The sequence below is a fragment of the Streptomonospora arabica genome, from assembly GCF_039531585.1.
In the GTDB taxonomy this organism is placed as follows: Bacteria; Actinomycetota; Actinomycetes; order Streptosporangiales; family Streptosporangiaceae; genus Streptomonospora; species Streptomonospora halophila.
Window position 1 is genome coordinate 457,397 of sequence record NZ_BAAAQI010000001.1, and the last position, 227,485, is coordinate 684,881.

188 protein-coding genes, 2 tRNA genes and 1 pseudogene (1 of these 191 only partly in view) are annotated in these 227,485 nt (G+C 73.3%); 86 read left to right on the forward strand and 105 right to left on the reverse strand.

Annotated features, from left to right (window positions below; translation table 11 throughout):
* Together ABD284_RS01980 and ABD284_RS01985 are read right to left on the reverse strand one after the other, a co-directional pair.
* Positions 1-87, reverse strand: the 5' portion of a protein-coding gene (locus tag ABD284_RS01980) for a hypothetical protein (protein WP_344140309.1). Its footprint begins 396 nt before the window's first position; the window shows 87 of its 483 coding nt (coding positions 1-87); its start codon is at positions 85-87; its stop codon lies off the left edge, out of view.
* A 452-nt stretch (positions 88-539) separates the two neighbouring features.
* Positions 540-1,727: an oxygenase MpaB family protein gene (locus ABD284_RS01985; protein ID WP_344140311.1), complete on the reverse strand. Its 1,188-nt coding sequence runs from the start codon at positions 1,725-1,727 to the stop codon at positions 540-542.
* A 309-nt stretch (positions 1,728-2,036) separates the two neighbouring features.
* Here ABD284_RS01985 and gndA point away from each other — a divergent pair, with 309 nt between their 5' ends.
* The gene (gene gndA, locus ABD284_RS01990; RefSeq protein ID WP_344140313.1) at positions 2,037-3,479 is read left to right on the forward strand and encodes an NADP-dependent phosphogluconate dehydrogenase; all 1,443 of its coding nucleotides are present in this window, start codon (positions 2,037-2,039) and stop codon (positions 3,477-3,479) included.
* A gap of 73 nt (positions 3,480-3,552) precedes the next feature.
* Here gndA and ABD284_RS01995 read toward each other — a convergent pair whose 3' ends face one another.
* Positions 3,553-4,371: an ABC transporter permease gene (locus ABD284_RS01995; protein WP_344140315.1), complete on the reverse strand. Its 819-nt coding sequence runs from the start codon at positions 4,369-4,371 to the stop codon at positions 3,553-3,555.
* Positions 4,368-5,345, reverse strand: coding sequence for an ABC transporter ATP-binding protein (locus ABD284_RS02000; RefSeq protein ID WP_344140317.1), 978 nt, complete (start codon positions 5,343-5,345; stop codon positions 4,368-4,370). Before ABD284_RS02000 ends, ABD284_RS01995 begins: the two co-directional genes overlap by 4 nt.
* A gap of 303 nt (positions 5,346-5,648) precedes the next feature.
* On the opposite strand from ABD284_RS02000, the gene ABD284_RS02005 reads away from it, so the two are divergent.
* The gene (locus ABD284_RS02005) at positions 5,649-5,828 is read left to right on the forward strand and encodes a hypothetical protein (RefSeq protein ID WP_344140319.1); all 180 of its coding nucleotides are present in this window, start codon (positions 5,649-5,651) and stop codon (positions 5,826-5,828) included.
* An 888-nt stretch (positions 5,829-6,716) separates the two neighbouring features.
* Here ABD284_RS02005 and ABD284_RS02010 read toward each other — a convergent pair.
* Positions 6,717-7,571: an SAM-dependent methyltransferase gene (locus ABD284_RS02010; protein WP_344140321.1), complete on the reverse strand. Its 855-nt coding sequence runs from the start codon at positions 7,569-7,571 to the stop codon at positions 6,717-6,719.
* Positions 7,572-7,866: 295 nt separating this feature from the next.
* The gene (locus ABD284_RS02015) at positions 7,867-8,598 is read right to left on the reverse strand and encodes a sugar isomerase domain-containing protein (RefSeq protein ID WP_344140323.1); all 732 of its coding nucleotides are present in this window, start codon (positions 8,596-8,598) and stop codon (positions 7,867-7,869) included.
* A 490-nt stretch (positions 8,599-9,088) separates the two neighbouring features.
* On the opposite strand from ABD284_RS02015, the gene ABD284_RS02020 reads away from it, so the two are divergent.
* Positions 9,089-10,009 carry a sigma-70 family RNA polymerase sigma factor gene (locus ABD284_RS02020; RefSeq protein WP_344140325.1) on the forward strand — a complete coding sequence of 307 codons (921 nt, stop codon included), beginning with the start codon at positions 9,089-9,091 and terminating at the stop codon, positions 10,007-10,009.
* Positions 10,010-10,253: 244 nt separating this feature from the next.
* Complete coding sequence (locus ABD284_RS02025) at positions 10,254-10,712, forward strand: carboxymuconolactone decarboxylase family protein (protein WP_344140327.1); 459 nt, start codon at positions 10,254-10,256, stop codon at positions 10,710-10,712.
* 329 nt (positions 10,713-11,041) lie between these two features.
* Here the strand turns inward: ABD284_RS02025 and ABD284_RS02030 are convergent, their stop codons facing one another.
* Positions 11,042-11,395: a protein-tyrosine phosphatase family protein gene (locus tag ABD284_RS02030; RefSeq protein ID WP_344140329.1), complete on the reverse strand. Its 354-nt coding sequence runs from the start codon at positions 11,393-11,395 to the stop codon at positions 11,042-11,044.
* A 568-nt stretch (positions 11,396-11,963) separates the two neighbouring features.
* Here ABD284_RS02030 and ABD284_RS02035 point away from each other — a divergent pair.
* Both ABD284_RS02035 and ABD284_RS02040 read left to right on the forward strand, forming a co-directional pair.
* Complete coding sequence (locus ABD284_RS02035; RefSeq protein ID WP_344140331.1) at positions 11,964-12,635, forward strand: class I SAM-dependent methyltransferase; 672 nt, start codon at positions 11,964-11,966, stop codon at positions 12,633-12,635.
* A 1,599-nt stretch (positions 12,636-14,234) separates the two neighbouring features.
* Positions 14,235-15,548: a hypothetical protein gene (locus ABD284_RS02040; RefSeq protein WP_344140333.1), complete on the forward strand. Its 1,314-nt coding sequence runs from the start codon at positions 14,235-14,237 to the stop codon at positions 15,546-15,548.
* Between the two features lie 236 nt (positions 15,549-15,784).
* On the opposite strand, the gene ABD284_RS02045 is transcribed toward ABD284_RS02040, so the two are convergent.
* The 3 genes from ABD284_RS02045 to ABD284_RS02055 all read right to left on the reverse strand — a co-directional run bounded on the left by ABD284_RS02045 (position 15,785) and on the right by ABD284_RS02055 (position 17,557).
* Positions 15,785-16,264 (reverse strand): SRPBCC family protein, encoded by a 480-nt coding sequence (locus ABD284_RS02045; RefSeq protein WP_344140335.1) that lies wholly within the window; start codon positions 16,262-16,264, stop codon positions 15,785-15,787.
* 105 nt (positions 16,265-16,369) lie between these two features.
* The gene (locus tag ABD284_RS02050) at positions 16,370-16,699 is read right to left on the reverse strand and encodes an ArsR/SmtB family transcription factor (RefSeq protein WP_344140337.1); all 330 of its coding nucleotides are present in this window, start codon (positions 16,697-16,699) and stop codon (positions 16,370-16,372) included.
* 207 nt (positions 16,700-16,906) lie between these two features.
* The gene (locus ABD284_RS02055) at positions 16,907-17,557 is read right to left on the reverse strand and encodes a TetR/AcrR family transcriptional regulator (protein ID WP_344140339.1); all 651 of its coding nucleotides are present in this window, start codon (positions 17,555-17,557) and stop codon (positions 16,907-16,909) included.
* 93 nt (positions 17,558-17,650) lie between these two features.
* Here ABD284_RS02055 and ABD284_RS02060 point away from each other — a divergent pair, with 93 nt between their 5' ends.
* Positions 17,651-18,763 (forward strand): epoxide hydrolase family protein, encoded by a 1,113-nt coding sequence (locus ABD284_RS02060; RefSeq protein WP_344140341.1) that lies wholly within the window; start codon positions 17,651-17,653, stop codon positions 18,761-18,763.
* Between the two features lie 164 nt (positions 18,764-18,927).
* Here ABD284_RS02060 and ABD284_RS02065 read toward each other — a convergent pair whose 3' ends face one another.
* Positions 18,928-20,217: a multidrug effflux MFS transporter gene (locus ABD284_RS02065; RefSeq protein ID WP_344140343.1), complete on the reverse strand. Its 1,290-nt coding sequence runs from the start codon at positions 20,215-20,217 to the stop codon at positions 18,928-18,930.
* 368 nt (positions 20,218-20,585) lie between these two features.
* Here ABD284_RS02065 and ABD284_RS02070 point away from each other — a divergent pair, with 368 nt between their 5' ends.
* The 3 genes from ABD284_RS02070 to ABD284_RS02080 all read left to right on the forward strand — a co-directional run bounded on the left by ABD284_RS02070 (position 20,586) and on the right by ABD284_RS02080 (position 22,448).
* Entirely contained in the window at positions 20,586-20,795 is a 210-nt protein-coding gene (locus tag ABD284_RS02070; RefSeq protein ID WP_344140345.1) for a DUF2795 domain-containing protein, read from the forward strand.
* A 121-nt stretch (positions 20,796-20,916) separates the two neighbouring features.
* Entirely contained in the window at positions 20,917-21,768 is an 852-nt protein-coding gene (locus tag ABD284_RS02075; protein ID WP_344140347.1) for an SDR family oxidoreductase, read from the forward strand.
* Positions 21,769-21,881: 113 nt separating this feature from the next.
* Positions 21,882-22,448, forward strand: coding sequence for a hemerythrin domain-containing protein (locus tag ABD284_RS02080; RefSeq protein WP_344140349.1), 567 nt, complete (start codon positions 21,882-21,884; stop codon positions 22,446-22,448).
* 77 nt (positions 22,449-22,525) lie between these two features.
* On the opposite strand, the gene ABD284_RS02085 is transcribed toward ABD284_RS02080, so the two are convergent.
* The 3 genes from ABD284_RS02085 to ABD284_RS02095 form a co-directional block, all read right to left on the reverse strand.
* On the reverse strand, positions 22,526-23,572 hold the full coding sequence (locus tag ABD284_RS02085; RefSeq protein ID WP_344140351.1) for an SDR family NAD(P)-dependent oxidoreductase: 1,047 nt from the start codon (positions 23,570-23,572) through the stop codon (positions 22,526-22,528).
* Positions 23,573-23,665: 93 nt separating this feature from the next.
* Positions 23,666-24,868 (reverse strand): zinc-dependent alcohol dehydrogenase, encoded by a 1,203-nt coding sequence (locus ABD284_RS02090; protein ID WP_344140353.1) that lies wholly within the window; start codon positions 24,866-24,868, stop codon positions 23,666-23,668.
* 161 nt (positions 24,869-25,029) lie between these two features.
* On the reverse strand, positions 25,030-25,623 hold the full coding sequence (locus tag ABD284_RS02095; RefSeq protein ID WP_344140355.1) for a TIGR03086 family metal-binding protein: 594 nt from the start codon (positions 25,621-25,623) through the stop codon (positions 25,030-25,032).
* Positions 25,624-25,948: 325 nt separating this feature from the next.
* Here ABD284_RS02095 and ABD284_RS02100 point away from each other — a divergent pair, with 325 nt between their 5' ends.
* The 4 genes from ABD284_RS02100 (at position 25,949) to ABD284_RS02115 (ending at position 30,645) form a co-directional block, all read left to right on the forward strand.
* Positions 25,949-26,932 (forward strand): LLM class flavin-dependent oxidoreductase, encoded by a 984-nt coding sequence (locus ABD284_RS02100; RefSeq protein WP_344140357.1) that lies wholly within the window; start codon positions 25,949-25,951, stop codon positions 26,930-26,932.
* Between the two features lie 142 nt (positions 26,933-27,074).
* Complete coding sequence (locus ABD284_RS02105) at positions 27,075-27,371, forward strand: Rdx family protein (protein WP_344140359.1); 297 nt, start codon at positions 27,075-27,077, stop codon at positions 27,369-27,371.
* A 239-nt stretch (positions 27,372-27,610) separates the two neighbouring features.
* Positions 27,611-27,934 carry a hypothetical protein gene (locus ABD284_RS02110; RefSeq protein ID WP_344140361.1) on the forward strand — a complete coding sequence of 108 codons (324 nt, stop codon included), beginning with the start codon at positions 27,611-27,613 and terminating at the stop codon, positions 27,932-27,934.
* 137 nt (positions 27,935-28,071) lie between these two features.
* Positions 28,072-30,645, forward strand: a complete 2,574-nt coding sequence (locus ABD284_RS02115) for a penicillin acylase family protein (RefSeq protein ID WP_344140363.1) — start codon at positions 28,072-28,074, stop codon at positions 30,643-30,645.
* 58 nt (positions 30,646-30,703) lie between these two features.
* On the opposite strand, the gene ABD284_RS02120 is transcribed toward ABD284_RS02115, so the two are convergent.
* The 4 genes from ABD284_RS02120 to ABD284_RS02135 all read right to left on the reverse strand — a co-directional run bounded on the left by ABD284_RS02120 (position 30,704) and on the right by ABD284_RS02135 (position 35,054).
* The gene (locus tag ABD284_RS02120; protein ID WP_344140365.1) at positions 30,704-31,402 is read right to left on the reverse strand and encodes an RDD family protein; all 699 of its coding nucleotides are present in this window, start codon (positions 31,400-31,402) and stop codon (positions 30,704-30,706) included.
* 248 nt (positions 31,403-31,650) lie between these two features.
* The gene (locus ABD284_RS02125) at positions 31,651-31,761 is read right to left on the reverse strand and encodes a methionine/alanine import family NSS transporter small subunit (RefSeq protein WP_311544520.1); all 111 of its coding nucleotides are present in this window, start codon (positions 31,759-31,761) and stop codon (positions 31,651-31,653) included.
* The gene (locus tag ABD284_RS02130) at positions 31,761-33,308 is read right to left on the reverse strand and encodes a sodium-dependent transporter (protein ID WP_344140369.1); all 1,548 of its coding nucleotides are present in this window, start codon (positions 33,306-33,308) and stop codon (positions 31,761-31,763) included. Before ABD284_RS02130 ends, ABD284_RS02125 begins: the two co-directional genes overlap by 1 nt.
* Positions 33,309-33,707: 399 nt before the next feature.
* Positions 33,708-35,054 (reverse strand): pectate lyase family protein, encoded by a 1,347-nt coding sequence (locus ABD284_RS02135; RefSeq protein ID WP_344140371.1) that lies wholly within the window; start codon positions 35,052-35,054, stop codon positions 33,708-33,710.
* Positions 35,055-36,000: 946 nt separating this feature from the next.
* On the opposite strand from ABD284_RS02135, the gene idi reads away from it, so the two are divergent.
* Both idi and ABD284_RS02145 read left to right on the forward strand, forming a co-directional pair.
* Entirely contained in the window at positions 36,001-36,642 is a 642-nt protein-coding gene (gene idi / locus ABD284_RS02140; RefSeq protein ID WP_344140373.1) for an isopentenyl-diphosphate Delta-isomerase, read from the forward strand.
* 56 nt (positions 36,643-36,698) lie between these two features.
* Positions 36,699-39,530: a tetratricopeptide repeat protein gene (locus ABD284_RS02145; RefSeq protein WP_344140375.1), complete on the forward strand. Its 2,832-nt coding sequence runs from the start codon at positions 36,699-36,701 to the stop codon at positions 39,528-39,530.
* A 189-nt stretch (positions 39,531-39,719) separates the two neighbouring features.
* Here ABD284_RS02145 and ABD284_RS02150 read toward each other — a convergent pair whose 3' ends face one another.
* Complete coding sequence (locus ABD284_RS02150; protein WP_344140377.1) at positions 39,720-40,133, reverse strand: VOC family protein; 414 nt, start codon at positions 40,131-40,133, stop codon at positions 39,720-39,722.
* 208 nt (positions 40,134-40,341) lie between these two features.
* Positions 40,342-40,415, reverse strand: a tRNA-Ile gene (locus ABD284_RS02155).
* A gap of 332 nt (positions 40,416-40,747) precedes the next feature.
* Here ABD284_RS02155 and ABD284_RS02160 point away from each other — a divergent pair.
* The 3 genes from ABD284_RS02160 to ABD284_RS02170 all read left to right on the forward strand — a co-directional run bounded on the left by ABD284_RS02160 (position 40,748) and on the right by ABD284_RS02170 (position 45,479).
* Entirely contained in the window at positions 40,748-41,737 is a 990-nt protein-coding gene (locus tag ABD284_RS02160; protein WP_344140379.1) for a malate dehydrogenase, read from the forward strand.
* Between the two features lie 110 nt (positions 41,738-41,847).
* Positions 41,848-42,819 (forward strand): acetylxylan esterase, encoded by a 972-nt coding sequence (locus ABD284_RS02165; protein ID WP_344140381.1) that lies wholly within the window; start codon positions 41,848-41,850, stop codon positions 42,817-42,819.
* Between the two features lie 146 nt (positions 42,820-42,965).
* The gene (locus ABD284_RS02170) at positions 42,966-45,479 is read left to right on the forward strand and encodes a DEAD/DEAH box helicase (protein WP_344140383.1); all 2,514 of its coding nucleotides are present in this window, start codon (positions 42,966-42,968) and stop codon (positions 45,477-45,479) included.
* 54 nt (positions 45,480-45,533) lie between these two features.
* Here ABD284_RS02170 and ABD284_RS02175 read toward each other — a convergent pair whose 3' ends face one another.
* The 8 genes from ABD284_RS02175 to ABD284_RS02210 form a co-directional block, all read right to left on the reverse strand.
* Positions 45,534-46,037 (reverse strand): cytidine/deoxycytidylate deaminase family protein, encoded by a 504-nt coding sequence (locus tag ABD284_RS02175; protein ID WP_344140385.1) that lies wholly within the window; start codon positions 46,035-46,037, stop codon positions 45,534-45,536.
* Positions 46,034-46,726 (reverse strand): RibD family protein, encoded by a 693-nt coding sequence (locus ABD284_RS02180; RefSeq protein WP_344140386.1) that lies wholly within the window; start codon positions 46,724-46,726, stop codon positions 46,034-46,036. The genes ABD284_RS02175 and ABD284_RS02180 overlap by 4 nt, the downstream gene beginning before the upstream one ends.
* A gap of 368 nt (positions 46,727-47,094) precedes the next feature.
* Complete coding sequence (locus tag ABD284_RS02185; protein ID WP_344140388.1) at positions 47,095-48,552, reverse strand: aldehyde dehydrogenase family protein; 1,458 nt, start codon at positions 48,550-48,552, stop codon at positions 47,095-47,097.
* A gap of 161 nt (positions 48,553-48,713) precedes the next feature.
* The gene (locus tag ABD284_RS02190; protein WP_344140763.1) at positions 48,714-49,514 is read right to left on the reverse strand and encodes an ABC transporter ATP-binding protein; all 801 of its coding nucleotides are present in this window, start codon (positions 49,512-49,514) and stop codon (positions 48,714-48,716) included.
* Between the two features lie 67 nt (positions 49,515-49,581).
* On the reverse strand, positions 49,582-50,343 hold the full coding sequence (locus ABD284_RS02195; RefSeq protein ID WP_344140764.1) for an ABC transporter permease: 762 nt from the start codon (positions 50,341-50,343) through the stop codon (positions 49,582-49,584).
* Positions 50,344-50,393: 50 nt separating this feature from the next.
* On the reverse strand, positions 50,394-51,242 hold the full coding sequence (locus tag ABD284_RS02200) for an ABC transporter permease (RefSeq protein WP_344140390.1): 849 nt from the start codon (positions 51,240-51,242) through the stop codon (positions 50,394-50,396).
* Positions 51,239-52,234 (reverse strand): ABC transporter substrate-binding protein, encoded by a 996-nt coding sequence (locus tag ABD284_RS02205; RefSeq protein WP_344140392.1) that lies wholly within the window; start codon positions 52,232-52,234, stop codon positions 51,239-51,241. Before ABD284_RS02205 ends, ABD284_RS02200 begins: the two co-directional genes overlap by 4 nt.
* A 40-nt stretch (positions 52,235-52,274) precedes the next feature.
* Entirely contained in the window at positions 52,275-53,405 is a 1,131-nt protein-coding gene (locus tag ABD284_RS02210; protein ID WP_344140394.1) for a 5-methyltetrahydropteroyltriglutamate--homocysteine S-methyltransferase, read from the reverse strand.
* Positions 53,406-53,858: 453 nt separating this feature from the next.
* Here ABD284_RS02210 and ABD284_RS02215 point away from each other — a divergent pair, with 453 nt between their 5' ends.
* The 15 genes from ABD284_RS02215 (at position 53,859) to ABD284_RS02285 (ending at position 68,194) form a co-directional block, all read left to right on the forward strand.
* The gene (locus tag ABD284_RS02215; RefSeq protein WP_344140396.1) at positions 53,859-54,674 is read left to right on the forward strand and encodes an IclR family transcriptional regulator domain-containing protein; all 816 of its coding nucleotides are present in this window, start codon (positions 53,859-53,861) and stop codon (positions 54,672-54,674) included.
* A 369-nt stretch (positions 54,675-55,043) separates the two neighbouring features.
* Positions 55,044-55,868 carry a CoA transferase subunit A gene (locus tag ABD284_RS02220; RefSeq protein WP_344140398.1) on the forward strand — a complete coding sequence of 275 codons (825 nt, stop codon included), beginning with the start codon at positions 55,044-55,046 and terminating at the stop codon, positions 55,866-55,868.
* Between the two features lies 1 nt (position 55,869).
* Positions 55,870-56,628, forward strand: a complete 759-nt coding sequence (locus ABD284_RS02225; RefSeq protein ID WP_344140400.1) for a CoA-transferase subunit beta — start codon at positions 55,870-55,872, stop codon at positions 56,626-56,628.
* A 142-nt stretch (positions 56,629-56,770) separates the two neighbouring features.
* A complete protein-coding gene (locus ABD284_RS02230) occupies positions 56,771-57,946 on the forward strand; it encodes a thiolase family protein (protein WP_344140402.1) in 1,176 nt (391 codons plus the stop codon).
* A 71-nt stretch (positions 57,947-58,017) separates the two neighbouring features.
* Positions 58,018-58,758 carry a protocatechuate 3,4-dioxygenase subunit beta gene (gene pcaH, locus ABD284_RS02235; protein ID WP_344140404.1) on the forward strand — a complete coding sequence of 247 codons (741 nt, stop codon included), beginning with the start codon at positions 58,018-58,020 and terminating at the stop codon, positions 58,756-58,758.
* The gene (gene pcaG / locus ABD284_RS02240; protein ID WP_344140406.1) at positions 58,758-59,324 is read left to right on the forward strand and encodes a protocatechuate 3,4-dioxygenase subunit alpha; all 567 of its coding nucleotides are present in this window, start codon (positions 58,758-58,760) and stop codon (positions 59,322-59,324) included. The genes pcaH and pcaG overlap by 1 nt, the downstream gene beginning before the upstream one ends.
* Positions 59,325-59,429: 105 nt before the next feature.
* Positions 59,430-60,809, forward strand: coding sequence for a 3-carboxy-cis,cis-muconate cycloisomerase (gene pcaB, locus ABD284_RS02245; protein ID WP_344140408.1), 1,380 nt, complete (start codon positions 59,430-59,432; stop codon positions 60,807-60,809).
* A complete protein-coding gene (pcaD, locus tag ABD284_RS02250) occupies positions 60,806-61,627 on the forward strand; it encodes a 3-oxoadipate enol-lactonase (protein WP_344140409.1) in 822 nt (273 codons plus the stop codon). Before pcaB ends, pcaD begins: the two co-directional genes overlap by 4 nt.
* Positions 61,624-62,019 carry a 4-carboxymuconolactone decarboxylase gene (pcaC, locus tag ABD284_RS02255; RefSeq protein ID WP_344140411.1) on the forward strand — a complete coding sequence of 132 codons (396 nt, stop codon included), beginning with the start codon at positions 61,624-61,626 and terminating at the stop codon, positions 62,017-62,019. Before pcaD ends, pcaC begins: the two co-directional genes overlap by 4 nt.
* Positions 62,020-62,293: 274 nt before the next feature.
* Entirely contained in the window at positions 62,294-63,472 is a 1,179-nt protein-coding gene (locus tag ABD284_RS02260; protein WP_344140413.1) for a 4-hydroxybenzoate 3-monooxygenase, read from the forward strand.
* A gap of 298 nt (positions 63,473-63,770) precedes the next feature.
* Positions 63,771-64,643, forward strand: coding sequence for a TetR/AcrR family transcriptional regulator (locus ABD284_RS02265; RefSeq protein WP_344140766.1), 873 nt, complete (start codon positions 63,771-63,773; stop codon positions 64,641-64,643).
* Positions 64,640-65,539, forward strand: a complete 900-nt coding sequence (locus tag ABD284_RS02270; RefSeq protein WP_344140416.1) for a beta-keto acid cleavage family enzyme — start codon at positions 64,640-64,642, stop codon at positions 65,537-65,539. The genes ABD284_RS02265 and ABD284_RS02270 overlap by 4 nt, the downstream gene beginning before the upstream one ends.
* A gap of 150 nt (positions 65,540-65,689) precedes the next feature.
* Positions 65,690-66,646 (forward strand): 3-hydroxyacyl-CoA dehydrogenase NAD-binding domain-containing protein, encoded by a 957-nt coding sequence (locus tag ABD284_RS02275; protein ID WP_344140767.1) that lies wholly within the window; start codon positions 65,690-65,692, stop codon positions 66,644-66,646.
* Between the two features lie 19 nt (positions 66,647-66,665).
* Positions 66,666-67,139: a thioesterase family protein gene (locus tag ABD284_RS02280; RefSeq protein ID WP_344140418.1), complete on the forward strand. Its 474-nt coding sequence runs from the start codon at positions 66,666-66,668 to the stop codon at positions 67,137-67,139.
* Positions 67,140-67,309: 170 nt separating this feature from the next.
* Positions 67,310-68,194, forward strand: coding sequence for an SAM-dependent methyltransferase (locus ABD284_RS02285; RefSeq protein ID WP_344140420.1), 885 nt, complete (start codon positions 67,310-67,312; stop codon positions 68,192-68,194).
* A 440-nt stretch (positions 68,195-68,634) separates the two neighbouring features.
* Here ABD284_RS02285 and ABD284_RS02290 read toward each other — a convergent pair whose 3' ends face one another.
* The 4 genes from ABD284_RS02290 to ABD284_RS02305 all read right to left on the reverse strand — a co-directional run bounded on the left by ABD284_RS02290 (position 68,635) and on the right by ABD284_RS02305 (position 71,530).
* The gene (locus tag ABD284_RS02290) at positions 68,635-69,117 is read right to left on the reverse strand and encodes an NUDIX hydrolase (protein ID WP_344140422.1); all 483 of its coding nucleotides are present in this window, start codon (positions 69,115-69,117) and stop codon (positions 68,635-68,637) included.
* A 143-nt stretch (positions 69,118-69,260) separates the two neighbouring features.
* Positions 69,261-69,797 (reverse strand): PIN domain-containing protein, encoded by a 537-nt coding sequence (locus tag ABD284_RS02295; protein ID WP_344140425.1) that lies wholly within the window; start codon positions 69,795-69,797, stop codon positions 69,261-69,263.
* Positions 69,794-70,903, reverse strand: coding sequence for a helix-turn-helix domain-containing protein (locus ABD284_RS02300; protein ID WP_344140427.1), 1,110 nt, complete (start codon positions 70,901-70,903; stop codon positions 69,794-69,796). The genes ABD284_RS02295 and ABD284_RS02300 overlap by 4 nt, the downstream gene beginning before the upstream one ends.
* 551 nt (positions 70,904-71,454) lie before the next feature.
* A tRNA-Asn gene (locus ABD284_RS02305) sits at positions 71,455-71,530 on the reverse strand.
* 148 nt (positions 71,531-71,678) lie between these two features.
* On the opposite strand from ABD284_RS02305, the gene ABD284_RS02310 reads away from it, so the two are divergent.
* Complete coding sequence (locus ABD284_RS02310; protein WP_344140429.1) at positions 71,679-72,011, forward strand: hypothetical protein; 333 nt, start codon at positions 71,679-71,681, stop codon at positions 72,009-72,011.
* Positions 72,012-72,016: 5 nt separating this feature from the next.
* A complete protein-coding gene (locus ABD284_RS02315; protein WP_344140431.1) occupies positions 72,017-72,517 on the forward strand; it encodes a hypothetical protein in 501 nt (166 codons plus the stop codon).
* A 105-nt stretch (positions 72,518-72,622) separates the two neighbouring features.
* Here ABD284_RS02315 and ABD284_RS02320 read toward each other — a convergent pair whose 3' ends face one another.
* Entirely contained in the window at positions 72,623-75,652 is a 3,030-nt protein-coding gene (locus ABD284_RS02320; RefSeq protein WP_344140433.1) for an FAD-binding and (Fe-S)-binding domain-containing protein, read from the reverse strand.
* 95 nt (positions 75,653-75,747) lie between these two features.
* On the opposite strand from ABD284_RS02320, the gene ABD284_RS02325 reads away from it, so the two are divergent.
* Positions 75,748-76,257 carry a pyridoxamine 5'-phosphate oxidase family protein gene (locus ABD284_RS02325; RefSeq protein ID WP_344140435.1) on the forward strand — a complete coding sequence of 170 codons (510 nt, stop codon included), beginning with the start codon at positions 75,748-75,750 and terminating at the stop codon, positions 76,255-76,257.
* A gap of 319 nt (positions 76,258-76,576) precedes the next feature.
* Here ABD284_RS02325 and ABD284_RS02330 read toward each other — a convergent pair whose 3' ends face one another.
* The 19 genes from ABD284_RS02330 to ppdK all read right to left on the reverse strand — a co-directional run bounded on the left by ABD284_RS02330 (position 76,577) and on the right by ppdK (position 102,559).
* Positions 76,577-76,747: a hypothetical protein gene (locus ABD284_RS02330; protein WP_344140437.1), complete on the reverse strand. Its 171-nt coding sequence runs from the start codon at positions 76,745-76,747 to the stop codon at positions 76,577-76,579.
* A gap of 135 nt (positions 76,748-76,882) precedes the next feature.
* Positions 76,883-78,256: a glycoside hydrolase family 18 protein gene (locus ABD284_RS02335; RefSeq protein ID WP_344140439.1), complete on the reverse strand. Its 1,374-nt coding sequence runs from the start codon at positions 78,254-78,256 to the stop codon at positions 76,883-76,885.
* A 79-nt stretch (positions 78,257-78,335) separates the two neighbouring features.
* Positions 78,336-79,463: an RNA polymerase sigma factor RpoD gene (rpoD, locus tag ABD284_RS02340; RefSeq protein ID WP_344140441.1), complete on the reverse strand. Its 1,128-nt coding sequence runs from the start codon at positions 79,461-79,463 to the stop codon at positions 78,336-78,338.
* An 86-nt stretch (positions 79,464-79,549) separates the two neighbouring features.
* Positions 79,550-81,439 carry a DNA primase gene (gene dnaG / locus ABD284_RS02345; RefSeq protein ID WP_344140443.1) on the reverse strand — a complete coding sequence of 630 codons (1,890 nt, stop codon included), beginning with the start codon at positions 81,437-81,439 and terminating at the stop codon, positions 79,550-79,552.
* A gap of 112 nt (positions 81,440-81,551) precedes the next feature.
* Complete coding sequence (mmsB, locus tag ABD284_RS02350; RefSeq protein WP_344140445.1) at positions 81,552-82,862, reverse strand: multiple monosaccharide ABC transporter permease; 1,311 nt, start codon at positions 82,860-82,862, stop codon at positions 81,552-81,554.
* 6 nt (positions 82,863-82,868) lie between these two features.
* Positions 82,869-84,398: a multiple monosaccharide ABC transporter ATP-binding protein gene (gene mmsA / locus ABD284_RS02355; protein ID WP_344140446.1), complete on the reverse strand. Its 1,530-nt coding sequence runs from the start codon at positions 84,396-84,398 to the stop codon at positions 82,869-82,871.
* Positions 84,399-84,411: 13 nt separating this feature from the next.
* Positions 84,412-85,506 carry a multiple monosaccharide ABC transporter substrate-binding protein gene (chvE, locus tag ABD284_RS02360; RefSeq protein ID WP_344140448.1) on the reverse strand — a complete coding sequence of 365 codons (1,095 nt, stop codon included), beginning with the start codon at positions 85,504-85,506 and terminating at the stop codon, positions 84,412-84,414.
* Positions 85,507-85,553: 47 nt separating this feature from the next.
* Positions 85,554-87,068, reverse strand: coding sequence for an arabinosylfuranosidase ArfA (gene arfA, locus ABD284_RS02365; protein ID WP_344140450.1), 1,515 nt, complete (start codon positions 87,066-87,068; stop codon positions 85,554-85,556).
* Positions 87,069-87,245: 177 nt separating this feature from the next.
* A complete protein-coding gene (locus ABD284_RS02370) occupies positions 87,246-88,142 on the reverse strand; it encodes a carbohydrate ABC transporter permease (protein ID WP_344140452.1) in 897 nt (298 codons plus the stop codon).
* Positions 88,139-89,098, reverse strand: coding sequence for a carbohydrate ABC transporter permease (locus tag ABD284_RS02375; RefSeq protein WP_344140455.1), 960 nt, complete (start codon positions 89,096-89,098; stop codon positions 88,139-88,141). Before ABD284_RS02375 ends, ABD284_RS02370 begins: the two co-directional genes overlap by 4 nt.
* 40 nt (positions 89,099-89,138) lie before the next feature.
* Positions 89,139-90,455 carry an ABC transporter substrate-binding protein gene (locus ABD284_RS02380; RefSeq protein ID WP_344140457.1) on the reverse strand — a complete coding sequence of 439 codons (1,317 nt, stop codon included), beginning with the start codon at positions 90,453-90,455 and terminating at the stop codon, positions 89,139-89,141.
* Positions 90,456-90,738: 283 nt separating this feature from the next.
* On the reverse strand, positions 90,739-92,100 hold the full coding sequence (locus ABD284_RS02385; RefSeq protein WP_344140768.1) for an L-arabinose isomerase family protein: 1,362 nt from the start codon (positions 92,098-92,100) through the stop codon (positions 90,739-90,741).
* A 35-nt stretch (positions 92,101-92,135) separates the two neighbouring features.
* A complete protein-coding gene (locus ABD284_RS02390) occupies positions 92,136-92,840 on the reverse strand; it encodes an L-ribulose-5-phosphate 4-epimerase (protein WP_344140459.1) in 705 nt (234 codons plus the stop codon).
* 15 nt (positions 92,841-92,855) lie between these two features.
* A complete protein-coding gene (gene araB, locus ABD284_RS02395; protein WP_344140461.1) occupies positions 92,856-94,535 on the reverse strand; it encodes a ribulokinase in 1,680 nt (559 codons plus the stop codon).
* A gap of 26 nt (positions 94,536-94,561) precedes the next feature.
* A complete protein-coding gene (locus ABD284_RS02400) occupies positions 94,562-95,590 on the reverse strand; it encodes a LacI family DNA-binding transcriptional regulator (protein ID WP_344140463.1) in 1,029 nt (342 codons plus the stop codon).
* A 291-nt stretch (positions 95,591-95,881) separates the two neighbouring features.
* Positions 95,882-96,718, reverse strand: coding sequence for a putative protein N(5)-glutamine methyltransferase (locus ABD284_RS02405; RefSeq protein WP_344140465.1), 837 nt, complete (start codon positions 96,716-96,718; stop codon positions 95,882-95,884).
* A 646-nt stretch (positions 96,719-97,364) separates the two neighbouring features.
* Positions 97,365-98,669: a deoxyguanosinetriphosphate triphosphohydrolase gene (locus ABD284_RS02410; RefSeq protein ID WP_344140467.1), complete on the reverse strand. Its 1,305-nt coding sequence runs from the start codon at positions 98,667-98,669 to the stop codon at positions 97,365-97,367.
* A gap of 110 nt (positions 98,670-98,779) precedes the next feature.
* Positions 98,780-99,727, reverse strand: a complete 948-nt coding sequence (locus ABD284_RS02415; protein WP_344140469.1) for a YdcF family protein — start codon at positions 99,725-99,727, stop codon at positions 98,780-98,782.
* Positions 99,728-99,880: 153 nt separating this feature from the next.
* Positions 99,881-102,559 carry a pyruvate, phosphate dikinase gene (gene ppdK / locus ABD284_RS02420; RefSeq protein ID WP_344140471.1) on the reverse strand — a complete coding sequence of 893 codons (2,679 nt, stop codon included), beginning with the start codon at positions 102,557-102,559 and terminating at the stop codon, positions 99,881-99,883.
* A 369-nt stretch (positions 102,560-102,928) separates the two neighbouring features.
* Here ppdK and ABD284_RS02425 point away from each other — a divergent pair, with 369 nt between their 5' ends.
* Both ABD284_RS02425 and trhA read left to right on the forward strand, forming a co-directional pair.
* Complete coding sequence (locus ABD284_RS02425) at positions 102,929-104,290, forward strand: DUF2252 domain-containing protein (RefSeq protein WP_344140473.1); 1,362 nt, start codon at positions 102,929-102,931, stop codon at positions 104,288-104,290.
* A 240-nt stretch (positions 104,291-104,530) separates the two neighbouring features.
* Complete coding sequence (gene trhA, locus ABD284_RS02430; RefSeq protein WP_386699205.1) at positions 104,531-105,241, forward strand: PAQR family membrane homeostasis protein TrhA; 711 nt, start codon at positions 104,531-104,533, stop codon at positions 105,239-105,241.
* 314 nt (positions 105,242-105,555) lie between these two features.
* Here the strand turns inward: trhA and ABD284_RS02435 are convergent, their stop codons facing one another.
* From ABD284_RS02435 to ABD284_RS02445, 3 genes are all read right to left on the reverse strand, one after another.
* Complete coding sequence (locus ABD284_RS02435; protein ID WP_344140475.1) at positions 105,556-106,947, reverse strand: glycine--tRNA ligase; 1,392 nt, start codon at positions 106,945-106,947, stop codon at positions 105,556-105,558.
* Positions 106,948-107,145: 198 nt separating this feature from the next.
* Positions 107,146-107,478 (reverse strand): antibiotic biosynthesis monooxygenase family protein, encoded by a 333-nt coding sequence (locus ABD284_RS02440; protein WP_344140477.1) that lies wholly within the window; start codon positions 107,476-107,478, stop codon positions 107,146-107,148.
* A 69-nt stretch (positions 107,479-107,547) separates the two neighbouring features.
* Entirely contained in the window at positions 107,548-111,258 is a 3,711-nt protein-coding gene (locus tag ABD284_RS02445) for a CDP-glycerol glycerophosphotransferase family protein (protein ID WP_344140479.1), read from the reverse strand.
* A 603-nt stretch (positions 111,259-111,861) separates the two neighbouring features.
* On the opposite strand from ABD284_RS02445, the gene ABD284_RS02450 reads away from it, so the two are divergent.
* From ABD284_RS02450 to ABD284_RS02465, 4 genes are all read left to right on the forward strand, one after another.
* A complete protein-coding gene (locus tag ABD284_RS02450) occupies positions 111,862-112,260 on the forward strand; it encodes a DUF6703 family protein (RefSeq protein WP_386699208.1) in 399 nt (132 codons plus the stop codon).
* A gap of 112 nt (positions 112,261-112,372) precedes the next feature.
* The gene (locus ABD284_RS02455) at positions 112,373-113,206 is read left to right on the forward strand and encodes a metal ABC transporter ATP-binding protein (protein ID WP_344140481.1); all 834 of its coding nucleotides are present in this window, start codon (positions 112,373-112,375) and stop codon (positions 113,204-113,206) included.
* Positions 113,199-114,098: a metal ABC transporter permease gene (locus ABD284_RS02460; RefSeq protein ID WP_344140483.1), complete on the forward strand. Its 900-nt coding sequence runs from the start codon at positions 113,199-113,201 to the stop codon at positions 114,096-114,098. Before ABD284_RS02455 ends, ABD284_RS02460 begins: the two co-directional genes overlap by 8 nt.
* Positions 114,095-114,475, forward strand: a complete 381-nt coding sequence (locus ABD284_RS02465) for a Fur family transcriptional regulator (RefSeq protein ID WP_344140485.1) — start codon at positions 114,095-114,097, stop codon at positions 114,473-114,475. The genes ABD284_RS02460 and ABD284_RS02465 overlap by 4 nt, the downstream gene beginning before the upstream one ends.
* 64 nt (positions 114,476-114,539) lie before the next feature.
* On the opposite strand, the gene ABD284_RS02470 is transcribed toward ABD284_RS02465, so the two are convergent.
* The 4 genes from ABD284_RS02470 to recO all read right to left on the reverse strand — a co-directional run bounded on the left by ABD284_RS02470 (position 114,540) and on the right by recO (position 117,902).
* Positions 114,540-115,355: an SGNH/GDSL hydrolase family protein gene (locus ABD284_RS02470; protein WP_344140487.1), complete on the reverse strand. Its 816-nt coding sequence runs from the start codon at positions 115,353-115,355 to the stop codon at positions 114,540-114,542.
* A gap of 107 nt (positions 115,356-115,462) precedes the next feature.
* Positions 115,463-116,320 (reverse strand): SGNH/GDSL hydrolase family protein, encoded by an 858-nt coding sequence (locus ABD284_RS02475; protein WP_344140489.1) that lies wholly within the window; start codon positions 116,318-116,320, stop codon positions 115,463-115,465.
* Positions 116,317-117,174, reverse strand: coding sequence for an isoprenyl transferase (locus ABD284_RS02480; protein ID WP_344140491.1), 858 nt, complete (start codon positions 117,172-117,174; stop codon positions 116,317-116,319). The genes ABD284_RS02475 and ABD284_RS02480 overlap by 4 nt, the downstream gene beginning before the upstream one ends.
* Positions 117,171-117,902: a DNA repair protein RecO gene (gene recO, locus ABD284_RS02485; protein ID WP_344140493.1), complete on the reverse strand. Its 732-nt coding sequence runs from the start codon at positions 117,900-117,902 to the stop codon at positions 117,171-117,173. The genes ABD284_RS02480 and recO overlap by 4 nt, the downstream gene beginning before the upstream one ends.
* A 370-nt stretch (positions 117,903-118,272) precedes the next feature.
* Between recO and ABD284_RS02490 the strand changes: the two genes are divergently transcribed.
* Positions 118,273-119,073: a CAP domain-containing protein gene (locus ABD284_RS02490; protein ID WP_344140495.1), complete on the forward strand. Its 801-nt coding sequence runs from the start codon at positions 118,273-118,275 to the stop codon at positions 119,071-119,073.
* A gap of 81 nt (positions 119,074-119,154) precedes the next feature.
* Here ABD284_RS02490 and leuA read toward each other — a convergent pair whose 3' ends face one another.
* The 5 genes from leuA to ABD284_RS02515 all read right to left on the reverse strand — a co-directional run bounded on the left by leuA (position 119,155) and on the right by ABD284_RS02515 (position 126,169).
* Positions 119,155-120,876, reverse strand: coding sequence for a 2-isopropylmalate synthase (gene leuA / locus ABD284_RS02495; protein ID WP_344140497.1), 1,722 nt, complete (start codon positions 120,874-120,876; stop codon positions 119,155-119,157).
* 413 nt (positions 120,877-121,289) lie between these two features.
* Positions 121,290-122,429 (reverse strand): allantoicase, encoded by a 1,140-nt coding sequence (alc, locus tag ABD284_RS02500; RefSeq protein WP_344140499.1) that lies wholly within the window; start codon positions 122,427-122,429, stop codon positions 121,290-121,292.
* A gap of 65 nt (positions 122,430-122,494) precedes the next feature.
* Entirely contained in the window at positions 122,495-124,216 is a 1,722-nt protein-coding gene (gene gcl / locus ABD284_RS02505) for a glyoxylate carboligase (RefSeq protein ID WP_344140501.1), read from the reverse strand.
* 133 nt (positions 124,217-124,349) lie between these two features.
* Positions 124,350-125,237: a 2-hydroxy-3-oxopropionate reductase gene (locus ABD284_RS02510; RefSeq protein ID WP_344140503.1), complete on the reverse strand. Its 888-nt coding sequence runs from the start codon at positions 125,235-125,237 to the stop codon at positions 124,350-124,352.
* Positions 125,238-125,368: 131 nt separating this feature from the next.
* Complete coding sequence (locus ABD284_RS02515) at positions 125,369-126,169, reverse strand: hydroxypyruvate isomerase family protein (protein ID WP_344140505.1); 801 nt, start codon at positions 126,167-126,169, stop codon at positions 125,369-125,371.
* Between the two features lie 465 nt (positions 126,170-126,634).
* Between ABD284_RS02515 and uraD the strand changes: the two genes are divergently transcribed.
* The 3 genes from uraD to pucL all read left to right on the forward strand — a co-directional run bounded on the left by uraD (position 126,635) and on the right by pucL (position 128,855).
* Positions 126,635-127,168: a 2-oxo-4-hydroxy-4-carboxy-5-ureidoimidazoline decarboxylase gene (gene uraD / locus ABD284_RS02520; RefSeq protein WP_344140507.1), complete on the forward strand. Its 534-nt coding sequence runs from the start codon at positions 126,635-126,637 to the stop codon at positions 127,166-127,168.
* Complete coding sequence (uraH, locus tag ABD284_RS02525) at positions 127,165-127,527, forward strand: hydroxyisourate hydrolase (RefSeq protein ID WP_344140509.1); 363 nt, start codon at positions 127,165-127,167, stop codon at positions 127,525-127,527. Before uraD ends, uraH begins: the two co-directional genes overlap by 4 nt.
* Positions 127,528-127,934: 407 nt before the next feature.
* Positions 127,935-128,855: a factor-independent urate hydroxylase gene (gene pucL / locus ABD284_RS02530; RefSeq protein ID WP_344140511.1), complete on the forward strand. Its 921-nt coding sequence runs from the start codon at positions 127,935-127,937 to the stop codon at positions 128,853-128,855.
* Positions 128,856-128,887: 32 nt separating this feature from the next.
* On the opposite strand, the gene allB is transcribed toward pucL, so the two are convergent.
* Together allB and ABD284_RS02540 are read right to left on the reverse strand one after the other, a co-directional pair.
* On the reverse strand, positions 128,888-130,312 hold the full coding sequence (allB, locus tag ABD284_RS02535) for an allantoinase AllB (protein ID WP_344140513.1): 1,425 nt from the start codon (positions 130,310-130,312) through the stop codon (positions 128,888-128,890).
* A 55-nt stretch (positions 130,313-130,367) separates the two neighbouring features.
* Positions 130,368-131,606: a DUF6986 family protein gene (locus ABD284_RS02540; protein ID WP_344140771.1), complete on the reverse strand. Its 1,239-nt coding sequence runs from the start codon at positions 131,604-131,606 to the stop codon at positions 130,368-130,370.
* 367 nt (positions 131,607-131,973) lie between these two features.
* On the opposite strand from ABD284_RS02540, the gene ABD284_RS02545 reads away from it, so the two are divergent.
* Positions 131,974-132,708: an IclR family transcriptional regulator gene (locus ABD284_RS02545; protein WP_386699325.1), complete on the forward strand. Its 735-nt coding sequence runs from the start codon at positions 131,974-131,976 to the stop codon at positions 132,706-132,708.
* A 178-nt stretch (positions 132,709-132,886) separates the two neighbouring features.
* Here ABD284_RS02545 and era read toward each other — a convergent pair whose 3' ends face one another.
* The 6 genes from era to ABD284_RS02575 form a co-directional block, all read right to left on the reverse strand.
* Positions 132,887-133,855 carry a GTPase Era gene (era, locus tag ABD284_RS02550; RefSeq protein ID WP_344140518.1) on the reverse strand — a complete coding sequence of 323 codons (969 nt, stop codon included), beginning with the start codon at positions 133,853-133,855 and terminating at the stop codon, positions 132,887-132,889.
* 63 nt (positions 133,856-133,918) lie between these two features.
* Entirely contained in the window at positions 133,919-134,272 is a 354-nt protein-coding gene (locus tag ABD284_RS02555; RefSeq protein WP_344140520.1) for a cytidine deaminase, read from the reverse strand.
* Between the two features lie 121 nt (positions 134,273-134,393).
* Positions 134,394-135,782, reverse strand: coding sequence for a hemolysin family protein (locus ABD284_RS02560; protein WP_344140522.1), 1,389 nt, complete (start codon positions 135,780-135,782; stop codon positions 134,394-134,396).
* Positions 135,779-136,276 (reverse strand): rRNA maturation RNase YbeY, encoded by a 498-nt coding sequence (ybeY, locus tag ABD284_RS02565; protein ID WP_344140524.1) that lies wholly within the window; start codon positions 136,274-136,276, stop codon positions 135,779-135,781. The genes ABD284_RS02560 and ybeY overlap by 4 nt, the downstream gene beginning before the upstream one ends.
* 97 nt (positions 136,277-136,373) lie before the next feature.
* Positions 136,374-137,423 (reverse strand): PhoH family protein, encoded by a 1,050-nt coding sequence (locus tag ABD284_RS02570; protein ID WP_344140526.1) that lies wholly within the window; start codon positions 137,421-137,423, stop codon positions 136,374-136,376.
* A 175-nt stretch (positions 137,424-137,598) separates the two neighbouring features.
* Positions 137,599-137,955, reverse strand: a complete 357-nt coding sequence (locus tag ABD284_RS02575) for a histidine triad nucleotide-binding protein (protein WP_344140528.1) — start codon at positions 137,953-137,955, stop codon at positions 137,599-137,601.
* Positions 137,956-138,545: 590 nt separating this feature from the next.
* On the opposite strand from ABD284_RS02575, the gene ABD284_RS02580 reads away from it, so the two are divergent.
* Positions 138,546-139,076 carry a SigE family RNA polymerase sigma factor gene (locus tag ABD284_RS02580; RefSeq protein WP_344140772.1) on the forward strand — a complete coding sequence of 177 codons (531 nt, stop codon included), beginning with the start codon at positions 138,546-138,548 and terminating at the stop codon, positions 139,074-139,076.
* Complete coding sequence (locus ABD284_RS02585) at positions 139,073-139,813, forward strand: hypothetical protein (RefSeq protein ID WP_344140530.1); 741 nt, start codon at positions 139,073-139,075, stop codon at positions 139,811-139,813. Before ABD284_RS02580 ends, ABD284_RS02585 begins: the two co-directional genes overlap by 4 nt.
* A 203-nt stretch (positions 139,814-140,016) precedes the next feature.
* Here the strand turns inward: ABD284_RS02585 and ABD284_RS02590 are convergent, their stop codons facing one another.
* The 3 genes from ABD284_RS02590 to hrcA all read right to left on the reverse strand — a co-directional run bounded on the left by ABD284_RS02590 (position 140,017) and on the right by hrcA (position 143,113).
* Positions 140,017-140,802 (reverse strand): 16S rRNA (uracil(1498)-N(3))-methyltransferase, encoded by a 786-nt coding sequence (locus ABD284_RS02590; protein WP_344140532.1) that lies wholly within the window; start codon positions 140,800-140,802, stop codon positions 140,017-140,019.
* Positions 140,803-140,947: 145 nt separating this feature from the next.
* The gene (gene dnaJ / locus ABD284_RS02595; protein WP_344140534.1) at positions 140,948-142,099 is read right to left on the reverse strand and encodes a molecular chaperone DnaJ; all 1,152 of its coding nucleotides are present in this window, start codon (positions 142,097-142,099) and stop codon (positions 140,948-140,950) included.
* Entirely contained in the window at positions 142,100-143,113 is a 1,014-nt protein-coding gene (gene hrcA / locus ABD284_RS02600; protein WP_344140536.1) for a heat-inducible transcriptional repressor HrcA, read from the reverse strand.
* A 165-nt stretch (positions 143,114-143,278) separates the two neighbouring features.
* Between hrcA and ABD284_RS02605 the strand changes: the two genes are divergently transcribed.
* The 3 genes from ABD284_RS02605 (at position 143,279) to ABD284_RS02615 (ending at position 146,126) form a co-directional block, all read left to right on the forward strand.
* Positions 143,279-144,127: a DUF3097 domain-containing protein gene (locus tag ABD284_RS02605; RefSeq protein WP_344140538.1), complete on the forward strand. Its 849-nt coding sequence runs from the start codon at positions 143,279-143,281 to the stop codon at positions 144,125-144,127.
* Positions 144,128-144,227: 100 nt separating this feature from the next.
* Positions 144,228-145,298, forward strand: a complete 1,071-nt coding sequence (locus tag ABD284_RS02610; protein ID WP_344140540.1) for a DUF4870 domain-containing protein — start codon at positions 144,228-144,230, stop codon at positions 145,296-145,298.
* A 219-nt stretch (positions 145,299-145,517) separates the two neighbouring features.
* Entirely contained in the window at positions 145,518-146,126 is a 609-nt protein-coding gene (locus tag ABD284_RS02615) for a DUF4870 domain-containing protein (RefSeq protein WP_344140542.1), read from the forward strand.
* Positions 146,127-146,186: 60 nt separating this feature from the next.
* Here the strand turns inward: ABD284_RS02615 and hemW are convergent, their stop codons facing one another.
* From hemW to ABD284_RS02630, 3 genes are all read right to left on the reverse strand, one after another.
* Positions 146,187-147,419 (reverse strand): radical SAM family heme chaperone HemW, encoded by a 1,233-nt coding sequence (gene hemW, locus ABD284_RS02620; protein ID WP_344140544.1) that lies wholly within the window; start codon positions 147,417-147,419, stop codon positions 146,187-146,189.
* A 61-nt stretch (positions 147,420-147,480) separates the two neighbouring features.
* Complete coding sequence (locus ABD284_RS02625) at positions 147,481-148,125, reverse strand: MOSC domain-containing protein (RefSeq protein WP_344140546.1); 645 nt, start codon at positions 148,123-148,125, stop codon at positions 147,481-147,483.
* Positions 148,126-148,192: 67 nt separating this feature from the next.
* On the reverse strand, positions 148,193-149,233 hold the full coding sequence (locus ABD284_RS02630) for a LacI family DNA-binding transcriptional regulator (protein WP_344140548.1): 1,041 nt from the start codon (positions 149,231-149,233) through the stop codon (positions 148,193-148,195).
* Between the two features lie 104 nt (positions 149,234-149,337).
* Here ABD284_RS02630 and ABD284_RS02635 point away from each other — a divergent pair, with 104 nt between their 5' ends.
* From ABD284_RS02635 to ABD284_RS02650, 4 genes are all read left to right on the forward strand, one after another.
* Positions 149,338-150,990, forward strand: coding sequence for a glycoside hydrolase family 13 protein (locus ABD284_RS02635; protein ID WP_344140549.1), 1,653 nt, complete (start codon positions 149,338-149,340; stop codon positions 150,988-150,990).
* A gap of 253 nt (positions 150,991-151,243) precedes the next feature.
* On the forward strand, positions 151,244-152,476 hold the full coding sequence (locus tag ABD284_RS02640; RefSeq protein ID WP_344140551.1) for a sugar ABC transporter substrate-binding protein: 1,233 nt from the start codon (positions 151,244-151,246) through the stop codon (positions 152,474-152,476).
* Between the two features lie 2 nt (positions 152,477-152,478).
* Positions 152,479-154,098: an ABC transporter permease subunit gene (locus ABD284_RS02645; RefSeq protein ID WP_344140553.1), complete on the forward strand. Its 1,620-nt coding sequence runs from the start codon at positions 152,479-152,481 to the stop codon at positions 154,096-154,098.
* Positions 154,098-155,003, forward strand: a complete 906-nt coding sequence (locus tag ABD284_RS02650; protein WP_344140556.1) for a sugar ABC transporter permease — start codon at positions 154,098-154,100, stop codon at positions 155,001-155,003. The genes ABD284_RS02645 and ABD284_RS02650 overlap by 1 nt, the downstream gene beginning before the upstream one ends.
* 144 nt (positions 155,004-155,147) lie before the next feature.
* On the opposite strand, the gene lepA is transcribed toward ABD284_RS02650, so the two are convergent.
* Positions 155,148-156,989: a translation elongation factor 4 gene (lepA, locus tag ABD284_RS02655; RefSeq protein WP_344140558.1), complete on the reverse strand. Its 1,842-nt coding sequence runs from the start codon at positions 156,987-156,989 to the stop codon at positions 155,148-155,150.
* Positions 156,990-157,172: 183 nt separating this feature from the next.
* On the opposite strand from lepA, the gene ABD284_RS02660 reads away from it, so the two are divergent.
* From ABD284_RS02660 to ABD284_RS02695, 8 genes are all read left to right on the forward strand, one after another.
* Entirely contained in the window at positions 157,173-158,192 is a 1,020-nt protein-coding gene (locus ABD284_RS02660) for a glycoside hydrolase family 18 protein (protein ID WP_344140560.1), read from the forward strand.
* Positions 158,193-158,426: 234 nt separating this feature from the next.
* The gene (gene rpsT, locus ABD284_RS02665) at positions 158,427-158,699 is read left to right on the forward strand and encodes a 30S ribosomal protein S20 (RefSeq protein WP_344140562.1); all 273 of its coding nucleotides are present in this window, start codon (positions 158,427-158,429) and stop codon (positions 158,697-158,699) included.
* A gap of 194 nt (positions 158,700-158,893) precedes the next feature.
* Positions 158,894-159,913, forward strand: a complete 1,020-nt coding sequence (locus tag ABD284_RS02670; RefSeq protein WP_344140564.1) for a phosphotransferase — start codon at positions 158,894-158,896, stop codon at positions 159,911-159,913.
* Positions 159,914-161,082: 1,169 nt separating this feature from the next.
* The gene (locus ABD284_RS02675) at positions 161,083-162,528 is read left to right on the forward strand and encodes a ComEA family DNA-binding protein (RefSeq protein ID WP_344140565.1); all 1,446 of its coding nucleotides are present in this window, start codon (positions 161,083-161,085) and stop codon (positions 162,526-162,528) included.
* A 142-nt stretch (positions 162,529-162,670) separates the two neighbouring features.
* Positions 162,671-165,424, forward strand: coding sequence for a ComEC/Rec2 family competence protein (locus ABD284_RS02680; protein WP_344140567.1), 2,754 nt, complete (start codon positions 162,671-162,673; stop codon positions 165,422-165,424).
* 34 nt (positions 165,425-165,458) lie between these two features.
* Positions 165,459-166,385: an LLM class flavin-dependent oxidoreductase gene (locus ABD284_RS02685; protein ID WP_344140569.1), complete on the forward strand. Its 927-nt coding sequence runs from the start codon at positions 165,459-165,461 to the stop codon at positions 166,383-166,385.
* A gap of 31 nt (positions 166,386-166,416) precedes the next feature.
* The gene (gene holA, locus ABD284_RS02690) at positions 166,417-167,385 is read left to right on the forward strand and encodes a DNA polymerase III subunit delta (RefSeq protein WP_344140571.1); all 969 of its coding nucleotides are present in this window, start codon (positions 166,417-166,419) and stop codon (positions 167,383-167,385) included.
* A 56-nt stretch (positions 167,386-167,441) separates the two neighbouring features.
* Positions 167,442-168,251, forward strand: coding sequence for a GNAT family N-acetyltransferase (locus ABD284_RS02695; RefSeq protein WP_344140573.1), 810 nt, complete (start codon positions 167,442-167,444; stop codon positions 168,249-168,251).
* Positions 168,252-168,511: 260 nt separating this feature from the next.
* Here the strand turns inward: ABD284_RS02695 and hutI are convergent, their stop codons facing one another.
* A complete protein-coding gene (gene hutI / locus ABD284_RS02700) occupies positions 168,512-169,720 on the reverse strand; it encodes an imidazolonepropionase (RefSeq protein ID WP_344140575.1) in 1,209 nt (402 codons plus the stop codon).
* A 296-nt stretch (positions 169,721-170,016) separates the two neighbouring features.
* The gene (gene hflX, locus ABD284_RS02705; RefSeq protein WP_344140577.1) at positions 170,017-171,507 is read right to left on the reverse strand and encodes a GTPase HflX; all 1,491 of its coding nucleotides are present in this window, start codon (positions 171,505-171,507) and stop codon (positions 170,017-170,019) included.
* A 494-nt stretch (positions 171,508-172,001) separates the two neighbouring features.
* Between hflX and aceB the strand changes: the two genes are divergently transcribed.
* The 5 genes from aceB to ABD284_RS02730 all read left to right on the forward strand — a co-directional run bounded on the left by aceB (position 172,002) and on the right by ABD284_RS02730 (position 178,494).
* Entirely contained in the window at positions 172,002-173,606 is a 1,605-nt protein-coding gene (gene aceB / locus ABD284_RS02710) for a malate synthase A (RefSeq protein WP_344140580.1), read from the forward strand.
* A 145-nt stretch (positions 173,607-173,751) separates the two neighbouring features.
* Entirely contained in the window at positions 173,752-175,215 is a 1,464-nt protein-coding gene (locus tag ABD284_RS02715) for an FAD-linked oxidase C-terminal domain-containing protein (RefSeq protein ID WP_344140582.1), read from the forward strand.
* 58 nt (positions 175,216-175,273) lie between these two features.
* Positions 175,274-176,524 (forward strand): FAD-binding oxidoreductase, encoded by a 1,251-nt coding sequence (locus ABD284_RS02720; protein WP_344140584.1) that lies wholly within the window; start codon positions 175,274-175,276, stop codon positions 176,522-176,524.
* Positions 176,525-176,596: 72 nt separating this feature from the next.
* Entirely contained in the window at positions 176,597-177,925 is a 1,329-nt protein-coding gene (locus tag ABD284_RS02725) for a (Fe-S)-binding protein (RefSeq protein WP_344140586.1), read from the forward strand.
* A gap of 278 nt (positions 177,926-178,203) precedes the next feature.
* Complete coding sequence (locus ABD284_RS02730; protein WP_344140588.1) at positions 178,204-178,494, forward strand: hypothetical protein; 291 nt, start codon at positions 178,204-178,206, stop codon at positions 178,492-178,494.
* Positions 178,495-178,573: 79 nt separating this feature from the next.
* Here the strand turns inward: ABD284_RS02730 and dapF are convergent, their stop codons facing one another.
* On the reverse strand, positions 178,574-179,398 hold the full coding sequence (gene dapF, locus ABD284_RS02735; protein ID WP_344140591.1) for a diaminopimelate epimerase: 825 nt from the start codon (positions 179,396-179,398) through the stop codon (positions 178,574-178,576).
* Between the two features lie 246 nt (positions 179,399-179,644).
* On the opposite strand from dapF, the gene miaA reads away from it, so the two are divergent.
* Both miaA and ABD284_RS02745 read left to right on the forward strand, forming a co-directional pair.
* Positions 179,645-180,550, forward strand: coding sequence for a tRNA (adenosine(37)-N6)-dimethylallyltransferase MiaA (miaA, locus tag ABD284_RS02740; protein ID WP_344140774.1), 906 nt, complete (start codon positions 179,645-179,647; stop codon positions 180,548-180,550).
* Positions 180,551-180,613: 63 nt separating this feature from the next.
* Entirely contained in the window at positions 180,614-181,372 is a 759-nt protein-coding gene (locus tag ABD284_RS02745) for a VOC family protein (RefSeq protein WP_344140593.1), read from the forward strand.
* A 31-nt stretch (positions 181,373-181,403) separates the two neighbouring features.
* Here the strand turns inward: ABD284_RS02745 and ABD284_RS02750 are convergent, their stop codons facing one another.
* Positions 181,404-182,084, reverse strand: coding sequence for a class III extradiol ring-cleavage dioxygenase family protein (locus ABD284_RS02750; protein WP_344140595.1), 681 nt, complete (start codon positions 182,082-182,084; stop codon positions 181,404-181,406).
* A 172-nt stretch (positions 182,085-182,256) separates the two neighbouring features.
* Here ABD284_RS02750 and ABD284_RS02755 point away from each other — a divergent pair, with 172 nt between their 5' ends.
* Both ABD284_RS02755 and ABD284_RS02760 read left to right on the forward strand, forming a co-directional pair.
* The gene (locus ABD284_RS02755) at positions 182,257-183,009 is read left to right on the forward strand and encodes a TetR/AcrR family transcriptional regulator (RefSeq protein ID WP_344140597.1); all 753 of its coding nucleotides are present in this window, start codon (positions 182,257-182,259) and stop codon (positions 183,007-183,009) included.
* A 21-nt stretch (positions 183,010-183,030) separates the two neighbouring features.
* A complete protein-coding gene (locus ABD284_RS02760) occupies positions 183,031-184,314 on the forward strand; it encodes a cytochrome P450 family protein (RefSeq protein WP_344140599.1) in 1,284 nt (427 codons plus the stop codon).
* A gap of 55 nt (positions 184,315-184,369) precedes the next feature.
* Here the strand turns inward: ABD284_RS02760 and miaB are convergent, their stop codons facing one another.
* The 5 genes from miaB to ABD284_RS02785 all read right to left on the reverse strand — a co-directional run bounded on the left by miaB (position 184,370) and on the right by ABD284_RS02785 (position 190,394).
* Positions 184,370-185,836 (reverse strand): tRNA (N6-isopentenyl adenosine(37)-C2)-methylthiotransferase MiaB, encoded by a 1,467-nt coding sequence (gene miaB, locus ABD284_RS02765; RefSeq protein WP_344140775.1) that lies wholly within the window; start codon positions 185,834-185,836, stop codon positions 184,370-184,372.
* Between the two features lie 164 nt (positions 185,837-186,000).
* Positions 186,001-186,402 carry a hypothetical protein gene (locus tag ABD284_RS02770; protein ID WP_344140601.1) on the reverse strand — a complete coding sequence of 134 codons (402 nt, stop codon included), beginning with the start codon at positions 186,400-186,402 and terminating at the stop codon, positions 186,001-186,003.
* Positions 186,403-186,476: 74 nt separating this feature from the next.
* Positions 186,477-188,759, reverse strand: a complete 2,283-nt coding sequence (locus ABD284_RS02775) for a TRAP transporter permease (RefSeq protein WP_344140603.1) — start codon at positions 188,757-188,759, stop codon at positions 186,477-186,479.
* 71 nt (positions 188,760-188,830) lie between these two features.
* The gene (locus tag ABD284_RS02780) at positions 188,831-189,445 is read right to left on the reverse strand and encodes a DUF1850 domain-containing protein (RefSeq protein WP_344140605.1); all 615 of its coding nucleotides are present in this window, start codon (positions 189,443-189,445) and stop codon (positions 188,831-188,833) included.
* Positions 189,405-190,394: a TAXI family TRAP transporter solute-binding subunit gene (locus tag ABD284_RS02785; RefSeq protein WP_344140607.1), complete on the reverse strand. Its 990-nt coding sequence runs from the start codon at positions 190,392-190,394 to the stop codon at positions 189,405-189,407. The genes ABD284_RS02780 and ABD284_RS02785 overlap by 41 nt, the downstream gene beginning before the upstream one ends.
* Positions 190,395-190,711: 317 nt before the next feature.
* On the opposite strand from ABD284_RS02785, the gene ABD284_RS02790 reads away from it, so the two are divergent.
* Positions 190,712-192,877, forward strand: coding sequence for a S9 family peptidase (locus ABD284_RS02790; protein ID WP_344140610.1), 2,166 nt, complete (start codon positions 190,712-190,714; stop codon positions 192,875-192,877).
* A 692-nt stretch (positions 192,878-193,569) separates the two neighbouring features.
* Positions 193,570-194,091 carry a GNAT family N-acetyltransferase gene (locus ABD284_RS02795; RefSeq protein WP_344140612.1) on the forward strand — a complete coding sequence of 174 codons (522 nt, stop codon included), beginning with the start codon at positions 193,570-193,572 and terminating at the stop codon, positions 194,089-194,091.
* Between the two features lie 346 nt (positions 194,092-194,437).
* On the opposite strand, the gene ABD284_RS02800 is transcribed toward ABD284_RS02795, so the two are convergent.
* The 4 genes and pseudogenes from ABD284_RS02800 to ABD284_RS02820 all read right to left on the reverse strand — a co-directional run bounded on the left by ABD284_RS02800 (position 194,438) and on the right by ABD284_RS02820 (position 197,893).
* A complete protein-coding gene (locus ABD284_RS02800; protein ID WP_344140614.1) occupies positions 194,438-195,037 on the reverse strand; it encodes a regulatory protein RecX in 600 nt (199 codons plus the stop codon).
* Entirely contained in the window at positions 195,030-195,731 is a 702-nt protein-coding gene (locus tag ABD284_RS02805; protein ID WP_344140776.1) for a hypothetical protein, read from the reverse strand. Before ABD284_RS02805 ends, ABD284_RS02800 begins: the two co-directional genes overlap by 8 nt.
* A 132-nt stretch (positions 195,732-195,863) precedes the next feature.
* Positions 195,864-197,339, reverse strand: a pseudogene (gene recA / locus ABD284_RS02815) (recombinase RecA); the annotation flags it as partial.
* 359 nt (positions 197,340-197,698) lie between these two features.
* Positions 197,699-197,893 carry a DUF3046 domain-containing protein gene (locus ABD284_RS02820; protein WP_344140616.1) on the reverse strand — a complete coding sequence of 65 codons (195 nt, stop codon included), beginning with the start codon at positions 197,891-197,893 and terminating at the stop codon, positions 197,699-197,701.
* Positions 197,894-198,005: 112 nt separating this feature from the next.
* Here ABD284_RS02820 and ABD284_RS02825 point away from each other — a divergent pair, with 112 nt between their 5' ends.
* Positions 198,006-202,793: an ATP-dependent helicase gene (locus tag ABD284_RS02825; protein ID WP_344140618.1), complete on the forward strand. Its 4,788-nt coding sequence runs from the start codon at positions 198,006-198,008 to the stop codon at positions 202,791-202,793.
* Positions 202,794-202,832: 39 nt separating this feature from the next.
* On the opposite strand, the gene ABD284_RS02830 is transcribed toward ABD284_RS02825, so the two are convergent.
* Both ABD284_RS02830 and ABD284_RS02835 read right to left on the reverse strand, forming a co-directional pair.
* Positions 202,833-203,192, reverse strand: coding sequence for a hypothetical protein (locus ABD284_RS02830; protein ID WP_344140620.1), 360 nt, complete (start codon positions 203,190-203,192; stop codon positions 202,833-202,835).
* A gap of 130 nt (positions 203,193-203,322) precedes the next feature.
* On the reverse strand, positions 203,323-204,537 hold the full coding sequence (locus tag ABD284_RS02835; protein ID WP_344140622.1) for an ROK family transcriptional regulator: 1,215 nt from the start codon (positions 204,535-204,537) through the stop codon (positions 203,323-203,325).
* 267 nt (positions 204,538-204,804) lie between these two features.
* Between ABD284_RS02835 and ABD284_RS02840 the strand changes: the two genes are divergently transcribed.
* The 5 genes from ABD284_RS02840 (at position 204,805) to ABD284_RS02860 (ending at position 210,286) form a co-directional block, all read left to right on the forward strand.
* Complete coding sequence (locus tag ABD284_RS02840) at positions 204,805-206,091, forward strand: extracellular solute-binding protein (RefSeq protein ID WP_344140624.1); 1,287 nt, start codon at positions 204,805-204,807, stop codon at positions 206,089-206,091.
* Between the two features lie 83 nt (positions 206,092-206,174).
* A complete protein-coding gene (locus tag ABD284_RS02845; protein ID WP_344140626.1) occupies positions 206,175-207,173 on the forward strand; it encodes a carbohydrate ABC transporter permease in 999 nt (332 codons plus the stop codon).
* A complete protein-coding gene (locus tag ABD284_RS02850) occupies positions 207,170-208,096 on the forward strand; it encodes a carbohydrate ABC transporter permease (protein WP_344140628.1) in 927 nt (308 codons plus the stop codon). The genes ABD284_RS02845 and ABD284_RS02850 overlap by 4 nt, the downstream gene beginning before the upstream one ends.
* A gap of 121 nt (positions 208,097-208,217) precedes the next feature.
* Positions 208,218-209,669, forward strand: coding sequence for a glycoside hydrolase family 3 protein (locus ABD284_RS02855; protein WP_344140630.1), 1,452 nt, complete (start codon positions 208,218-208,220; stop codon positions 209,667-209,669).
* A gap of 164 nt (positions 209,670-209,833) precedes the next feature.
* On the forward strand, positions 209,834-210,286 hold the full coding sequence (locus ABD284_RS02860; protein ID WP_155998719.1) for an RrF2 family transcriptional regulator: 453 nt from the start codon (positions 209,834-209,836) through the stop codon (positions 210,284-210,286).
* A gap of 74 nt (positions 210,287-210,360) precedes the next feature.
* Here the strand turns inward: ABD284_RS02860 and ABD284_RS02865 are convergent, their stop codons facing one another.
* The 9 genes from ABD284_RS02865 to dapA form a co-directional block, all read right to left on the reverse strand.
* Entirely contained in the window at positions 210,361-210,828 is a 468-nt protein-coding gene (locus tag ABD284_RS02865; protein WP_344140633.1) for a Dps family protein, read from the reverse strand.
* A gap of 187 nt (positions 210,829-211,015) precedes the next feature.
* Positions 211,016-211,375: a helix-turn-helix domain-containing protein gene (locus ABD284_RS02870; protein ID WP_344140635.1), complete on the reverse strand. Its 360-nt coding sequence runs from the start codon at positions 211,373-211,375 to the stop codon at positions 211,016-211,018.
* A 158-nt stretch (positions 211,376-211,533) separates the two neighbouring features.
* Positions 211,534-212,058 carry a CinA family protein gene (locus ABD284_RS02875; protein ID WP_344140637.1) on the reverse strand — a complete coding sequence of 175 codons (525 nt, stop codon included), beginning with the start codon at positions 212,056-212,058 and terminating at the stop codon, positions 211,534-211,536.
* Complete coding sequence (gene pgsA / locus ABD284_RS02880) at positions 212,055-212,639, reverse strand: CDP-diacylglycerol--glycerol-3-phosphate 3-phosphatidyltransferase (RefSeq protein ID WP_344140639.1); 585 nt, start codon at positions 212,637-212,639, stop codon at positions 212,055-212,057. The genes ABD284_RS02875 and pgsA overlap by 4 nt, the downstream gene beginning before the upstream one ends.
* Positions 212,636-214,087 (reverse strand): 30S ribosomal protein S12 methylthiotransferase RimO, encoded by a 1,452-nt coding sequence (gene rimO, locus ABD284_RS02885; protein WP_344140641.1) that lies wholly within the window; start codon positions 214,085-214,087, stop codon positions 212,636-212,638. Before rimO ends, pgsA begins: the two co-directional genes overlap by 4 nt.
* A gap of 363 nt (positions 214,088-214,450) precedes the next feature.
* Entirely contained in the window at positions 214,451-215,821 is a 1,371-nt protein-coding gene (locus tag ABD284_RS02890; RefSeq protein ID WP_344140643.1) for a helix-turn-helix domain-containing protein, read from the reverse strand.
* A 228-nt stretch (positions 215,822-216,049) separates the two neighbouring features.
* A complete protein-coding gene (locus ABD284_RS02895; protein ID WP_344140646.1) occupies positions 216,050-218,596 on the reverse strand; it encodes a DNA translocase FtsK in 2,547 nt (848 codons plus the stop codon).
* 114 nt (positions 218,597-218,710) lie between these two features.
* A complete protein-coding gene (locus ABD284_RS02900) occupies positions 218,711-220,396 on the reverse strand; it encodes a ribonuclease J (protein WP_344140648.1) in 1,686 nt (561 codons plus the stop codon).
* Positions 220,393-221,370: a 4-hydroxy-tetrahydrodipicolinate synthase gene (gene dapA / locus ABD284_RS02905; protein WP_344140650.1), complete on the reverse strand. Its 978-nt coding sequence runs from the start codon at positions 221,368-221,370 to the stop codon at positions 220,393-220,395. The genes ABD284_RS02900 and dapA overlap by 4 nt, the downstream gene beginning before the upstream one ends.
* 465 nt (positions 221,371-221,835) lie before the next feature.
* Between dapA and ABD284_RS02910 the strand changes: the two genes are divergently transcribed.
* Positions 221,836-223,269, forward strand: coding sequence for a short-chain fatty acid transporter (locus ABD284_RS02910; protein ID WP_344140653.1), 1,434 nt, complete (start codon positions 221,836-221,838; stop codon positions 223,267-223,269).
* Between the two features lie 64 nt (positions 223,270-223,333).
* Here the strand turns inward: ABD284_RS02910 and ABD284_RS02915 are convergent, their stop codons facing one another.
* A complete protein-coding gene (locus ABD284_RS02915; protein WP_344140656.1) occupies positions 223,334-223,720 on the reverse strand; it encodes a phage holin family protein in 387 nt (128 codons plus the stop codon).
* 210 nt (positions 223,721-223,930) lie between these two features.
* Between ABD284_RS02915 and ABD284_RS02920 the strand changes: the two genes are divergently transcribed.
* From ABD284_RS02920 to ABD284_RS02930, 3 genes are all read left to right on the forward strand, one after another.
* Positions 223,931-224,473 carry a GNAT family N-acetyltransferase gene (locus ABD284_RS02920; RefSeq protein ID WP_344140777.1) on the forward strand — a complete coding sequence of 181 codons (543 nt, stop codon included), beginning with the start codon at positions 223,931-223,933 and terminating at the stop codon, positions 224,471-224,473.
* 120 nt (positions 224,474-224,593) lie between these two features.
* A complete protein-coding gene (locus ABD284_RS02925; protein ID WP_344140658.1) occupies positions 224,594-225,475 on the forward strand; it encodes a 1,4-dihydroxy-2-naphthoate polyprenyltransferase in 882 nt (293 codons plus the stop codon).
* A 413-nt stretch (positions 225,476-225,888) separates the two neighbouring features.
* The gene (locus ABD284_RS02930) at positions 225,889-226,641 is read left to right on the forward strand and encodes an MIP/aquaporin family protein (RefSeq protein ID WP_344140660.1); all 753 of its coding nucleotides are present in this window, start codon (positions 225,889-225,891) and stop codon (positions 226,639-226,641) included.
* 42 nt (positions 226,642-226,683) lie between these two features.
* On the opposite strand, the gene dapB is transcribed toward ABD284_RS02930, so the two are convergent.
* On the reverse strand, positions 226,684-227,427 hold the full coding sequence (gene dapB, locus ABD284_RS02935) for a 4-hydroxy-tetrahydrodipicolinate reductase (RefSeq protein WP_386699232.1): 744 nt from the start codon (positions 227,425-227,427) through the stop codon (positions 226,684-226,686).
* Positions 227,428-227,485: the final 58 nt, after the last annotated feature.

The window sequence follows — 227,485 nt, forward strand, 5'->3', positions numbered from 1 at the left end:
GCGGTTGCGGCTGAGCTCGGACTCCACCGACTCCCGGCGCCGCCGCACGTCCGCCAGTGCGGCGCGCGCCTCGTGCTCGCTGTCCATCCCGCTCCCTCTCGCATCGCCGAACCGTTCCACTTTCCACAATAGAAAGCGGACCCGCTTTCCGTCAAGGAAACCGGCTGGGCGGGCCTGGGACGCGCCGGGAGGCGGGTGGCGCCGGCGGGACTCGGCGACGAGGCGGCGGGGCCGATCACGGGCCGCCGCACGGGGGCGGCGTCCGGGGGCGGCGTCCGCCCGGCGGTCCGGGCCGGCGGGCGAGCGGGAGGCGCCCTCAGCGGGCGGCGGTTCGGCGGCCGGCGGATGCGGGACGCGCGCCCGGGGCGGCGTGGGAACGCCGCCGGACGGGAAGGGCGCGCCGCCGGATGGACGGAATCCGGCGGCGCGCCCGCGCCCTGCCCGCTACGCCCGGAACGGCAGGACGGCCCTGCTGCGCAACGCTAGAGGACCGCGCCGATCGGCGTCGCCGGGCTGGCCGGAGGCGGCCAGCCGAGCGTTCAGGCCTGCCCGGCCTCCCCGGCCGTCTCGTCGCGGTACTCGGCGCCCGGCAGGTACGCGAACTCGCCGCGGCGGTACTCGATGTGCTCGGCCAGCGCCTGACGCCACGACTCGCCGTTGGCCCGCTCCCAGCGGCGGACCCGGGTGTTGGCCATCGCCAGCAGCGGGACGTAGGGGGTCGCGTCCTCGGCGCCGAGCCCCAGCGCGTCGGCGAGCTCGTCGCCCTGGATCAGCCGGGTCAGCGCGTCCAGCAGCCGCCTGACGGCGCCGCCCTGCAGCGGCAGCACCGAACCCAGGGGGCCCGTGGCCAGCGCGTCCAGCAGGGCGTGCACGAGCGCGCCCGCGGTCTCGTCCGGACGGCCGTTGGCCGTTTCGAGCAGCCCGAGCACCCGCTCGGCCGATGCGTGGTCGACCACGTCGGCGCAGAAGCGCGGGTCCACGCCCAGCAGCGCCCCGAGGTGGCGCCAGTAGCGGTAGAGGTCGCGCTCCTCGTCCCCGGTCAGCACGATGCCGACCTTCTCCAGCGCGCGGAAGGGCACGACGGTGAAGTCCAGCCAGGTGCGCGCGGCGTCGGCCTGGTTGATGGGCACACCCCACCGCCGGGCGTCCCACCCGCGCCGCTGCGCTGCCGCGCGGACACGGGCGTGCAGGAGGCGGACCTGGACCGTGTCGACGTAGCCGGGCGCACCGCGCAGCAGGCCGCCGGGCAGGATCGCGTTGGTGCGCCACAGCCCCGTCTCGCCGAGCCGCCGCCCGGCGGACTCGGTGAGCTTGCCGGTCCCGATGAGGACCCGGGCGATCGCCGGTGCGCTGTAGGTGTGCACCAGCGACCCCAGGGCGAGCGCGATCCGGCTCCAGAACGGGTCGATGGCGATGCTGGCGACGTCGCCCCGCTCCAGCAGTTGCCGGTCCGCCCCGGCGACCGCCTCCTCCGACTCCCGCAGCAGCTCCGCGATCCCGTCGGGGGCCTCCGGCAGCGACGCGAGACCGTCGCGCAGGCCCGCGGCGAAGGTGCGGCGGGCCGCGGCGCCGCCGGCGGACAGTTCGGCGAAGGCGGCGTCGGCGACCGGGTCGCCGGTGCGCAGGCTCTCGGCGAGGAGCGCGACCCGGGACTCGCCGTGCTCCCGGGCCGCCTGTTCGGGCTCGCGCAGGCGCATCGGGGCGGCGGGGACTGATCGGTCGGACATCCGGACCTCTCTGCAGGGTGCTGCCGTGCGCGGGGCACAGCGGCGCGGGTCGTCGCCGCACGGCGGCAAGCCGCGCACGCGCGGCGCGCGTGCGGCGCCGCGCGGGCACCCTACACACCGCCGCGGCCGCCCACCGCCCGGGTCCCTCGCGCTCGGCCCCTCGCGCCCGCGCACGTGTCGCCCGCCACAGCGCGACACCGCCCGCGCATCGCGCGTCCGCGCGCGGGCAGCGCCTAATGTGCAGGCGCAGACAGCGCACAGAACGGCCTCCGGGCTCGGGGGACCGCACACGTCCAGCAGGGGGCAGCAATGGACACACCGGCCGACATCGGCGTCACCGGCCTGGCCGTGATGGGCCGCAACCTCGCGCGCAACCTCGCCCGCAGCGGGTACTCGGTCGCGGTGCACAACCGCACACCCGCCAGGACCCGCGCTCTCGTGGAGGAGTTCGGCGGCGAGGGCGCCTTCCGGCCCGCCGAGTCGGCGAAGGACTTCGTCGCCTCGCTGAAGCGGCCCCGGAGGCTGATCACCATGGTCAAGGCGGGCGAGGCGACCGACGCCGTCATCGCCGAGTTCGCCCCGCTGCTCGACGAGGGCGACGTCATCGTCGACGGCGGCAACGCCCACTTCGCCGACACCCGCCGCCGCGAGCGCGCGCTGCGCGAGCGAGGCATCCACTTCGTGGGCGCCGGGATCTCCGGCGGCGAGGAGGGCGCGCTGCACGGACCCAGCATCATGCCCGGCGGCTCCGCCGAGGCCTACGACTCGCTGGGCCCGATGCTGGAGACCATCGCCGCCAAGGCGGCCGACGGCTCGCCCTGCACGACCCACGTCGGCACCGACGGCGCCGGACACTTCGTCAAGATGGTGCACAACGGCATCGAGTACGCCGACATGCAGCTCATCGGCGAGGCCTACCACCTGCTGCGCGACGTCGCCGGCTACAGCCCCGGGCAGATCGCCGAGGTGTTTCGGACCTGGAACGGCGGGCGGCTGGACTCCTACCTGATGGAGGTCTCGGCCGAGGTGCTGGCCCACACCGACGCCGAGACCGGCGCGCCGTTCGTCGACGTGGTCGCCGACCGCGCCGAGCAGAAGGGCACCGGGCGCTGGACCGTGCAGACCGCGCTTGAGCTGGGTGTGCCGGTTTCGGGCATCGCCGAGGCCGTGTTCGCGCGCTCCCTCTCCGGCCACACGAGCCTGCGCGCGGCGGGCGCCGGCCTGCCCGGCCCCCGCGCCGAGGCCATGGACACCGACGCCGCCGGCAGATTCGCCGACCAGGTCGAGCAGGCGCTCTACGCGTCGAAGCTGGTCTCCTACGCCCAGGGCTGGCACATGCTGCGCGCGGGCGCCGAGGAGTACGGCTGGGACCTCGACCTGGGCGCGATCGCGGCGATCTGGCGCGGCGGGTGCATCATCCGGGCGGCGTTCCTGGACCGCATCCGCTCGGCCTACGCCGCCGCCCCCGGTCTGGAGACGCTGCTGGCCGACGCCGACTTCGCGGCGGAGATCGGCCGCGCCCAGGGCGACTGGCGGGCCGTCGCGGCCACGGCACTGCGCCACGGCGTCCCGGCGCCCGGGTTCTCCGCGGCGCTGGCGTACTACGACGGGCTGCGCGCGGACCGGCTGCCGGCCGCCCTCACCCAGGCCCAGCGCGACTTCTTCGGAGCGCACACCTACCGCCGCGTGGACCGCGACGGCGTCTTCCACACGCTCTGGGGCGGCGACCGCACCCAGGAGCGCGCCGACTGAGCGCCCGCGAGCGCTCCGGGGCCGGGTCGCGTCCCGGCCCCGGGCTGCCGGCCCGCCGCGTGCGGGCCGCGGGTCAGACGCCGCGCCGCATGGCGCGCGTCCCCAGGGCCAGTCCCGCGGCCGCCACGGCGGCGGCCGCCAGGGCTCCGTGCAGTACCACCGCCTCGGCGAACCGCCCGGCGAACAGCGCTCTCTCGGCGTCGGCGATGTAGGCGACGGGGTTGACGGCGGCGGCCGCCCGCAGCCAGGCCGGCCCGGAGTCGAGCGGCAGCAGCACGCCCGATAGCAGGAGCAGCGGGAACAGCAGCATCTGGGTGACGCCGTAGAACAGCTCGCCGTTGGGCTGGGAGGCCAGCGCCAGCGTGAACGACAGCGCGCCCAGCCCCACGCCGAACACGGTCAGCAGCGCGAGCCCCGCCAGCACGCCCAGCGGGTGCAGCTCGAACCCCAGCGGCAGCGCGAGCGCGACGATCAGCACCGCCTGCACGGCCAGCACCACCGACTCCTTCAGGGTCCGCCCGATCAGCATGGCGGTGCGGTTCAGCGGGCTGACCAGCATCCGCTCCAGCGAGCCGCCGAGCAGCTCCACCAGCAGCGTGTAGCCGGCCATCATCGGCCCGAACAGGCACAGCAGCACCAGTACGCCGGGCACGAACCACTGCCATGGCGGCTGCCCGCCGGCGAAACCGCCCGAGCCGCCCAGCAGCGGGCCGAACAGGAACAGGAACAGCAGCGGCTGGACCATGGTGAAGGCCAGGCCGACCGGTTCCCGCACGGTCGGGCCGGCCTCGCGCAGGAGCACCGTCCAGGTGTCGTGCAGAAAGGAGCCGCCCCGGTGCGGCCGGGGCTCCGCGGAGCCGGTGGTGGGCGAGTAGCTCGCGGGTGCGTTCATGCGGCGGCCTCCTCCGCTCGCTCGGACTCCTCCAGGCTGCGGCCGGTCAGGGCGAGGAAGACGTCGTCGAGGGTGGGCCGCGCGGTCTCCGCGGCGGCGGCCGTGACGCCGGCGCCTTCCAGGACGCGCAGGAGCGCGGGCAGCGCCGCGTCGGCGCGCGGCACCCGCACCTCGACGCGTCCGCCGTTCCCCGTCGCGACCTGTCCGGGCCCGAACATGCGCGCCGCCGTGTCGGCGACCGCCGCGAGGTCGACCGCGTCGGCGGGTTCGACGGAGACGAGGTCGCCGGCGAAGTCGCGCTTGAGCCGGTCGGCGGTGCCGTCGGCGATGACGCGTCCGCCGTCGATGACGACCACGCGTTCGGCCATCGTGTCGGCCTCCTCCAGATAGTGGGTGGTCAGGAACAGGGTCGTGCCGTAGTGCTCGCGCAGCCGCAGGATGTACTCCCACACGCTCGCGCGGCTGTGCGGGTCGAGCCCCGTGGTGGGCTCGTCGAGGAACAGCAGCGGCGGGCGGTGCACCAGCCCCAGCGCGATGTCGAGGCGGCGCCGCTGGCCGCCCGACAGCGTCGAGGGCGTGCGGCGGGCCATCGGGACCAGGTCGAGCGTCTCCAGCACCTCGTCGGCGCGCCGGCGGGCCTGCGCGCGGCTCATTCCGTAGCAGCGGCCCTGGTTGACGAGCTCGTCGCGCACCCGGAAGTTCTCGCCCGCACCGCTGCGCTGGCCGACATAGCCGATCCGGGCGCGCACACCCGCGGGATCGGCCGCGATGTCGCACCCGGCCACCGTGGCGGTCCCGGAGGTGGGCGGCAGCAGTGTGGTGAGCATGCGCAGGCAGGTCGACTTCCCCGCCCCGTTGGGACCGAGGAACGCGACGAGCTGCCCCGGTTCGACGTCGATGTCCAGGCCGCGCACCGCCTCGACCCGCTCTCGTTTGACCTTGAAGCTCCGGGTCAGCCCCCGGGCACGGATCATCTCGCCCCTCCATGGATTCTCGTCCCGGAAATTCCGGGCACAACTGGGACACCCCCTGGTGGGGGCGGCCGAGGAACGAATCGATTCTGGATCCGCGGGTTCTTGGAAAGCAAATGCGAACACCACGTTCACGTTTTTCTGACCTGCGAAAACGCCGCCCCGAATCCGGCCGCCGAGCGCCGCCCGGGCGCCTTTTTCCACCCCCCTGCCTGGAGGTTCGGCCGCGATCGAATTCGCGCGTGAATTCACGGCCCCGCCGGACCGTTCCCCTGCCGCCCCGCGCGCGGCGTCGGCACGCCGGCGGTGCGCGACCCGCAGCACCCGGACCGGCTCGACGCGTCCGCCTATACGGGCGAAGGGCTCGGCGAGCCGGCGCCCGTCCGGGTGAGCGCGGCGGAGGGTGAGCAAGCGCAGGCGTTCACGCTCGGCGAGGCTCCCGCGCTGGAGGGCGTGCAGGACCTGATGGCCATCGCGCTGGAGTAGACCGGATTCCCGGCGAGCGCGTCGAGCGCGACGCGCCTCCGGGGACGCCGTTCGCGTCGGCGTCACCGTCGCCTCGCCCCGCGCTTGGCGAGGCGGAGTTCGACGCCCACGGCCGCCTGATCGAGGCGGTGCGGCTGTGAGGCAGGCGCGACGAGGGCCGACCGCGCCGCGGGGCGGTCGCCCCGCCACAGCACCGTGGTGGCGGCCGTGGTCGGGTTGCGGCCACGGCGCAGGTGCACAGGAGACCCGGTAGCGTCGCCCCGAGCCGGTGGTGGTCGTGGACGCGACCGCCTCCGGGCGGGGCACCGGGACCGAGGACCGCGGGCTCGACCGTCCGCCGTCCTCGCCGCCTCGTCGCGACCGCCACCGGCGGGTACCCGAACCGATGGGCTCGGGCTCGGCCATCCGCCGCCCTCGCTGCCCCGTCGGATGCGCGACCCACCGGGTACCCGAACCGACGACCGCAGGCCCGCCCACCCGCCGCCCTCGCCGCCCCGTCGGGTGCGTAACCGGCGGGCGCCCGAACCGATGGGCTCGGGCTCGACCGTCGCCTCCGGGCGGGGCCCCGTTTACACCGTCACGCTGTGCTGCGTCGGGGAGCACGGCGGGCGCGCGGAGATCGGCCCACTGCTTCCGGTCCCGGCCATGGCACCGCTCAACGCCGCCGTGCTCGCCGCCGGAGTCGGCCGGGTCCACGCCGCCTTCGCCCCGGCCCGGCGGCGCAACCGCCGCGCGCGGGCCGCGTCCGCGCGTGGAGGTGACGGCGAGGACAGCGGGCGGGGGACGTGCGGCGACGGCGGACCGGGTGCGGACGCGAGCGGCGGCGCACGCGCGCGGCTCAGAGGCAGCTCGGTCGCCGGCGACCGAGCGCCCGGTTGGCGGCGCGGCTCAGGGCTTGCGGCCGACGGCGCAGAAGGCGTCGACCTCGGGCGGCGCCCCGCCGTCGGCCGTGGGCGCGGGCCGCCAGCGCGAGGTGGACACGACGCCGGGCTCCAGGATCTCCAGTTCCGTGAAGAAGCGGCGGATCTGCTCGGGACTGCGCAGCGTGATGCCCGGCGTAGCGCTCTCGTTCCACCGGCGAACCGCCTCCTCGGAGACCTCGCCGTGCACGACGCTGGTGTCGTGGGCGAGGACGAGGTAACTCCCGGAGGGCAGCGCCTCCACCAGGCGGCCGACGATCTCGTACGGGTGCTGGTCGTCGGGGATGTGCTCGACGACGCCGAGCATGGTCAGCGCGACCGGCCGACTCAGGTCCAGCGTCCTGGACGCGGCCTTCAGCACGGCGGCCGGCTCGCGCAGGTCGGCGTGGACGTAGTCGGTGGCGCCCTCGCGGGTGCCCGCGAGCAGCGCGCGGGCGTGCGCGTGGATCAGCGGGTCGTTGTCGACGTAGACGATGCGCGACTCGGGCGCGGCCGCCTGGGCCACCTCGTGGGTGTTGTCCGCGGTGGGCAGACCGCTGCCGACGTCGAGGCACTGGCGGATACCGGCCTCGGCGACCAGGTGGGTGACGGCGCGGCCGAGGAAGTCGCGGTCGGCGCGGGCGAGCTCGACGACGGTGGGCAGGAACTCGCGGATGCGGTCGCCGAGCTCGCGGTCGGCGGCGAAGTTGTCCTCGCCGCCGAGCCAGTAGTTCCACACGCGGCCGGTGTGCGGGACCGTGGTGTCGACGTCGGGTATCTGGGCGGCGCCGGTCGCCGGGACTTCCGCGGACCGGTCGGAGGTGTCGTCGCCTGGACGGTTCATCGCATGACCCCTGGGAGGTGGAGGGCTGCACGTGCGCCGGCGGTGCGCGGACCTAAGCGGACCTAAGGGGAGCACCGCCGCAGTGTCCCTTTCTAGCAGCAAGCGGCGGCGCCGGGCGGTGGCCCGGTGACCCCCCGCGCACGGCGCCCGCCGCGTCCGGCCCGAGGAGGGACCGGACGGGGCGCAGCGGGCACCTACGGGGGGTTCCCGGTGCGGGTACGCCGGGCTGCCGCGGCGCGGCACTTCAGGGGGGAAGGAGGCAGGGGCGCCGCGGCTCCGCAGCGCGCAGCCCCGCTCACCCCAGCTCGGGCACGCGGGACTGATACCGCTCCAGCAGGCCGGCGTTGGCCTCGTCGCCGCCGGGCATGTTGGAGGAGCGCCACAGCGGCAGGCGGATCCCGGCCGCGGCGGCACGGGAGTGCAGCTCGGCGAGCAGCAGGTTCCACAGGAAGGCGTTGGCCAGGCTGGACACGGCGCCGGTCTCGGGACTTGCGGGCGGGTAGGAGACGTCGCCGGGGAGCACGCAGGTGTCGAGCACGTGGTCGGCCTCCTCGCTGAGGGTGCTGCCGGCGCGCGGGGGCGCCGCGGCGTTGCACTCCCGCGAGGTGACGGCGACGACGGGGATTCTGCGGTCGGCGGCCTCGCGCGCCAACTCCACCGGATAGAAGTTGACGCCCGAGGTGGAGAACACGAACAGCACGTCGCCCGCCTCCGGCTTGGCGCGGGCCAGCACCTCGGCGGCCAGTCCCCGCTTGCGCTCGGCCGCAGTGCTGGAGGACGCACCGTTGACCGGCAGCAGCTCCGGCGCGTGCAGCGGTTTCACTGTGGCGAGCCCTCCAGCGCGGTAGAAGGCCTCGGTGACGGCGTTGAAGGAGTGGCCCGCACCCGCGGCGAGGACGACCCCGCCGCCCTCGACCACCCGCTCCATCAGCACGTCGGCGACCTCGGCCAGCGCCGCGGCGTTGCGCTCCTGGACGAGCGCGAGCCGATCGCGCATCAGCGCCCCGAAGTCCGCTTCCTGGGTCATGGATTCCTTTCGGCGTGATTGTGGTGGCGTGCCCACTGCGAGCAGCGGGCGGCCGGCCCGGCCGCTCCCGTCGGCCCGGACACGGACGGTCCTTCCGGGCCTCCGGCGCGGGGGCCCTGTGAGCCGCCTCCCGGTACGGTCCGGTCTATACCAGATACCAGATTCTCCCCTCGATGCCGGCCGCGTCAACGCGCCCCCGCCCTCGCGCCGCCGCCGGCACCGCGCCGGGAAGGGTGCAGTGGCGGGAGGGGAAGGCCGGGGCGGGCGGAAGGCGGGCTGGAAGCGGGCTGGAGCCGGGGCGGCGTCGGAGTGGCGGCGCCGCGGGATCCGGAACCCGGGAGGGGCGGAACCCGGGAGGGGCGGCGACGATCGTTCACCGGGACCGAGGAACCTGGAGCTGAGCAGCCGGTCGTCCGAAAGAATCGGTCTCGGAGCCCAGGAGGGGAGCAGGCCGATGTCACACGGGAGCCCCCCGTTTCGTCCTCATGGCGTGGACAGCGAAACGAACATCGCCGCCGACTACGCGGCCGAGTACCGTGCCCTGCGCCCGCGTCTGCTGTCGGTCGCCTACTCGCTGTTGGGCAGTGTCGAGGAAGCAGAGGACTCGGTGCAGGAGGCCTGGCTGCGGCTGGACCGCGCCCAGCGCGACCCGGAGCAGGAGGAGATCCGCGACGTCGCCGCCTGGCTGGTGACGGCCGTCTCCCGGCTCGCTCTGGACACGCTGCGCTCGGCGCGCCGCCGCAGGGAGGAGTACGTCGGCGAGTGGCTGCCCGAGCCGCTGGTCCAGCACGGCGACCCGGCCGACCGGGTCACCCTGGACGAGTCGATGAGCATGGCGATGCTGGTCGTGCTGGAGTCCCTCTCCCCCGCTGAGCGCACGGCCTTCGTGCTGCACGACGTGTTCGGCCTGTCCTTCGCCGAGGTGGGGAAGGTGGTGGGGCGCACGCCGGCGGCCTGCCGCCAACTCGCCGCACGCGCCCGCAAGCACGTCACCGAGCGGGCGCCGCGCTTCGACGTCGACGCCGACGAGCATCGCAGGATCGTCGACGCGTTCCGGGCGGCGGTGCGCGGCGGCGACCTGGACGGCCTGGTCGCGGTGCTGGATCCCGACGTCGTCATGCGCTCCGACGGAGGCGGTGTGGTGCGCAGCGCGCTCCGCCCGATCGTGGGAGCGCACAAGGTGGCGCGCTTCATGCTGGGCATCCGGAGCCGCTACGGCGCGGCGCTGGAACTGCGCCCGGCCACGGTCAACGGGCGCCCGGGGCTGGTCGGCGAGATGGAGGGGCAGACCGACAGCGTCATCGCGTTCGCGGTGTCCGGCGGCCGGATTGTCGAGATCGCCGGCGTACGGAACCCGGAGAAGCTGAAATGGGCCGGTGGGACCGCCGGTGACCGCCACGGCGACGGCTGAGCCGGACCGGCGGCCGATCGCGCGGTCCACGAGTCCGAGACCGCATCCGGATGTGGGTTCGGGGCCGGAGCCGGAACCGGGTCGGGGCCGGGGTCCGGATCCGATCCGGGGCCGCCGGTACCGGACACCGGCGCCCGAGTGGCCGGAGAGCCGGAGAGCCGGAGGGGCGGAACGTCGCAGGGTCGAGGGGCCGCAGGGTCGGAGAAGCAGTGATGCAGAAACGCAGAGAAAGAGAGGAGATTCGATGACCGAACGCGTGAACGTCTTCGAGCAGGCGCCGACCGCCTACGAGGCGATGGCGGGGTTGGAGCGGTTCCTTGCGCAGAGCCCGCTGCCGACGGCCACCCTGAACCTGGTCAAGCTGCGCGCGAGCCAGATCAACGGCTGCGCCTTCTGCGTCGACCTGCACAGCAAGCACGCCCAGAAGGCCGGCGAGAGCGACGAGCGTCTTTTCGCGGTGGCGGCCTGGCGCGAGTCGCCGCTGTTCACCGAGGCCGAGCGCGCTGCACTCGCCGTGAGCGAGGAGGCCACCCGCCTGGCCGACCGGCCCGAACCGGTGCCCGACCCCGTGTGGAATGAGGCGGCCCGCCACTACGACGAGCCGACACTCGCGTCCCTGGTCGTGGCGATCGCGACCATCAACGCCTGGAATCGGATCGCGGTCACCACCCGCATGGTGCCGGGCTCCCACACTCCCTCCTGATGCCGGTCGCGGCGGGTCGGCAGATGAACGGGTCTGCGGGGTGGTGGGCGCTCTCAGAGCCTGTGGGTTCTACGGTTGATCACACAGTGCGTTCGGTTGGTCGGTTGCTCCAGCGGGAGCTCGGACCGGCCGACCGTGTGACCGTCAGCCGCACCATCGCGATCGCGCTAATGGTCTGTCGGCCGGGTCGCGCTCCGTAGTCGCGGGCCACCCCGGCGGGTCGACCTCCGCGCTCGGCGGCGACGCGCCGACCGTTCCGGGGGTCGACATTTGCTGGTGCACACGGGCCCTTACCACTGAACGCGCGCACCGGCACATGCAACAGTCCCTCAACTGAACGCCGCGACGTAGGCGCGCTGCCAGGGAGTCTCCACGGCGCGAGGCGCGTAGTGCTCGCGGACGTAGGCGACGGCGTCGCGCGGCGGCACTCCGTCCAGCACGGCGAGGCAGGCCAAGGCGGTACCGGTGCGCCCGCGGCCGCCGCGGCAGGCGACCTCGACGCGCTGGGCGGAGGCGCGCGACCAGGCGTCGCACAAGGCCTCACGGGCGGCGGCGCGGTCGGCGGGCAGCCACATGTCCGGCCAACGGAGCCACACGGACTCCCAGGTCACCGACCCGGTCGGGGTGGACCGCAGGTAGATGCCGAAGTCCGGTTCAGGGCCCGCGGGGAGGGGGCGGCGCATCGCCCGGCCGCGGACGGTCTTTCCCGACGGCATGCGGAGCAGGCCCGGCGTCGCGGGCGGCCACGGAGCCTGCGCGGAGTCGACGGCGTCCTCCCAGCGGTGCGGATGGGCGGTGGGGATGGGCGGGCGATGCGGACGGGCGGGCGATGCGGACAGGCGGCGCGGACAGGCGGCGCGGATCGCGGGCACTGTCCTGCTCGGCCTGCTCGCCCGGCTCAGTCCGCTCGGCCGGCCGACGGTTCGCCAGACTAGCCGGGCAGGGCGCTCCGTGTCGGTCCCCGGCGGGCGTGGGAGGGCGTGGGAGGGCGTGTCCCATTCCGGTCATGACCCGCCTGCCGCGCCCCGGCGCCCGACCGGAACGCGGGACAATCCGCCCCCGCGTACGCCCAGGCCGGGTCCGGGCGTAGCGGCCGCGGACCGCGCCGGGGGCTCCTGCGGCGGCCGGCGGAGCCTGGCAGCCGACGACGCGCGGAACCGGTCGGCTCGTCATTGCGTTGCCCCAGCAAGAGGGGTACACCGGTGCCACCACTGGCGGCCTCCGCCATCCTGCGACGGAACGGAATCGGCCATGTCCCGACCCAACTCCGGGAACTCCCGGCGACCCGACGATCCGGACGCCGTGCTGGACGCGATGCGCACCCACTGGAACGGCCAGGCTCCCACCTATGACCGGGGGATGGACCGCATCGAGCGGATGATGGTCGGCGACGGCCGTTCGTGGGTGTGTCGGCAGGCCCGCGGACGGACCCTGGAGGTGGCCGTCGGCACCGGGCGCAACCTGGGGCTCTACGCCGAGGACGTCGAGCTGACCGGTATCGACCTCAGTCCGCGGATGCTCGACATCGCCCGGCGGCGCGCGCAGGGCATGGAGAACGTTGCCGCGCTGCGTGAGGCCGACGCCGAGCACCTTCCGTTTCCCGACGCCCACTTCGACTCCGTGGTGGCCACGCTCTCGCTGTGCTCGGTCCCCGACGTCGGCGCGTCCGTCGCCGAGATGCGCCGGGTCCTGCGTCCGGGCGGGCGCCTGCTGCTGCTCGACCACGTGCGCCCGACGTTCCCCCCGCTGCGCTGGTTCCTCCGAGCCGTCGAGTGGGTCACCGCCCGCACCCAGCCCGGCAGCGGCGAGCGCTTCATGCGCCGCCCGATCGTCCAGGTACGCGAGCACGGGTTCATCGTGGAGTCCGCCGAGCGCTCCAAAGGCGGCTTCATCGAACGGCTGAGCGCGCGCAAACCGACATGACCGCTCCGGGCCGTCCCCGCCCGAGCCGCTGGCACCGGATAGCGGGGAGAACGGGATAGCGGGAGCGGGACAGAGGTGGAAGGCGGCCCCGCGGAAAAAGCGCAGCGGATGGCCGGGCCCGCGCCAATCGGTTCGCATGCCCGCCGGTCGCGCACCCGACGAGGCAGCGAAGGCAGCGAGTGGCTGAGCCCGCAATCATCGGTCCCCGTACCCGCCGGTCGAGCCCGCGACGTCTGCAGCGATAACAGCGGCGGGCCCGGCCCGCGCCCGTCGGTAAGGGTGCTCGCCGGTGGCGCGTCCGACGGGGGCAGCGAAGGCAGTGAGTGGTCGGGCCTGCGATCACCGCTCCCCGTGCCCGCCGGTCGGGCATGCGGCGAGGCAGCAAGAGCGGTGGGTGGTTGATCCTGCGCCCATCAGTAGGGGTGCTCGCCGGTCGGGCAAGCGACGGGGCAGCGAAGGCGGCGGATGGTCAGGCCTGCGCCCACCGGTTCGGGTGCCCGCCGGTCGTGCACCCCGACGAGGCAGCAAGGACGGTGGGTGGTTCGGGGGCGGGGAATGCAGGGGGTGCGAAGCGGGGGCAGGACGTACCGCCATTGGGATCGGATATTTCGGGCATACCGACGCGCCGTTCACTCCTGGGCGGACACGAGACCGGCGCGATCCGCAGGACGGCATGACCGCACCGATGCACTTCCACTATGCGAAAACATTCAGGGCGAATCGTCAGGTTTGTCGGAATCAGATGCCCTGGGTCGGCCCCGCGCGGCGACGAGACCGCGCAAACCGGCGCCCCGAGGCCACTGAGGGGTGCATCCGGCGGGTCTCGTCGCCCCGCGGTCCGGTGCGAAGGAGCTTCCCTGGGGTGCAATTCGGACACAGAGGCAGAAATCACCCCACTGGAGAGGGCGTGCGGGAGCCTGAGGGACTGCTGTGAGGCGGAAGGCTGGTTCGTCGCCACTCGTGGGGATCATGGGCCTCGAATGCCCCCCACCGCGCGCCCGGTCGGCAGCGGACGGCAGCCTCACGCCGGATGCCACCGCCACGACGGGCGAGCAACCGGCGATCATCCGACCCGATGTTCGCCGGCCCGGCCGTCCGCTGCCCTTGCTGCCGACGTCAGGCGCGCAACCGGCGAGCACCCAAACCGGTAATCGCGGGCCCGACCCACCACCGCCCTTGCTGCCCCCGTCGCACGCGCAACCCACCACAACCCCAACCGGTGAACGCGGGCCCGACCCACCACCGCCCTCGCCGCCCCCGTCGCACGCGCAACCCACCACAACCCCAACCGGTGAACGCGGGCCCGACCCACCACCGCCCTCGCCGCCCCCGTCGCACGCGCAACCGGCCATCACCCCCACCGATGAACGCGGGCGCCGTCCTTCACCACCCTTCGGGTCGGTGACTGCTGCGACGTCGCGGGACGTCGCCGTAGGCTCGACCTCCGGCGGGCATGAGCGAGAATCGTCCGGGCGAGATCGGTCTCGGCGGGCTCGGCGAAAGGTCTCCGGCGCGGGTCTTCGCGGGCGTACCGCCCGGACGGGGACGCACACTACGGACACGCATCACGCATCACGCAACGGGGAACGGGGAAACGAGGTGGACGTGGTCGCGCAGGCGCCCGGTGTGTTCTTCCGGGAGTGGCTCCGGCGCGGGGCAGGCGAGCGGCGCGACATCGGTCGGGCGGCCGACCTGCTGGCCGTCCTGGACCTTCCCGCACCGGACACGCCGGTGCTGGCCGTGGTGGGTTCCAAGGGCAAGGGGACCTGCGCCACCTACGCCTCGGCGACGCTGGCTGCCTCCGGCGCCCGCGTCGTGACGGTCACCAGCCCGGGCGTCCGCGGACCGCGCGACCGCATCAGGCTCAGCGGGAACGCGATCGGCGCCTCCGACCTCGCCCGGCTCGCCGACCAGCTGGACGAGGCCGTGCGTCATCTTCCGCCGCCGCGGTCGGGCTACCTCTCCCCCAGCGGGCTGTTCCTGGCGGCGGGTGCCCTCTACGCCCGCGATCAGGGCGCCGACCTGCTGGTGCTGGAAGCCGGCATGGGCGGCCGCGGCGACGAGGTGAGCCTGTTCGACCCCGCGGCGGTCGCGCTGACCACCGTCTTCGGCGAGCACCTGGGCGTGCTGGGAGACACCGTCGGCCAGATCGCCGAGGAGAAGGCCGGAGCAGCCGGCCCCGGCACGCGCGCGTCCGTGCACGGGCCGCTGGAGGCCGGGGTCGAGGCCGCGGCCCACGCGGCGCTCGCCGCGCGCACCGGGGGCGGAGTGCGCCCCGAGCGCCTGGAACCGGGCGAGGCGGGCGCTCCCGATTCGCTGCTGCCCGAGGGCCTGGGCCGCTCGGCGGCCGAATTGGGGTATGCGTCCGCCCGGAGGCTGCTCGCCGTCCTCGGACGGGCCCAGCCCGAGCCCGAGCGCCTTCGCCGGGTGCTGGCGAGCGTCCGCCTGCCCGGCCGGCTCTCCCACCACGTCCTCGACCGGCCCGCGGACCGGAGCGTCGCCCCCGGCCCCCATCCTTCCCCCGGCCCCCACCACTCCGCCGGCACCGGCCCCACCGAACTGATCGTCGACTCCGCCATCGAGCGTGCAGGCGTGGCGGCCGCGCTGGAGCACGCGCGGCGGCGTTGGGGAGGCCCCGACCACGTGCTGGTGTGCCTGCCCGACCACAAGGACGTATCCGGCGCGGTCGACGCGCTCGCCGGCGAGCGCGTCACGGCGGCCGAGCTGCCCGACGCCCACCTGACGTTCTCGGCCGAGCTTCCCGCCGACTGGGTGCGCGTGCGCGCGGAGGAGGTCACGCCGGACCTGCTGACGCATCTGGGCCGGCGCGTCCTGGTGCTGGGCACCGTGTACTTCACCGGCCGGGTGCTCGAAGCGATCGGCGCCGACACCGACTCGCTGTTCACTCCCTGATGCCATCACCGGCCCGCTGACCCCCGCCCTGTGACCCCCGCCCTGTGACCCCCTCTGACCCCCTCCCCTGATCCCGGGCCCCGTCACCGAAGACCGCACCCGGCCGCCTCATCCCGGCGTCCGAGTCCGATCCCAGCCCCCGATCCCAGCCCCACCCCGCCCCTGAGAGTCCGCGCACGCGAGCGCCCTCCGGCCGCCGCGCAAGGCGGTTCACCGGAGGGCGCGGGCGCCCGGGCTCAGGAGGACTCGACCAGTTCGGCGAGCTTCTCCAGCCCCGCGCGGGCGCCGTGCTCCATGCCCGAGGCGATCATGCCGTCGCGGTCCTCGATCGACTGGTAGATCGAGAGCTCCGTGTACTTGGTCCTGCCGTCCTCCAGCTCCTCCAGGTCCGTGCACTCCAGCGCCACGTGGCCCGGCATGCCCTCGAACTCGAAGGTGTGCACGAGCCGCTCGGGCGCCAGGACCTCGTGGAAGACCCCCCTGAACGCGTACTCGGTGCCCGTCTCGTCGCGGCTGATGTTGCGGTAGGTGCCGCCGCGGCGGGCCTCGAACTCGGAGATCTCCAGTTCGCCGGGCCCGCCGGCGCCCCACCACTGGGCGACCAGCCTGGGGTCGGTCAGCGCCGCGAAGACCTTCTCGCGCGGCGCGTCGAAGACCCGCGTGATGACGATGTCCTGCCGCCCCGGCTCGACGATGATCTCGGTGGTGTCAGTCATGGTCCTGCTCCCTCTCCGTGTTCTCGGCGCTTCCTGCGCCGGTCCCGCCGCCGCCGGCGCGGCGGCTCCGCCCGGCTCGGCTCCGTGCCGTTCGCCTGCTGTCCGTCATCCGTCCCCTTCGCCCGTGAGCCCTCGTATGGCCAGATCGAGGCGGTCCATACGGTCGCGCTGGATCTCGCGGTAGCGGTCGATCCAGCCCGACGCGGCCTCCAGCGGCGCCCGCTCCAACCGGCAGGGCCGCCATTGCGCGTCGCGCCCGCGGGAGATCAGCCCCGCTCGGACCTTCAGGTGCTTGGAAATCGCCTGCATGCTGATGTCGAACGGTGCGGCGAGCTCGTTGACCGTGGCCTCTCCCCGCGCCAGCCGGGCGAGGACGGCCCGGCGGGTCGGATCGGCCAATGCCGCGAACGTCGCGCTCAGCTCGTCATCGGCCATCGTATTCAACCTCATCGTTTATCAACTTGCAGGTTGAGTATCCAGCGCAGCGAGTCCGGTGTCAATCCCCTCGCCCCCCGACCCCGCGGCCGGCCGACTCCTCGACCGGCCGAGCGCAACGCTTCCCACGGCGCCCGCACGCACCGGGGCGCGGCCGTACTCCGGTGTACGGCCGCGCCCCGGTGTCGTTCGCGCGGCTATCGGCCCTCAGCGCCGCCAGCGCCAGCCCAGCTCCTCCTCGCTCGCGGGCGGGCCGGGCAGCCCGGTGTCGCGCGCCGCTCCGGCCGCGGTGTCCAGTCCGGCGAGCTGCAGCGCCAGGTAGCGCCTACGCAACCGGCGGGTCCGTTCAGGATCGGGGAACCGCAGGGCCGCGCACCCTTCCAGCACGAGCACGATGTCGGCCGGGGTGAAGTCGGAGCGCAGGCGCCCCGACGCGTGGCCGCGCCGTGTCAGGCGCTCGGCCAGCTCGCTGGAGCGCGCGGCGTCGGCGCCCATCTCGGCCGTGGGCTCGAAGGACCCGGCAAGGTGCACGGTCAGGGAGTGCACGTCCGCGTCGACGATCCTGGCCAGGAACGAAGTGAAGGCCTGCCAGTCGTCGTCTTCGGCCAGAGCCTGCTCGGCCTCGGCGATGTAGCGGCGCAGACCGTCGTGGCAGACCTGGCGCAGCAGGTCCTCCTTGCCCCCGTAGCGGCGGTAGAGGGCGCTTATCCCCACTCCCGCCCGCGAGGCGACCGCGGAGACGGGGGCTTTGGGATCGTCCAGGAACACGGCGCGGGCGGCGTCGACGATCGCGGAGTCGTTGCGCGCGGCCTGCGCACGGCGTCCGGAGAAGTCGGCGGCCTCGGTCGGATTCGGCATGCCCTCATCCTAACACTGGAACGGATCATTCCGTTCTGCTACAGTCGAACCAACAGCGGAACAGAGTATTCCGCTCTGGCAGAAGGAGTCGCCATGTCCGCCGACAGCATCCGCCCTTACCGCGTCGAGATTCCCCAGACCGCCCTGGACGACCTCGGCGACCGGCTGCGCCGCGCGCACTGGCCCGAGGAGGTCCCCGGCTCCGGCGCAGCCTACGGCGTGCCCCGCGACCGCGTCCGCGAGCTGGCCGCCTACTGGCTGGAGAGGTTCGACTGGCGCGCCCTGGAGCGGCGGCTGAACTCCTACCCGCAGTCCACGACCGAGATCGACGGCCAGAACATCCACTTCCTGCACGTCCGCTCGCCCCGCGCCGACGCGCTCCCGCTGATCCTCACCCACGGCTGGCCCGGATCGGTGCTGGAGTACCTCGACATCATCCCGCTGCTGACCGACCCCGACTCCGCGGACACGCCGGCCTTCCACCTGGTGATCCCGTCGCTGCCGGGATTCGGCTTCTCCGGGCCCACGCGCGAGGCGGGCTGGGGCACCCGCCGCACCGCGCGGGCGTGGGCCGAGCTGATGGAGCGGCTGGGCTACTCGGCCTACGGCGCCGTGGGCAACGACGGCGGCTCGATGATCTCGCCCGAGGTCGGCCGCATCGCACCGGAGCGAGTGGCGGGCGTGCACGTCACCCAGCTCTTCTCCTTCCCCACAGGGGACCCCGCGGAGATGGCGGACCTGAGCGGGCAGGACCAGGCGGCGCTGGCGCACCTCCAGTGGTTCTACGAGAACAAGTTCTCGTTCAACTCCCTGCACAGCCAGCAGCCGCAGACGCTCGCCTACGCGCTCGCGGACTCGCCGCTGGGGCTGCTCGCCTGGCAGGCGCAGCTCTTCGACGAGACGGTGGACGCCGAGTTCGTGATCGCCAACGTGGCCCTGTACTGGCTGACCGGGACCTCGGGATCGTCGATCCGGTTCTACTACGAGGACGCCCACGACGACGCCCGGCCCGAGGGTCCCACGACCGCACCCACGGCGCTGGCCATGTTCGAGGGGGACTTCGTCTCCATCCGCCGGTTCGCCGAGCGCGACCACGCCGGGATCGTCCGGTGGAACTCCTACGGCGCCGGCGGGCACTACGCCGCGCACCAGGCGACCGGGGTGCTCGCCGGCGACATCCGGGAGTTCTTCGCCGAACTCGGCTGAGGCGCCGCGGCCGCCGTTCCGCTCACAGCAGAGCGGGCGGGCGGAGGCGCCCCTCGGCGCCTCCGCCCGCCCGCGGTTGCGGTACGGGCCCCCGTCGTCCGCACCGGCCGTACGGGTCCGCGGCCCGGCCGCGGACCGCCGCCTGCGGCGGTTTGAACCGCGGCTCAGGAGCCCGCGACGGCAGCGGCGCTCCGCACCCGGCGCCCGCTGAGCAGCGAGACCGTCAACAGCGCCAGGGCGACGAGGGCGCCGCCGGTCATGGTCGTGGCCATGGCCGGCCCGTCGTTGCCCAGCACGCCGACGAGCGGGGCGATGAGCGCGCCCAGGCCGAACTGGCCCGCGCCCAGCAGCGCCGCGGCCGTGCCCGCGGCCTCGCCGTGCCGCGAGAGCGCCAGCGCCGGAGCGTTGGGCATCACGAAGCCGACCGCGCCGAGCATGCACCACAGCGGGATCATCAGGCCGACGATCCCGCCGGCGCCCGTAAAGGCGACGGTCATCAGCACCGCGCCGAACACCACGGCGGCGACCAGCGCGTAGAGCACGATCCGCTCGGCGCTGAGGCGGTTGAGCACCACCACGTTGAGCTGGGAGGCGCCGATGACGGCGATCGCGCCGGCGCCGAAGACGAACCCGAACTGCTGCTGGTCGAGACCGTACTGCTCCTGCAGCACGAACGACGCGCCCGAGACGTAGGAGAACAGGGCCGACATGGCCAGCGAGGCCACCAGCACCAGGACCACGAAGTCCCGGTCGGTCAGCAGCGACCTGTAGGTGCGCAGGACGGGCAGCACCTCGCCGGCGATCCGGCGCTCGGGGGGCAGCGTCTCGCGCAGCGCCAGCACGGCCACCGCCAGCAGCACCACGCCGAGGACGGCCAGGGCGCCGAACACCCACCGCCAGGACCCGGCGACCAGGACGGTGCTGCCCAGGGTCGGCGCGAGGACGGGCGCCGCGCCCATGACCAGCATCAGCCGCGACAGGGTCGTGGCGGCGGCGCGGCCGCTGAAGAGGTCGCGGACCACGGCCAGGGCCACGACCATCGTCGCGGCCGCGCCCACGCCCTGCACGACGCGCAGCACGCCCAGCACGGCGATGTTGGGCGCCACCAGGCACAGCAGCGAGGCGCAGATGTGCAGGACGGTTCCCGAGATCAGGGGGATTCTCCGGCCCACCGAGTCCGCGAGCGGGCCGATGAGCAGTTGTCCCAGACCCAGGCCCAGGAGGGTGCCGGTGAGGGTGAGCTGCACCGCGGAGGACGGTGCTTGGAGATCCCGGCCGATCTCCGGCAGAGCGGGCAGGTACATGTCGATCGTGAGGGGGGCGAGCGCGACGAGCGCGCCCAGGACGAGGATCAGCCGAAGGCGCTGCAGGCCAGTCGGTTCCGCCGGCGCCGCGGTCGGCGCCTGGGCTGAACCGTCGTCCGTGTGAGCTGAGTGGGTGCTGGATACCGCCACTGTCTCGTTCCGGCCTTCCCGTAGGTCGAGCAACGTGGGACGTCACCGTCCGCGGTCGCGTGCCGCCCGGAGCGCGAGGGTCATGCGAACCAGCGGAGCCTGTGACCGGTTCGGTCTTGCGGTGAATGCCTGAGCTTCAGCACTTCGGACCCGCGAACTGTTCCCGGCTCATCGGCGATCGCGGTGTGACCCCGGCAACAGCGGTGCGCGGTGACCGGGCCGACGCGCGCCGTTCACCCCCGGGCCCCGTGCCGGCCGCAGCGCCGGCACGGGGCCTCCTCCGAGCCGAACCGCCGGGCATGGGCTCGCCGACCGGGGGTAGGCGCGTCCCTATCCGCATGCACAGAGGTTCGGCGAAGGAGGCCGCAATGGCAGAGCCGACGTTCATCGAGGTCCAGAAGGCCCTGTCCGGGGCCGACTACCCGTCCACGCGCGACGGCCTGGTGGAGCACGCCAAGGCCCACGACGCCGACGAAGGGGTCATCGACGCGCTGAAGCGGCTGCCGCGCCAGCGGTACGGCGGCCCCAACGAGGTCAGCCGCGACATCGCCGACGTGACCGGGGAGTCGTCGGAGTGACGGCCCGCCGCGGGCGCCGCCGGCCCGGTCTCCGGGCGGGCGGTCCCGCGTACGCGACCTCCCGCGCGGCGGCCGAGCGGCCGCGCGGGGTGCAGCCGACAGCACCAGCAGGGAGCCGACCATGAGCCAGCAGCCGCCCGCACAGCAGCAGTCCCATCCGGGAGCGACGGAGCCGATGCAGCCCCGGCCGCGCGACGAGATGGCCGACTACACCGGCCGTGATCTACTCGCCGACAAGAAAGCCCTGGTCAGCGGGGGCGACTCGGGGATCGGCCGGGCCGTGTGCGCCGCCTTCGCCAAGGAGGGCGCCGACGTGGCGATCGGCTATCTCAGCGAGGACGACGACGCCGAGCACACCGCCGGCCTGGTCGGGCGCGCGGGCCGCGAGAGCCTGCTGATCCGCGGCGACGTGGCCGACGAGGGGCACTGCACCGACATGGTCGAGCGCACGGTGGCGGAGTTCGGCCGCATCGACGTGCTGGTGGCCCACGCCGCCACGCAGGAGCCGGTGTCCGACTTCGCCGAGCTCACCACCGAGCAGCTGCGCCGCACCTTCGAGGTGAACGTCTTCGGCGTGTTCTGGACGCTGCGCGCCGCGGCGCCGTATCTCGCGCCGGACGCCTCGATCGTGATCACCGGATCCGTCAACGGGCTGCGCGGCAACAAGACGCTCATCGACTACGCCACCAGCAAGGCCGCCGTGCACAACCTCACCTACTCGCTGGCCCAGCACTACATGGACGAGGGCATCCGGGTGAACTGCGTCGCCCCCGGGCCGGTGTGGACGCCGCTGATCCCCTCGACGCTGGGCGAGGAGAAGGTCGAGGGCTTCGGCGGGCAGGCGCCCATCGGCCGCGCCGCCGACCCCGACGAGATCGCGCCCTCCTATGTCTTCTTCGCCAGCAACCGGCTGTCGTCCTACTACACCGGTGAGGTGCTGGCGCCGACCGGGGGCGAGATCCAGGCGGGCTGAGCCGGCGGGGCCGAGGGCCCGGACGGCCGGATGTGACGGCGATTCGACCGCGGGAATGGGGGCAGTCGGCCCCTGACCGCGCACGTGAACCGCGATCCGACAAGGGAGCCGGAATGGCAGAGACCAGGCACACCACCGACCTCATCGAGGTCATCGTCGCCGACCACCGCGCCGTCGAGGGCGTGTTCAGCCAGCTGGAGCAGGGCGCGGGAGACCCTGCCAAGCGCAAGGGCATGGTCGAGCACGTGATCACCGAGCTTGTGCGCCACTCGGTGGCCGAGGAGCAGTACATGTACCCGGCGGCGCGCAAGGCGCTGCCCGACGGCGACGAGATCGCTGACCACGAGATCGGGGAGCACGCCGAGGCGGAGCGGGTGATGAGCGAGCTGTCCGGGCTGGAGCCCGTCGACCCGCGGTTCGAGGAGCTGCTGAGCACGCTCATGTCCGACATCCGGCACCACGTCCAGGACGAGGAGAACGACCTGCTCCCGCGGCTGCGCGAGGCGTGCGGCCAACAGGAGCTGGCCGAGCTGGGCAGCAAGGTCCTGCAGGCCAAGGAGTGGGCGCCCACCCGTCCGCACCCCAACGCTCCCGACACCCCGCCGGCCAACCGCATCCTCGACCCCGGCGCCGGTCTGGTGGACCGCATGCGCGACGCGGTCTCCGGAGGCGGGCGCTGACCCGCCCGAGCGGAGCGCCGCCCCGGCCCCGACCGGGGCGGCGGTGATCTTGCGGACGCGGGCCGCGGAGCCCTTCCTCAGCCCTCGCGTCCGCGGGGGCCGCCCGCGCCCCCTGCGCCGCCGCGCTGCGCGGGGACCTGGTTGAAGCGCCGGGCCGCCCTGTCGTTGAGGCGCGTCAGCGCCCGCAGGAACACCCCGGTCTGCCGGCGGGCCTGCGCGCCGGTGCGCACGGCGGGCGATTGCCCGTGCGGCAGCAGCCGGGCCGTGGTCCGCAGGGCCGCCTGCACGAGCCCGGGGCTGATGCCGTCCGCGATCAGCGCGGCTCGGGCCGCCGGGGTCAGGACCAGGTGCCGGCGTCCCCGCAGCGCGGCCGCGACGATGGCGCGCGCCGCCCGCTCGGCGTCCATGGACAGCACCGGCATACCCGCCGCTGCGGCGAACCAGGTGTACTCCGCACGCGGCGAGCCGGTGACCTCGATGCCGAGGTGGGACCCGGTGCGCATCAGCCCGGGGACCACGGTGGTGAAGCGGACGCCGCTGCCGGCCGTCTCGGCGTCCAGGCCGCGTGAGAGCGCGACCTGGGCGAACTTGGCGCAGGAGTAGGGCAGCAGGTGCGGCACGCTGATCCTGCCGCCGATCGAGGTGATGGTGACGACGCGGCCGCGGCGCTCGCGCAGCCCCGGCAGCAGCGCGCGGGTGAGCCGGAACGGCCCCCAGAACATGGTGTCCAGCGCCTGGGCGACATCGTCCTCCGACATGGCGGCGGCCGGTCCCACGCGGATGACCCCGGCGTTGTTGACGAGGACGTCGACCCCGCCGTACTCGTCGCGGATCCGCGCCGCCAGGGCGGTCACCTCAGCGTCCCGGGCGAGGTCGCAGACCAGGCCGCGGGCGTCGACGCCCTCGCCGCGCAGGTCGGCCACTGCCGCGTCGAGGGCGTCGGCGCCGCGCGCCGCGACCAGGACGCGGCAGCCGCGCCGCCCCAGCTCCCGGGCGATGAGCAGCCCGAGGCCGCGTGAGCCGCCGGTGACCAGCGCCGTGCACCCGGCGATGTCGGCCTCGCCGCGCCTCCGGCACAGGGCGGCGAGACCCGCCGCCCCCGCGGCGGCCGCGGTGCCCGCCACCGCAGCTCGGCCCGCGAACGCGGCCGTGCTCCCGCCGCGGCCCCGGTCCCCGTTTCCTCGTCCGCCGACCCGCATCGCCGCCCCCTCCTGTGGTCAGGCCGCTCGCGCCCCGGGGCGCAGCACCATCTTGATCGCGCCGTCGCGCTTGTGCTGGAACTTCTCGTAGGCCTCGGGCGCCTGGTCCAGCGGCACGACGTGCGTGGTGAGGTCGTCCACGCCCAGCGGGTCGGAGTCGGCGTCGGTGAGCAGCGGCAGGATGTCGTCGGTCCACCGGCGCACGTGGGCCTGGCCCATCCGGATCTGCACGCCCTTGTCGAACAGGTCCAGCATCGGCAGGGGGTCGGCCTGGCCGCCGTAGACACCGCTGATGGAGACCGTGCCGCAGCGCCGGACCAGGTCGAAGGACAGGTGCAGGGCAGCCATCCGGTCCACCCCGGCCCTCGCGACCAGCTTCTCGGCCACGCCGTCGGGCAGCAGCGAGGCCATGGTCTGGGCGGCCTTGCCCAGCGGGGCGCCGTGCGCCTCCATGCCCACCGCGTCGATCACCGAGTCGGGGCCGCGGCCCTCGGTGCGGTCGCGCACGAGGGCGGCCGGGTCGTCCTCCGCGCCGGTGTCGACGGCGGCGACGCCGTGCCGCTCGGCCATCGCCAGCCGCTCCGGGACCGAGTCCAGCCCGAAGACCCGGCCGGCGCCCTGGTGGCGGGCGATGCGCGCGGCCATCTGGCCGATGGGGCCCAGCCCCACGACCGCGACCGAGCCGCCGGGCGGGACGTCGGCGAAGGCCACCGCCTGCCAGGCGGTGGGCAGCACGTCCGACAGGAACAGGAAACGCTCGTCGGGCGGCCCCTCGGGCACGCGGATCGGGCCGAACTGCGCCTGGGGTACGCGCAGGTACTCGGCCTGGCCGCCGGGCACGTGACCGTAGAGCTTGGTGTAGCCGAACAGTGCGGCGCCCTTGCCGTACTCGCGGACCTGGGTGGTCTCGCACTGGGCGTAGCAGCCGCGCTCGCACATGTGGCAGCTCCCGCAGGAGATGTTGAAGGGCATGACCACGCGGTCGCCCGGCCGCAGCCGGCCGGCCTCGGAGCCGACCTCGCGGACGACGCCCATCGCCTCGTGGCCGAGGATGTCGCCGGCCTCCATGAACATGCCCAACGGCGAGTACAGGTGGAGGTCCGAGCCGCAGATCGCGGTGGAGGTCACCTCGACCACCGCGTCGGTGGGCCGCTCGATCCCCGGGTCGGGCACCTCCCGCACCTGCACGTCCTCGGTGCCCTGCCATGTCACCGCTCGCATCGGCCCCCCTCGGGTCCGGGTGTCGCCGTCCTCTTCCTGCAGAGTCCACTGGCCGGGGGCGGGCGGCTGAAACGCGGGCGCGGGCAGGCGCATCCGCGGGCCTGCGGAGCGGAGGCCGCCGCGGGTGGTCGGGACGCCGCGGGCGGGGCCGCGGGCCCGCCTCAGGGCGGCGGCGGGGTCCAGTCGGGGTGGCGGCCGCTGAGGCCCAGCACGCGGTCGAGCAGCGGCGCCTCCTCGGGCACCGGCACGACGGGGCCGAACAGGCCTTCCCGCGCGTTGGGGTCGTCGGCGGGGACCTCGGAGACGAAGGCGTAACCGATCTCAACGCTGGCCGGGTCGCCGATGTAGGCCTGGCCGGTCGCCCGGGCGAGGTCCCAGCCGTGCAACAGCAGCTCGTTGAGTACGACCGTGCCCGCTGCCTCGCCGCTCAGCTCGACGCCGCCGACGGCGGTCGCGCCCTGCCAGGCCGCCGGGTCGCGCCAGGCGGCCACGAGGGCGTCCAGGCGCCGGTCCAGCTCGTCGCGCCAGGCGTCGGGGAGGTTGGCGGCGGAGGGTTCCGGCGGGGTCTCGGCGGTGGTGGAGGTCTTGTCCGCGGCGCGGCGGAAGGCCTCGCAGAGCGAGATGACGTGGTCGAGCAGGGCGCCGACCGGCATCCGCTCGCAGGGCGTCGGCGCGTCCAGCTCGTGGTCGCGTACCCCCTGGGCCGCCTCCCTCATCCGGTTCGCCACGGGTTCCAGGTCGGGAACGGTGCTCATCGCCTCTCCCTCGCGGCGCTCGGACGCCGCCGTCGTCTCTCGCCGGTCTCGCCGACCGCTTCCGGTGCCGCGCCGCATGCTCCCGCCCGCCCCTCGGGGCGCGGGCGGCCGCGCGGCGCGGCACCACGCATGCTAGGCGCCTCCCCCGACACCGCACCGCCCCGACACCCGGCCGCGGCCCGCGGTCTGCGGTCTGCGGTCTGCGGCTCGGACGGAACAAACCGGTCGCCCGGCGCCGTTAGCCGGAGGGCAAGCGAGGCGGGAGGCCGCCTCCGCCCGGCGCCCGCCGCCGGGCACCCGCAGCCGCGACGAAAGGCCGACACCCGTGTCCGTCCCGATCTCCCTGCTCGACCTGGCGCACATCACCGAGGGCATGACCGCCCGCGACAGCCTGGACGCCAGCCTGGATTTGGCCAGGAAAGCCGACGAGCTGGGATACCGGCGGATCTGGTACGCCGAGCACCACAACATGGCCACCATCGCCTCCTCGGCCACCAGCGTGCTCATCGCGCACGTCGCCGCGCACACCGAGCGCATCCGGCTGGGCGCGGGCGGCGTCATGCTGCCCAACCACGCGCCGCTGACGATCGCCGAGCAGTTCGGCACGCTGGCCACGCTGCACCCGGACCGCATCGACCTGGGACTGGGCCGCGCACCCGGCAGCGACCAGAACACCATGCGCGCGCTGCGCCGCGACCCCTCCTCGGCCGACACCTTCCCCCAGGACGTGCTGGAGCTGCAGGGCTACCTGGTCGGCCGGTCGCGCATCCCCGGTGTGGACGCCGTTCCCGGCAAGGGCACCGACGTGCCGCTGTACATCCTGGGCTCCTCGCTGTTCGGCGCCAAGCTCGCCGCGACGCTGGGGCTGCCCTACTCGTTCGCCTCGCACTTCGCCCCCGCAGCGCTGGAGGAGGCCGTCGCGGCCTACCGGCGCGAGTTCACCCCGTCCGAGCGCCACAGCGAGCCCTACGTCATCGCCGGGGTCAACGTGGCCGCCGCCGACACCTCCGAGCGGGCCGCCGAGGAGTCCCGGCTGGCCAAGCGCCGCATGGCCCAGCAGCTGCTCGCCCGCGGGCGCACCATCACGCCCGAGGAGGCCGACGCCGCACTGGACTCCCCCGCCGGGCGCCAGGTACTGCAGATGGCCCGGTACTCGGCCGTGGGCGACCCCGGCGAGGTCAAGGACTACCTGGAGTGGTTCGCCGGCCACGCCGACGCCGACGAGCTGATCGTCGCGCCGCAGGCGGGCACCGTCGAGGGGCGGCTGCGGGCCCTGGAGCTCGTCGCCGAGGCGATGCAGCTGTCCTGACCTCCGCCGCGCGGCGTGCGCGGGCAACGGGTCCGCCCGGCCTGCGGGTATGCGGGCGTCCGCGAGCGGGCGCAGCGCTCCGCAGACGGCAGCCGACGGGGCCGCCGCGCGCGCCCGCGCACGGGTTGGCACCATGGGCGCCATGACGACGAAGACGCCCCGCCTGGAGATCGAGTACTGCACACAGTGCCGCTGGCTGCTGCGCGGCGCGTGGACGGCCCAGGAGCTGCTGACCACCTTCCAGGACGAGCTGGGCGAGGTCGCGCTCGTCCCGGGCACGGGCGGGGTCTTCGAGATCCGGCTCGACGGCGAGACCCTGTACTCCCGCGCGCAGAGCAAGGGCTTCCCCGAGCTCGCCGCCCTCAAGCGGCTGGTGCGCGACCGGATCGCGCCGCACCGCAGCCTCGGCCACTCCGAGAAGCGCGCCGAAGGCGGCTGACGGGCGCGGCGGGCCGGGCGGCGCGCCGCCCGATCCGCCCCCGCGCGGCGCGCACGCCGCCGCCGCGGCGCGGTCCGGCGTGCCCCGAATCTCCCAGTGTGTTTGAATCGCGGCAGCGCACGTCCGACTCCGACTCCGAGACCGGCTCCCTACCCCTGAATCGCCTCGACCCCGAGTCCTGGCGCGGTCCCGCGGCCGGGCCGCGCCCGAGGAGGAAACGGCCCGATCCTAGGGGCACCATGATCCGAAACACGGCCCGGCGGCTCTTCGCGGCGGTGATACTGCTCTGCCTCGCCTGGGTCCTGGGAGCGACCGCGCTCGGCGCGGGAGGCCTGCTGAGCTACTTCACCCTGGAGCTGCTGCCGCTGGGGTGCACGCGGGCCTTCGCCAGCTATCCGCCGGAGTACGACTGCGGCGACGCGGGCTTCGTCGGCGTGTTCGCGGCCTGGGCTCTGGTGGCCTCGTGGCTGACCGTCTCCGTCTGCTGCCTCGGTGCCTGGCGGGTGGCCACCCGGGGCGCCCGCGCGCACCGCCCGCGCGACGAGTCCGACGCGGAGGACTGAACCGCCGGGCCGCGAACGGGACCCGGCCCCGACCGCGGACCCGCGGCGCGGGCGGTGCGCGCGGGCGGCTCCGCGGCGCGCCGCTTTCCCGGCACCCGGGGCCCCGAGCGCGGTGCGCGCGGGTCTAGAGTCGGCCCATGGCGGGATCCAGAACACGTTTCAGGCGGTGGTCGCTGATCGTGCTCTCGGCTGCGGCGTGCCTGGCCCTCGCCGCCGCGGGCACCGGATTCTGGTCGGTGCAGCGCGCCTTCCCCGACGTCGAGGGCGCCGTCGACCTGCCCGCGCTGGAGGGCACGGCCACCGTCCACCGCGACGCCTACGGCATCCCCCAGATCTACGCCGACACCTCCGAGGACCTGTTCCGCGCCCAGGGGTTCGTCGACGCCCAGGACCGCTTCTGGCAGATGCACTTCAACCGGTTGACCACCGCCGGGCGGCTGTCCGAGGTCTTCGGCGCGGAGCAGGTCGAGACCGACGCCTACCTGCGCACCATGGGCTGGCGCCGCGTCGCCGCGCAGGAGTACGCGCTGCTGCGGCCCGAGACGCGCGCGTACCTCGACGCCTACGCAGAAGGCGTCAACGCCTACCTGGACCGGCGCGAGGGCGGCGAGCGCGGCCTGGAGTTCACCGCGCTGAAGGCGCTGAACCCCGACCACGAGGTGGCGGAGTGGACGGCCGTGGACAGCCTGGCCTGGCTCAAGGCCATGGCCTGGGACCTGCGCGGCAACATGCAGCACGAGACCGAGCGCGCCGCGCTGCTGGCCTCCGGCATCGGCCGCGACCGCATCGAGGAGCTGTACCCCCCCTACCCCGAGCAGGAGCACCGGCCGATCGTCGAGGGAGGCGTCAGCGGCGGCGCCTTCCACGCCGACCGGGACGCGGGCGCCGCGGACGGCGACGCGGCCCCGCCGCCGCGGCGGGCCGCCGGGGTGCTGGCCGATGTCGGCGCCGGCCTGGAGGCGCTCCCGCCGATGCTGGGCCCCGAGTCGCCGGGGCTGGGCTCCAACTCCTGGGTGGTCTCGGGCGAGTACACCGCATCGGGCCGACCGCTGCTGGCCAACGACCCCCATCTGGGCGCGCAGATGCCGTCGGTGTGGCACCAGACCGGGCTGCACTGCACCGAGGTCACCGAGCAGTGCCCCTTCGACGTCACCGGGTTCGGCTTCGCCGGCCTGCCGGGCGTCGTCATCGGGCACAACGCCGACATCGCCTGGGGGTTCACCAACCTCGGCCCCGACGTGGCCGACCTGTACCTGGAGCGGATCGAGGGCCAAGCGGCCGTCGTCGACGGCGAGCGCGAACCGCTCACCACCCGCGAGGAGACGGTGAAGGTGGCCGGCGGCGAGGACGTGACATTCACCGTGCGCTCCACGCGCCACGGACCGCTGCTGTCCGACGCCGAGGCGGCCGCAAACCTGCGCGGGATCGGCGCCAGTCCGCCCGTGGACTCGGGCGGCGATTCCGCCCGGAAGGCCGCCGAGGCGCCCGGGGACGGCTACGGTGTCGCGCTCAGCTGGACCGCCCTGGAGCCCGGCACCACCGCCGACTCGATCTTCCTGCTGAACGCCGCCGACGACTTCGCGTCGTTCCGCGAGGCCGCCCGCTCCTTCGAGGTGCCGGCGCAGAACCTCGTCTACGCCGATACCGACGGCGACATCGGCTACCAGGCGCCCGGCAGCATCCCCGTGCGCGGCAAAGGGGACGGCCGCTGGCCCGCGCCGGGCTGGGACTCCGACTACGACTGGCGGGGCTTCATCGACTTCGACGAACTGCCGGTGGTGCGCAACCCGGACCGGGGCTACATCGTTACAGCCAACCAGGCCGCGGCGGGGTCCGGATACGAGCACATGCTCACCGGCGACTGGGCCTACGGCTACCGTTCGCAGCGGATCGACACCCTGCTGGCCGAGGCCACGCGCAAGGGCGGCCTGACCACAGCCGACATGGCCGCGATCCAGATGGACAACGAGAACAGCGGCGCCCGCGCCGTCGTGCCGCACCTGCTGCGGGTCGGCGCCGAGGGCGCCGCCGCCCGCGGGCAGGACCTGCTCGCCGACTGGGACTTCCAGCAGGACGCCGACTCCCCGGCCGCCGCCTTCTACAACGCCGCCTACAGCCACCTGCTGGATCTGACCTTCGACGAGCTCGGCCGCGACCACGCCCTCGACGTCGGATCGCGCTCCTGGCTGGTCGTGGACCGCCTGCTGGAGGAGCCGGGCTCGCCCTGGTGGAAGGGCGGGGAGGCCGAGGGGCGAGACGCCGTGCTCAGCGAGGCCCTGCGGCGCGCCGCCGGCGAGCTGACCCGGCGCCTGGGCGACGACCCGGCCGAGTGGCGCTGGGGCGAGCTGCACACGCTGACGGCGACCCACCCCTCACTGGGGTCGTCGGGGATCGCCCCGCTGGAGTGGGCGTTCAACGGCACACCGGTGGAGGCCTCCGGAGGCGACAGCACCGTCAACGCGACCGGCTGGGAGCACACGGAGGGCTATGCGGTGACGACCGTGCCCTCGATGCGCATGACCGTCGACATGGCCGACCTGGACGCCGCACGCTGGGTCGACCTGACCGGCGCATCCGGCCACGCCTTCCACGCCCACCACGAGGACCAGACCGCGCTGTGGGCCCGCGGCGAGACCGTCCCCATGCCCTTCACTCGCGACGCGGTCCGGGAGCGGTCGGAGAACGTCCTCACCCTGCGGCCGGCCGGATGACCCGGCGGGCCTCCGCTGCGGAGGCGGCGGCGCCGCGTCCGCGAGCCGCCGCTCGGGCTCAGTACCAGCCGCCGGTGCCCGGCGGAGCGGGCATGGCGCCCGGGTGGGGCCGGGCCGCCTGCGGGTGGACGGGGTAGGGCCCGGCGCCCTCGCCGCGCACGCGGATGACACGGGTGCCGACGGCCTTGTCGTGCACGGCCTGCCGGTAGGGCTCGTCCCACAGCGGCCACAGCAGGTCCAGCAGGGTGCCGACGCAGGTGACCGACGCCAGGGCCACGGCGACCAGCTGCCGGCCCGCCGACAGGCCCAGGGAGGGCGGCTGCCCGGTCTTCATCAGGATCACCTTGACGCCGGCCGCGCGCTTGCCCAGCGTCCGTCCGCTGCGGGCGTGCGGGATCCAGGTGTAGCAGAAGGAGGCGAACGCGGCGAGGGGGAGCATCACCAGCATGGTGACGATCATCGCCGCCTCCCCGGAACCGCCGCTGTCAGGGTCGAACAGCCACAGGCCCAGGCCCATGGCGCCGTAGAACAGGACGAGGAAGATGACCGAGGCGATGAAGCCGTCGATGAGGTAGGCGACGGCGCGGGCCGGCCAGCTCGCCGGCGGCGGGTGGACGGGGGCGGCGGGCCCGTGGCTGTAGGGGGCGGAGGCCGCATACGGGCCGGGCGGCGGAGGCGGCGGAGGCGCGGCCCCCGGGTAGTGCCCGGAGGGCCCGTACCCGGGCGGGTACGGCGGGGGGCCGTAGGGGTCGCTCATGGGGCGGTTCCTCGTCGGAGCTGGCGCGGCGGGCTCGGGCGTGCGGGTGGACCGGGCCCCGGCGGCCGCGGCACACGCGGGCAGTGCGGGGGCGGCGGCGTGCGACCCGGCACCCGGATTCTTCCACACGCCCGGCCGCCCCGCCTCTGCCCGATGCGGCCGGAAACGGGCCGGCCGCCCCGGCGCCGGTCGGGCGTCGGGGCGGCCGTCGGCAGCGCGGCGGTCCGCGAGCGCGGTACCGCGGTTCGTCAGTCCTCCGCCTCCTCGGGGTGCCGGCGCAGGTGCAGGACCGCGGCCGCCAGGCCGCCCCACACGATCACCGCGGAGACGATCAGCATCACGATGGCTCCGGTGGACATCACTGCCCCTTTCCGCTCTGGTCGGCAGCCGCGACGGTGGCGTTGGTGTCGTCCTCGTCGCCCGCGCGGCGCTTCCACGGGATGAGCGAGATCAGCACGGCGAGCACGACGACGCCGACGGCCACGCCCCAGCCGGCGGAGTTGAGGAACCAGCTCGGGTAGTCACCGTAGTTCGCCGCGAGCTCCGCGGAGATGCTGTCGTACATCATGAAGCCGAGCACGACCGGTGTGACCACGCCCAGCGTGAGCGCCCACCATACGCGCATCGGCACGGAGGAGACCGCCTCGGTGTGCCGGCGCAGCATCGGCAGGCGCCACAGCGCCCAGCCGACCACCACGACGACGACCAGGGCCGCCAGCGCGATGCCGTACTGGTTGATGAAGTGGTCGGTCACGTCCAGCAGGTAGAGCCCCTGGTCGGTCGGGAAGACCGCGACGGACACGGCGGCGGTGAAGCCGCCGACGACCAGCACCGCGGGGACCCGGCGCATGCCGGTGCGGTCGCGGACGGAGGAGATGACCACCTCGACGATGCTCACGAGCGAGGTCAGGCCGGCGACCATCAGCGAGACGAAGAACAGCACGCCGAACAGTGCGGGCGCGACGGGGATGTTGTTGATGATCTGCGGGAAGGCGACGAAGGCCAGGCCCAGGCCGTCGGTGGCGACCTCGCTGACCGGCACGTTGGCCGCGCTGGCCATGAAGCCGAGCGTGGCGAAGACGCCGATGCCCGCGAGCAGCTCGAAGGAGCTGTTGGCGAAGCCCGCGACCAGCGCCGATCCGGCGAGGTCGGACTTGCGCCGCAGGTAGGAGGCATAGGTGATCATGATGCCGAAGCCCACCGACAGCGAGAAGAAGATCTGCCCGTAGGCGGCCACCCACACGCTGCCGTCGGTGATCGCCGACCAGTCGGGGGCGAAGAACGCGTTCAGGCCGACCTCGGCGCCGTCGAGGAACAGCGCCTGGACGACCAGGATGAGGAACAGCACCGCCAGCAGCGGGATGAAAATGCGGTTGGCCCACTCGATGCCGCGCCGCACACCCAGCGCGAGCACCACCAGCACCACGAGCCAGATGGCGACCAGCGGGATGAGGACGCCGAGGTTGTAGGAGCCGAGGGGGCCGGGCGCCTCGGCCACGTGCAGGAAGTTCCCGTACAGGAACGCCTCGGGGTCCTCGCCCCAGGACTGGGTGAGCGAGAATCCGGCGTAGCGCACGGCCCAGGCGACGATGACGGCGTAGTACACCGAGATCACGAAGCAGATGCCGACCTGCCACCAGCCGAGCGGCTGGGCGAAGCGGTTGAGTCGGCGGTAGGCCGCGGGCGGGGAGGCGCGGAACCGGTGGCCGATGGCGTACTCGAGGATCAGCAGGGGGATACCCGCGGTCAGCAGCGCGACGAGATACGGGATCAGGAACGCGCCGCCGCCGTTGTCATAGGCGACATAGGGGAAGCGCCAGATGTTTCCCAGGCCGACGGCCGAACCGATCGCCGCGAGCAGGAACCCGGTCCGGGTCCCCCACTGCTCGCGGTTCTGTTGTGACATCGCTAGTGCCTACCTTTCTGGCCGGGTCTCGACAGGCCGCCCACGCGGCCGCGGTCTCTTATGGAGGAGGCGGGCATGGCCGGCGCTGCGCCACCCTATAGCTCGATCCGCCCACCAGCTTGAACCGGCCGTCCCCGCCCGCCGCGGATCTGGGTCTCCGGGCGTGTCACCCGGGCGCCCGCAGGGGTGGAGGGAGCGGCGCGCGGCGGATCGAAAGCGGCTGGTCGCGTGGAGGCCGGCCGCGCGTCGGGCCGAAGACGACTACCCGCGACCGCCGCGTGCAACCGCGGCGTGCAACCGCGAAGCGCGGGCGCGCGAAAAGCGGGGGCCCGCCGCGCGGCGGGCCCCCGCAGTGAGGGGCTCCGGTCCCCGGGGGACGGACCGGAGCCCGGTCGGGTATCAGATGTTGCCGGGCCCGGCGCCGTCGGTGACGATCGCGGGCACATCCTGGGCCGGGTCGGGTGTGTAGGAGTAGGGCACCCCGGCCACGCTGCCGGCGGTCTCGGGCGCGCCCGAGTTCTCGAAGGCGTTGCCCACCGCTTCGAGGCGGCCCGCGGCGGAGTCGGCGTAGCCCACGTGGGTGGGGTGCTCGACGTTCTCGAAGTAGTTGTTCTCGACCAGGACGCCGGCGCCCATGGTCGAGGCCACGCCGTACTCGGCGTTGTCGCGGTAGTAGTTGTTGTAGACGTGCACGGTCTCGCCGAAGCGCACCCGCGGGTGGCGGCTGCCGGAGCCGTCGAAGAAGTTGTGGTGGTAGGTCACCCGCAGGTGGCCGCGGTCGGCGGTGTGGTCGTCGGAGTGGCCCAGCAGCATCGACTTGGCATGGTCGAAGACGTGGTTCCAGGAGACGGTGACGAAGTCGGACTCGCGCTTGATGTCGACGGCGCCGTCGTCGCCGCGGGTGAAGCTGTTGTGGTCGATCCAGACGTTGGTGGAGCCGTCCTGGACGTTGATGGCGTCGTCGTCCCAGTCGGCGAAGGCGATGTTTCGGATGATGACGTTGTGGGCCTCGTCGACGTCGATGCCGCCGCCGGTGATGCGGGCGCCCTCGGCGCCGATGACGCTCTTGTCGGAGGTGACGTCGTTCATGCCCGACAGGGCGATGCTGCCGTGGACCTCTATGACGGCGGGGCCCGGGGCGGTCATGGCGTCGGTGAGCTCTTGGGCGGTGTCCACGGCCACGGTCGCGCCGCCCGCGCCGCCGGTGGTGCCGCCGTTCTCACCGGCCCACCCCGCGGGAGAGCCCGAGGGCTGCGGATCGCCGCCGCCTCCGCCGTCGTCGCCGTCGTCTCCGGATCCGTCGTCGCCGCCGGCGCTGCCGTCGCAGACCGTGCCGTTGAGCGTGAACCCGCCCGGCGCACCGTTCTGGCCGGAGTGGGTGGCCTGGAAGCCGAACGACGCGGTTCCGCCGGTGGACATCGCGGCGTTGTAGGCGACGCTTTCCGCGGTGACGGCGGAGCCGGACTGGTCGATCTCGGCGTTCCACGCCCCGGTGACCTCCTGGCCGTCGGGGAACTCCCATTCCAGGGTCCAGCCGTCGAGGGCGTCGCCGAGATTGGTGATCTCCACGCTCGCGGTGAAACCGCTGTTCCATTCGTTGACCGTGTAGTCGACTTCGCAGCCCGCGGCCGCTGCGGCCGGTGCGGCTGCGCTCAGCACGGCCGAGCCCAGCGCCAGAGCGCAGCTCGCGGCCAATCCGCGGGAGAACCGCCGCGGGTCTCTTCTGCTGTTGGGGGAATACGGCATTGCGGGAATACCTCCTCGCTTGACCGCCGCCGCGATGGCGGGCCTCCTCGTCGGCACGCCGGGGGGAATCGCGGCGGGGGACCACCGGCCGCGGACACACGGAATTCCACGGCCGGCGAGACCGCGGTGAATGCGGAAGGGCGCCGATCCCGGAGCATCGGAAGCACCGCGAAACGAACTCCCTTTCCACCACGCGGTTCGGGGAAAACACCGGAAAGCGCTTTCCTTATGCGCAGAATGTTACGCATCACGACCCGCGGTTGTCAATCAGGCGGACCGCGTTCGATGAAATTCGACGGCTGCGAGTAAGGCACCGCCTTTCTGACCTGCGCGCACGGAATCCGATCTTGAAAGGACCGGCGGTCCCGCAGACGGGGCGCACGGGGCGCTGGGAGCGGCGGTCCGACCGCGCACGCTCGGCGGCCGCCGGGAGTCGCGATCCGCTTCGGGCGGCAGCGCCGACAGCAGCGCCGCTCACTCCCATGAGGGCGCGCTCGCCGGGGCGGCGCACCGCAGCGGTGCGCCGCAGCCGGGCGACCGGGCGGCGCCGGCCCCCGCCCCCCGCCGCCGGCCCGCTCGGTCCGGGGCGTCGAACGGCGGCCGCGGCCGAAGCGGCGCGCGGCACCGCCCTCCGCCGCGTCCTGCGCAATTCGGAGTGCTTTCGCGGATCCGGAATCGGCGCACACTCCCGCACACCTATTGCGGGGATTCGGCGGGGATCGTCGTCCGCAGCCCCGGCCGGACGGCGACGGCCCGGCGCGCCCCCGATCCTCTCGGCCCCCCGACGCCGATCGCCCGGGTCGCACCCGCGTCCCCACCGCGTTCGCGGGCAGCGCACCGCGAATATTTCCGGAATCCTGACTTATCGCAATTCACCTAATTGTTGTTTCCCCCACGCGTCTCTAGTACGTTTCCCGCGGACGATCTTCGAGGAAACGGGGGGCGCGTGCCGGAGAAAACGGACGCGACGGGTTCAGCGGAAAGCCCCGGCACTGCGGCGGAGGAGCGCGTCGTGCTGCTGGACGGCGGCCACCGCCCCGTCGGCACCGCCGACAAGCGCCTGGTGCACGGCCCGCGGACGCCGCTGCATCTCGCGTTCTCCTGCTACGTCTTCGATCCCGGCGGGCGGCTGCTGGTGACGCGGCGCGCGCTGGACAAGACCGCCTGGCCCGGCGTATGGACCAATTCCTTCTGCGGGCACCCCGGCCCCGGCGAGCCCATGGAGGCGGCGCTGCACCGGCGCGCCCGCGAGGAGCTGGGGATCTCCCTCGAAGGAGTCGCCGTGCTGCTGCCCGAGTTCGCCTATCGGGCGGCCGACGCCTCCGGGATCGTGGAGAACGAGTTCTGCCCCGTCTACCGAGCCGCCACGCGGGACACCCCGCGCGCCCCGAGCCCGCCGAGGTGGCCGAATGGGAGTGGGTCGAGTGGGCCGACTTCGCGACGGTGGCCCGGCGCGCCCCCTGGGCCGTCAGCCCGTGGGCGGCCCGCCAGGTCCCCCTCATCGCCGACCGACCACAGCAGACCTGACCGCCTCCCGGTCGGCCGCGTCCAAGTTCAACCCGGATCGCCGAATACGGGGGGCGGATAGCCGTATTCCGTGCCAGAATCCGAGACAGACGATCCCGGGCCGGCTTCGGAGCAGTGGTGACCACTTCCCTTCGGGACATCCTCCGCAAACGACGCAGCGCGGCGTTCTTCGGCCGGGAGAACCACCGCGACGACTACCGCGCGAATCTCGCCCTCCCCCCGAATGACGAGGCGAGGAGGTTCGTCTACAACATCCACGGCAACGCGGGCGTCGGCAAGACACTGCTGCTCCGCGAGTTCCAGCAGCTTGCCGTCGATGCGGAGTTCCTGACCGCGCGCGTCGACGACGAACACGCGGACGGCCCGCTCGACATGCTGAACTCCGTCGCGGAGCAGATGAAGAGCCAGGGTCTGCGCCTGGAGGGCTACACGAAGCAGTACACCGCCTACCTCAAGACCCGCCATGAGCTGCTGTCCAGCCCGGACGTCCCGGACAACATCGCCAGTATGCTCACGTACGGTCTCACCCGTGTCGGCTTTCTCGGAATGTCCGTGCTGACGGGGGTCGACGTAGCGGGGCACGTGCACCCGGACGGCGCCGCGAACGCGATCGACGAGGGCCGGGTCTGGCTGATGAGCAAGATCAAGGAGCCCCAGAACCTGCGGCTGACACTCGACCCGATTGGCGAGCTGACAGCCCTCTTCCTGCGCGAGCTGGCCAAGTCCGCCGGTTCCCGACGGCTCGCGTTCTTCTTCGACTCCTTCGAGAACGCGGCCCCCACTTCTCAGGAGTGGCTGCTCGCTCTGGTCGAGGGCGAGAAGCACGGCTCCCTTCCCGATGACGTCGTGATCACGATCGCCGGCCAGCACAAGCCGGACCCCAACGCCTGGTCGCTGCTGCGCCCCTTCACCGTCGACGTCGAGCTGCACCCCTTCACCCGCGAGGAGACCTCCCGGCTGCTGGCGCGCCACGGTGTCACCGATCCGCAGACGATCGAGCCCGTCTGGGAGCTGACCGGCGGGCTCCCGGTCCTGGTCGATACGCTCGCGCAGGCTGCGGCCGGCGACCCGGACTCGATAAGGGATCCGAGCGGCGGCGCAGTGGACCGGTTCCTCAAAGGGATCGACGACGCCGAGCGGCGGCGGATCGCCCGCCTGTGCGCACTCCCCCAGTACCTGAACCAGGACGTCCTCGCGCTCTTCGTCGGCGAGGAGGAGCCCGAGCGGGCCGCGGAACTCTACGGGTGGCTGCGCTCGCTGCGCTTCGTCGTCGACGAGGGCGGCCGCTGCCACTACCACCAGGTGGTGCGCTCGCTGATGGTGCGTCTGCAGCGCAACAGCTCGCCGGCCGAGTTCGAGCGCCATCACCGGACGCTCACCGCCTACTACGAGCGCGTGGGCGAGCCCGGTCCGCCGCTCCAGCAGATCTACCACCGCCTCTGCGCCGATCCGGAGACCGCTCTCGCGGACGCCCTGAGTGGAGCGGTGGACGCCTGCGCCGACGGCGTGCCAGGGGCGCGGCGCTGGACGAGGGCGTTGGAGCAGGCCGCTCAAGACAGCGGAGCGACCGAGACGGCCCGATGGGCGCACCTGCTCGGCTCGGCCCTCAGCGGGGCGGAGCCCGAGGCGGCCTTCCTCTCCCATTTGATCGACAAGGCGGACCTGCCCGAGCCGACCTTGCACAAGGCCCTGCGCGAGCGTTGGCGCCTGCGCCACGACGCCGGCAGGGACGCCGAAGCCTTCGAGGACATCGAGCGCGCCATCCGGCTGCGCCCCGACGATGCCGCCTCCTACATCCAACGGGGCCGGACCCACCGGGAGCTCCGGCGCCTCGACGCCGCGATCGCCGACTTCGACCGGGCCTGCGAACTCGACTCGACGATCCCCGCACCCCTCGTCCAACGCGCGCTGACCTTTGAGGGACGCGGCGACCACGACGCGGCGCTCGCCGATTTCACGCGGGCGTTCGCCCTGCGCCCACAAGACGGCCATCTGCTAGCCCACCGAGCCGTACTGCACCGAGCACAGGGCCGCCATGCCGAGTCGCTGGCCGACTTCGATCGGGCGCTACGGCTCACGCCGGACGACGCATGGACACTATCCCAGCGAGGGTCCACCCGTTGGAGACTGGATCAGTTCGAAGCGGCGCTCGCCGACCTCGACCGAGCCGTCGAACTGGAGCCGACGAGTGGCCGCTTCCTGGACCGGGCGGTCCTGAGACAGGACATCGGCGATCTGGAGGGGGCACTGGCCGACTGCGACCGGGCGCTCGAGGCCGATCCGGAGTACACCCATGTCCTCGCCCACAGAGGCGACGTGCACCGCCTCCGAGGAGATCTCGAAACCGCTCTCCGAGACCTGGACCGGGCCATCGCGGCGAAGCCCGACGAGTTCTGGGCGATCGGCCGACGCCTCAAAGTTCGCCTTCTGCTAGAGGACTACGGGGGCGCGCTGGCGGACTTCCGGGCCGCACCGGACTCGGTTCCAGCCGAGCTGGCAGGGATGCTGCTGTTGATCGCGGACGAGGCCATGGAGGCCTTCCTCTACCTCGCGGAGAAGGCCGGCCGCTCCCCCGACGGACCGGAGGCGCATCCTTGGCTGCTTTTCCTGACGGGTCTCGCGGCGCACCGCGCCGGCGAGGGTCCCCGTGCGGAGGAGTACCTGCGCCGAGGGATCGTTGAAGGCGAACGGCTGCGCGAACTGGAGCCGCGCGAGGAGGCACACACGTTCAATCCGGCGATGTGCCACCTCGTGCTCGGTGAGACCGACCGGGCGGTCGCCATGGTCCGCGGCATGCTGGCCGATTCGCCATCTCCGGCGCGGATCACGGAAGGATTGTCCAGTCTCCGCCTGCTGCGCCCGCTGGTCGAGGAGAGTGCCTGCGACGTCGTCATCGACCTACTCGCGGAGCACGCCGAGCCGTCCGACGGCGCTCCGGGCTACCGTTGAAGAGGAGAGAGTGCCACAGGTACTGCCCAAGAAGGCAGCAAGCCGCAGGAATCGTCGCCACCACTCGGACAAGAGATGCGGACGAGGCGGCGCGAGAATCGAAGCCGCAGGGATTTCCCACCCCAGTACTCATTGTCGCGGCTTCGTGCTCGGCGGGGGTGAGCCGCTCCACCCCTCACTGTTCGGGGGTCAAACGGCAGGTCGGGTGTTCTGCTCGACCAGTTCGGCGTCGGATCGCAACACGCAGAACTCGTTGCCCTCCGGGTCGGCGAGCACGACCCAACCGCTGCCGGGCCCATGGATTCCGCGGTGGTCGGCCACCCGCGCCGCCCCTCTCCCGAGCAGGCGGTCCACCTCCTCGTCCCGGGTTCCCGTGCGCGGACGCAGGTCGAAGTGCAGCCGGTTCTTCGCGGGCTTCTCCTCGGACACCTCGATGAACAACACCCGGTGGGCGGACTCGGGGTCGATGATCATGCACTCCGGGTGCCCCGGCTCGTTCGGGTCGCCGGGGAGGTCCGTGTAGCCGAGAACGGGCTTCCACCATTCGGCGAGATCGTAGGCGTTCCGGCAGTCGACGCTGGTGTGGGAGATGTAGGAGGTCACGCCTGCGCAGTGTAGCGGGGCCGGTCATACTCGTGAGGTCCGCAGAACGGCCGGTTCGGGGGCTTCCGAGAGGCAGCCGGCTTCACCCGGTATTCGCCCCGGCCCGCCGGGCGAAGCCGCTCCGCGCCGCGACCGATCGGACGCGTGGCGCTGCGCCGCTGGCCTGCTTCGCGCAGGTCAGCGGCGCTTTTTGCATGTCCGGGAAGGGTAGGGCGGGCGGGGCTCGAACCCGCGACCCAAGGATTATGAGTCCTCTGCTCTGACCAGCTGAGCTACCGCCCCGCCACGGGGCGGGAGTGAGTCCCGCCGATGGCTGCCCGGCCGGGGTGCTCGGTCGGGAACGCCGTTATCTTAACAGCACCCCGCTCCTCCCATTCTGCCGGAAAGCCGCAGGGGAGGCCGAGGTTGCGCGGCCGCGCTGCCCCCTCCCGCCGATCGGTCCGCACACGCAGGTGGGGCGGGGCGCGGCCGCCGCCGTCGGCACGGCTAGGGTGGGGTGCCGCGGCGCCGTTCGGCAGCGCCGGCGGGGCACCGTGTGCGGAGGCGGACGCCGGGGGCCGCAGGGCCGCGGAGAGCATCGCCGGTCGCACAACCGTCATCAGGAGAAGAAGGTCATGGCCCAAGTACCTGTCAACGTCACCGTCACCGGGGCAGCCGGGCAGATCGGCTACGCGCTGCTGTTCCGCATCGCCTCGGGTCAGCTTCTGGGCCCCGACACGCCCGTCAAGCTCCGTCTGCTGGAGATCCCCCCGGCGGTCAAGGCCGCCGAGGGCACCGCGATGGAGCTGGACGACTGCGCGTTCCCGCTGCTGAAGGGCATCGACATCTTCGACGACGCGCGCCCGGCGTTCGAGGGCGCCAACGTCGGCCTGCTGGTGGGCGCGCGCCCGCGCACCAAGGGCATGGAGCGCGGCGACCTCCTTGAGGCCAACGGCGGCATCTTCAAGCCGCAGGGCGAGGCGATCAACGCCGGCGCCGCCGACGACGTGCGGGTGCTGGTCGTGGGCAACCCCGCCAACACCAACGCGCTGATCGCCCAGGCGCATGCGCCCGACGTCCCGCCCGAGCGGTTCAACGCCATGATGCGGCTGGACCACAACCGCGCGCTGAGCCAGCTCGCCAAGAGGCTCGGCGTGTCCGTCACCGACATCAAGAAGCTGGCGGTGTGGGGCAACCACTCCGCGACGCAGTACCCCGACATCACCCACGCCGAGGTGTCCGGCGCCGGCGCCGCTGCGCAGGTCGGCGACGAGGCGTGGGTGCGCGACGAGTTCATCCCGACCGTGGCCAAGCGCGGCGCGGCCATCATCGAGGCGCGCGGCGCCTCCTCCGCCGCCTCGGCCGCCAACGCCGCCATCGACCACGTCCACGACTGGGTGCGCGGCACCCCCGAGGGCGACTGGACCTCCGCGGCCTTCCCCTCGGACGGCTCCTACGGCGTCCCCGAGGGCCTCATCTCCTCCTTCCCCGCCGTCTCGCGCGGCGGCCGCTGGGAGATCGTGCAGGACCTGGACATCGACGCGTTCTCGCGCGAGCGCATCGACGCCTCCGTCCAGGAGCTCACCGAGGAGCGCGACACCGTCCGCAAGCTCGGCCTGATCTAGACCGGAGCCTCCGGCTCGGCGCACACGCGCGGCCGGGGTGCGGACCCGCCGGGCCCGCATCCCGGCCCCTGCACGCCGTGCGCCCGGGGACGGTTGCCTACGATGCCGGTATGCCGCGAACCGACCTCCCGCTCGCAGAGCTCCCCGGCTACCGCGCCGCCTCCACCGCCCCCGCCGACTTCGACGACTTCTGGGCCCAGACGCTCGGCGAGGCCGCCCGCCGCGAGGCCCCCGTGTCGGCCGCCGTTCATCGCACCCCCCTGACCACACTGGACGTCTTCGACGTCGGCTTCCCGGGCTTCGGAGGGCACACGGTCAAGGCCTGGCTGACGCTGCCGCGCGCCCGCAGCGGGCGGCTGCCCTGCGTGGTCCGGTTCCCCGGCTACGGCAACGGCCGCGCCAACCCGCTCAGCGCCCTGGAGTACGCCTCCTGCGGCTACGCCCACCTGGTGATGGACGTGCGCGGCCAGGGCACCACCGACCGCGGCACCGGGGACACCCCCGACCCCGAGGACTCGCCGCACCCGCACCGGCCGGGGTTCATGACCAAGGGCGTGCTGGACCCGCACCGCTACTACTACCGCCGGGTCATCACCGACGCCGTCCGCGCGGTCGCCGCCGCCCGCTCCTTCGAAAGCGTCGACCCCGACCGCGTGGCCGTGGTGGGCGCGAGCCAGGGCGGCGGGCTGGCGGTCGCGGCGGGCGCGCTGGCTCCCGGCGTGGCGGCCGTCGTCGCCGACGTGCCGTTCCTGTCGCACTTCCGCCGCGCCGCCGAGATCGCCTCGCAGGGGCCCTACCTGGAGATCGCGGAGTACTGCCGCTCCTACCGGGACAGCGCCGAACGCGTGTTCTCGACGCTGGCCTACGCCGACGCGCTCAACTTCGCCTCCCGCGCCACCGCGCCCGCGCGGTTCAGCGCGGCGGGCATGGACGCGGTGACCCCGCCCTCCACCTGCTACGCCGTCTACAACGCCTACGCCGGGCCCAAGCGGATGCGGCTGTGGGAGTTCAACGGGCACGAGGGCGGCGACGCGTTCGCCACCGAGGAGAACCTGGCGTTCCTGGCCGAGCACCTGGGCTGAGCACCCTCCCGCGCACGCGCGGATCCGCGCACCCGCGGGCCTGCGCCCCGGGGCCCGCCGCGCGGGTACGCGCGGCGGGCGGCCCGGCGGGCCCCTGCACGGGGCCTGTGGACGAGTGGCCCGGGCGGTCACCCGGAGCAGGCAGTATGGAATGCGTGAGTCTCATCGATCAGCTTCCCGCCCGCCCCGAACCCGATTCCCTCTTCGAAGCGTTCGCGTCGTGGGCCGGTGATCGCGGGCTCACCCTCTACCCGCACCAGGAGGAAGCCCTCATCGAGGTGGTGTCGGGCTCCAACGTCGTCCTGAGCACCCCCACCGGCTCCGGCAAGAGCCTGGTCGCCGCCGGCGCGCTGTTCGCCGCCCTCGGGCGCGACGAGTGCGCGTTCTACACCGCGCCCATCAAGGCGCTGGTGTCGGAGAAGTTCTTCGAGCTGTGCGCCGTCTTCGGCACCGACAACGTCGGGATGATGACCGGCGACGCCAGCGTCAACGCCGACGCCCCGATCGTGTGCTGCACGGCCGAGGTCCTGGCCCAGATCGCGCTGCGCGACGGCGCCGGGGCCGACATCGGCACCGTGGTCATGGACGAGTTCCACTTCTACGGCGAGCCCGACCGCGGGTGGGCCTGGCAGGTGCCGCTGCTGGAGCTGCCGCAGGTGCAGTTCCTGCTGATGTCGGCCACCCTGGGCGACGTCAGCCGCTTCGAGGACGACCTCACCCGCCGCACCGGCCGCACGACCTCCGTGGTCAGCTCCGCCGAGCGGCCGGTCCCGCTGTACTACTCCTACCGCACCACGCCGCTGCACGAGACGCTTGAGGAGCTGCTGGAGACCCGCGAGGCCCCGGTCTACATCGTGCACTTCACGCAGGCGCAGGCGGTCGAACGCGCCCAGTCGCTGACCAGCATCAACATGTGCTCCCGGGCCGAGAAGGACGCCATCGCCGCCGAGATCGGCAGGTTCCGCTTCACGACCAGGTTCGGGCGCAACCTCTCCCGCTACGTGCGGCACGGCATCGGCGTGCACCACGCCGGAATGCTGCCCAAGTACCGGCGCCTGGTCGAGCGCCTCGCGCAGGCGGGTCTACTGAAGGTCATCTGCGGCACCGACACGCTGGGCGTGGGGGTCAACGTACCCATCCGCACCGTGCTGTTCACCGCGCTGAGCAAGTACGACGGCTCCCGTGTGCGGCGGCTGAGCGCCCGCGAGTTCCACCAGATCGCCGGGCGCGCCGGGCGCGCGGGCTACGACACCGTGGGCAACGTGGTCCTGCAGGCGCCTGAGCACGTCATCGAGAACGAGAAGGCGCTGGCCAAGGTCGGCGACGACCCCAAGAAGCGGCGCAAGGTGGTGCGCAAGAAGGCGCCCGACGGCTTCGTCGGCTGGGACCAGAACACCTTCGAGAAGCTCATCGCGGCCGAGCCCGAGCCGCTGAAGTCGCGGTTCCGGGTCAGCAACGCCATGCTGCTCAGCGTCATCGCCCGCCCCGGCGACTGCTTCGCGGGCATGCGCCACCTGCTCACCGACAACCACGAGGACCGCCCCACGCAGCGCCGGCACATCAGCGAGGCGGTGGCCATCTACCGCTCGCTGATCGACGGCGGGATCGTGGAGCGCCTGGAGGAACCGGACGGGACCGGCCGCGTCGCCCGGCTGACCGTCGACCTCCAGCCCGACTTCGCGCTGAACCAGCCGCTGTCCACCTTCGCGCTGGCGGCGCTGGAGCTGCTCGACCCCGCGGCGCCCACCTACCCGCTGGACGTGCTGACCGTCGTCGAGTCCACCCTCGACGACCCCCGCCAGATCCTCGGCGCCCAGCTGAACAAGGCCCGCGGCGAGGCCGTGGCGCAGATGAAGGCCGACGGCGTCGAGTACGAGGAGCGCATGGAGCGGCTGGAGGAGATCGAGTACCCCCAGCCGCTGGAGGAGCTGCTCGACCACGCCTACGAGGTCTACCGGCGCGGCCACCCGTGGGTGGGCGACCACCCGCTGCGGCCCAAGTCCGTCGCCCGCGACCTCTACGAGCGGGCGATGACCTTCACCGAGTACGTGGGCTACTACGAGCTCGCGCGTTCGGAGGGCCTGGTGCTGCGCTACCTGGCCAGCGCCTACAAGGCCCTGAGCCAGACCGTTCCCGAGGACGCCAAGACCGAGGAGCTGCGCGACCTGATCGAGTGGCTGGGCGAGCTCGTCCGCCAGGTCGACTCCAGTCTCCTCGACGAGTGGGAGCAGCTGACCAACCCCGCCGAGGACGACGCAGCCGAGGAGGCCGCCGAGGAGCGCGTCAAGCCGGTCACCGCGAACCCGCGGGCGTTCAAAGTGCTGGTGCGCAACGCGATGTTCCGCCGCGTGGAGCTGGCGGCGCTGGGCCGCTACGCCGAGCTGGGCCGGCTCGACGGCGAGGACGGCTGGGACGCCGAGGCGTGGGAGTCGGCGATGGAGGACTACTTCGACGAGCACGACGAGCTGGGCATCGGCCCCGACGCGCGCGGGCCCGCCATGCTGCTCATCGAGGAGCGGGACGGCATGTGGCAGGTCCGCCAGATCTTCGACGACCCCAGCCGCGACCGCGACTGGGGCATCAGCGCCGAGGTCGATCTCACCGCCTCCGACGAGGTCGGCCACGCCGTGGTCCGCGTCACCGGCGTCAACCGCTACTAGCTCCGCTCTCGGCACCCGGGCCGGGCCCGCCTCCCCGGCGGCCCGTTGCGGGCCTCAGCCCAGCAGGTGGGCGTTGACCTCGCGGGCCTCCCGGGCCAGCGCCGCATCCTCGACGACCGTGCGGCCGGCGCCGCGCAGCCGCTCCACGCCCTCGGCGTGGGCGAAAAGCGCCGGCTCGCGCCAGGCGATCACCACGCGCGGAATCGGCGTGGCGAGGATCAGGTCGGTGCAGGGGCTGGGGCGCGACGTGCGCTCCGTGCAGGGCTCCAGCGAGCTGTAGAGGGTCGCCGAGACCAGCCGCGGGTCGTCGGCGTCCACCGCGCGCAGCGCGGCCTCCTCGGCGTGCTCGTGCGGGTCGTCGCGGCGGGAGTAGCCCTCGGCGATGACACCGCCCCAGGCGTCGACGACCACGGCGCCGACGGAGTAAGCGGTCTCGGAGGGCGGGCACCGGCGCGACAGGGCGATCGCGCTGCGCAGCCAGTGGCGGTCGGCCTCGCCGGGTTCGGGGCCGGTGCCGGGCCGCAGGCCGCAGGCGCGGGGCGAGGCGGGCGGCTTCATCGTCGGGACTCCGTGGTCTGGGGCAGGTAGCGCAGGATCGCCATGTCGCCGAGGGCGCGCGCCTCGGCGAGGCGCATGGGGTGGTCCGGGCCGTCGGCGAACGCGCCCGGTCCCACGAAGCGCGGCGCGTCGGCGTCGCCCACGAGGAAGGGCGCCACGGCGACCCGCAGCTCGTCGGCGAGGCCTTCGGTCAAGAAGCGGGTGTGCACGCCGGTACCGCCCTCGACGAGCAGCCGCTCGACGCCGCGCGCGGCGAGGTCGGCGAGGACCGCGCCGAGGCCGCGGCCGGCCTCGACGATTTCGGCGCCGCCGCCCGCCTCGGCGAAGCGGCGCACCGCGTCGCGGTGGGCGGCCGAGCCGACGTAGACCAGCGTGGCGGCGTCGCCGGTGGTGAACACGCATGCAGCGGGGTCGACGCCGCCGCGCTCGCTGAGCACGACCTTGACCGGGTCGGCGGCGCGCCCCTGGGCGAGGCGCCGCGACCGCCGCTCCGGGGAGCGCACGAGAAGGCGGGGGTCGTCGCTGCGGACGGTGCCCGCGCCGACGAGGATGGCGTCGCAGCCCGCCCGCAGCTCGTCGACCTCGTCGAAGTCCTCGGGCGAGGACAGCCGCAGCCGCTCGGGGCCGGAGTCGTCGATCCGGCCGTCCAGCGACACCGCGCAGCTGAGCAGCGTGTAGGGGCGGGGCATGCCGCCAGCCTAGCGCCCCGCCCCGTCCCACCCGCCATCCGGACTCCGCCACCACCTGCGACGACGCAACCGGTCACGTAGATCACACCATCTCGCTCCCGCACCCCCGCCACGCGCACTCGGGAACTCCCCCGGCGAGCAGGGCGAACCCGCCCTTCCGCAGGTGTGCCGCCGCGCGTGGGTGCGCCGTGGCTGGGAGGTCGCGGCGGCGGTGTCGGGGCATTCCGAGTGTGGAGCAAGGCGGCCTTGCGGTCGCCGGCCGGTTGTTGCATTCGTGCAGGCGGACGCGAGCGGGGCCCGCCCGGTGCTGCTGGCCGTCGACCGGAACGGTCGCCGACGGCGTCCGGGCGGCCCCCGCCGGGCGCGTCCTAGAACGGGTAGCGCTGGATCTCGCTTTGCATGGTGACCCACTGGGTCTCGGTGAAGGCCTCCAGGTTGGCGCGGGTGCCGCCGAAGCGGGCGCCGGTGCCCGAGGCGCGGACGCCGCCGAAGGGCGCCACCGCCTCGTCGTCGACCGTCTGGTCGTTGATGTGCACGATGCCGGTCGGGATGCGGTCGGCCAGTTCCATGCCGCGCATGGGGTTGCCGGTGAGGATGCCCAGCGACAGGCCGTAGTCGCTGGCGGCGGCGATCTCGGCGGCCTCGTCCAGCGTGGAGAACCGGATGACCGGCGCCACCGGGCCGAAGACCTCCTCGTGGAAGGCCGGGGTGTCGCGGGTGACCCCCTCCAGCACCGTGGGCCGGTAGAACTGGGCGTCGTAGGTGCCGCCGGCGCGGACCCGGGCGCCGGCTTCCACGCTGCGGGTGACCAGGTCGTGCACGCGGTCGCGCTGGCCCACGTCGATGATCGGGCCCAGCGCGGTGCCCTCCTGCTCGGGGTCGCCCACGGTCAGCGCGTCGGCCTTGGCCGCGAGCTTCTCCACGTAGGCGTCGGCCAGCGACTCGTGCACAAGGTGGCGCCCGGTCGTCATGCAGATCTGGCCCTGGTGCAGGAAGGAGCCCCAGGCGCCGACCGACGCGGCGCGGTCGACGTCGGCGTCGTCCAGCACGACCAGCGGCGAGTTGCCGCCCAGCTCCAGGTGTGCGCGCTTGAGGTGGCGGCCGGCCGCCTCGCCGACCTTGCGCCCGGCCGCGGTGGAGCCGGTGAAGGAGATGACGGCGATGTTGGAGTCGGCCACCAGCTGCGCGCCGGCCTCGGCTCCGCCGGGCAGCATCTGCAGCACGCCGTCGGGCAGGCCGGCCTCGCGGAACACCTCCGCGATCACGGCGCCGCCCGAGACCGCGGTGCGGGGATCGGGCTTGAGCACGACGGCGTTGCCCAGGGCCAGCGCCGGCGCGACGGAGCGCATGCCCAGGATCAGCGGGAAGTTGAACGGGGCGATGACGCCGACGACTCCCACCGGCACCCGCCGGGCCAGGCTCAGCCGCGGCTGGGCGCTGCGCAGCACCTCTCCGGTGGGCTGGGAGGCCAGGGCGGCGGACTCGTAGGCCTCGGTGACCGCCAGGTGGACCTCGAAGCCCGCCTTCCCGGTCGCCGAACCGGCCTCTCGCCGCAGCCAGGAGGCGATCTCGTCGGCCTCCTCCTCGAACTTGGCGGCGGCCCGCCGCAGTACGGCGGCCCGCTCCTCGAACGAGGCCGCGGCCCAGTCCTTCTGGGCGGCGGCGGCGCGCTCGGCCGCCTCGGCCACGTCGGCGGCTCCGGCCGACCCGATCCGGCCCAGCTCGGTTCCGGTGGTGGGCGAGGTGACCGGGGCGTCGCCCTGAGCGGGCTGCCAGGACCCGGTGAAGACGTTGCCGCGCCATTCGCGGTCGTTGAGCAGTGTCATGGTTGGCTCCTTGCGCGTCGAACGGATGAGGGGCCGGGCGGCGCCGGCGGCGGTCCGCCGTCGCCGTCCGCAGGGTCCGGCGGCGGGCGGCGCCTCCGCCGCCCGCCGGGTTCGTGAACAGCCGCCCGGCCCGCCGGTGCTCGGCGCCGTGCCCGCGGCGGCTACTCCTTGCCCGCCTCCTGCGGCTGCGCTGCGCCGGGCTGGGAGGCGTTGCGGATCTCGGCGTAGATGCGCGTGCGCAGCTCGGCGAAGCGGTGCTCGCCGCGGGTGTTGATCTGGTCGCGCTCGTCGGCCAGGTCGATGGACACGTCGTCCTGGATGACCGTCGGCGAGGACGACATCACCAGGACGCGCTGGCCCAGGTAGACCGCCTCGTCGATGTCGTGGGTGACGAACAGGACCGTCATCGAGAACCGCTTCCACAGTGTGCGGATGAGGTCCTCCAGGTCGGCCCGGGTCTGGGCGTCCACTGCGGCGAAGGGCTCGTCCATCAGCAGCACGCGCGGCTCGTAGGCGATCGCGCGGGCGATGGCGACGCGCTGCTGCATGCCGCCGGAGAGCTGCCAGGGGTAGGCGTCGGCCGACTTGAGCAGGCCCACGGCGTCCAGCGCCTCGTCGCTCAGCTCGCGGCGGCGCTTGGCGGGCAGCCGCTTCTCCTTGAGCGGCAGCTCCACGTTCTGGCGCACCCGCAGCCAGGGGAACAGGCTGCGGCCGTACTCCTGGAAGACCACCGCCATGTCCGGCGGAGGCCCGGTGACCGACGTGCCGGCCAGCACGACGCTGCCGCTGGTGGGGCGCATCAGTCCGGCGATGCACTTGAGCAGCGTCGTCTTGCCGCAGCCGGACGGTCCGACCAGGCAGGCCAGCTCCCCGTCGCCGAGGTGGAAGGTCAGGTCGCGAAGCGCCTCGACCTCGCCGTGCTGACCCGGGTAGATCTTCTGCAGTCCGGTGACATCGAGCATGTGGGCCTTCTTATGCGCAGCGGCGGTCTGTTCCGCCGGTGCGGTCGATGTGGTCGCCATGGTTCGCTCACTCCCCGCGCGCCGCGGCGCGCGTTCCGTTGTACCAGCTCAGCACCTTGCGCTCGACGAGGCCGAAGACCACGGAGAGCAGGAACCCCAAAAGCCCGAGCAGCAGGATGCCGCTCCACATCTCGGGGATGGCGAAGGTGCGCTGGAACTGGATGATGGTGTAGCCCAGCCCGCTGCTGCTCGCGAACATCTCGCTGATGACCATCAGGATGATCGCGATCGACAGGCCCTGGCGCATGCCCGCCATGATCTGCGGACTGGCCGAGCGCAGCACCAGCGTGGTCAGCCAGCGCCGGCCCCGGATCCCGTAGCAGCGGCAGGTGTCGACCAGCACCGGGTCCACGGCCCGTACGCCCTCGATGGTGTTGAGCAGGATCGGCCAGATGCAGCCGGAGACGATCACCAGGAGCTTCATCGTGGTGCTGACGCCGACGAACAGCATCAGCAACGGGACCAGCACCGGCGGGGGGATGGCGCGGAAGAACTCCAGGACGGGTTCGAGCAGGGCGCGGATGCGCGCGGACAGCCCGAGCACCACACCCAGGCCGACGCCCAGGACGACGGCCAGGGCGAAGCCGCCGAAGAGCCGCCCGACGCTGGGCAGCACGTCTTCGAGCAGCCGCTCGGTCCCCCAGACCTCGACGAACGTGGCGGCGATCTCCCCGGGTGTGGGCAGGTAGTACACGCCCGAGACCAGGCTGGCGACCCACCACGCGCCGATGAGCACCGCCGGCAGCAGCAGGATGTGCAGGGCGCGCATCGCAGCGCGGCCGGCGCCTCCGGCGGTGCGTGCGGTCGTTGTCGCGGCGCTCACGCGATCTCCTCTCCGCGGACCGAGGTGTGCCAGCGCAGCGCACGCCGCTCCAGTGCGCGCACGCCGACGTTGACGGCGACGCCGAGGGCGCCGGTGGCGATGATGAGCGCGTAGACCAGCGCGGTGGCGTCGCTGTTCTTGGCGACGGAGATCTGCTGGCCCAGGCCGGGCGTGCCGATGATCAGCTGTCCGGTGATGGTCAGGATCAGCGCGACGGCCGCTCCCAGCCGCAGTCCCGTCAGCATGTAGGGAAGCGCCGAGGGCCAGGCGACGTAGCGCAGCCGCGCCATGCGCCCCAGTCCGTAGGAGCGGGCGGTCTGCTCGGCGACGGGGTCGATGTCGGCGACGCCGTACAGCACCTGGATGTAGATCTGCCAGAACGCGGCGTAGACCACCAGCAGCAGGGTGGAGGCCATGTCGGTGCCGTAGAGCAGGATGGCCAGCGGGATGAGCGCGACGGAGGGGATGGGCCGCAGGAACTCCACCGTCGAGGAGGTGAAGGCCCTCAGCACCGGGACCGAGCCGACGACGAACCCGAGCACGACGGCCGCGGCGAAGGCCATGCCCAGGCCGATCGCCCACGTCATGACGGTGTCGCCCACCGCGGTCCAGAACTCGGGCAGCGCCAGCCGCTCGCCGAGCGTGGCGAGCACCTCCGAGGCCGGCGGAAGGTAGCGGGCGGGGACGACCCCCAGACGCGGCACCGCTTCCCAGACCAGCAGGAAGCCGACCACTCCGACGGTCCCCAGCAGCGCGCGGTTGGGCGGGCGCCGCGCGGCACGGGGGCGTCCCCCCGCCCCGGAGGGACGGGCGGGGGGACGCGCGGTGGTGGTATCAGCCGTCATTGGAACAGCTTGTCCATGTCGGGCTGCTTCTCGATGACGCCGTCGTGCATCATCAGGTCGGCGATCGACTGCGCGGGCTTCTTGTAGCCGTCGGTGGGCCAGCGCGGCAGGCGGATCTTCTCGATGGTGGCGGAGTCCATCTCGGTGTACTCGCCGAGGATGCGGCGCACCTCGTCGGGGTTCTCCTCGGCGTAGGTGAGGGACTCGTTGACGGCGGCGGTGAAGTTGTCCACCAGCTCCGGGTCCTGGTTGACGATCTGCTCGGTGGTGAAGTAGTAGGCCACCGAGAGGTTGGGGTCGGCGTCGACGAAGTTCGAGGCGACCTCGGTCGCGCCGTTGTTCAGCGAGGCGGTCAGGAACGGCTCGACGACCCAGGCGGCGTCGACGTCGCCCCGCTCCAGCGCGGCGGGCATCTCCGGGAAGGGCAGCTCGACGAACTCGACGGTGTCGGAGTCGCCGCCGGCCTTGCGGATGGAGTTGCGGACGGTGGTGTCGCCGATGTTCTCCAGGTTGTTCACGGCGATCGTCTTGTCTTCGAGGCCCTTGGCGTCGGAGATGTCACTGCCCTCGGGCACCACGACGCCGCCGAAGTCGGCGCCCTGCTCGCCGGTGCTCGTCACGCCGTTGGCGACGATCGTCAGCGGCAGGTCGTTGCTGCGTCCGACGATGATCGAGGTGATGTTGCCGAAGGCGAAGTCGAACTCGCCGGAGACGACGCTGGGCACAGCCTGGGCACCGCCGGTGGTGTTCTGGATCTCCATGTCGATGCCGTGCTTCTCGAAGATGCCCTGGTCCAGGCCGAGGTGCAGGGGCGCGACGTCGACGATGGGGATCGCTCCGACCTTGATCTTCTGGGGGCCGCCGCTGTCGCCGCCGCCGCCGTCCTGGCCACCGCCGCAGGCTGTACTCGCGAGCAGCGTGACCGCGGCGGCGGCCGCGGGGAGGATCATCCGGCGCATGTTGGGTCTCCTGGTGGGTGATTTGTCGGGCACGCGCCGCTCATCGGGCGCGGGTGGGGTACTCCCGGGTGGGTCATCCCCAGACTTCGGCGGCGGTCTCGACGATCAGCCGCAGCTTCGCGACCTGCTCGTCGTAGGTGAGGTCGTTGCCTTCGAAGGTGCTGGAGAATCCGCACTGCGGTGCGAGGCAGAGCTGCTCGAGCGGGATGTAGCGGCTCGCCTCTTCAATGCGGCGTTTGAGGTCGTCCTTGCTCTCCAGGGCACCGCGCTTGGTGGTGACCAGTCCGAGGACCACGTACTTGCCCTCGGGGACGAAGCGCAAGGGTTCGAACCCGCCGGAGCGGGCGTCGTCGAACTCCAGGAAGAAGCCGTCGACGCCGAGCGAGCCGAACAGCTCCTCGGCGACGAAATCGTAGCCGCCTTCGGCCACCCACGAGGAGCGGAAGTTGCCCCGGCACATGTGGGTGGTGACGCGCATGCCCTCGGGACGGCCGGCGAGGGCGGCGTTGATCTGGGAGATGTAGCGGCGGTGGATGCTGTCGCCGTTGTCGCCGCGCTCGTCGATCATGGTGCGCTGGCGCGGGTCGTTGAGGTAGGCGAGGCTGGTGTCGTCGAGCTGGAGGTAGGTGCAGCCCAGCTCGCCCATCCGGCGGAGCTGCTCGGCGTAGGCGGCCGACAGGTCGTGCCAGAACTCCTCGGCGTCGGGGTAGACGGCGGGGTCGATGGAGGCCTGCCCGCCGCGGTAGTGGACCATGCTCGGCGAGGGGATGGTCAGCTTGGGCGTGCCGGTGGAGACCGTGTCGCGCAGGAAGGCGAAGTCGTCGGCGAAGATCGTGTGCTCCAGCCCGATCTTGCCGCTCACCTGCAGGGCGGCGGGGGTGAACTCGATGTCGCCCTGCTCGTTGTGGAAGGTGACCTGCATGTCGCCCGCGGCCTTGGTGATGCCGCCGAGCTGGTAGATGAAGTCCATGTGCCAGGAGGCGCGGCGGAACTCGCCGTCGGTGGCCGTGGAGAGGCCGACCTCCTCCTGCATGCGCACGACGTCGCGGACGGCGTCGTCCTCGATGCGGCGCAGTTCGTCGGCGCTCAGTGCGCCCTCGGCGTGGCGGGCGCGGGCGTCGAGCAGGTGCCGCGGACGCAGCAGACTGCCGACGTGGTCGGCTCGGAAGGGCGGTCGTTCTAGGCGGCTGGAAGATGGGGTCATGGTCTCGCCGGTCTCCCTTCGGTCGTGCGTGCGAACCGGCGCGGAGAGAGTCTCCTGCGCTCGGCGCCGGGGCCCACTCGCCTGCCGACCGCTGCGCTGTGCCCGGGTCGGGCTCCGCGGCGGGCGGGCCGCTGCGCGGCGATGCGCCGACGCGCGACGAAGGCCCCGATCGCCCGCCGCTGCGGGCGAACAACTGCGATCGAGTGCCTGTGCACCGTATCGCATCCGCCAGCACCTGTACGAGATACGAACACGCGTTCTTCGAGCGAACATAAGTGACGGTGATCACCCACGTCAACCCCCATATTCCGGATACCAGAACCGGCCGTGTGCGTCGCCACCTGGGGACTCTCTTGTGCGGTATGAGAACATCCCCCTAGGCGCAGAAACGCGGGGCGGCGCAGCGCGCACTCCGCGTTCGCCGCGCGCCCCCGCAGACCGAAGGGAAAAGACATGAGCACGGACCTCACCGAGCCCGGCGCCCAGCCCAAAGGCGAGCACTACGTGCAGTCGCTGGAGCGCGGTCTGGCCGTGATACGCGCGTTCACCGCACAGACCCCCACGATGACACTCAGCGAGGTGGCGCGAGGGACCGGGCTGACCCGCGCGGCGGCCCGGCGCTTCCTGCTCACGCTGACCGACATGGGCTACGTGCGCACCGACGGCCGGCTGTTCTCGCTGACACCGCGGGTGCTGGAGCTCGGCTACGCCTACCTCTCCTCCGCGGGGCTGCCCGAGGTCGTCCAACCGCACCTGGAGCGCCTGGCCGCCGAGCTGCACGAGTCCTCGTCGGTCTCGGTGCTCGACGGCGGCGACGTCGTCTACGTCGCCCGGGTGTCGACCTCGCGCATCATGAACGTGGCGATCAACGTCGGCACCCGGTTCCCCGCCTACGCCACCTCGATGGGGCGCGTGCTGCTCGCGGGCCGCCCGGCGGAGGAGCTGGACGACTACCTGGACAACACCGAGCCGGCGCGGCTGACCGCCTACACGGTGACCACGGCGGGCCGGCTGCGCGCGGAGATCGAGCGGGTGCGCAACCAGGGCTGGGCGCTGGTCGACCAGGAACTGGAGGAGGGGCTGCGCTCGGTGGCGGCCCCCGTCCGCGACCGCGACGGCCGCGTGGTGGCCGCGGTCAACGTCTCCGCCCACGCCAGCCGCTCCTCGGTGGAGGACATCCGCCGCGACCTGCTGCCGCCCCTGCTCGCCGCCGCCGCGCGCATCGAGGCCGACCTGGAGATCTCCCAGCGGGCCTCGGGCCACCTCTAGCCGACCCGCCTTCCGCCGCCGCACCCCCGCGCTCGGCCAAGCCGCTCCGCCCTGCCGGCGCGCCGCCCCGGCGACGTCCGGCGCACCCGGCACACGGCACCCGCCCGCCGGAGTGCCGCGAAGGCGCCGCCCACCGCGCCCCGACATCCCGTCATCCGACCCCTGCCTCCCTCACCCCACCACCCCTCCGCCGCGGCGGACGCCTGCTCCGCGCGCCGCCCGGCCCCGCGCCGCAGCCCACTCCCGTTCGCCGCAGCTCCCGGCGCCGCGCGCCGCCCGTTAACCCGCTCTTGACCCGTGGGATGACCGTCGGCAATGATGTGCGTATAAAGAACACACATTCGGCATACGAACAGATTTGGACCACATATGATCGTGCCGCTGGACGAGGCTGTGCGCGAACTCGTCGGCGACGGGGACACGGTCGCGCTGGAGGGTTTCACCCACCTGATCCCGGTGGCCGCGGGCCACGAGATCATCCGGCAGGGCCGGCGTGACCTGACCTTGGTCCGGATGACCCCCGACATCGTCTACGACCAGATGATCGGCGCCGGCTGCGCCGCCAAGCTGGTCTTCTCCTGGGGCGGCAACCCGGGCGTCGGCTCCCTCCACCGGTTCCGCGACGCCATCCAGTACGGCTGGCCCCGCCCCCTGGAGATCGAGGAGCACAGCCACGCCGGCATGGCCAACCGCTACGTGGCCGGCGCCTCGGGCCTGCCCTTCGCGGTGCTGCGCGGCTACGCCGGCACCGACCTGGTCGGCCGGACCGACACCATCAGGACGGTCGAGTGCCCCTTCACCGGCGAGCGGCTCGCCGCCGTCCCCGCCCTCAACCCCGACGTCGCGATCGTGCACGCCCAGCGCGCCGACCGCGCGGGCAACGTGCAGCTGTGGGGCATCACCGGCATCCAGAAGGAGGCGGTGCTCGCCGCCGAGCGCTCGCTGGCCACCGTCGAGGAGGTCGTCGACGAGCTCGAACCGGTCCCCGGCCAGGTGATCCTGCCCTCGCGCGTGGTCACCGCCGTCTCGGAGGCGCCCGGCGGCTCGCGGCCCTCCTACGCCCACGGCTACTACGCCCGGGACAACGGCGCCTACCAGGACTGGGACGCCGTCGGCCGCGACAGGCAGACGTTCCTCCAGTGGCTGGAGGACGAGATGGGCGCCTCGGCCCCGCTGCCCGGAAAGGCAGGATGAGATGACCACAGCGACGGGCTACACCTCCGACGAGATGATGACGGTGGCGGCCGCGCACGCGCTGACCTCCGAGATGGCCTGCTTCGTCGGCATCGGCCTGCCCAGCACCGCGGCGAATTTGGCCTGCCGCACGCACGCGCCGGGGCTGTGGATGATCTACGAGTCCGGCACACTGGGCACGCGCCCCGACACGCTGCCGCTGTCCATCGGCGACGGCGTGCTCGCCGAGAGCGCCGACACCGTGGTCTCGGTCCCCGAGGTGTTCAACTACTGGCTGCAGCCCGGCCGGATCGACGTCGGGTTCCTCGGCGCGGCCCAGATCGACCGCTACGCCAACATCAACACCACCGTCATCGGCGACTACGCCGACCCCAAGGTCCGCCTGCCGGGCGCCGGCGGCGCACCGGAGATCGCGGCCTCCTGCCGCGAGGTCGTGGTGATCGCCCGCCAGAGCACCCGCGCCTTCGTCGACCGGGTGGACTTCGTGACCTCGGTCGGCCACGGCCGCGGCCCCGGCGACCGCGACAGCCTGGGGCTGACCGGCGCTGGCCCCACCCGCGTCATCACCGATCTCGGCGTGCTCAAGCCCGACCCCGCCACCCGCGAGCTGACCCTCGTCCAGCTGCACGCCGGCGTCACCGTCGACGAGGTCCGCGCCGCCACCGGCTGGGAGCTGGCCGTCTCGCCGGACCTGGCCGCCACGCCCGAGCCCACGGCCGAGGAGCTGTCGGTGCTGCGGTCGCTGACCGCGCGCGGGTAGACCGGAAACGAGGGGGGCGGCGCCCCGAGAGGCGGACGGGGGCTGATAGTCAATGACCCGTCGGCAAAGGCGGCCACCGACCGCGCCGGCCGGCTTTGCCTCCGCGCGGCGGCGCTCCCCGCAAGCACAGGAAAGGCCCGCAATGACCGACGTATTCGTCCTGGACGCGGTGCGCACCCCCTTCGGCAGGCACGGGGGCGCCCTCGCCGGGGTGCGCCCCGACGACCTCGCCGCCCACGCCGTGCGCGGCCTCGTCGAGCGCTCGCCCGGGCTCGACCCCGCCGGCATCGACGACATCTACTTCGGCGACGCCAACGGCGCCGGCGAGGACAACCGCGACGTCGCCCGCATGGCGGCGCTGCTGGCCGGGCTGCCCACCTCCGTGCCCGGCGCCACCCTGAACCGGCTGTGCGGGTCCGGCCTGGAGGCCGTGATCGCCGCGAACCGGGCGGTGGCGGTGGGTGACGCGTCGCTGGTGCTGGCCGGCGGCGTGGAGTCGATGAGCCGCGCCCCCTGGGTGCTGCCCAAGCCCGCCAAGGGCTTTCCCGCCGGCCACGAGACGCTGCACTCCACCACGCTGGGCTGGCGCATGGTCAACCCGGCGATGCCGCAGGAGTGGACGGTCTCGCTGGGCGAGTGCACCGAGCAGATCGCCGAGCTGTACGGCATCGAGCGCTCCGAGCAGGACGCGTTCGCCCTGCGGAGCCACACCAACGCCGCCCGCGCCTGGGAGAAGGGCGTCTTCGACGCCGAGATCGTGCCGGTGCCCGGCGTGGAGCAGGCGCGCGACGAGAGCATCCGCGAAACCTCGCTGGAGAAACTCGCGGGCCTCAAGCCGGCGTTCCGCGCCGACGGCACCGTCACCGCCGGAAACTCCTCGCCGCTCAACGACGGCGCGGCCGCGCTGCTGATCGGCGACGAGGCGGCGGCCTCGGCCACCGGCGCCACTCCCCTGGCCCGCATCGTCAGCCGCGGCGTCGCCGCCGTCGAGCCGCACCGCTTCGGCGTCGGCCCCGTCGAGGCCGCCGAGACGGCGCTGTCCCGCGCCGGCATCGGCTGGGACGACCTCTGCGCGGTCGAGCTCAACGAGGCCTTCGCTGCGCAGTCGCTGGCCTGCCTGCGGCTGTGGCCCGGCCTGGACCCGGAGATCGTCAACCCCAACGGCGGCGCCATCGCCATCGGCCACCCCCTCGGCGCATCGGGTGCGCGGATCCTGGGCTCGCTCGCCCACGAGCTGCACCGCCGCGGCGGCGGCTGGGGGCTCGCCGCGATCTGCATCGGCGTGGGCCAAGGCCTCGCCGTGGTGCTGCACGCCTGATGACGCGCAGCGGGGCCCGCAGCGGGCCCGCCCCCACACCAGTTCCCTCTGAGGGAGGAGGCACAGGAGCCATGAGCACCGACCCGGGCGCCGGCGCGGTCCCGCCGGCGGGGTACCTGCGCGATCACGAGGTGCACCCGCCGCTGGACTATCCCGGATACCGCAGCACCGCGCTGCGCCACCCCAAGCGGCGGCTGCACCTTCTCCCGCACCTGCTAACCGAGGTCACCGGTCCGCTGCTGGGCGAGGACCGCATCGGCGAGACCGACAACGACCTCACCCGCCAGCACGCCGAGGAGCCGCAGGGCCAGCGCATCATCGTGCACGGCCGGGTCCGCGACGGCGACGGGCGGCCCGTGCCCCACACGCTGATCGAGATCTGGCAGGCCAACGCCGGCGGGCGCTACCGCCACACCGGCGACAACTGGCCCTGCCCCCTGGACCCCAACTTCACCGGCGTGGGGCGCACCCTCACCGACGCACAGGGCCGCTACCGCTTCGTCACCATCCAGCCCGGCGCCTACCCCTGGAAGAACCACGACAACGCCTGGCGGCCGGCCCACATCCACTTCTCCCTGTTCGGGCGCGCCTTCACCCAGCGCCTGGTCACGCAGATGTACTTCCCGGGGGACCCGCTGTTCTTCCAGGACCCGATGTGGAACTCCATCCCGGACGAGAAGGCCCGGGAGCGCCTCGTGGCGCGGTTCGACTACGCCAACACCGCGCCGGAGTGGGCGCTGGCCTACGAGTGGGACATCGTGCTGCGCGGGCGCGAGTCCACCGTCTTCGAGTCGGAAGTGGACGACGACTGATGAGCACTGCGCACGGGACGACTCCGTCCCAGACCGTCGGCCCCTACCTGCACATCGGACTGCCCTGGCCGGACGGCCCCTTCGCCCTCGCCGAAGGCGCCGAAGGCGGCGTCTGGATCCGCGGCACCCTCTACGACGGTGCGGGCGCGCCCGTGCCCGACGGCCTGATCGAGACCTGGCAGGCCGACCCCGACGGACGGTTCGACCACCCCGACGACCCGCGCGGCGCCCAGGCGTGGCCGGACTTCCGCGGGTTCGCCCGCAGCGAGACCGACCCCGAGGGCCGGTTCCGGATCCACACCCTCAAGCCCGGCCCGGTACCGGGCGCGGACGGCGGCGTGCAGGCGCCGCACATCGACGTCTCGGTTTTCGCGCGCGGGATGCTCAACCGCACCGTCACCCGCATCTACTTCCCCGAGGAGGCCGCGGCCAACGCCGCCGACCCCGTGCTGTCGACGCTGTCGGAGGCCGAGCGCGCCACGATCGTCGCCCGACCCGCCGAGGACGGCTACCGCTTCGACATCCGCCTGCAGGGAGACGATGAGACGGTCTTCTTCGACATCTGACCGGCGGTGGTGGCGGATGCGGGGCGAGCAGGCAGGCGGACACGCGCGCCGCGCCGCCCGCGGAGGGGTACGGGCGGCGCGGCGGCGGGAAGAAGGGAAGGACCCGTGAGCGAGGACGACGGAGCGGTCGGCGGCCTCTACGGCGGAATCTTCGGCCGCGGCGGCATCGGCGCCGAGACCGGCGACGGGGCGTGGCTGCGTGCGCTGCTGGACGCCGAGGCGGCGCTGGCCCGCGCCCACGCCCGGGTGGGTCTCGTGCCCTCCGACCACGCGGCGGCGATCACCGCCGCCTGCGTCCCGGAGAACTTCGACGCCCACGCGCTGGGCGCGGCCGCGGCCGGCTCGGGCAACCCGGTGGTGCCGCTGGTGGCCGAGCTGACCCGGCAGGTGGGCGGGGACGCCGCCCACCGCATCCACTACGGGGCCACCAGCCAGGACATCATGGACACCGCGGCGATGCTCGTCAGCCGGCGGGCGGGCGCGGTCATCGCCGGGCACGCCGGCTCGGCGGCCGATCGGCTGGCCGCACTGGCCGACGAGCACCGCGAGACGGTGATGGCCGGGCGCACCCTGCTCCAGCAGGCGCTGCCCACCACCTTCGGTCTGGTGGCGGCGGGCTGGCTGGCGGGGCTTGAGGACTCCGCCCGGCACCTGGCCGGCGTGCTGGAGCGGCGGGCCGCCGCCCAGCTGGGCGGTGCGGCCGGCACGCTGGCCTCCCTCGGCGCCCAAGGCCCGGCGGTCGTCGCGGCCTTCGCCGACGAGGTGGGGCTGGCCGAGCCGGACCTGCCCTGGCACACCGAGCGCGGCCGCGTGGCCGACGTCGCGGCCGCCCTGGGCCGGGTGTGCGGCGCCGCGGGCAAGGCGGCCGGCGACGTCGTGCTGCTGGCCCAGACCGAGGTCGGCGAGGTCGAGGAGGTCGCCGGCGCGGGCGTGGGCGGGTCGTCGACGCTGCCGCACAAGCGCAACCCGATCGCCGCCGTCTCGGCCGCCGCCTGCGCCGAGCAGGCGCCCGGCCTGGTCTCGACGCTGTTCGCCGCCCAGGTGCAGCAGCACCAGCGGGCGGCCGGGCCCTGGCACGCCGAGTGGCCGGCGCTGTCGCGGCTGCTGGAGGCGACGGGGTCGGCCGCCGCCTGGCTGGACACCTCGCTGGAGCGGCTCGCGGTGCGGCCCGAGGCCATGCGGGCCAACCTGGCCGCCACCGGCGGCTTCCCCATGGCCGAGCGTGTCACCACCGATCTTGCCCCCGAGCTGGGCCGGGCGCAGGCGCACGAGAAGGTGCGCGAGGCCTGTGCGGAGGCGGCGCGGAGCGGCCGGGACCTCGCGGAGGTGCTCGCCGCCCACCTGGACGGCCTCCGCGACCGCGGTCAGGTCGACGCGCTGCTCGACCCGGCCGGCTACCTGGGGTCGGCGCCCGCGATGGTCGAACAGGCGCTGGCCGCCCACCGCGCCGCAGCCACCGAGTCCAACGGAGGGAGGACGGATTGAGCGTCGAGGTGCACCATGCCGTCCAGGGGCCGCCCGATGCGCCCCTGCTCGTCCTGTCGGGGTCGCTGGGCAGCACCCGGGAGATGTGGCGGCCCCAGGTCGAGGCGCTGGCCGGCCGCTTCCGCGTCGTCGCCTACGACACCCGCGGGCACGGCCGCTCTCCGGCGCCCCCCGGCCCCTACAGCCTGGCCGACCTGGGGGGCGACGTGCTGCGGCTCCTCGACCGCCTCGGTGCCGAGCGCGCCCACTTCGCCGGACTGTCGCTGGGCGGGATGACCGGGATGTGGCTGGCCGCGCACGCGCCCGAGCGCGTCGACCGGCTGGCGCTGCTGTGCACCTCCGCGGAGCTGGAGCGCGAGGGATGGCGTCAGCGCGCGGCCACGGTGCGCGACCGCGGCGTCGGAGCGGTCGCCGACGGCGTCGTGCAGCGGTGGTTCACGCCCGGCTACGCCGCCGGGCGTCCCCGGCTCGTCGAGCGGATGCGCGCCATGGTGGCCGGCACCTCCGACGAGGGCTACGCCGGCTGCTGCACCGCCATCGAGCGCATGGACCTGCCGCCCGTGCTGCCGCGCATCGCCGCACCGACCCTGGTCGTCGCCGGATCCGAGGACCCCGCCACCCCGCCCGACCACGCCGGGCGGATCGCCGCGGCCGTGCCGGACGCGCGCCTGCACGTGCTCGACGGCGGTGCGCACCTGGCCAGCTGGGAGTGCGCCGAGGAGGTCGACGCCCTGCTGCTCGACCACTTCGGCGCCGCCGGGCCCGAGGGCGGCGGACCCGGCGACGGACCGCGAACCGCAACGGAGAACAGCACATGAGTACCGACGAGACCCGCCGCGCCGCCGGGATGGGGGTGCGCCGCGAGGTGCTGGGCGACGCCCACGTCGACCGCGCCGAAGCCGCCAAGACGGGGTTCACCGAGCCGTTCCAGGACCTCATCACCCGCTACGCGTGGGGCGAGATCTGGACCCGCGAGGGCCTGGACCGCCGCACGCGCAGCTGCATGGTGCTCACGGCCCTGACCGCCAAGGGCCACTGGGACGAGCTGGGCATGCACGTGCGCGCCGCCGTACGCAACGGGCTCGACCGCGACGAGATCGCCGAGGTGTTCCTGCAGGCCGCGATCTACTGCGGCGTCCCAGCGGCCAACAAGGCCTTCGGCATCGCCCAGCGCGTGCTGGACGAGCTCGGGGAACAGAACGGGAACTAGGGATGGGACCCGCCCGCCGTCCCCGTCCCGCCGCCGGCACACCCCGCCTTCGGCCGCGGCCCGCCGCTGCTGCCGCACCGGATTCGGCGGGCGCCTTTGCGCTCGGCCGTGAACAACGCCCCACCCGCTTTCTCCTGTCTCCCGTCTCCTGTTCTCCTGCTTCTCCTGTTCTCCTGCTTCTCCTGCTTCTCCTGCTTCTCTTAGAAGGGAGGAAAGCGGCGCGACGGCCCGGTCCCCGCACGACCGGACCCTCCGGCGCGCCGCGGACCCGATCATGCGCACCACAGTCGCCATCATCGGAGCAGGCCCCGCCGGCCTGTTCCTGTCACACCTGCTGCACCTGCACGGCGTCGACTCGGTCGTGCTGGAGCGCCGCGACCGCGACTACTGCGAGCGGCGCCAGCGCGCGGGTGTCGTCGAGCACGGCGTGGCCGAGGCGCTGCGCGAGTCGGGGCTGGGCCGGCGGATGGACCGCGAGGGGTTCCGCCACGATGGCATCGAGCTGCGGTTCGACGGGCGCGGCCACCGCATCGACTTCCCCGACCTGACCGGCCGCCACGTGATGATCTGGGCCCAGACCGAGATCGTCAAGGACCTGATCGCCCGGCGCCTGGCCGACGGCGGGCAGATCCTCTTCGAGGCCGAGGCGACGGCGGTCGAGGGCGTCGAGTCCGAGCGGCCGCGCGTCCGCTTCGCCTCTCCCGAGGGGGACGAGGACGTGCTGGAGTGCGACTACGTGGTGGCCTGCGACGGCTTCCACGGGATCGGGCGCACCAGCCTGCCCGAGGAGGTCGTCAGCACCTACGACAAGGTCTACCCCTTCGCCTGGCTGGGCATCCTCGCCGACGTGCCGCCCTCCTGCGACGAGCTGATCTACGCCCGCCACGAGCGCGGGTTCGCGCTGCACAGCATGCGCTCGGAGACGGTCAGCCGGCTCTACCTGCAGGTGCCCGCCGAGACCGACACCGCGGCGTGGTCCGACGACCGCATCTGGTCGGAGCTGGCCGCGCGCTTCGAGCTCGCCGACGGCGCCTGGAAGCTGGGCACCGGCCCGATCACCGACAAGAGCATCACGCCGATGCGCAGCTTCGTCACGGAGCCGATGCGCCACGGGCGGCTGTTCCTGGCCGGGGACGCCGCGCACATCGTGCCGCCCACCGGCGCCAAGGGGCTGAACCTGGCGATGCGCGACGTGATGCTGCTGGCCGAGGGCCTGCGCCGCCGATACGCCGAGGGGGACACCGCCGGACTGGACGCCTACTCCGACACCGCGCTGCGGCGGGTGTGGCGCGCCGAGCACTTCTCGTACTGGATGACGTCGCTGATGCACACCGACCCGGCGGCGACGCCGTTCGACAACCGGATGCAGCGGTCCTACCTGGAGCACATCGCGGCGTGCCGCCCGGCCGCCGCGCAGCTGGCCGAGAACTACACCGGCCTGCCCGAGGTCTGACCGCCGCGCAGGCGCGCGCAGCACCCGCGCGGCAGCGGCGGCGCGGCGCGGGCGCCGGGGCGCGCGGAGGCGCCGACCGCCCGCCCCGGGGCGGCAAGCGGGATGCGCCGGGCTGAGCCGCGACTCGTCCGCGGGCCGCGCAGACCGCGGCGGTTCGGCCGCATCAACTGAATATTGAGTCAGCCAAGATCGCACTTTCCCACGTCCACCGGGGTCCGGCGTTGCGATTATCGCGAGCGCCCTGGTAACGTCGCCGACCGTGAGCGACTCGATCGACGTCGGCGGCGGGCCGGACCCGATGGCGGGCCTGCGCCAGCGGGTCCGCGAGCTCGTCCTGCTCTCAGGGCGGTCCCAGCGCGAATTCGCCGAAACCATGGGGCTGGAGCCCTCCAAGCTCTCCAAGTCGCTCAAGGGCATCCGGCGCTTCTCCGCCGAAGAGCTCATCCGCATCGCCGACACCGCCGACGTCACGGTGAACTGGCTGCTCAACGGCCGCGACGACGCGGCCACCGTCGTGGCCATCCCCCCGGGCCAGCAGTCCCCCGGCCCGGACGGGGCCGCCGTGCCCGCGCCGCGGTCGGGATCGGGCGACCGGCGGCGCCAGATCATCGAGGCCGCCTGGCAGCTCATCGCCGCCAACGGCTACCACTCCGTGCGCACCGCCGACATCGCACGCGCCTGCGGCACCTCCAGCGCCACCATCCACTACCACTTCCCCACCCTGCGCGACCTGCTGGACGAGGCGCTGCGCACCTCGGCCAAGCAGGCGTTCGACCGGCAGGTGGCGGTGCTGCACAGCATCCCCGACGCACGCGAGCGCCTCGACCGGCTCATCGAGCTGCAGCTGCCCAACCCCGGCCACCTCACGCTGGAGTGGTCGATCTGGATGCAGGTGTGGACCGAGTCCACGCTCCACCCCCATCTGCGCGAACTGCACGCCGGCTACTACCAGCGCTGGCACGACACCATCGCCCAGACCCTGCGCGACGGCGTCGCCCAAGGCGTCTTCCGCCACGTCGACACCGAGGCGACGACCACGCACCTCACCGCGCTCATCGACGGCCTGGCCATCCAGGTCCTCACCCGGCGCCCGGGGCGGACCGTGCAGCGCATGCGCGAGACCCTGCGCGAGTTCGTCGCGACCCGCATCGAAGGAGTCACGAACCAGTGAACGAGACCATGAACACCGACGTCATCCTCACCGCGGCGCTGACCGGCGCCGGCGACACGGTCGGCAAGAGCGAGCACGTGCCGGTGACCCCCGCCCAGATCGCCGAGTCGGCGGTCGCGGCCGCCGAGGCCGGCGCGAGCGCGGTGCACATCCACGTGCGCGACCCCGAGACCGGCGCGCCCTCCCGCGACAACGCGCTCTACCGCGAGGTCGTCGAGCGCATCAGGGAGACCGGCACCGACATCGTCGTCAACCTGACGGCGGGCATGGGCGGCGACCTGGTCATCGGCCAGGACGACCCGCTGGACGCCGCCGAAGGCACCGACCTGGTCAACGGCCTGGACCGGCTGCCCCACGTCGAGGAGCTGCTGCCCGACATCTGCACGCTCGACTGCGGCAGCGTCAACTTCGGCGACGGCAGCCTGGTCTACGTCTCCACGCCCGACATGCTCCGCGCCGGCGCCAAGCGCATCCAGGAGCTGGGCGTGCGCCCCGAGCTGGAGATCTTCGACACCGGCCAGCTGTGGTTCGCCAAGCGGATGCACGCCGAAGGGCTGATCGACGACCCGGCGATGTTCCAGCTCTGCACGGGCATCCCCTACGGCGCGCCCGCCGACCCGGGTGTGCTGCAGTCCATGGTCAACCTGCTGCCCGAGGGATCGCAGTGGGCCAGCTTCGCGATCGGGCGGATGCAGATGCCCTGGGTCGCGCAGTCGATCCTGCTGGGCGGGCACGCGCGCGTCGGCCTGGAGGACAACCTCTACCTCAGCCGGGGCGTGAAGGCGACCAACGCCCAACTGGTGGAGAAGGCCGCCGGGATCATCGAGTCGCTCGGCGCGCGCGTGTGCACGCCCGACGAGGCCCGCACCAAGCTCAAGCTGCGCAGCGCCCGCTAACGCCTCCCTATCCCCCGCCACGCCTCCCCCGCCGCACCCGTTCACCGCTGACGACGAAGGGCTTTCGTGCTCCCCGACAACACCGAGTACACCGAGAACACCCTCCAACACGACCCGCAGCGCCCCGGGGCCGCGGCCGACCCCGAAGCCGTGCGCACCGTGGCGTGCGTGGGTGCCGGCGTCATCGGCGGCGGCTGGGTCGCGCACTTCCTGGCGCGCGGCTACCGTGTCGTGGCCTGGGACCCGGCCGAGGACGCCGAGGAGCGCCTGCGCGGGCTGGTCGACGCCGCGTGGCCCGCGCTGACCGGGCTGGGCCTGGCCGAGGGCGCCTCCCCCGACCGGCTCAGCGTCGTCGCCACGCTGGCCGAGGCGGTCGCCGGCGCCGACTTCGTGCAGGAGAGCGCGCCCGAGCGGCTGGAGGTGAAGATCGGGCTGCTGGCCGAGATCGACGCGGCCGCGCCGGAGCACGTCGTCGTGGCCTCCTCGACCTCCGGTTACTCGATGACCGAGATGCAGGTCAAGGCCGCCCGCCCGGAGCGGCTGGTGGTGGGCCACCCGTTCAACCCGCCCTACCTGGTGCCGCTGGTGGAGGTCGTGGGCGGCGAGGCCACGGCACCCTGGGCGGTGGAGTGGGCCGCGGAGTTCTACCGCGCGGCGGGCAAGTCGGTGATCACCATGGACCGGGAGCTGCCCGGGTTCATCGGCAACCGCATCCAGGAGGCGGCCTGGCGCGAGGCGCTGCACATGGTCGACAACGGCGAGGCCACCGCCGAGCAGATCGACCTCGCGATGACCGCCGGACCCGGCTTGCGGTGGGCGTTCTTCGGGCCGTGCCTGACCTTCCACATGGCCGGCGGCGAAGGCGGGATGGCGCACATGCTCGACCATTTCGGACCGTCGCTCAAGGCACCGTGGACGCGTCTGGAATCCCCCGAACTGACCGCCGAACTGCGGGACGCGATGGTGCGCGAGACCGACGAGGTCGTCTCCGGGCGCTCGACCGCCGACCTCATCGCCCAGCGCGACCGCAGGCTGATCGCCGTCATGCGCGCGCTGGCCGAGGTCGACGCCGAGGAGGAGCGCGAAGCGGCGGAGGCCGGCCGATGACGGCGGCGGAGGCCGGCCGATGACGGCGGCGGCGCCGACGGCGCCCGACGGCGGCGGGTACGCGGCCGTGCTGCGGCAGCGGGTGGCGCCGGAGTGGATCGACTACAACGGGCACCTCAGCGAGGCCTACTATGTGCTGATCTTCGGGTTCGCCACCGACGGCCTGATGGAGCGCGTCGGCCTGGGGCCCGACTACCGGCGCGAGACCGGGCGGTCGCTGTACACGGTCGAGGCCCACGTCCGCTACCTGCGCGAGGTCGGCGAGGGGAGCGAGGTCGAGGTCCGCACCCGCGTGGTCGCGGTCGGCGCGAAGAAGGTCCGGCTGTGCCACGAGATGTGGCTGGACGGCGGGCTCCGCGCCACCGAGGAGCTGATGGCGCTGCACGTCGACCAGCAGACGCAGTCGACGGTGCCCTTCCCCGAAGCCGTGGCCGAGCGGCTGGCGGCGGCGGTGGGCGAGGCGCCCGACTACGCGGGCCGCGCGATCGGCTGACATCCGGGGGCGGCGGGGGCGCCGGGGACGGGTGCGGGCGCGGAGGCGAACGACGCAAGGGCAATTCGGTCCGATTACCTCACCGAATGCGGTGACGTGGTGACCGGCGCCACTTCGACGGAATAGACTCCGAGAACCATCGGCCGACTTCCCCCCTGAAGAGGATGGCGATGCCCCGTTTCGAGTCCCCGGAGTTCATGAAGCGCGCCGGCGATGCTTACAACCCGATCGCCCCCGACATCAAGACCGAGAAGGCGAGTATCGCCCGGGTCTATTCGTATTATCTGGGCGGAAAAGACCACTTCGAAGCCGACCGGGAGATGGCCAACTACGCGGAATCGGTCGTCCCCGGCGTCACCGACCTCGCTCTGGGCAACCGGGCGTTCGTCCAGCGGGCCACCCGCTACCTCGCCTCCGAGCGGGGGGTGGGCCAGTTCCTGGACATCGGCTCCGGTCTGCCCACCGACGGCAACGTGCACGAGATCGCCCACGAGTCCATGCCCGAAGCGCACGTGGTCTACGTCGACAACGACCCGATCGTGCTGGCGCACGCCCGGGCGCTGCTCGCCGACAACCACACCACCCTGGTCATCCGCAAGGACCTGACCCGGCCCGAGGAGGTCCTGGCCGAGGCGGAGCGCACCGGGCTGATCGACCTCAGCCGCCCCCTCGCGCTGATGCTCGGCGGCATCCTGCACCACCTCGGCGACGAGCAGGACCCCGACGGCATCGCCCGGCAGCTGCGCGACGCGCTGGCACCGGGCAGCTGCCTGGTGATCAGCCACTTCTGCGAGCCCGACCCCGCACAGCTCCCCGAGGACTCCGAGCGGGCCCGGCGCCTGCAGGCCGCCTTCCTGGAGCGGCTGAAGACCGGCATGTGGCGCAGCCCCGAGCAGATCCGCTCGTACTTCGGCGACTGGCGCCTGGTCGAGCCCGGCCTCGTCACGCTGAACCGGTGGCGCCCGCTCCCCCCGGACGCCAAGTCCATCGGCACCTACACCATGCCGCCCCGCAACGAGAACCTCATCGTCGGCGGTATCGCCGTCAAGCCCTGACTCCGCCCCGCAGCGCGGCCCCGCCGGCGTCCCGGGGCCCCGGCACCCTGCCGACGGGACCCGGCGCCGGAGCCGGACGCGCCCCTGTCCTGGCTGTCCGCCCGGGGGTGCCGTCCCGTGCCCGGTGCCCGGTGCTCGATGCCCGGCCGCGCCGGAACCGCGGCGCGCGCGGGGAAGTCGGCGCGCGCACGCTTCGGCGCCCAACCACCCGTCGCGACCGACGCCGCGGCTCCACGAAGGCAGCAAGCGCAGCCGCCGCTTCCCCGACTCGCCGCCGCAGCTCCGCACCGCCGACACCGCGCATACCGGCACGCACAGCCACCGGCCGCCCATCCACGCCAGGACGGCCCGGCTATCACCGACGCCGCGGCCCCGCGGGGACAGCAGGAACAGCCGCCATCTCCCGGTTCACGGACGCGGCGTCCCAGGCACCCGCGCCTTTACGCGTCGGCCCGCGAGGCGCCGCCGACCGCCGCCTCCAGCAGGTCCAGGAACCGCACCTGCCCTTTGACCAGCTTGGTCCGCGCCTCCTCCAGCCCGAACCACGTGGCGCGGTCGATCTCGGGAAACTCCGCCGTCCGCCCGGAACGCGGCGGCCACTCCATCTCGAAGGTGTTCCCCTCGATCCGGGTGGCGTCGAAGTCGCCTTCGAGCGCGAAGCAGCTGACGGTCTTGCCGCCGGACTGGCGCACCTCGCCCAGCACGAACGGCTCGCCCGCCGGCGCGGGCCGCCCCAGCTCCTCGGCGAACTCCCGCAGCGCCGCCGCCAGCGGCTCCTCCTCAGCTGTGTACTCCCCCTTGGGCACCGACCAGGCGTGCTCGTCCTTCTTCGCCCAGAAGGGCCCGCCCATATGCCCGAGCAGGACTTCGACCGCCCCGTCACCGCGCCGATACAGCAGCAACCCGGCACTCGTTCTCGCCATACCCCTCCTCTCCCCTTCCTCTCCCCTCGGCCGAACCACGTCCACACCCCCATGAGGCACCGACTCGCGGTAGCGTCAGGCCGATCCCCGGACCGGCATTCCGGCACAACCCCGCCAGCTACCTCAGCGCCCGGTCCGGCGCCCTAGTCGATCAGCTTCTCGTCCCTCGCCCACGGCTCGAACCCGCCGCGAGGAAACGGAAGCCGCATCCCCGTCTCACGGAGCGCGTCGAGGAGCACGGAGGCGTTGGCGACCGTGCAGTCACCGCGTCGGCACGCGTCGGCGACCAGACCGGCCGTCCCCCGCACGGCCAATCCGTGGCTCTCGGCGACTCTCCGGGCGTAGCGGTCGTCCATGACGAGTGTGCCGCCGTGGCACTCGGCGTAGGCGCACAGTGTGGTCTCGCCGATGTTGTGGTCGTCGGACAGGCCCATGCGCCTTCCCCACCGGCTGAAGGCGGCGAGCATCGGCAGCGTGTCGCAGTCGACGACCGACATCCACCCGGCCGCGCGCACGGCTGCGGCCGCCGCGGCGTCGTTGCGGGCCACCTCCTCGACGACCGCGCGCGTTGTCACCGAGACGGATCCGCGGACCAGGTTTCCCAGGACGTCGAGCCGGTCCGCCTTGGCGGAGTGGAGCAATGGGGAGGCGTCGAAGAGCAGGGGGTCGGACGAGGTCAATCTGCGGCTTCCTCGGTGAGGTCCTCGGTGGTGACCTGACCGCGCATCATCTCGACGGCCCGCGCGGGCGTGATCGCCGCCGCACGCAAGGCCGCGACCACCGCCGAGGCGTAGCGCGGCGGGACGCGGACCGAGGCCAGATCCGGCTGCGGCTTCCACCCCAGGGCGTCTCTGAACTCAACGTCGGTCGGTGTACACGCCCGCAGCCTGCGCGCCTCGTCCCAGCCCACACCGCCGGTGCGCCTGAGCTGCGTGACCGCCAACGTCCACGAGACCCGGTAGGTGGCCGAAACCCGGACGAGCGCCTCGCGACGCGCCTCCTCGTCCGCCTCCTCGCCCACCGGGCTCACACAGCCACCGGGGAGCAGGAACTCGGCGGCGAACGCCTCGACGGCTCTCTCCCGCTCCTCGCGGGAGGCGTGCACGCCCAGGTCACTGGAGAACTCGTCGCCGAGCACCATGTGGCCCAGCTCGTGGGCTCCGGTGCTCCGGCGGCGCCCCGGCGCCTGGTCGCCGCTTACCACGGCCGCCGCGATCTCGCCGTCGACGAGAGACGCGCCCTCGGTGCGGAGGGGCACCACCGCCACGAACTGCCCGGCCCGCTCGCACACGTCCGCGACCGAGTCGACAGGCCCCTCTCCGAGCCCCAGCTCGCCACGCAGCCACCCCGCGGCGCGCCGCGCTCCGTCGACGTCGGTCACCCGCTGCCGGCAGCGCAGCAGCCGCGGGACGCGCAGAAAACCGTCGTCGACCAACTGCCGCACATCACGCAGCCACTCCGACAGCACGGCTTCGGCCCGGTGCGCCTCCCGGGCGGCGTCGCTGTCTCCCGAGCTGGCGGCCTCGGCTAGCGCGGAGCGGCGCGAGACGACCTCGGGAGCGGGGTCGAGGAAGGAGGACAGGGGCCAGTGAAGCGCACGCGCGATCCGCGTGAGCTCGACAGCGTCGACCCGCCGGTCCCCCTTCTCCAGCTTGGAGACCATGCTCCGCTCAAGGCCGATCGCGTCGGCGAGCGCCTGCTGCGACAGCCCGGCCGCCGCCCGCCCCACCCGCACGCGCTCACCGATCAGCGCCCAGCTCAGCTCCTCCTGCATATGTGCGATCATCGCACAACCGGAAGGCGTTGTTAACGGCATCAGCAGGACCACCACCGCGCAGGCCACCGCCCAAGCCCCCCTGGTCGCACGCCGTCCTCAATGCCCACCTGCGAAGACAGTGCCGCCGCACGCAGATCCCCGAGGGTGCCGCCGTCGGACTCGGCCGTGACGAGGGCCGTGGGTGCCCCCTGGATCGCCCGACCTGCCCGCCGTTGTGGATCTACTCAACGGCATCGGTAACCTGCCGCTGCCGGAAGTAGCGGCGGATTGGGGGAAACGCGCTGGGATCGCTTCATCGCCGAGGAGTCCGGAGCGGACCTCCTACGCGGTGACACGCTCCTGGTCACCGACCTCAATCCGAACGAATCCGTTCCTGCAAGCCCTCGCACAGAGCGCGCGCACGAGGGGCGAGGCCGGTGCGGGAGCGGCTCACGCCGCACCAAGCCCGCAGAACGCCAACAGGCCCCTCTCCCAGACGGGAAAGGGGCCTGTGTGGACTGATGCCGTGGACGTGCTACCAGGGGTTAACCGTTTGGGAACGGGTTCTAGTAGTGCGTCTCTGGCTCCCGCGACTGGACTCGAACCAGTAACCTGCCGGTTAACAGCCGGCTGCTCTGCCGATTGAGCTACGCGGGATCGGACCCTGACGCCTGCTGGCAGGGCGTTCCCCGCCGCGGCGACACGACTAGACTAGCGCATACGCAGGTGTGCTCGTGACAGGTTTTCCGGGCGCAAGGGGGTAGCGTCAGGGGGCAGGGCGGCACCGTCGACGGAAGAGGGACCTATGCGCTACCGGATCACGTTCGCTGCCGGACTCGCTGTTGGCTACGTGCTGGGGGCCAAGGCGGGCAAGACACGCTACGAGCAGATCGTCCGCGCGGCCCGGAGGGTTGCCGAGAGCCCGGCCGTGCAGGAGACCGCCGGGGTCGTCGGCGCTCAGGTCAGCGGGGCGGGCAAGGCCGTGTACGGCAAGGTGGCCGAGCGCATGCCCGTCTCCTCGCTCAAGGACTTCCTGGCCCGGCCCACCGACGAGGAGGCCGCGGAGCTGAGCGGCACCGGCCCGGACGGCGCTGTGCGGGGCAGCGGGCTGAACGGCTCCGACTCCGGCCGCCGCTGATCCCCGTGCGCCTGACGCGACGCCGCGCGCTGCCCGAGGACCTGCGCTCCCGGGTGTCCCTCCGGCGCGGCGAACGCGTCCTCGCGCTGACCGGCGGGGGCGAGCGCGCGCTGGTGGCCACCGACCGGGCGCTGCACCTGCCCGACGGCCGCGCCGTGCCCTGGGAGCACATCGACCGCGCCCGCTGGTCGGAGGAGGGCTTCACCTTCACCGAAGAGGGATACGGCCGCCGGGTCTACGGCGTGGAGGAGCCGGGGCGGCTGGCCGAGGTCGTCTACGAGCGGGTGACGGCCACGATCGTCGTCTCCCGGCGCTTCTCGCTGGAAGGCCGCGAGGGGGAGGAGGACGGCGGCGCGGGCTTCCGGCTCGTGGCGCGGCGCCCGCCCGGCGGGGCGGACATCACCTGGCAGGTGCACGTCGACGAGGGCGTCGACCCGAAGGACCCCGGGGTCGCCGCCCGGGCCTCCGCCGCGCTCGCCTCCCTGCGCGAGCAGATGGGGGTGTAAGCCCACCCCGGCCACCCCCAACGCCGAGGCCGCGCCGCCGAGACCGGGCCCCTACCCGGCCCCACCACGCCGCGGCCGCCGACCACCCCACGCCCCCGCGCTCGCCTACCGCTCCCGGTCCGGCTCCTTTCGCTCGGCCTCCTTGCGGGCCAGGCCGTCGGCCAGGACCTCCGCCAGATGGCGGGCCGGGCGGCCGGCCTCCTGGTCGATCTGGGTGCGGCAGCTGAAGCCGTCCGCCAGCACCAGCGTCTCCGGGTCGGCCTCGCGCACCGCCGGCAGCAGCACCCGCTCCCCCACGGCCTTGGACACCTCGTAGTGCCCGTCCTCGAAGCCGAAGTTGCCGGCCAGGCCGCAGCACCCCGACTCCAGCACGTCGCCGTCGATCCCGGCGCGCTCCATCAGCTTGCGGTCGGCGTCGAAGCCGATGACCGCGTGCTGGTGGCAGTGCACCTGGCTGATCGCGCGGGCCTCGACGCGCGGCGGCTCCCAGTCCGGGGCGTAGGCGGCGAGGAACTCCGAGAGCGTGTACACCGACGCGGCGACCCGCTCGCTGGCCGGCCCCGGCAGCAGCTCCTGCAGGTCCGAACGCAGCGCCGCCGTGCAGCTGGGCTCCAGCCCGACGACCGGCAATCCCGCCTCCACGTGCGGGGCGAGGGCGCGCAGCGCGCGGCGCATCACCTGCCGGGCGACGCCGAGCTGGCCGGTGGAGACCCAGGTCAGGCCGCAGCACACCTGTCCTTCCGGCAGCACCACGCGGAACCCGGCGTCCTCCAGCACCCGCACCGCCGCGGCGGGCACCTGCGGGGTCAGGTAGTTGCCGAAGGTGTCGGGCCACAGCACCACCGTGCCGCGCTCCGGGCGGGCCGGCGCTGCGCCGCCCTCCCCTGTGCGCGGCGCGGCCCCGCCGCGCCGGCCCAGCACGCCGCCGAGCAGCCCTCCGCCGCGCCGCGGCTCGCCTCCCGCGCCCGCCGCGCGCCGCGCGCGGCGGCGGAACCACCGGGTGAAGGTCGTACGCGCGAACTCGGGGATGCTGCGCTGCGGCGCGATGCCGCCGATCCGCTTCAGCGCCTCGCTGAGCACGCGCGCACCGCCCGCCCGGTTGACCTCCGCCGGGGCCACCGCCGCCAGGCGCGCCCACACCGGCAGCCATCCCATCGAGTAGTGCGAGGCCGGCCGCACGCGCCCCCGGTAGTGGTGGTGCAGGAACTCGGCCTTGTAGGCGGCCATGTCCACGTTCACCGGGCAGTCGCTGCGGCAGCCCTTGCACGACAGGCACAGGTCCAGGCTGTCGCGCACCTCCTCCGAGGCCCAGCCGTCAGTGATCACCTCGCCGTTGACCATCTCGAACAGCGCCCGGGCGCGCCCGCGCGTGGAGTCCTTCTCGTTGCGGGTGACCATGTAGCTGGGGCACATCACGCCCGGCCCCTCGTGGCGCCGGCACTTGCCCACGCCCACGCAGCGGCGCATGGCGCGCGCGAAGTCGCCCTGGTCCTCGGGGTAGTCGAGCACGGTCAGCGGGCCGCTGGTCACGGCGGCCTGGCGCAGGTCGGCGTCCATCGGCAGCGGGTCGACGATGATGCCCGGGTTCATCCGGTTGCGCGGGTCCCACAGCGACTTGAACTCGCTGAACGCGCGCACGACCCGGTCGCCGTACATCCGCGGCAGCAGCTCGGAGCGGGCCTGGCCGTCGCCGTGCTCGCCGGAGACCGAGCCGCCGTGCTCGGCGACGAGATCGGCGGCGTCCTCCATGAACGAGCGGAACTTCCCGCGCCCCTGCGCGTCGCCCAGCCCGAAGTCCACGCGCACGTGCAGGCATCCCTCGCCGAAGTGGCCGTAGACCACGCCCCGGTAGCCGTAGTCGTCCATCAGCCGGTCGTAGGAGCGCAGGTAGGAGCCCAGGCGCTCGGGCGGGACGGCGGCGTCCTCCCAGCCGGGCCAGGCCTCGGTGCCGTCGGGCGCGCGGGTCGCCAGGCCGGAGCCTTCCTCGCGGATGCGCCACAGCGCCCGCGCGTGCGCGGGGTCGACCACCACCGCCGAGTCCAGCGGCCGCGCGGCGCCCGACAGCGAGCGCAGCATCGCCTTGCCGCGCTCCTCCGCCTCGGCGCGGTCTGCGCCGCCGACCTCGACCATCAGCCAGGCCGCGCCGGAGGGCAGCTCGGTGCGCCCGCGGCCCGGTTGCCGTACACGCGAGACCAGCTGCTCGTTGAGCCCTTCGACGGTGAGCGGGCCGTGCTGGAGCAGCTCGGGGACCGCGTCCGCGGCCGCCGGGGCGTCCTGGTAGCCCAGCACGACCAGGATGCGCGACGGCGGCGACTCCACCAGCCGCACCGTCGCGCCGAGCACCGTCACACAGCTGCCCTCGGTGCCGACGAGCGAGCGGGCGATGTGGCCGCCGTTCTCCGGCAGCAGCCGGTCCAGCGAGTATCCCGACACCCGCCGCGACAGCTGGGGCATGCCGGTGCGCAGGTCGCCCATGTAGGTGTTGACGAGGTCGCGCAGCGCGGCGTAGATCCGGCCCTCGCGGGCGGGCAGCGCGGCCAGCCGGTCGAGCTCGTCGCGGCCGGTCGCCCCGACGGTCATCCGTGTGCCGTCGTGCAGCAGCACGTCCAGCGACTCGACGTTGTCGGCCGTGGTCCCCCAGGCGACCGAGTGGGAGCCGCAGGAGTTGTTGCCGATCATCCCGCCCATGGTGCACCTGCTGTGGGTGGAGGGGTCGGGGCCGAATGTGAGCCCGTGCGGCGCCGCGGCGGCGCGCAGGTCGTCGAGGACGACGCCGGGCTGGACGCGGGCGGTGCGGCGGCCCGGGTCGACCTCCTCGATCGCCGTGAGGTGGCGGGAGGTGTCGATCACCAGGCCCTCGCCGATGGAGTTGCCGGCGATGCTGGTCCCCCCGCCGCGCGGGGTCAGCGGCACCCCGTAGGCGTCGCACGCGGCTACGGCGGCGACGACGTCGTCGACCGTGCGCGGCACCACCACGCCGAGGGGCACGTGGCGGTAGTTGGAGGCGTCCTGGGTGTAGAGCGCCCTGGCTTGGGAGTCGAACGCGACGGTCCCGGAGACGTCGCGGCGCAGTGCGCGGCCGAAGCCTTCGAGATCGATGTCGGGCAGGGCGGTCGGGGAGGTCGTGTCGGGCATGATCCCAGCGTGGCGCGGGTCGCGTGGTGAGACAACCGGGACGCGGCGGCGATTCCTGACGGTAGGTGGCGGCTTTCGGGGAGAAGCTGGCCCGTATGGACGAGATCCCGACGCGGACTCCCTCCGCCGCCCCCACCGCAGAGCCCGTCTCCTGGACGGAGTTCTCCGCCGCCGAACCCGCCTTCGCGGCCGAGGTGCGCTCGGTGTTCGCCGCCGCCGAGCACCACGTGCTGGCGACGCTGCGCGCGGACGGATCACCCCGCGTGAGCGGTACCGAGGTGAACCTGGGCGGGGCGGAACTGCTGCTGGGCTCGATGCCCGGCGCCCGCAAGGCGCGGGATTTGCAGCGCGACGGCCGCCTGGCGCTGCACGCCGCACCCGGGCCGATGGACACCGGCGACGCCAAGATCGCCGGCGCCGCGGTGGAGGTGACGGACCCGGAGGAGGCGCGCGCCCTGTTCGCCGACCCCGGCGCCGACCCGGGTGAGTCCCACCTGTTCCGCTTCCTCATCGGCGAGGTCGTGCTGACCTCGGTCACGGGGGGCAGGCTGCGCATCCGCCACTGGCGCCCGGGACGCGGCCTCGCCGACGACTACCGCGACTGAGGGCCCGGCGGCTCCCGGTCCGGCGCACCCGGCCGAGCCCGGCGGACCGCGGCACCGCAGAGCCCGGCCGGGCACGGGTCCCCGGACGTGTTGGAGTGGTCCGTCGGAAGCGGGCGGCACACTCGGGTGCGCCCCGCGCCCGAGGCGCGAAGCGCCGTCCTTCCGGCGCGGGCCCTGCGGCAGGGACCGGCCGTGCCGCTCTCGCAGGGCCGGGGAAGGAGCCGGGGCGGGTCCCCCGCCGACCGGCGAGAACGCAGCGGGCGTGGTGCCGGGGCGCCGGGCCCCGGCAGCGCCCGGCGCGGGTGCCGGCCGATGCCGCCTACAGCAGCCGGGCCAACCGGGCGCTGCTGCGTCGGCGGGGGATCAGGGCCACCATCGCCGAGCCGGGCGACCAGGCCGCCCACCGCAGGGCGCGGGGATCGGCGGGCGGCAGGCCCCCGGCCTTCGACCGCGAGGGGGTGCGGGTGCGCGTGCCGCCCCGCAGCGCCACGCGGTGGAGTGCGCGACCAACGGGCTCAAGCAGCATCAGGGCCGTGCCACGCGCTACGACAAGCTTCGCGTTCGCTACGCGGCCACGGTCCAGATCGCGATCATCAACGACTGGCTCTGACTTCCAAGACAGGCCCTAGCGGCGCGTGTCCGGGCCGCCGCCCGGGTCGAGGCTTGTGTCCATGGCGCGCACGAGCTCGCCTTCGGGGTCCATGTCCAGGTTCCACAGCATGAGCCCGCCGAGGCCGCGCTCGCGGACGTAGGCGCCCTTGGCGGCCACGGTCGCGGGTGTGTCGTAGGACCACCACTCGCCGCCGTCGACCAGCCAGTACGCGGCGTTGACCGGGTCGAGGAAGCGCCGCCCGTCGCGCCGCTGCAGCTCGGCGTAGGAGGCGGCGTCCTCGCCGTACTCGCCCGACGCCGGAGCCTCGGCGGTCTCGCCGCGGCCGAACGAGGGGCTTCGGGGCACGCCCCGCCAGCCGCGGCCGAAGCCGGGGAAGCCCACCACGAGCTTCTCGGCGGGCAGGCCGTGGCCCAGATAGCCCTGGACGGCGCTGTGCACGCTCTCCGCGGGCGCGGCGGCCTCGCCCGCGTAAAGCTGGGCGTGGTGCCCGGTCACGTCGCTCCAGGGCCCGGTGAGGTCGTAGCCCTGCACCGTGGCGAGGTCCAGCGGTTCGAAGGCCTCGGCCTCGTAGCCCGCCTCCATCCGCCCGGTGTCGCCGGGCAGGGAGGCCGACAGCGTGTACTCCCGGCCGGTCTCGCGCTCCAGGGCGTCGAGCTGGCGCCGGAACTCGCGCACGAGCAGGGTGAAGTTCCGCCGGTCCTCGGGGTGCTCGACGTTGTCGGCGTGGCCGTCGCCGCCGGGCCACTCCCAGTCCAGGTCGACACCGTCGAAGACGCCGGCCGCCGCGCCCCGGCCGCCCTGCGGCTCGCCGTCGCGCACCGGCAGGTCGCCGCGCAGCCACAGGTCCAGGCAGGAGGAGACGAACTCCTCGCGCGAGCGCTCGGTGCGCGCCGCCGTGGAGAAGTGGGTGGAGGTGTTCCAGCCGCCCAGCGAGATGCTGGCGCCGAGGTCCGGGTGCTGCTCGCGCAGCTTGCGCAGCTGGTTGAGGCCGCCGGCGAGCGGCTGCCCGTAGGAGTCGGCGCGGCCGTCGACGCTGCCGGCGGCGTCGTAGCGCCGCTGGTACAGCTCCCAGGCCGCGTCGTCGGGGATGTGGCAGCGGCCTTGCGCGTCGATCTCGCCGAAGGCCCACATCAGCCGGGTGAGCCGGGCCGCCGCGCCGCTATCGGCGACGTCGGCGATGCTGTAGCCGCGGGCGGCGGTGTTCCAGTCGGCGAAATAGGCGATGCGGTGCACGGTGCTCGGTCCGCTCCTGAGGGCGTCGACGGCGGCCAGGGCGCCCGCTGCGAGCACGGCGGTCAGCGCCGCGGCCCCCGCACCCAGCAGCAGCCGGCCGGTACGGGTGTGCGGCGCGCGCGACCGCCGCCTCTGCGCACTCGCCGGGTCCATCACACCCGCCAACGTAGCGCCGCGAGCGGGCGGCGCGCCGGGCCGGATCCGGCCGCCGCCGGGAAACCCGGCCCGGCGCTCAGGACTCCAGGAAGTCGCGCAGCGTCTTGGCCAGGGACGGATGGCGCAGCTTGGCCAGGGTCTTGGCCTCGATCTGGCGGATGCGCTCGCGGGTGACCCCGAACTCCTGGCCGACCTCCTCCAGCGTGTGCTGGTGTCCGTCGCGCAGGCCGAAGCGCAGCTGGATGATGCGCTGCTCGCGGTCGCTGAGGCCGCCGAGCAGCGCCACCAGCTGGTCCTGCAGCATGGTGAACGCGGCGGCGTCGGCGGGCACGACGGCGTCGGTGTCCTCGATGAAGTCGCCGAAGTCGGAGTCCTCCTCGCCGATGGGGGCCTGCAGCGACACGGGCTCCTGGGCGATGCGCTGGATCTCCTGGACCCGGTCGTCGCCGAACCCGAGCTCGCGCGAGATCTCGGCGGGGGTGGGTTCGCGGCCCAGCTCCTGGTGCAGTTGGCGCTGCACCCGCAGGAGCCGGTTGATGGTCTCGACCATGTGCACCGGGATGCGGATGGTGCGCGCCTGGTCGGCGATGGCCCGGGTGATGGCCTGCCGGATCCACCAGGTGGCATAGGTCGAGAACTTGAAGCCTTTGGTGTAGTCGAACTTCTCGACCGCGCGGATCAGCCCGAGGTTGCCCTCCTGCACCAGGTCAAGCAGCAGCAGGCCGCGGCCCAGGTAGCGCTTGGCGATGGAGACCACCAGGCGCAGGTTGGCCTCGATGAGCCGCGCCTTGGCGCGCTCGCCTTCGTCGACGATGAGTTCGAGGTCCAGCGCCTCGTCGGGCGCCGTGCGGGGTCCGGGCCGGCGCAGCTTCTCGGCGGCGAAGAGGCCGGCTTCGATGGATTTCGCGAGGTCTACTTCTTCTTCTGCCGTGAGCAGCGGAACGCGCCCGATCTCACGCAGGTAGATGCGCACGAGGTCGCCGGCTGGTGCTCTGCGCCCGAGGTCGGAGGCCGGGGCGGGGTCGTCCTCAGCGGCGGGGTCGACGACGTCGACGCCCTGCTGGGCGAGACCGCGCACCACCTGGTCCAGCGACTCGGGAGGGGCGTCGAGGCGGTCGAGGACGGCGGCGACGTCGGCCACGGTCACCGACTCCCCGGAGCCCGCGCCCGCGACCAGTTGCGCCACCTGGGTGATCGGTGGCATTTCGCCGGGGAGCACCGTTAGAGCCACCCTTACAGTGTGCCCGACCGGGGCGCGCAATAGTGAGGACTATTTTTGTCACCTGCGTGCTACGTGGCACCTGCCGACCGCTCGCGCATCAGGCGCCGCTCCTGCTCAACGGACATCAGCTCGGTGAATACCCGCTGGTACTCCTCGGCCTGAGCGGAGGGGTCCAGCCGCCCCAGGCGCGACTTCAGGTTTGCCACTCGGCGATTGATGGAATGAATCTTGATTGTGCCCAGAATTTCCTGGGCGTAATGCTCGTCGAGTTCTCCGTAGACCTCCATCGGCTCGACCGCCAGCCGGGTGACGAACGCCCGCTGCGCTTCGTCGGAGGCCGCGTCGCACAGCCCGGCCGCCCACTGCTGGGCCTCGCCCGCCGCGGCCACCCCGCCGCGGGCGCTGATCAGCTCGTAGACGGCGCGGTGCTGGGGGACACTGAACGACTCGGCGCCCAGCTCGTCGAACTCGGCGGCCAGCGCCGGGTACTGCACGGCGATCTTCAGCGCCTGGCGCTCGCGCTGCAGCGAGGGGTCGCGCAGGTCGTAGGGTGCGGACTCGGCGGCGCCCGGCGGCGCCTGGGGCGCGGGCCGCCGCGCCGACCCGCCGCCCGGGCGGCCGCGGCGCGCCGCCACGTGCTGGTCCACCCGCCGCTGTACGAACGACTCGTCCATGATGCCCAGCCAGTGGTCCAGGTTGACGCCGTAGAGCTTGCGCACGCCCTCGTGGCGGATGCTGGCCACGATCTCGGCGGCGGCGTCGAGGCCGGCCATGCGCCCTTCGGCGGTGTCGAGGTCGTACTGCTCGATGACCGTGCGGATCATGAACTCGTACAGCGGCTTGCGGTCGGCGACGAGGTCGCGCACCGCGGCGTCGCCCTGGCGCTGGCGCAGGTCGCAGGGGTCGAGGCCGTCGGGCTGGACGGCCACGAAGGTCTCGGAGGCGAACCCGTGCTCCTCGGCGAAGGCGCGCACCGCCGCCTTGCGGCCGGCGGCGTCGCCGTCGAAGGTGAACACGACCTCGCCGCCCTGGTTGGAGCGGCCCAGCAGCATGCGGCGCAGCACCTTGAGGTGGTCCTCGCCGAAGGAGGTGCCGCAGGTGGCCACGGCGGTGGTGACCCCGGCCAGATGGCAGGCCATGACGTCGGTGTAGCCCTCGACGATGACGGCCTTGCGATCGCGCGAGATCTCGCGCTTGGCGAGGTCGAGGCCGTAGAGCAGGTGGCCCTTCTTGAAGATCGGGGTCTCGGGGGTGTTGAGGTACTTGGGGCCGTCGTCGCCGGGGTCGAGCTTGCGGGCGCCGAAGCCCACGATCTCGCCGGCGACCTCGCGGACCGGCCACACCAGCCGGTTGCGGAACTTGTCGTAGGCGCCGCGGCGGCCCTGCCCGGCCAGCCCCGCGGTGATGATCTCCTGGTCGGTGAAGCCCTGGTCGCGCAGGTGCGTGGTGAGCGACTCCCAGCCGCCGGGGGCGTAGCCCACACCGAAGTACTCGGCGTCGGCCCGGCCGAACCCGCGCTCGCTGAGGAAGCGGCGGCCCTCCTGGGCGGCGGGGGCGAGCAGCTGGTCGGCGTAGAAGCGCTGGGCCTCGCGGTGGGCCTCGATGAGCCGCTGGCGCTGGCCCTGGTCGTTGCTGCGGGAGGTGTATCCGCCCTGCTCGTAGCGGAGCCGGATGCCGCTCTGCTGGGCCAGCGACTCCACTGCCTCGACGAAGCTGAGGCTCTCGATCTGCTGGATGAAGCGGATGACGTCGCCGCCCTCGCCGCAGCCGAAGCAGTAGTAGAGACCGCGCGCGGGGGTGACGTTGAACGACGGCGACTTCTCGTCGTGGAAGGGGCACAGGCCCTTCAGCGAGCCGCCGCCCGCGTTGCGCAACTGCAGGTACTCCCCCACCACGTCGGCGATGGGCGTGCGCTCGCGCACGAGTGCGACGTCTTCGTCTCTGATCCTGCCGGCCACGGTCCCCAGCGTAGTTCGTGGCACCGACGCCTCCGACCCCGGATGCCGGGCTGTGGACGAGCCGCGGGGGCCGGGGCGCGCGGCACGGCGATCCGCGCCGCGCGCCCGCGGGTCACCGCGGCGGTGCCGGAGCCGTCGCCTCGGCTGAGCCCTCCTGCTGCTTCCGGGCAGCGGAGTCCTCGGCCTGTTCGGGTGGCAGCGGCCCCGATCCCGAGCCCTTCTTGCCGGCGGTGCCGCCGGCGCGCCCGTAACCGACGCGCTGCTTGTTGTAGATGTCGAAGGCCACGGCGGCGAGCAGCACCAGGCCCTTGATGGCCTGCTGCCAGTCCACGCCCAGCCCGATGATGGACATGCCGTTGTTCATCACGCCCATGACCAGCGCACCGACCACGGCGCCGATCACGGTGCCCACACCGCCGGAGGCCGAGGCCCCGCCGATGAACGCGGCCGCGATCGCGTCCAGCTCGAACATCTCGCCCGCGCCGGGGGTGGCGGCGTTGAGCCGCGCGGTGAAGACCAGGCCCGCCAGCGCCGAGAGCACGCCCATGTTGACGAACACCCAGAAGGTGGTGCGCTTGGTCTTGACGCCGGAGAGGCGGGCGGCCTTCTCACTGCCGCCCACGGCGTAGATGCGCCGGCCGGCGGTGGTCGACTTCATCAGGAAGGAGTAGCCCACGATGAGGACGAGCAGCAGCAGGCCCACGATCGGAATCCCGTTGTAGTCGGCCAGGGCGTAGGAGAACAGCATCACCACGAGCACGGTCGCCGCCGCCTTGGCGGTGGTCAGCGCCGCCGAGGGGGCGGGCAGGCCGTACTCCAGGTTGCGTGCGCGCACGCGCCACTGGATCCAGACGAGGGCGACCGAGCCGACGGCGCCCAGCGCGAGCGTCAGCAGGTGCGGCCCCTCGGTGAACCCGGGGATGAACCCGCTGGCCCACATGCGCACCGACTGCGGCAGCGGGCCGATCGAGCGCCCGCCCAGCACGATCAGGGTGGCGCCGCGGAAGATGAGCATCCCGGCGAGGGTGACGATGAACGCCGGGATGCGCACGTAGGCGATCCAGAAGCCCTGCCAGGCGCCGATCAGGCCGCCCGTGGCCAGCGCGAGCGGCACGACGACCAGCGGCGGCAGCCCCCAGCTGGTCATGAGCACGGTCGAGACCGCGCCGGTGAACGCCACCACCGAACCCACCGACAGGTCGATGTGGCCGGTGATGATGACCAGCATCATCCCCACGGCCAGGATCAGCACGTAGGAGTTCTGCATGATCACGTTGGTGATGTTCAGCGGCCGCAGGAGCAGGCCGCCGGTGAGGATCTGGAACAGCAGGACGATGACCGCCAGCGCGATCACCATGCCGTACTGCCGCGCGTTGTTGCGCACCAGGTCGCGCAGTGTGCGCAGGAGTGGTGTTGGTTGCATGGCCAGTCACGCCTTCGTCGTGGTCATCAGCTTCATCAGGGTCTCCTGGTCGGCCTTCTCGCGCGGCACCTCCCCGGTGATCCGCCCCTCGCACATCGCGTAGACGCGGTCGCACATGCCCAGCAGCTCGGGCAGCTCCGAGGAGATGAGCAGCACGCACGCGCCCTGGGCGGCCAGGCGCTGCACGATCACGTAGATCTCGTACTTGGCGCCGACGTCGATGCCGCGGGTGGGCTCGTCCAGGATCAGCAGGTCGGGCTCGGCGAACATCCACTTGCCCAGCACGACCTTCTGCTGGTTGCCGCCGCTGAGGTCGCCGGTGGTCTGGAAGACGCCGTTGCTCTTGACCCGCATGCCGGTTCGCATCTCCTCGGCCGCGACGGCTTCGCGGGCGGGGTCGATCACCGTGCGCCGGCTGACGCGGTGCAGCCCGGCCAGGGTCAGGTTGCGCCGGATGTCGTCGTCCAGGATCAGCCCGAGCTCCTTGCGGTCCTCGGGCACGTAGGCGATCCCCGCGGCGATGGCGTCGCCGACGTCGCGCAGGTGCACGGGCCTGCCGTCCTTGTGGACGGTGCCCTCCACGTAGCGCCCGTAGGACCGCCCGAACACGCTCATCGCCAGCTCGGTGCGGCCGGCGCCCATCAGCCCGGCCAGGCCCACGATCTCGCCGCGCCGGATGTCCAGCCCTGCGCCGTCGACCACCCGCCTGCCCATCTGGGTGGGGTGGTCGACGGTCCAGTCGCGCACCTCGAAGCGCACCTCGCCGATGTCGGCGGTGCGTTCGGGGTAGCGCTCGTCCAGGTCCCGGCCGACCATCCCGCGGATGATCCGGTCCTCGTCCACGCTTCCCGAGGAGGTCGAGAGCGTCTCGATCGCCTTCCCGTCGCGCAGCACGGTCACCGAGTCGGCGACCCGGGTGACCTCGCCGAGCTTGTGGGAGATGAGGATCGAGGTGATCCCCTGCTCCTTGAGCTCCAGCAGGAGCCTGAGCAGGTTGTCGCTCTCGGCCTCGTTCAGCGCCGAGGTCGGCTCGTCCAGGATGAGCAGCCGCACCCGCTTGGACAGCGCCTTGGCGATCTCGACGAGCTGCTGGCGGCCCACGCTCAGCGCCGAGACCGGCGCCGTGGGGTCCTCGTCCAGGCCCACGCGCCGCAGCACATCGCGCGCCATCGAGGCCGTGCGGCCCCAGTCGATGAAACCGGGGCCGCGCGTGCGCTCGTTGCCGAGGTAGATGTTCTCGGCCACCGACAGCTGCGGGACCAGCGCCAACTCCTGGTGGATGATGGCGATCCCGGCCTTCTCGCTGTCGCTGATGCCGTTGAACGAGCACTCCTGGCCGTCCAGCAGGATCTCGCCGGAGTAGTCGCCGTGCGGGTAGACGCCGCTGAGCACCTTCATCAGGGTCGACTTGCCGGCGCCGTTCTCGCCCATCAGGGCGTGGATCTCGCCTTCCTCAACCGCCAGCTCGACGTTGTCCAGCGCGACGACACCGGGGAACTCCTTGGTGATGCCGCGCATCCGCAGCAGGATGCTCATTTCGGGCACCGCCTCACGAGAGCTCCGACTTTTCGTAGTAGCCGCTGTCGATGAGGGCCTCCTCGTAGTTGTCCTCGTCGACCGAGACGGGCTCCAGCAGGTGGGCGGGCACGACCTTCTTGCCGTTGTCGTAGCTCTCGGTGTCGTTGACCTCGGGCTTCTCGCCCTTGAGGACCGCGTCGGTCATGTTGACGGCCACCTCGGCGAGCTTGCGGGTGTCCTTGAAGACGGTCTGGGTCTGCTCGCCGGCGATGATCGACTTGACCGAGGCCAGCTCGGCGTCCTGGCCGGTGATCACCGGCAGGGGCCGGTCCTCGCTGCCGTAGCCCACGGCCTTCAGCGAGGAGATGACGCCGATGCTGATGCCGTCGTAGGGCGAGAGGACCGCGTCGAGCTGCTCCTTGGAGTAGTGCGAGCTGAGCAGGTTGTCCATGCGCGACTGGGCCTTGGCCCCGCTCCAGCGCATGGTGGCGATCTGGTCCATCTCGGTCTGGCCGCTGCGGACCTCCAGCTTCCCCTCGTCGATGTAGGGCTGGAGCACCGACATGGCGCCGTCGTAGAAGAAGTAGGCGTTGTTGTCGTCGGGCGAACCGCCGAACAGCTCGATGTTGAAGGGGCCCTTCTCGTTCTTCAGGTCGAGGGACTCCTCGATGTAGGAGGCCTGCAGCACACCCACCTGGAAGTTGTCGAAGGTCGCGTAGTAGTCGACGTGCTCGCTGCCGTTGATCAGGCGGTCGTAGGCGATGACCGGGATGTCGTTGTCGGCGGCCATCTGCAGCACGTCGGTGAGCGCCTCACCGTCGATGGCGGCGATGACCAGGGCGTCCACGCCGCGGGTGATCATGTTCTCGATCTGGGCGACCTGGTCCTCGACCACGTCCTCGGCGTACTGCAGGTCGGTGCCGTAGCCGGCTTCCTCGAACAGCCGGACCATGTTCTTGCCGTCGGCGACCCAGCGGTCGGACGACTTGGTCGGCATCGCGATCCCGACGGTGCCGTTCTCTCCTGACTGCTGGGCGGCGTCTCCGACGCCGCCGCAGGCGGTCAGCACAAGCGCCATGACCGCGGCCAGGGCCGCGGACAGGATGGCGGAGGGGGTCCGCTTCATCGTGTGCTCCTCATGATGGGGTGTGGCGGGTTTGGTGCGGGCGGTGCTCAGGCGCGCGGGAGGGCGAGCTTGAGGACCGTCCACGAGACCGGCGGAAGGACGACGCCAAGGCGGCCGTCCTCCAGTCGGACGTCTTTGTTCTCGCGCGGCACGACGCGGTCGGGCCGCTCGCGGGTGTTGGCCGCGTAGACGTCGTCGTCGTGCAGCGTCCGGCACGAGGCGATGCGGTCGGCCTCCAGGCCCCGCAGGTCCACGTCGACGGAGACGTGCTCGTCCGTGGCGCGGTTGACCAGGAAGACGGCGGCCTCGCCGTTGTCGGGGTCGTGGGTGGCGACCGCGTCGACGAGCGGGACCTCGCCGTAGCGGGCGGTCTCGCGCACCGGGCTCTGCGGCTCCACCCGGAGCACGGTGCCCGCCGCGTTGGCGGCGGTCAGCGCGAAGGGGTGGAACGTGGTCTGGCGCCAGGCGGGCCCGCCGGGCTCGGTCATGATCGGCGCGATGACGTTGACGAGCTGGGCGAGGCTCGCCGCGGTGACGCGGTCGCTGTGGCGCAGCAGCGAGATGAGCAGGCTGCCGAAGACCACGGCGTCGGCGAGGTGGTAGCGGTCCTCGATGACGCGGGGGGCCACCGGCCACTCCGTGCCCGGGTCCTTGGCGTGGTGGTGGCTCTGGTACCACACGTTCCACTCGTCGAAGGAGAGCTGGATCCGCTTCTTGGCGCCCAGCTTGGCCCGCACGGCGTCGGCGGTGGCGACCACGGACTCGATGAAGTGGTCCATGTCGGTGCTGGAGGCCAGGAAGCTCGCCAGGTCGCCGTCGTGCTCCTCGTAGTAGGCGTGCAGCGAGATGTAGTCGACGTAGTCGTAGGCCTGCTCCAGCACCTCGGCCTCCCAGGCCCCGAAGGTGGGCATGGTCGACCCTGAGGAGCCGCAGGCCACCAGCTCCAGGTCGGGGTCGCTCATCCGCATGGCGCGGGCGACCTCCGCCGCCAGCCGGCCGTACTCGTGGGCGGTCTTGTGGCCGATCTGCCAGGGGCCGTCCATCTCGTTGCCCAGGCACCACATGCGGATGCCGTGCGGCTGGGGGCTGCCGTTGGCGGCGCGCCGGTCCGACAGCGCGGTACCGCCGGGGTGGTTGGCGTACTCCAGCAGGTCGACGGCCTCCTGCAGGCCGCGGGTGCCCAGGTTGACGGCCATCATCGGCTCGATGCCCAGCCGGCGGGTCCAGGCCGCGAACTCGTCCAGGCCGAACTGGTTGGTCTCGGTGGAGTGCCAGGCCAGCTCGCGCCGCACCGGCCGCTGATCCTTGGGGCCGACGCCGTCCTCCCAGCGGTAGCCCGAGACGAAGTTGCCGCCGGGGTAGCGCACGGTGGTGACGCCCAGCTCGCGGACGAGCTCGGCCACGTCGGCGCGGAAGCCGTCGGCGTCGGCGGAGGGGTGGTCGGGCTCATAGATCCCGGTGTAGACGCAGCGGCCCATGTGCTCGACGAACGAGCCGAAGGTGCGGCGGTGCACGGGCGCGACGCGGAAGGCGGGGTCGATGGTCATCGACGCGTGCAGCATTGGCGGTTCTCCCCCTGGGTCCGGGTTGCTGTGTCGGTTGCGGTTCGCGGGCGGCGGTTCGGGGCTTTCGGGTCCCCCCGTTGCGGGGCCGGCGGGCGCCGGTCCCGCAACGGGGCGGAAAGGGGCGTCAGGGCGCGGGCCGGGTCCGGGCGCCGGGGCTCCGGCGCACCCTGCCGGTCACTTCAGCCCCGCATCGGTGACGCCGCGCACGACCTGGCGCTGGAAGAGCATGAAGACGACGATCAGCGGGAGGGCGCCCAGGACCGAGGCGGCCATCTGCTGGGCGTAGAGGATCCCGTAGGCGCTCTGGACGGTGCCCAGGCCGACCGGCACGGTCATCAGCGCCGGGTCGGTGGTCGCCACGAAGGGCCACAGGAAGTTGTTCCAGGCCTGCACGAAGGTGAAGATCCCCACGGCGGCGAGGATGGGCACAGACATGGGCAGCACCACGTTCCACAGCACCCGCAGGTGCCCGGCGCCGTCGATCCTCGCGGCCTCCTCGTAGTCGCGCGGGATCGCGTCGAAGAACCGCTTGAGGATGAAGATCATGACCGGGGCGACGACCTGGGGCAGCGCGACGCCCCAGTAGGTGTCGACCAGGCCGAGGAAGGTCATCTCGTCGAACAGCGGGACGATCAGCGCCTGCGGCGGAACCAGGATGCCGGCGATGAACAGCGCGAACAGCCACGTGCGGCCGGGAAAGTCGGTCTTGGAGAAGGCGTAGGCGGCCATCACGCAGGTGACCAGGGTCAGAGCGGTGACCAGGACGGAGACGATCACGCTGTTCATCAGCCACCGCATTAGCTCGCCCTGCGCGATGACCGTGCGGTAAGCCTCGAAGGTGGGCTCCAGCGGCAGCCAGCGCACCGGCACGGCCGTGGTTTCCGGCTCGGGCTTGAGGGAGGTCAGCACCGCCCAGACCAGTGGCATGAGCCAGACCACGGCGAGGAACAGCGCCAGCACGGCGATCGCGGTGCCGCCGGGGGTGACCTTGAAGCGGCGGCGGGGCTGCGGCGAGGCGGGGCCGGCGGGGGTGCCGGGCCGCTCGGCGGCGGTGAGGGTCGCGGTGGTCATGCCGCGTCCTCCTTCCGGGAGAACAGGCGGAGCTGCAGGACGGAGACGAGGATGATCACGGCGAAGAACAGGTACGAGATCGCCGAGGCGTAGCCGATGCGCAGCCCGGTGAACCCGGTCTCGAAGACGTAGCCGATGATGGGCCGAGCCGCGTAGTTGGGCCCGCCCGACCCGTTGGTCATCAGGTAGGCCTGGTCGAACAGCTTCAGCGAGGCGACCATCTGCAGCAGCACGATCAGCGCGGTGGTGCGGCGCAGCAGGGGCAGGGTGATGGAGGTGAACCGCCGCCAGGCGCCGGCGCCGTCGAGGGCGGCGGCCTCGTAGACGTAGCGGGGAATGCCCTGCAGTGCCGCCAGGTAGAGCAGGTAGTTGAACCCGACGGTCCACCACACGGTCGTGGCGGCGATGGCGAGCAGCACGGTGTTCTCGTCGGTGAGCCAGGAGACCCCGGGGATCGCCACCGTTTCCAGCAGGCCGTTGATCATGCCGAAGCCGGGCTGGTACATCCACTCCCAGATCAGCGTCACCACGGCCACGGGCATCAGGAACGGCGCGAAGTAGGAGAACCGCAGGAACCAGCCGATGCGGGCGGTGGCGCGGTGGGTGAGCAGCGCCATCGCCAGCGCGATCGCCACCAGCGGCGGCGTGGTGAACACGGTGAACAGCAGCGTCACCCACAGCGACTGCCAAACCGCGGGATCACCGAACATCTCGATCCAGTTGGCCAACCCGACGAAGGAGGAGTCCTCCTTGGCGAGGCTGCGGTCGGTGAAGCTGGCCCACAGTCCGGCGATCAACGGCCAGACCAGGAAGGCGGCGAACAGGACGGTGAAGGGCAGGACGAACCAGATCCCGGCCGCGGACCGCCGTGCGGTTCCGCGTGCGGGAGGGGGCGATGAGGACCGGGGCGCCGGTGCGACGGCCGGCGTCTCCGCGGTGCTGGCGTGCTGTGTCATTTCACGCTCCGACGAACGGGAGATGGGGGGTGGACACGGCTTACACGGGAGAAGGTGTGTCGATGAGGTCCTGGGCTGTGCGTTTGAAGCGGTCGAGAGCGGCCTCGGGTGTCACCGCGCCGGTGTGCACGCCGGTGAAGATCGCGCCGGCGTCCGCTTGCAACTGGGCCGCCGATCCGCTGAACCACGCCTGCGGGTCGAACTGCACGTCCTCGGCGGCGTGCCGGTAGTCCGACTGCGGCTGCAGGTCGGCGTACTCCTGGCTTTCGGTGGTCGGCATGTAGGCGGGGATGTGACCGCCGCCGGCCCAGGTGATGCTGTGCTTGAGCATCCAGGCCGCGTACTCCACCGCGGCGGCGACGGCGTCGTCGTCGGGTTCGCGGCGCACGGGCAGGACGAAGCAGTGGGAATCGCCCTGCCCCAGTTCCTCGCCGTAGACGCCGGGGAAGGGGCGCATGCCGAAGTCCATCCCGGCGTCCTTGAGTGTGGGCAGCTCCCAGTTGCCGGAGAGCATGAGTCCGGCGATCCCGTTCTGAAAGTTGGCGGGGGTGGCCGCCCCGTCGGACGCCTTGGGCGCCAGGCCCTCCTCAGAGAGGCGGCGCAGGAAGTCAAGGGCACGCAGCGCCTTGTCGTCGTCGATGCCCAACTCGCCGTCCAAGGTCATCTCCCCGCCGAGCTGGCGGTAAAGCGACCAGAACGGGCGCCATGCGTGCGTCGTGTCCGTCACGACGCCGTACTGGCCGGTGACCTCCTTGACGGCGGCGCACACGTCGAAGAAGTGGTTCTCGTCGCGGATCTCGACGAGCTGACCGTCGGAGTCCAGGACGCCCGCCTGTTCGCAGACGGGCCGGTTGTAGTAGGTCACGACCAGGTGGGTGTCCAGAGGAACGGCGTATAGTTCGCCGTCGATCGTGCACTTGTCCCAGATGTTGGGGAAGACGGTGTCGCGGGTGATGCCGTGCTCGGCGAGCAGGTCCGTGGGCACCGGGGAGATGAGGGTGCCGACCCCCAGGCCTCGCAGGCGGGAGACGTGCAGGGTGGCGATGTCGAAGGCGCGCCCGCCGGCGGCGCCCATCGCGAACTTGGTGTAGTAGGGATTGCCCCACTGGAACGTGGAGGGCTGGAAGTCGATCCCGGGGTGCGCCTTGCGGTAGGCCGCGTGCATCTCGACCATGCGGGCGCCGTCGCCGCCGGTGAACAGGTTCCACTGGCGCAGCGGCTGCCTGCCGCTCAGTACCGTGTCGGCCGGGCCGCATCCGGCCAGGGCCGTTCCGGCCGCGGCCAGACCGCCCGCCAGGAACACCCGCCGTCCCAGGGCGGGGGCCGACCGGGGGCCGGTGGTGTCTCGTCTGCGCATGGCGACTCCTCTGCTCTCGCTGCGCTGGTGCGGCCGCCCCCCGAAAGGCCGCTGGATGCGGGGCGCCGGCGGCGCCCCCGTGGACCGGCCGGAGGCGAATGGGGCGCCTCGGCCGGTCTTCGCGCGAAGGTCCGCGCGCTGGGTGCGGGTGCTGTGTGCGTGTGCCGTGGGTGTCGGGTGGTGTACGTGCTGTCGGCGGATGCGGGTGCAGGTGCCGCCCCACCGGCGGTCGCCCGGCGGGGCCGGAGGCGGCCGCAGGGGACGGGTCTGCGGCCGCATCCGCTTATGAGACCTGGACGAACTCGATGCCGGCCAGGTCGCAGAACACCTTCCAGTCGTCGGCGGTGCGTCCCAGGTTCATGACCATGTGGTGGGTGCCTCCGGCGCGCAGCCAGCCGTCCATGCAGCCGCGCACGCCCGAGGAGGGGCGGAACTGGCCGTAGGGCATCTCCAGCGCCGGGAGCACCTGGGAGTCCAGGACCTCGCCCTCGGCGACCACCAGCCGGAAGCGCTCGCCGCCGAGCGCCACCAGGGAGGCGAGGGTGGCGGGGCCGGGTTGGATGCGGAAGAGCAGGGTGGGCGGGTCGTCCAGCCCGCCGATGCCCAGCGGGCGCTTGATGAGCCGCACCGGCTCGTCGTCGCGGGCGACCTTCCAGTTCCCCTCGCCCATGTGGCTCATCAGGATGGAGTCGGAGGGGAAGTCCATCGCGTACATCTCGGTGAAGTGGCCGTCGCCGGCGAGCTGGTGGCCGGCGTAGACGATGGACGCCGCCAGCGCGTCGCCCTCGCCGGCGAAACCGTATCCGCCGGCCATGAGGCTGGACGCCGATGCCATGGGCAGCCGGGCGAACCTGCCGTCCTCGCCGATGGCGTCGAAGTGCGTGGAGTAGGCGCCGCACCCGTGCTCGACGAGCAGCCGCTCGATGCCCAGCTGCATGCGGGCATGGTCCTCGCGCTCCTCCTTGGACAGCCGCTCGTCGACGGCGAAGCGCTCGTCCTCCTCGGCCATCAGCGCGTCGACGGCCGACGAGGGCAGCCCGGCCATGGTGCGGTGCAGCGCACCGGGAGCGATGACCTCGATCTCGGGGCCGAGCTTGCGCATCCAGGCGGTCTCGTCGACACGGGCGTCGCCCATGCCGTTCATGGCGTAGCCGAAGACGCCCACCTTGAGCCGCTTCCAGGCGGTGACCGCGCGGGCGGCGCGCGCCCAGCGGCCCACGCGCTCGCGGAACGCGTCGCTGGGCCACTCCTCGGTGATGACGTCGAAGGCCCGGCCGGCCCGCACCATGGCGTTGGCGGTGTCCTGTGCGCCGTGGATGCCCTGGTTGTAGGTCATGTCGGCCATGTCCCACTCCGGCGTGACCACCGGGTCGGGCTGGATGTTGGCCAGGCACAGCGGCACCCGGGCCTCGCTCAGCACGCGCGTCACACGCAGGGAGGGGCCGTAGGTGAGCATGACGACCAGCACGCCGTCGAGGTCGTCGTTCTCGAAGGCCCGCATCTCCCGCTCGGCGTCGGCGCGCCCGCGCACGGGGGCGGAGACGACGCAGTCGGCGATGTCGGCGAGGCTGTCGGCGATCCGCCGCGCGTAGCCGGCCTGCCGGTCGGTGATACCCGGGATCATGTCGTCGTAGAGGGGCTGCATGATGCCGAGGATCCCGATGGTGGGAAGGCGCTCGCTCACGTGTCCGAACCTTCTCTCTGGCCGTAGACGTTCTGATAGCGGTCGTAGAGGGCGTCGATGTGCTCCTGCGGCAGCCGCTCGACCGGGCCGTGCTCGCGGGCCAGGTGCACGGTGCGGGCGACGTCCTCGCACATCACGGCGGCCTTGACGGCGGCCTTGGCGTCCTTGCCGACGGTGAAGACACCGTGCTTGGCCATCAGCACGGCGGGCGAGCGGTGGCCGTCGAGGGTGGCCACGATGCCGCGGCCGATGTCGTCGCCGCCGATCAGGGCGAACGGGCCGACCGGGATGTCGTCGCCGAACTCGTCGGCCATGGCCGTGATGGCGCACGGGATGGGTTCGCTGCGCGCGGCCCAGGCCGTGGCGTAGGTGCTGTGCGTGTGCACCACCGCGTTGACCTCGGGCATGTGCCGGTAGACGTAGGCGTGGGCGTCGGTGTCGCTGGAGGGGGCGTGCCGGCCGTCGAGCCGCTCGCCCCGCAGGTCGCAGACGACCATCGAGTCGGGCGTCAGGTCTTCGTAGGTGACGCCGCTGGGCTTGATGACGACGAGGTCGGTTCCGGGCACGCGCTCGGAGATGTTGCCGCTGGTCCAGGTGACGAGGTTCCAGCGGGTCAGCTCGGCGTGCAGCGCGCACACCCGGGCGCGCGCGGCCTCCAGCGCTTCGGCGGAGTGCGCGGACAGGTCGGACAGTGCTGTCATGGCGTCCTTCACGGGTCAGTCGGCCAAGCTCTCGTTGCGGATGGTGCGCAGCGTGTGCAGTGCGTCGCTGCCGCCGCGGCCGAAGTGGTCGTGCAGTTCGGTGTAGACGGCGTAGAGCCGGTCGTAGGCCGCGGCGCGGTCGGGGTCGGGCAGGACGGCGTTGCGGGCGGCGCCGCCCATGGCCGCCGACGCGGTGCGGATGTCGGGGTAAGCGCCGGCCGCCACCGCCGCGTGGATCGCCGAGCCGAGAGCGGGCCCCTGATCGGAGTCGGCGACGGCCAGGGGGCGGTTGAGCACGTCGGCGTAGATCTGCAGGACGAAGGCGTTGCGCTTGAGGCCGCCGGCGACCGTGAACTCCTCGACGGGCACCCCCGAGCCCGCGAAGGCGTCGAGGATGGTGCGGGTGCCGAAGGCGGTCGACTCCACCAGCGCCCGGTAGACCTCCTCGGGCCGGGTGGCCAGGGTGAGTCCGCAGAGGATGCCGGAGAGGTCGTGGTCGACGAGGACGGAGCGGTTGCCGCTGTGCCAGTCCAGGGCCACGAGGCCGTGGGCGCCGACGGGCTGGTCGGCCGCCTTGCGCGAGAGCAGGTCGTGGACGGAGATCCCCAGCTCGTCGGCCTCGCGGCGGTACTCGGCGGGCGCGTAGCCCTCGGCGAACCAGGCGAAGATGTCGCCGACGCCGCTCTGGCCGGCCTCGTAGCCCCAGTACCCGGGCGCGATGCCGTCCTTCACCGCGCCGCACATGCCCGGCACCTCGGCGAAGGAGGCGCCGTTCATCACGTGGCAGGTGCTGGTGCCCATGACCGCGAGCATCCGGCCCGGCTCGACGGTCTGCGCGGCGGCGGCGGTGACGTGGGCGTCGACGTTGCCCACCGAGACTGCGATCCCCTCGGGCAGGCCGGTGAGCGCCGCGGCGGCGGCGGACAGGCCGCCCGCCCGGTCGCCGAGCTGCATGAGCGGGTGGGCGAGCTTCTCCTCGGCGAAGCCGGCGAATCCGGGGTGGAGCGCGGCCAGGAAGTCGCGGTCGGGCCAGGCGCCGTCCTGGTGGATGCCCTTGTACCCGGCGGTGCAGACGTTGCGGGTCTCAGAGCCGCACAGCACCCACACGATCCAGTCGGCGGCCTCGATCCAGCGCTCGGTGCGCCGGTAGACCTCGGGGTCCTCGCGCAGCACTTGCAGGCCCTTGGCGAACTGCCACTCCGAGCTGATCTTGCCGCCGTAGCGCGACAACCAGGGCTCGCCGCGCTCCTCGGCCAGGCCGTTGATGTCGTCGGCCTCGCGCTGGGCGGCGTGGTGCTTCCAGAGCTTGGGGTAGGCGTGCGGCCGGTCGGCGAACTCCGGCAGCTCGCACAGCGGGGTTCCGTCGGCCGTGGTGGGAAGCACCGTGCATGCGGTGAAGTCGGTGCCGATGCCGACGACGCGCTCGGCGGGCACGCCCGCCGCCGCGAGCGCCTTGGGCACCGTGTGGCGCAGGACCGCGCGGTAGTCCGCGGGGACCTGCAGAGCGGTGTCGGGGGCGAGCGGGGTGTCGGATCCGGGCAGGGTCTGCGAGACGACGCCGTGCTCGAACTCGTGGACGGCGCCGGCGAGTTCGGCGCCGTCGGCGACGCTGACGACGACCGCGCGCCCCGAAAGGGTTCCGAAGTCGACGCCGATCACGACATCGCCGTTGTGAGCGCTAACATTCCCGTTCACTGGGTTCCTCCAAGGTGCGCGGCCGGCTACGCGGGGGCGGGTGCGGTACTGACGCGGGTGACCAGGCGTGCCGGCACCACGCTGCGCGCCGGGGTCATCGGAACGGTGTCGGTGGGGTCCTCCAGCAGGTCGATCAGCAGCCCTATGCCCCGGCGGCCCACTTCGCTGAAGTCCTGGGCCACCGTAGTCAGCGGCGGGGTGAAGAACTCGGACTCGGGGATGTCGTCGAAGCCGATGACACTGACGTCGTCGGGGACGCGCACGCCGGCCTCGCCCAGCGCACGCAGGGCACCCAGCGCCATCTGGTCGTTGGCCACGAAGAGGGCGGTGGCCTCACGCTCCTCGGCGAGCTGCGCGCCGATGCGGTAGCCGGAGCGGGGCCGCCAGTCGCCGTGCAGCGGATCGGGGACCGGCGCACCGGCCTCCTCCAGCGCACGGCGCCAGCCGGCGATCCGGCCCTCGGCCTCCAGCCAGTCGCCGGGTCCGGCGATGTGGTGGACGGTGCGGTGGCCGAGGTCGAGCAGATGGCGCGTCGCCAGGTAGCCGCCTCCGACCTGGTCGACGCAGACCACGGGCAGGTCCGGCGCCTCGCCGCCCTCGACCGCGACCACCGGGCGCTCGGCGGGCTGGTCCGCCAGGCCCTCGACGACCGCGCGCTTGGGCGCGATCACGATGTAGCCCTCGACCGACTGCTGGGCGAGGTAGTCCATGGCCTCGCTCACCGCCTCGCGGGTGACGGTCTGCAGGGTGACCACGCTGAGGAAGTAGCCGTCGGCGCGCGCGGCGTGCTCGATCCCGGAGAGCGTCTGCGCGGGCCCGTAGTGGGTGGTGTCGAAGGCGACGACGCCGATCACGCCGGTGCGGCGGGTGACGAGTGCACGCGCGGAGGAGTTGCGCCGGTATCCCAGCTCCTCGATCGCCGACTGCACCCGTGCCTGGGTCTCGGCGCGGACGTTGGGGTGGCCGTTGAGCACGCGCGAGACGGTCTGATGGGACACGCCGGCCAGCCGTGCGACATCGGCCATGACCGGGCTGCGCCCAACGGGTACCGACATGCGTGCTCCAACTCCTCGAAACGCGGGTTTTACGCCTCAGTGACGTGAGCAACATTGTTAGCGCTAACATTCACCCCCGTCAAGAGGGTCGCGCGATCCGGATCACAACGGAAGGAGATACGGGCCACGGCCGGTACAGGCGGTGACTCCGCGGCCACGCGCGGCGGCGGGGCGCACGGCGCGGCCGGGGCGCGCGGGACCCGGCCGGCGGCGGGCCGGTGCGGGGCCGAACAGCCGGCCCCCGCTCGCGACCGGGGCGCCGCCGCGCGGGCCCCGGTCCCGGCGACGCCGTCAGGCGCCGGGCGCGGTCGCGACGACCACCGTGGCGCCGATCTCCTCGTCGGCCTCCACCTGTACCCAGAAGCCGTCGCCGGCGGCGATCGCCGCGGCCGTCTCCGCCTGGCGCTCGCTCGTCTCGAACAGCAGGCGCCCGCCCGGCGCGAGCCAGACCGGCGCCGCGGCGCTCACCCGGCGCAGCGTCGCCAGGCCATCGGGGCCGCCGTCGAGCGCGGTGCGGGCCTCGTGCTCGCGCGCCTCGCCGGGCAGCAGGCCGATCTCGCCCGTGGGGACGTAGGGCACGTTGGCCATCAGCACGTCCACGCGGCCGCGCAGCCCGCGCGGCAGCGGGTCGTAGAGGTCGCCCGTGTAGACCGTGCCGCCGAAGGCGGCGACGTTGCGCCGCGCGCAGGCGACCGCGGCCGGGTCGACGTCGGCGGCGTGCAGTTCGGCCCCGGGCCGGACCGCGGCCAGCGCGGCGCCCAGGGCACCGGACCCGCAGCACAGGTCCACCACCGCCGGCCGCTCGGGCGCGAGGGCCGCGGCCCGGGCCACGAGGAACTCGGTGCGCCGCCGCGGCACGAACACGCCGGGGTCGACGGCGACACGCAGGCCGGCGAACGCCGCCCACCCGACGACGTGCTCGAGCGGCACGCCCGCGGCGCGCCGCTCGACCTTCGCGTCGAGGTCGGCGGAACCGAGCGCGGCGAAGAACAGGAGGTCGGCCTCGTCCTCGGCGAAGACGCAGCCGGCGGCGCGCAGTCGGGCGACGACGGCGGGGTGGGCCGGTGCGGACCGCGCGAACGGGGCGGCCGGAGAGGGCGACGGGTCGGGTACTGGCGAATACGGCATCGGACGGCCTTTCGGGAAGCGTGAAGGTGCTCCCGCGGCGGTCTATGCCGGTTCGGCGACGGGGCCGCGGAGGGTGAGCACCCTGCCCGGTACGACGGAAACGGGTCTCACCTCCTCGGCCGGGCGCCCCTCAGGGGGACGCGGTCCGGTTCTGCCTGGTCGGACTACCGAACGCGGTCGTGCGGCTCGGCGAGCGCCACGGTACCACCCGGGTGCGCGGCGGTCCGCGCCGATTTCGGCCGCCCGCTGTCGCCGCCGGCCGGGACCCGCGGCTCGCACGGGGCGGCTCCCGGGCGCGCCGGCGCTCCACAACCACCCGAAGCGCGCAGGTCCGCGCCGACGGCCGCCCGCCGGGACCCCGGACCCGCGGCCCGGGGCCCGCGGCGCGGCTCACACGAGGCGGCTCCCGGGCGCGCCGCCGGGCTCACGCGCACACCCGCCCGCTCTAGCGGGCGAGGCGCGCGTGCCACGCACGGGCCGAGGTGCCGGCAAGGGACGCGACCTGGTCCACAACCACGCGAAACGCGCCGGTCCGCGCCGACGGCCGCCCGCCGGGACCCCGGACCCGCGGCCCGGGGCCCGCGGCGCGGCTCACACGAGGCGGCTCCCGGACGCGCCGCCGGGCTCACGCGCACACCCGCCCGCTCTAGCGGGCGAGGCGCGCGTGCCAGGCACGCGCCGAGGTATCGGTGAGGGACGCGACCTGGTCCACAACCACCCGAAGCGCGGCGGTGCCGTCCGGAGCGCGCTCCCAGGCGGTGCGGAAGGGGCCGTCCAGGGTGGCGGGTGCGCGGCGCTGGACGGCGTCGACCAGTTCGGCGATGATCTCGCGCTCGCGGGCCTGGTAGGCCACCGCCTCGGACCGCGCCATCACGTAGTGGGCGGTCAGCGCCTTGAGCAGGGCGCACTCCAGCAGATTCCGGCGCGGGACGGCCAGGTCGGCGGCGTAGCGGGTGACGGGCCCGGGGCCGCAGGCCGCGCGGGTGGCCTGTTCGGCGGAGCGGCACAGCCGGCCGATCAGCTCGCTGGTCAGGTTCTTCAGCGCCGCCAGCGAGGCGAGGTCGCCGGAGAAGTCCTTGGGCCAGAACGGCTCGGCCATCAGACCGGCGAAGACCTCCTCCAGCTCGGCCGCCCCGGCGTCGGCGTAGAGGGAGGCGGCGACCGCGCACACCTCGGCGCGCTCGGCGCGGCTGTGCAGCGCGGGCAGCCGGATCATCCCGGCGTAGAGTGCGTCCTCCAGGTCGTGGACGGAGTAGGCGACGTCGTCCGCCCAGTCCATGACCTGGGCCTCGAAGCACAGCCGCGGCCGGCCGCCCAGCCCGGCGGCGGGCGCGCCCCCGCGGATCCAGTCGAAGACCCCCCGGTCGTCGGGGTAGCAGTTGAACTTGCGGCCGTCGCCGCCGCCGCGCGGCCAGGGGTACTTCAGCGTCGCGTCCAGCGTCGCCCGGGTGAGGTTGAGGCCGGCGCTGGCCGGCTGCTCAGCGCCCTCGGAGAGCGCCTCTCCGCCGGGCGCCGCCCCGTCGACGAGGACCTTGCCCTCCAGCCGGGTGAGCAGCCGCAGGCTCTGTGCGTTGCCCTCGAACCCGCCGCAGGGTGCCGCGGCCGCGTCCAGCGCCTTCTCGCCGTTGTGGCCGAAGGGCGGGTGCCCGAGGTCGTGTGCCAGGCAGGCCGCCTCGACCAGGTCGGGGTCGCAGCCCAGCGCCCCGCCGAGCTCGCGGCCGATCTGGGCGCACTCCAGGGAGTGGGTCAGCCGGGTGCGCGGGAAGTCGCTGGCGCCGGGCTGGACCACCTGGGTCTTCGCGGCCAGCCGACGCAGCGCGAAGCTGTGCAGCACGCGCGCCCGGTCGCGCTCGAACGGGCCGCGCGCGCGGCTCTTGTCGGGTTCGGGGGCCCAGCGCCGCCGGTCGTGGGCGCTGTAGCCGCGCGGTGGGGTCTCATCGCTCGCTGCCATGGTCACGATCGACTCTACGCAACGGCACCGGCGAAGGTGCGCAGCGCACCGTGCGTCGACCGGTCCGACCGGTCCGACCGGGCGGAGTCCGGACGCAGCCCGCACAGCGGTCAGGCGGCGTCGACCTCGATGTCGCTGCTGTCGCCGAAGATCCAGTAGTACCAGAGCGAGGCCGTCTCGCGGGTGATGTACCACAGCTGGGTCTCCCGCTCGATCACCGCCGGGCCGGAGCGCGACGGCGAGGTGGCGGCCTCCATGCCGTGGTCGCCGGCCATCTGCCGGGAGCGCAGGCTGTGCCAGGGGTCGGTGACGATCACCACGCTGGACCAGCCGCGGTCCTCGAAGACCCCGGAGACGGCCTCGATGCTCTTCAGGGTATCGTCGCCCTCTTCGACGGCGACGACGTCGGCGGCGGGCACGCCCTGCTCGACCAGCCAGTCGCGCCCCGATCCGCCCTCGGTGTAGTTGTCGCCGGGCTGGTTGCCGCCGACCGTGACGACGGCGGGAGCGACGCCCGCGCGGTAGAGGTCTTCGGCGTGGGCCAGCCGCGCCTCGAAGATCGGCGACGGGCGGCCGTTGTACTGGCTGGCCCCCAGCACCAGGATCGCGTCCGACGGCGGGCGCTCGTCGGCGCGGGCGGTGTACCAGACCCACACCCAGGTGGCGGGCGGCGCCGCCAGGACGAGCAGCAGGGCCAGCGCCACGATCCAGCGCACCCGGACGCGGCGCCGGCGGCGCGGGCGCGGTGCGGGAGCGGCGCCGCGCGGGCCGCGGTCCCCGGGGCCGTCCGGCCCGCCGGGACCGCCGCCGTCCGGTCCGGCGGAACGGCGCATGACCTGTGTCGCGTCCGCATCCCCGCCCTGCGCGCCGGAGGCGTCGAGGGAAGCGGCGCCGCCGTCGGCCGGGCGGGCGCCGCGCGAGAACGGCCGCGTCTCCTCGGCCCGGTCCTTCGGTGCACCGGACGCGGGCCGGGTGAACACCCGGGTGGCCTCGGCCCCGTTCTCCGCCCGGCCCCGCGTCGAAGCGGCGTCGCCGCGGCCCTCCCCCGCTCCTGGCACCAGCCACCCCCGGTCTCGCTCCTCGGACAAGCCCGACGATAACCGACGCCGCGACCTTCCCGAGCGGCTGTGCGACCGCGTGGCGGCCCCTCCGCCGGGGCCGGCCGGGGTGCGCCGCCGCGGTCGGCGCACCCGGGCCCTGCGGGGACCGGCTCAGCCGCGCGCCGCGGCGCGCCCGGCCTCCAGCCGGGCCACGGGGACGCGGAACGGCGAGCAGGAGACGTAGTCCAGCCCCGCGCGGTGGAAGAAGTGCACCGAGTCGGGGTCGCCGCCGTGCTCGCCGCAGATGCCCAGCTTGATGCCGGGCCGGGCGGCGCGGCCCTCGGCTGTCGCGATCTCGATCAGCCGCCCGACGCCCTCGACGTCCAGCGACTCGAACGGGGACACGCCGAAGACGCCCTTCTCCAGGTAGGCGGAGAAGAACGACGCCTCCACGTCGTCGCGGGAGAACCCCCACACGGTCTGGGTGAGATCGTTGGTGCCGAACGAGAAGAACTCGGCGCTCTCCGCGATCTGCCCGGCCGTCAGCGCGGCGCGCGGCAGCTCGATCATGGTGCCGACCGGGAAGTCCAGCTCGACGCCGTACTCCTCGCCGACCTCGCGCAGCACGCGGTTGGACTCGTCGCGGATGATCTCCAGTTCCTGGACCGTCCCCACCAGCGGGATCATGATCTCGGGTCGGGGGCGGCGGCCCTCGGCGAGCAGCTGCGCGGCGGCCCGGGCGATGGCGCGCACCTGCATGGTGAACAGGCCGGGTACGACCAGTCCCAGGCGTACGCCGCGCAGGCCCAGCATCGGGTTCTGCTCGTGCAGCTTGTGCACGGCCTGCAGCAGCCGCAGGTCGTTCTCGTGGCTCTCGCCGCGCGACTCGGCGACCGCCACGCGCACCGACAGCTCGGTGATGTCGGGCAGGAACTCGTGCAGCGGCGGGTCCAGCAGCCGTACGGTCACCGGCAGGCCGTCCATGGCCTCGAACGCCTCGGCGAAGTCGTCGCGCTGCAGAGGCAGCAGCCGGTCGAGGGCCTCCTGCTGCTCGGCCTCGGTGTCGGCGAGGATGAGCCGCTCGACGAGCTGGCGGCGGTCGCCGAGGAACATGTGCTCGGTGCGGCAGAGCCCGACGCCCTCGGCGCCCATGCGGCGCGCGCGGGCGGCGTCCTCGGCGTTGTCGGCGTTGGCGCGCACCCGCAGGCGGCGCGCGGCGTCGGCGTAGTGCATGATGCGGTCCACGGCGCGGACGAGGTCGTCGGCCTCGTCGGAGGCGGGGTCGATCTCGCCCTCGAAGTAGCGCACCACCGGTGAGGAGACCACCGGCACCGCGCCGAGGTAGACCCGGCCGCTGGTGCCGTCGATGGAGATGACGTCGCCCTCCTCGACGACCTCCCCGCCGGGCGCGGTGAGGCGGCGGTTCTTGGTGTCGATGCCCAGTTCCTCGGCGCCGCAGACGCACGTCTTGCCCATGCCGCGCGCGACGACGGCGGCGTGGGAGGTCTTGCCGCCCCGGCTGGTGAGGATGCCCGACGCCGACAGCATGCCCTCCAGGTCGTCGGGGTTGGTCTCGCGCCGGCACAGGATGACGTCCTCGCCGCTGCGCGCCCACTTGATGGCGGTGTAGGAGTCGAAGACGGCCTTGCCCACCGCGGCTCCGGGCGAGGCGTTCATGCCGGTGCCCAGCAGGTGGCCCTCGACGTCGTCGGCGAAGCGGGGGAACATCAGCTGGGCGAGCTGGTCGCCGGTGACGCGGGAGACGGCTTCGTCCAGGGTGATCATGCCCTGGTCGATGAGCTGGTCGGCGATGCGGAAGGCCGCGGCGGCGGTGCGCTTGCCGACGCGGGTCTGCAGCATCCACAGCTTGCCGCGCTCGATGGTGAACTCGATGTCGCACAGGTCGCGGTAGTGGTTCTCCAGCGTCTCCATGATCGACAGGAGCTCGGCGTAGCAGCGGCTGTCGACGCGCTCCAGGTCGGCCAGCGGGACCGTGTTGCGGATGCCGGCCACCACGTCCTCGCCCTGGGCGTTCTGCAGGTAGTCGCCGTAGACGCCCTGGCGGCCCGAGGCGGGGTCGCGGGTGAAGGCCACGCCGGTCCCGGAGTCCATGCCCAGGTTGCCGAACACCATGGCGCAGACGTTGACCGCGGTGCCCAGGTCCACCGGGATGCGCTCCTGGCGGCGGTAGAGGACGGCGCGAGGGGCGTTCCACGAGCCGAAGACCGCGCGGACGGCCAGGTCCATCTGCTCGCGGGGGTCGGCGGGGAACTCCCGGCCGGTGTGCTCGGCGACGATGCCCTTGAAGACGTCGACGAGCTTGCGGTGGTCGGCGGCGTCGAGGTCGAGGTCGCCGACGACGCCCTTCTGCCGCTTGACCTCTTCGAAGGCGTCGTCGAACAGTTCGCCGCCGATGCCCTGGACGGTCTTGCCGAACATCTGGATCAGCCGGCGGTAGGAGTCCCAGGCGAAGCGCTCGTCGCCGGACTGGGCCGCCAGGCCGCGCACCGACTCGTCGTTGAGGCCGATGTTGAGGACCGTCTCCATCATCCCGGGCATGGAGAACTTGGCGCCGGAGCGGACGCTGACCAGCAGCGGGTCGTCGGGCTGGCCGAGCCGCTTGCCCATCGCGCGCTCCAGGGCGCTCAGCTTGGCGCCGATCTCGGCGTCGAGGCCGTCGGGCATGGCGTCGTTGGCGAGGAAGTACCGGCAGGCCTCGGTGGTGATCGTGAAGCCCGGGGGCACGGGCAGGCCGAGGTTGGTCATCTCGGCGAGGTTGGCGCCCTTGCCGCCGAGCAGTTCCTTGAGGTCCTTGCTGCCCTCGGCGAACTCGTAAACGTACTTGGGCACGGTGGCTCCCTGCTGTCGGAAGGACCTGAAGCGGCCGCTCGTCCTGGAATGCGCGCGACTCTACCCAGCTGACGCGTTACGACCTCTCACCCCACCCTAATACCGATGTTTTCGCAGGCAGAATCCTTCCGACAGGTCTATACCAATGGTCTGGACGTTTCCCTCCGCCCGCCAGGCCGGATCCGCGGCGGGAAAAGAGCGGATGTGCGCGGCTGCGCAGGTGGACGAGGGTGGTGCGGACGGTGCCTGTGGGACGCACGGGGCGCCGGGCGGCGCCCCCTCCCACTGGTCCACTGCCATCGGCGCGCCGCGCGGGAGGGGCCAGCGGGGCGGCTGCGCGGCGGCGCCCACCGCTGGGAGGATGTGGACATGCCCGAAACAAGCGAACCAGTGCCGACCCGCTCCGACGCCGAGCGCCAGGAACGCATCATCGCCACCCTCGTCGACGCCTTCTCCGAGATGATGGAGGCCGACCCCGGCGCCTTCCGGACGAAGTTCCGCAAGATGGCCGCCGACCCCTTCGCCTTCTACCGCGGCAGCGCCTGCCTGTTCTACGCCGACGTCGCCGGACTCGACGACCCCTGGACCGACGAGCGCACCTCCCGGGTGTGGATCCAGGGCGACCTGCACGCCGAGAACTTCGGCACCTACATGAACGCGCGGGGCGCGCTCATCTTCGACGTCAACGACTTCGACGAGGCCTACCTGGGCCACTACACCTGGGACGTGCGGCGGTTCGTGGCCAGCGTCGCACTGCTGAGCTGGCGCAAGGCGTTCTCCGACGAGGACATCGACGCGCTGGTGGCGACCTATGTGCGCGCCTACGTCGACCAGGTGCGCCGCTTCGCCGAGCACAGCGGGGACGAGGCCTTCTCGCTGCGGCTGGACACCACCGACGGCCCCATCCGCGACGTGCTCCAGCGCAGCCGGCTGAACAGCCGCGTGACGCTGCTGGACTCCATGACGCAGGTGGAGGACTACGACCGCCGGTTCCGCGACGGGGCGGGCGTGCGGCGGCTGGGCGCCGAGGAGCGCGAGGCCGTGTGCGCGGCGTTCGACGCCTACCGGGCGACGATCCCCGACGACAAGCGCTACGACTCCATCGCCTACCGGGTCAAGGACGTCGTGGGCAAGGCCGGGTTCGGCATCGGCAGCGCCGGGCTGCCCGCCTACAACGTGCTCATCGAGGGCTTCAGCGAGGCTCTGGACAACGACATCGTGCTGTCGATGAAGCAGGGCAACGTGGCCGCGCCCGCGCGGGTGGTCACCGACCCCGACATCAACCGGTACTTCCTGCACCACGGCCACCGCACCGCCGTTTCCCAGCGCGCGCTCCAGGCGCACGCCGACCCGCTGCTGGGCCACACCACCTACGACGGCGTCGGATTCGTGGTCTCCGAACTCTCCCCCTACGTCGACGACCTCGACTGGAGCGACCTGACCGAGCCCGACGAGATCGCGTCGGTGCTGGCCTACCTGGGCCGCGCCACCGCCAAGGCGCACTGCGTGTCCGACCGCGACTCCGACCAGTCGCTGGTGTCCTTCCAGACCGAGGAGGCCATCATCGAGGCGCTCGACGGGCGCGAGGAGGAGTTCATCGCCTGGAACACCGGGTTCGCCCGCCAGTACGCCGAGCAGGCCCGAAAGGACCGCGCGCTGTTCGTCGAGGCGTTCCGCGGCAACGCCATCCCCGGTGTCCGCTCCACCGGTGCCACGCGGGCCCGCGCCTGAGTCCGCCCGGCGCGCCGGCGACCCGCGGGCATCCGCCGGCCGGCCGCCGACGCGCCGCCTGTGCGCAGAGCCACACGCTTCTACTGTTCGGTAACCTACGCTTCCGTAGGTAGTATCGCGGGAGGCAGCGCCTTCATCGCGGCACGCCGAGCGGAGCCCGCCGGCCCGCTCCCCGCGCACCGCCAAGGCACGCAGGAGGACGGAGGTTCAGGTGTGCGCTCGCATGCGAGGGGGAACCCGGTGACACGCCCCGATCCGCTGCCCCCGAACCAGCAGCACGAGGGTGCGCGGGGGATCGCCGCCGACCTGGTCGAGGCGGTCAAGCCGCGGCTGCGCGGCTGGCTGCACCTGGGCACCGCTCCGCTGGCGCTCGCCGCCGGGATCGTGCTCGTGAGTCTGGCGCCCACCGCGGCGGCGCGCGCCGCCGCGGCCGTCTACGCCGCCTCGGCCGTGCTGCTGTTCGCCACCTCGGCCGTCTACCACGTCGGCCGCTGGTCCCACCGGCCGATGGCCGTGCTGCGCCGGATGGACCACGCCAACATCTACCTGATCATCGCCGGCACCTACACGCCGTTCGTGGTCCTGGTGCTCGACGGCGGGCTGCGCACGGCCATGCTCGCGCTCATCTGGACCGGCGCGCTGGCCGGAGTGGTGTTCAAGGTGTTCTGGCTCAACGCACCGCGCTGGCTGTCCACCGCGCTGTACCTGGCGATCGGCTGGGTCGCCGTGCTGTTCATCCCCCAGCTGATCAGCGGGACCCATCCGGCGGCCTGGATCCTGGTGCTGGCCGGCGGGCTGCTCTACAGCGCGGGCGCCGTCGTCTACGGACTCAAGCGCCCCGACCCCGCCCCGCGCTGGTTCGGGTTCCACGAGGTCTTCCACTCGCTGACCGTGGCCGCCTACATCTGCCAGTACATCGCCGTTTCGTTCGTGGTCTACACGGCCGGCTGACGCAGCGGCCCGGCCGGGGCCCCGGCGGCCCTGCGCCGCGGCGTCCCGGCGAGGCCGCCGATGGGACGGGACCGCGGTGCCGCGCGGCGGCTCGGCCGCTCGGCCCGCGCCGCGGTCGACCGGTCACGATTCGCTTACAGGTGAACGCGAGCAGGCGACAGCCCGGGACGCGCGGCGGCCGCGCCGATAGCGTGAGAACCGGTTCGGCCGGGTGTGTGCACCCGGCAGAACGAACGAGGCGACCGGAAACCACATCCCCCCGGGTCCGGTCGCCTCTTTCGTGTCCTGCGGCCCTCTCGGCGGCCCCGCGGACCTCAGCAGCCCGGCAGGCGCTCCACCAGGTACATCTCGACCTGGTCCAGCGAGACGCGCTCCTGGGACATCGTGTCGCGCTCGCGCACGGTGACCGCGTTGTCCTCCAGGGTGTCGAAGTCGACGGTGACGCAGAACGGGGTGCCGATCTCGTCCTGGCGGCGGTAGCGGCGGCCGATGGCGCCCGCGTCGTCGAACTCCACGTTCCAGCGCCTGCGCAGCGCGGCCGCGAGGTCGCGGGCCTTGGGCGAGAGGTCGGCGTTGCGCGACAGCGGCAGCACGGCCGCCTTGACCGGCGACAGGCGCGGGTCCAGCCGCATGACGGCGCGCTTCTCCATCTTGCCCTTGGCGTTGGGCGCCTCGTCGACGTTGTAGGCGTCGAGCATGAACGTCAGCACCGCGCGGTCCACACCGGCCGCGGGCTCGATGACGTAGGGCACGTAGCGCTCGTCGGACTCCTGGTCGAAGTAGGAGAGGTCGACACCCGAGGCCCGCGAGTGCGTGGTGAGGTCGAAGTCGGTGCGGTTGGCGATGCCTTCGAGCTCGCCCCACTCCGAGCCGGTGAAGTTGAACCGGTACTCGATGTCGACGGTGCGCTTGGAGTAGTGCGACAGCTTCTCCTGCGGGTGCTCGTAGAGGCGCAGGTTCTCCTTGGAGATGCCGAGGTCGGAGTACCACTGCATGCGGTTGTCGATCCAGTACTGGTGCCATTCCTCGTCGTCGCCGGGGCGGACGAAGAACTCCATCTCCATCTGCTCGAACTCGCGGGTGCGGAAGATGAAGTTGCCGGGCGTGATCTCGTTGCGGAACGACTTGCCGATCTGGCCGATGCCGAAGGGGATCTTCCTGCGCGCACTCTGCTGCACGTTCAGGTAGTTGATGAAGATGCCCTGGGCGGTCTCGGGCCGCAGGAACGCCAGGCCCGACTCGTCGTCCTGCACGGCGCCGAGGTAGGTGCGCAGCATCGCGTTGAACATGCGCGGCTCGGTGAACGACTTCTTCGCGCCGCAGTTGGGGCAGGCGAGGTCGTCCAGGCCGTTCTCCGGCGGGTGGCCGTGCTTCTCCTCGTAGGCCTCGACGAGATGGTCGGGGCGGAAGCGCTTGTGGCAGGACTGGCACTCGGTGAGCGGGTCGACGAAGGCGTTGACGTGGCCGGACGCCTCCCACACCTCGCGGGAGAGGATGACGCTGGAGTCCAGGCCGACGATCTCCTCGCGTTCCTGGACCATGGCGCGCCACCACTGGCGCTTGACGTTGCTCTTCAGCTCCACGCCCAGCGGGCCGTAGTCCCACGAGGCGCGCAGACCCCCGTAGATCTCGCTGGAGGGGTAGACCAGGCCCCGGCGCTTCGCGAGGTTGACAAGGGCGTCCATCGCCTCTGACTTGGCGGCCATAAGCTCTCTCGATTCTCCATCCGGCTGGCGGTCGGCGGATCGCGCAACGCGATGTACCTGCGGTAAGTGCCCAGCTTAAGGGACGGGCGCGGGCGGCTGTGCACCGAAAGCGATACGCACCGGAACGGCTCCGCTGCGACGGGTATCCCCCGATGCCCGGTTCCGGCACCCGTGGGCGGCCCGCGCCCGGTACCGTCGCTATCCGGCCGTGGCGCCGGGTCCGCCCGCGGATTCGGCGCCCGCACCGTCGCGGCGCGAGACGACCTCGAAGGCGCTGGGCTCGTTGCGGGCCGTGGACAGCAGCGGGACCGCGGCGACGCGCACGTCGAAGTTCGACAGGGCCCGCCGGTAGGCGCCCGGACCGTCCCACTCGGTGACCACCGTCCACAGCAGCGGGTCGTCCGCGGCGCGGCCGATGCGCGAGCCGCGGAAGCCCGGACGGCGGGCCATCGCCTCGACGGCGGCCTCGGCGCCGGCGAGGAACGCGTCCTGCTCGCCCTCGGGCACGGTGTAACGGGTGACCACGATCACCGGCCCATACTCTCACCCCGCGGGCACCGCCCGGACCCGAAAGCGGGGCCCGGCCTGCGCCTGCACGGATCAGCCCTCGCCGAAGACCCGGTCCACCACCCGGGCCGACGCCCCGCCGTCGTCCAGGGGGCAGAAGCGGTCGGTGAACGCCTTGTAGGTGCGGGCGTACCGGTCGGCCACCTCGTCGGCGTCCAGCAGGGCTCCGATGACGTCGTCGGAGTGGCGCAGCAGCGGTCCGGGCGCCGTCTCCTCGAAGTCGAAGTAGAAGCCGCGCAGGTTGTCGCGGTAGCTCTCGATGTCGTAGGTGAAGAACAGCATCGGGCGGCCGGTGTTGGCGAAGTCGAACATCATCGACGAGTAGTCGGTGACGAGGACGTCGGTGATCAGGAACAGCTCCATGATCTCCGGGTAGAGCGACACGTCGTAGACGAAGTCGCGCCCCACGATCGGCACGCTGTCGACGACACGCGGATGGCGGCGGACCAGCAGCACGTGGTCGTCGCCGAGCTTCTCGTACATCCGCCGCAGATCCAGGTGCAGGTCGAGCTTGTGCTTGCCGCGGGTGTAGTACTTGTCGTCGCGCCACGTGGGCGCGTAGAGCACCACCTTCTTGCCCTCGGGCAGGCCCAGGCGCCGCCGCGTGCGCTCGGCGATCTCGTCGCGCCGGGCAGAGAAGAAGATGTCGTTGCGCGGGTAGCCGGTCTCCAGGATCTCGCCCTCGAAGCGGAACGCGCGGCGCAGGATGGGGGTCGCCCACGGGCTCGGCGAGACCAGGTAGTCCCACTGCCGGGTCTCCCAGGCCAGCTTCTCGTGGTAGTCGCGGGACTTGCCCCGGATGTTCTCGATGTCGAAGCCGATGCGCTTGAGCATCGAGCCGTGCCAGGTCTGCACGACGACCTGGCCGGGGCGGCGGGTGAACCACGCCGGCTGGCGGGAGTTGGTCACCAGATGGGAGGTGCGGGCCAGCGCCTCGTAGAAGTCGCGGCCGTTGTGGCGCACCGGGGACAGGTCCTCGGGGAGGTTCACCTGGCCGTCCTTGACCAGCCACGACATCGGGTGATCGGCCCAGGAGCCGCGGGAGCGCAGCTCGGAGTAGATGCTGTGCGGGCTGTCGGAGAACTGCCGGCCGGTGTAGCTGTCGAAGAGGATGCCGGGCTGCACGGGCTCGCTGCGCAGCGCCGGGTAGACGGTCTCGCGCAGCCGCCGCTGCGCGAAGTCGCCCTTCTCCTCGGGGCGCAGGTCGCTGCTGACGCGCAGCATGGGCCGCTCGCTGCCGGTGTCCTCGAAGGCGAAGGTGCGTTCGGGGGTCTCCATGCGCAGCGGCAGGCGGCGCAGCAGGTCGGCGTCGACCTCCGCGCCGATGTCGGTCACCGGGCCGTCGTCGCGGCGCACCCGCGCGCGCAGCTGGTAGCTGCCGGCGGACAGCGGCAGCGTGCCCGAGAGCGTCGGGATGTCGGCCGGGGTGAACCTGGCGCTGAAGAAGGAGCCGTCGCGCGTCAGCGCAACGGGGTGCTCCTCGTCGCGGCCCAGCGCCTGGAACACCAGCTCGGCACGGGACCGGGCGGAGTAGTGGCCCTCCAGCACCAGGTTGCGCCCCGACCAGGACACGTCGCGGACCACGGGGTGGGCCCATCCCCCGCGCAGCCGCAGGTAGCCGCTGGTCGTGCGCTGGACGGCGACCTCGTGGTAGCCGTCCACGGCGGCGTAGGAGGCGGACTGGACCTCGTCGGGCACCGCCACCGAGGCGGCGCGGCCGTCCGGCGAGACCAGCTCGGCCTGCCACAGCTCCTGGCGCAGCCTCCGGGCGCCCTCGTCCACCGCGTTGTCGACCAGGTCGTCCACCGGAACCCGCGCGCAGTAGCGGGCGCCGTCGACCTCCAGGGGGTAGTCCAGCCGCGTGGTGCCCGGCTTGCGGGTCAGCCGCAGCCGGTCCGCCTCGGCCGCGGGCGGGCCGACGAAGTCGCCTTCGAGTACCAGCTCGGGCCGCGCACCCGCGTCGCTGAGGCGGTGCTCGGTCAGGCGGGCCTGCACCGGCGCGACCGAGACGGTCAGCTTGCGCCCGCTGCTCCAGGTCGGGCGGATCCACACGTCCTCGGCGACCCGGTGGTAGGGCGGGCGCTCGGGCGGGCCGCTGACGGGGTTGCCCACGATGCGCCGGCGCACCAGACCGCGGTTGACCACGACCAGCTCCAGCTGCCAGTCGGCCGCCTGCCACCGCCCCGAGCTGCGCAGCCGTGCCGGGTCGAGGCTGATCTCGAAGCCGCCGTAGTCGTGCCGGGCGGCCGAGGGCACGTCGGGCAGGCGGTACTCGGCGGCACGGCGCACCTTGACGGCGACGGGGATGCGCCGTCCGGTCTCGGTGTTGACCGCGAACGCGAAGAGCTGCTGCTGCCAGCGGCGGGCCGCGCGCAGGTGGACGACGCCGACGCGGCCGGAGACCACCAGCCGCCCGCCGCGCCACTCGAGGGACTCGGTCTTCTGCCGGACCTTGAGCTCGGAGTCGGCGCGGTAGACCTCGCGCGGAACGCCGGCCTCGGCGTCCTCGAAGAAGGGGTAGCGCATGTAGTAGTGCAGGCCGCGGCGGACGACGGGCGCCTTCTTCAGCTCCACGCTCTTCTGGAAGGTGATCGCCTCCAGCAGGCGGTCCTCCTGGCGCTTGCGCACCAGGAACCAGTTGAGCCGGTGCAGGGGCGCGAGGCCGTCCAGGACCTCGCGCGAGACGGCTCCGAGGTAGGTGTTGGCGAGGTCGAGGAACCGCCGGCGCATGCCGTCGTCGGCGGAGTCCAGGCGCAGCAGGACGGAGCGCAGGTCGCCGCGCAGCGCACGGGCGTCCCACAGGTCGCGGTCGGGGCCGGTGAGCGCGCCCGACAGCGCGGTGAGCGCGGTCAGGCGCCGGGAGACGGCGGCCTCCGTGCTCAGGTCGTCGCCGACGGAGCGGTCGCGCAGCAGGTAGACCGGAGCGGCGAGCACGTCGACGGCGCCGGCGGCGAAGAGGGCCCGCACCACGTCGAGGTCGGTGTCGTGGTCGGGGTCGTGCCCCGAACCGGGTGCGGGGGCGAGGTCGTCCGCGGGCAGGCGGTCCCAGAAGCCGCGCCGCCACAGCTTGTTGCCGTGGCGGCGGTCGGAGAGCAGCGGGTTCAGCGCGTGCACGTCCACGCGGGTGCGCGTCTTGGCGAACACGCTGCGGTGCGCCGAGGAGGGCCGGCTGCCCAGCTCGTTGAACCGGTAGATGTCGCCGGTGGCGAGGTCGGAGCCGGACTCCTCGAGAGCTGTGCCCAGGTAGGAGATCGCGTAGCTGCTCAGCTTGTCCCCGCCGGGCAGGAACATCAGGTACTCGCCCGCGGACGCGGCCGCGCCGGCGGACCGGGCCGCGCGATGGGACTCGGCGGGCTCCCGTACGGGCGGCACGGACAGGCCCTCGGGCGGTGCGGCGGCGAACTCGCGCGCGGTGGCCAGCCCCTCGGCGCGCGCGGTGTCGACCGCCTCGTCGCCCTCTTCCTCCGCGGTCTCCTGCAGCTGCTCGTCGCCGGTGTCAGCGCCGTCCTCGGCGTCGGGGTCGTCGTCGGTGTCGACGTCCTCGCCCGCGGCGGAGGAGCGCCCGCCGGTGTCCCCGCGGCCGGGCTCCGCGCCGCCGCCGGCCGGGCCGGTCCAGGGCGCCACCGGCACGAGGACGACCTCGATGTCGTCGCGGCTCTGGTCCTGGCGCGCCAGGGAGTCGAGGCTGTCCTGCAGATGCGGCTCGGTGACGTCGAAGGTCACGATCACGCTGAACTTCGGCACGGAAAAACTATCTCCCGACGTTTCTGCTGCGGAGCACGTGGATCGGACGGCGGGGCACCGCGGCGATGGGGAGCCAACCTAGGTCACCGTGCGTAAGTGATCGGTAAATCTCCGCCACGACCGCCGTTCAGCGGCTTACGGCCGCCTCCCGGCCCCGCGGCGGCCCCCTGCGGTCGCGCATCGGACTCCCCCGCTTCGTCGCCTGGTGCCCGGACCACGAGAGCCGGCAGGACCCGCACCGAATCCGCAGGAACCGAGATCTGCGCCGCCCTGGCTACGATCGACCGTGTATATCGTCGGCAGCTTGGATTTCGCTGAGAAGACCCGGACGCGTTCGCCCGGCACGGACGTGTGCGACGCGGATCCGGGTGTCTTGCCGCTGGGCGGCAGGCGTCTCCACGTCGACGACCAGGATAACGCGGCCCGCGTGCCGCCGCCGCACGCCGTGCCGCTGCGCGGCGCATCCGCACCGCGGGCGGTCGCGGGGGCGCCGGGAGCGGCATCGGGGGACCGCCCGGGCCTGCCGGCGGGTCGCCGTACGACCTATGCTTTTGCGGACAGCAGCGGCCCCGTCGGGGCGCGGTCCGCAGGGCGGAGGAGGTCGTGGAGACCGTGGCAGCCAAGCGCAGGAAGCCGGGATCGGGCCGCCCCTCCGACCGGGGCGCGGCGGGTGCGCCGCGACCGCTGCCGGCCGGCGACACGTTCTACACACCCGGCGCCTCCCGGTTCCGCCGGGAGGTCGAACGGCGCAGCGCCGTTCCGCTGGTATGGCTGCACAACGCGCCGCGCCTGCTGCTGCCGGCGGTGATGGGCGTCGTCCTCATCGCGGGCCTGGTCCTGGCGGGGGTGGCCGGCGCCGTACTGCTCATCCTGCTCGCGGCGTTCTTCGGCTGGCTGGCCTTTCTCACGTGGCCGCGCCTGCGCAGCGGCGAGCGCGTCATGCGGGTGGCCGCCGTCGCGGTGCTGCTGGGCCTGGGCCTGCTGCAGAGCGGCCTGTTCTGAGGACGCCCGCTCCCGCGAGCACCGCGCGGACGGGCACGGGAGGCGCCGCGGCGCTCCTCGTGACAGCTCCCGCAATTTTGACAATCGTTTTCGTTTTCTCCATACTTGTCGAGTGTCCACACTTACCACCGGTGCGCCCGCGCACGGCCGCGCGTCCGACGGCCCTGCCCCGGCGGTCCGCGTGGTCGACGCCGCCGTCGCCTACGACCGCGCGACCGTCCTCGACGGGGTGAGCCTGGAGGTCCCCGCCGGCCAGACCCTGGCGATCCTGGGCCCCAACGGCTCGGGAAAGTCCACGCTGATGCGCGCGATGCTCGGGCTGGTCCCGCTCTCCGCCGGCCGGGTCGAACTGCACGGCGCGCCGCTGCGCGGCTTCCGCGACTGGGGCCGGATCGGCTACGTCCCCCAGCGCCTCTCGGCGGGCGGCGGCGTTCCCGCCACGGTGCGCGAGGTCGTGACGTCCGGGCAGGTGGCCCGGCGGCGCCGGCTGCACCGCGCGACCCCCGACGAGCGAGCGGCGGTCGACGAGGCGCTGGAGGCGGTCGACCTCGCCGACCGCGCCCGCGACTCCGTGCACGAGCTCTCCGGCGGCCAGCAGCAGCGGGTGCTGATCGCCCGCGCCCTGGCCGCGCGGCCCGACACCTTCTTCATGGACGAGCCGATGGCCGGCGTCGACGCCGCCAGCCAGCGCGCGCTCGCCCGCACGGTCACGCGCCTGGGCGCGCAGGGCGCCACCGTCGTCCTGGTACTGCACGAGCCGGGCCCGCTGGAGCCGCTGATCGGACGCAGCGTGGTCCTCTCCGGCGGACACGTGGCCCACGACGGCGCGCCGCCCCGGCCCGAAGGCGAGTGCGCCCGGCCCGGTCACGACCACGTCCACCCGCACGCCGACCCCGAGCACGCCTCGGCGGCGCTGCCCGACATCGGGGTTCCGCGCCGTGGCTGAGATGCTCCAGCTCGACTTCATGCGGCGCGCGCTCATGGCCGCCGTACTGGTGGGCATGGTCGCGCCGGTCATCGGCACGTTCCTCGTGCAGCGCCGGCTGGCGCTGCTGGGCGACGGCATCGGGCACGTGGCGCTGACCGGTGTGGCGCTGGGCTTCCTCACCAGCACCTCGCCGGTGCTCACCGCGGCGATCGTCGCCGCGCTGGGCGCCGTGCTGATCGAGCTGGTGCGGGTACGGGCGCGCACCAGCGGCGACATCGCCCTGGCGCTGCTGTTCTACGGCGGCATCGCCGGCGGCGTGCTGCTGATCGGGCTGGCGCCGGGGACCACCACCGCCACGCTGACCTCCTACCTGTTCGGCTCCGTCAGCACGGTCAGCGGCGGCGACATCGCGATGGTCGCGGTGCTGGCGGCGCTGGTGCTGGGCACCGTGGGCTACTTCGGCCGCGAGCTGTTCGTGCTCTGCCAGGACGAGGAGGTCGCCCGCGCCCACGGGCTGCCGGTGCGCCTGCTGAGCCTGATCGTCGCCGTCACCGCCGCCCTGACCGTCGTGCTGTCCATGCGGGTGGTGGGCGTGCTGCTGGTCAGCGCGCTGATGGTCGTGCCGGTGGCCGCCGCCCAGCAGCTCAGCCGCAGTTTCCGGATCACCCTGGCGCTGGCCGTGGCCATCGGCGTCGTCTCGGCGCTGGGCGGGCTCTCCACGGCCTACTACGCCGATGTGGCGCCGGGTGCGGCGATCGTCCTGCTGACCCTGGCCGTCTTCGCGGCGGCGGTGGCGGTCGGCTACCTGGTGCGCGGCGTGCGGGGCTCCGCCCGCCGCACCCGCGGCGGCGAGGGCGCTCCCGCTCCCGGTACGATTCCCCAGACCGAGCAGGGGGGCGTAGCACCATGAGCACACGACGCGAGACCGTACGCCAGGCCCTCAACGAGAGCACCGGGTTCCGCAGCGCCCAGGACCTCTACGCGGACCTGCGCTCGGAGGGCTCGAAGATCGGACTGACCACCGTCTACCGGGCGCTGCAGGCCCTGAGCGACTCCGGCGAGATCGACGTCCTGCGCACCGGCGACGGCGAGGCCGTCTACCGCGCCTGCATCACCGACACCCACCACCACCATCTGGTCTGCCGCACGTGCGGCAAGGCCGTGGAGGTCGAGGGGCCGCAGGTGGAGCGCTGGGCCGACACGGTAGGCGCCCAGCACGGCTTCACCGACATCACGCACACCGTCGAGGTGTTCGGCACCTGCGCGGCGTGCGCCGCCGCCGACTGAAACGCCGGCGGCCGCGCGCGGCGCGGCTCCCGCCGGCCCCCGCCGCGCGGGTGCGGCGCCTGCGTCAGCCTCCCCGCCGCGCCGGCTGCAGCGGTACCAGCGCGGGCCGCTTGGCCGCGCGCCCGTCGCCGGAGGAGCGCCCGGCCAGCCGCCGGCCGATCCAGGGCACGAGGTACTCCCGCGCCCACAGCAGGTCCTCCTGGCGGGCCGCGCGCCACGGGCGCGGGTCCTCGGCGGGCCACGGAGCGCGCCAGTCCTCCGGCGGCGAGGCGTCGAGAATCTCGCAGACCCGCAGCGCGATGCGGCGGTGGCCCTCGGGCGAGAGGTGCAGCCGGTCCTCGCTCCAGGCGCGGTGGTCCTGCAGCACCCGCATGCTCCACAGGTCCACCACGTCGCAGCCGTAGTGGTCGGCGATCGCGCGCAGGTGCATGTTGTACGTGGCGATCTTGCCGCGCAGGTGGCGCATGACCGGCTGGAACGCGGTGTCCATGCCGGTGAAGACGACGACGCGGGCTCCGGTGGCGGCCAGCCGGCGCACAGCGGCCTCGAAGATCCGCGCGGTCAGGTCGGGGTCGGCGCCGGGGCGGATGATGTCGTTGCCCCCGGCGCACAGGGTCACCAGGTCCGGGCGCAGCTCGACGGCGCGCGGGACCTGGTGCTCGACGATGGGGCGGATGAGCCTGCCGCGAACGGCGAGGTTGGCGTAGCGGACCTCGCCGCAGGTGGCGGCGAGGTGCTCGGCGAGCCGGTCGGCCCAGCCGCGGTAGCGCACCTCGCCGGTTCCCTCAGGCCCCGGGTACGGGTCGTCCATGCCCTCGGTGAAACTGTCGCCCAGCGCGACGTAGGAGACGATGTCGCGCCCGTTCGAATACCCGCTCATAGTGTTCGATGATGCATCGCCGACCTCGGGTTACGCGACAGTAGGTTCGAGGGTGTGCGGGATCTGTAACGACTCTCACGCCACCCCCGAAACCCGCTGCCAGGCGCCTATCCCGCGCGGTCGGCCCTCTCGCGGCCGCCACCTTCGCCCTGTGGCGCCCCGGCGCGCCCCGTTGCGGGGAGGGGCTCCAGCTCGGGGCGCTTGGCGGTGACGCCGTCGCCGGAGGAGCGCCCGGTCAGCCGCCGCCCCAGCCACGGCACGAGGTGCTCGCGGGCCCACCGCACGTCGGCGCGGCGCGCGGCGCGGCGGTCCGGCGGCGGCGCGGGCGGCCACGCCTCGTGGCCGCCCCCGACGGGCGCGCCGACGGCCTCCGCGACCTTCGCCGCAAGCCGGCGGTGGCCCTCGGGCGACATGTGCAGCCGGTCGGCGTCCCAGGCGCGCGGGTCGGTCAGCGCGTCCATCGACCACTGGTCCACCAGGTAGCAGCCGTGGCGGTCGGCGATGGCGCGGATGTTCAGGTAGTAGCGGGCGAACGTGCCGATGCGCAGGCGCATGAACCCGGCGCTGAAGTTGACGCCGGTGAACAGCACGACGTCGGCTCCGGTAGCACGCAGCCGGCGCACCGCGCCCTCCAGCACGCGGGCGAGCCGGTCGGGGTCGCCGCCGGGCCGCAGCAGGTCGTTGCCGCCGGCGGAGAGGGTGACCAGATCGGGGGCCAGCTCGACGGCGCGGGGCAGCTGGTCCTCGACGATCTGGCGCATCAGCTTGCCGCGCACGGCCAGGTTGGCGTAACGCAGCTCCGGCACGCGCGCGGCCAGGTGCTCGGCGAAGCGGTCGGCCCAGCCGCGGTAGCGGACCGCGGCGCCGGCGTCCTCGGGCGGGTAGGGATCGCCCACACCTTCGGTGAAGCTGTCGCCCAGAGCCACGAGGTCCAGCGTGCGGCGGTCCGGGTCCAGGGGGCTCACCGCGCCTCCCCGGGGTCGCGCCCGCTCACCGTGCCGTCCGCGGGGCCGGGTTCGACCGGGTTGGGCACGGCGCCGCCGTAGCGCCGGTCGCGGCTGGCGTAGATCTCGCAGGCGTGCCAGAGGTGCCGCCGGTCGAAGTCGGGCCACAGGGTGTCCAGGAAGACCATCTCGGCGTAGGCCGACTGCCACAGCAGGAAGTTGGAGGTGCGCTGCTCGCCGGAGGAGCGCAGGAACAGGTCGACGTCGGGCAGCTCCGGCTCGTCGAGGTGCTCGGCCACCGTGGCCTCGTTGATCCGGTCGGGGTTGAGGCGCCCGGCCGCGGCCTTTCGGGCGATGGCCGCCGCGGCGTCGGCGATCTCGGCGCGCCCGCCGTAGTTGACGCAGAACTGCAGGGTCAGCGCGGTGTTGTCCCTGGTCGTCTCCTCGGCGTCCTCCAGTTCGGAGATGACGCTCTTCCACAGCCGCCCGCGCCGCCCGGCCCAGCGGACCCGCACACCCATGGCGTGCAGCTCGTCGCGGCGGCGGCGGATCACCTCGCGGTTGAAGCCCATGAGGAAGCGCACCTCGTCCGGCGAGCGCTTCCAGTTCTCGGTGGAGAAGGCGTAGGCCGACACGCAGTCCACGCCCAGCTCCAGAGCGCCCTCGACCACGTCGAACAGCGAGCTCTCCCCCGCCCGGTGGCCCTCGGTGCGGGCCAGGCCGCGGTCCTTGGCCCAGCGCCCGTTGCCGTCCATGACGATCGCCACGTGGCGCGGGATCAGTTCCTTGGGCAGCCGCGGCGGCCGCGCTCCGCTGGGATGCGGGTTGGGCGGCCGGTAGGAGCGGGCGGTGGACGAGGTGTTGAACAGGCTCAAGAGCGCTCCACAAGACGCAGCGATCGGATTCCGTTCTCCAGGTGCCACTGGAGGTAGGCGGCCACCAGCCCGCTGCACTCGTTGCGGTGGCGCTCCTCGCTGGCGTCGGCCGCGGGCCAGTCGCCGCCGAGCAGCGCCAGCATCAGCTGGAGGGTCGGTGCAGCGGGGTGGGTGGCGCCGTGGGGGCGGCACACCGAGCACACCGAGCCTCCGGCGTGCACGGCGAAGGCGCGGTGCTGCCCGCGCGTGCCGCACTGGGCGCACTCCTGCAGGGCGGGCGCGTACCCGGCCACCGCCAGCGAGCGCAGCAGATAGGCGTCCAGCACCATGCGGGAGTCGTGGGTGCCCTCGCCGAGGGTACGCAGCGCGCCGATCAGCAGCAGGAACTGGCGCAGCGCCGGGTCCTTCTCGACCACCACGATCTTCTCGGCGGTCTCCAGCATGGCGGTGGCCGCGGTATAGCGCGAGTAGTCGCCCACGACGGCCTCACCGTAGGCGCGCACGGTCTCGGCCTGGGTGATGACGTCGAGTGTGCGGCCGGTGTAGAGCTGCACGTCGACGTGGCTGAAGGGCTCCAGGCGGGCGCCGAACCGCGACTTGGTGCGGCGCACCCCCTTGCCCACCGCGCGGACCAGCCCGGTGCGCCGGGTCAGCAGTGTGACGATGCGGTCGGCCTCGCCCAGCTTCTGGGTGCGGAGGACGACTCCCTCGTCACGGTAAAGGCTCACTCCCCCATTGTCGCGGATCCCGGCCCCCGCCGCGCACGTCCGGCGGGACGCGCCGGCCGCGGACCGCTCCGGGCGGGGCGGGCCCTCCCGCGCGGCGCACGCGCGCGCGCCGCTGAATCCGCGCCCCCTCCCCGCATCCGGATGCGACAAACCACGCAAACCACGTCCGGCGTTCCCCATATGTCTCAATTTGCTCTACGATCACGCGCAAGTAACGACCAATTCCTAGCGAATGGGGCGCGACGCGATGACACGAGGACGGCGCGGACAGCGGAGGAGGAGCGGACGCAGGGACCGGGAGCGGTCCTCTCCGCGAAGGCCCGAGGGGGCGCGGGGCAGGCGCGGGTTCCGGCGGCCGCTCGTCGCCGCCTTGGTCGCGGTCCCCGCGGGACTCGGCCTTGCGGCGGCGATGGTCCTGGCGGCCGGGCCGCCGTCGGAGAACCCCCTCACCCAGGGGACCCAGGCCGGTGCGGCGCCCGCGCCGGGCGCCGACGAAGCGCTGCCTCCGGCCCCCGACGACTTCTTCGACGACCGGCAGAGCGGCGGCGCACCGCAGGACGGGCAGAACGGCCAGGGCGGCCAGGGCGGCCAGGGCGGCCAGGAAGCCGCACCCGAGGACCACGGCGATGCCGGAACGGGCGAGCCGGAGCCCGACGCGGTGATCGAGGGCGGTGCCACGCTGGCCCCCTCCCAGCGGCCCGACGACGAGCAGGACGGCTCCGAGTCCGGCGACGGGTCGCAGGACGGCGGCTCCGGAGGCGGTTCCGGATCCGGATCGGGCTCCCCCGACGGCGGCTCCCAGCCGTCGACGCTGGCCCAGCAGGTGGTGTCCATCGCCAACGACAGGCGTGCCGAGGCCGGATGCGGACCGCTGCAGGTGGACCCCCGGTTGACCGCCGCATCGGAGGCCCACAGCCGGGACATGGCCGAGCGCGACTACATGGCCCACGAGAACCCCGACGGCGAAGGGCCCGCCGAGCGCGCCGAGGACGCCGGCTACGGCTCCTGGTCCGGCGAGAACGTCGCGGCGGGCTACACCTCCGCCGAGTCGGTGATGGAGGGCTGGATGGACAGCCCCGGCCACCGAGCCAACATCCTCAACTGCGACAACACCGAGGTGGGGGTCGGCGAGACCGACACCAAGTGGGCGCAGAACTTCGGCCGAGGCTGAGGCCGGCCGCACACGGCGAAGCGGCGGCGCCGGCACGGACGTGTCGGCGCCGCCGCTTGCCGGCACCCGGCCGGGCCGCGGCTACTCGGCCGCCGCCTCGGCCTGCGCGCGCCCGATGGCGCTGCAGACGGCCTTCAGCGAGGCCGTGGTGATGTTGTGGTGGATCCCCACTCCCCACACGGTGCGCCCGTCGATCTCGGTCTCGACGTAGGCGGCCGCGCGGGCGTCGCTGCCCACGTCCAGGGAGTGCTCGACATAGTCCAGCACCCGCACCTTGACGTCGACGTCGGTCAGTGCGTCGCAGAACGCCGAGATCGGCCCCTGGCCGGCGCCGGCGATCTCGCGGATCTCCCCGTGCGCCCGGACGTCGGCGCTGATGCGGTAGCCGCCGTCCTCGGCCGTCTCCGAGCGGTGCGCCAGCACACCCACGGGGCCGTCGTCGTTCAGGTAGGTCTGGGTGAAGATCTCCCAGATCCGCTCGCCGTCGAACTCCCCGCCCTCGGCGTCGGTGAACTCCTGGACCTTGTGCGAGAACTCGATCTGCATGCGGCGCGGCACGTCCAGGGCGTGGTCGCGGTGCAGGATGTAGGAGACCCCGCCCTTGCCGGACTGGCTGTTGACGCGGATGACGGCCTCGTAGTTGCGGCCGACGTCCTTGGGGTCGATGGGCAGGTAGGGCACGCCCCAGGGGTACTCGGCCACGGGGGTGCCCGCGGCGGCGGCGTCCTCCTCCAGCGCGGTCAGGCCCTTCTTGATGGCGTCCTGGTGCGAGCCGGAGAAGGCGGTGTAGACCAGGTCGCCGCCGTAGGGGTGGCGCGGCGCGACGGGCATCTGCGTGCAGTGCTCGACGATGCGCCGCACGGTGTCGATGTCGGAGAAGTCGATCATCGGGTCGACGCCCTGGCTGAACAGGTTCATGCCCAGGGTGACCAGGTCGACGTTGCCGGTCCGCTCGCCGTGGCCGTACAGGCAGCCCTCGACGCGGTCGGCGCCGGCCATCACCCCCAGCTCGGCCGAGGCGATGCCGGTGCCGCGGTCGTTGTGCGGGTGCACCGACAGGCACACGTACTCGCGGCGCGACAGGTTGCGGCTCATCCACTCGATCTGGTCGGCGTAGACGTTGGGCGTGGCGCGCTCGACGGTGGCCGGCAGGTTCAGGATGATCTCGCGGCCGGGTCCGGGCCGCCACACGTCCATGACGGCCTCGCAGACCTCCAGGGCGAAGTCCAGCTCGGTGTCGATGAAGATCTCCGGCGAGTACTCGTAGCCGACGTACTCGGACTCGCCCAGGTAGCGCTCGATGCAGTCCACGACCGCGCGGGTGCCGTCGACGGCGATCGCCTTGCAGGCCTCGCGGTCGACGCCGAAGACGACCCGGCGGAACTCCGGAGCGGTCGCGTTGTACAGGTGCACGGTGGAGCGCTTGGCGCCGACCAGGCTCTGCACGGTGCGCTCGATCAGGTCCGGGCGGGCCTGGGTCAGCACCGAGATCTGCACGTCGTCGGGGATCAGGTCGTTCTCGACCAGGCTGCGTACGAAGTCGAAGTCGGTCTGGCTGGCGGCCGGGAAGCCGACCTCGATCTCCTTGTAGCCCATGCGGACCAGCAGCGCGAAGATCTCGTGCTTGCGCTGGGGGTCCATCGGCTCGATCAGCGCCTGGTTGCCGTCGCGCAGGTCGGTGGACAGCCAGCGCGGCGCGGAGGTGATGGTCTTCGACGGCCACGTGCGGTCGGGCAGGTCGACGGCCGGAAAGGGGCGGTAGCGGTGGACGGGCATACCACTGGGTTGCTGCTGCGGCACCATGGGAAAGGCTCCTTGGGAATCTGCGACGCCCGGCGTCTCCCTCCGGAAACAGGAGGGGGCGGGCGGAAGCTCACGGTCTAGCGGCCGACTCAGAACACGCCGAAGCCCCGCGGCGAGGGAGCCGACCTTGCTACCGACCCCCGCCGCGGCCGCTAAGGAGGAGCAGCTCGCGCAGCATAGTGTCTGCCACCGTAGCAGAACCGGCCGCGGCCGTGAGGCACAGGGGGCGGGGCGCACCGGCGCCGGGCCCGGCGCGGCACGGCGGAGAAGGGCCGGACCCGGGCCGAACACACCGATGTTGCCGGGAACGGCATCGACCCGGGGCCGCCGCACCTGCGGCGGAAAACCGGCGGAGCCGGCGGGCCCGGTGCGCGCTCGCGCGCCGGGCCCGCCGGCGCCGCGCGGCGCCCGCCTCAGCCGCGGATCACCGCGGCCAGCGGTTCGGGCAGCTCGGCGGCGGTCTCCACCGGCCGCCGCTCCAGCAGCTCGGCGGCCTGCCGCCGCGTCAGGCCCAGCTCTGCCAGCGCCTCGCGCGCCTGGGCCGCGGGCAGCGTGTTGAGCCAGCGCACCCACAGCGCCGCCCGCCCCGCTGCGGTGAGCGGGCCCAGCGCGCGGAACCTGGCGATGCCGCCGTCGGGGTAGACGTCCAGCCGAAGCCGTGCGGCCGGGCGCGGCGCCGCCACGACGAAGCGGTGCGGCGTGTCGGGCCGCAGCGGGGTCCGCTCCAGCAGCGGGAACCACTCCCCCGGCCCCTCGGCCTCCTCGGCGCCGCTGACGGCGGCCTCGGCCGGGGCGTTGTGCAGGAAGTAGGAGGTGTCCACCTCCAGCAGCCGCGGCTCTCCGGCGGCCGCCAGGGCGATTTCCAGGAAGTCGTTTCCCGGACCGCGGCGCCGCGCGTTCTCCCAGCCCTCGCCCATGGTGCGGGCCGAGCCCGGCGCGATGGCGTTCTCGGGGGCGCCGTAGTAGTCGTTGCTGCAGGCCAGCACGCGCCCACCGGTGACCAGTGCCGCCAGGTCCTGCGCACCGGCGACCAGCAGCCGCGGGTCGGCGACCACCTCGCCGTGCACCCGCAGCCGCGCCACGCCGCCGTCCGGGTAGATGCTCAGCCGCACGTGGGTGTAGCGATGCGGGTCGTCGACGGCGAGGGCGTTGGCGGTGCCGGCGGCGACCGCGGTGCGGGCCACCAGGGTCCTCCACTCGGCCGCGAGCAGCGCGCCGGTGTCGGGGTGGCCCTCCAGGCCTGCGGCCTCCACCGAAACCTCGGGAGGATGGTTGCCGGTGAAGTGGGCGGTGTCGACGACCACGCCGTGCACGATCCCGGGTGCGGCCAGGCGCACGACCGCGTGGTCGTGGCCGGGGCCGCGGCGGCGCCGGGTCTCCCAGCCGTCGTAGACCTTGCCCTTATGGCCGAAGGCTGCGGGGTCGAACCCCGGCGGCTCCGGCTTGATCAGGTTCTCGCGCTCGGCGAACGACTCGTCACTGGCGTGCACGACGGCCCCGCCCCGGCTGCGCAGGGCGAGGTCGGGCAGGCGCCGGAAGTCCGGGGCGCCCACTGGCGGTCACCTCCTCGTGAGACGGTGCGGTGCCGGTCCGCCCCGCCCGGCACCGCACCGCCGGCTCAGGCGGTGGCTCCGGGCAGCGGCTCGAACTCCTTGACGGCGTCGATGGCCGGCCCGTGCGGCGTGTTGGCCTCTCGTTCGATCATGACCTCCACGAGCACCGGGCGCGAGGTGCGCTGGGCCTCCTTGCGCGCCCAGTCGAGGGCGCCGCGGAGGTCGCCGGGCTCGGTGACCCTGCGCCCGGTGCAGCCGTAGGCCTCCATGATCTTGACGTTGTCGGTGCCGTAGTCGTCGTAGTGGATGTCGACCTGGTAGTTCATGCCGTAGGGGACCTCGGCCTGGCGGATCAGCCCCAGGTACTCGTTGTTGAGCATGATGAGCACGAACGGCACGTCGTACTGGGCGGCGACCGCCAGCTCCTCCACCGTGTACTGGAAGCTGTAGTCGCCGACCACGCCCACCACCTCGGCGTCCGGGTCGGTGCGCTTGAGCGCCTTCTTGACGCCGATGGCCGCGGGGATCTCCCAGCCCAGCGGGCCCGCCTGGCCGCAGACCTGGTAGTGGCGGGGCAGGTGGGCCTTCTGGTGCTGGCCTCCCCAGATCTGGTACAGCCCGATCGCGGTGACGAAGTAGGTCTCGGGGCCGAAGGCCTCGTTGATCTCCTTGTAGACCCGCGGCGCCTTGATCGGGGCCGAGTCGAAGTCCTCGCGGCGGCCCAGCTCGGACTTGAGGCTGTTGACGCGCGCCACCCACGGGCCCGGCTCGCGCGCGGGCCCGCGCCGGGAGGCGCGTTCGGCCAGCGCCTTGAGGAACAGGGCGGCGTCGGAGACCACGCCCAGGTCGGGCTCGAACACCCTGCCCAGCTGGGTGGGCTCGATGTCGACGTGGATGAACCGCCGGTCGCCGCGGTAGACGTCGAGCTTGCCGGTGTGGCGGTCGCCGAAGCGGGCTCCCACGGCCAGCACCAGGTCCGACTCCAGGAAGGAGGCGTTGCCGTAGCGCTGGGAGGTCTGGATGCCGGTCATGCCGGCGAAGAGCGGACTGTCCTCGTCGAACGCGCCCTTGCCCATCAGCGTGGTCTGCACCGGGATGTTCAGGTACTCGGCGACCTCGCGCAGCGCGTCGGCGGCCTCGGAGATGACCACGCCGCCCCCCGCCAGGATCAGCGGCCGCTCGGCCTCCAGGAGCATGTCCAGCGCCCGCTCGACGCGCGGCGGGTGCGGCAGGACGGGGTGGATCGCCAGGGGGGCGTCGATGGCGGGGTCGTACTCGACGACCTGCTGCGCGATGTCCAGGGGCAGGTCGACCAGCACCGGCCCGGGCCGCCCTTCGCGGGCGATCCGGAAGGCCTCGCGGAAGATCCACGGCGCCTGGCCGGCCTCCTTGAGCTGGACGGCCCACTTGGTCACCGGAGCGGCGATGTCGACGATGTCGACCGCTTGGAAGGCCTCCTGGTGCAGCTTGGTCGAGACGTTCTGCCCGGTGATGCAGACGATCGGGATGGAGTCGGCCATCGCGGTGTAGAGGCCGGTGATCATGTTGGTTCCGGCGGGGCCGGAGGTGCCGATGGCCACTCCGACGCCGCCGTTGGTGCGCGCCCAGCCGTCGGCCATGTGGGTGGCGCCCTCTTCGTGGCGGACGGTCAGGTGCTCGATCCCGCCCACCTCCTCAAGGGCCTTGTAGAGGGGGAGGACCGCTGCTCCCGGGCAGCCGAACGCGGTGTCGACGCCCTCGGACTTGAGGACCTCGACAACGGCGTTCATCGCGGGCATCTGTACCATGTTCGCTGAACCCTTCGGTGCTAGTGGGGTTTCAGGGGCCGCCGGCGGAACGCCGGGTGCGGCCAACACCCGGGGCGCCCCTCCGCGGTCGCACCGCGGAGCAGACGCCGCCCTCCGCCGGCGGCCACCGGATCTACTTCTGCTCGGCGGCGAGCTGGTCGACCAGCTTGAGCAGCGCCGAGTGGTCGAGGCCGCCGTGGCCCTGCGCCTTGAGCGCGCCGATGAACTGCGCCACCAGCGCCCCCATCGGAATGGGCACGCCCGCTTCGCGGGCGGCGGCGGTGACGATGCCCATGTCCTTGTCGTGCAGCGCGATGCGGAACCCGGGCTCGAATCGGCGGTGGCGCATCGCCTCGCCCTTGCGGGTAAGCACGGTGCTGCCGGCCAGGCCCCCGTTGAGCACGCGCAGGCCGGCTTCGGTCTCGACGCCGTGGGCCTCCAGGAACACCAGGGCCTCGGCCACCAGCTGGATGTTGCCGGCGACGATGAGCTGGTTGGCGGCCTTGACCGTCTGGCCCGCGCCCGAGGGCCCCACCAGCACGGCGGTGCCCAGCGGGGCGAACACGTCGGCGGCGGCGTCGAAGTCGGCGGCGTCCCCGCCGACCATGATGGACAGCACGCCCTCGATCGCACCGGCCTCGCCGCCGCTGACCGGCGCGTCGAGGACGCGCAGGCCGCGCTTGGCGCCCTCTTCGGCGACGGTGCGCGCGGTGTCGGGGCGGATGGTGCTCATGTCGATCACCAGGGCGCCGGTCGCCGCGCTGTCGAACACGCCGCCGGTGGAGAACATCGCCTCCTCGACGTCGGGCGAGTCGGGGACCATGGTGATGACGACGTCGGCGCCGGACACGGCCTCGGCGGGCGAGGATGCGGCCCTGCCGCCCTGCTCGGCGAAGCGGTCGGTCTGCTGGGGGCTGCGGTCGTAGCCGCGCACGGCGAAGCCGGCGGAGACCAGGTTGGCGGCCATGGGCAGGCCCATGATGCCGAGCCCGACGAACGCGATCGTGCGGGTCTGGGACATGGCGGGTTCCCTCCTTCAAGGGCGGTCGGGGTGGTGCGGGAGCAGGGGGCGCGGCGGCGGCTCGGGCACTGGGCCCGGCCGCCGGCGGCGGTCGGATGCGGGCGGCGCAAAGCGCCCCGGTCGGTGCGGTCTCAGCCGCGCAGCCAGCCGAAGCTGTCGGCGCTGGCCCCCGTCGGCTTGTACTCCAGGCCCACATGGCCGCTGTAGCCGCCGTCCTGCGCCCGGGCGAGCAGGTCCATCAGGGGCAGGTCGCCGCTGCCGGGCTCGCCCCGCCCGGGCGCGTCGGCGATCTGGATGTGACCGAACTCGGCGGCGTGGTCGCGCACCACGGCCGCCACGTCGTCCCCGTTGACCGCCAGGTGGTAGAAGTCGGCGAGCAGCGCGACGTTGGCGGCTCCGGCCTCCTTGGCGGCGGCGACGAAGGCGCGTCCGTCGGCGGCGGTGATCAGGGGGTAGTCGGCGGAGCCGCTGATGGGCTCGATGAGGACCGTGCCCCCGACGGCCTCCAGCGCCTTGGCGGCGGCCAGCGTGTTCTGCAGGGCGGTCTCGTCCTGCTCGGCGGGCTCGACGCCGTCCCTGCGCAATCCGTACAGCGCGTTGAAGCCCGCGGTGCCGGTGCGTTCGGCGATCGCCGCGACGACGTCGAGGTTGTCGCGGAGCTCCGGCACCCGGTCGGGGTGGGAGAGGACGCCGCGGTCGGGGCCGGGCAGCCGCCCGGCGAACAGGTTCAGCCCGGTGAGGCTGACTCCGGCGTTCTCGATGGCGGCGACGAACGCGTCGACCTCGGCGTCGCCGGGCGCGGCGCTCTCGAAGGGCCACCAGAACTCGACGGCGTCGAACCCGGCCCGGCGCGCGGCGGCGGGGCGCTGGTGGAGCGGAAGCTCGGTGAACAGCAGCGAGCAGTTGACGGTGTAGGGCAGCGAATGGCTCATGGCTCGCCTCCTTCGGGAGGACGGGTGGAGGGGGTCGGCTGGTCCGGAGCGCCTGCCTGCGCAGGGCCCGCGGCGGGTCGTGGGAGGAAGGCCGCCGGCCGCGCACCGGAGCGCTCGGCGGCGGAGCCCGCCCGGGTGGGGCGGCGAAAGGGGTGGCGCCTACGGGGTGGCTGTGCCTCGTATCGTCGGCCCGCTGCAGCGGTTTCCGATATGTGGAATATGATTTTCACTTCAAGGAATTATAGTGAGTTTGCGCCACGCCCATGGGGTTGTCAACCACCCGTGCGGCTCCGCTTCGGCGGCCGCTCGGCCCCGTTGTACGCACCCCGGACGACCGGCTCGCGGATTTCCGCCGCTGCGCGGGTACGCCGCCCGCACACCGGGCAGGTTCAGGGCCACCGGGGGTCCCGCTCCGGCATCCGCGGATCCGGGCACCGCCGGGCACGACCGGCCAAGGAGGACGCCATGCCGGACGACCCCACATTGCGGAGTGCCGACGCCGGCCTCGCGCGCGTCAACGCGCTCTCGCCCGAGGAGTTCCGGGCGGAGTTCGGCCGGTGCCTGGGCGTCGAGCGCTGGGCGGAGGAGCTGCGCCGGCGCCGCCCCTTCAGCTCCCGCTCCGAGCTGCTGGACGCAGCGGACAGGATCGCGCGCACGCTCACCGACGAGGAGGTCGCCGCCGCCCTGGAGCGGCACCCCCGCATCGGCGAGCACGCCCGCGGCGCACGAACCGAGGCCGAGTGGTCCCGCGGCGAGCAGTCGGGGTTCAGCGCGGGAGAGGCGGGTGTGCGCGAGCGGTTCGCGGCGGCCCAGGCCGACTACGAGCGCCGCTTCGACCGGATCTACCTGGTCTGCGCGGCCCACCGCTCAGCCCGCGAGCTGCTGGACGACCTCACCGCCCGGATGGGCAACGACGCCGTGACCGAGGAGCGCGTCGTCGCGGGCGAGCTCCGCCGGATAGCCCTGCAGCGCGTCGAAAGGGTGCTCGACAGCCGATGAGCCACGTCACCACGCACGTGCTGGACACCGCCCGCGGCCGCCCGGCCGCGGGCGTGCCGGTCCGCCTGGAGCGCCCCGCCTCCCACGGGGCGGGCGCCGACGGCCGGACCGGCGGCTGGACGGCGATCGCCTCCACCGCCACCGACGACGACGGGCGCGCCGGCGCCCTGGGCCCGGAGCGGCTGGCGGCGGGGCCCTACCGGCTCGTGTTCGACACCGCCCACTACTTCGCGCGCACCGGGCAGCAGGGCCTCTACCCGGAGGTGCCGGTGGTGTTCGAGCTCGCCGACGAGGACACCCATTACCACGTTCCGCTGCTGCTCAGCCCGCATTCCTACACGACCTACCGCGGCAGCTGACCCGCGGCGCGCCGGGCCGCGGACGGCGGCGCCCGGCGATCGGGTACACCGGCCCCCACCCCCGGACCGAGGAGATGCCGATGCCTGAGACCACCGTGTCGGCCGGGTCCAGGGCCTGGCCAGGGCATCCGGGATCGCGGACTGGTCGTCGGCTGTCTTCTTCGACCGAACGGTGGTGCCGGGGTTGCCGACCGCTCCCTCCGCTCCTCCGGGGGCTCGGCGTCGTGCCGTCGGCCCGCGGAACACCCCGCCGTCATCTCCGTGAGCAGCGACCTGAGCGCGGAACTCGATCAGCGACCGGAGCGCCCCGGAGAGCCGGGCGGCCACTCCTCGGAAGCCGCGCAAGGCAAGCGACCATCAGCCACACCCGGCCCTCCCGGGCCACCCGACAACGTACGGAGCCAGCCATGGGAATCCGGCTCGGGCGCAACGAGTACGGCAAGGCGGAGGTGCGCCTGGTGCACGTCGACCGCTCCGCCGACGACCACCGCATCAAGGACCTCAACGTCAGCACCCGGCTGCGCGGCGACATGGAGGCGGTGCACACGCGCGGCGACAACGCCAACTGCCTGACCACCGACACCCAGAAGAACACGGTCTACGCGCTGGCGCGCGAGCACGGAGTCGCCGCCGCCGAGGACTTCGGCCTGCTGCTGGCCCGGCACTTCACCGGCGAGCACGCCCCCGTCCACGGCGCGGCGGTGGAGCTGCAGGAGTTCGCCTGGCGGCGCATCCCCACCGCGGAGGGCCCGCACGGCCACGCCTTCGTGCGCAGCGGGGCCGAGACCCGCACCGCCGTGGTCACCGCCGACCGCGGCGGGGAGTGGGTCGTGTCCGGCTTCGAAGGGCTGACGGTGCTCAAGTCCGCCGACTCGGAGTTCCGCGGCTTCCCCCGGACCCGGTTCACCACCCTGGCCGAGACCGGCGAGCGCATCCTGGCGACCGACGTCACCGCCCGGTGGCGCTACGTCGCCGAAAGCAGCGCTCCGGGACGGGCTCCGCAGGCCGTGGACTGGGACGCGGCCTATGAGCGGGTCAAGGCGCTGGTGCTGGAGGCGTTCGCGACCACCCGCAGCCTCGCGCTGCAGCAGAGCCTGTACGCCATGGGCGAGGCGGTGCTGCGCGAGCGCGCGGACATCGCCGAGATCCGCTTCTCGATGCCCAACAACCACCACTTCGCGGTGGACCTCGCCCCCTTCGGCATGGACAACCCCAACGTGGTCCTCCACGCCGCCGACCGCCCCTACGGCCGCATCGAGGCCGCCGTCGAACGCGACGACGCCCCGGACGCGGGCCGGGCCTGGGACTCGGTGCCCGGTTTCGTCTGAGGGGCCGGCCGCGCGGCGCGGCGGCACCGCCGCTACCGGGCCGGCGGTACCGCTCCCCGGATCAGCAGCCGCCCGCGCGGCGCCGCGTCCGGGGCCGCCGGAAACACGCGCCGCCCGCGCAGCCAGGTGGCGCGGACCTCACCGAGGAGATCGCGGCCGTGGTAGGGCGTCAGCGGGTGGCGGTGGCTCAACGAAGCCGCGTCGACGCGGAACCCGGAGTCCGGGGCGACGACCGCGAAGTCGGCGTCGAAGCCCGGCGCGAGCGCGCCCTTGCCGGCCAGCCCCGCGATCTCGGCGGGGCGCCGCGCCATCCACGCCGCCACGTCGGCGAGCGTGTGCCCCCGCGCGGCGGCGGCCGTCCACACCGCGGCGAAGCCCACCTGCAGACCCGAGATCCCGCCCCACGCCGCAGCGAAGTCGCCGGCGGCGGTGTCCTTCAAATCGGGTGTGCTGGGCGAGTGGTCGCTGACCACGCAGTCCACGGCTCCGTCGGCCAGACCCCGCCACAGGGCCTCGCGGTCGGCGGCGCCGCGGATCGGCGGGCAGCACTTGTACTCGGTGGCACCCGCCGGGACCTCCTCCGCCGCCAGAGCCAGGTAGTGCGGGCAGGTCTCGGCCGTCACCGGCACGCCCGCGGCCCGCGCCCGCGCGACCCGCGCCAGGCCCGCCGCCGACGAGAGGTGCAGGAGGTGCACGCGCGTACCCGTGTCCCGCGCCGCATCGACCGCCGTGCCCACCGCCGCCGCCTCGGCCGCGGCCGGACGGGAGGCCAGGAAGTCCGCGTAGGCGCGCCCGCGCGGCGCGGGCGCCGCCGCGAGCACACCCGGGTCCTCGGCGTGCACGATCAGCAGCCCGCCGAACCCCCCGACGGCCGCCGCCGCGGCACGCAGCCGCTCGGCGCTCAGGTGGCCGAACTCCGGCACCCCCGACGGCGACAGGAACGCCTTGAACCCGCAGACGCCGGCCTCGTGCAGCCGCCGCAGCTCGCCCGCCGTCTTCGGCCCGGTGTTCTCGGGCACGGCGCCGCCCCAGAACGCCACGTCGACCGCGACCGCGCCATCGGCGGCCGCGCGCTTCGCCGCCAGGCCGCCGAGGGTCGTGGTGGGCGGGACGCTGTTCAGCGGCATGTCGACCAGTGTGGTGATCCCGCCGGCGGCCGCGGCGCGGGAGGCGGTGGCGAAGCCCTCCCACTCGGTGCGGCCCGGCTCGTTCACGTGCACGTGGGTGTCGACCAGGCCCGGCAGCAGCACCTCGTCCGCGGCGGTCTCGACGGTGCGCGCCGCCCGTGCGGCGCGGTCGAATCCGCCGACCCAGGCGATGCGCCCGCCGCGCACCCCGATCGCCGCCGCGCGCTCCCCGTCGGGGGTGACCGCGCGGCGCGCCCGTACGACCAGATCGCAGTCGTCGGCGGCCCGCCCGGCCGCCGCCCGGGTCCGGCCCGCGCCGTCGGTGTCCACGTCTGCTCCCTTCCCCGGACCGGAGGGTTCGCCGCCGGCCGCCTCGTACCGGCCGCTAGCCGACCCGGCGTTGCGCCAGGGCCGCCAGGTCGTCGGCGCCCGCGCCGCACGCCGCGGCGACCTCGGGCTCGTCGAGGGCGCCGCACTGCAGTCCGCGGGTGAGCACCGCGGCAAGGGCCTGGGCCGTGGCGGGCTCGTCGAGGACGGTGCCGCCGACCGATCCCAGGTAGTCGGCCAGGCGGGCGGCCGCCGGGCCGAACGCCCGGCGGTAGAAGACGTAGGTGGCCAGGTACCGGGTGGGCAGCTGGTGCGGATGCATGTCCCACCCCTGGTAGAAAGCCCGTTCCAGGGCGCGCACCACGAGCCGCGTGTGCAGCCGCCAGGCGGCGTGCACCTGCTCGGCCGCGCCCACGGGCAGCACGTTGGCGGCGCCGTCCGAGAGCCGGACGCCCGTCCCGGCGGCCGCGACCTGCATCACCGCCTTGGCGTAGTCGGCGGCCGGGTGGTCCATGGCCTGGTGCGCGGCGGTCACGCCGCAGGCGGCGGTGTAGTCGTAGGTGCCGAAGTGCAGCGCGGTGACGCGGCCGCCGCCGGCCCGCACCATCCGGGCGAGGTCCGCGGTGCCGCCGGGTCCGATCACGCACTGCGGGGTCTCGACCTGCAGTTCGAACCGCAGCCGCCCCTCCGCCAGCCCGAACAGCCGCTCCATGCGGGCGAGCGCCCACGCGGCGGCCTCCACCTGCTCCACCGACGTGATCTTGGGCAGGGTGATCCGCAGGCCCTCCGGCAGCCCGCCGGCCGCCTCCAGCAGCCCGCTCAAGAACAGCGCCAGGCTGCGTGTCCCGCGGCGGCGCCCCTCGGCCGCCATGCCCTTCATGCGGATGCCGACGCCGGGCGGCGCGGTCCCGGCGGCGACGTCCGCGCCGAGCGCGGCCGCCGCCGCCCCGACGTGGGCGTCCTCCTCGTCGTCGGTGCGGACCCCGTAGCCGTCCTCGGCGTCGACGCGCAGATCCTCGACCGGTTCCCGGTCAAGCTTGGCCAGCACGCGAGGCTGTGCCGCGGCCACGTCGGCCTCCTCCAGGCCGGTCGCCGCGGCCAGCTCGGCCGCACCCGGGGCGAACGCGCGCAGCGCCGCTACCGCCTGCTCACCCCAGGCGGCGGCGAGGCCGCGCCTGATGCGGTCAGCGGGCACGTAGACGGTGTGCACCGGCTGCCGCCCGCCGTCCGCGCCGGGGTAGTCGCGGCGCAGCCGCGCGTCGGCGCGCGCGAGCCGGGCGTCCAGCCCGGCGTTCATCTCCTCCAGCGCCCCCGCCAGCCGCGACGGGGACGGGCCGGTGTCCGCGCCCGGCGCCACGCCCCCGCCGCCTCCGCTTGCAACCACCCCTGAGCCACCGCCTCTTCGACCGGGTACGGTCACCACCACCGCCGCCTCCGCCCGGGCCGCCGCGCACTCGGACGCAGATGACGGAGACTCTCATCGCGCATACGCCTTCTATATCGCGGACACTAACTTTTACAATTCGGAACAACAAGAGTCGGCGGGCTGCCGGCGGCCCCCGGGGGCGCCGCGGCCGCCGGAGCACGAGATGGGAGCAGCTGACTTGGCTTCGTCACAGGCGGCGGCCGACGCCGACCCCGCACCCAGGGCGCGCTCGGGCGGCGTGCAGTCGCTGGACCGCGCGTTCTCCCTGCTGGAGATCATGGCCGAGGCCGGAGGCGAGGTCTCGCTGAGCCGGCTCGCCGAATCCTCCGGCCTGCCGCTGCCCACCATCCACCGGATCATCCGCACCCTGCTCGCCAACGGCTACGTGCGCCAGCTCCCGTCCCGCCGCTACGCGCTGGGCCCCCGGCTCATCGGCCTGGGCGACAGCGCCTCGCGGATGCTGGGCACCTGGGCGCGCCCGCACCTGGGCCACCTCGTCGACGAGCTGGGCGAGACGGCCAATCTGGCCATGCTCGACGGCGACAAGGTCGTCTACGTCGCACAGGTGCCCTCTCAGCACGCAATGCGGATGTTCACCGAGGTGGGCCGGCGCGTACCGGCGCACTCGGCGGGCGTGGGCAAGGCGCTGCTGGCCCAGCTGCCGGAGAAGGAGGCGCTGGCGACGCTGCGCCGCACCGGTATGCCCGCCGCCACCGACCGCACCATCACCGGGGCCGAGGCCTTCCTCGCGGAGATGAACCGCATCCGCGAACGCGGCTACGCCATCGACGACGGCGAGCAGGAGGTGGGTGTGCGCTGCCTCGCCGTGCCCGTGCAGGGCGGACCGGCGATGATGGCGGTCTCAATCTCGGGCCCTGAGGCCCGGGTGAGCTGGGACTTCGTCGCCCGCGCCGCCCCGATCGTGCGCCGCACCGCCCTGCAGCTGGCCGGCGACCTCGATCACCGCGACTAAGCCTCCGGTGCCGCGGAGGGGCGGGCGCGTCACGGACGCGCTCGCACTCGGCCGGGGCCGCCGCAGACCGCCTCCGCCCCGCGGCCCCGGGGCCGCGGTACCGGGCCACCGGGAGGGCCGCGCAGCCCGTGCGGCGAGACGGCCCGGCGGCGGGCGCGACCGGGTTCGGGCCCGGGGGTCAGGTCTGCTGGTCGAAGCCCAGGCGCCGCAGCTGCTTGGGGTCGCGCTGCCAGTCCTTGGCCACCCGCACCCGCAGGTCCAGATACACCCGGGCGCCCAGCAGCCCCTCGATGTGGCGGCGGGCGGCCGAGCCCACCTCCCGCAGGCGCGCGCCCTTGGCGCCGATCACGATCGCCTTCTGACTGGGGCGCTCCACGTACAGCGACGCGTAGATGTCGATCATCTCGCGGCCCTCGCGGGTCTCCTGGCGCGGCAGCATCTCCTCCACCACGACCGCGATGGAGTGCGGGAGCTCGTCGCGGACGCCCTCCAGGGACGCCTCCCGGATCAGCTCGGCGACCAGCATCTCCTCGGGCTCGTCGGTGAGGTCGCCCCCGGGGTACAGCGGCGGGCCCTCGGGCAGGCGCTCGCAGAGCACGTCGGCCACCGTGTCGACCTGGAAGCCCGACTCCGCCGAGACCGGCACGATGTCGGCCCACTCCCCCAGCCGCTCCACCGCCATCAGCTGTTCGGCTACCGCGGCCTTGTCGGCGCGGTCGGTCTTGGTGACCAGCGCGATCACCGGGGTGTCCCGCTGCGCGGCGAGCTCGCGGGCGATGTAGGTGTCGCCGCGCCCGATCGGCTCGTCCGCGGGGATGCAGAAGCCGATCGCGTCGACCTCGACCAGGGTCGAGCGCACCAGGCTGTCCAGCCGCTCCCCCAGCAGCGTGCGCGGCTTGTGCAGCCCGGGGGTGTCCACGATGATCAGCTGGGCGTCGTCGCGGTGCACGATCCCGCGCACCGTGCGCCGGGTGGTCTGCGGCCGGGTGCTGGTGATGGCCACCTTCTGGCCCACCAGCGCGTTCATCAGGGTCGACTTGCCCACGTTGGGGCGGCCGACGAAGCAGGCGAACCCGCTGCGGAAGCCCTCCGGGTAGGAGGGCATCTCCAGCGGAGTGCGCAGCTTGTCCAGGTCGAGGTCGTCCATCTCTCCAGTCTCATCCGCTCCCGCGGCGGACGCCACCGCCGCGGGTCCGACGCGCTCGCGCGCTCAGGGGTGCAGGACCGCGGTGGGCGTGCCGTCCGGAGCGGCCAGCACCACCAGCGGTGTCTTCATGTCTGCGGCCACGGCCCGGTCGGCCTCGGCCGGCTCCGCGGCCCGGGTGACGACCGCGGCGGCCTCCAGGGCGCCCGCTTCGCTGGAGACCGCCGCGGCGACGGCGGCCTGCAGTGCGGTGAGCTTCAGGGACGGCAGCGCCACGGTGGCCGCGGTGTAGGTGCGGCCGGTCTCGTCGCGCACCGCCGCGCCCTCGGCGGCCTGGGTGCGGGCGCGCGTGGCGCGCGCCAGGGTGACCAGCTTCTCGTCCTCGGGGTCGAGCTGCTCCGGCGCGGCTGGCTCGGTCACGGTGGGTCTCCTCCCAGCGGGGTCGTGTCGTGGCACGGAGCCGGCAGAACCCGGCATCCGGCGGTCCGCGGCGCGCGGGCAGGCGCTGCCGAGGCGGGCGGGGCGGGCCCCGCCGCGCGTCTCACTCCTCACCCGCCTCCGCGGACTCCAGCGCCTCCACCAGCACCGTGGCGGTCTGGTTGCGGCGTCCCACCGTGTCCTCGGCGGTCAGCCGCAACCCAGCGTAGACGGCCTGGGACCCCGTGATGGGCACGCGCCCCAGCGCGTAGGCGAGCAGCCCGCCGACCGTCTCGACGTCGGGGGCGTCCAGCTCGGTCCCGAACAGCTCGGCCAGCTCGCCCAGCGGCAGGCGGGCGGTGACGCGCGCCCGGCGCTCGTCCAGCCGCTCGATGGGCGGGACCTCGTCGTCGTACTCGTCGGTGATCTCGCCGACGATCTCCTCGACGATGTCCTCGATGGTGACCAGCCCGGCCGTACCGCCGTACTCGTCGATCACCACGGCCACGTGGATGCGCCGCTGCTGCATGTCGCGCAGCAGCTCGTCGATCGGCTTGGAGTCGGGCACGTAGGACGCGGCGCGCATGACGTCGCCCACCGTCTCGGCCCCGGCCGGCTCGGCCCTGCCGGCGCCGGCGGCGCCGCGCGCCCACTCCTGGCGCATGCGCGCGACGACGTCCTTGAGGTAGACGATGCCCACGACGTCGTCCTCGTCCTGCCCGGTGACGGGGATGCGGGAGAACCCGCTGCGCAGCGCGAGGGACAGTCCGTCGTCGAGCGAGGAGTCGCGCTCGACGAAGACGATGTCGGTGCGCGGCACCATCACCTCGCGCACCGAGGTGTCGTCGAGCTTGAACACCGAATGGATCATCTGCCGCTCTTCGGCGTCGATGACGTGGCCGCGCTCGGCCAGGTCCACCAGGCGGCGCAGCTCGCTCTCGCTCGTGAACGGGCCGCTGCGGTCCCCCAGGTTGCGCGGAGTCAGCGACCGGCCCAGCCGCACCAGCGTCCCCGAGACCGGGCCCAGCACCGGCGCGAGGGGCGCGAGGAAGGCGACGCTGGCCGCGGCCAGCGAGGCGGCGAACTGGCGGCCCAGGATGCGCGGCGTGACGCCGACGAACACGTAGTCCACGACGGTCATCACGACCACCGCGCAGGCGGCCGAGAGCCAGCCCAGGCCCAGCCAGCCGACGAAGCCCACCGCCAGCGCCACCGCGGCCAGCGCCTGGCAGGCCACGCGCAGCAGCAGCACCGTGTTCAGGTGCTCGGCGGGTTCGGCCAGGACCCGGCGCAGCCGCTGCGCCGCGGGTGTGTCGTCGTCGGCCGGCTCGGCCTCCATCCCCGAGGCGCGGGTGACCGCCACCTCCGCGCTCACGAAGAACGCGGCGGCCAGGGCGAAGACCAGCGCGGCGGGAAAGGCGTAGAGAGGGTCGATCCCGACCGCGCCCGCGGCCGCCGCCGTGTCCACCGGGGGCGCGGTCGCCGGCTCGGCACCCGGCCAGCCGGCGTTCATCGCGCGGTGTCTTCTCTCTCCTGCGGCCGGTCGCCCGCCGCGCCGTCACCCGACCGCCAGCCCGCGAGCAGCTCGGCCTGGAGCCCGAACATCTCCTTGTGCTCGTCGGGTTCGGCGTGGTCGTAGCCCAGCAGGTGCAGGATGCCGTGCGTGCACAGCAGGTCGGTCTCCTCCTGGGCGCTGTGCCCGGCCTTCTCGGCCTGGCGGGCGGCGACCTGCGGACAGATGATCACGTCGCCCAGCACGCCCGGCTCCGACGGGCGGTCCTGACCGCCGGGGCGCAGCTCGTCCATAGGGAACGACATGACGTCGGTGGGCCCGGTCTCGTCCATCCAGCGCACGTGGAGCTCGGCCATCGGCTCCTCGTCGACGAGGACGATGGACAGCTCCGCCAGGGGGTGGATCCGCATCGCGTCCAGGACGAAACGGGCCAGCCGGCTCAGCCGTTCCTCGTCTGCCGGGACGCCGGACTCGTTCGCGACGTCGATACTCATTTTGCTCAGCGCGCCTTCGTCTCGTACTCGGTAGGGGGCGGCATGCGGGCCGCGCGCCCGTGCGTCCTGCGCACGGACCCGGCGGCCCGCGGCCGCGTCACCCGGAGGTGCCGGTGCCCGGGCCGGAGCGGGACGCCCCCGGCCGCCCGCGCGCGCTCGGGGAACCGTTCTGCTGCGTGTCGTACCGACCATAGGCGTCGACGATGGCGCTGACCAGCTTGTGCCGCACCACGTCGGTGCTGCTCAGGCGGCAGAAGCCGATGTCGTCGATGCCGTGCAGGATGTTCTCGATGGTGCGCAGCCCGCTGGTGGTGCCTCCGGGCAGGTCGACCTGGGTGACGTCGCCGGTCACCACGATCTTGGACCCGAAGCCCAGGCGCGTGAGGAACATCTTCATCTGCTCGGGTGAGGTGTTCTGCGCCTCGTCGAGGATGATGAAGGAGTCGTTGAGCGTGCGCCCCCGCATGTAGGCGAGCGGCGCCACCTCGATGGTGCCGGCCGACATCAGCTTGGGGATCGACTCCGGCGCCAGCATGTCGTGCAGCGCGTCGTAGAGCGGGCGCAGGTAGGGGTCGATCTTCTCGTAGAGCGTGCCCGGCAGGTAGCCAAGGCGCTCGCCCGCCTCGACCGCGGGGCGGGTGAGGATGATCCGGTTGACCTGCTTGTTCTGCAGCGCCTTGACCGCCTTGGCCATGGCCAGGTAGGTCTTGCCGGTTCCGGCGGGGCCGATGCCGAAGACGACGGTGTGGCGGTCGATGGCGTCGACGTAGTGCTTCTGGTTCAGGGTCTTCGGCCGGATGGTGCGCCCGCGCGCCGAGAGGATGTTGTGCGTCAGCACGTCCGCGGGGCGCTCGCCGCCGCCTCCCGGCGACCGCAGCATGCTCAGCGTGCGGTCGATGGCGTCGGGGGTGACCACGGTGCCGTTCTTCACGAGTTCGAGCAGCTCTTCGATCAGCCGCACCACCACCGAGGTCTCCTCGGGGCTGCCGCTGATCGTGATCTCGTTGCCGCGGACGTGGATGTCGCTGTCGAAGGAGCGCTCGACCGTACGGAGCAGCTCGTCGCCCGAGCCCAGCAGGTTGACCATCATGTGCTCTTCGGGCACCGCGATCTTCACCTGCGTGCTCTGTTGTGTTGACTCGACCATGATGTGGCCTTGCGGCCGTCTCGCCCCTGCCTCTCGCGAATACGGAGTCTGGAATCGGGTTCGCCTGTCGCGCGGCCCCGAGCCGGGGACGTGATCACCGTGGCCGCAGTGATCGAAGCGAACGCTGTCGTCGTTTTCCAGTCTACCAACGGGATCGCTGCGCCCCCGAGTGGTTTTATCCGGGGGGCCACTCCAGGCCGCGCCCGCCCAGCAGGTGGCAGTGCAGGTGGAACACCGTCTGCCCGGCGCCGGATCCGGTGTTGAACACCATGCGGTAGCCGGTGGATGCGACGCCCTCGTCCTCGGCGATGGAGTGGGCCTCGCGCACGACCTCGTCCACGAGGCCGGTACCCGCGCCGGCGGCCGAAGCGGCGTCGGGGTGGTGCTCGCGCGGGATCACCAGCACGTGCGTGGGCGCCTGGGGATTGATGTCGCGGAAGGCCAGCACGCGCTCGCCGTCGCGGACGATCTCGGCGGGCACCTCGCCGGAGGCGATCTTGCAGAACAGGCAGTCGGGATCGGTCGTGCTCACCTGGGGCCTCTCCGTCCGGGTGGTCGTTGCGGCCGCCGCGCCGCCCCCGTATCGGGATGCCGCGCGCACAGCGCACCCCATGATGCCCGAGTGGCGCACGGTGTGCTGAACGGGAATGTCCCGAGCCGGAGACCCACGCGCGGCGCCGCTGCGAATTGCGGCCGTGTTGGGCCGTCCGGCTGCCGAAAGCGGGCACCATCTTCTACGGTGTGCGTCACACCGCCCTTCCGCGGCGCCCTCCGCGCCGTCGTCCCGTCGCCAAGATGTCCCCTCTGCTAGTGGTGCTCCTGTGAGGTCGTCTCCAAAGCCGTCCGCTCCTGCGGGCGCATCCCGGCCGCCGCGCCCCTTCCGCGGCGCCGCGGGCTATCCTGTTGCTTCGCACAGCGTGGGCCGCGCCGTCCTGTACCGTCAGCACACTGCCGGCGGCACGGGGACGGCGGACTGCGGGCACCCCCCGCGTCCGGGGCGGACCGCGGCGCGCGGTCCGAAGCACACGATCACGGCGATTTCGACGCGGAACGAGAAGTAGAGGTATGCCCTTTCGTAAACCCGACGACAAGGGCGCGCGTCAAACCGACGTGACTGAAACCATGGTCGCAGGAGCCCCGGCCGCACCGGTCGCCGTCGACTGGGACGCCGACCAAGCCGTCACCCAGCTGTACACCACGCAGTACCGACCGCTGGTCCGGCTGGCCACACTGCTCGTGCGCGACTCCGGAACCGCCGAAGAGGTCGTGCAGGACGCCTTCGTCGCCATGCACGGCGCATGGCGGCGGCTGCGCGACCCGAACAAGGCCCTCTCCTACCTGCGCCAGTCCGTGGTCAACCGGGCCCGCTCGGTGCTGCGGCACCGAGCCGTGGTAGAAAAGCACGCGCCCAAAGCCCTTCCCGACGCCCCCAGCGCCGAACAGGGCGCCATGGGTGAACTCGAACGAGCGGCCGTCATCGATGCGCTGCGCGAACTCCCCACCCGGCAGCGGGAGGCGATCGTGCTGCGGTACTACGGCGACCTGTCCGAGGCGCAGATCGCCGACGCGATGGGCATCAGCCGCGGCGCAGTCAAGAGTCACACCGCCCGGGGGATAGCCGCGCTCCGCTCGGTTCTGGAGCAGACGACATGACCGAACCACCAGAGGACCCGATCGAAGAGCGCCTCCGCGCCATCCTGCGCGCCGAGGCCGACTCCGTCGACTCCTCCCCCGAGGCGCTGAACGCCATCCGGGCCCGCACGCAGCGCACGAGCCGGCTGACCGCGCTGCTGAACGCCTCGTGGCTGCGGCCGTCGCTCGCGGTCGGGGCCGCGGCGCTGATCGCGGGTTCGGTTCTGCTGGGCACCCCTCAGGTGCGCGACCAGATCCTGCCGCAGTCGCTGACCAGTCCGACCGACGACACCGGCTCCCCGCCCGCGGGCGGCCCGGGCGCCACCGACAAGGACGGGATCACGAGCCCTCCGTCCCGCCCCGACCCCGCCGACCGGCCCAGCGGCGGCGCGGAGCCCACGACGCGGCCGGCACCCCCCGAGGAGCCCGAGAGCAGCGGCGCGCCCTACGGCACGGCCGAGCACTGCTCCACCGGCGGCGAGCCGTCACCCGCTCCGAAACCGAGCTCCTCGACCGGGCCGGGCGCCGGCGCCGACGGCACGTCGCGGACCGAGTGCGACTCCTCCGACGAGCCCACCGACCCCACCGAGGAACCCCAGCCGGAGGACCCCGGCGACGGCTCCACCGGCGACTCCACGACGCCGCCCGACGACGGCGGTAACGACACCGGCGGCGGCTCCGACACGCCCGGCACCTCCGACCCCGGCGACACCACCACGGGCACGGGCACCGGCGAGTCGGCGGTCGGGGTCGGCTGAGCGGTCGCCCGGCGCCGAAGCGGTGACGGGCGAGCGCGCTAGCCACGCGGTCGCCGCAGCGGCGAAGTCCCGGACGGCTGCCGGGGGTCCCGGCGCCGACCGCGCCCTCCCCCGGGCCCTTCACAGGGCGCCGGCGTCCCGCCCCGCTCCGGCGGTGCGGCCGCCGACGCTCCGAGCACCGCCCGGCGGCCGCACCGGCGGATTCACCACCGCCCGCAGCGCGCCTGGAGCACAGAGAGCGCGGCCACGCCGGCGGTGGACGTGCGCAGCACCGTCGGGCCCAGCAGGGCGCGCACCGCGCCCGCTGTCTCCAGCGCGCCCAGCTCGCTTTCGGAGAATCCGCCTTCGGGGCCGACCACCAGCACGATCCCGTCCTCGTCGGCGGGCCCCGCCCCCGCGCCGGCCGCGGGCGGCTCGGGTGCCGTCAGGCGCTCGGGCAGCGGCAGCGCCGAGAGGCGGACCCCGGCGTCCTCGTGCAGCACGACAGCGACGCCGGCCGCGGCGACCCGTGCGCAGGCCTCGCCGATTCCGGCCTGCTCGGTGACCTCGGGGATCCGGCTGCGCCGCGACTGCTTGGCGGCCTCGCGCGCGGCGGCGCGCCACTTGGCCAGCGACTTGGCCGCCCGCTCGGGCTTCCAGCGGGTGATGCACCGCTCGGCCGCCCAGGGCACGATGCGGTCGACGCCCGCCTCGGTCATGACCTCCACCGCCAGCTCGCCGCGGTCGCCCTTGGGCAGCGCCTGGACCACGGTCAGGTGCGGGCGGGGCGGCGGGTCGACGCCGCGCTCCTCGACCGCGCAGACCACGCGGTCCCCGCCGGCTTCGAGCACCCGGCAGCGCGCGCGGGTCCCGGCGCCGTCGACCAGGTGCAGGGTCTCGCCCACGGCGACCCGCCGCACCGTCGCGGCGTGCCGGCCCTCGGGGCCGGACAGCACCACGGTGCCGCCGTCGAGCCGGCCGGGTTCGCACAAGAAGACCGGAGGTGTCACACCTCACCCCAATTCCAGGGCCGGGCGCGGGCGCCCGGCACGACGGCCGGCCACAGACGCGGGCCGGCTCCGTGCGTGCGAGCACGCGGAGCCGGCCCGTGTCCGAGCGCCCGGCGGACGATCCGCTAAGGCCGCGGCCGAGGCCTCAGCGCGCCCCGAAGGCGTCGCGCAGCCGCGAGAACAGGCCGCCGTGGCCCGGGCTGAACTTGCCCGGAGGCTGGTCCTCGCCGCGCAGCTCGGCGAACTTGCGCAGCAGTGCCTCCTGCTCCTCGTCCAGCTTGGCGGGGGTCTCGACGTCGACCTGGATCATCAGGTCGCCGCGCCCCGCGCCGTCGAGGTGGCGGCTGCCACGCCCCTGCAGCGTGATGACGTGGCCGGAGCCGGTGCCGGGCCGCAGGTCGATCTCCTCGGTGCCGTCGAGCGTCTCGAAGGTGAACGAGGCGCCCAGCGCGGCGGCGGTCATCGGCACGGTTATGGTGCAGTGCAGGTCGTCGCCGCGCCGCTCGAAGGTCGGGTGCGGGCGCTGCACGATCTCCAGGAAGATGTCGCCGCGCGGGCCGCCGTTGGGGCCGACCTCGCCCTCGCCGGCCAGCTGGATCTGGGTGCCGTCCTCGACGCCCGCGGGGATCTGCACCTTGCGGGTGACCTTCTCGCGCACGCGGCCCTCGCCGGCGCAGTCGGCGCAGGGATCGGTGATGACCGAGCCCTGCCCGGAGCACTGCGGGCACGGCCGCGTGGTCATGACCTGGCCCAGGAACGACCGCGCGACCTGCGAGACCTCACCGCGCCCCTGGCACATGTCGCAGGTCTGGCGGTGGGTGCCCTTGGCCGTGCCCTCGCCCTGGCAGGTGTTGCACAGCACCGCCGTGGGGAAGGTGACGTCCTTGGTCACACCGAACGCGGTCTCGGAGAGGTCCAGCTCGATGCGGACCTTGATGCTGCGCCCGCGCCGCGCCCGGTCGCGGGGGCTGCGCCCGCCTCCGGGCTGGCCGCCGCCGAAGAACGCGTTCATGATGTCGTCGAAGGGGAAGCCGCCCGCGCCGAAGCCGCCGGCCCCCGCTCCGCCCCCTCCGCCGGAGGGCGCGAAGGGATCGGCGCCCATGTCGAACATCCGGCGCTTGCTGTCGTCGGAGAGGACCTCGTAGGCCTGGGTCACTTCCTTGAAGCGATCCTGCGTGGCCGGGTCCGGGTTGACGTCCGGGTGGAGTTCGCGGGCGAGCCGCCGATACGCCTTCTTGATCTCGTCCTTGGATGCGTCGCGCCGCACCCCGAGGATCTCGTAGTAGTCTCTCGCCACTTACTGCCCCGCAAGTATCTGTCCGAGGTACCGAGCCACAGCGCGTACCGCTCCCATCGTTCCTGGGTAGTCCATCCGAGTGGGGCCGACCACACCGATCTTGGCCAGAGGCTGATCGCCGATCCCGTAACCGGCCGAGACGATCGATGTGGATCTCAGACCCTCGTGAGAGTTCTCGGCGCCGATGCGCACCGTCAGCATGGAAGGGTCGCCCGCCTCTCCCAGCAAACGGAGCAGCACGACGTTTTCTTCCAAAGCCTCGAGTACGTCCCGCAGGCTAGCCGACAAATCCATCGCGGCGAGATTCGCCGTACCACCGAGGACGATCTTCTCGTCGTGGCGCTCGACGAGGCTCTCCAGCAGAACCGACAGCACGGCCGCGGCAAGGGCGCGGTCGTCCGGCGGCAGCTGGCCGGGCAGATCCTCCACGGCACTGGGGACCTCGGTGAGCCACGTGCCCACCAGAGCCCGGTTGAGCATCTGCCGGAGGCTGTCCACAGCGTCCTCGCTGACCGCCTCCAGACCGTCTATGACCCGCTGCTCGACGCGGCCGGTGTCGGTGATGAGGACCATCATCACGCGCTGCTGGCCCAGCGGGACCAGCTCCACGTGCTGCACCGACGACCGCGTGAGCGACGGGTACTGTACCACCGCCACCTGGCGTGTGAGCTGGGCCAGCAGGCGCACCGTGCGCCCCACGATCTCGTCGAGGTCGACCGCGCCGCCGAGGAAGGTCTCGATGGCGCGCCGCTCGGCTCCGGAGAGCGGCTTCACGGTGGACAGCCGGTCCACGAACAGCCGGTAGCCCTTGTCCGTGGGGACCCGCCCGGCGCTCGTGTGCGGCTGGGCGATGTAGCCGTCCTCCTCCAGGGCCACCATGTCGTTGCGGATGGTAGCGGGGGAAACACCGAGGGTATGCCGGTCCGACAGCGCCTTGGACCCCACGGGCTCGTTCGTGGACACGTAATCCTCGACGATCGCACGCAGAACCGCCAGCTTCCGCTCGTCGAGCACGTGCTCACCTCCTGGCACTCCATGGTCCTAAGTGCTAATTCTATGCCGTCGTGCAAGGTCGGATCGAAAACGGGCCGCCGGATCCCGCCGCACGGCGGCGCGTCGCCTCCGACCGGCCCCCGCGCCGCCCAGCGCGGCGGCGCGACCGCGGATACAATCCCCGCCGTGCACACCAACTCCGACAGCTCGGGCAAGAGGTACGGCCCAGACGTCCTGGCGGGCGAGTGGCGCCTGCCGCGCAAGGGCGCCGTCGCCGAGGTCGCGCTGGAGCAGGGGATCGTCCTGGAGTCGGCCGACGAGGGGTTCTGCGGCGCCGTCGTGGGATGGGACAAGCGGACCGTGACCCTGGAGGACCGGCACGGCCGCCACCGCGTCTTCGACCTCGAACCCGCGGCCTTCCTCCTCGACGGCCGCCCCGTGACCGCGGTACGGCCCGCCGCGGAGCCCTCGGGCCCGGCCCGCAGCGCCTCCGGGTCGATCGCCGTGCGGAGCGCGCGCTCGCGGGTGGCCAGGCAGAGCCGCATCTACGTCGAAGGCGTCCACGACGCCGAGCTCGTCGAGAAGATCTGGGGGCACGACCTGCGCGTGGAGGGCGTGGTCGTGGAGTACCTCGAAGGCGTCGACCACCTGCCCGCGATCGTGGCCGACTTCGGCCCGGAGCCGGGTCGGCGGCTGGGCGTCCTGGTGGACCACCTGGTGCCGGGCTCGAAGGAGAGCCGCATCGCCGAGCAGGTCGCCTCGCCCGACGTGCTGGTCACCGGCCACCCCTTCATCGACATCTGGCAGGCGGTCAAGCCGTCCGTGCTGGGGTTCTCCGCGTGGCCGCGGGTGCCGCGCGGCGTATCGTGGAAGGAGGGGGTCCTGCGGGCACTGGGCAGCGACGAGGAGCCCGGTGAGGCCTGGCGCCGGATCCTGGGGTCGGTGCGCAGCTACGCCGACCTCGAACCGGAGCTGCTGGGCCGCGTCGAAGAGCTCATCGACTTCGTCACCGCGGCGCACGGGGTGCAAGACTAAGACGTGTCCGGGCGTACCGCGCGCGAGGGGTGCGCGGTGGCCTGACGGGGCACCTGATGGCACTATCGGCCCAACGCAATCGGCACAGCCAAGGGACAAGATGAGCGAGACCCCGCCCAACCGACCACAGCCCCAGGAGGGGCCCTCCGGTGACCAGTCGGCACCAGGCCGCGCTCCCTCTGGCGGGCAGCCCGGCCAGGGGCAGGCGGGCACCGGCGAGCAGCCCGGCTACGGGCAGCCCGAGTACGGCCAACCCAGCGGGGGGCAGCCCGCCTACGGTCAGCCCGAATACGGACAACCCGGCGCCGCGCAGCCGGACTACGGCCAACCCAGCGGCGGACAGCCCGGATACGGGCAGCCCAGCGGCGGACAGCCGGGCTATGCTCAGCCCGGATACGGGCAGCCCAGCGGCGGACAGCCCGGCTACGGACAACCCGGATACGGCCAGCCCAGCGGCGGACAGCCCGGCTACGGACAACCCGGATACGGCGAGCAGCCCTACCAGCAGCAGGCCCCCGGATACCCGCAGCCGCAGCAGCCCCAGCCGGGATACGGGACGGCGCCGGGCCAGCAGCAACCGGGTTACGGCCAGCCGCAACCCGGCCATCCCCAGGCGCCCTACCAACAGCCCCAGCCCGGTTACCAGCAGCCGCAGCAGCCCGGGTACGGGCCGCAGCCGGGCGCGCCGCAGCAGCAGGGCTACGAGCAGCAGCCGGGCGCCTTCCCCGGCGGCCCGCCCCCGGGGCAGCAGGGCTACCCCCAGCAGGGCTTCCCCCAGCAGCCCGGCTACGCTCCGGGCCGACCGCACCGGCCCGACGCCTCCGACGACGCCACCTGGGCGATGATCGCCCACCTCTCCGGCGTCATCCTGTCGTGCTTGGGCTGGCTGCCCGCCCTGATCATCTACTCGGTGAAGCGCAAGGACTCCCCGTTCGTCCGCCATCAGGCGGGCGAGGCGCTGAACTTCCAGCTGACCCTGCTGATCCCCTACTTCATCGCCTGGGCGGTCTACATCGGCCTCGGGGTCTTCGCGCCGTCCATCTCCTGGATCGGCTCCGTGCTCGTGGCGGTGATCTGGGTGGCCTCGATCGTGCTCGGCGTGCTGGCCGCGCTCAGCGCGAACCGCGGCAGCCAGTACCGCTACCCGGTGTCGATCCGCATGGTCAAGTGACCGGCCGCGGGGCGCGGGCGGGCGCGCGGCGCCGCCGGCCCGCGCCGCGCGGGAACCCAGCACCCGGTTGCGGAGTCTCACCGGGAGAGGCCTTCAGCGGCCGCGCGCCCGGCCGAGACTCACGAGGCCCGGCCGTCCGGCAGGAGCGGCGCCGCGCCTGATGCGATCGCAGCGCCCCCGGCGGACGCCGGGGGCCACTCACAGAGGAGACCAGCAGACATGAGCTACCCACCCCAGCCGGACCAGCCCCACGGCGGCGGCCAGCAGCAGCCCGGCGGCTACCCGAACTACCCCGGCGGCTACAGCCCGCCGCCCGGGGTCGACCCCAACTACGGGCCCCAGTCGGGTCCGCAGCAGGGCTACGGTACGGGCCCCCAGCCCGGATACGGCCAGCAGCCCTACCCCGGCGGCCAGCCGCAGTACCCGGCGCCGGTGCAGGGCTACCAGCAGGGATACCACCAACAGGGCTACCAGCAGGGCTACGGGCAGCCCGGCGGCCAGTACAACCCCTCCGTCGACGAGCGGCAGATGGCGCTGATCACCCATCTGGGCGGGCTGCTCACCACGTGGGTGCTCCCGCTGATCATGTACTTCGTGAAGAAGGACGAGTCGCCTTACATCCGCCACCAGGCGGCCCAGGCGTTCAACTTCCAGATGACGATGTTCATCGGGCAGCTCGTGTCCTACCTGCTGATGATCGTCATCATCGGCTTCATCACCATCTTCGCCGTGATCGCCGTCGCGGTCATCTTCGCCATCATCGCCGCTGTGGCTTCCAACAAGGGCGAGTGGTACAAGTACCCGATGGCCATCCCGATGCTGAAGTAGCCGGCCTCCGCCCCGGAACAGGGAGGGCGCCGGCGGCCGAGCGATCCGGCATGGGCGCCCTCAGGCCAGCCGGCGCACCACCGCGTCCGCCAGCAGCCGACCGCGCCGCGTCAGCACGGCGCGGCCTTCGGCGTGCGCGCCGGCCTCCAGCAGACCCTCCTCCACGGCGCGCTCCGCGTCGCCGCGCCCGCGCTCGTCGAGCAGGTCCAAAGGGCAGCCCTCGGCCAGGCGCAGCTCGAGCATGATCCGTTCGAAGCGGCGGTCGGCCTCGCCGAGCACCTCGCGGGCGTGGCCGGGCGAGCGGTCCTCGGCGAGGCGGGCGGCGTAGGCCGCGGGGTGCTTGACGTTCCACCAGCGGGTGCCGCCGACGTGGCTGTGCGCGCCGGGGCCGATCCCCCACCAGTCGCCGCCGGTCCAGTAGAGGCGGTTGTGCCGGCTGCGCGCTTCGTCGCCGCGGGCCCAGTTGGAGACCTCGTACGGGTGCAGGCCGGCGGCGGTGAGCGCGTCGTCGGCCATGGTGTAGCGGTCGGCCAGCACGTCCTCGTCGGGTTCGGTCAGCTCGCCGCGGCGCACGCGCGCCGCCAGGCGGGTGCCGTCCTCGACGATCAGCGAGTAAGCCGAGACGTGGTCGACGCCCGCCTCGACCGCCGCCCGCAGCGACTCCTTCCAGTCGGCGTCGGTCTCGCCCGGCGTTCCGTAGATCAGGTCCAGGTTGACGTGGTCGAACCCGGCCTCGCGCGCCCACTGGGCGCACTGCTGGGGCCGTCCCGGTGTGTGGGCGCGGTCCAGGACCGCCAGCACGTGCTGCGCGGCGCTCTGCATGCCGAAGGAGACACGGGTGAAGCCCTGTTCTCGCAGCCGGGCCAGCACACCGGGGTCGACGGTCTCGGGGTTGGCCTCGGTGGTCACCTCGGCGCCGGGCTCCAGGCCGAACTCGGTGCCGACGGCCGCGAGGATGCGCCCCAGGTCCTCAGGCGGCAGCAGCGTGGGGGTGCCGCCGCCGAAGAACACCGTGCTGACGGGGATCTCGGCGGAGCCCAGGACGCGGCGGGCCAGGCGGATCTCGGCGACGGCCCGGTCGGCGTAGTCCTCGCGGGTGGCGGTGTGTCCGCCGTCGCGCGAGCGCAGCTCGGCGGCGGTGTAGGTGTTGAAGTCGCAGTAGCCGCAGCGTGTGGCGCAGAAGGGCACGTGCACGTACACGCCGAAGGGGCGGGTTCCCGCGCCGGCTGCGGCGCCGGCGGGCAGGGAGCCGTCGGCGGGAACGGGCTCGCCGTCGAGAGGCACGGAAGGCATGCTTCCAGTGTCGGCGACGCCGGCGACCGAACGGTCCGCCACCGGGCCCCGGCTGGGCTGCTCAGCCCTGGGCGGGGCGCACTCCGAGGGCTGCGGCGGACTCCTCCCACACCGCCGAGCGGCCCGGAAGGGCCAGGACCCGGCGCAGCAGCTCGGGGTCGCGCTCATAACGGGCGCGGAACGCCGCGGCCACGCCGATGCCGTGGTCGGGCCGGTGCACCACGGTGATCCCGTCGCCCGCGGCCAGCTCCCCCTCGGCCAGGACACGCAGGTAGACGCCGGTGCGCCCTTCAGCGGTGAACCGCTTGACCCAGCCGGTCTCGGCCATCCAGGACCGGAACACCCCGCAGGGTGTGCGCGGGAGGGCGGCCTCCAGCAGGACAGTTCCCACGCGCCAGCGCTCACCTATCAGTGCGGTGCCGAGGTCGATGCCGCGTGTGGTGAGGTTCTCGCCGAAGACGCCGTCCCGCAGCGGCCGGCCCAGGCGCTCCTGCCAGAGGTCCAGGTCCTCCCGGGAGTAGGCGTAGACGGCCTTGTCGGGGCCGCCGTGGTTGTCGCGGTCGGCCTGCTGGTCGTCGGCGACGCCGAGCGTGTGCACGGCCACGGGGCCGGAAACCGGGCGCTTGTCGATGGCGGTGCGCTTGAGGCGACCCGCCCAGTCGGCGGAGACCGCGGTGCCGGTGTTGACCGAGGCGACGATGGGCATGGGCCACAGGCTAGAGCACGCCGCCCCCGGGGCCCGGTGGGACCCCGGCGCCCGCGGCCGCGGGCGCTCAGGACACGCCGGCGGGCCTGGCGCGGACCGCGGAGGACGCCGGCGCGGCGGCGGTGGAGCCGCGCACGACCAGCTCGGGGTCGAACAGGTACTCGGTGCGGGAGACGCTGTGGCCGGCGATCTCGTCGCAGAGCGTGCGCACGGTCGCCATGGCCATGGCCTGTATCGGCTGGCGCACGGTGGTCAGCGGCGGGTCCGTGAAGGCGATCAGCTGGGAGTCGTCGTAGCCCACCACGGAGAAGTCGCCGGGCACGGACAGGCCGCGCTGGCGGGCGGCGCGCACCGCTCCCAGCGCCATGAGGTCGGAGCCGCAGACCATGGCGGTGACCCCGCGCTGCAGCAGCCGGGATGCCGCGGCGTGGCCGCCCTCGACGCCGAACAGCGACAGCTCGACCAGGTCCTCGGTGTCGAGACCGTGTTCGGCCATGGCCGAGCGGTAGCCGATGAGCTTGCGCTGGACCGGCACGTAGCGCTCGGGGCCGCTGGTGAAACCGATCCGGGTGTGGCCCAGTTCGGCCAGGTGGCCGACCGCCAGCCGTCCGGCCTCGCGGTCGTCGCAGGAGACGAACGCGGCCGGCACCTCCTCGGCGAAGCCGTTCACGAGCACGATCGGCAACTTCTGCGCGATCAGGCGGTGGTAGCGGCCGTGGTCAGCCGTGGCGTCGGCGTGCAGTCCGGAGACGAAGACGATGCCGGAGACGTTGCGCTCCAGCAGCAGTTCGACGTACTCGTCCTCGACGATGCCGCCCGGGGGGCGGGTGCACAGCACCGGGGTGTAGCCCTGCCGGGCGAGCGCGCCCTCGGCCGCCTGGGCGAACATCGGAAACACCGGGTTCTCCAGCTCGGGTACGACCATGCCGACCAGGCCGGCGGAGCGCCGCCGCAGGCGCTCGGGCCGCTCGTAGCCCAGCACGTCGAGCGCGGTGAGGACGGCCGCCCGGGTTTCGGAGCCGACGCCGGGCTTGTTGTTCAGCACTCGGGAGACCGTCGCCTCGCTCACGTCGGCATGGCGGGCTATGTCGGCCAAACGTGGACCCATGCGAGCACTCTAATGCAGTTTCCCCCCGACCCTTGCAACCGGTAGGTAATCTTGCGCAATAGTTTGCACGAACCGCCGTCCAGGCAACGGAGGGAACGACCCCTATGCCCAACCCCCCGGACCACGGGACCGCACCGCCCGCCGCAGGCAGGGAGTGGTGGCGCGACGCCGTCATCTACCAGGTCTACGTCCGCAGCTTCGCCGACTCCGACGGCGACGGCGAAGGCGACCTGCGCGGCGTGCGCAGCAGGCTCCCCGAACTTGCCGCGCTCGGAGTCGACGCGGTGTGGCTGACCCCCTTCTACGTGTCCCCGCTCGCCGACGGCGGCTACGACGTGGCCGACTACCGCGACGTCGACCCCCGCTTCGGCACGCTGGCCGACTTCGACGACCTCACGCAACGCGCCCATGAGCTGGGGCTGCGCATCATCATCGACGTCGTGCCCAACCACACCTCCTCGGCCCACGCCTGGTTCCGCGAGGCGGTGGCCGCCGCTCCGGGCGACCCGGCGCGCTCGCGCTACGTCTTCCGCACGGGGCGCGGACCCGGCGGCGACCGGCCGCCCAACAACTGGAGGTCGATCTTCGGCGGCCCGGCGTGGACACGGCTGAAGCGGCCCGACGGCACGCCCGAGGAGTGGTACCTGCACCTGTTCGACCCCGAGCAGCCCGATCTCGACTGGACCAGCCCCGACGTGCACGCGGAGTTCGACGACGTGCTGCGCTTCTGGCTGGACCGCGGCGTCGACGGGTTCCGCATCGACGTCGCCCACGGCATGGTCAAGGACCCCGCACTGCCCGACCTGCCGGAAGGCCAGAAGGCCGACCTGCTCGACGGCTCCGTCGAGCTGCCCTACTTCGACCAGGACGGCGTGCACGACATCTACCGCCGGTGGAACGCGATCGTGGCCTCCTACCCCGGCGATCGGGCACTGGTCGCCGAGGCGTGGGTGGAGGACGCGCCGCGGGTGGCGCGCTACCTGCGCCCCGACGAGCTGCACCAGGCGTTCAACTTCCAGTTCTTGACCGCGGGCTGGGACCCGGCGGTGCTGCGGCGGGTCGTCGACGACTCGCTGGCGGCCAACGGCGCCGTGGGAGCGCCGACGACGTGGGTGCTGTCCAACCACGACGTCACCCGCCACCCCACCCGCTTCGGCGCCGGGGAGCGCGGACTGCGCCGGGCGCGCGCCGCCGCCCTGCTCGCGCTGGCGCTGCCGGGCTCGGCCTACCTCTACCAGGGCGAGGAGCTGGGCCTGCCCGAGGTGACCGACCTGCCCGAGGACGCGCTGCAGGATCCGACGTGGGAGCGCTCCGGCCGCACCGAACGGGGGCGCGACGGGTGCCGTGTGCCGCTGCCGTGGGAGGGCGGCGAGGAGCCGTACGGGTTCGGGCCCCCCGGCACCCGGCCGTGGCTGCCGATGCCCCCGGAGTGGGGGCGCTACAGCCGGGAGGCCCAGCGCGGCGATCCCGACTCCACGCTGGCGCTGTACACCTCCGCGCTCGGGCACCGGCGCGCGTCGATCGACCCCGCCGCGGAGCTGGCCTGGATCGACGCCGGCGCGGGGGTGTTGGCCTTCACCCGCGGCGACGGGTTCGCCTGCGCGGTCAACCTCGGCGGCGAACCCGCCGAGCTCCCGGCGCCGCTCCCCGCCCCGCGCACGCGGGTGCTGCTGGCCAGCGGCCCGGTGCGGGAGGGCGCGCAGGCGCTCGTGCTGCCCGCCGACACGGCGGTGTGGCTGGTGCCCGGCGAGAGCTGAACAGGGTTTTCGGGGGCCCGGAGGGCGGCGTGCGCGGGCGCACGCCGCCCTCCGGCGCGCTCCCGAGGTCCGAGCGCGGGCCCGCTTTGGCCCTCCCGCCGGCTTCGGCCGCGTTTCCACATTGTGACCGGATTTCTCTGCAAGACCTTTCAGTCATTGCAAAGTATTGCTAGCGTCACTTCACCTCCTACAACCGACAAGCCGGGACAGATCGGGGGAGCGTCCGCGGCGTCACGCCCGAAAAGGGAGCCATATGAGAATCCGCAGCGCCGGCCTCCTCGCCGGAACCGCCGCCCTCGCGCTTGCGACGGCGTGCGCAGGTGGAGGCCAGGAGACCGACCAGCCCCAGGGCGGAATGGTCATCTGGGCAGACCCCGAACGGACCGCGGTACTGGAGCCCTTCGCCGAGGAGTTCGGCGAGGCCAACGGGATCAAGGTCGACGTGCGCGAGGTGGCCGTCGACACGATCCAGGCCGACTTCGTCACCGCGCACGAGGGCGGATCCGGACCCGACGTGCTCGTCGGCGCCCACGACTGGATCGGGAACCTGGTGCAGAACGGCGCCATCGACCCCGTCCAGCTGCCGCAGGAGAAGGTCGACGCCCTCAACGACGTCGCCGTCGAGGCCACCACCTACGACGGCCGGCTCTACGGCGTGCCCTACGCCATGGAGAACCTCGCGCTGATCCGCAACACCGCGCTCGCGCCCGAGGCGCCCGAGACCGTCGAGGACCTCGTCGAGACCGGGTCGCGGCTCAAGGACGAGGGCGAGGTCCAGGAGATCCTCGGCCTCCAGGTCAGCCAGACCGGCGACCCCTACCACATGCAGCCCTTCTACACCTCCGCCGGCGGATACCTCTTCGGCACCGGCGACAACGGCGCCCCCGACCCCTCCGACCTGGGTGTGGGCAAGCCCGCGTCCGTCGAGGCGTTCGAGCGGATCGCCGAGTTCGGCGAGGAGGGCGAAGGCGCGTTCAAGCGCTCGATCGACGGCGACAACGTCGGCAGCCTCTTCACCCAGGGCAAGACCGCCTACTTCGTCACCGGCCCCTGGTCGCTGGCCGCGGTGCAGGAGGCCGGCGTCGAGTACGGCATCTCGCCCGTCCCCGGCTTCGAGGGCGGCGAGGAGCCGGTGCCCTTCGTCGGCGTGCAGGCGTTCTTCGTGGCCTCCGGCAGCAAGAACAAGGTGCTGGCCGAGGAGTTCGTCACCAACTACGTCACCGACCCCGAACTCGCCACAGCGCTGTACGAGGCCGACCCCCGCCCGCCCGCGCTGAACGAGGTCGCCGAGAAGGTCGGCGAGGAGGACGCCGACGTCGGCGCGTTCACCGACGCGGGCGCCAACGGGCGGCCCATGCCGGCCATCCCCGAGATGGACGCCGTCTGGGACCCCTTCGGCAAGGCGCAGGCCGCGGTGATCGGGGGCGCCGACCCGAAGGAGGCCGTCGAGTCGGCCGCCGAGGCGATCCGCGAAGAGATCGGCTGACCGTGGCACAGGACCGCTCCAGCGCCGGGGGCGCCCCCGGCGGGGCGCCCGCCCGGCCACCGCTGCCCGGCGGCTCGCTGGCCCCGCGCGGGTCGGCCGCCGGGCAGGCGGCCAAGACCGGAATGCTCGCACTGGCCGCCGCCATAGCCCTGTGGGCGGTGTTCCCGCTCTACGCCGCCGGGCAGTGGGTGGGCGTCGGCGTGGTCGTGGCCGCCACGGCGCTGATCTTTTACGTCTACCTCTCCAAGCGCGCCGTACCCGCCAAGTACCTGCTCCCGGGCACGCTGTTCCTCGTCGCCTTCCAGATCGTCCCGGTCCTTTACACCCTCAGCACCTCGGTGACCAACTACAGCGACGGGCACCGCGGCACCAAGGAGCAGGCGATCGACCAGATCGAGGCCTCCTCGGTCGAGCGGACCGCCGACGCCACCGCCTACACGCTGACGGTGGCCGCCCGCGGGTCCTCGCCCGAAGGTGAACTGGTGTTCCTGCTGACCGCGCCCGACGGCGCGGCCTACGCCGGCGACGAGGACGGGCTGCGGCCGCTCACCGGGGCCGAGGTCGGCCCCTCCGGCAAGATCACCGACGCGCCCGGCTACACCGTCGTCCCGCCGAGCGAGGCCAACTCCCGCAGCGAGGAGATCACCGGGTTCGCCGTTCCCACGGGCGCGGGCACCGGCATCCGCTCCAGCGGGTTCTCCAGCGCCTACGAAGGCCGGTCAGGCCTGACCTACGACTCCGGCTGCGACTGCATCACCGACTCCCGGAACGGGCGGGTCTACACCGCCGACGACGAGCGGGGCGCGTTCGTGTCCGACAACGGGGAGCGGCTGCCGCAGGGGTGGCGGGTCGGCGTCGGGCTGGACAACTTCCTGCGCTTCGTGGGCGACCCCGAGACCCGATCATCGTTTGTGGGCATCCTGACCTGGAACGTCGCCTTCGCCGCCGGAACCACGGCGATGGTTTTCGCGCTGGGGCTGGGCGTTGCGCTGACCCTGCACACCCGGCACCGGCTGCGCGGACGCACCGCCTACCGGCTGCTGGTGGTGCTGCCCTACGCCATGCCCTCCTTTGCGATGTTCCTGCTGTGGCGGTCGATGTTCAACGCCGACTTCGGCCTGCTGAACCGGATGCTGCCGGGGCCGGACGTCGACTGGTTCGGCCAGCCGTGGACGGCCCGCGCCGCGGTGCTGATCGTCAACATCTGGCTGGGCTTCCCCTACATGTTCCTGGTGGCCACCGGCGCCCTGCAGTCGATCCCGCGCGAGCTCGTGCAGGCGGCGCGCATCGACGGCGCAGGCGCCTGGCAGGCCCTCCGCCAGGTCACCTTCCCCCTGCTGATGGTGGCCATGGCGCCGATCCTGGTGGCCACGTTCGCGTTCAACTTCAACAACTTTAACGCGGTGTGGCTGACGACCGAGGGCGGTCCCTTCCCGACGGACAACCCGCTGGCCGGAGCGACCGACCTGCTGATCACCTACACCTACCGGCTGGCCTTCGGGGTCAGCGGCGCCCAGTACGGCTACGCGGCCGCGCTGTCGGTGTTCATCTTCCTCATCGTCACGGTGATGTCGGTGGTCAGCCTGCGCAGAAGCGCGTCACTGGAGGAGGTGCACCGCTGATGGCACGATCCGAGGCATCCGCGCGGCTGCCGGCACAGCGCCGCGGGAGGCGCGGCCGCGCCGCGCTGTGGGCGCGCCGCACCGGCTGGCGCCACCTGGTGATGCTGGTGTTCCTGGTGTTCGCGCTGTTTCCGATCGTGTTCGTGGTGTCGGCCGCGCTGAACCCGCTGGGCACGCTCAGCAGCTCCACGCTGGTGCCCCGGGCGGCCGGGCTGCAGAACTTCACGCAGCTGCTCGCCGACACCGCCTACGGTCGGTGGTACCTGAACTCGCTGCTGATCGCGCTGGCCAACGCCGCGGCGACGGTGCTCCTCTCGGCGCTGGCGGCCTACGTCTTCAGCCGGTTCCGCTTCGCCGGGCGCAGGCTGGGACTCTACGGGCTGCTGGTGATCCAGATGTTCCCGCAGTTCCTGGCGATCGTCGCGATCTATCTGATGTTCAGCACGGTCGGCGAGTACTGGCCGTCGGTGGGGTTCAACACCCCCTGGGGGCTGATGCTGGTCTACCTCGGCGGCGCGCTGAGCATCAACACCTGGCTGATGAAGGGCTTCTTCGACACCATCCCGCCGGCGCTGGACGAGTCGGCCCAGGTCGACGGCGCGACCCACGCCCAGTCGTTCTTCCGCATCATGCTGCCGCTGGTCACACCGGTGCTGGCGGTGGTGGGACTGCTCGTGTTCATCGCGACCGTCAACGAGTTCCTGATCGCGAGCGTGTTCCTGCGCGACCCGGAGGCCAAGACGGTGGCGGTAGGGCTGTACGGCATGGTCGCCGACCAGCGCGACTCCAACTTCGGCATGTTCTCGGCGGGCACGCTGCTGCTGGCGCTCCCGGTGCTGTCGGTGTTCTGGTTCCTGCAGCGCTACATCGCCGAGGGCCTGACCAGCGGCGCGGTCAAGGGCTGAGCACCGGGCGCCGGCGGTGTGCTACGCAGGCGGCCGCGCCCGGCAGCCGGGGAACCGGCGCCGACCGGGGCCGTCCTGGTGGCGCCGGTGGCCGGCCGGAGCCGCCCGGGCGGCGTGCGGGGCCGGGCCGGGCCCCGCACCCCCTCAGCGCTTCTTGGTGTCCTTGTCGGCGGCTTCCTCGGTGGACAGCGCGGAGATGAACGCCTCCTGGGGGACCTCCACGCGGCCCACCACCTTCATCTTGCGCTTGCCCTCCTTCTGCTTCTCCAGCAGCTTGCGCTTGCGGCTGATGTCGCCGCCGTAGCACTTGGAGAGCACGTCCTTGCGGATCGCGCGGATGTTCTCGCGCGCGATCACCCGGGAACCGATCGTCGCCTGCACCGGGACCTCGAACTGCTGGCGCGGGATGAGCTCGCGCAGCTTCTTGGTCATGTCCACGCCGTAGGCGTAGGACTTCTCGCGGTGCACGATCGCCGAGAACGCGTCGACCATCTCGCCCTGCAACAGGATGTCCACCTTGACCAGGTCGGAGGCCTGCTCGCCGGAGGGCTCGTAGTCCAGGGAGGCGAACCCCTTGGTGCGCGACTTGAGCTGGTCGAAGAAGTCGAACACGATCTCGGCCAGCGGCAGCGTGTAGCGCATCTCGACGCGGTCCTCGGACAGGTAGTCCATGCCCTGCAGGGCCCCGCGGCGCGCCTGGCACAGCTCCATGATCGGACCCACGAAGTCGGCGGGCGCCAGCAGGGTGGCGCGCACGATGGGCTCGTGGACCTCCTCGGTCTTGCCTTCGGGGAACTCGCTCGGGTTGGTCACCGTGTGCTCGGTGCCGTCCTCCATGACCACGCGGTAGACGACGTTGGGCGCGGTGGAGATCAGGTCCAGGTCGAACTCCCGCTCCAGGCGGGCGCGGGTGATCTCCAGATGCAGCAGGCCCAGGAAGCCGCAGCGGAATCCGAAGCCCAGCGCCGCCGAGGTCTCGGGCTCGAAGGCCAGCGCCGCGTCGTTGAGCTGGAGCTTCTCCAGCGCGTCGCGCAGCACCGGGTAGTCGCTGCCGTCGATGGGGTACAGCCCGGAGAACACCATGGGCTTGGGGTCCCGGTAGCCCGGCAGCATCTCCGTGGCGCCGTGCGACGCCGAGGTCACGGTGTCGCCGACGCGCGACTGGCGCACGTCCTTCACACCGGTGATGAGGTAGCCGACCTCGCCCACGCCCAGGCCCTCGACCTTGGTCGGCTCGGGCGAGATGACGCCCACCTCCAGCATCTCGTGGGTGGCGCCGGTCGCCATCATCTTGATGCGCTGGCGGGTGCCCAGGTGGCCGTCGACCACCCGGACGTAGGTGACCACGCCGCGGTAGGTGTCGTAGACCGAGTCGAAGATCATCGCGCGGGCGGGCGCGTCGGCGTCGCCCACCGGCGGCGGGACCTGGCGCACGATCTCGTTGATCAGCTCCTCCACGCCCATGCCGGTCTTGGCGCTGACCCGGAGCACGTCGGAGGGCTCGCAGCCGATGATCCCGGCCAGCTCGGCGGCGTACTTGTCGGGCATCGCCGCCGGGAGGTCGATCTTGTTGAGCACCGGGATGATCGTGAGGTCGTGCTCCAGCGCCAGGTAGAGGTTGGCGAGCGTCTGCGCCTCGATCCCCTGGGCGGCGTCGACCAGCAGGATCGCGCCCTCGCAGGCGGCCAGGGAGCGCGACACCTCGTAGGTGAAGTCGACGTGGCCGGGGGTGTCGATGAGGTTCAGGACGTAGGTGGTGTCGTCCAGGGCGGTGAACGGCAGGCGCACCGCCTGCGACTTGATGGTGATGCCGCGCTCGCGCTCGATGTCCATGCGGTCGAGGTACTGCGCGCGCATCTGGCGGTCCTCGACGATGCCGGTCAGCTGAAGCATGCGGTCGGCCAGCGTCGACTTGCCATGGTCGATGTGCGCGATGATGCAGAAGTTGCGGATCAGCGCGGGATCGGTCCGGTTCGGCTGAGGCACCGTGCTCCGTTCGGATAGCTCGCAGGTTGGCCAGGATGGCGGGGCGCCGAGCCGCAGCGGGGCGGCGAAGCTGCGCGGTGTGCCGCCCATGATCCCATGCGCCCGGGGCCGCGCCGCGGGGCGCGTCCGGGCGAGAATGGCTCGAGCGGCGTACATCAGGTTATGCGAGATCGGAGGACGGTCGTGAAGTGGTTCCTGCAGCGCGTGCTCGCGGCGATCGCCGCAGTCGTGGTCGTGGCTTTGGGAGCGGCGCTGCTGGTGCGCGTGCAGTACACCGGAGAGCCCGCCTCCTGGGCCGTCTCCGACGGCTCGAACGCGCTGTGGATGGGCCACGCATGGGTGGACGGCCGCTACGGGCACACGGAGCTGTCCCGGCTGAAGCCGCGCATCGAGAAGGGCGGGATCAGCGACGTGTACGTGCACGTGGGACCGCTGGAGACCGACGGGCGGCTGGACCCGGCCAAGCACCCCGAGCTGGAGGGGTTCCTGCGCATGTTCCGCGAGGAGCTGCCGGACGTGCGCGTCTCGGCGTGGGTGGGCCAGCGCGTCGAGGAGGGCGGCCTGGCCCTCGGCGACGAGGCGGTCCGCGAGCGCGTGGTCGAGGCGAGCGCCGGCATGGTCGGCGCCGGGTTCGACGGCGTCCACTACAACTTCGAGCCGGTGCCCAACAACGATCCCGGCCTCCTGGAACTGCTGGAGTCGACCCGCGACCGGCTGCCCGAGGACGCGCTGCTGTCCAGCGCGGTGCCGACGGTGGAGCCGCTGGGCGGGCTGGCTTTCACCCTCGGCCTGCTGGCGCCCGAGGACCCGTTCTGGTCCAGCGGGTACCTGGGGCGGGTGGCCGAGCACCTTGACCAGGTGGCCGTGATGTCCTACGACACCGGGATGCCCACCGAAGGGCTCTACGGCGGGTTCGTCGTGCGCCAGACGCAGGTGGCCCTGGACGCGGTCCCCGAGGACGTGCGGCTGCTGATGGGGGTGCCCGCCTACCCCGACGACCACGCCGCGCGGAACCCGGAGGCCGAGACCACGGCGGCGGCGGTGCGCGGCATCCGCCTCGGGCTGTCGGACGGCGGCGAGCGGCGCGAGCGCTTCGGCACCGCCCTCTACGCCGACTTCTCGGCGACCGGCGGGCAGTGGCAGGCCTACCTGGACGGCTGGGCGCGCCCGGGCGGCGGGCAGGGGGAGCGGCAGGGCGGCTGAGCGGAGGCGGGCGAGACCGGCGCCACGGCGGAACCGGGCGCGCTCGGCGCGGGCACTCCCCTGCGCAAGGCATAATGGTAGTCCCGTGTCTCGGACGTTCCACGTTCAGTATGAGCCCTTGGGACTCACACACCTGGCGTCGGCGCGCGACCGGCCTCCCCGCGGAACGGCTGCCCGCGGACGGGGCACGCGCGCCCGAGCCGCAGATCAGAAGCAACTGGAGCACGTTTTCGCATGGCGAACATCAAGTCGCAGAAGAAGCGCATCCGGCAGAACGAGCAGCGCCGGCAGCGCAACCAGTCGGTGCGCTCCTCGCTGAAGACGGCCATCCGCAAGTTCCGGGTCGCCGCCGAGGGCGGGAACGTCGAGCAGGCCGTCGTCCTGCAGCGCTCGGCTGCGCGCCAGCTCGACAAGGCCGCGAGCAAGGGCGTCATCCACAAGAACCAGGCGGCGAACCGCAAGAGCGCCATCGCCCGGCGTCTGGACAAGCTGCAGAACGCGAGCTGAGGCCGACCGGGCGTTCCCGGTCGAGCGTCGGCGCGATCGCGTCGGGGCCGTCTTCCGCACAGCGGGAGGCGGCCCTTTGCCGTGCCCGGCCGCCGGACGCGCGCGGGACCGGCGGCCGGCGGCTCCTCGCTGCGCGGCGGGAGACAGAGGCAAGGCGTGCGGGCCCGCGGACCGCGGACACTAGCGTAGGGGCCGTGGACTTCACCGACCTCCGGCTGAGCCTGTGGGACGACCCCGACCGGCGTGAAAGCGTGTGCTCCTGGGCGGCGGAACGCCTCGCCGAGCGCGGCGAGCGGCTGCTTCCCGACCCGCCGCGGGTGAGAGTGCGGCCGTGGTCGACGACGGCCCGCTTCTCCTCCTCCTCGGGGCCGGTCTGGTTCAAGGCCGACGCGCCGGGGGGCGAGTTCGAGGCGGCGCTGCACGGAGCCCTGTACACATGGGTGCCGGTCAGGGTCCTCACCCCGCTGGGGATCGACGTCGAACGCGGCTGGTCCCTGCTGCCCGACGCGGGCAGCGCGCTCCGCGAGCAGATGGCCTCCGTCGACGACTTCGGCGTGTGGGAGGCCGCACTGGGCGCCTACAGCGAGATGCAGCGGCTCCTCGCCGCGCGCGCTCGCGACATGCTCGCTCTGGGCGTCCCCGACCTGCGGCCGACGGCCCTGGGCCGGCTGCTGGACGGCCTCCTCGCCGACCCCGGCGTCACCGAGGCGCTCGGCGACGGCGCCGACCTGCTGATCCGTCACCGGTCGGCGTTCGACGCCGAGTGCAAGGCGCTCGACGACACCGGGCTGCCGCCGTCGCTGGACCACGCCGACCTCCACGTGGGCAACGTCTTCGTGCTCGACGGCGGCTACCGCTTCGCCGACTGGGGCGACGCCGCGGTCGCCCACCCGTTCTTCAGCCTGCTCGTGCCGCTGCGCATCGCCGTCCGCGAGCTCGGCGCCGACTCCCGCACCGAGCAGCGCCTGCGTGACGCCTACCTGGAACCGTGGACGCAGACCCTCCCGGCCACGGCCCTGCGTGCCGCGGTCCCCCGAGCGACCCGTCTCGCAGCGATGAGCCGCTCGCTGGCCTGGAGCCGCATGTTCCCCGAGCTGAAGCCCGCGGTCGCCGCGGACCGGCACCAGGAGATCGCGCGGCTGCTGCGGAACCTGGCCACCGAGATCACAGCGGCCGAACCCGGCCCACCGGACGCCGACGACGGCGTGCGCTGAGCCGGCTTTCCACCGCTGCTGGTAGGGGCGGTGGCCAGCAAAGACGGTGACCCGCAAGGACGGTGCCCCGGTCCCGGTGTCGCCGGACGGCTCTCGGCGGCCTCCTCGCCCAGTCCGGTGAAGCACGCGGTTTTCCACAGCCGCGAAATCCGGGAGGACGGGCGGGGGCGCAGACGCTTAGCTTCGTGCCCATGTCGCCTGCACTGCCCGCCCGCCGCGCCCGCTCCCGCAGCACTCCCCCTTCCGACCCTGACGCGATCGCCGCGCTCCGCCGCCTCCAAGCGCTGTCCGACCGCCCGCCGCACCGGCACCGCGCCGCCGACCCGGCCGGTTCGGGTGCGACCGACGCCCACCGGGCTCCGCCCGCACCCGGGCGGGTCCCGGATGCCGCCCTCCCGCCGCCTCCGCCCTCTGCCGCAGCTCACGGTGGCGGCCCCGAGCCGACGGCCGGGCGCCGATCGGCGCCCGGTCCGAAGGACCGTGCCGCTCGGCAGGCCGCCGCCCGGCGGCTACCGCGGCTGCGTCGTCCCCGGTCCTCCGCCACCGACGATGCGCCGCGCACCGGACCCGGACGACGCAGGCGCGGCCGGCTCGGCTTCGGCGGCGGCACCGCCACAGGTGCCACGGACCCGCCCGCCCCACCGCCCGGGATCGCCGCGCCGGCACGGCCGCCGGTCACCCCGCGCGTACCACGCTCCGCGACAGCGCCCCCGACCGCAGATCGCACCGGTACCGACCGGCCCACCCCGCCCTCGCAGCAGCTCCCCGCCCTCCCGCACCGCACCGACGACCCGCCCCCGCCTCCCTACGCCGTCCACCCGGTCGGCGGTGGACCCGCGCCTCCCGCCCCGGAGAGCCCAGGACGCGCGGCGGACCTGCGCACTGCCGACCTGCCGCCTCCGCCCTACGCGGCTCCTCCGGGTGCACGCGGGGCCACGCGGCCCCCAGCCGGTCACCCGGGGCCCGCTCCGGCCGGGCCACGGCCGCCGGGCGGCGACGCAAGCGGTTCCGGGCGCCCGCCCGACCGCCCGCGCGCCGGGGGAAAGGCTGCTCACCCCGCCGCCGCGGTCGCCGACGGGCCGGGAGAGCGCGATACGCATGCCGGGCGGCACCGCCGCGCCCCCGCGGCGACGAGCCCGGCGGCGGACCACGGCGCCTCGGAGCACGCCGTGAGTGGGCGGCCGCAGCGCACGCAGCGCGGCAGGCACGCGCGGCAGGAGGCGCGGAACAGCACCCGCCCGCCGGGCTCCGGCACCGACGGCGCGCCCGCCACACCCGGTCCCCCTCCGCCGGCCCCGGAGCGGGAACGCGGGACCGCCGAGCTCACGGGGATCACCGCGGCCACCGGGGTCACCGGGGTCACCGGGGTCACCGACGCACAGCAGCACGCCCACACCGCTCCGGAACCCGGGCACAGTGACGACACCACCCCCGCCACCAAAGCCCAGCACCACACCCACCCCGACCACGGCCCCAATACCGAACCGCCCCCGCCCGAGCCCGTTCCGCGCGACCACACCACCCCCGCCACCGACGCACAGCACCACGCCCACCCCGACTACGACCACCACACCGAACCGCCCCCGCCGGCACCGGGGCAGCGGGACCACACCACCCCCGCCACCGACGCACAGCGCCACAGCCGCCATGGCGACGGTAGCCACACCGAACCGCCCCGACCCGAACCCGCCCCGCACGACAACCACACCGAACCGCCCGCTCCGGAGCCCGGGCACAGCGACCACACCACCCCCGCCACCGACGCACAGCACCACAGCCACCATGGCGACGGTCGCCGCACGTCTCCACTCGATGACCGCGACGCCGAAGTCTCGACCGCGCAGGCCGAGTGCCGCGTGCCGCGTCCCTCCGCACCGCCGCGGGGCTACGAGGAGGTCGGGCCGGAGCTCGTCCGGTGGCGGCGCTGGTCCGCGCTCGTCGAACGCCTGGCACCCGGGCTGGCCGACCAGCCGCGGCTGAGCCGCGCCGGCCTGCGCGCTCTGCTCGGCGTATGCGTCGTCGCCGCCGCGGCGACCGGCTGGTTCCTGCTGCAGGCCCGTCCCGAGCCCGAGCCGCCGCCCACTCTGCAGGCCGGGGCGTCCCCGTTTCCCGGCGACGGCGGAGCGGCGCCCGCGCCGCCCGATCCGGCGGCGTCCCCGACCCCGGCCGCCGACGTCACGGTGCACGTCGGCGGCGACGTCCGCTCCCCCGGAGTCATCACCCTCCCGGCGGGCTCGCGGGTCGCCGACGCGGTCGAAGAGGCCGGAGGGACGACCCCCGACGCCGACACGGAGACCCTCAACCTGGCGCGGCCCCTGGTCGACGGCGAGCAGATCCTCGTCGGAGCGCCCCCGGCTCCCCCGCCTGCCCGCGCCGCGGGCGGGGCCTCCGGCGGCACGGCCCCGTCCGCGCCGATCGACCTGAACACCGCTACCGTCGACCAGCTCCAGGAGCTGCCGGGTGTGGGCCCCGTGCTCGCCGAGCGCATCATCGCCTTCCGCACCGAGAACGGCGGCTTCGCCTCGGTCGAGCAGCTGCACGACGTCAGCGGCATCGGGGAGCAGCGCTTCGCCGACCTCGCCGACCGCGTGCGCGTCGCCGGAGCCGCCGGTTGACCGCCGCCGCGGGCGCCGAGGCCCGGCCCGCGGACGGAGCGCCGCCGCGCGCCCGGCAGCGGCGCCCCGCGGCTGCCGTCCGCCATCGCCGGCGGACGCCGCCCCGACACCCGCCCACCGCCGCCCCGCCCGGCAGGCGGCCGTGACCTACCTGGGAACGGACGCGCCCGACTACGCGCGCGCCCCGGACCTCCGGCTGGTGCCGCCGGCGGTGGGCACGTGGGCCTGCACCGCCGCGCTGCTCGGCGGCTCCTCCGGCGCCGCCTTCCTGGTCGCGGGCGCGCTCGCGCTATGCGCGGGCGGGCTGTGGGTGGGCGCGCGCGGGCGTGCGGGCGCGGCGCGCGTACTGGTCGTGGCGGTGCTGGCGTGCTCGGCCGCGGGAGCGCTGGCGACCGGCGGACGGCTCGCGGCGGTCGAGGCCTCTCCGCTGCCCGAGCTGGCCGATGAGCGCGCGTGGGCGGAGATCGAACTGGTCGTCACCGCCGACCCCCGCCAGCGCAGCGGGCCGCCGGCACCCGGCCGCTCGCAGCTCGTCGTCGAAGCCCGTGCGGAGTCCGTCCGCACGCGCGAGCCCGTCATGGGCGCGCCGCCGGGCGGCACGCGGGTGCGCACGCGCGTGCCCGTCGTCGTGCTCGCCTCCGGCGAGGCCTGGCGCCGCCTGCTGCCGAGCCAGCGCGTCCGGGCCTCGGGCACGGTGTTCCCGGCCGGAGGCGGTCCCACGGGCGGACTGCTTATCGTGCGGGGACCGCCCGACCGCGTCCACCCGCCCTCGGCCCGGCAGGAGTGGGCAGGAGAGGCCCGCGCACGGCTGCGCGAGGCGTCTGCGGGCCTCCCCGATCCGGCGGCCGGACTGCTGCCGGCGCTCGTCGTCGGCGACACCGCGGGCCTGAAGCCGCAGACGGTCGCCGAGTTCGAGGACAGCGGCCTGACCCACCTGCTCGCGGTCAGCGGCTCCAACCTCGCGATCATGACCGGTGTGGCGCTCGCCGCCTGCCGGGGCCTCGGCCGCCCGGGCTGGACCGCGGCCTTCGTCGGCGCGGTCACCATCGCGGTGTTCGTCCTGCTGGCGCGGGCCGAGCCGAGTGTGCTGCGCGCCGCCTTCATGGCCGCCATCGCGCTGGCGGCTCTTGCGCTGGGGCGCCGGCGCGTGGGCTTCACGGCGCTGGCGGCGTCGGTGCTGGGACTGCTGCTGTTCGACCCCGGGCTTTCCCGCTCCTTCGGGTTCGCGCTGTCGGTGCTGGCCACCGGCGGGATCATGGTGCTCGCGCCGGCGTGGCGCGACCGCTGGTCGGCGCGCATGCCGCGCTGGGCCGCCGAAGCCGTCGCCGTCGCGTTGGCGGCGCACGTGGCGTGCCTGCCGCTGCTCGTGGTGCTCTCGGCCGAGGTGAGCTGGGTGGCCGTGCCCGCCAACGTGCTCGCGGCCCCCGCGGTTCCGGTCGCGACGGTCGGCGGGTTCGCCGTCGCGGGCCTGGCGCTGGTGTGGCCGGCGGCGGCCGGCGTCGCGGCGTGGCTGCCCGGTGCCGCCGTGCTGTGGATCGGCGCCGTTGCCGCCACCGCGGCCCGGTTGCCCGGGCGTGCCGTGCCGTGGCCCGCGACGGCGGCGGGCGCCGTGGCCCTGGCGGTCCTGCTCGTGGTGCTGCTTGCGCTGCGCGGTCGGGTCCGCCTCGCAGTGTGCGCGGTGGGCATGGCCGCGGCGCTGACGGCGCTGTCTGTGCACTGGCTGGCTCCCGCCTGGCCCCCGGCCGGCTGGGCGGTGGTGGCCTGCCGCGTCGGGCAGGGCGACGCGCTGGTCCTGCGTACCGATGGCGGGCGGGCGGTGGTCGTCGACACCGGTCCCGACCCGGTGGCGGTCTCGCGGTGCCTGACCGACCTGCGCATCCGCCGGATCGGCCTGCTGGTGATCACCCACGGCGACGTCGACCACGCCGGGGGTACGGCGGGAGCGCTGTCGGGCCGGGACACGCGGCTCGCACTGCTGCCGCCCGGCTTCGACCACCCGCCGTCCGTGCGCCTGCTGCGGCGCGCGGAGGTCCCGATGCGCACCGCCTCCGCGGGACAGCGGTGGCGCCTCGCGCCGTGGACGCTCAGCGTGGTCTGGCCTCCGCCCGGGTCCCGAGGGGGCAACGACGGCAGCATCGTGCTGCTGGCGGACCTGCCGCCCGCGAGCGGTGAGCTGCGGGTCCTGCTGACCGGCGACATCGAGGAGCCCGCACAGCGCACACTGCTGCGCAGCACGCACGCCATCCGCGGCGTGGACGTGCTCAAGGTCCCCCACCACGGCGCCGGCACCCAGGACCCCGGCTTCCTCGCCGCCACCCGCCCCGACATCGCGCTCACCTCGGTGGGCGCCGACAACTCCTACGGCCATCCCGAACCCTCCACCTGGTCGCTGCTCCAGTCGGTCGCCGCCGCCAACTACCGCACCGACGTGCACGGCGACATCGCCGTCGTCCCAGGCCCCGAGGGACCTGAGGTCGTCTGCCACGAGCCCGGCCCCCGCCGCAAGCCACGCCGCGGCAAAGGCCCCGCCCACGGGCGGCGGCCGGCTCAACGCTCACCCGGCCGGGCCCCGGTGGCGGCAAGGACGGTGGGCGGTCAGGCCGGCGCCCCGTCGGCCCGAGGGCGTGCCGGTGGCCGTGCGGCTGGGGCGCCGGGCGCGTGTCGGCCCCGGCGGCACTCCGCGGCAGCGCACGCGCCCGGCACGGCTACGGCTACGGCTACGGCTACGGCTACGGCTACGGCAAAGGAGCCTCCGGACACACCGCCCCGCCGCATCCGCGCCCGCACACCCGGCGCACCGCACGGCGACCACGCCGTCCGGGACTCTCGCCGGTTCCGCTCGGCGGTGGGAAGCGCGGCGTTGACCTCAAGGGAAGTTGAGGTTCTAGCGTGGTGACCCGACAGCGCCCTCTTCCACCGAGGAGTCGACGATGGGAATCCGGATGCGGATCAGCACCTCCCTGCCCGCCGATGACGCCGGGGTCCCGGACCTCGCCATGGCGCAGCACCTCGAAGACCTCGGCTTCGACGGCGTCTCGGTGCCCGACCTGCTGTTCGGCGACGGGACACCGGGCGTGGAGCCGCTGGCGGTCCTCGCCGCCGCGGCGGGGCGCACGAGCCGGATCGGCCTGGAGACCGGCGTCCTGAGCCTGCCGCTGCGCCCGGTGGCCCTCGTCGCGGCGCAGGTCCAGGCGCTTCAGCACCTCTCGGGCGGCCGCGTCGTGCTGGGCGCCGGCCTCGGCGGCTTCCCCGGGTCGCCGTTCTGGCGGGCCGCGGGCGCCCCGCTCAGCGAGCGCGGTCGCCGCGCCGACGACGTCCTGGCGGTCCTGCCGCGGCTCGTGCGGGGCGAACCCACCGACGTGGACGGCGAGCCCGTGACCCTCGCCCCCGCCGCCGCGGCCCCGCCCATCCTCGTCGGCGGCAACTCCGAGGCCGCCATGCGCCGCGCCGTGCTCTACGGCGACGGCTGGGCGCCCTCGCTCATTGCACCCGCCGACCTGGCCGCGAAGGCCGATCGCCTGCGGGAGATCGCCGCGGAGCTCGGGCGGCCGGTTCCCGAGATCAGCGTCGGCGGCCACGGTGTTCTCAACGGCTCCGCAGCGGCCGTGCGGGCGTTCGTCGACAACCTGGTCGGACTGCACGGTGTCAGCGAGGAGGAGGCGGCGCGGCTGCCCGTGACCGGCGGGCCGGACCGGGTCGCCGAACGCCTCGCGGCCTACGCCGACGCGGGCGCGCGGGCCGTCACCCTCAGCCTCGACGGCGGTTCCTGGCCCGCGCAGGCGGAGACCCTGGCCGAGGCCGCCTCACGGCTGCGGACGGGCCGCTGCTCCCGTCGCCGCTCCCGGGACGGCTGGTGAAACCGTCCCGGCGGCATGGCATGCTGCAGCTATGGCCACCACGTCCGCTCCCCCGCTGTCCGTCGTCGTCGGCGACGAGGAGCTGCTCGCCGACCGCGCCGTCGCGGAGATCGTCGCCGCGGCACGCACCGAGGACCCCGGCGTCGACGTGCACGACCTGATGCCCGCACAGCTCACCGCCGGCAAGCTGGCCGAGGCCACCTCGCCGTCCCTGTTCGGCGAAGGGCGCGTGGTGGTGCTGCGCTCGGCGCAGGATCTGAACAAGGACCTGGCCGCCGAGGTCACCGGGCTGCTGAAGAACCCGGCCGACGACGTCGCGCTGGTTCTCGTCCACGCCGGCGGTGCGAAGGGAAAGGCCCTGCTGGACGCCGCGCTGAAGGCCGGCGCCCGCAGGTTCGACTGCGCCAAGCCGACCAAGGCGAGCGAGCGCCTCCAGTTCGTGAAGGGCGAGTTCTCCCGCGCGGGCCGCCAGATCACCGGCGACGCCGCCCAAGGGCTGCTGGACGCGGTCGGCAACGACCTGCGCGAGCTGGCCGCCGCCTGCACCCAACTGGTCTCCGACACCGAAGGCCGCGTCGACAACGCGGCCGTGGCCCGCTACCACAGCGGCAAGGCCGAGGCCACCGGCTTCACCGTCGCCGACCGCGCCGTCGAGGGCCGCCTGCCCGAGGCGCTGGAGCAGCTGCGCTGGTGCCTGGCCGTGGGCACCGCGCCGGTGCTGATCAACAGCGCGCTGGCCGGTGCGGTGCGCGGACTGGCGGTGGTCGCCCAGCCGCAGCGCGGCGCCGCCGACGCCGAACTCGCCAAGCGGGCCAAGATCCCGCCGTGGAAGCTGAAGACGCTGCGCCAGCAGGCCCGCGGCTGGTCCCCGCAGGGCGTCGCGCGCGCGATGGCGGTGGTCGCCGAGACCGACGCACTGATCAAGGGCGCCGGCCGCGATCCGGCGTATGCGCTCGAACGGGCCGTCATCCAGATCGCGACGGCCCGCAACCAGCGCTGAGCCCGGTCCCGGGGCGCCCTCTGAGGGCGCTTGCGCCGGTTGGGTGCGGATCACAGGTGTGCGCGGTTCCGGTTCCTGAGGCGGCGGACTCCCTGGGCTCGGTGCGGGCGCTGCAGGAGCGCGCCGCCCGCGCTCAGCCCGCCGAGCGAATCGAGGTCGTCGGCGACTGGTGGCTGCGCCACGCTCCCGGGCGCGCCTGGTGGCTGGGAGCGGCGCTGCCGCACGGCGACGCCGGGGCGGGCGGATCCGAGGAGGCGGCGGCGCTGGAGCGCGGGATCGACCGGGCGGAGCGCTTCTACGCCGGACACGGCGCACCCGCGCTGTTCCAAATCACTCCCGGGGCGTGCCCCGACGGCCTCGACGGGGCGCTGGCCGGTCGGGGATATCGCCGCCTCGGCTCGCTCTCGCTGCAGGCGGCGCCGGCGTCCGCGGTGCGGTCGCCTGCCGCGCCGCCGGGACCCGTGCGCGTCGCAGTGGAGGACCGGCCCACCGGCGCCTGGCTGGACGCCTGGCGGACCGTGCACGGCGGGACGGCGGAGGACGCCGACCGGGAAGCAGCCGTCCTCGCCCGCGTCGGGCACCCCTCCGCCTACGCCCGCGCGCGGGTCGGCACCGCGACCGCGGCGGTGGGACGCGCCGTCGCCGATACCGGCTGGGCGGGCGTCTTCGGGATGGCGACGCTGCCGACCGCGCGCGGCAACGGCGCCGCCCGCACGGTGCTCGCCGCGCTGGCCGACTGGGCCGCGGCACACGGGGCCGACCGCTTGTACCTGCAGGTAGAACGCTCCAACGACCCGGCTGTGCGGCTGTACCGGCGGGCGGGCTTCACGGAGGTCTGCGGCTACCACTACCGCACGGCCGTGTGACCCGGCGCCGGTCGAAGCGGGGCGGCCGAACCGGGGCGGCCACGGCGCCGTAGCACTCGCTACCGCAGACCCGGCCGCACCGGCCGAGGGCGGCGACACCCTACCGGCGCTACCGTCCCCGACGTGGACGGCGCGGCCGCGTCGAACGGGGGGCGCGACCGACGGCAGGGAGGCGTTTTCGCCCGCGGCGCGTGCGCAGCGGATCCGGCGGCGCCGCTTTCGGGCGGGAAGGCGCATCCCCGACTGTCCGCTGTCGCGCGCTAGCGGATCGTCTCGCCGCCCCGCCAGACGCGGATGGTGTTCAGGCCGTAGGACCAGGCGAAGGCGCCTTCGTGGTCGGCGTCCCACTGGACGATGTCGGCGTACTGGCCCGGCGCCAGGAAGCCGCGGTCGGTGAGCCCCAGCGCGTAGGCGCCGCCGACCGTGGCCGCGCGGAGGGCCTCCAGGACGCTCATGTTGAACATGGAGATGGCCATCGAGATCGCCAGCGGCAGCGACATGGTGCCCGACTGGCCGGGGTTGTGGTCGGTGCCCAGGCCGACCGGGACGCCGTGGTCCAGCAGCGAGCGCACCGGCGGGGTGCGGCGCTCGTGCAGCGAGGTGGTGGGGCACACGACAACCGGGGTGGAGGTCTTGGCCAGCGCGAGGACGTCGTCCTCGTCGGTCTCGTGCAGCAGATCGACCGAGGAGCACTGCATGTCGGCGCCCATGCGCACCGCGCCGTGCCGGGGCTTGGCGCAGGCGTGCATGTGGGTGGCCAGGCCGACCGCGCGTGCGGAGGAGAGCAGTCGGACCGCGTCGTCGGGGGTGAACTGCTGGTTGTCGCAGTAGACGTCGACACCGTGGGCTCCGGCCTGGGCGGCGTCGCTCAGCCAGGAGGCGACCGCGTCGACGTAGTCGTGCGGGCGGCCGAAGTACTCCGGCGGCACCGCGTGCGCGGCGAAGAATGTCACCTGCAGCCGCGGCATGCCCGGCTCCTCCTCGAGGGAGCGCAGCAGCCGCACGTCGGCGAGCTCGCCGTCGCGGGTGAGGTGGTAGCCGGTCTTGGCCTCGACGGTCGTGCAGCCCGAGAGCACCCAGTGCCGCAGCCGCTCGCGGACCGCGTTGCACAAAGTCCAGGGGTCGGTCCCGCGGGTGACAGTGACGGTGGAGGCCACCCCGCCGCCGGCGCCGCTGATCTCGGACCTGGAGGCGCCGCTGGCGCGCATGGCGACCTCGGCGTAGCGGTTGCCCGCGTAGACCGGGTGGCAGTGGGCGTCGATCAGCCCGGGGGTGACCAGGCCGCCGCCGATGTTGTCGACCTCGTCGACGTCGACGATGTCGTCGATGACTCCGGGCAGGCTCTGCGGGAGATCGGCGGCCGGCCCGACCCAGGCGATGCGATCGTGGTGCACGAGCATCGCCGCGTTGCTGAGGAGATCGGTGCCTGTCCACAGCCGCCCGATGTTGGTCAGCAATCGTACTGTCATCGTCTCACCGGCCCGCCCCAGTAGTCATGGCAGCCGGATCGCGGATGCGGGCCGGTACACACGAGCGGACATAAGCGACCTCGTTCTCGACTCAACTGGCGGGGGGAGGTGGTGCGCCGGCGAGGCGGGCGACTCACGGGGGCTGGTGCCAGTGGCACAAAACCGTAGTTCATCCTCCGACGCCGTGTACACCTCTCGGCCCCGTGATTCACCCGTCCCCAACACAACGGCGGAACCCCGCCCGGGGTTCCGCCGTATGCGTCAGCTTGAGCGACAGGCTACACCGCCGCGCCCCGTCAGACCGCCGCGTAGCCGTCGAGCTTTCCGGCGAGCAGGCCCGGCACGAACGCGTGCAGCCGGGTGCCCTCGCCGGTGTGCTCCTGGTCGACGATGCGGCCCTCCTCGTAGACACGCGAGACCAGGTCGCCGCGCTCGTAGGGCAGCATGACCCGGACCTCGCGCTCCAGGCTGGGCAGCGCGTCGGCGACGGCCGCGATCAGCTCCTCGACACCGGAACCGGTACGCGCCGAGACGTCGACGGCCCGCGGCTCCTTGGCGCGCAGCTGCTTGAGCACCAGCGGGTCGGCCGCGTCGGTCTTGTTGAAGACGACGACCTCGGGGACGTCGCCCGCGCCGATCTCGGTGAAGACCTCGCGCACCGAGGAGAGCTGCTGCTCGGGGTCGGGGTGCGAGGCGTCGACGACGTGCAGGATCAGGTCGGAGTCGGCGACCTCCTCCAGCGTGGAGCGGAACGCCTCGACCAGCTCGTGGGGCAGGTGGCGGACGAACCCGACGGTGTCGCTGAGCGTGAACGCCCGCCCGTCGGGCGTGCGCGCCTGGCGCACCGTGGGATCGAGGGTGGCGAACAGCGCGTCCTCGACCAGCACGCCGGCGTTGGTGAGCCGGTTGAGCAGGCTGGACTTGCCGGCGTTGGTGTATCCGGCGATGGAGACGGCCGGCACCTGGCGGACCTGGCGCTTGTCGCGCTTGACGTCGCGGGAGGTCACCATGTGCGCGAGCTGCCGGCGCAGCTTGGCCATGCGGGCGTTGATGCGCCGCCGGTCGGTCTCGATCTTGGTCTCACCGGGCCCGCGCAGACCCACGCCCCCGTTGCCGCCGCCGGCGCGGCCGCCGGCCTGGCGGGACAGCGTGGCGCCCCAGCCGCGCAGCCGGGGCAGCAGGTAGCTGAGCTGTGCGAGCTCGACCTGGGCCTTGCCTTCGCGGCTGCGGGCGTGCTGGGCGAAGATGTCCAGGATGAGCGCGGTGCGGTCGATGACCTTGACCTTGACGATGTCCTCAAGCTGGCGGAGCTGGCCGGGCGCGAGCTCGCCGTCGCAGATCAGGGTGTCGGCGCCGGTGCTCTCGACGATCTCGCGCAGCTCCTCGGCCTTGCCCCGCCCGATGTAGGTGGCGGGGTCGGGCTTGCGGCGGCGCTGGGTGACGCCTTCGAGGACGGCGGCGCCGGCGGTCTCGGCGAGCTGCTTCAGCTCGGTCAGCGAGTTGTCGGCGTCCCGCTGGGTGCCGCTGGTCCACACCCCCATCAGGACGACGCGCTCCAGGCGAAGCGAGCGGTACTCGACCTCGGTGACGTCGGTGAGCTCCGTGGAGAGCCCTTCGACGCGGCGGAGCGCGTGGCGCTCGGCGAGTTCGAGCTCCCCCTGCTCGGGCTGTTCGGCGGCGTGCGCGTCCTCGACGGTGTGCGGCCGGAGTCCGGCCGCGCGGTGCGCGGGCTCCGCGAGGATGTGCTCGGCGGAGTCGAGCGGACCGCGGTCAACGAAAGTATTCATATCCCTCCAGGTGGTTCAACGCCGGGGCAGCGGGTCCTTGTTCCCGCGCTTCGATGGTTGCACGCGCCGCTGACAGGCGGCACCCCTTTTTCCCGCGGCGCAGCGCCGCCACCCCGCCCGACACGCAGAGTGGCAACGGGTGGCGGAAAGGAGAAGACTGCGAAGGGGGCGCCCCCGGTAGCGGGTCCCCTCGGCGGGCGGCACGGCGAGCCGGGCGACCCGCGTCTCCTGCGGGATAGCGGCAGGTGGCAGAAGCAAGAAACGCGATGCTCGACGTCTCCGTCAAGGGCGGCCGCGGGTGACAGAAAAAACGCGACGCGCAGCGTCTCCGTCAAGGGTGGCGGCGGGTGACGGGAGGGAAAAAGCACCCGACCTTTCCACCAGGGAAAAGAGTGGCCGCACACCCCGCGCGCCCGCCGTTGACCGGGGTCGAACCCGCCAGTAACGTAAATTCCACATACCAGAAATGACTTTCGCTTCGTGGAAGGATTCCGATGGCCGCCACCACCGGGGTCGAGATCACCGGCCCCATGCACGAACGCTTCGACCAGATCCTCACCGACGACGCCCTCGCCCTGGTCGCCGACCTGCACCGGCGGTTCGAAGGGCGCCGGCAGGAGCTGCTGGCCGCCCGCGCCCGCCGCCAGGAGCAGATCTCCGCGGGCGCCGACCTGGACTTCCCGCCCGAGACCCGCCACATCCGCGAGGACACGTCCTGGCAGGTCGCCCCGCCCGCGCCCGGCATCACCGACCGGCGCATCGAGATCACCGGCCCCACCGACCGCAAGATGACGGTCAACGCGCTCAACTCCGGCGCCAAGGTCTGGCTGGCCGACTTCGAGGACGCCAACACCCCGCTGTGGGAGAACATGATCGGCGGCCAGCTGAACCTGCGCGACGCGCTGGACCGCACCCTCGACTTCACCACCCCCGAGGGCAAGTCCTACGCGCTCAAGGACGACTCCGAGCTCGCCTCGATCATCGTGCGCCCCCGCGGTTGGCATCTGGACGAGAAGCACATCCTCGTCGACGGCGCCCGCACCGCCGGGGGCATCGTCGACTTCGCGCTCTACTTCTTCCACTGCGCCCGCCGCCAGCTCGACAAGGGCAAGGGCCCCTACTTCTACCTGCCCAAGCTGGAGAGCCACCTCGAAGCACGGCTGTGGAACGACATCTTCGCGGCCGCGCAGGAGCACCTGGGCATCCCGCGGGGCACCATCCGCGCCACCGTGCTGATCGAGACCATTCCCGCGGCGTTCGAGATGGAGGAGATCCTCTACGAGCTGCGCGAGCACTCCGCCGGCCTGAACGCCGGGCGCTGGGACTACCTCTTCAGCATCATCAAGGTGCACCGCACCCGCGGCCGCAGCTTCCTCATGCCCGAGCGCAACGCCGTCACCATGACCGCGCCCTTCATGCGCGCCTACACCGAGCTGCTGGTGAGCACCTGCCACCGCCGCGGCGCCCACGCCATCGGCGGCATGGCCGCGTTCATCCCCAGCCGCCGCGACCCCGAGGTCAACGAGCGCGCCCTGGCCAAGGTCCGCGACGACAAGTCCCGCGAGTCCGGTGACGGCTTCGACGGCTCCTGGGTGGCCCACCCCGACCTCGTCCCCGTCGCCAAAGAGGTCTTCGACGGCGTGCTGGGCGAGCGGCCCAACCAGATCGACCGCAAGCGCGACGACGTCTCGGTCAAGGCCGCCGACCTGCTGGCAGTGGACTCCGCCGAGGGCGGCATCACCGAGGCCGGGCTGCGCGCCAACATCAACGTCGGCCTGCAGTACCTCGCCTCCTGGATCGGCGGCAACGGCGCGGCGGCCGTCCACAACCTGATGGAGGACGCCGCCACCGCCGAGATCTCCCGCTCCCAGGTCTGGCAGTGGCTGCACAACGGCGTCACGCTCGACGACGGCCCCGAGGTCACCCGCGACCTCGTGCGCCGGCTCGTCGACGAGGAGATGGCCGCCATCCGCGAGCAGCACGGCGACGCCTACGACGCCGCTCTGTTCGAGCAGGCCGAACAGCTGTTCACCGAGGTCGCGCTGGCCGACGAGTACGTCGACTTCCTGACGCTGCCCGCCTACGAGCGCATGCCCTGAACCGGCCGGGCGCGGCGGAGGACCGCCTGCGAGCAGCGCTCCGCCGCACCCGGTTGCCCTTGCCCGCGGGCGGGAAGTGGGAGAGAGTACGGACCTACCGCGGCCGACCCGCCGCGGTACCGAAGACGGGGAGGGCGAGCCCCACATGCCGCAACCGCTCACCGCGCTGATCCCGCGACTGCGCGAGGTCTGCGGCGACGACGGCGTCATCACCGAGCAGCACCGCCGCCGCACCTACGAGAGCGACGGCCTCACCTACCACGCGAGCACACCCGGCGTGGTCGTCCTGCCGACCAGCACCGAACAGGTCGCCGCGGTGGTGCGGCTGTGCGCCGAGAGCGGGGTGCCCTACGTGCCGCGCGGCGCCGGAACCGGACTGTCGGCGGGCGCGCTGCCCCACAGCGAGGGCGTGCTCATCGTCACCTCCCGGATGCGGCGCATCATCGAGATCGACGTCGACAACGAGCGCGCCGTAGTCCAGCCCGGCGTGGCCAACCTGGAGGTCACCCGCGCCGCCGCCCCGCACGGCTACTACTACGCCCCCGACCCCTCCAGCCAGCAGGTGTGCTCGGTGGGCGGCAACATCGCCGAGAACTCCGGCGGCGCGCACTGCCTCAAGTACGGCTTCACCGTCAACCACGTGACCGGTCTGGAGATCGTCACACCGCAGGGCGACGTGGTGCGGCTGGGCGGAAAGGCCGCCGACGCGCCCGGCTACGACCTGCTGGGGGCGTTCGTCGGCTCCGAGGGCACGCTGGGCATCGCCACCGAGATCACCGTGCGGCTGCTGCGCGCGCCGCAGAAGGTCCGCACCCTGCTGGCGGCCTTCGAGACCATGGACGCCGGAGGCTCGGCGGTCTCCTCCATCATCTCCGCCGGCGTGCTCCCGGCGGCCGTGGAGATGATGGACGCGCTGTCCATCGAGGCCGCCGAGGCGGCGGTGGCCTGCGACTACCCGCCCGGTGCGGGGGCCGTGCTGATCGTCGAGCTCGACGGGCCCGCCGCCGACGTCGACGCCCAGTTCGACCGCGCCACGCGGATGTGCCGCGACGCCGGGGCGTTCGAGGTCCGCACCGCCGACGAGGCCGGCGAGCGCGCCCGCATCTGGAAGGGGCGCAAGTCCGCCTTCGCCGCGGTGGGCCGCATCAGCCCCGCCTACATCGTCCAGGACGGCGTCGTCCCCCGCACCGCACTGCCCGAGGTGCTGAGCCGTATCGCCGAACTGTCGGCCGCCTCCGGCATCCGCGTCGCCAACGTCTTCCACGCCGGCGACGGCAACCTGCACCCCCTGGTGCTGTTCGACGACTCCGAGCCCGGCGCCTCCGAGCGCGCCGCCGAGGTCTCCGGCAAGATCCTGGACCTGTGCATCGAGCACGGCGGCTCCATCACGGGCGAGCACGGCGTCGGCGTCGACAAGGCGTGCCAGATGCCCGAGATGTTCTCCCCCGACGACCTGGAGACCATGGACCTGTTCCGCTCGGCCTTCGACCCCGGCGGCATCGCCAACCCCGAGAAGCTGCTGCCCACGCCGCGGCTGTGCGGGGAGCGGCCCGGTGTACGCAAGGGCGTCCACCCCCTCGTGGCCGAGGGCGCGGCGGAGCAGTTCTGATGTGCGGCGGGCCGCGGTGCGGGCGCGGTGCGGCGGACCACGAAGCGGGAGCACGGCAGTGACACAGGACGAGACGACCACGACGCCCCTGGCCGAGGCGCTCAGCGAAGGCGGCGCGGTGGTGCGCGAGGGCACCCCGGCCGACGCCGTCTGCGGGCACGTCCCCCGCTACGTCGCCCGGCCGCCCGACACGGCCGCGGCCCAGGCGCTGCTGGCGGCCGCCGGACGCCTGGACCTGGCCACCGTCGTGCGCGGCAACGGCACCGCGTTGGACTGGGGAGCCCCGCCGCGGCGCTGCGACCTGGTGCTGGAGACCACGGCGCTGACCGGCGTCGAGCACGCCGCCGGCGACCTCGTCGTCCAGGCCGGCGCGGGCACCCCGCTGGCCGACCTGCAGGCCGAGCTGGCCGCGGCCGGGCAGCGGCTGACCCTCGACCCGCTCGTCGCCGGCGGGACGGTCGGCGGCGCCCTCGCCACCGGGCTGTCGGGGCCGCGCCGCCTGCTGCACGGTCCGCTGCGCGACCTGGTCATCGGCATGACCGCCGTGCGCGCTGACGGGGTCGCCGCCTCCTCCGGCGGCCGCGTCGTCAAGAACGTCGCAGGCTACGACCTGGGCAAACTGCATACCGGAGCCCTGGGGACCCTGGGGCTGATCACATCGGCGACATTCCGGCTGCACCCCCTGCCCGAAGCGCTGCGCACCGTCGGTGCGACCACCGCCGACCCCGAGACGGCCCAAAGATGGACCCGCGCCGTCCTCGGGTCGGGCGCCGTGCCCGCCGCCGTCGAGCTCGACTGGCCCGCGGACGGCCCGCTGTCGCTGCGCGTGCTTCTGGAGGGCGCCGAAGGCGGAATCGACGCCCGCGCCCGCGCCGTGGCCGACCTGATGGAGGGCGCCGACATCGCCGCCGGCCCGCCCGCGCGGTGGGGCGTCCTGCCCGGCGGAGCAGGCGACACCCTGCTCAAGATCGCGGTGCCCATCGGCCACGTCGCCGCTGCCGCCCGGCTGGTGCGCGAGGCCGCCCGCCGGCAGGGCACCGACGCCGCCGTCGGCGGGTCGGCGGGCGCGGGCGTCCTCTTCGCCGCCCTGCCCGCCTCGGTGGGCGCGGAGCCGGTCGGCGCCGTGGCCTCCGCGGTGCGCTCGGCCGTCGAGGGCGCCGTGACCCTCGTCCGCACGGCCCCCGCCCTCGCCGGGGCCGACCTGGACCGCTGGGGCGAGGTGCCCGGGCTGGAGCTGATGCGCGCCGTCAAGCTGCGCTTCGACCCCCGCGGCCTCCTGGCGCCCGGCCGGTTCGCCGGCGGGATCTGACGCTCCGGCCCTCGGAAGCCGACCGGAATCCAGGCGACCATTAGGCGACATCGTGCGGAAAGGTAGGACGCCGTGACCGACAGCGAGACCGCCCCCGGCGCCCGTGAGGGCACCCGCTCCTTCGACGACCTGCTCGGCGACTGCGTGCACTGCGGGTTCTGCCTGCCCACCTGCCCCACCTACGTGCTGTGGGGCGAGGAGATGGACTCCCCGCGCGGCCGCATCCACCTGATGGGCCAGATGCGCGAGGACGACGTGCTCAGCGAGGCCGCCACGGGCCACTTCGACAACTGCCTGGGCTGCCTGGCGTGTGTCAGCTCCTGCCCCTCGGGCGTCGCCTACGACGCGCTGATCGAGTCGACCCGCGCGACCGTGGAGCGCGAGCACCGCCGACCGCCCGGCGAACGGCTGCTGCGAAAGGCGGTCTTCGCGCTGTTCCCGTACCGCCGGCGGCTGGAACTGCTCCGGGCGCCGCTGAAGGCCTACCAGGCCAGCGGACTGAACCGGCTGGTGCGCCGCTCGGGGGTACTGGAGCGGGTCTCCCCCGCCCTGGCGACGATGGAGCGCATCGCACCGCCGCTGACCGGGGCAGTGCCGCGCCTGCCCGAGGTGGTCCCGGCGCGCGGTCGGCGGCGCGCTGTGGTGGGTATGCTCACCGGCTGCGTGCAGGGGGCGTTCTTCCCGCAGGTCAACACCGCCACGGCGCGCGTGCTGGCCAGCGAGGGCTGCGACGTGGTGGTGCCCGGCGACCAGGGCTGCTGCGGTGCCCTGTCCTCGCACACCGGACGCGCCGAGGAGGCGGCCGACTTCGCGCGCGCCACCGTCGCCTCCTTCTCCAAGGCCGGTGTTGACGCGGTCGTGGTCAACTCCGCCGGATGCGGCGCATCCATGAAGCACTACGGCCGGCTGATGGAGGAGGCCGGTGCGGGCCCCGAGGAGGTGCGCCGCGCCGAGGAGCTGTCGGCGAAGGTGGTGGACCTGTCGGAGTACCTGGTCCGGCTGGGTCCGCGGGCCCCCCGGCGTCCGCTGCCGCTGCGCGCCGCCTACCACGACGCCTGCCACCTGTCGCACGGCCAGGGCGTCGCCGCCCAGCCGCGTGAGCTGCTGCGCGCGATCCCCGAGCTGGAGGTGGCCGACCTGCCCAACCCGGAGGTCTGCTGCGGCTCGGCGGGCGTCTACAACCTGCTGCGCCCGCAGGCCGCCGGCGACCTGGGAGTGCGCAAGAGCGAGGACGTGCGCTCGACGGGAGCCGAACTCCTGGTGGCGGGCAACCCCGGCTGCTCGCTGCAGATCGCCTCGGCCATGGAGCGCGCGGGCACGCCGATCTCGGTGGCCCACACCGCCCAGGTCCTCGACGCCTCCATCCGCGGCCTCGACCCGGCGACGCTGCTCCCCCGCTGACCCCGGACCGGCCGACCGGATCCGCCCCGGTATCGGCCGAGACCGGATCTCCGGGCGCCGGCGCCCGGAGATCGGGGCGTGCGCCGTCCGCCGGACCCCGTCGGAACCGGTCCGCGCAGGTCGCAACGGTGCAAGGCGGCGGCATGCTCCCGCACGGCCGCTCCGCGCCGCACCTCGCCCGGATATCGGACACGCCGGGTGCACAACCCTGCCGCGGAAACGCCCGGTTTTCCCGCGAAACAGCAGCCGACCTGGACCGATCCCGGTAACTTTCCGCCATGCCCAGCATCGAACACGCGTGCAACTGGGAGGAACTGATGGCGACCACCGGGCACAAGTACCGCAGCGAGTTCGCCCGCAGGTACGTCCGTGAAGGTGAGGTGCGCGGCGAGGCACGCGGCGAGGCACGTGGCGAGGCCAAGTCGATCCTCAAGATCCTCGAGGCGCACGGGGTCGAGGTCGCGGAGGAGGAGCGCGAGCGCATCCTGGCGTGTACGTGTGAGGACACGCTGACGACCTGGCTCATGCGTGCTCTCTCCGCCGCGTCGGTCGATGAACTGTTCCGTTGAGCGTGTCCCGACGGCGAACGCGATCGGAGGGCACTCGGCGGACCAGCTCTTCGCCTGAGGGGCTCCGGCACAGCCGTGGTCAGGACTCCAGGTCCATCAGCAGCTCGCCCTCGGCCACGAGGACCGCCGGGCCGCGCAGGCGGGCGCCCTTGGCGTCGAGGAGGACGACGCACTCGCCGCCGGGAACGCGCACACGCCAGGCGGCCTCCTCACCGGGCGGGGTCGCCGCGGCCGCGACGGCGACGATGCCGGTTCCGCAGGAGCGGGTCTCTCCGGAGCCGCGCTCGTTGACGCGCATCTCCAGGGTCCCCGGCGCCGCCTCGGCGAACACCTCGACGTTGGCGCCCTCGGGGAACTGCGCGGGGTCGAGCCGCGGCCGCCCGCTCAGGTCCACCCCGGCCGGGCCGCCCGGCACCCGGCAGGCCAGGTGCGGGTTGCCGACGTCCACGCGCACGCCCTGCACCGGGCCGCCGGCCAGCACCGCGCTGCCCTCGCCGAGCACCTCGGGGCGGCCCATGTCCACGGTGACGTCGCCGTCGTCCTCCAGCACCACGCGGCGCGCCCCCGCCCGGGTGCCCACCGACAGCTCGCCGCCCGAGACCAGGCCGCGGTCGGCGAGGTAGCGGGCGAACACGCGCACGCCGTTGCCGCACATCTCGGCGACGCTTCCGTCGGCGTTGCGGTAGTCCATGAACCACTCGCACTCGGCGGCCGAGGCCGCCGGGCCGGTCAGCGCCTCGCCCAGGGCGGCGGTGCGCACGACGCGCAGCACCCCGTCGGCTCCGATCCCGGCGCGGCGGTCGCACACGCGCGCGACCGCGGCCGGGCGCAGGTCCAGCGCCCCGTCGGGGTCGGGGAGGATCACGAAGTCGTTCTCGGTGCCGTGCCCCTTGGCGAATCGCATGGGCCCAATCCTAAGCGCGCACGAGGCCGCCGCCGTGCCGGTGAGCAGCGGCGGCGGCGCGGGGCGGCGGCGCCCGCCCACGGCTGCGGCGCTCCCGCCCGGGACCAGGCGGGGCGCCGCCGCTGCCACACTGGAAGCGGGGGCGCCGGCGGCCCGGCAGCCCCGCGCGCAGCAGCGGAACGCGGCAGTCAGGACATGGAGAGGCGGGACCGAGTGGACGGGCACCGGGACGGTACCCAAGACCCGGTGGTCGCGGTGGTGGGAGCCACCGCCGCGGGCAAGTCGGACCTCGCCGTGGAACTGGCCCTGCGCCTGGGCGCGGCCTCCGGCGGCGCCGAGATCGTCAACGCCGACTCGATGCAGCTGTACCGCGGGATGGACATCGGCACCGCCAAGCTCGCCCCGGAGGAGCGCAGGGGTGTACCCCACCACCTGCTCGACATCTGGGACGTCACCCGCACCGCCAACGTCGCCGAGTACCAGGAGCTGGCCCGCGCCCGGATCGACGGGCTGCGCGAGCGCGGCGCCACACCGGTCCTGGTGGGCGGCTCGGGCCTGTACGTGCGCGCCGCGCTGGACGAGCTGGACTTCCCCGGGACCGACCCCGCCATCCGCGCCCGGCTGGAGGCCGAGCTGGAGGAGCGCGGCCCGGCACCGCTGTACGCGCGCCTGTCCGAGAGCGACCCGCGGGCCGCAGAGGCCATCCTGCCCGGCAACGGCCGGCGGATCGTGCGGGCGCTGGAGGTCATCGAGCTGACCGGGCGGCCCTTCACCGCGACGCTGCCCGAGCACACGTCGCGCTACCCGTGCGTCCAGATCGGCGTCCGGGTGCCGCGCCCGGAGCTGGACGCCCGGATCGCCGACCGCGTGGACCGGATGTGGAGCGCCGGTCTGGTCGAGGAGGTGCGCGCGCTGCGCGAGCGCGGGCTCGCCGAGGGCCGCACCGCCTCGCGGGCGCTGGGCTACGCCCAGGTACTGCACTACCTGGAGGGCGACTGCGACGAGGAGGAGGCCCGCTCGGAGACCGTGCGCGCCACCCGCCGCTTCGCCCGGCGCCAGGAGTCCTGGTTCCGCCGCGACCCCCGCGTGCGCTGGCTCGACCACGACGACCCCGGCCTCGTCGCACGCGCTCTGGAACTGGTGCGCACCTGAGAGCACCCCGTTCCGCCCGGAACCGCCCGAATGCGCGATTGCGAACACGGGTACGACCCGCCCATGACGACTGCGGTGGAGTACCCGGCGGGGGCGCCCTGCTGGTTCGAGCTCTCGGTGCCCGACCTGGGCCGCGCCAAGGAGTTCTACGCCGGGCTGTTCGGGTGGGAGTTCGACGACCTGCCCTATACCCAGGCCCGCCTCCGCGGGCGGCGGGTCGCCGGGATCAGCCAGCGCTGGGGCAGCGACACCGGCCCGGCCGAGCCCGCCGCGTGGACGGTCCTGCTGGCCACCCGCGACCTCGACGCGGCGCTGCGCACCGTCGCCGAGGCCGGAGGGCGCCTGTCCTCGGCCCGCCAGGACATCGGCGACCTGGGAGCCATGGCCCTTGCCCGCGATCCGGCCGGCGCCGAGTTCGGGCTGTGGCAGCCGGGCACGCTGCGCGGCTGCGAGGCCTCCGGCCCGGGGAGTCCGGTGTGGAGCGAGATCGCCAGCGACGACATCCAGGAGACCGCGTCCTTCCTGGTGCGGGTCCTGGGCTGCGAGCCCGAGCGGGTGGAGGGGTTCGAGTTCGTCACCCTCTACAGCGGCGGCTGGCCCGTCCTCGGGGTCTACGGCGGCGACGGCCGCCCCCGCAGCGGCCACGCCGCCTGGCTCACCTACTTCGCGGTGCGCAGCGCGGACGCGGCGGCCGACTACACCCGCGGCGCGGGCGGCAGCGTCGTGCGCGCGCCCGCCGACTCCCCCTACGGCCGCTGGTGCCTGCTCGCCGACCCCTTCGGCGCGCGCCTGGCCGCGGTGGAGCCCACCGAGGCCGCGTGACCGCCGCGCGCGGGCCGCGGCTCGCGCGCAATCAGCGCCACAGCGCCGCGAAGTAGCCCACGCCGTAGGGTGACTCGTGGGCGAGCAGCCCGCCGCCCAGCCACGCCCCCGCTGCCGCGCCCGCGAGGACCTGCCAGGCCGCGCGGCCGCCGGCCATCAGCTCCGCCGCCAGAGCGGGAGCGATCCCCGCCAGCGCCGCGGTGTCGGCGGCGTCCAGCGCCTCGGCGACCGCGGCGTCGAACCCGGCGGCGCGCCGGTCGGCCGTGCCCGGTGCGTGCTCGCCGCGGCGGGCGCTGCCGTCGCCCATCACCAGCAGGGCGACCCGGTCCGCGGCGGCCGCCAGCGCGGCGCCCCGCTCGGCGCACTCCCGCGGCGCCGCCGTCGGGAGGACCTCGACGTAGCGATCCGGCCGCAGGTCCGAGCGATCGCACAGCCACCGGCCCACCGTCAGCGACAACGGAAGCTCCGGCGGCCCCTCCCCCACCCGCACCGGCACACCGTAGGCGTCGAGGCCGCCGGCGGCGTCGGAGCCGTGCACCCGGTCGGCGCCGCCGCACCCGACGACCGCCACCGTGTCCGGGCCGGAAGCGGCCAGTCCCGCCACGGCCCGGTCGCAGGCCGCCCGCAGCCCGTCGAGCTCGCCGGCGGCGCCCTGCGCGACCTGCGGCAGCAGCAGTGGCGGATGAGGGCACACGGCCGCGGCGATCAGCACACGCGCGAGGCTACCGCGGCCGCCGACCGCGTCTCGGCGGAATCCGGGCGAAGCACGTCCTTGCACCGCGCGCGTCCGCTGCTACCGTCGGAGGTGACCGCGTGACCAATTTTGAAATTCGGTCACACAGTCAGCGTTCCTTGCCGCGATGACGCAGGAGAGAGCAGGACCAGTGCCCGAGCCCGACCCGGCCGCATCCGCCCCGGAGCCCGCCGACCCCGCGCACAGTGCGCGCGCCGAGCGCATCCTCGACGCCGCGGCCGAGCTCCTCGTCGCCTGGGGGTACCGCCGCATCACCATCGAGGACGTCGCCAAGCGCGCGGGCGTCGGCAAGGGCACCGTCTACCTGCATTTCCGCACCAAGGAGCTGCTGTTTCTGACGGTGCTGCTGCGGGTGCAGGCGACGCTGATGGACGGACTGATCGCGTCCTTCCGACGCGACCCCCAACTGATCCGGCCCAGCGCGGTGGCGCGCGCCAACTACACCACGGCCACCGAGAACCCCATCCTGCGCGCGACCCTCACCCGCGACAGCGAGACCCTCGGCTCGCTGGTCAGCAGCGGCCTCCGCGAGCTCGGCGACTACACGCGGGCGCGCATCGCCGTCGTCACCGAGTACTTCGCCACGCTCCGCGAACACGGGGTACTGCGCTCCGACACGCCGCTGGAACAGCAGCTGCACGCCTTCGTCCGCGTCTTCTACGGCTATGTGGCCACCCAGCGCGCGGCCGACTTCATGCGCGCGGAGGGCGGCGACCACACCGCGGCCGACGCCCGCATGCTCGCCCGCGTCGTCAGCGCCTCCCTGGAGGTGCCCGGCGACGACCCCGCTCCCGCACGCGCCGCCGCGCCCCACGTCATCACGCTGTTCGAGCGGCTGCTCGCCCGCGTACACGAAGAGATCGCCAACCAGAAGCGCACCTGACGCCCCAAGGAGGGCCCAGCCATGAGCACACCCACCGGCCGCGACTCCGCCGCCGACCCCGGCGGCGCGGCACTGACCGACCCCGCGCTGCTCGCCGACCCCTACACCGGGTTCGGCCGGCTCCGCGAGACCGAGCCCGTCACCCTCGGCCGCAACCTCGACGGGTCGCCCCTGTGGATCGTCACCCGCCACGAGGACGTCCGCGCCGTCCTCGACGACCCGCGCTTCGCCAACGACCCGCTCTCCGTCCCGGGGATCGAGACCGACAAGCGCGCCGAGCTGCTCGTCAGGATGGGCCTGTCCGAGGAGTACGTGGCCTACATGGCCGACACGTTGCTCGACGCCGACCCGCCCGACCACACCCGGCTGCGCAAGCTGGTCTCGCGCGCCTTCACCGTTCGCCGCGTCAACGCACTGCGGCCCCGTGTCGAGCAGATCACCGACGACCTGCTCGACAGGCTGCCGGACCACGCCGGCGACGACGGCACCGTGGACCTCATCGAGCACTTCGCCTACCCGCTGCCCATCACCGTCATCTGCGAGATGGTCGGCGTGCCCGAGGAGGACCGGCCGCTGTGGCGCAGGTGGGGCAACGACCTGATCCAGACGGATTCGCCGGAGCGGATGGACCGCGCGCTCGTGGGAACGGTCGAGCACGTCCGCGCAATGATCGCCAAGCGGCGCGCAGACCCCGGCGACGACCTGCTCGACGCCCTCATCGCGGTCCGCGACGAGGACGGCGACCGGCTCACCGAGAAGGAGCTCATCACGATGGTGCTCTCGCTGGTGATCGCCGGCCACGAGACCACGGCCAACCTCATCGGCAACGGCACGCTCGCCCTGCTCACCCATCCCGACCAGCTCGCGCTGCTGCGCCGGGACCCCGAGATCGCCCCGCGCGCCGTGCACGAGCTGATGCGCTGGTGCGGCCCCGTCCTCGGCAGCCGGCCCCGCTGGCCGACCGAGGACGTAACCCTCGGCGGGAAGCTCATCCGCCAGGGTGAACCGGTCATGGCGATGGTCGTCGGCGCCAACCGAGACCCGCGCCGCTTCGAGGACCCCGACCGCCTCGACATCAGCCGGACCTACGCGACCCGCGGCGAGCAGCACACCGGATTCGGCCACGGCATGCACTACTGCCTGGGTGCGGCGCTGGCCCGCCAGGAGGGCGAGGTGGCGTTCACCCGCCTCTTCGAGCGCTATCCAAAGCTGTCTCCGGCCGTGCCGGAGGGCGGGCCGGAGTGGCATCCGCGGCCGGGCCTGCGTCGCCTGGTCCGGCTGCCGCTGCACCTGGGCCGCGGCTGAACCGGGCCGCGCCCACCGGATCGGGGCCCGCCGCGATGACGCGGCGCGGACCGGGTCACGCGATCCCGCAGCCCCCGGACGCGGCGGGCTCGGGCTCGGGAGCGCCGACGGTGGGCATGCCCAGCAGCACGCCCGAAGGGGCCGGCTCGCGGCCGTTGCGCGCCGCCCAGGCCTCGCCCGCCCGTGTGCGCCGCACCCGGCGCACGCCGGAGTCGGCCACCAGGTGGTGCGGCGCGGCATAGGTGACCTCGACCGACGCGAAGTCCCCCGGGCGCAGCGCCGCCGCGGTGCCGTCGTCGACCGCGAAGTGCACCAGCCGGTTGTCGGGCGCGCGGCCCGACAACCGGCGCCGCTCGCCGTCCTTGCGGCCCTCGCCCTCGGCCACCAGCAGCTCGACCTCGCGGCCCACCAGCTTCCGGTTCTCCTCCGCCGAGATCCGCTCCTGCAAGGCCACCAGGCGCTCGTAGCGCTCCTGGACGACTTCCTTGGGCAGCTGCCCCTCCATCTCGGCTGCCGGTGTGCCCGGCCGCTTGGAGTACTGGAAGGTGAACGCAGCGGCGAAGCGGGCCTCGCGCACCACGTGCAGTGTCTCCTCGAAGTCCTCCTCGGTCTCGCCGGGGAAGCCCACGATGATGTCGGTGGTGATCGCGGCATCGGGCATGGCCTCGCGGACCCGCCGCACGATGCCCAGGTAGCGCTCCTGGCGGTAGGAGCGCCGCATCGCCTTGAGCACCCGGCTGGAACCCGACTGCAGCGGCATGTGCAGCTGCGGCATGACGTTGGGGGTCTCGGCCATGGCCTCGACGACGTCGTCGGTGAAGTCGCGCGGGTGCGGCGAGGTGAACCGCACGCGCTCCAGACCCTCGATCTCGCCGCAGGCCCGCAGCAGCTTGGAGAACGCCTGGCGGTCGCCGAACTCGCTGCCGTAGGCGTTGACGTTCTGGCCCAGCAGCGTGACCTCGGCGACGCCCTCGTCGACCAGGGCGCGCACCTCGGCCAGGATGTCGCCGGGCCGGCGGTCCTTCTCCTTGCCGCGCAAGGCGGGCACGATGCAGAACGTGCAGGTGTTGTTGCACCCCACCGAGACCGACACCCAGGCGGCGTAGGCCGACTCCCGGCGGCTGGGCAGCGTGGAGGGGAACGTCTCCAGCGACTCCTCGATCTCGACCTGGGCCTCGCGCTGCACCCGCGCGCGCTCCAGCAGCACGGGGAGCGAGCCGATGTTGTGCGTGCCGAAGACCACGTCCACCCACGGGGCGCGGCGCACGATCTCGCCGCGGTCCTTCTGCGCCAGGCACCCGCCCACGGCGATCTGCATGCCGGGGTGGGCGTCCTTGGCCGGGCGCAGGTGGCCGAGGTTGCCGTAGAGGCGGTTGTCGGCGTTCTCGCGGACCGCGCAGGTGTTGAACACGACGACGTCGGCGGTGGTGTCCTCGGCTGCGCGCTCGTAGCCCGCGTCCTCCAGCAGGCCGGAGAGGCGCTCGGAGTCGTGGACGTTCATCTGGCAGCCGTAGGTCCGCACTTGGTAGGTACGAGTCTGGCTCACGGCTCCCAGGCTAGTGCCTGTGCCGCCCGGTGCCGTCCCGGCGGCTTCCGGCTTCCGCTACGGCGAAGGGCCGCCGCCCCGGCGCGTGCGGGCGGCGGCCCGGACCCGGCCGACCGCCCGGCTCGGCGTCGCCCCGGTACTCAGCGCGGCGCGGGCGCGGACCGCGTGAAGCCGGCGACGCGCGGGTGGACCGTCACCGGCACTCCGGCCTCGCGGGAGAAGGAGTCCAGCCCCTCGCGCACGGCCGCGTCCGGCTCGCCGTAGACGTCCAGCCCCAGCACGGTGCTGTACTCCATGACCTCGCGGATGTGGGGGTCGGAGATCCGCCAGTGCTCCAGCACGGCCGCGGAGTCCGGGTAGAGCTGGAAGCTGTAGGCCTGCGCGCCTTCTGCGTCGAGGTAGACCTCCACCATCAGCTGGGGGGCGTGCTGCTCGGTGAAGGCCACCGCCCTCGCGATCGCGCCGCGGAACGCCTCGAACCGCTCGGGGTGCACCCGCATCGTGTTGCGGAACATGATCGGTGCCTGCTGTGTCGATGCCATGGCCCGAGCCTGCTACCTCAAGTGAAGTTGAGGTCAAGGCCGCCGCCCCTTCGTGCGGAGCGGCGGCCCGGCCCCTACGGCACCGCGGGCACCTCTGGGCGGTCCGAGCCCGCACCGCGGCCCGCCCGGAACTGCCAGCCCAGCACGGCGCCGCCGACGACCAGCCCGAACAGGTCGCTCTCCCAGCCCGAGTGCAGCATCGCCAACCCGGCCGCGGCCACCAGAAGCCGCAGCGACCAGTGCAGCCGGGTGTTGACGAAGCCCACGACCGCGAGGCCCACCAGCCACACACCCAGCAGCGACGTCGCCACGGCCCAGGTGCCCGTGAGCCACGTCACGTCCTGCAGCAGCAGCTCCGGGGAGAACACGAACATGTAGGGCACCAGGAACCCCGAGATCGCGATGCGCACCGCGTGCCCGCCGGTGCGCAGCGGATTGCCGCCCGAGATGCCTGAGGCGGCGTAGGCCGCCAGGCACACCGGCGGCGTGATGTCGGCCATCACCCCGAAGTAGTACACGAACATGTGCGCCATGAGCAGCACCGCGACCGTGTTCTCCTCGACCCCCGGCTCCAGGATCGCCATGATCGCCGGAGCCGCCAGGGTGGCGGTGATGACGTAGTTCGCCGTGGTCGGCACGCCGATGCCCAGGATCAGACAGGCCAGCATCGTCAGCACCAGCGTGCACACCAGCAGCACCGTCGTCGCGGGGAACACGTCGAAGGTGACGACCTGCACGCCGGGAGCCAGGATGTTCTCGGCCAGCCCCACGAGGCCGTCGCTGAGCTTCTGCCCCAGGCCCGTCAGCGTGATCACGCCGGCGATCATGCCGGCCGCCGCACACGCCATGATGATCGGCAGCGCCACACGCGCCGCGTCGACCAGCCCGTCCAGCAGGGTCCACAGCGTCAGCCGGTCCTCCATGCCGCGCCAGCGCCGCAGCACGAACATCACGATCTGCGTCAGCAGGTTGACCGCCACGGTCAGCCCGATCGCGCCCATCGCCGAGAAGATCGGCGAGTAGCCCACCGACAGCAGCGCGAACAGCCCGATGATCGGCACCAGCAGGTAGCCGCGGGTGGCCATCAGCAGACGCACGTTCGGCAGCACAGAGCGCGGCATCCCGCGGATGCCCATGCGCTTGGCGTCGTAGTGCACCACGACGAACTGGGCGACGAAGAACAGCACCGCCGGGATGATCGCCGCCTGCAGGATCTGCAGGTAGGGGATGCCGGTGAACTCGATCATGATGAACGCCGCGGCGCCCATGATCGGCGGCGCGATCTGCCCGCCGGTCGAGGACGCCGCCTCCACCGCGCCCGCGTAGTTGGCCGGATACCCCGACCGCTTCATCATGGGGATGGTGAAGGCGCCGTTGCTGACGGTGTTGGCCACCGAGCTTCCGGTGATCGTGCCGGAGAACGCGCTGGTGACGATGCCGACCTTGGCCGTACCGCCCGTTGCACCGCCGGTCAGCCCCAGCGCCAGGTCGGTGAAGAACCGCTCCATGCCCGTGCGGGTGAGCATCGCCGCGAAGACCAGGAACAGGAAGATGAACGTCGAGGAGATGCCCAGCGGGGTCCCGAACACGCCCTCGGTGCCCACGAACAGCTCGACGACGATCCGGTCGATCGAGTAGCCCGAGTGGTGCAGGAAGCCCGGCAGGAACGGGCCGTAGAACGCGTAGGCCACCATCAGCCCCGACAGCACCACCAGTGCCGCGCCCAGCGTCCGCTGCGCCGCCACCAGCACCAGCAGGATGCCCACCGTGCCGACGGCCACCTGGTCCGGCTCGATGATGCCCTGCGTGCGCACGATGTCCTCGTAGAACACGAACAGGTACAGCCCCGACCCCATGCCCAGCAGCGCCAGGACCACGTCGGCCGCCGGAACCCCCATCGGGCGCAGCGGAACGTAGCGCGACGCCTGCACGAGGGCCAGCACCGCCGCGGCCGGCGCCAGCACGTACCAGTCGGCGATGCCTTCGACGATGATGTAGACGATGGCCGCGATTCCGCCGGCGGTCAGCCCCCAGCCGTACCACCGCTGGCGCCGGGTCTCCTGCGGCGAGTGCGGGTAGAGCAGGAACACCATGCCCAGCCCCAGCGCCAGGTGGAACGAGCGCTGCTGCAGCCCCGGGAACGTACCGAAGTAGCCGGTGTAGAGGTGGAACAGGCTCAGCGCCAGCCCCACACCGAAGACGACCCACCGCCACAGAGGGCGCATGTCGCGCCGGGTGCCCGCCGTCTCGGCGGCGACGTTGTGCTGCTCTAGCTCGGCGACCTCCTTCTGCGCCTCGATGTCGCTGAAGTCGGCGCCCTCACCCGCCGGTGCTGCCGACCGGGAGTCGCTCGTCATCGCTCGCCCCATCCCCTTGCATCCACGTCGTCGTCCGTCGGGCGGCCGTCCTGCCGGTCCCCCCGCCTCGATCAGGGCCAGGCCCGCGGCCCGCCCTGCACGCCCAGTTCCACCCGTGTGCCGTACGCGGCGACGTCGAGCAGGCGCACCCGCCCGCCGTCCGGGAACAGCAGCACCTGGCCGGAGTGCGTGCTGTTGACCATCAGCTCCACCGTCCCCAGCGGCCGCCCGTGGTGCAGCACCCGGTAGCCGTCGTCCTCGCGCAGGAACGTGGTGGTCGTCGAGCCGATGTGCTCGGGCCCCACGGGGAGGTTCGCCCCGAAGGTGTCGAACCGCATCTCCTGCATGAGCAGCCGGCCCCCGGCCCCGGCGGAGAACACCTCATCCACCGGGCGCTTGCTCACCGAATGGGTGTAGCGCAGCGTCACCCGATCGCCCGCGGCCACCGGCCGCGACGCCGCCACGCGGCCGCCGTCGACGTCGGTCACCGTGAACAGCAGGCGGCCGCCCGCCTCCGGCTCCGGTGCCGCGAGCCCGCCGAGCAGGCCCGCCGCCAGTACGGCGCCGCCCGCGCGCAGGGCGCGGCGGCGCGCGAGCCCCTGCCCGCGCGCCGCCGCCTGCTGCACCTCGGGCGGCTCGGTGCCGCTAGCCGAGGACGCCCTCTTCCTCGTAGTAGCGCTTGGCACCGGGGTGGAAGTCGACGGCGCCCTGTCCGTCGACCGCGGTCTCCAGCTTGACCTGGCTGCCGACGTCGTGCCCGATCTCGTCGGCACGCTCGTACATCTCCTTCACCAGGTTGTAGGCCGTCTCCTCGTCCAGGTCGGCCGTGGTGTAGAGCGTCGCCCAGTTGGTGACGGTCTCGGCCGGCTCGTCCTGGCCGCTGTAGGTGCCCGCCTCGATCGTCAGCGGGCTGTAGCTGGGGTTGTCCGAGGTGAGCGTTTCGAGGCCGTCGCCGGTGATGTCGACAAGCTGCACGTCGCTGGAGGTCGCGACCTGCTCGATGCTGCCGGCCGGCAGCGCCAGGATCGCGAACGCCGCGTCGGTCTGGCCGTCGCTGAGCTTGGTCGAGGCCTCCTCGAACGTGCTGTTGAAGACCTCGATGTCGTCGAGGCTCATCCCGTACGCCTCGAGGATCTGCTCCGCGGCCACGGCCGTACCGCTGCCGGGCGGGCCGATGTCCACCCGCTTGCCCTTGAGGTCCGCGATCGTCTCGATGCCGGAGTCGGCCGAGGCGACGATCTGCAGCACCTCGGGGTAGACGTTGCCCAGCATGCGCACGTCGCCGGGGTTGGACAGCGGCTCCTCGGCGAAGTCCGCCTCGCCGTCGACCGCGTTGGCGGCGACCCCGTTGATCGCCATGACCAGCTCGTTCTCGCCCTGGTCGAGCAGGCGCATGTTCTCCACCGACGCACCGCTGGACTGGGTGCTGACGTTGACGCCCTCGATGTTGTCCGACCAGATCTTGGCCATCTCGGCGCCGAGGGGATAGTAGGTCCCGCCCGTGCTGCCGGTGGCCATGGTGAGTTCGCCGCCTGCGCCCGTGTCGCCGACACCGCAGCCCGCGAGCGCGATGACCCCTGCGGCCGCGGCCGCGGTTGCAGCCGCCAGCCGACCGGTCCGAAGTCCCGTCCTCATTGCGCGAGTCCTCCTCGAAGAGTGCGCTGCGGCGGTGCTGTAGCACCGGCGCGAGCCTCTGAAGTGCCTAGCGTGATTACCCGCCTTGAACATTGGCTGGACTATAGACAGCGCGGTGACACGCCGTCGCGCACGGCGGATTACAAGTAGGGAACGAATGGCCGCGCCCGCGCCCCGACCTCCGCGGTCACGCGGCACCGCGCCCCGCGCCGTTCACGGCCCCCCTTGCGACTCCATCCGTCCGACTGCACAGACGCCCGCATACCACTAAGGTCGACATGTCATTCCTTAGATACCCCTGAGTGCGAAGTGTCCCCATGACCGACCGCGTGACGGCCCCCTACGGCGCCTGGCCATCGCCGATCGCTGCGAGTGACGTCGCCCGAGGAGAACGCCGACTGGGCCATCCCAGCGTCGCGGGCGACGAGATCTGGTGGGAGGAGTCCCGCCCCGACGAGGGCGGGCGCACCACCGTCATGCACCGCGATTCCGAAGGCGCCCTCACCGAGCTCCTCGGGCCCGAATGGGACGCGGGCACGCGCGTCCACGAGTACGGCGGGCGTTCATTCCTCCCCGTGCCGCGGGGTGACGACACGGCCGCCACCCGCTACGGCATCGTCTTCGCCAACCGCGCCGACCAGCGGCTCTACCTGCTGACCGAGGGCGCCACCGCGCCCGTGCCGATCAGCCCCGAGCCCGAGACCCCGGGCGGGCTGCGCTACGCCGACCCCGCGCTGGGCGCCGACGGCACGAGCCTGGTCTGCGTCCAGGAGCGCCACCCCGCCCGCGGCACGGCGGAACAGGACGCGCAGGAGAACCGCCCCGTCCGCTCGATCGTGTCGATACCGCTGTCCGGCCGCGCCGCCGACGACCCCGGCGCCGTGACCGAACTGGTCTCCGGCGCCGACTTCTATGCCAGCCCCTCCCCCGCACCCGACGGGCGGCACCTGGCCTGGATCGCCTGGAACCATCCCCGCATGCCCTGGGACGGCACCGAGCTGCGCGTGGGCTCCCTCGACGGCGACGGCCCCGTCACAGGCGCCTACACCCTCAAGGGCGGTGTCGCCGAGTCCGTACTCTCCCCGCTCTGGCGCGACTCCACCACCCTGGTGTTCCTCTCCGACTGGCCGGGCTGGTGGAACCTCTACGAGATCGGGCTGACCGGCCCGGCCATCGCGCTCTATCCGGCCGAAGAGGAGTTCACCCACGGCTTCTCCCTCGGCCTGCAGCCCTACCGGCTCCTCGACGACGGCCGACTGGTCGCCCTGCACGGCCACGCCGACCTCACCCCGGGCGTCTACGACCCCGGCACCGCCGAGCTCTTCCCACTGGAGACCGGGTTGGAGAGCTGGCAGACCCTGGCCGGCGACGGAACGACCGTCGTGGGCCTGGCCGCGGGCACGCACACCCCGCAGAGCCTCGTCCGGCTGGACCCCGGCACGGGGCGCACCGAGATCCTGCGGCGCTCCCGCGAGGACCTTCCCGATCCCCGGTACCTGCCCACGCCGCGCACCACCGAGTTCAGCGGCCGCTACGGCGGCACCGTGCACGCCACCGTCTACCCGCCCGCCAACCCCGACGCCGTCGGCGAGGGCCGGGCGCCCTACGTGGTGTGGGTGCACGGCGGTCCCGTGGCCAAGGCACTCGGTTCCCTCGACCTCGCCAAGGCCTACTTCACCAGCCGCGGGATCGGCGTCGTCGACGTCAACTACGGCGGCTCCATCGGGTTCGGGCGAACCTACCGCGAACGGCTCCACGGGCAGTGGGGCGTCATCGACGTCGAGGACGCCACGGCCGCCGCCCGCGCCCTGGTCGAGGAAGGCGTCGCCGACCCCGAACGCCTGGCCGTACGCGGCGGCAGCGCCGGCGGGCTCACCACCCTGCTCGCGCTCTGCGGCGACACCTTCGCCTGCGGGACCTCCTCGTGGGGCGTGACCGATCTTCTGCGACTGGCCGCCGAGACCCACGACTTCGAGTCGCGCTACCTGGACGGGCTCGTGGGACCGCTGCCCGGCTACGCGGCCACCTACCGCGAGCGCTCCCCCATCAACCGCGTCGCCGACCTGGCCGCTCCCGTGCTGATCCTGCAGGGCACCGACGACCCCGTCGTTCCGCCCACCCAGGCCCGCGCCCTGGCGTCCGGGCTGGCCGAGCGGTCGATCCGGCACGCCCTGCTGGAGTTCGGCGGCGAGGGCCACGGGCTGCGCTCGGCCGCCAACCAGCAGCGCGCGCTGGAGGCCGAACTGGCCTTCTACGGCGAGGTGCTCGGCTTCACCCCGCCCGACGTGCCGGCGATCGAACTGGTCACCGGGCGCGCGGCCGAGGACGGCCGGGCGGACGGGGCGGAGGGCCCGAGCGCTGACGGGGCCGGCGGTTCCGGGGAGGAGGCCGACGCCGACCTGGTCGCCGAACCGCTGCCGCCGCTGGACGGCGACGGCGGCGCGGAGAGCCGCACCGCCGACGAGCAGGCCGGGCGGCCGTAGCCGTTCGATCCCGAGGACGCCGGCCGTGACCGGCGACCGCGTTCCGGCACCGCGGAGGCTCGCCGCGGCGCCGGACGCGGAGCGCGGCCGACGGCGCGGAGGGCGGGAGCGGCCCCGCCGGATGCCCGGCGCCTGCCGCGTACCGCGTCCCCCAGGCCGGGCCGTGCCGTTCGGCGGCGGGCCGACCGCGGGCACCCGTGAAGGGAATGACCGGATCCGGCCACTGCGATGTCCGGAACGCGCTGCGGAGGAAAGCGCGACCGGACTAGGGTCCTGCGGCCCCGAAACCCGGGAACGAACGCCCTGGTGCACGGCCCGCACGTGTGCTTATACCACGGGCCGGGCGAGCCCTGCCCCCCGAATGCGCGGGAAGCGCTGTCAACCCCGGCTCCACCGCCCGCCGACGCCCGGCGCATCCGGCCCTTGTGGCCGCCCCGGCCCGTCCGTAACCTCTCCGGTGCCGCCGCGGCGCCCCTCGTCGCATGGCGGCTGGGATTGCGCGGTACGGCCCCGCGGCCCCGCCACAGCCCTCGGCGGATCCGCGGGGCCTACCCGTGCCGCGCGGACAGCGACACGCGGCGGACACGCCCTGCCCTCGCCCTGTCCTCCCGAAGCGGCGGCCGTGCCCCGCCGACCGCGCCCGCCCGCCCCGGCCCGCGTACCGGCCGCACCCCCGAGGAGAGGAAGGCGCGATGCCCACCACACGGCTCCTGACCGCGAAGGACGCGCCGGAACTGGCCGAGCTTCTGCAGCGCAACCGCGAGTTCCTCGCCCCCTGGGAACCGGTCCGCGACGACTCCTACTTCACCGCCGACGCCCAGCGGGCCCGACTCGAATACGCCCTCACCCAGCACGCCGCGGGGCGCCTGCTCCCGCTGGCCGTCCTCGACGACACCGGCCGCATCGCCGGCCAGGTCACCGTCAACGACATCGTCCGCGGAGCCTTCCAGTCCGCTCCCATCGGCTACTGGGTCGCCGAAGCCTGCAACGGCCGCGGACTGGCCACCAAGGCCGTCGCTGAAACCGTGCAGACCGCCTTCGCCGACCTCGGCCTGCACCGCGTCGAGGCCGCGACCCTGCCGCACAACACCGCGTCGCAGCGCGTCCTGCTGCGCAACGGGTTCACCGCCTACGGCAGGGCGCCGCAGTACCTGCACATCGCCGGAAGCTGGCGGGAGCACATCCTCTACCAGGCGATCAACCCCGACGCGTAGCACCGGCCCGACCGGGCCGCTCACTGGTCAGTCCGGTGCGGCGCCGTGCGCTGGGTACCGCAGCGGAGAGCAGCTATACGCCCTGCCGGGCGCCTTCTCCAACGGCGCCTCTACCGACGTGCCCACCGCGTAGCCCGAGGCACCGCCGTGCGCCGCCGCCCTTCGCCGGGTCGTCCCGGCATGCCCGCCGGATCGGACCGCCGAGACCCGGCGAGCGCCTCGGCAGCGCTGCGGTGACGCCGCGCGCCCCGGTTCGAGCGGTGCCGGACGGAGGCGGTCACAGAGACAACCCCACCGGGCAACCGATCGTCTGGCGGCGCACCGTCGCGGCTCTGGCCCGGCGCCGCTACTCCGGATCGGGGTCCGGCAGTTCCAGTTCGGCGCCCTCGGCCTCCAGCTCCTCGCGCACCACCCGGTAGGCCAGTCCCGCGGAGTAGCCCTTGCGCGCCAGCATGGCCAGTGCCCGGCGCGCTCGCGCGGCGGAGTCGGACGTGCGCGAGCCCGCCAGCTTGCGCCGCGCCAGCCGCCTGGCGGTCTCCTCCTCCTGCTCGGGACTCAGCTCCTCGACTGCGTCGCGCACCGTGTCCTCGGCCACCCCGCGCCGCCGCAGCTCAGCCGCCAGCGCCTTGCGCCCCAGACCGCGCCCGGCGTGGCGGGAGTCGACCCACGCGTCGGCGAAGGCGGCGTCGTCGATCAACCCGACCTCGCTGAACCGCCCCAGCACCGACTCGGCCACGTCGTCGTCGACGCCCCGCCGCCGCAGCGCCTGGGCGAGCTGGGCCCGGGTGCGCGGAGCCGAGGTCAGCAGGCGCAGGCAGATGCCGCGCGCGCCGGCCTCGGGATCCTCGCCGTCCGCGGACCCGCCCGCCCGGGCGCCGGTCTCGGGCGCATCGGCGGCGGTATCGGTGTCGGTGTCGCTGTCGAAGGGCTCGTGCGTGTCAGGCATCCGCTGGCGGCGGGGTGGCCTTGGTCCTGCTCGCCCGCTTGGGCGGTGCGGCGGCCGGAGCGGCGGCGTCGGTCTCCTTGACCGCGGCCTCCTTGGCGCCGGTCTCCCTCGCCCCTGCGGCCTTGGCGGCATCGGGCGCCTTGGCGGAGTCGGGCCCCTTGGCGTCGGCGGCGGCCGCGGAGTCCGCGGAGTCGTTGCCCGCGCCGGGCACGCCCAGCTTCTCCTTGATCTTCTTCTCGATCTCGTTGGCCATGTCGACGTTCTCGCGCAGGAAGTTGCGGGAGTTCTCCTTGCCCTGCCCGAGCTGGGTGCCCTCGTAGGTGTACCAGGCGCCCGACTTGCGCACGACGCCCTGCTCCACACCGAGGTCGATCAGCCCGCCCTCACGCGAGATGCCCACGCCGTAGAGGATGTCGAACTCCGCCTGCTTGAACGGCGGCGCCACCTTGTTCTTCACGACCTTGACCCGCGTGCGGTTCCCGACCGCGTCGGTCCCGTCCTTCAACGTCTCGATCCGCCGGATGTCGAGCCGCACCGACGCGTAGAACTTCAACGCCCGGCCGCCGGTGGTCGTTTCGGGGCTGTTGTGCACCATGACCCCGTCGGCGAAGTAATTGTGGCTGCCCTCCACCTCGATGTCGTATCGTCCGGTGCGCCCCGCGGTCGGAGCCTTCGGAGTAACTTCCCGCACCACTGCTGGACTAGGCCGCAAAACGGGCTCGGACAATTCGGGCTCGGCATTGAAGTAGCCGCGAAGCCCAGGCAGAAGCTTGTAATCCAGCGATGGGTGAATATAGGGTGCAATAAATTCTTGGAATTTCTTGGAGGACTCTGCACTGAATGTAAGCGTGTTGATTTTCCGTGCACCTCGCGGACGCAATTTTACGTCGAACTCGAAGGTATCACGAAGATAGTCGGCGATCCGCTGCCTCGATCCAGGACTCATGGCCTCGACGCAGATTTCGACGCGTCCGCTACCTCCCTCGGTGCGAGCCTGGCGCCCATCGGTTCGCAACGCAAATGAACCGTCATCCATATACCAGATCGCCAGTGCCAGTGGCGTCAGACTCTTCAGGTAGTCCCAGGTTATGTGTTTCTTACCGCCTCCCGCATAAACCGTCCGGCGAAGTTCGCCCAATTCGGCTAGTGGAGTAAAGTCAGCGAAGACGGCACCTTTCGCATTCGATGTCACCGAGTGAGGGATGTTTTCCAGCATAGCGACTTTCCAATTCAGGTAGTCCGCTTGCTTGGCACCGTGCCCCATCCGAAATCGTCCGCTCTCTGCGTCCTCACCCACAGGCGCGGACAGACACCCGTCCCCCAGCAGTGAACCCAGCACCACCTGCTTTTGAACCTCGTTCAGATAGTAGTGCTGCGCGAGCATGACCCGGTCCCCAGGCATGATGTCGCCGGCCTCCCGCCAACCGCCCGGCGTCCGCACGAGGTGGTTCGGGGTGAGGTCCATGTAGGCACTCCCATAGCCCCTTCCACCTCCGGCGCGCTCTACCCTGAAGTGCAGAAACTCTTCCGTTCGGCCGTTGTCGAACCAGTTGGTGACACGCCGTGGAACGATTTCTCCGATTTCAGGGTCGTAGGAAAGGACTTCTACGTCCATTTTTTGGTTTACAATTTTTCCAATGCGTTCCCGAGTCCCGTCAGCCAACGTCACCCAAGTATCCCAGGATGCGCATCCGAACATGACACCGACTTTCTCCCGCAATTGGTTGATAAATATCGCGGTCGTTCCAGTCTGGTGCAATGCGCCCGCGATTTTGCGGAGGGCCTGGGACATCAGTCGGGCCTGGAGGCCGACGTGGCTGTCGCCCATCTCGCCTTCGATCTCGGCGCGGGGCACGAGGGCGGCTACGGAGTCGACGACCAGGATGGAGACCGCGCCGGAGCGGATCAGCATGTCGGCGATCTCCAGCGCCTGTTCACCGGTGTCGGGCTGGGAAAGCAGCAGATCGTCGGTGTTGACACCGATTTTCTTGGCGTATTCGGGGTCGAGCGCATGCTCCGCATCGATGAATGCGGCAATCCCTCCGGCCTTTTGTGCGCTCGCCACGGCATGCAGCGCCACACTGGTCTTCCCCGACGACTCTGGTCCGAATATCTCTACAACACGCCCGCGGGGAATTCCTCCGATACCCAATGCGACATCGAGGGAAATGGAGCCGGATGGAATGGATTCGACCGGCGGGCGGTCGTCATCGCCTAGGCGCATGACGGAGCCCTTGCCGAACTGGCGCTCGATCTGAGCGAGCGCGGTCTCGAGAGCCTTCTCTCGATCAGCAGCAGCCACGGGAAACCCCTGTTGGGTCGTCGTCTTCTTGTTCATCTTGGGTGTGACGCTACGCGGCGGCGGGGACAAACCTCGACCGCGTCGGCGCGCCTGTGGACAAGTGCTCGGCGGCCGCGTGCCTGCCGCCGGGTGCGTGTCCACTCGCGGACGCCCGCCGGGGCGTCGTGGTCCGCCGGAGGCTGATACCGCACCTTGCGGTTCGGGATGGTCGGCCCCGGATACACCGCAACCCTACCCGAACCTCTGTTCGATCGCCTGCCCTCCCCAGGCGTCCGGGCGCGTCGCCTGCGCGGCGGTCCGCCCGGGCGGACCGGCCGGCCCATTACGCTCCGGCCCGGGTCTGCGGCCTGCTTGCGCCGTCAGCGTGCGGCGGCGGGCAGGTCGAATGCTTCGCAGACGGCCCGCCACACCTCCTTGGCGCTGATGCCGTCGGCGAGCGCCTGGTCGACCGTGCGCGAGCCGAGCGAGTCGATGACGTGGTCGCGGGCAAGGCTCGCGGCGTAGGCCTCGCCGAACTGCCCGTTCATGCGCTCCCAGAAGTGTGAAAGTCTCATCCCCTCCAGTATCGGCCGCCGCCCCGGTGCTGTCACCTCCGCCGACGCCCCCTGGGAACGGGCCCGGGCCGGTCTCCGCGGTTTCGTCTCCAGGGCGTTGCAGACTGGGCACATGTCCTCGGCAGAAGATCCCGGCTCCCGGTCCGGCGGCTCCGGCGCCCGCGGGCGGGGCGGTCCGCTGGGCCGCTTCTCGGGACCCACGCGCGCCTGGTTCGAGCGTGCGTTTCCCGCCGGTCCCACCCCCGCGCAGACGGGCGCGTGGGAGTCGGTCGCGCGAGGTGAGAACACGCTGGTCGTGGCCCCTACGGGGTCGGGGAAGACGCTGTCGGCGTTCCTGTGGGCGCTGGACGGCCTGGCGTCGCGTCCGGTGCCCGAGGAGCGGGTGCGGCGCTGCCGGGTGCTCTACGTCTCGCCGCTGAAGGCGCTCGCCGCCGACATCGAGCGCAACCTGCGGGCGCCGCTGTCGGGCATCCGGCGCGAATCCGTGTCGGCCGGCCTCGGGGCGCCCGACGTGTCGGTCGCGATGCGCACCGGCGACACCCCCGCCGACCAGCGGCGCAAACTCGCCTCGGCGCCGCCCGACATCCTGATCACCACGCCCGAGTCGCTGTTTCTGGTGCTGACCTCGCAGGCGCGCGCCGGCCTGGCGGGGGTCGAGACGGTGATCGTCGACGAGGTCCACGCCCTGGCGGGCACGAAGCGGGGCGCGCACCTGGCGCTGAGCCTGGAGCGGCTGGACGCGATGCTCGGCGCGCCGGCGCAGCGGATCGGGCTGTCGGCGACGGTGCGGCCGCCGGAGGAGGTCGCGGCGTTCCTCGGCGGGCCGCGCCCCGCCTCGGTGGTGGCGGCGGCGGAGGCTCCGTCGCTGGACGTGCGGATCGTGGTGCCCGTCGAGGACATGACCGAGTTGGAGGCGGCGGTGCCGTCGGCGCGCGCCGACGACCGGGCGTCGAAGGCGCGGACCTCGATCTGGCCGCATGTCGAGGAGCGGGTGCTGGACCTGGTCGAGGAGCACCGCTCCTCGATCGTGTTCTGCAACTCGCGGCGGGTGGCCGAGCGGCTGTGCGCGCGGTTGAACGAGCTGGCCGACGAGCGCCGGGCGCCGGGCGGCGGCGCCGGCGGGGGTCCGGCCGGCGCTTCGGGGGCGGCGGGTCCGCCCGGTGCGCCTTCCCTCGCACCGGGCGGCCGGCCGAACGGGCGGGCGCGCCTGTCGCCGGCCGAGGTGATGGCCGAGGCGGGCCAGACCTACGGCGCCGAGGCGGGCGTGGTGGCGCGGGCGCACCACGGTTCGGTGTCCAAGGACGAGCGCGCGGTGATCGAGGCGGACCTCAAGGAGGGGCGGCTGCCGTGCGTGGTGGCCACGTCCAGCCTCGAACTGGGCATCGACATGGGCGCGGTGGACCTGGTGGTGCAGGTGGAGTCGCCGCCGTCGGTGGCCGGGGGCCTGCAGCGGGTGGGGCGCGCCGGCCACACGGTGGGCGGGGTCTCGCGCGGGGTGGTGTTCCCGAAGTTCCGCGGCGACCTGCTGGCGGCGTCGGTGGTGGTCGAGCGGATGCGCGCGGGCCGGATCGAGGAGCTGCGGATGCCGCGCAATCCGCTGGACGTGCTGGCGCAGCAGGTCGTGGCCATGGCGGCGATGGACGAGTGGGAGGTGGCGGAGCTGGGTGCGCTGGTGCGGCGTGCGGCCCCGTTCGCGTCGCTGCCGGACTCGGCGCTGTCGGGGGTCTTGGACATGCTGTCGGGGCGCTACCCCTCCGACGAGTTCGCAGAGCTGCGGCCGCGGGTGGTGTGGGACCGCGACGCCGGGGGCGCGGGCTCGGGCGGGACCGTGTCGGGGCGGCCGGGCGCGCAGCGGTTGGCCGTGACCAGCGGCGGGACGATTCCGGATCGGGGCACCTACGCGGTGCACCTGGCCTCCGCGGGGGGCGCGGGGCCCTCGCGGGTGGGCGAGCTGGACGAGGAGATGGTCTACGAGTCGCGGGTGGGCGACGTGTTCGTGCTGGGTGCGAGCGCGTGGCGGATCGAGTCGATCACCGCGGACCGGGTGATGGTGTCGCCGGCACCGGGGCGCCCGGGGCGGCTGCCGTTCTGGAAGGCCGATGCGCTGGGGCGCCCGGCGGAGCTGGGGCGCGCGATCGGCGCGATGACGCGCGAGGTGCGGGGGCTGGAGGAGTCCGCGGCCGTCGAGCGCGCCCGGGGCGCCGGGTTGGACGGGTGGGCGGCGGCCAACCTGGTGGACTATCTGACCGAGCAGGCGGAGTCGACGGGGTGGGTGCCCGACGACCGCACGGTCGTGGTGGAGCGGTTCCGCGACGAGTTGGGCGACTGGCGCGCGGTCGTGCATTCGCCGCTGGGCGCCCGGGTGCATGCGCCGTGGGCGCTGGTGGTGGGCGCGCGGCTGCGCGAGCGCTACGGGATGGACGCGCAGGTGGTGCACGGCGACGACGGGATCGTGGTGCGGCTGCCGGATGTGGAGGAGGCCGGTGCCGCCGGGCGGTCGGGCGGCGGCCTGGTGGAGTCGCTGATGGTGGACCCGGAGGAGGTCGAGGACGCGGTTTCGGCGGAGCTGGGGTCCTCGGCGCTGTTCGCGGCCCGGTTCCGGGAGTGCGCGGCGCGCGCGCTGCTGCTGCCGCGGCGGCGTCCGGGGCGGCGCATGCCGTTGTGGCAGCAGCGGCAGCGTTCGGCGCAGCTGCTGTCGGTGGCGGGCAGGTTCGGGTCGTTTCCGATCGTGTTGGAGGCGGCGCGGGAGTGTCTGCGCGACGTGTTCGACGTGGATTCGCTCGCGTCGCTGATGGCCGATGTGCGTGCGCGGCGGGTCCGGGTGGTCGAGGTCGAGACGCAGCGGGCGTCGCCGTTCGCGCAGTCGCTGCTGATGGGATACACGGCGGCGTTCCTGTACGAGGGCGACGCCCCCGCGGCGGAGTTGCGTGCGCAGGCGCTGACGCTGGACTCGGGGCTGCTGGCGGACCTGCTTGGCCAGGCGGATCTGCGGGAGCTGCTCGACGGGCAGGCGGTGGCCGAGTACGAGGCGTGGTTGCAGCGCCTTGCGCCGGAGCGGCGGGTGGATCCGGCGTGGGGGCGCGAGGGTGCAGCGGACCTCCTGCGGGAGCTGGGGCCGCTGAGCGCCGAGGAGGCGGAGGAGCGCGGCGCCGGCGCGGAGTCGCTGGCGGAGCTGGAGCGTGCGGGGCGCGCTGTTCCGGTTCGTGTGGGCGGTGAGCCGCGGTGGGCGGCGGTGGAGGACGCCGCGCGGCTGCGCGACGGCGCGGGTGTGCGGCTGCCGGAGTGGCTGTCGGAGGCCTCCGGCACCTCGGACGGGGCGTTCGCGGGTGCGGCCGAGGCGTTCGCGGCTCCGGTGGCCGATCCGCTGGGCGACCTGGTGTCGCGGTTCGCGCGCACGCACGGGCCGTTCACGGCTCAGGGGGTGGCCGATCGGTTCGGTGTCGAACGCGAGGCGGCGTTGGAGGTACTGCACCGGCTCGCGGTCGCCGGGCGTGTGGTCGAGGGCGAGTTCCGGCCGGGCGGCCGGGGGACGGAGTGGTGCGAGACGGATGTGCTGCGTGCGTTGCGGCGGCGCTCGGTCGCGCGGCTGCGGCGCGAGGTGGAGCCGGTGCCGCAGCGGGCGCTGGGCCGGTTCGTCCCGGCGTGGCAGCGCGTGGGGCCGGGCCGGCGGTCGGGGGGCGCCGACGGCGTGTTCGCGGCGGTGGAGTCGTTGCGGGGGGCGCCGGTGCCGGCGTCGGCGCTGGAGTCCCTGGTGCTGCCGGCGCGGGTCGAGGGGTATGCGCCGGCGCTGCTGGACGAGCTGACCCATGCCGGCGAGGTGCTGTGGGCGGGCGCGGGGCCGCTGGCGGGCAACGACGGGTGGGTGTGCCTGGTCCCGGCCGACGAGGCGGAGCTGCTGCTGCCGGAGCCGGCGCCGGAGGAGTCCGGGGCGTCGCGGGCGCGGGCGGGTGTGCTGGCGGCGCTGCGTGCGGGCGGCGCGCTGTTCTTCCGGGACGTGGCCGACCGGGTGGTGCGCCCCGAGGGCGCGGCGGCGGTCTCGGATGCGGCGGTGGTGGCGGCGCTGTGGGACCTGGTGTGGTCGGGGCTGGTCGGCAACGACTCGCTGTCGGCGCTGCGCGCGCTGCTCGGGTCCGGGTCCACGGCGCATCGGAGCCGGTCGCGGCGGCCGGTGATGCCGAGCCGGACGGGCCCGCCCACGGCGGCGGGGCGGTGGTGGCTGCTGCCGGAGCGCGAGCCCGATGCCACGCGGCGGCTGGCGGCGGGCACGTCTGCGCTGCTGGACCGCTACGGGGTCGTCACGCGCGGCTCGGTGGTGGCCGAGCAGGTGCGGCGGGGCGACCGCCGTTCGGGCGGGCGCGGCGCGGGCGGTTTCAGCGCGGTGTATCCGGTGCTGCGGGGGTTCGAGGACGCGGGGCGCGCGCGGCGGGGGTACTTCGTCGACGGGTTGGGGGCGGCCCAGTTCGCGCTTCCCGGCGCCGTGGACCGGCTGCGTTCGCTCGGCGGCCAGGAGGCTCCGGCGGGTGCGCGGGACGGCGGCGACCCGCTCGTCCTGGCGGCGGCCGATCCGGCCAACGTCTACGGCGCGGCTCTGCCGTGGCCGCCGGTGGCGGAGTCGGCGGGGCGCCCGGGGCGGAAGGCGGGTGCGCTGGTGGTTCTGGACGGCGGCGCGCCGACGCTGTACCTGGAGCGCGGCGGGCGCTCGGCGCTGACGTTCGGCTCGGGTGCCGGGGACCTGGAGCGTGCGGCGCGTGCGCTGGCCGAGCTGGTGCACGGCGGACGGGTCGCGTCGGTGTCGGTGCAGCGCTGCGACGGCGGCGCGGTGTTCGGGACGCCGTTGGAGACCGCTCTGCTGGGGGCGGGCTTCCACGCCACCCCGAAGGCGCTGCGGCTGCGGCGGTGAACAGGGGGTGGATTCAGGAACCGCCGCGGCAGGCCGTGGTCACGATCCCGTGGAGTGCTTCGAACGCTTGCACTTGCTGCATATGGGATTGCTCATCGGATTGGCCGTACCGCAGTAGTTGCAGTACCACTCGTCGGCGTGGTGCCGTCCCAGCAGGATGTCCTCGTAGAGGACCCATTCCACGCGCAGCTCCATCCGCGAGTTGAACCGCTTGGGGAGCGGCCGCCCGCAGCTCCAGCAGTCGGCGATGAAGTCCCGGTCGGTATTGACCGTCGCCTGGCAGTTAGGGCAGTAGGCGAACCAGAGCAGGGCGTGGCCGTCGTCTCCGGCCGGCACCGCGACCCGCACGCCGTGGAGCGCTCGGCCTCGTTCGACGTTGTCCATAGCCCCAAAGCGCACACTTCACGCTGTCCGGCCACGGTGCGGTTACCGATCCGTTGCATCCGGTGCGCTCGGAGGGAGCGGTCGGGGTCCGGGGCGGTCGGGCCGCCCCGGACCGGCGGCGGTGCAGTGGCGGCCTCCCCGCGTGTCATTCCACGGTGGAGTCGAAGACGTCCTCGCGGGCGTGCTGGAGGGCGGACAGGAGTGCGCCGCGCAGGACGGGCGCCTCGACGCGGCCGACGCTGACCTGGGGTGCGTTGGGTCCGATGCGGGCGGCGGCGTCGGCGACACGGCGGGCGAGGACGTCTCCGCCGCTCTGGGCGACCTCGCCGCCGAGCACGACGAGTCCGGGGTCGAGGACCACGCACACGGCCGCGACGCCGCGGGCGATGCGTTCGGCGAGCTCGTCGAGGAGGCCTTCGCCGGGCGGGCCGGCTTCGGCGGCGGCGGTGAGGACGTCGCCGACGGTCCTGCCGGCGAATCCGTGGGACTCCCCGAGCGCGAGGATCTCCTGGGCGCCGACGAGGGCCTGGAAGCCGTGGGCGATGGTGGGCCGCTCCGCGGTGCGGCGCATGGACTGGTAGCCGCCGGGCAGGCCGACGTCGCCGGGCAGCGGGGCACCGGGGACGGGCAGGTAGCCGATCTCGCCGGCGCCGCCGGTGGTGCCCCAGTGGACGCGGTCGTCGAGCATGATCGCCATGCCGACGCCGCCGCCTCCGCCCAGCCAGATGAGGACGAAGTCGGAGACGTCCTCGCCCGCGCCTTCGGCGTGTTCGGCGAGGGCGGCGAGGTTGACGTCGTTCTCGATTCGGACGACGGGCCCGAGGTCGGTGCGCAGCGCCTGGAAGGCGTCTTCGAGCCAGGTGTGCAGGTCGAAGGAGAAGCGTACGGCTCCCGTGCGGGGGTCGACGACGCCGGGGGTGCCGATGGTGCAGGCGCTGAGCCGGTCCGGGGGGACCTCGCAGGTCTGCAGGAGCCGTTTGACGGCGCGGTTGACCTGGGCGACGGGGTCCGGGGTGTCGCCGGGGTCGAGTGTGAACTCGCCGGTGATCTGGCCGGTGATGTCGGCGAGGGCTCCGGTGACCTCGCCCGCGCGGATGTCCAGCGCCAAGGCGTAGGCGCTGGAGGGCACGACGGCGTAGAGGGCGGCGTTGGGTCCGCGGCCGCCGGCCTGGCTGCCGACGACGTGCACGAGCCGGCGCTCTTCGAGGCGGGCGAGCAGCTGGGAGGCGGTCACCTTGGACAGGCCGGTCTCCTGGCCGAGTTGGGTGCGGGTCAGCGGCCCCGACGCCAGCAGGAGCTCCAGGGCCGCCCGGTCGTTGAGCTGGCGCAGCAGGCGCGGAGTCCCCGGACGTCGAGACATAACCGTGACACTCCGTTCTCTATCCATTAGGAAAGTTTCTTGTTAGTTTAGCGGCCAATCAGCGGAGGCGCCCACCCGGCGCCGTTCGCCTCACCCCTGCCGGGCCCGGCGGTGGGCAGGGCGGTTCTTCCGAACGCACACCCGCTATCCCAGCACACTCGAACCGACGACGAAGCCCGCATCGCGCTTGCAGCCGACCCAGAGGTGGCCGGGGGCGTCCTCTCGACGCAACGTCGCGCGCGGCAACGCGTGAAGGGAGAGACCAGCATGAGATCCCTGAAGACCGCAGCCTTTTCGACAGCGGTGCTCCTGGCCGCGACCGCCTGCGGCGGAGGCGGCTCCGAGGGCGGCGAATCCGAGGCTCCCGACAGCCTGACCGTGTGGGTCATGGGCACGGCCCAGAAGCCCATCGAGAAGTACTTCGACACCGTGGAGCAGCGCTACCAGAAGGACCACCCCGGCACCAAGGTCGAGGTGGAGTTCATCCCCTGGCCCGACGCCCAGCAGTCCATCAACAACGCGCTGGCCGGCGGCGACGCCCCCGACGTGCTGGAGGTCGGCAACGACCAGGTGGCCAACTGGGCCTCCCAGGGCGCGATCATGGACATCACCTCCCGCACGGAGTCCTGGGGCGCGGTGGCCGACATGGACCAGGCGGCCGTCGAGTACGGCACCTACGACGGCTCCCAGTACGGCATCCCCTGGTTCTCCGGGGTGCGCACGCTCTACTACCGCGCCGACTGGCTGAAGGACATCGGCATGGAGCCGCCCCAGACCTGGGACGAGCTGGTCGAGGTCGCCAAGGCGATCGAGAAGGAGAAGGACGTGTCGGGCTTCGCGGCCCCCACCGACTTCACCAACGGCATCGCCAGCTTCATCTGGAGCAACGGCGGCGAGATCGCCGTCCAGCAGGACGGCAAGTGGCAGGGGCGGCTGACCTCCGCCGAGACCCAGGAGGCCATCGAGTTCTACGCCGGGCTGACCTCCGAGGAGAAGATCTCCCCGCAGTCCTACGTCGGCGAGAACGAACTGGTGCCGCTGGCCGACATGGCCAACGGCGAGGTCGGCATGTACATCGACGGCGGCTGGGCGCTGACCTCCATGGAGGAGCAGGCCGAGGACCCGTCGGTGCTGGAGAGCATCGAGGCCGCGCCCATCCCCGGAGCCGACGGCACCGCGCCCGCCTTCGCCGGCGGCTCGGCGCTGACGCTGTTCTCCACCACCGAGCACCCCGACGCGGCCTGGGACCTGCTCACGGTCATGGGCGACAAGAAGGGCGGACAGGGCTACGCCGACGCGGCGGGCTACTTCCCGGCCTACCCCGCGATGCTCGACGACGAGGCCTACCAGTCCGACCCCGTCACCGCGGCCGCCGCCGAGCAGATGAAGAACACCCAGTTCTTCCCGACGACGCCGAACTGGAACTCCGCCGACCAGGACGGCAAGATCCTGCCCGGCGCCGTGCTGGACATCGTCAAGGGCAAGGACCCCGACACCGTCCTGGAACAGGCGAACAAGGAGCTGACCGAGACGCTGAACAAGCCGGTCGCCTGAGTCCCCAGCCCTCGCGGTGATCGCCGGGGCGGCGGTGCCCTCTCCTCCCGCCGCCCCGGACCCGACCTGATTGCGAAGTCCCCATGGCACAGACCGCCGAAGCGGTGCGGGAGCAGACCCCGCCGGAGCCGCCGCCCGCCGGGCCCGGCGGCCCCGGTCCGGGGCGCCGCCGCCGCTTGGTCCCCACGCCCTACCTGCTGATCGCCCCCGCACTCGTCATCCTGGCGCTGGTGCTGGTGTGGCCGGTGGTGCAGATGGTGTGGAACTCCCTGCACTCCTATACGATCCGCCACCTGCTGCCCAACGCGCCCGCGCCGGAGTGGAACGACTTCGCGCACTACCGCCGGCTGCTCAGCGACCCCGAGTTCTGGACCATCCTGCGCAACACCGTGGTCGTGTGCGTGCTGATGGTGGGCGTGACCATGGTGCTGGGCACCCTGGTGGGCATCCTGCTGCACCGGCTGCCGCGCTGGTTCTCGGTGGCGGTCTCCGTGGGGATGATGCTGGCCTGGGCCACCCCCGCGATCAGCGCCTCGCTGGTCTTCCGCTGGCTGTTCCTGCCCGAGCGGGGCCTGGTCAACGTGGCGCTGGACCGGCTGCCGGACTGGCTCGTGGGCGGCGGCTGGCTGAACTACAACTGGTTCCTGGAGCCGGTGTCGCTGTTCAGCGTGCTGATCACGGTGATCGTCTGGCAGTCGTTCCCGTTCATCGCCGTCTCGGTGCTGGCCGGCCTGAAGAGCATCCCGCACGAGCTCTACGAGGCCGCCCGGGTCGACGGCGCCGGCGGCTGGCGCTCGTTCTGGAACGTCACCTTCCCGATGCTGCGCCCGCTGTTCGCGCTGCTGCTGGTGCTGCAGATCATCTGGGACCTGCGGGTGTTCACCCAGCTCTACATCCTGGCCAACAGCTTCCAGAACAAGTCGGTCTACCTGCTCTCGTACTACATCTACCAGCAGGGGTTCTCGGCCAGCCCGGCCAACTACGGCATGGGCTCGGCGATCGCGGTGGTGATGACCGTGATGATCCTGGCCGTCACCGCCTACTACCTGCGCATCATGATCCGCCAGGGGGAGACCCGATGACCGCGACAACCGGGGCGCGCCCAGCGCCCGCCGCCCCGCGCCGCCGGCGCCGCGCCCCCGCCGGGGTGCTGGTGCGCAGGGCCGGCCTGTACGCCGCCGGCGCCGCCGTGTTCCTGTTCTCGGTGTTCCCCGTCTACTGGATGGTGGCCACCGCGTTCAAGCCGGTCGGCGAGATCTTCTCCAAGAACACCCGGCTGTTCCCGGAAACGCTGACGCTGGAGCACTTCGACCGGGTGATCAACGGCCAGCTCATCCCCGGCGTGCGCTTCTGGGAGTTCCTCGCCAACAGCCTGATGGTGACGCTGGGCTCGGTCGCGGCGGGCGCCGTGCTGTCGCTGCTGGCGGCGGTCGCGGTGGCCCGGTTCCGCTTCCGGATGCGCGGGGCCTTCATCATCCTGCTGATGGTCATCCAGATGGTGCCCGCCGAGGCGCTGATCATCTCGATCTTCATCAATTTCCGGCGCTTCCAGGACGCGACCGGCCTGCAGATGCTGGGCAACCTGTCGGGCATCCTCGTGGTCTACACGGCGGTGTCGCTGCCCATCACGATCATGATGCTGCGCGGCTTCGTGGCGGCGGTGCCCAAGGAGCTGGAGGAGGCCGCCGCCATCGACGGCGCCGGACCCTGGACGGTGTTCTGGCGGATCCTCATGCCGCTGGTCGCCCCCGGCCTGGTGGCCGCCAGCATCTTCGCCTTCATCACGGCCTGGAACGAGTTCATCGTCGCGCTGACCTTCCTGGGCCGCAGCACGGAGGAGTACACGCTACCGCTGTCGCTGTCCTACTACTTCGGCCGGTTCGGCACGGAGTGGGGCTCGATCATGGCCGCCTCCACGCTGCTGACCCTGCCCGTGATGGCGTTCTTCCTGTTCGTCCAGCGCCGCATGGTGTCGGGCCTGACCATGGGCGCGGTCAAGGGCTGAGGGCCCTCCACCCACCCGCCCGCCCCGTCCCGTCCCGGGCCGGTGCCGCACCCGCCCGGGCGCGGCACCGGCCGCCGCCGCGCGCCCGCACCGCCGCCCTTTCCTCGTGAACGGAGTCCCCATGCCCGCTGATCCGCGCCTGGACCGCCTCGCCAACGCCACCCTGCTGGTGCCGTTCGAGTCCTACGACGCCCCGACGTGGGTACTCGACGGGCTCGCGGGCGGCATGGCCGGCGTCTGCCTGTTCCACAACAACATCGCCGACACCGAGCAGGTGGCGCGGTTGAACGCGCAGCTGGGCGAGGCCGCCGAAGCGCCGCTGATCTCGCTGGACGAGGAGGGCGGCGACGTGACCCGGATCGGTCAGAGGCGGGGCAGCGGCTACCCCGGCAACGCCGCGCTCGGCGCGGTCGACGACGCCGACCTGACGCGGGCGGTGCACCGCTCGCTGGGGGCGCAGCTGCGCCGGCTGGGCTTCACCATGGACCTGGCGCCCTCGGCCGACGTCAACACGGAGGCGGAGAACCCGGGCATCGGCACGCGCTCCTTCGGCGCCGACGCCGCGCTGGTCTCCCGCCACACCGCGGCCGCGGTGTCCGGACTGCAGGAGGGCGGCGTGGCGGCCTGCGCCAAGCACTTCCCCGGCCACGGCGCCACCCGCCAGGACTCCCACCTGGAGCTGCCGGTCGTGGGCGCCGACCGCGAGCTGCTGTTCGAGCGGGAGCTGAAGCCCTTCCAGGCGGCCATCGAGGCGGGCGTGCGCAGTATCCTCACCGCCCACATCCGCCTGCCCGAGCTGGGGCTGAGCGGCCCGGCGACGCTGGCGCCCAGCGTCGTGAGCGGGCTGCTGCGCACCGAGCTCGGGTTCGACGGCGCGATCGTCACCGACGCGATCGAGATGGAGGGGGTCAGCGCCCGCATCGGCATCCCCGAAGCGGCGGTGCAAGCGCTGATCGCCGGATGCGACCTGCTGTGCCTGGGCCGGTTCGTCTACGCCGACGGAGTGGCCGCCGTCCGCAGAGCCATCACCGAGGCGGTCGCCGAGGGGCGCCTGAGCGCGGAGCGCCTGGAGGAGGCGGCCTGGCGCACGTCGCAGTTGCGGGCCTGGACGGCCGACCGGCCGACGGCCGAGGTGGCCGAGCACATCGGGCTGGACTCGGCGCGGCGGGCGGTGCGGGTCGAGGGCGAGCTGGGCTCGCTGCGCGACCCGGTGGTGGTCGAGATCGACGCGCCGCCGGGCATCGCGGTGGGCGAGGTCCCGTGGGGGCTGTCACCGTGGTTTCCCGGGACCCGGCGGCTGGACGCCGCCGCGGCGGACGCGGCCGAGGTGCTGGAGGCGGCCCGCTCCCGTGACCTGGTGGTGGTCGTGCGCGACGCGCACCGCTATCCCGACACACGGGAGTTCGTCGACGAGCTGTGCCGGCTGCGCCCGGAGCTGGTGGTGGTCGAGATGGGCCTGCCGGCGTGGCGCCCGCGGTGCCGGGCGCACATCAGCACCTACGGCGCGGCGCGGGTCAACGGCCAGAGCGCGGCCGAACTTCTGGGGGCGCCCGCGGGCGCGTCGGTAGGGTGAGAAGGGCGGGGGCGCTCGGCGCCGCCCGCCGGCCGGGCGCCGCCGAGCGCGCTTCGCCGCAGACTCGCGCCTAGGAGAACCACTGATGCAGCTCACCGCCGCTTCCCCGCCACTCCGCGGCCCCGCTGGCGCGCCGAACCCCGCTCCCGCGGCATAATCGCAGCATGCGCCTTTCTGCCCGGGTCGACTACGCATTGCGTGCCGCGGCCGAGCTCGCCGCCGCCAGTGGCGGCCCGGTGACGGCCGAACAGCTGGCGCGTGCCCAGGCCATCCCCGGAAAGTTCTTGGAGAACATCCTGACCCAGCTGCGCCGTGCAGGGCTCGTGCGCAGCCAGCGGGGCCCGGTCGGCGGCTACTGGCTGGCCCGGTCCCCCGCCGACATCTCGCTGGCCGACGTGATCCGCGCGGTCGACGGCCCTCTGGCCAACGTCCGCGGCGAGCGCCCCGAGCACGTCGACTACGACGGTGCGGCGCGCAGCCTCCAGCAGGTGTGGATCGCGCTGCGGGCCAGCGAGCGCTCGATCCTGGAGAGCGTGACGCTGGAGGACGTCTCGACCGGCAGGCTGCCGCCGACGGTGCGCACCCTGTCGGAGGACCCCGACGCCTGGGCCAGCTGAGCGCCCGGGCCTTGAAACGACGGCGCCGGGCCCCGCGTGCGCGCAGGGCCCGGCGCCGCTTCCTCGCCGCAGCGTCAGCGCATGGCCTCGAACATCCAGTGCTGCTGTTCGAGCTCCTCGGACGCGGCGATGAGCTGGTCCTGGCTGACCGGGTCGGCCTCGGCGGTGGCGTCGACGCGCTCGCGGAACCGCGCCACGAGGCCGTTGAGGACGTCGGTGATCAGCGCGATCACCTTGTCGTCCTGCAGATAGCCCGGATCGGCCTGGGGAACCTTGGAGTCGCCGGCGACCTTGGAGGACCGGCCGTCGGGATTGACGCCGATCGCGACGGCGCGCTCGGCCAGCACGTCGGTGTGCTTGCGCGCCACGTCGACGAGCTCGTCGAGCTGGAGGTGGACCGAGCGGAAGGAGCGGCCGGTCACGTTCCAGTGGCACTGCTTGGCCGTCAGCGAGAGGTCGATGAGGTCCACGACCGCGGTCTGCAGCGCCTCGCCGGTGGTCTTGCGGGCGCCGTCGTCCAGCGGTCCGTGAATCTTGGTCATGGCGATCATCCCCCGAAGTGGCGTTCGTTGCCTCCACGGACGCTGCTGCCCTGGGCGCAGGGAGCGGAAACCCGGGTGGGGCCACCGGCGGCGGATACGCGGAAGGCGCCGACCGCGGGTTCGCGGTCGGCGCCTTCGCCGTCTGCTCGCCGTGGGGCCACGGCTGCGGGTTCGGGGTCAGGCGGGCTCAGACGCCCACCATGTCGACGACATCGGGAACACGGTCGGGCACCGAGTCGATGCCGAGGTGGTCGTGGGAGGGGACGGAGTCGGCCGGGACCGATCCGCTGAGGAGCGCGGCCTCCTGCAGCTCGGCGAGAGCGAGCTGGTCGGCGACCTCGCGCAGCACCTGGGAGAGCGGCACGCCCAGGGCCCCGCAGATCGAGGAGAGCAGTTCGGAGGAGGCCTCCTTCTGCCCGCGCTCGACTTCGGAGAGATACCCCAATGACACTCGAGCATCGGCCGACACCTCGCGGAGGGTGCGGCTCTGTCGCTGCCTTAGCCGCCGTAGCACGTCACCAGTCAGGTGACGAAGCAGGACCATCATTCGCGCTCCCTCCCACCGGTAGCGACCTTCATGGAGAACACCGTACCTGCCTCTGGCCCGATCGTCGCACCTCACGGCTTCCTGTTCGCTGCAGGGATAACACGATCTTGGTGACGGTTTGTTCCCTGGAACGGCGCCTTGGAACTGCATGGAGGCCGTTATCTGCCCGTGATGGCCGCCACTTCGGCGCCCAGCAGAAGAAGTGCCTGTTCAGTGGTCCCGGTGCGCACGGCGGCGCGGTCGCCGGTGAGGGAGAACTCGCTCACACGGCAGTGGCCGCCCGGGCCGCAGACGGCGGCGTAGACGGTTCCGGGGGCATGGCCGTCCTGGGGGTCGGGCCCGGCCACACCGGTGACGGCGAGGCCGAAGTCGGCCGAGAGCCGGTCGCGTGCCCCCTCGGCCATGGCGCGCGCGACGCCGGGGTCGACGGCGCCCCGGTCGCGCAGCAGGTCGCGGGGGACCCCGAGCATGCCGGCCTTGAGGTCGGTCGCATAGGCCACAACCCCTCCCCGGTAGACCGCCGAGGCGCCGGCGACGCCGGTCAGCGCCGCCCCGATCAGCCCGCCGGTCAGCGACCCCACCGTGGCCAGGGTCGCGCCGGCCGCCTCAAGCGCGCGCAGCGCCGCCGCGGCGGGCTCGGCACCCGGCAGCGCGGGGCGCGGCGCGGGGCCGCCGGCGCTCATCCGCCGGCCGCGCCGGAGGAGCGGCCGCGCAGCCGCACCGCCTGGACGACGTAGTCGCCGCCGGTCCACAGGGTCACCGCCAGGGCGGCGCCCATGGCCACGTGCGCGAGGAAGGCCAGCGGCTCGGGCAGCGGGAACAGGTAGATCGAGATCGCGACGACCTGCAGCACGGTCTTGAGCTTGCCGCCGCGGCTGGCCGGGATCACCCCGTAGCGGATGACGGCGAAGCGCAGCAGGGTGATGCCGAGCTCGCGCACCAGGATGGCCGCGGTGACCCACCACCACAGTTCGCCGAGCATGGACAGCACGATCAGCGCGGCGCCGGTCAGCGCCTTGTCGGCGATGGGGTCGGCGACCTTGCCGAAGTCGGTGACCAGGTTGCGCCGCCGGGCGAGCTCGCCGTCGACGCGGTCGGTCACGGCGGCCACGACGAACACCGCGAAGGCGGCGAACCGCCAGGCGGGGTGGTCCAGGAACATGAAGGCGACGAACACCGGGACCATCACCAGCCGGCTGGCGGTGAGGATGTTGGCGATGTTCCACAGCGGCACGTGGCCGGGTGCGGATTCGTGGGTGCTCATCGCGGTGCCGACCCCTGCGTGGCGGAGGCCTCGGCGACCAGGTCGGCGCCCATGGCCTCGGTGACGGTGGCGGTGACGACGTCGCCCGGCGACAGGCCGACCGCGTGCACGACGGTGCTGCCGTCGACCTCGGGGGCCTGGTGGGCGGCGCGGCCCTCGTAGACGCCGTCGTCCAGCTCGGCTTCGACGAGGACCTCGACGGTGGAGCCCACACGCTCCTCGGACCGTTGCGCCATGAGTTCCTCCGCTAGCCGGTTGAGCCGGTCGACCCGCTCGGCGACGTCCTCGTCGGGGAGCTTGCCGTCGAGTCCGGCGGCCTCGGTGCCGTCCTCGTCGGAGTAGCCGAAGACGCCGACGGCGTCCATCCGCGCCTCCTGCAGGAAGGCGGTGAGCTCGGCGAGGTCGTCCTCGGTCTCGCCGGGGAACCCGACGATGAAGTTGGAGCGCACCCCGGCCTCGGGCGCGCGTTCGCGTACGGTGGCCAGCAGCTCCAGGAACCGCTCGCGCGAGCCGAAGCGGCGCATCCGGCGCAGCAGCGGCCCGCTCGCGTGCTGGAAGGACAGGTCGAAGTAGGGGACCACGCCGGGGGTCGAGGTCAGCACCTCGACCAGCCCGGGCCGCATCTCGGCCGGCTGGAGGTAGCTGACGCGCACCCGCTCGATGCCCTCGACTGCGGCGAGCCGGGGCAGCAGGGTCTCCAGTGCGCGCAGGTCGCCCAGGTCCTTGCCGTAGGAGGTGGAGTTCTCGCTGACCAGGAACAGCTCGCGGACGCCCTGCCCGGCCAGCCATTCGGCCTCGCGCACGACGTCGTCGGGCCGGCGGGAGATGTAGGCGCCGCGGAAGGCGGGGATCGCGCAGAAGGTGCAGCGGCGGTCGCAGCCCGAGGCGATCTTGAGGTTGGCGACCGGTCCCCCGGTCAGCCGGCGGCGGGGAATGCGCGGGCCCGAGGCCGGCGCCACCCCCTCGGGCAGCGGCTCGGCCGGGTCGAAGGGGGCGTGGCCGGGCACGTGCGCCTGGCGGCCCTCGGGCCGCTCGACCGGGGAGATCGGCAGCAGGGTGCGGCGGTCGCGGGGCTCGTGGGGCGTGAGGCTGCGGCCGGCGAGGACGTCGTCGAGGCGCTCGGAGATGTCGGCGTAGTCGTCGAAGCCGATGACCTGCGCCTCGGGCAGCTCCGCGGCGAGCTCGGAGCCGTAGCGCTCGGCCATGCACCCGGCGGCGACGACCTTGGCGCCGTCCTCGGCCGAGGAGAGCAGGGCGTCGATGGAGTCCTGCTTGGCCGCGTCGATGAACCCGCAGGTGTTCACGACGACGACGTCGGCCTTCTCACCGCCGTCGGATCCGACGAGGTCCCAGCCCTGGGATTCGAGTCGTCCGGCGAGCTCTTCGGAGTCGACCTCGTTCCGGGCGCAGCCGAGGGTGACGAGCGAGACTTTGCGGCGCGATGACATGGCTTCCAACATTAGGGGAGCGGATCGTGGGCGGCGGGACTCCCCGCCTCTACCAGGGTAGGTCCTCCCGGCCGGTGTTCGCCCGCCGGGAGGACCCCTCCCCGCACCGTCCGTCCGCCGCGCCGCCGCGCGCACGGGCGTGTCCGGTGGGTCGCTGTCCCACTGCGCGGCGCCCCGGCACTACCGGCACAAACTCCCGCCGCGTTCTTCCAAGCCGGCGGAGACCCCCGCCTCCCTCCCCGGCCGTGCGAGCGCGGCACCGGTCCCCATCGCAGCGCCCGCGCCCGAACAACGGCCCTTCGCGCCCCGGGCGCGGCGCACCCGAGTGCACGGCGCGCAACGAGCGGACCCGTCGAAAACGCCTTAGTGCAGGTCGGTGGCCGAGAAGGTGAAGCGGCCGATCCGGGCGGAGGAGTCGGGCCTGCCGATGTGCTCGTCGTTGACGGTGATGCGCACCGCCGAGGCCTTGCCCACGTGCAGCCGCAGTTCGTCGGGGTCGGTCCAGCCGCGCACGTCGTCCTTGTCCAGGACCCCGGTGTAGAGGTTGTCGCCCTGGGCGTCGGTGACGCGCAGCCACACCCGATCGAGAGCGCTGACGGTGAGGCGGACCTCCTCGGCCTTGCGCTCGCTGGTGGTCACACTGCTCATGCCGGTGCCGTAGCCGGCCGAGCGGTCACCGCCGCCCCCGGCCTCGCGGGTGCCCCGGGGACTCTGGCCGCCCCGGGACTGCAGGCCTTCCCGCGCCTGCCGGGAATTCCGGGGCTCCTGGGCGTCCTGCAGCCGCTGGGCCTCCGGGGGCCGCTGGGGCTGCCGGGACTGCTGCTGCGGTGAGGGCTCGGGTGCCGGGACGGCGTCGGCCGGGCGCTCCTCGCGCTGGACGAGGCCGCCGGCCGTCTGCCCGGAACCGCCGTCCGGCCAGGCGCCCAGGGCGGCGCCCACCGCCGCTCCGGCGATCGCGACGACCACCACCAGCGGCCAGGAGCGGCGCGCCGCGGCGAGGGTCGCCGACAGCAGTGACGGCCTGCGCTTGCGGCGCGGCTCGGGGACGGCGCCCTCGGCCGCGGCAGCGGTTTCCGCCCCTTCGGCATCGGCGCCATTGCCGCGCCCCTGCTCCGCGCCGCCGGACCCGCTGTGGCGGCCCCGGGGCACGGCTCCTGCTCCTGCGCCCGCCGCGCCGGCGGCGGCACTCCTACCGCCGCGCCGCCTGCGGCCCAACCGGCGCGATCCCTCACCGGTGCGTTCGCCGGACCCGCCGCTGCCGCCGCCCCGAGGCGCCGCTGAGGCGCCCCCCTGAGGAGCGCCGGAGGCGCTGTGGGCGGTCCGCGGGGCCGGCACGGTCGGCAGCGGCTCCGAGTCCTCCGAGCGGGCGGTGCCGGCCCGCTGAGCGCCGCTGTCGGCGCCCTCCCGTGTCCGCTCGGGCGCGTCGGCGCCGCGGTCGTCCGCGGAGTCGTCGCCGCGGCCGGTCACCGGCCTGTCGGTGAACGCCGGGACGGTCCGCTCCTTGGCGTGCTCGCGGTCGTAGAGCTCGATCAGCTCCGCCGGGTCGATCCCCAGTTCGCGGCACAGGGCCCGGATGTGGCCGCGGGCGTAGAAGTCGCCGCCGCAGGCGCGGAAGTCGTCGTCTTCGATTCCGGTGAGCACCGGCCTCCGGATGCAGGTGCGGGTGCTCAGTTCGGCGAGGCTGTAGCCGGCGCTCTCGCGAGCCGCGGCGATGGTCCGGCCGATCGTGCTCATCTCCGCCCCTTCCCAGGGTGGGGGTACGGTCGCGGTGCCCGCACGACGGCGGCGCGCGACCCTCGGCCCCGCTCCGGTGCGCGGTCGCATGCGACTGCGCAACACCGCAGAGTAGGTCTTTCACCACTCTGCGTACCTTCTGCCGGAAAGGCACCCTGACACACCCCATGAAGCGGTTAAAACTAGGTCAATGCACCCGGGACGGGCGGCGGCGCGGGTGGAGTCGGGTCAGCCGGTTCCGCCGTCGCCGCGGACGACGGCCAGCACGCCCGGCAGGTCGTCCGGCGTGACCAGGACGTCCCGCGCCTTGGAGCCCTCGCTCGGGCCGACCACGTCGCGGCTCTCCATCAGGTCCATCAGGCGCCCGGCCTTGGCGAAGCCGACTCGCAGCTTGCGCTGGAGCATCGAGGTGGAGCCGAACTGGGTGGTGACCACCAGCTCGATGGCCTGCAGCAGCAGGTCGAGGTCGTCGCCGACCTCCTCGTCGATCTCCTTCTTCTTGGCCTCGGCGGCGCCCACGTCGTCGCGGTAGCTGGGCTCGGCCTGCTTCTTGCAGTGCTCGACGACCGCCCGGATCTCCTTCTCGGTGACCCAGGCGTTCTGCAGCCGGATGGGCTTGCCCGCACCCATGGGCAGAAACAGCGCGTCGCCCTTGCCGACGAGCTTCTCGGCGCCCGGCTGGTCCAGGATGACGCGGCTGTCGGAGAGGCTGGAGGTGGCGAAGGCCAGCCGGGACGGCACGTTGGCCTTGATCAGCCCGGTGACGACGTCGACGCTGGGGCGCTGGGTGGCGAGCACCAGGTGGATGCCCGCCGCGCGGGCGAGCTGGGTGATGCGCACGATCGCGTCCTCGACGTCGCGGGGGGCGACCATCATCAGGTCGGCCAGCTCGTCGACGATCACCACCAGGTAGGGGTAGGGCTCGTACTCGCGCTCGCTGCCGGGCGGCGCGGTGAGCTCGCCGGCGGAGACCGCGGCGTTGAAGTCGTCGATGTGGCGGTAGCCCGAGGCCGCGAGGTCGTCGTAGCGGCGGTCCATCTCGCCCACGACCCACTGCAGCGCGTCGGCCGCCTTCTTCGGGCTGGTGATGATCGGGGTGATCAGGTGCGGGATGCCCTCGTACATGGTCAGCTCGACCCGCTTGGGGTCGACCAGGATCAGCCGGACCTCGTCGGGGGTGGCCCGCATCATGATCGAGGTGATCAGCCCGTTGATGCAGGTGGACTTGCCGGCGCCGGTGGCTCCGGCGACCAGCACGTGCGGCATCTTCGCGAGGTTGGCCACCACGGTGGCGCCCTCGATGTCCTTGCCCAGGCCCACCAGCATCGGGTGCTCGTCGGATGTGGCCGGGGTCGAGCGCAGGATGTCGCCGAGGCTGACGATGTCCTTGTCGGAGTTGGGGATCTCCACGCCGATGGCCGACTTGCCGGGGATCGGCGACTGGATGCGCACGTCGGCGCTCTTGACGGCCAGGGAGATGTTCTTGGTCAGCGCGGTGACCTTCTCGACCTTCACGGCCGGGCCGAGCTCGATCTCGTAGCGGGTCACGGTGGGCCCGCGGGTGAAGCCGGTGATCTCGGCGTCGATGTTGAACTGCTCCATCACGCCGTTGAGCGCCTCGACCACCGTGTCGTTGGCCTTGGTGCGCGGCTTGGGCGGCGTGCCGGGCTTGAGCGTGGGCGGCGGCGGCAGCTCGTAGTCGCCGTCGACGACGCGCGGCGGGATGGACAGCTGCTCGGCGGCTTCGGGCGGCGGCGTGTGGTCGGGCACCGCGGCCTGCGCCTTCTTGTCCGTCGCGGACACGACAGGCGTGTCGTAGGGGCGCTCGTTGGCGCCGGCCACGCCCGCGCCGCCGTCCTCCGCCGTCTTGGCGACCGCCTCGTCCGCGCGCGGCCTGCGCTTGCGCTTGGGCCGTTCGGGCGCGGCCTCCGCCTCGGAGGGGGTGTCGAGGATGGCCATTCCGGCGTCGGGACCCCCCTCGCGCTCCATGAGTCCGCCGAAGAGGGCCCGCATGCGCTCGGGGATGCGGTGGACGGGGGTGGCGGTGACCACCAGCAGGCCGAAGAGCAGCAGCAGCCCGAGCAGAACCCCGGTCACCCAAGGGGTGATGAGCAGGCTGAGGGGACCGGAGGCGGCGAAGCCGATGATGCCGCCGGCGCGGCGCACCGCCTCGGGCCCGTCGGCGGGCCAGGGGATGCCGTGGCCGATGTGGATCAGCCCCAGCAGGCCCACCAGGAGTGCGGTGGAGCCGATGAACAGCCGGCCCACGTCGGTCTCGCCGGTGCCGGGGGTGCGCATCAGCCGCCAGGCGAAGGGCAGGAACAGCAGCGGCAGCACCGGCGAGAAGGTGCCGAAGGCGCCGACGACGACGGTACGGGTGGCCTCCGGCAGCGGACCCCGGGTGTCCCACCACACAGCGGCGGCGATGAGCAGGCCGAGCGCCAGCAGCACCAGGCCGAGCCCGTCGCGGCGGAGGTCGGGGTCGAGGTCGCGGGCGCTGCGCCCGGCGGCGCGTGCGAGTCCGCCGACGGTGTGCGCCATCAGCCGCCACACGAGCAGCAGGGCGCGGCCCGTCCACACGAACAGCAGCGCTACGGGGCCTTCGGCGGCGGCGGGCCTGCGCTTGGCCGCGGATGCGCGGGTGCGCTGCGCGGAGGCCCCCGGGGTCTTGCGCGCCGGCGCCTGCTTCCGCTTCTGTCCGGAGCCGCCGGTCGCGCCGCCCCGGGACGCTCCGCCGCCGGATCCTTGGGGGGTCTTGGGCGCACGGGTGGCCATGGTCGGCAGCCTACAGCGCGCCCGGCCCGCTCGTCGGCACCGCCCGCCCGGCGTGTCGCCCGGGCGGGCGCCTCTGACCAGCGGACCGGGCGGCGCCCGTGGGTTGCCTGCGGGTCAGATCTCCACGATCACCGGGACGATCATCGGCCGGCGGCGGTAGGTCTCGTTGACCCAGCGGCCGATCCCCCGCCGCACGAGCTGGCGCAGCTGGTGGGGGTCGGTTATGCCGTCGGAGGCGGCCTTCTCCAGCGAGTCCTGCACCTTGGGGATGACCTCGTCGTAGGCCTCGACGCCGATGCCCGCCCCGCGGGTGTGGATCTCGGGCTCGCCGACGATCTTGCCGGAGGTGGAGTCGACGGCCACGATGACCGAGATGAACCCCTCCTCGCCGAGGATGCGCCGGTCCTTGAGCGCGGACTCGGTGACGTCGCCCACCGACGCGCCGTCGACGTAGACGTAGCCGGCCTGGACCTTGCCGGTGATGCGCGCCCGCCCCTTGTGCAGGTCGACGACCACGCCGTCCTCGGCAAGGCAGATGCGGTCCTCGTCGAGCCCGGCGAGGGCGGCCACGCGGGCGTGGGCGCGCATGTGCCGCCATTCTCCGTGCACCGGCATGAAGTTGCGCGGCCGCACCATGTTGTGCACGTACAGCAGCTCGCCGGCGGGGGCGTGGCCGGAGACGTGCACCAGCGCGTTGCCCTTGTGCACCACCTTGGCGCCCCAGCGCGTCAGGCCGTTGATGACGCGGTTGACCGAGTTCTCGTTGCCCGGGATGAGCGAGGACGCCAGCAGGACCGTGTCGCCCTGCTCGATGCGGATCTGGTGGTCGCGGTTGGCCATGCGGGTCAGCGCCGACATCGGCTCGCCCTGGGACCCGGTGGAGACCAGCACGGCCTCGTCGGGGCGCAGGTCGTCGAGCTGCTTGACGTCGACCAGCAGGTCGGCGGGCACGGTCAGGTAGCCCAGGTCGCGCGCGATGTTCATGTTGCGCACCATCGAGCGGCCGACGAAGGCGACCTTGCGGCCGTGGGCCTTGGCCGAGTCGAGCACCTGCTGGACGCGGTGCACGTGGGAGGCGAAGCAGGCGACGATGATGCGCTGGTCGGCCTGGTCGAAGACGCTGTCGATCACCGGCGAGATGTCGCGCTCGCTGGTGACGAACCCGGGTACCTCGGCGTTGGTGGAGTCGGCCATCAGCAGGTCGACGCCCTCGCTGCCCAGCCGGGCGAACCCGGCGAGGTCGGTCAGCCGCCCGTCGAGGGGCAGCTGGTCCATCTTGAAGTCGCCGGTGTGCAGCAGCGTGCCGGCCTCGGTGCGCACGGCCACCGCGAGCGCGTCCGGGATGGAGTGGTTGACCGCGAGGAACTCCAGGTCGAAGGGGCCGAAGGAGCGGCGGTCGTCCTCGGCTACCTGGACGGTCTCGGGCTTGATGCGGTGCTCGCCGAGCTTGGCCGAGAGCAGCGCCAGCGTCAGCCGCGACCCCACCAGCGGGATGTCGGGGCGCTCGCGCAGCAGGAACGGCACAGCCCCGATGTGGTCCTCGTGGCCGTGCGTGAGCACGAGGGCCTCAACGTCGTCGAGCCGGTCCCGGATGTAGTCGAAGTCGGGCAGGATGAGGTCGACTCCGGGCTGCTCCTCCTCGGGGAACAGCACGCCGCAGTCGACGATCAGCAGCTTGCCCCGGTACTCGAAGACCGCCATGTTGCGGCCGATCTCGCCCAGGCCGCCGAGTGCCACGACGCGCAGCGCGTCGGGGCTCAGCGGGGGCGGCGGGCCGAGCTCGGGGTGGGGATGACTCATGCGGATCCTTCCGTCAGCCGTTCGACCCCTACGACGCTGGCCGGCACCGCCTGGTGGGGGGCCAGACCGATCGGTCCCTTGACACCGGCCGCGGCGAGGTCTTCGCGCAGCAGGGCCTGAAGCTCGGGCGAGGCGTCGGCCAGCGGAGTGCGGACCGGCCCGCCGGGGAGGCCGAACATGTTCAGCACCGCCTTGGTGGTGATGACGCCCTGGGTCCGGAATATTCCGGTGTAGACGGGCGTGAGGCGGCGGTGGATGGCCAGGGCGCGGGCGACGTCGCCTCCCTGGTAGGCGTCGACCATGTCGTGCAGGTCGGAGCCGACGATGTGGCCCACGACGCTGACGAAGCCGGAGGCGCCCACCGACAGCAGCGGCAGGTTGAGGATGTCCGAGCCGCAGTAGAAGGCCATGTCGGTGCGCTCCATCACCCAGGAGCTGGCGCCGAGGTCGTCCTTGGCGTCCTTGTTGGCGACGATGCGCGGGTGCTCGGCGAGCCGCACGAGGGTCTCGGAGGCGATCGGTGTGCCGGTGCGCTGCGGGATGTCGTAGAGCATGACCGGCAGCTCGGTGGCGTCGGCGATCGACGTGAAGTGCCGGATCAGCCCTTCCTGCGGGGGCTTGTTGTAGTAGGGGGTGACCAGCAGCAGGCCGTGCGCACCGGCGCGCTCGGCGCTCTGGGCGAGCCTGCTGCTGTGGCGGGTGTCGTTGGTCCCGACCCCGGCCACGACGACGGCCCGGTCGCCGACGGCCTCCAGCACGGCGCGCAGCAACCGGTCCTTCTCCTCGTCACTGGTGGTCGGCGACTCTCCAGTGGTACCGCTGATGATGAGGCCGTCATTGCGCTGCTCGTCGACCAGGTAGGTGGCGAGGCGGGCGGCGCCGTCGTAGTCGACGTCGCCGTTCTCCTGCATCGGTGTGACCATTGCGGTCAACATCTGGCCGAAAGGCGCGCTCGGCGAAGTGCTGCCTGACATAGGGAAAACGTACCGCGCCGCGGCCCCACCTGCGCCCATGCGACCCCCACCGAAGTGGTTTTTTCGCCGCATTCACCCATGATCCGACCTGTTGGGAGCCGGTTCCGGCGGCGAGCGGACGGTGAGTGCCGTGCGCCGCGGCGCCGGGCGCGTCGGGGGCGGCGCGGACGCGGACCGCCCGCATGCGGGCGCTGCGGCAGGCACCGGGCGCCCTGACCGCGTCGGGGTGTGGGAGGCCGACATATGGCTTCCGCCGGCCGGCGGGCGCCGACGATCTTGACTCGGCAGTGAACTGCGTTACACACTTCGAGCGCACATCGGGCAGCCCGGTCGCGGCGGGCCCGTCGCCGCCCCCTGTCTCCCGTTTTCTCTCCCCGTTCCCCTGCCTCGCCTCCCCGGAGCGCGGCCTCCCCGACCGGGAGCCGGGCCCGCTCCCCCACCGCCCGCACCCGATGGAGGGTCGTCTTGCGCCGCATCGGCAATGCCCTCGCCGCGTTCAGCACGCGGTGGATCCCCGACGCGTTCGTCTTCGCGATCGCGCTGACGGTACTCGTCTACCTCCTGGCCCTGGGACTGACCGACCACGGGCCGCTCACCCTCATCGACGACTGGTACTCCGGCTTCTGGGGACTGCTGGAGTTCGCCATGCAGATGTCCCTGGTGCTGGTGACCGGGTACGCGCTGGCGTCCTCTCCCCCCGCCAAACGCGGCATCGCGGCACTCGCCGGGCTGCCCCGCGGCCCGCGCTCGGCCTACGTGCTCACCGCGGCGGGCGCCGCGGTGCTGGGCATGCTGCACTGGGGCCTGGGCCTGATCGCCGGTGCGCTGCTGGCCGTGGAGGTGGCGCGCTCCTGCAAGGCACGCGGCATCAAGGTGCACTTCCCCCTACTGGCCGCCGGCGGCTACGTAGGCCTGATGGTCTGGCACAGCGGCCTTTCCGGGTCGGCCCCCCTGCTGGTCAACACCGAGGGACACTTCCTGGAGTCCGAGATCGGCGTGCTGCCGCTGAGCGAGACGCTGTTCCAGCCGTTCAACCTCGTCTTCCTCGCGGTGATGCTCATCGGCGCCCCGCTGCTCATCCTGAGCATGCACCCGCGCACCGAGGACGCCGAGGAGATCGCCGAGCAGCCGGCGGGCGCCGCCGCGGAGGCCGCCGGCAGCGCGTCCGCGGACCGGCCGCAGACGGGCGCCCGGCGCCGCCGCGACCGCAAGAAGCAGTTGGGCCGCAAGAACGGGACCGGCGGGCCCGCGGACTCCGGCGACCGGTCCCTCTCGCCCGCCGAGCGGCTGATGCACAGCCGCGTCCCGGTGCTGGTCGTCGTGGCCGCGGGGGCGGTCTACCTGGTCCCCGAACTGGTGCGCGGCGGGATCGTGGGCATGGACCTCAACCTGCTCAACTTCACGTTCTTGATGCTGGGCCTGGCCCTGCACGGCACGCTCGCCGGCTACGCCTCAGCGGCGTCCGAGGGCGCCCGCAACGCGTCCTCGGTGATCATCCAGTTCCCCTTCTACGCCGGGATCATGGGCATCATGGAGCACTCGGGGCTGCTGGAGACGATCGCCGAGTGGTTCGTGTCCTTCTCGACGCCGCTCACCTACCCCTTCTGGGCGATGATGAGCGCCTGCCTGGTCAACCTGGCGGTTCCCTCCGGCGGCGGGCAGTGGGCCGTGCAGGGGCCGATCGTCACCGACGCCGCCGCATCGCTGGGTTTGGAGCCGGGGGTGGGCGTGATGGCGGTGGCGATGGGCGACCAGCTCACCAACGGGATCCAGCCGTTCTGGGCGCTGCCGCTGCTGGCCCTGACCCGCCTGCGGGCCGGCAGGGTGCTGGGCTACAGCGCGGTGGTGATGGTCTTCGGCATCGTCGCGGCCTCGCTGTGCATCACCTTCCTGCGGTGAGGGCGCGGACACGCGCGGGCGGCGGCACGGGACCGTGGTCCGGTGCCGCCGCCCGCGGGCCGCTTCAGTCCTCGTCGGAGTCTTTGCCGGGAAGCAGGAGGCTCAGCACCCAGCTGACGACGGAGATGACGATGGCGCCCCAGAAGGCCGGCCAGAACCCGTCGATGGTGAACGCCAGGCCGAGCATCCCGGCCAGCCACCCGGTGAGGAGCAGCAGCAGAGCGTTGACGACCAGCGAGATCAGTCCGAGGGTGAGGATGTAGAAGGCGCAGCCGACCGTCTTGACGATCGGCTTGATCACCGCGTTGACCACGCCGAAGAGAGCGCCGAGGGCGATGTAGGCGATGACCGCCTCGCTCGTCGACGTCGTGCCGACGTTGAGGCCGTCGATCAGGAACACCGCGGCGCCGAGGGCGACGGCGTTGATGAGGACTCTGATGATGATGCTCACCCGCACGATGCTGCCATGCTCCCGGCGCCGGGGGAACGCGGCGACCGGGTATTGCGGGGTTTCCCAGGGGTGCCCCGAGAGGCGGTCGGGGGCCGAAGCGGCGCCGCGGTTTTGCCGGGCGCGGCGCGCACTGAAAGCATGCCTGGCGCGGAGCTCGCCGGGACGGGCGGGCCCGCCCGTGGATTCGAGGACGGGATCGAGGACCTAGCGGTGTCGACGGAGCGCTTTGTCAGGCCGGCCCGGGAGGCCGACATCGGCACCGTGGTCGAGGTGCAGGTCGCCGCCTGGCGGTCGATGTACGGCCCGCTGCTGCCCGAGCCGGTGCTGGCGGAGATCGGCAGCGAGGAGGCCGCGGCCCGGTTCCGCGAGCAGTGGCACGGCGCGCTGACCGCGCCGCCGACCTCCCGGCACCGCCTGCTGGTGGCCACCGACCACCGCGCGGTGGTGGGGTTCGCCGCGCTGGGTCCCGCGGAGGACCCCGACTGCTGGCCCGGCACCGACGCCGAGGTCTACGCGCTGCACGTGCACCCCGACCACGTGCGCGAGGGCCACGGCAGCCGGCTGCTGAACGCCGCCGTGGACCACCTGGTCGACGACGGCTTCCACACCGCCCTGCTGTGGGTGCTGGAGTCCGCCAACCCGCTGCGGTCCTTCGCCGAGGCGGCCGGGTGGCGGCCCGACGGCGCCACGCGCGAGCTCGACCCGGGCGCGCCGCTGCCGATGGTGCGCCTGCACGCCGCCGTCAGCGGCTGAGCGCGCGCCGGCGCCTCGTCCCCTCCCCGCGCGGGCGGGCGGCGCGGCGGCGCTAACGTGGAATCCCGGCCCCGGGCGCACCGCTCGGGGCGGCCGGCACAAGTGAGGAAGGGTCGACGCGTGGCCACGGTCAGCCAGTGGGTGGCGGGGGCGCGTCCCCGCACGTTGCCGAACTCGATCGTCCCGGTGGCGGTGGGCACGGGGGTCGCGGTGGGCGCCGGCGGCGCCGTGTGGTGGAAGGCGCTGCTGGCGGCGGGGGTGGCGCTGGCGCTGCAGGTGGGCGTGAACTACGCCAACGACTACAGCGACGGCGTGCGCGGCACCGACACCGAGGAGCGGGTGGGACCGACCCGGCTGACGGCCGCCCGGCTGGCGGCGCCGCGGCGGGTGCTCTCGGCCGCCTGGGCCTGCTTCGCGTCGGCGGCGGCGCTGGGCCTGGTGCTGGCGGCGACCACGGCGTGGTGGCTGGTGCTGGTGGGCGCGGTCTCCATCGTGGCGGCGTGGTTCTACACCGGCGGGCGGCGCCCCTACGGCTACCGCGCGCTGGGCGAGGTGTCGGTGTTCGTGTTCTTCGGCCTGGTGGCCGTGGTGGGCACGGTGTTCGTCCAGGTGGAGGGGGTCCCCTGGCAAGGATGGGTGGCGGCCGTCCCGGTGGGGCTGCTCTCCTGCTCGGTCCTGGTGATCAACAATCTGCGCGACCTCGGCACCGATTCCCTGACCGGCAAGAACACGCTTGCGGTGCGGTTGGGCGAGGCCGGCACGCGCCGGCTGTACGCAGGGTGCGTGGGGGGCGCCTTCGTCTGCGCCCTGGCGACCGCGGCGGCGAGCTGGTGGGTGGCGCTGGTGCTGCTGGCCGCGCCGGCCGCCGTGCCGCCGGTGCGCCGGGTGCTGGGCGGGCAGACGGGCCGCGACCTGGTCGCCGGGCTGGGCGAGACCGGGCGGCTGCAGATGGTGTTCGGCGCGCTGTTCACCGCCGGGCTGGCGCTGGGCGCTCTGGGCTGATCCCGTCCGGTCCGCGCGGACGGCGGGGGCGAGCGGCGCGCCGCGCTCGGCCGCGGGCCGGCGCTGGTGCTGAGCTGCGCACCGACCCTTCCGCGCGCTCTACCGCGGCGGTGCTCCGCCGGGCGTATGGCACCGGGTGTCGCATCGCGGCTTGCGCGTGCAATAGGCGGGCCGCCCGCTGTTTGCGGCGGGGTGTGGGAGGAAATGCCTATCGCGTCGGATTTCCGCATGTTGGGCAGCGGGGCCCGGAGCAGTCGTTGACATCGAATGTGACCTGAATCACACTCGTCTCAGCGTTCCGCACCGGTCCCACCCGGTGCGGGTCCGCTGCGGCCGCGGGACGGCCAGCACGCCGCCCTCGCAGCCGGTTCCGCGTCCCAACCGGCCGCGGCGGCGTAACGGCGGAGGTCCTCATGATTTATCTGGCCGAGTTCGTCGGAACGGCGATCCTCACGCTGCTTGGCTGCGGCGTCGTCGCCGGTGTCACGCTCGCCCATTCCAAGGCCGCAGGCGGCGGCTGGATCGTCATCACCTTCGGCTGGGGCCTCGCCGTGGCCATGGCCGTCTACACCGTCGGCCAGTACAGCGGCGCCCACATCAACCCGGCCGTCACTATGGGCCTGGCCTCGATCGGCCAGATGCCCTGGAGCCAGGTGCCCGGCTACATCGCGGCGCAGATCGCGGGGGGCTGCTTCGGTTCGGTGATCGTCTACCTGGCCTACCTGCGGCACTGGCGCGAAACCCCCGACGCCGAGACCAAGCTCGGCGTGTTCAGCACCATTCCCGCGGTTCGCAGCATCGGGGCCAACTTCCTCACCGAGGTCATCGGCACGTTCATGCTGATCTTCGGAATTTTGGGGATCAACGCCAACATGAACCCGCTCGGCAACATCCAGGACGGCACGCTCGCCGACCTGTTCGGCACCGGCTTCGCCCCGCTGCTGGTGGGCTTCCTGGTGCTGGCCATCGGCCTGTCGCTGGGCGGCCCGACGGGGTACGCGATCAACCCCGCGCGCGACCTGGGCCCGCGCATCGCCCACGCGCTGCTGCCCATCCCCGGCAAGGGCGGCTCGGACTGGTCCTACGCGTGGGTGCCCATTGTGGCCCCGATCATCGGCGGTGTGCTGGCCGCCCAGACCTTCGTACTCCTGGGGTTCACGGTCTAGCGGAGCGCGGGCCTGCGGCCGGGCGCGCCGGCCCGGCCGCGCTCAGTCCAGCCCCAGCAGGGGTTCCAGGCCCACGGTCACCCGGTCGGGCAGCCCGGCGACGCGGCGCACGCCCAGCAGTACGCCCGGCATGAACGACTCGCGGTTCATCGAGTCGTGGCGGATGCGCAGCGTCTCGCCGTGGGTGCCGAAGACCACCTCCTGGTGGGCGATCATCCCGGTCATGCGGAGCGCGTGCACCCGCACCCCCTCGACGTCGGCCCCGCGGGCGCCGGGGATCTCGGAGGTGGTCGCATCGGGCATCGGCTCGGCGCCGGCCCGCGCTCGGGCGCCGGCGACCAGCTCGGCGGTGCGGTAGGCGGTGCCGCTGGGCGCGTCGGCCTTGTTCGGGTGGTGCAGCTCGACGATCTCGGTGGACTCGAAGTAGGGCGCCGCCTTGGCGGCGAAGTTCATCATCAGCACCGCGGCGATCCCGAAGTTGGGCGCGATCAGCGCGTTGGGACCGGGATTGGCGGCCAGGGTCTCGCGCACCTCGGCGATCCGGGCGTCGTCGAAGCCGCTGGTGCCCACCACGGCGTGGATGCCGTTCTCGGCGAGCCAGCGGATGTTGCCCACGACCTCGTCGGGGTGGGTGAAGTCGACGACGACGTCGGCGCCGCGTACGGCGCCGCGCTCGGCCGGGTCGTCGACCGCGGCGACCAGCTCGGTGTCGGCGGCGCCTTCGACCGCCTTGACGACTTCGGACCCCATGCGCCCGTAGGCGCCGAACACTCCTACCTTGATCACGGCCATTACCGTACCGGAGCCCGCGCGGCGCCCGGCCGGCGCCGCGCCCCGGACTCCC

Excerpts from the sequence above, each read along its gene's own strand:
- rpoD (WP_344140441.1), bottom strand. The coding sequence starts at position 79,463 with ATGCCACCGATCACCCAGGTGGCGCAACTGGTCGCGGGCGCGGGCTCC.
- ABD284_RS02310 (WP_344140429.1), top strand. The coding sequence starts at position 71,679 with ATGCGCTACCGGATCACGTTCGCTGCCGGACTCGCTGTTGGCTACGTG.
- ABD284_RS02900 (WP_344140648.1), bottom strand. The coding sequence starts at position 220,396 with ATGAGTCATCCCCACCCCGAGCTCGGCCCGCCGCCCCCGCTGAGCCCC.
- ABD284_RS02775 (WP_344140603.1), bottom strand. The coding sequence starts at position 188,759 with ATGACGAGCGACTCCCGGTCGGCAGCACCGGCGGGTGAGGGCGCCGAC.
- ABD284_RS02070 (WP_344140345.1), top strand. The coding sequence starts at position 20,586 with ATGGCAGAGCCGACGTTCATCGAGGTCCAGAAGGCCCTGTCCGGGGCC.
- ABD284_RS02405 (WP_344140465.1), bottom strand. The coding sequence starts at position 96,718 with ATGCCGTATTCGCCAGTACCCGACCCGTCGCCCTCTCCGGCCGCCCCG.
- ABD284_RS02470 (WP_344140487.1), bottom strand. The coding sequence starts at position 115,355 with ATGAGCGGGTATTCGAACGGGCGCGACATCGTCTCCTACGTCGCGCTG.
- uraD (WP_344140507.1), top strand. The coding sequence starts at position 126,635 with ATGCCGGACGACCCCACATTGCGGAGTGCCGACGCCGGCCTCGCGCGC.
- ABD284_RS02795 (WP_344140612.1), top strand. The coding sequence starts at position 193,570 with ATGCCCACCACACGGCTCCTGACCGCGAAGGACGCGCCGGAACTGGCC.
- ABD284_RS02110 (WP_344140361.1), top strand. The coding sequence starts at position 27,611 with ATGATCCGAAACACGGCCCGGCGGCTCTTCGCGGCGGTGATACTGCTC.
- ABD284_RS02075 (WP_344140347.1), top strand. The coding sequence starts at position 20,917 with ATGAGCCAGCAGCCGCCCGCACAGCAGCAGTCCCATCCGGGAGCGACG.
- ABD284_RS02025 (WP_344140327.1), top strand. The coding sequence starts at position 10,254 with ATGACCGAACGCGTGAACGTCTTCGAGCAGGCGCCGACCGCCTACGAG.
- ABD284_RS02790 (WP_344140610.1), top strand. The coding sequence starts at position 190,712 with ATGACCGACCGCGTGACGGCCCCCTACGGCGCCTGGCCATCGCCGATC.
- pucL (WP_344140511.1), top strand. The coding sequence starts at position 127,935 with ATGGGAATCCGGCTCGGGCGCAACGAGTACGGCAAGGCGGAGGTGCGC.
- ABD284_RS02650 (WP_344140556.1), top strand. The coding sequence starts at position 154,098 with ATGGCACGATCCGAGGCATCCGCGCGGCTGCCGGCACAGCGCCGCGGG.
- ABD284_RS02055 (WP_344140339.1), bottom strand. The coding sequence starts at position 17,557 with ATGCCGAATCCGACCGAGGCCGCCGACTTCTCCGGACGCCGTGCGCAG.
- ABD284_RS02080 (WP_344140349.1), top strand. The coding sequence starts at position 21,882 with ATGGCAGAGACCAGGCACACCACCGACCTCATCGAGGTCATCGTCGCC.
- ABD284_RS02760 (WP_344140599.1), top strand. The coding sequence starts at position 183,031 with ATGAGCACACCCACCGGCCGCGACTCCGCCGCCGACCCCGGCGGCGCG.
- ABD284_RS02160 (WP_344140379.1), top strand. The coding sequence starts at position 40,748 with ATGGCCCAAGTACCTGTCAACGTCACCGTCACCGGGGCAGCCGGGCAG.
- holA (WP_344140571.1), top strand. The coding sequence starts at position 166,417 with ATGGCCACCACGTCCGCTCCCCCGCTGTCCGTCGTCGTCGGCGACGAG.
- ABD284_RS02115 (WP_344140363.1), top strand. The coding sequence starts at position 28,072 with ATGGCGGGATCCAGAACACGTTTCAGGCGGTGGTCGCTGATCGTGCTC.
- ABD284_RS02215 (WP_344140396.1), top strand. The coding sequence starts at position 53,859 with ATGAGCACGGACCTCACCGAGCCCGGCGCCCAGCCCAAAGGCGAGCAC.
- ABD284_RS02185 (WP_344140388.1), bottom strand. The coding sequence starts at position 48,552 with ATGACACTGCTCAACGACCGCGAATGGCGCGGCAACGTCTTCACCGGG.
- gcl (WP_344140501.1), bottom strand. The coding sequence starts at position 124,216 with ATGGTACAGATGCCCGCGATGAACGCCGTTGTCGAGGTCCTCAAGTCC.
- ABD284_RS02895 (WP_344140646.1), bottom strand. The coding sequence starts at position 218,596 with ATGGCCACCCGTGCGCCCAAGACCCCCCAAGGATCCGGCGGCGGAGCG.
- ABD284_RS02095 (WP_344140355.1), bottom strand. The coding sequence starts at position 25,623 with ATGAGCACCGTTCCCGACCTGGAACCCGTGGCGAACCGGATGAGGGAG.
- ABD284_RS02290 (WP_344140422.1), bottom strand. The coding sequence starts at position 69,117 with ATGGCGAGAACGAGTGCCGGGTTGCTGCTGTATCGGCGCGGTGACGGG.
- ABD284_RS02045 (WP_344140335.1), bottom strand. The coding sequence starts at position 16,264 with ATGACTGACACCACCGAGATCATCGTCGAGCCGGGGCGGCAGGACATC.
- ABD284_RS02050 (WP_344140337.1), bottom strand. The coding sequence starts at position 16,699 with ATGGCCGATGACGAGCTGAGCGCGACGTTCGCGGCATTGGCCGATCCG.
- ABD284_RS02060 (WP_344140341.1), top strand. The coding sequence starts at position 17,651 with ATGTCCGCCGACAGCATCCGCCCTTACCGCGTCGAGATTCCCCAGACC.
- ABD284_RS02090 (WP_344140353.1), bottom strand. The coding sequence starts at position 24,868 with ATGCGAGCGGTGACATGGCAGGGCACCGAGGACGTGCAGGTGCGGGAG.
- ABD284_RS02280 (WP_344140418.1), top strand. The coding sequence starts at position 66,666 with ATGACGGCGGCGGCGCCGACGGCGCCCGACGGCGGCGGGTACGCGGCC.
- ABD284_RS02770 (WP_344140601.1), bottom strand. The coding sequence starts at position 186,402 with ATGGCATCGACACAGCAGGCACCGATCATGTTCCGCAACACGATGCGG.
- ABD284_RS02515 (WP_344140505.1), bottom strand. The coding sequence starts at position 126,169 with ATGAGCCATTCGCTGCCCTACACCGTCAACTGCTCGCTGCTGTTCACC.
- pcaC (WP_344140411.1), top strand. The coding sequence starts at position 61,624 with ATGAGTACCGACGAGACCCGCCGCGCCGCCGGGATGGGGGTGCGCCGC.
- ABD284_RS02130 (WP_344140369.1), bottom strand. The coding sequence starts at position 33,308 with ATGTCACAACAGAACCGCGAGCAGTGGGGGACCCGGACCGGGTTCCTG.
- ABD284_RS02120 (WP_344140365.1), bottom strand. The coding sequence starts at position 31,402 with ATGAGCGACCCCTACGGCCCCCCGCCGTACCCGCCCGGGTACGGGCCC.
- ABD284_RS02400 (WP_344140463.1), bottom strand. The coding sequence starts at position 95,590 with ATGTCGGTACCCGTTGGGCGCAGCCCGGTCATGGCCGATGTCGCACGG.
- ABD284_RS02320 (WP_344140433.1), bottom strand. The coding sequence starts at position 75,652 with ATGCCCGACACGACCTCCCCGACCGCCCTGCCCGACATCGATCTCGAA.
- aceB (WP_344140580.1), top strand. The coding sequence starts at position 172,002 with ATGGCCGCCACCACCGGGGTCGAGATCACCGGCCCCATGCACGAACGC.
- ABD284_RS02135 (WP_344140371.1), bottom strand. The coding sequence starts at position 35,054 with ATGCCGTATTCCCCCAACAGCAGAAGAGACCCGCGGCGGTTCTCCCGC.
- pgsA (WP_344140639.1), bottom strand. The coding sequence starts at position 212,639 with ATGAGCACCCACGAATCCGCACCCGGCCACGTGCCGCTGTGGAACATC.
- ABD284_RS02200 (WP_344140390.1), bottom strand. The coding sequence starts at position 51,242 with ATGACGGCTGATACCACCACCGCGCGTCCCCCCGCCCGTCCCTCCGGG.
- ABD284_RS02265 (WP_344140766.1), top strand. The coding sequence starts at position 63,771 with ATGGCGGGCCTGCGCCAGCGGGTCCGCGAGCTCGTCCTGCTCTCAGGG.
- ABD284_RS02225 (WP_344140400.1), top strand. The coding sequence starts at position 55,870 with ATGACCACAGCGACGGGCTACACCTCCGACGAGATGATGACGGTGGCG.
- ABD284_RS02930 (WP_344140660.1), top strand. The coding sequence starts at position 225,889 with ATGATTTATCTGGCCGAGTTCGTCGGAACGGCGATCCTCACGCTGCTT.
- arfA (WP_344140450.1), bottom strand. The coding sequence starts at position 87,068 with ATGCTGCACGCGTCGATGACCATCGACCCCGCCTTCCGCGTCGCGCCC.
- ABD284_RS02195 (WP_344140764.1), bottom strand. The coding sequence starts at position 50,343 with ATGCGCGCCCTGCACATCCTGCTGCTGCCGGCGGTGCTCATCGGCGCG.
- ABD284_RS02435 (WP_344140475.1), bottom strand. The coding sequence starts at position 106,947 with ATGGCCGCCAAGTCAGAGGCGATGGACGCCCTTGTCAACCTCGCGAAG.
- pcaH (WP_344140404.1), top strand. The coding sequence starts at position 58,018 with ATGAGCACCGACCCGGGCGCCGGCGCGGTCCCGCCGGCGGGGTACCTG.
- ABD284_RS02875 (WP_344140637.1), bottom strand. The coding sequence starts at position 212,058 with ATGAGCGCCGGCGGCCCCGCGCCGCGCCCCGCGCTGCCGGGTGCCGAG.
- ABD284_RS02865 (WP_344140633.1), bottom strand. The coding sequence starts at position 210,828 with ATGACCAAGATTCACGGACCGCTGGACGACGGCGCCCGCAAGACCACC.
- ABD284_RS02335 (WP_344140439.1), bottom strand. The coding sequence starts at position 78,256 with ATGGACCCGGCGAGTGCGCAGAGGCGGCGGTCGCGCGCGCCGCACACC.
- ABD284_RS02030 (WP_344140329.1), bottom strand. The coding sequence starts at position 11,395 with ATGCGCCGCCCCCTCCCCGCGGGCCCTGAACCGGACTTCGGCATCTAC.
- ABD284_RS02165 (WP_344140381.1), top strand. The coding sequence starts at position 41,848 with ATGCCGCGAACCGACCTCCCGCTCGCAGAGCTCCCCGGCTACCGCGCC.
- ABD284_RS02745 (WP_344140593.1), top strand. The coding sequence starts at position 180,614 with ATGACGACTGCGGTGGAGTACCCGGCGGGGGCGCCCTGCTGGTTCGAG.
- ABD284_RS02785 (WP_344140607.1), bottom strand. The coding sequence starts at position 190,394 with ATGAGGACGGGACTTCGGACCGGTCGGCTGGCGGCTGCAACCGCGGCC.
- mmsB (WP_344140445.1), bottom strand. The coding sequence starts at position 82,862 with ATGCAACCAACACCACTCCTGCGCACACTGCGCGACCTGGTGCGCAAC.
- hutI (WP_344140575.1), bottom strand. The coding sequence starts at position 169,720 with ATGACAGTACGATTGCTGACCAACATCGGGCGGCTGTGGACAGGCACC.
- ABD284_RS02615 (WP_344140542.1), top strand. The coding sequence starts at position 145,518 with ATGAGCTACCCACCCCAGCCGGACCAGCCCCACGGCGGCGGCCAGCAG.
- chvE (WP_344140448.1), bottom strand. The coding sequence starts at position 85,506 with ATGAAGCGGACCCCCTCCGCCATCCTGTCCGCGGCCCTGGCCGCGGTC.
- ABD284_RS02610 (WP_344140540.1), top strand. The coding sequence starts at position 144,228 with ATGAGCGAGACCCCGCCCAACCGACCACAGCCCCAGGAGGGGCCCTCC.
- ABD284_RS02560 (WP_344140522.1), bottom strand. The coding sequence starts at position 135,782 with ATGAACGCCGGCTGGCCGGGTGCCGAGCCGGCGACCGCGCCCCCGGTG.
- ABD284_RS02010 (WP_344140321.1), bottom strand. The coding sequence starts at position 7,571 with ATGAACCGTCCAGGCGACGACACCTCCGACCGGTCCGCGGAAGTCCCG.
- ABD284_RS02800 (WP_344140614.1), bottom strand. The coding sequence starts at position 195,037 with ATGCCTGACACGCACGAGCCCTTCGACAGCGACACCGACACCGATACC.
- leuA (WP_344140497.1), bottom strand. The coding sequence starts at position 120,876 with ATGGTGCCGCAGCAGCAACCCAGTGGTATGCCCGTCCACCGCTACCGC.
- ybeY (WP_344140524.1), bottom strand. The coding sequence starts at position 136,276 with ATGAGTATCGACGTCGCGAACGAGTCCGGCGTCCCGGCAGACGAGGAA.
- ABD284_RS02300 (WP_344140427.1), bottom strand. The coding sequence starts at position 70,903 with ATGATCGCACATATGCAGGAGGAGCTGAGCTGGGCGCTGATCGGTGAG.
- ABD284_RS02410 (WP_344140467.1), bottom strand. The coding sequence starts at position 98,669 with ATGGCAGCGAGCGATGAGACCCCACCGCGCGGCTACAGCGCCCACGAC.
- ABD284_RS02625 (WP_344140546.1), bottom strand. The coding sequence starts at position 148,125 with ATGCCCATCGTCGCCTCGGTCAACACCGGCACCGCGGTCTCCGCCGAC.
- ABD284_RS02035 (WP_344140331.1), top strand. The coding sequence starts at position 11,964 with ATGTCCCGACCCAACTCCGGGAACTCCCGGCGACCCGACGATCCGGAC.
- ABD284_RS02425 (WP_344140473.1), top strand. The coding sequence starts at position 102,929 with ATGCCCGAAACAAGCGAACCAGTGCCGACCCGCTCCGACGCCGAGCGC.
- ABD284_RS02860 (WP_155998719.1), top strand. The coding sequence starts at position 209,834 with ATGCGCCTTTCTGCCCGGGTCGACTACGCATTGCGTGCCGCGGCCGAG.
- ABD284_RS02870 (WP_344140635.1), bottom strand. The coding sequence starts at position 211,375 with ATGATGGTCCTGCTTCGTCACCTGACTGGTGACGTGCTACGGCGGCTA.
- ABD284_RS02580 (WP_344140772.1), top strand. The coding sequence starts at position 138,546 with ATGGTCGCAGGAGCCCCGGCCGCACCGGTCGCCGTCGACTGGGACGCC.
- ABD284_RS02390 (WP_344140459.1), bottom strand. The coding sequence starts at position 92,840 with ATGACAGCACTGTCCGACCTGTCCGCGCACTCCGCCGAAGCGCTGGAG.
- ABD284_RS02180 (WP_344140386.1), bottom strand. The coding sequence starts at position 46,726 with ATGCCCCGCCCCTACACGCTGCTCAGCTGCGCGGTGTCGCTGGACGGC.
- era (WP_344140518.1), bottom strand. The coding sequence starts at position 133,855 with ATGGACGACCTCGACCTGGACAAGCTGCGCACTCCGCTGGAGATGCCC.
- ABD284_RS02170 (WP_344140383.1), top strand. The coding sequence starts at position 42,966 with ATGGAATGCGTGAGTCTCATCGATCAGCTTCCCGCCCGCCCCGAACCC.
- ABD284_RS02190 (WP_344140763.1), bottom strand. The coding sequence starts at position 49,514 with ATGCTCGATGTCACCGGACTGCAGAAGATCTACCCGGGTCAGCACGGC.
- gndA (WP_344140313.1), top strand. The coding sequence starts at position 2,037 with ATGGACACACCGGCCGACATCGGCGTCACCGGCCTGGCCGTGATGGGC.
- ABD284_RS02850 (WP_344140628.1), top strand. The coding sequence starts at position 207,170 with ATGACCGCGACAACCGGGGCGCGCCCAGCGCCCGCCGCCCCGCGCCGC.
- rimO (WP_344140641.1), bottom strand. The coding sequence starts at position 214,087 with ATGTCATCGCGCCGCAAAGTCTCGCTCGTCACCCTCGGCTGCGCCCGG.
- ABD284_RS02210 (WP_344140394.1), bottom strand. The coding sequence starts at position 53,405 with ATGACCCCATCTTCCAGCCGCCTAGAACGACCGCCCTTCCGAGCCGAC.
- ABD284_RS02385 (WP_344140768.1), bottom strand. The coding sequence starts at position 92,100 with ATGCAGCCCCTCTACGACGACATGATCCCGGGTATCACCGACCGGCAG.
- ABD284_RS02230 (WP_344140402.1), top strand. The coding sequence starts at position 56,771 with ATGACCGACGTATTCGTCCTGGACGCGGTGCGCACCCCCTTCGGCAGG.
- ABD284_RS02105 (WP_344140359.1), top strand. The coding sequence starts at position 27,075 with ATGACGACGAAGACGCCCCGCCTGGAGATCGAGTACTGCACACAGTGC.
- ABD284_RS02510 (WP_344140503.1), bottom strand. The coding sequence starts at position 125,237 with ATGTCCCAGACCCGCACGATCGCGTTCGTCGGGCTCGGCATCATGGGC.
- ABD284_RS02845 (WP_344140626.1), top strand. The coding sequence starts at position 206,175 with ATGGCACAGACCGCCGAAGCGGTGCGGGAGCAGACCCCGCCGGAGCCG.
- ABD284_RS02175 (WP_344140385.1), bottom strand. The coding sequence starts at position 46,037 with ATGAAGCCGCCCGCCTCGCCCCGCGCCTGCGGCCTGCGGCCCGGCACC.
- ABD284_RS02380 (WP_344140457.1), bottom strand. The coding sequence starts at position 90,455 with ATGCGCAGACGAGACACCACCGGCCCCCGGTCGGCCCCCGCCCTGGGA.
- ABD284_RS02630 (WP_344140548.1), bottom strand. The coding sequence starts at position 149,233 with ATGGGTCCACGTTTGGCCGACATAGCCCGCCATGCCGACGTGAGCGAG.
- ABD284_RS02890 (WP_344140643.1), bottom strand. The coding sequence starts at position 215,821 with ATGAGCACGATCGGCCGGACCATCGCCGCGGCTCGCGAGAGCGCCGGC.
- ABD284_RS02285 (WP_344140420.1), top strand. The coding sequence starts at position 67,310 with ATGCCCCGTTTCGAGTCCCCGGAGTTCATGAAGCGCGCCGGCGATGCT.
- ABD284_RS02370 (WP_344140452.1), bottom strand. The coding sequence starts at position 88,142 with ATGACCACCGCGACCCTCACCGCCGCCGAGCGGCCCGGCACCCCCGCC.
- hflX (WP_344140577.1), bottom strand. The coding sequence starts at position 171,507 with ATGAATACTTTCGTTGACCGCGGTCCGCTCGACTCCGCCGAGCACATC.
- rpsT (WP_344140562.1), top strand. The coding sequence starts at position 158,427 with ATGGCGAACATCAAGTCGCAGAAGAAGCGCATCCGGCAGAACGAGCAG.
- ABD284_RS02540 (WP_344140771.1), bottom strand. The coding sequence starts at position 131,606 with ATGAACGCCGGGCTGGACGCCCGGCTCGCGCGCGCCGACGCGCGGCTG.
- dapF (WP_344140591.1), bottom strand. The coding sequence starts at position 179,398 with ATGCGATTCGCCAAGGGGCACGGCACCGAGAACGACTTCGTGATCCTC.
- ABD284_RS02585 (WP_344140530.1), top strand. The coding sequence starts at position 139,073 with ATGACCGAACCACCAGAGGACCCGATCGAAGAGCGCCTCCGCGCCATC.
- ABD284_RS01985 (WP_344140311.1), bottom strand. The coding sequence starts at position 1,727 with ATGTCCGACCGATCAGTCCCCGCCGCCCCGATGCGCCTGCGCGAGCCC.
- dapA (WP_344140650.1), bottom strand. The coding sequence starts at position 221,370 with ATGTCAGGCAGCACTTCGCCGAGCGCGCCTTTCGGCCAGATGTTGACC.
- ABD284_RS02465 (WP_344140485.1), top strand. The coding sequence starts at position 114,095 with ATGAGCACACGACGCGAGACCGTACGCCAGGCCCTCAACGAGAGCACC.
- ABD284_RS02825 (WP_344140618.1), top strand. The coding sequence starts at position 198,006 with ATGTCCTCGGCAGAAGATCCCGGCTCCCGGTCCGGCGGCTCCGGCGCC.
- ABD284_RS02000 (WP_344140317.1), bottom strand. The coding sequence starts at position 5,345 with ATGATCCGTGCCCGGGGGCTGACCCGGAGCTTCAAGGTCAAACGAGAG.
- ABD284_RS02570 (WP_344140526.1), bottom strand. The coding sequence starts at position 137,423 with ATGGTCGAGTCAACACAACAGAGCACGCAGGTGAAGATCGCGGTGCCC.
- mmsA (WP_344140446.1), bottom strand. The coding sequence starts at position 84,398 with ATGAGCATCCTGCTGCGGATGCGCGGCATCACCAAGGAGTTCCCCGGT.
- ABD284_RS02325 (WP_344140435.1), top strand. The coding sequence starts at position 75,748 with ATGGACGAGATCCCGACGCGGACTCCCTCCGCCGCCCCCACCGCAGAG.
- ABD284_RS02640 (WP_344140551.1), top strand. The coding sequence starts at position 151,244 with ATGAGAATCCGCAGCGCCGGCCTCCTCGCCGGAACCGCCGCCCTCGCG.
- hemW (WP_344140544.1), bottom strand. The coding sequence starts at position 147,419 with ATGCCTTCCGTGCCTCTCGACGGCGAGCCCGTTCCCGCCGACGGCTCC.
- ABD284_RS02260 (WP_344140413.1), top strand. The coding sequence starts at position 62,294 with ATGCGCACCACAGTCGCCATCATCGGAGCAGGCCCCGCCGGCCTGTTC.
- ABD284_RS02855 (WP_344140630.1), top strand. The coding sequence starts at position 208,218 with ATGCCCGCTGATCCGCGCCTGGACCGCCTCGCCAACGCCACCCTGCTG.
- ABD284_RS02015 (WP_344140323.1), bottom strand. The coding sequence starts at position 8,598 with ATGACCCAGGAAGCGGACTTCGGGGCGCTGATGCGCGATCGGCTCGCG.
- ABD284_RS02835 (WP_344140622.1), bottom strand. The coding sequence starts at position 204,537 with ATGTCTCGACGTCCGGGGACTCCGCGCCTGCTGCGCCAGCTCAACGAC.
- ABD284_RS02840 (WP_344140624.1), top strand. The coding sequence starts at position 204,805 with ATGAGATCCCTGAAGACCGCAGCCTTTTCGACAGCGGTGCTCCTGGCC.
- ABD284_RS01995 (WP_344140315.1), bottom strand. The coding sequence starts at position 4,371 with ATGAACGCACCCGCGAGCTACTCGCCCACCACCGGCTCCGCGGAGCCC.
- ABD284_RS02730 (WP_344140588.1), top strand. The coding sequence starts at position 178,204 with ATGCCCAGCATCGAACACGCGTGCAACTGGGAGGAACTGATGGCGACC.
- ABD284_RS02125 (WP_311544520.1), bottom strand. The coding sequence starts at position 31,761 with ATGTCCACCGGAGCCATCGTGATGCTGATCGTCTCCGCGGTGATCGTG.
- ABD284_RS02715 (WP_344140582.1), top strand. The coding sequence starts at position 173,752 with ATGCCGCAACCGCTCACCGCGCTGATCCCGCGACTGCGCGAGGTCTGC.
- ABD284_RS02820 (WP_344140616.1), bottom strand. The coding sequence starts at position 197,893 with ATGAGACTTTCACACTTCTGGGAGCGCATGAACGGGCAGTTCGGCGAG.
- uraH (WP_344140509.1), top strand. The coding sequence starts at position 127,165 with ATGAGCCACGTCACCACGCACGTGCTGGACACCGCCCGCGGCCGCCCG.
- ABD284_RS02375 (WP_344140455.1), bottom strand. The coding sequence starts at position 89,098 with ATGACACAGCACGCCAGCACCGCGGAGACGCCGGCCGTCGCACCGGCG.
- pcaG (WP_344140406.1), top strand. The coding sequence starts at position 58,758 with ATGAGCACTGCGCACGGGACGACTCCGTCCCAGACCGTCGGCCCCTAC.
- ABD284_RS02635 (WP_344140549.1), top strand. The coding sequence starts at position 149,338 with ATGCCCAACCCCCCGGACCACGGGACCGCACCGCCCGCCGCAGGCAGG.
- ABD284_RS02220 (WP_344140398.1), top strand. The coding sequence starts at position 55,044 with ATGATCGTGCCGCTGGACGAGGCTGTGCGCGAACTCGTCGGCGACGGG.
- ABD284_RS02685 (WP_344140569.1), top strand. The coding sequence starts at position 165,459 with ATGGGAATCCGGATGCGGATCAGCACCTCCCTGCCCGCCGATGACGCC.